Genomic DNA, 230,686 nt, shown 5'->3' on the forward strand with positions numbered 1-230,686 from the left:
AGTTCCGCCAGTTCGCCGCGAATTTCGGCCATCCGCTGCTGAACTACGAGTTCGGCTCGACGCCGCGTACCAACGTCACCCAAGGCGTGTACACCTCCACCGAATACCCGGCGCACCAGAGCATTCCGCTGCACAACGAGCAGGCCTATTCCCGCGACTGGCCGATGAAGATCTGGTTCTACAGCATGATCGCTGCCAGGTCCGGAGGCGAGACGCCGATTGCCGACAGCCGCGAAGTCTACCGGCGCATCCCCGTGGCGATCCGCGAGCGGTTCGTCAGCAAAGGCCTGATGTACGTGCGCAACTTCGGCAATGGCCTCGATGTGGCCTGGGAAGACGTGTTCAACACCGAAGACCGCGAAGTCGTCGAGGCCTACTGCAAGGCTCACGGCATAGTTTGCGAGTGGAAGGACGACGGTGAGCTGCGCACGCGGCAGACCTGTCAGGCGGTGGCGGTGCACCCGGTCACGGGCGACCACGTCTGGTTCAATCAGGCGCACCTGTTTCACATCTCCAACCTGCCAGCGGACGTGCGCGAAAGCTTGCTCGACATCGTCGACGAAGAAGACCTGCCACGTAATGTCTACTACGGCGACGGCTCGCCGATCGAAGACGAAGTGCTGGCGCAGATTCGCGCGGTGCTCGACGACTGTGCGATCAGTTTCCCCTGGCAGGAGGGCGATGTGCTGATGCTCGACAACATGCTCTCGGCTCACGCGCGCTCACCGTTCGAAGGGCCGCGCAAAGTCATCGTGGCCATGGCCGAGGGGCATTCGCAGGACGTGCGCTGACCTGTTCGCAACCCTTCAACTCAAATGCCGAATCCGGGCCTGTACCGGCTTCGGCATTTGTCTGTCTGGCCTTTGTGCCGTCGGGCCGTGATTGCCGCTGGCGCGCTAAATCATTGCGCCGGCCATTCGTTCTTGTTGATACGACCGGGTCTCCAGGTCACGCCGCCGATCAGCAAGGACTCCACGCATGAATGCCGCAGACGCACAGAAACTAGCCCGCCGCTTTATCGAATTGCCCCAGGACAAACGCCGTCTGTTCCTCGCCGGCATGGCCCGCGAAGGCATCGATTTTGCGCAGCTGCCCATGACCGCCTGCGACGGCATCGCCGAGCGTGACGGCCTGTCTTACGCGCAGCAGCGCATGTGGTTTCTCTGGCAACTGGAGCCGACCAGCGCCGCCTACAACCTGCCGATGGCGGTGCGTCTGGATGGTGAGTTGCAAGTCGAGGCACTGGAGCAGGCCTTCAGCCGTCTGGCGGCGCGCCACGAATGTTTGCGCACCACCTTTGGCCAGGACGGCGAGCGTGCCTTCCAGCGTGTGGCCGAACCAAAGCCACTAAAACTGCCCGTCACTGACCTGAGCACGGTGCCCGACGCGCAGCGCTGGCCGCTGGCGCAGCAGCACATGATGGCCGAGGCGACCCAGGCCTTCGACCTGCAGAACGGCCCGCTGCTGAGTCTGCGGCTGTTGCGCCTGGCCGAGCAGGAACATGTGTTGCTGCTGACCCTGCATCACATCATCGCCGACGGCTGGTCGATGAACATTCTGATCGACGAATTCATGCGCACTTACGACGCGCTGGTGGCCGGGCGTGAACCGACGCTGGCGGCGTTGAGCGTGCATTACCGCGACTACGCACTGTGGCAACGCAGCTGGCTGGAGGCCGGTGAGCGCGAGCGGCAACTGGACTACTGGCGCACGCAACTGGGCGACGAACATCCGGTGCTGGAATTGCCCACCGATCGCGCCTATCCGGCGCAGTCCAGCCATCAGGGCGCACGCCTGGAAACGGTGATCGACGCGGCCCTGCGCGAAGAGCTGAAAAACCTTGCGCAGCGTCAGGGCGTGACCTTGTTCGTGGTGTTGCTGGCAGCGTTCAAGACCCTGTTGCATCGCTACAGCGGCCAGACCGATATTCGTGTCGGCGGGCTGATCGCCAACCGCACCCGCAGTGAAACCGAAGGGTTGATCGGCTTCTTCGTCAACACCCAGATTCTGCGCAGCGTGGTCACCGCACAAACGCCCTTCACCGAGTTGCTGCAGAACCTGCGCCAGGCCGCCCTCGGCGCCCAGGCCCATCAGGATCTGCCGTTCGACGCCCTGATCGAAGCCCTGCAACCGGCGCGCAGCCAGAGCCACAATCCGCTGTTCCAAGTGATGTTCAACCACCAGCCGCTGGTCACCGATCTGCACCAGGCGCAACTGGCCTCGGGTTTGCGCGTGGGCTATTTGAGCGAGGAGCAACTGGCCGGCAGCGGCCGGCAACATGCGGCCACCAGTGACCTGATGCTCGACACTCGCGAGGAGGGCGAGCAACTGTTTGCTGCCTTCACTTACGCCACGGATATTTTCGACGCCGCGACCATCGCCGCGCTGGCCGGGCATTGGCGCAAGATTCTCCAGTCGGTGTGCCGCGATCCGCAGCAGTTGATCGGCGAAGTGGCGATGCTTGCCGAAGACGAACGCCACGCCTTGATCCAGGCCACCGCGCCAGCGCCTCGTTTCATTAGCGTGCAAAGCCTGTTCGAAGCGCAGGTCGCGCGCACTGGGCAAGCGCCGGCGGTGCGGTTGGCCACTGCGCCTGCGCCGGCATTCAGCTTCGACGAACTCAACAGCCGCAGCAATCGTCTGGCCCATCAATTACGCGCACAGGGTGTCGGCCCGGACGTGCTGGTCGGCGTCGCGCTGGGCCGCTCGCTGGAACTGGCGGTGGCGCTGTGGGCCGTGCTCAAGGCCGGTGGTGCCTATGTGCCGCTGGACCCACAGACCCCGGCCGAACGCCTGCGCCACGTGCTCGCTGACAGCGGCCTGAAACTGTTGCTCGGCGACCAGCAAAGCCTCGCCAGCCTGCCGCCGCTCGACGGCATCGAATGCCTGTGTCTGGAGCAGTTGCCCGACAGCGAGCAGAGCGACAACCTGCCGGTCACGGTCGAAGCCGACAACCTCGCTTACGTGATCTACACCTCTGGCTCCACCGGACGGCCGAAAGGCGTGGCGGTCAGTCATGGCGCGCTGAGCGAGTTCATTGCCCGCGCCATCGATTACAGCGATCTGCGCGAAGGCGACCGGGTTCTGCAATTCGCCACCAGCAGTTTCGACGGTTTCGTCGAGCAGTTTTTCCCGCCGCTGTGCCATGGCGCCAGCGTGGTCATGCGCGATGCACCGCTGTGGGACAGCGCGACGCTGCATCAGGTGATCATCGATCAGGGCATTACCCTGGCTGATCTGCCAGCGGCTTATTGGTATTGGCTGGTGCAGGAATATGCGGCGAAACCGCGGGCAAGTTTCGGCGCGCTGCGGCAGGTTCACGTCGGCGGTGAAGCCATGGCGGTGGACGGTTTGCGCTTGTGGCAACAGGCCGGGCTCGGCCATGTGCGCCTGCTCAACACCTACGGCCCGACCGAGGCCACGGTGGTCTCGACGATTCATGACTGCACCGCGCTGACCGCCCAAGACGTGTCGTGGCGCGGCATGCCGATCGGCCACGGACTGGCAGCGCGGCGCCTGTACGTGCTCGACGATGATCTGAACCTGCTGCCGCAAGGCGCGGTGGGCGAGTTGTACATCGGTGGGCCGGGGCTGGCGCGCGGTTATCACCGTCAGCCGAGCCTCAGCGCTGAGCGGTTCATTGTCGATCCGTTTGCCGACGGCCAGCGCCTGTATCGCACCGGCGACCGTGCGCGGCTGCGCGGCGATGGCGCGCTGGAGTATGTCGGCCGGGTCGATCATCAAGTGAAGATTCGTGGCTTTCGCATCGAACTGGGCGAGATCGAATCGCGCCTGCAGCAATGTCCGGGCGTTCGCGAAGCAGTGGTGCTGGCGGTGCCGTTCGCGGGCGGTGCGCAACTGGTCGCCTACGTTGTGACAGAACCTGCGGTGCTCGCCAGCGCGGCGACGCAAGCGGCATTCCGTCAGCAGACCCGCGCCGCGCTGCAAGCCAGCCTGCCGGATTACATGGTGCCGGGGCATCTGCTGTTGCTGGCGAACCTGCCGCTGACGCCGAGCGGCAAGCTCGACCGCAAGGCCTTGCCGACGCCGGATCCTGCGCAGTTGCAGGGCGATTACCGCGCCCCGCAATCACCGGCCGAACAATGTCTGGCGCAGGTCTGGGCCGAGGTGCTGCACGTGCCGCGTGTGGGCCTGGACGATCACTTTTTTGAACTGGGCGGCCATTCGTTGTTGGCCGCGCAAGTGATTGCCCGGGTCAAGGAGCAGATGGGCGTGGTGCTGCCGCTGCGCAGCCTGTTCGAAAAACCGCTGCTGGCGGATCTCGCCGAGGTGCTCGGGCAACTGGCCGAGGCGAGCGGCGACGACGACTGGTCCGACCTGGATCAGTTCATGAATGCTTTGCAAGGAGAAGAAGTATGAGCGGCACGATGGCGGAACGTATTGCAAAAAGGTTCGTCGGCCTGCCGCTGGAACAGCGTCGGCTGTTTCTCGCCAAATTGCGCGAGGAGGGCAAGGATTTCAGCCTGTTGCCGCTGCCGGTCAGCCGCCACGACTGCGCGCAGATTCCCCTGTCGTTCGCCCAGCAGCGCCTGCTGTTTCTCTGGCAACTGGAACCGCAGAGCGCCGCGTACAACATGGCCGCTGGCTTGCGTCTCAAAGGTTCGCTGAATGAGTCAGCCCTGAGCCGCTCGTTCGATCATCTGCTGGCGCGTCATGAAGTGTTGCGCACGGTGTTTCACACCGACGGTGATCAAGCGCATCAGCTGATTCTCGAGCAACAAAGTATTGCGCTGGAACGCTTCGATCTGACCGGCACCGCCGCGCAAGAGCGCGAAGAACTGCTCGCGCAACACGTACAAGACGTCACCGCGCAACCGTTCGATCTGCGCCACGGCCCGTTGCTGCGCGCCAGCCTGTTTGCTTTGGCCGACGATGAGTTCGTGCTGGTGGTGAGCATGCATCACATCGTCTCCGATGGCTGGTCGATGGACGTCATGGTCAAGGAGTTCGTGCAGTGCTATCAGGCGTTCAGCCTGCAGCGCGAGCCGCAATTGCCGGCGTTGCCATTGCAGTACGCCGACTATGCGATCTGGCAGCGGCGCTGGCTGGAGGCCGGCGAGGGCGAACGCCAGCTCGACTACTGGCGTCAGCAACTGGGCGACGAGCATCCGCTGCTGGAAGTGGCAGCGGACTTTGCCCGACCACCGACCCAGAGCTTCGCCGGGCAGACCCTGGGCTTTGATTTCGGCACCGACCTGTCGCAACAGCTCAACGTCTTCGCCCGCAGCCAGGGCATCAGCCTGTTCATGCTGGTGCTGGCCGGATTCTCGCTGTTCCTTTCGCGTCTGGCCGGCGAGCGCGACATTCGTGTCGGCGTGCCCAATGCCAACCGTGGCCGCGCCGAAGTCGAGGGGCTGATCGGTTTCTTCGTTAACACTCAGGTGCTGCGCTGCCAGGTCGATGAGTGCGCCAGCTTCGCCGATTTGCTCGCGCAGGTGCGTGAAGCGGCATTCGGCGCACAGGCACATCAGGAGTTGCCGTTCGAGCAACTGGTCGACGAATTGGTCGCCGAACGCACCCTGGGCCACAACCCGCTGTTCCAGGCCAAGTTCAACCAGAACGTCGGCATGCAGAAACAGCGCTCGATGGCCTTGCCCGGCCTGACCGTCAGCGAATACCCGCTGGCCAAGGACGGCACGCATTTCGATCTGGCCCTGGACATCACCGACGACGGCGCACTGATCCACGGTCAGATGACCTACGCCAGCGATCTCTATCGGGCGGAAACGGTCGCCGGTTTTGTGCCGATGTTGCTGGATCTGTTTACACAGTTGCTCGACTCGCCGCAGGCGCCATTACATACGGTTGCCACACCACGGCCTGCTGCGCATGCCATCCAACGCGAACCGGCGTTGCCGGTGTTGCAACACTGGGCGGGTGAAGTGGCCCGGCAGCCGCAGGCGCTGGCCGCTCGGGATCTCAAGCAAACGGTGACTTTCCAGGCGCTGGATGAACAAGCCAACCGTCTCGCCCATTATTTGCGTGCGCAGGGCGTCAACGTTGGCGAACCGGTGGCGGTGCTGCTGGAGCGTTCGCTGGACTGGCTGACTTGCCTGCTGGCGATTTTCAAGGCTGGCGCGGTGTACATGCCGCTCGACGTCAAGGCGCCAAGCGCGCGCCTGAAGCAGATGCTCGGCGCTGCCCAGGCGCGGGCGCTGATCGGTGCTGAAGGCGACGCACGGCTCAGCGAACTGGCGGGTGAGGGCTGTCAGGGTCTGGAGTTTGCACCGGGGCAATGGCAGTCACTGCCGACGTCCGCGCCTGAGCTGACGCTGTATGCGCAGTCGCCGGCCTACGTGATTCACACCTCCGGTTCCACCGGGCAACCCAAGGGCGTGCTGGTCAGCCACGGCGCGCTGGGCAGTTACGTGCGCGGCGTACTCGAGCGTCTGGCGCCGGCGCCGGAGGCGAGCATGGCGCTGGTCTCGACCATCGCCGCCGACCTTGGCTTCACCGTGCTGTTCGGTGCGTTGTGCTCGGGCCGACTGCTGCATGTGCTGCCGGAAGAACTCGGCTTCGATCCGGATCGCTTTGCCGAATACATGGCCCGCCATCGCGTTGGCGTGTTGAAAATCGTCCCCGGACATCTCGCCGCGCTGTTGCAGGCGGCCAAGCCTGCCGATGTGCTGCCGGAACACGCACTGATCGTCGGCGGCGAAGCCTGTTCGCCGGCGCTGGTCGAGCGTGTGCAGCAACTTAAGCCGGGCTGCCGCCTGATCAACCACTACGGGCCGAGTGAAACCACCGTGGGCGTGCTGACCCATGAGGTCGAAGTGCTTGCCGCGCAAGCACGCAGTGTTCCGGTCGGCACGGCGTTGGCCGGTGCCCATGTCTATGTGCTCGACGATGTGCTCAACCCGGTGGCCGATCAGGTTGCCGGTGAGTTGTACATCGGCGGCGACAGCGTTGCCCTTGGCTACCTGAATCAGCCAGCGCTGACCGCAGAACGCTTCCTGCCCGACCCGTTCGGCGCAGCGGGCGCGCGGGTCTACCGCAGCGGCGACCGGGTCCGGCGCAATCGCGAGCAGGCGCTTGAGTTCATCGGTCGTGCCGACGATCAGGTCAAAGTTCGCGGCTACCGTGTGGAGCCTGCGGAAGTCGCGCGGGTGTTGCTCAGCCTCGATGACGTCAGCGAAGCCGCCGTGCTCGCGCTGCCACTGGATGACGATCCGGCGCGCCTGCAACTGCTGGCGTGGTGCGTGCCGGCAGTGGGCGCGAAGGTGCAGGCGCAGGATCTGCGCGAGCAATTGCAGGCGCGGCTGCCGGATTACCTGGTGCCGGCGCAGTTGCTGTTGCTGGAAAAGCTGCCGCTGACTGCCAACGGCAAGCTCGACAAGCGTGCCTTGCCAGTGCCCGGCGTGGTCAGCCAGCAGTTCGTCGCGCCGGTCGGTGAGATCGAAGAGAAACTGGCCGCGATCTGGGCCGAGGTGCTCAAGCTCGAAAGGGTCGGCAGCAGCGATAACTTCTTCGAACTGGGTGGCGACTCGATCCTCAGCTTGCAGATCATCGCCAGGGCCAAGCGCCAGGGCATCAAGCTCAGCCCCAAGCAGTTGTTCGAAAAACAGACCATCGGCCAACTGGCTGCCGTGGCCAGACTGATCGAAGCCAAACCGGCTGCCGTCGCCGCACCTGTGGCACGCGGGCCGTTGCCGTTGCTGCCGATTCAGGTGCGCTTCTTCGAGACGCCGATTGCCCAGCGCCAGCATTGGAACCAGTCGGTGATGCTGCAACCGACCCTGGCGCTGGACGCCGTGCATTTGCGCAAGGCGCTGGCGACGTTGGTCGAACAGCACGAAGCGCTGGCCTTGAGCTTTGTGCAGTCGGGCGATCACTGGCAGGCACTGCCGCAGCCGCAGGGTGATGCCGAATTGCTCTGGGTACGCGAGCTGGACAGCCTCGATACCTTGCCGGCCGTGGCCGACGCAGCGCAGCGCAGCCTGGATTTGCAACGCGGGCACTTGCTGCGCGCGGTGCTGGTCAACCTGCCGAACGCCGAGCAGCGCTTGTTGCTGGTGATTCATCACCTGGTGGTCGACGGCGTGTCGTGGCGCATTCTGCTGGACGACTTGCAGCAGGCTTACCACGCATGGGCGGCGGGGACGGCGCCAGTGTTGCCAAGCCAGAGCAGTTCGTTGCACAACTGGGCCGAGCAGTTGCATCGTTATGCAGAGAGCGAAACGTTGGCGGCCGAAAGCGCTTATTGGCACCAGACCCTGGCTGCCGACGACGCGGCCCTGCCACGGGATTTCGCCGAGGACAGCCAGACCCGCGCCCAGGCCGCCCGCGCCAGTACGCGCCTGAGCCCGGCACTGACCGACAAACTGCTGAAAGTCGCCCCGGCGGCTTACCGCACGCAAATTAACGACCTGTTGCTGACGGCTTTGGCGCGGGTGTTGTGTGACTGGAGCGAGCAGCCTTCGGTGTTGATCCAGCTCGAAGGCCATGGTCGTGAAGACCTGTTCGACGACATCGACCTGAGCCGCACGGTCGGCTGGTTCAGCAGCCTGTTCCCGGTGCGCCTGACCCCGCAGGCCAATCCCGCTGCGTCGCTGTGCGCGATCAAGGAGCAACTGCGCGCCGTGCCGGGCAAAGGCATCGGTTATGGCGTGCTGCGTTACCTCACGCGTGCTGCCGAGTTGCAGACGCTGGCGCAACCACGGGTGACCTTCAATTACCTCGGTCAGTTCGACGGCGCGTTCAGCGCCGAGCAAGGCGCGTTGTTCTTGCCAAGCAGCGACGGCACTGGCGCCAATCAGGATGGACAGGCACCGCTGGGCAATTGGCTGAGCGTCGACGGTCAGGTTCTCGGCGGAGAGCTGGAACTGACCTGGACCTTCGGCACCGGTATGTATCGCGCCGAAACCATCGAAGCATTGGCCGAGGCTTATCGCCGCGAACTGGAACGCCTGATCGAACATTGCTGCGCGAGCGGCGCAGGAGGCGTGACTCCTTCGGATTTCAACCTCGCCAACCTGACCCAGGCGCAGCTGTCGGCGCTGCCGATGGCGCCGCGTGACATCGTCGATCTGTACCCGCTGTCGCCGATGCAGCAAGGCATTCTGTTCCACAGCCGCAACGAGCCGGACAGTCCGGCTTACACCAATCAGCTGCGCGTCGACGTCGAGCAGCTCGACGCCGAGCGCTTCCACCAGGCCTGGCAGCAGACCCTCGAAGCCCACGATATTCTGCGTACGGCGTTCGTCTGGCCGCAGGATGCCGCCGCGCCGGTGCAGGTGGTCCGCAGCCGTGTGCAGATGCCGTGGCAGGTGCAGGACTGGCGCGGTCGCGCTGGCCTGGATGCCGCGCTTGATCATCTCGCCGCTGAAGATCTGCACAACGGTTTCGATCTGCTCGACGCACCGCTGTTGCGCGTGACGTTGGTGCGCATCGATGAGCACACTCATCACCTGATCTACACCTGCCATCACATCCTCATGGACGGCTGGAGCACTTCGCAGTTGTTCGGCGAAGTGCTGCAACGTTACGCCGGCATCGTGCCGAGCACAGGGCAGGGGCGTTATCGCGATTACATCGAATGGCTCGGCCAGCGCGATCCGCAAGCCAGTCGGCAGTTCTGGAGCACGGCGCTGGCGGATCTCGAAGAGCCGACGCGACTGGCCAGTGCCATGCCGGTCAGGCTCGCGGCCAGCGGCTATGCCGATCACCAGCATGTGTTCAGCGAACCGCAGACCGCGGAACTGAACCGCTTCGCCCGCGAGCAGAAAGTCACCCTCAACACGCTGGTACAAGCGGCGTGGCTGCTGCTGTTGCAGCGCTACACCGGCCAGGATCACGTGGCGTTCGGCGCGACTGTCGCCGGGCGGCCGACGGATTTGCCGGGTGTCGAGCAGCAGATCGGTCTGTTCATCAACACCTTGCCGGTGGTAGCGGCGCCATCGCCGGAGATCGGCGTCAGCCAATGGCTGCAACAGGTGCAAGACCTCAACCTGGCCTTGCGCGAGCACGAACACACGCCGCTGTATGACATTCAACGCTGGGCCGGTATGGGCGCCGGGGCGTTGTTCGACAGCATTCTGGTGTTCGAAAACTACCCGATGGCCGAGGCCTTGGCGCAGGGCCCTGAGACGAGCCTGAAGTTCTCGGCAATCCGCCGGCAGGAGCAGACCAACTATCCGCTGACGCTGGTGGCGGTCACCGGCCGCGAGCTGAGTCTGGGCGTGAGTTACGATCAGGCCAGTTTCGACGCTCAAGCGATCAATGCGTTGAGTGCGCAGTTGCAAGGCCTGCTCGAGCAGTTCCTCGCCGACGCCACGCAGCCGCTGGGGGCGCTGCAACTGCTCGCCGAGCCACAACGGCAACAAGCGATCGAGTGGGGCAAGGCACCCGCGACCGCGCCGGATCAACGCACGGTGCTGGCGTACATTGCCGCGCAAGTGCAACGTCAACCGCAGGCGAACGCGGTGCTGTTCGCTGAGCAATCCATCGCTTACCAAAACCTCGATGCCCGAGCCAATCGTCTGGCGCACAAGCTGCAAGGCATGGGCGTCGGGCCGGAAGTGCGCGTCGGCGTGTGCATGCGCCGCACGCCGGACATGCTGGTCGGCTTGCTGGCGATCCTCAAGGCCGGTGGCGCCTACGTGCCGCTCGATCCGGATTACCCGCAGGAACGCTTGCTGCACATGCTCGACGACAGCCGCGCGGCGGTGCTGCTCACTGAGCCAGCGGCATTGGCGATGCTGCCCGAAACCTTGAGTGCGCAGGTGCTGCTGGTGGACGAGAACGTCGCCAGCGAATGCCCGGCCACTGCGCCGCTGGTTAACCTCGCGGCTGAAAATCTGGCGTACGTGATCTACACCTCCGGCTCCACCGGCAAACCGAAAGGCGTAGCCATCAGCCACGGCAATCTGTCGGCGCTGATTCAATGGTCGGCGGGGGTCTATCGCGAAGAGCAATTACGCGGTGTGCTGGCTTCGACTTCGATCTGCTTCGACCTGTCGGTGTGGGAAATCTTCGTCACGCTGGCCTGCGGTGGCTGCCTGGTGCTGGCCGACAACGCTCTGGCGCTGGCGGATTTGCCGGCGCGCGAGCAGGTCACCCTGATCAACACTGTGCCGTCGGCGATTGCCGCGTTGCAACGGGCCGGGCAGATCCCGACTTCGGTCGGCACCATCAATCTGGCCGGCGAGCCGCTCAAGCAGAGTCTGGTCGACAGCCTCTACGCCAGCACTCAGGTGCAGCAGGTCTACGACCTCTACGGGCCGTCGGAGGACACCACTTATTCAACCTTCACCCTGCGCACGCCGCAGGGCCGGGCGAACATTGGCCGGCCACTGGACAACACCGTGGCCTACCTGCTCGACAGTCAGTTGCAGGTGCTGCCCGAGGGCGTGGCGGCCGAGCTGTACCTGGCGGGTGCCGGGGTGACGCGCGGCTATCTGCGTCGTGCCGCGCTGACCGCCGAACGCTTTGTGCCGAATCCTTACGCGAGCAACGGCGAGCGCCTTTACCGCACCGGCGATCTGGTGCGCCAGGGCGACGATGGCAACATCGAGTACATCGGTCGCGCCGACCATCAGGTGAAGATTCGCGGCTTCCGCATCGAGCTCAGCGAGATCGAAGCGCGTCTGCTGGAACTCGACGATATCGGCGAAGCGGTGGTACTGGCGCAGGACGGCGCCGCTGGCAAACACCTGCATGGCTACCTCGTCGCCGCGCCGGACAGCGAGCGGTCGACGCTGGCCGAGCGGGTACGCAATGCCTTGGCCATTCGCTTGCCGGCGCACATGGTGCCGGGGCATCTGCACCTGATCGATGCGATCCCGCTGACGCCCAACGGCAAGCTTGATCGCAAGGCGCTGATGGCGTTGGGCGAGAGCCCGACGCAGGAGCAATACCAGGCACCGCAAAGCGACTTACAGTGGGAGGTCGCGACGATCTGGCAGCAAGTGCTGGAAATCGAGCGGGTCGGGCTGGCGGACAACTTCTTCCAGCTCGGCGGCCATTCGTTGCTGGCGACATTGGTGGTGACCCGGGTGCAGGAGCGTCTCGGCGACAAGGTGCCGCTCAAGGCGCTGTTCGAAACCGACACCCTCAAGGATTTCTGCGCGCGGATCGAAGCCCTGCGCGTCGAAATGTCGCCCGTTCAGGATGAATTGGCTAAATCACTGGAGGCCCTCAAACGTCTATCCCTCGATGATCTGGAAAAACTGATTTCTTGAGAGGGAAAAACGCGTGCAAGAGTTAATCGAGTCGGTAGGACAACTTTCGGCTAAGCAAAGAAAGGCTCTGGCGGTTCTGCTCAAGCAGAAAGGCGTCAACCTCTTTGACATTGCCCCGGTTTTCAAGCGCACGGCTGAAGAGCCGCTGCTGCTGTCCTACGCTCAGCAGCGCCAGTGGTTCCTCTGGCAGTGGGCACCGCACAGCGCGGCCTACAACATTCCGACGGCCCTGCGCTTGCAGGGGCCGCTGGATGTGCCGGCACTGGAACGCAGCATCGCGGCGCTGATCGAACGCCACGAAACCTTGCGCACGGTGTTCTCTCAAGACAGCGCGCAACCCTTGCAAGTGGTCCTGCCCGCAGGACCTTTTGCGTTGGAGATTCACAACCTGAGCGCTGAACTGGCGAATGACCCGGAGCACTCGATCCAGGCTTTTGTCCAGACCCAGAGCCAGAAGACTTTCGACCTGCAGCACGGCCCGTTGCTGCGAGCCGCGCTGCTGCAGGTCAACCCTGATGAGCATGTGCTGGTGCTGACCCTGCACCACATCGTTTCCGATGGCTGGTCGCTGCAAGTGATGATCGAGGAACTGGTGCAGCTCTATGCCGGTTTCAACCTCGGTCACGACGCCGGTCTGCCGGCCCTGCCGATTCAATACGCCGATTACGCCTTGTGGCAGCGCCAGTGGATGGAGGCCGGTGAGCAGGAGCGACAACTGGCCTACTGGCAGGCAAAACTCGGCGGCGAGCAACCGGTGCTGGAACTGCCGCTTGATCGCCCGCGCGCGGTGGAGCAGAGCTTCGCCGGCGCCAGCCACAACCTGATTCTTGATCCGGCGCTGAGCCATGCCCTCAAGGCGTTTGCCCGGCAGGAAAACGTCACCCTGTTCGTGTTGCTGCTGGCTTCGTTTCAGGCCTTGCTGCATCGCTACAGCGGGCAAAGCGACATCCGTGTCGGCGTGCCGGTGGCCAACCGTGGCCGGGTGGAAATCGAGCGGCTGATCGGCTTCTTCGTCAACACCCAGGTGCTCAAGGCGGACATCGACGCAGAGCTGCCGTTTGTCGAACTGCTGCGTCAGGTCAAACAGACCGCCCAGGAGGCGCAGGCGCATCAGGACTTGCCCTTCGAGCAACTGGTCGAAGCGCTGGAGCCGGGCCGCAGCCTCAGCCACAGTCCGCTGTTCCAGGTGATGTTCAACCACCAGGCCGAGCGCCGTGCGAGCGTTGCGACGCGCCTTAACGGCCTGAACATCGAACCGCTGGAATGGCAGAGCCAGACCGCGCAATTCGACCTGACCCTCAACACTACCGAACAGGCGCACGGCATCGAAGCGGTACTCAAGTACGCCACCGACCTGTTCGACGCAGCGACCATCGAGCGACTGGCGCAACACTGGACCGCGCTGTTGCAGGCGATCGTCGCCGAGCCGACCCGGTGCATCGGCCAATTGCCGATGCTCGACGCCGGCCAGCAGCAACAGCTGTTGGCGCAATGGAATCCGTCGCTGGTTGAACAACCGCTGACGCCGTGCATCCAGCAAGCCATTGAGGCCCAGGCCGAGCGGCATGCCGACGCGGTGGCCGTGACCTTCGCAGGACAACGCCTGACCTACGCTGAACTCAATCGCCGCGCCAACCAGTGGGCGCATACGCTGCTCGAGCAGGGCGTCGGCCCGGACGTGCGCGTCGGTGTGGCGGTGGAGCGTTCGCTGGACATGATCGTCGCCATTCTCGCGGTGCTGAAAGCGGGCGGCGCCTATGTGCCGCTGGACCCGAGCTACCCGGATGACCGCTTGAGCTACATGATCGACGACAGCGGTATTCGATTGCTGTTGACCCAGGGCCATTTGCTCGGGCAATTGCCGATTCCGCCGGGGCTGGTCTGCCTCGATCTGGATCAGGCGCCGGAACACAGCATCGAAAGCAACCCGCCATGCCTGACCACGCCGGACAATCTGGCCTACGTCATCTACACCTCCGGTTCCACCGGCAAACCCAAGGGCGCGTTGCTGCCGCACGGCAACGTGATGCGCCTGTTCAGCGCCACCGCGCACTGGTTCGATTTCGGCGCGCAGGACAGCTGGACGCTGTTCCATTCCTACGCGTTCGACTTTTCGGTGTGGGAGATTTTTGGCGCGCTGCTGTACGGCGGCAAACTGGTGGTGGTGCCCCACGACGTCAGCCGTTCGCCAGAGGATTTCTACACGCTGCTGTGCGATGAAAATGTCACGGTGCTGAACCAGACACCGTCGGCGTTCAAGCCGTTGATGCAGGTCGCCTGCGAGTCGAGCCGCAGTAATACCCTGCGTTACGTGGTGTTCGGCGGCGAGGCGCTGGAAGTACAGAATCTGCGCCCGTGGTTCGAACGTTTTGGCGACCGCGCGCCGACGCTGATCAACATGTACGGCATCACCGAAACCACCGTGCACGTGACCTACCGGCCATTGTCGCTGGCGGATCTGCACAGCAATCACAGCAGCCCGATTGGCGCGCCGATTGTCGACCTGTCGTGGTACTTGCTCGACAGCTCGCTCAACCTGGTGCCGCAAGGCTGCATCGGTGAGTTGTACATCGCTGGCGCCGGTCTCGCTCGTGGTTATCTGAATCAGGCTGGCATGAGCGCTACCCGCTTCGTGCCCGACCCGTTCAACCGCAAGGCCGGCCAGCGTCTGTACCGTACCGGCGACCTCGCACGGCTGCGCGGCGACGGAGTGATCGAGTACATCGGCCGTATCGACCACCAAGTGAAGATCCGTGGTTTCCGCATCGAGCTCGGTGAAATCGAAGCGCAACTGCTCAAGCATATACAGGTGCGCGAAGCGGTGGTGCTGGCGGTGGACGGCCTCAGCGGCCAGCAACTGGCGACTTGGGTCGTGCCGGTTGAGACATTGAACGCGGACGAGCAGGGCGCGCTGCGTGATTCGATCAAGCTGCACCTGCGCGAAACCCTGCCGGATTATATGGTCCCGGTCAGTTGGGCGTTCCTCGACCGACTGCCGCTGACCGCCAACGGCAAGCTCGATCGCAAACAACTGCCGCAGCCGGACGTTGCGCACGTGCAAGAGGCCTACGCCGCGCCGCGCAGCGAACTGGAACAGCATCTGGCGGAGATTTGGCAGGACGTGCTCAAGGTCGAACGGGTCGGGCTTCACGATAATTTCTTCGAGCTGGGCGGCGATTCGATCATTTCGATTCAAGTGGTCAGCCGCGCGCGGCAGGCCGGCATTCGCTTTACGCCCAAGGACATTTTTCAGCATCAGACCGTGCAGCGCTTGGCCACCGTGGCGCAGCAGAGCGACGCGGTGCAGACGGAGCAGGGCGAAGTGCTTGGCGACGCACCACTGACGCCGATCCAGCAGTATTTTTTCCACAGCGACATCCCGGCGCGGCATCACTGGAACCAGTCGATCCTGCTGACCCCGGCGAAAACCCTGCAAGCCACTGCGCTGCAACAGGCCCTGGCGCAGGTGCAAAAACAGCATGACGCCTTGCGTCTGCGTTATCGCCAAACCGAGCAGGGCTGGCAGCAAAGCCACGGCGCGGCAGATCAGCCACAAGACTTGTTGCGCAGCTTTACGCTGGACGACGGCGCGGCATTGCCAGCGCTGTGCCTGGATCTGCAACGCAGCCTCGACCTGCACAACGGCCCCCTGATCCGTGCGGCGCTGATCGATATGCCGGACGCCAGTCAGCGTCTGTTGCTGGTGATTCATCACCTGGTGGTCGATGGCGTGTCGTGGCGGATCCTGCTCGAAGACCTGCAGAACGCCTATCAGCAGATCAGCAGCGGACAGAGCGTGCATCTGCCGGCCAAGACCAGCGCGTTCAAGGACTGGGGTTTGCGCCTGCAAGAACATGCGCGCAGCGCGGCGCTGGGCAGCGAACTCAGCTACTGGCGCGAGCAGTTGCGCGACGTTCCGCTCGGTTTGCCGCTGGATAATCCGCAGGGCCAGTTGAACAACCGCTTCGAACGCAGCGTCGACACGCGGCTGGACGCCGAACGCACTCGCCAGTTACTGCAACAGGCCCCGGCGGCCTACCGCACTCAGGTCAACGACCTGCTGCTGACCGCACTGGCGCGGGTGCTCTGCGAGTGGACCGCTAGCGACAGCGCGTTGGTGCAGCTCGAAGGCCATGGCCGCGAAGACCTGTTCGATGACATCGACCTGAGCCGCACCGTGGGTTGGTTCACCAGCATGTTCCCGGTGCGCCTGACGCCAAACGCCAGCCTGGAAACCTCGATCAAAGGCATCAAGGAGCAACTGCGCGCGATCCCCAACAAGGGCATTGGCTATGGCTTGCTGCGTTATCTCGGCACCGCCGAAGCACAAGCGGCACTGCATGAACTGGCGCAACCGCAGGTGACGTTCAACTACCTCGGCCAGTTCGATAACAACTTCGATGAAGACGCCTTGTGGCGGCCGGCCACCGAGGACAAGGGCGCCGGTCAGGACGCGAACGCGCCGATGGCCAACTGGCTGACCATCGATGGCCGGGTTTATCAGGGCCAGTTGAGCCTGACCTGGACCTACAGCAGCGACGTTTTCGAAGAGGCGACCATTGTCGGTTTGGCCCGTGCCTACGAAGTGGCGCTGAGCGAATTGATCGACCACTGCCTCAGTCATTCCGGGGGGCTGACTCCGTCCGACGTGCCGCTGGCCGGTTTGTCCCAGGCGCATCTGGACAGCCTGCCGATCGCCGCCCAGCGCATCGAGGACATCTACCCGCTGGCGCCGATGCAGCAGGGCATTCTGTTCCACAGCCTGTACGACGCGGATGCCAGCGCCTACGTCTATCAGATGCTGCTGGACATCGACGGCCTCGACGTCGCGCGGTTCCAGCAAGCCTGGCAACGGGTGGTCGATCGCCATGAAGTGCTGCGCGCCGGTTTCATCTGGGGCCGCGATGGCCTCGATGCGCCGTTGCAGGTGATCAACCGCCAACTGACCCTGGAAATGCCGGAAATCGATGTGCGCGATGCCGCCGATCTGCCGGCGGTGCTTGAAGCACGGGCGCAGGCCGACCGCGAACGTGGCTTCGATCTGCAGAATCCGCCGCTGTTGCGCCTGTGCCTGCTGCGCACTGCCGACGATCGCCATCGACTGATTTTCACCTGCCACCACATCCTCATGGATGGCTGGAGCAACTCGCGGATGTTCGGCGAGGTGCTGCAGGATTACGCCGGCCAGCCGGTGCCGAGCGCGCAGGGTCGCTATCGGGATTTTCTGGTGTGGCTACAGGGCCAGGACAAGGCGGCCGCGCAGGAATTCTGGCGCGGGCAACTGGCCGAACTCGACGAGCCGACCCGACTGGCCTCCGCCTGCCACGGACGCACCGTGCCGGGGCCGGGCAAACAGATGCATCGTCTGCATTTCGATGAAGCGTTGACCCAGCGTCTGAACAGCTTCTCCCGTCAGCAACAGGTGACCCTCAACAGCCTGGTGCAGGCGGCATGGCTGCTGGTGTTGCAGCGCTATACCGGCCAGGCCACCGTTGCGTTTGGCGCCACGGTATCCGGGCGTCCGGTGGATTTGCCGGGCATCGAAGAACAGCTGGGGCTGTTCATCAACACTCTGCCGGTGATCGCCAGCCCGCAGGCCACCCTCAGTGTGGGCGACTGGGTGCGCAGCGTGCAGGACAAGAACCTGCTGTTGCGCGACTACGAACAGACGCCGTTGCAGGACATTCAGCGTCTGGCCGCATTGAGTGGCGAAGCGCTGTTCGACACTTTGCTGGTGTTCGAGAACTACCCGGTGTCCGAAGCGCTGGAGGCCAATCCGGGCGGGCTGCGCTTTTCCGGTCTGGAGCATCGCGAGCAGACCAACTACGGTCTGACCCTGATCGCCGGCGCCAGCCAAGTGCTCAACCTCGATTTCAACTACCTCACCGAACACTTCGCCGAGCGCAGCGTGCTTGGTCTGGCGGCGCATTTGCGTGAAGTGCTCGAGCAATTTATCGCAGCGCCGCAGCGTGCACTCGGCGAGATCGGTCTGCTGCCGCTGGCCGAGCGTCAGACGCTGGCGCAGTGGAACGACAATCACGCCGCTTATCCGGCCGAGCGGCTGATCTCGCAGAGCTTTGAAGCAAGGGTCGCAGCACATCCGCAGGCACTGGCGTTGAGTCATGCCGGCGTGGCCCTGAGCTATGGCGAACTGAACCTGCGGGCGAATCAGCTGGCCCGGCATTTGGTGACGCTGGGTGTCACCGCCGAAGTGCGCGTCGGCGTGGCGCTGCCGCGTTCGGCGGAACTGGTGATCGCCCTGATGGCGGTGCTCAAGGCCGGCGGCACCTACGTGCCGTTGGACCCGGACTACCCGGCCGACCGCGTGGCCTACATGCTCGATGACAGCCAGGCGAAAGTCCTGCTGACCCAGCAAGCGTTGCTGGCGCAACTGCCGTCCAGCGAAGCCCACGTGGTGCTGGTCGAGGCCGGCGGTGAGGCGTTCGCCGCGCAAGCGCCGGACAACCTGCCGGCGCGCGCCGACTCGGCCAATCTGGCCTACGTGATCTACACCTCCGGTTCCACCGGCAAACCGAAAGGCGTGGCCATCGCCCATCGCAACGTACAGGCGCTGATTCACTGGTCCGCCGAGGTCTACAGCGAGGACGATCTGCAAGGCGTACTGGCCTCGACGTCGGTGTGCTTCGACCTGTCGGTGTGGGAGATTTTCGTCACCCTGGCGCGCGGCGGGTCCATGGTCATGGCGCGCAATGCCCTGGAGCTGGCGGACTTGCCCGAGCGTGATCAGGTGCGCCTGATCAACACCGTGCCATCGGCGATTGCCGCGCTACAACGCATCGGCCAGATCCCGCCGGGTGTGCGCATCATCAATCTGGCCGGCGAGCCGCTCAAGCAGGCGCTGGTCGACACCTTGTACCGCGAGACTTCGGTCGCCCACGTTTACGATCTGTACGGGCCGTCCGAAGACACCACGTATTCGACCTGGACCCGCCGCGAACTCGGCGGCCAGGCCAATATCGGCCGGCCATTGCGCAACACCACCGCGTACCTGCTCGACGGGCAATTGCAGGCAGCTCCGCTCGGCATCGCAGCGGAGCTGTATCTGGCCGGTGAGGGCATCACCCGTGGCTATCTGTTGCGCCCGGGCCTGACCGCCGAGCGCTTCGTGCCCAACCCGTTGGCGAGCAACGGCGAGCGCATGTACCGCACCGGCGACCTGACGCGTTTCATGGACGACGGCCGTATCGAATACGTCGGCCGCATCGACCATCAGGTCAAGGTGCGCGGCTTCCGTATCGAACTGGGGGAAATCGAAGCGCGTCTGCTGGCCCAGGCCAGCGTGCGCGAAGGCGTGGTGCTGGCGGTGGACGGCGTTGGCGGCCAGCAACTGGTGGCTTATGTGGTGCCGGCCGAGGCTGATCAGAGTCTTGCGCAACTGGACGCGCTGAGCGCTGCGCTGCAAGCCGCGCTCAAGGCGCATCTGCCGGATTACATGGTGCCGGCGCAGTGGCTGTTCCTCGAACAGTTGCCGCTGACACCCAACGGCAAACTTGATCGCAAGGCCTTGCCGACGCCGGATGCCAATCAGGCGCAACGCGATTACGTCGCGCCTTCGACGCCGCTGGAGCAGCAACTGGCCGAGGTCTGGCAGGACATTCTGAAGATCGAGCGGGTCGGCGTGACCGACAATTTCTTCGCCCTCGGCGGTGATTCGATCATCTCGATTCAACTGGTCAGCCGCGCTCGGCAGCAGGGCATTTGCTTCACGCCCAAGGACCTGTTCCAGCAGCAGACGGTGCAGAAACTGGCCGCAGTGGTTTCGCTTGAAGACGCGCAATCCGCCAGCGTCAGCGACTACCCGTTGGCGCAATTGGATCAGGCGCAACTCGATGCCTTGCCGGTGCCGGCGGAACTGATCGAAGACGTCTATCCGCTGTCGCCGATGCAGGAAGGCATGCTCTTCCACACGCTGTCGGATAACGGCAGCAGCCTCTACGTGCAACAGGTCAGCCTGCCGATCAAGGGCCTCGACGTGGAGCGTTTCCGCCAGGCCTGGGAATTCATCATTGTCCGTCAGGCAATCCTGCGCACCAGTTTCCATTGGCAGGATGGGCTGGCCAAGCCGTTGCAGGTCGTCCATCGCCAGGCGCCGCTGCAGATGCAGGTGCTCGATTGGCGCGAGCAGGACTGCAGCGAAGCGGCGATTGCCGAATTCGCCAGCGCCGATCGCGCGCTGGGCTTCGACTTGTCCGAGGCGCGATTGCAGCGGGTGACCCTGCTGCAGCTGGGCGACGAGCAGTACCAGATGATCTGGACCAGTCACCACATCCTGATGGACGGCTGGAGCAGTTCGCGGTTGTTCGGCGAGGTCTTGCAGTACTACGCCACGGGCCAGGTGACTGGCGAGAACGGCCGCTATCGCGACTTTATTGCCTGGTTGCAGGCGCAGGATCAGGATGCCCAGGAGCTGTTCTGGAAAGCGCGTCTGGCAGTGGTCAACGAACCGACTGCGCTGAGTCAGGCGATGCACCCGCGTCATAGTGCCGACGTTACTGGTCACGATGCTATCTATTCGAACTGGGACAAAGCGCAAACCGCGCGCCTGCTGGAGTTCTGCCGCGACCTGCGCATCACCCCCAACACGCTGATTCAGGGCGCGTGGCTGCTGCTGTTGCAACGCTACACTGGCCAGCAAACGGTGACCTTCGGCGCCACCGTGTCGGGGCGCCCGGAAAGTCTGCCGAACGTCGGCAACATGCTCGGCCTGTTCATCAACACGTTGCCGATCATTCAGACCCCACAGGCCGATCAGCGTCTGGCCGACTGGCTGGGTGAAGTGCAGGCCTACAACCTCGACATTCGCGATTACTCCCAGGCACCGCTGGCCGATGTGCAGCGCTGGTCGAACCTCGGTGGTCAGGCGCTGTTCGACAGCATCGTGGTGTTCGAGAACTTCCCGATCGACGAGCGCTTGCAGGAAGAAACCGACACCGAGCTGACCTTCGGCAAATCCATCGGCCACGGCGTGACCAACGTGCCGATGGACCTTGCGGTGATGCTCGGCGACGAATTGTCGATCGAGTACCTGTACCTGCGCAGCCACTTCAGCGCCGAGGCGGTAGAAGGCATTCGCCTGACCCTGGAAAACACCCTCGCGGCGATGATGGCCGCGCCGTATGAGCGGCTGGGCAACTTGCAGCGTCTGTCCGCCGAACAATGGCAAGCGGCGCAGGCCTGGAGCGCCGAGCCTTCCCACCGCCACGCGCCGCAGTTGCTGCCGGAGCTGATCAGCCGTCATGCGCAACAGCAACCCCACGCGATCGCAGTGCAATGCGCCGGCGAAAGCCTGAGCTACGCAGAGCTGGAGCGGCAGGCCAATCGACTCGCGCAGTGCCTGATCGCCCACGGCGCCGGGCCGGAAGTGGTGATCGGCGTGGCGTTGCCGCGCTCGCTGGAAATGCTGGTGAGCTTCCTCGCCGTGCTCAAGAGCGGTGCGGCGTACGTGCCGCTGGACATCGATTATCCGCCCGAGCGCTTGGCGTACATGATCGAAGATTCGCGCATGGCGCTGCTGCTGACGCAAACCAGCCTGCGTGCGACGTTGCCGGCGCCTAACGGCGTGCGGCGTCTGGAAATCGATCAGCTCGATCGCAGTCTTTACAGTGACGCGGTCCCGGTCTGCGATGTTCATGAGCAGAGCCTGGCCTATCTGGTTTACACCTCCGGCTCCACCGGACGGCCGAAAGGCGTGGCCGTGACCCAGGGACCGCTGAGCATGCACTGCCAGGCGATCGCCGAGTTGTACGAAATGGACGCGAGCAGTTGCGAGCTGCACTTCATGTCCTTCGCTTTCGACGGCGCTCACGAACGCTGGCTGAGTACGCTGTACAGCGGCGGTCGTCTGGTGATCCGCGACGGTTGTTTGTGGACGCCGGAGCAGACCTATCAGGCCCTGCACGATTACGGCGTGACCATCGCTTGTTTCCCGCCGGCCTATCTCAAGCAACTGGCCGAGTACGCAGCCGCCAGCGGCATTGCGCCGCCGCCAGTGCGCATCTACTGCTTCGGTGGCGATGCGGTGCCGGAGCAGACTTTCGAACAGGTGAAAGCGGCGTTGCGTCCGCAATACTTCACCAACGGCTACGGCCCGACCGAAACCGTGGTCACGCCGATGCTCTGGAAAGTCGCCATCAGCCAGCAGTGCGAAGCGGCATACGCGCCGATTGGCCGCGCGGTCGGTGCGCGTTCGTTGTACGTGCTCGACGACGATCTGAATCCGCTGCCGCCGGGTTTTGCCGGTGAGTTGTACATCGGCGGTTACGGCGTCGCTCGCGGTTACTACGGCCGCCCCGATCTGACCAGCGAGCGCTTCGTGCCCAACCCGTTTGCCCCTGGCGAGCGCCTGTACCGCAGCGGCGATCTGGTGCGTCGTCGCCCGGACGGGGTGGTCGATTACGTCGGGCGCATCGACCATCAGGTCAAGGTCCGTGGCTTCCGCATCGAGCTAGGCGAAGTCGAGGCCAGCCTGCGTCAGTTGCCGGCGGTCAGCGATGCGCTGGTGATTGCCCGCGACAATGCCTCCGGCAAGCAACTGATCGGTTATGTGGTCACTGCCACGGGTGATGATATCGGCGATGAACTCAAGGCCGGGCTGCGCGCTTCGCTGCCGGAATACATGGTGCCGGCGCAGATCGTCTGCCTCAGCGCGTTCCCGGTCACGCCCAACGGCAAGCTCGATCGCAAGGCCTTGCCGGAGCCGGAGTTCAAAAGCGACGAATATGTTGCGCCGCGCACCGAGCAGGAACGCCTGCTGGCGGAAATCTGGGCGCAGGTGTTGCAGGTCGAGCAGGTCGGTATCAGCGATAACTTCTTTGAACTGGGCGGCGATTCGATCCTCAGCCTGCAAGTGATCTCGCGGGTGCGAAACCACCCGACCCTTCAGATGGAACTGAAGCTGCGCGATCTGATGCGCTATCAAACCATCGCCGGCATTGTCGAGCAGCAAGTGGCGAAGGAGGGCGCCGGGCAAGCGTTGCCGGACCAGACTCAGGTTGCCGCAGAGGGTGCGTTCAATTTGCTGCCGATCCAGCAATGGTTCTTCGCCGAAGGCATGGCCGAGGCGCATCACTACAACCAGTCGTTGCTGCTCAGCGCACGTCAGCCGCTAGATCTCGATGCCCTGGAACAGGCGCTGGGCTTGATCGAACAGCATCACGATTCGTTGCGCCTGCGTTTTTCCGATGACGGCGGGCGCTGGTTGCAGCGCTATAGCAGCTGCGCGTCCGACGAGGCTGTGCTGTGGCGCCGTGAAGCGCAAAGCAGCGAAGAGGTCGAAGCTTTGGCCAACCTCGCGCAGCGCAGCCTCAAACTCGATGACGGGCCGGTCTGGCGGGTCATGCATGTGGCCTTGCCGGATGGCCAGGCGCGCTTGCTGGTGGTGATTCATCACCTGGTGGTCGACACCGTGTCGTGGCGGATTCTGCTCGACGATCTGAAAGTCGCTTATGAGGCGTGCGTGCAGGGGCTGGCGCCGCAACTGCCGATTCGCACCAGCAGCTATCGTTCGTTTGCCGAGGCATTGCAGGCGCAGGCCCCAGTGATTGCCGAGCAGGAATTGAGCTATTGGCTGGAGCAACTGGATCAGCCCGGCGTTGATCTGCCGTGCGACAACCCGCGCGGCAAGAACCTCGTGCGGCAACAGGCGCAGGCACGGCTCAAGCTGTCCCGCGAGCACACCGAACAACTGCTCAAACAGGCCCCGGCGGTGTACGGCACGCAGATCAACGACTTGCTGTTGTCAGCGCTCAGCCGCGCCCTGTGCCGCTGGAGCCAGCAACCGTCGGCGTTGATTCTGCTCGAAGGGCACGGGCGCGAAGACCTCTTCGAATCGATCGACCTGAGCCGCAGCCTCGGCTGGTTCACCAGCATGTTCCCGGTGCGTTTGCGCCCGGACGGCCACGACATCGGCCAGTCGATCATCGATGTGCAGGCGCAACTGGCGGGCGTACCGCAGAAGGGCATCGGCTATGGCGTGCTGCGTCATCTGGCCGGGCCGGACATTTCGGCGCAACTGGCCGCACTGCCGCAGGCACGGGTGACCTTCAACTACCTCGGACAGTTCGACCAGAGCTTCGACGAACAGGCGTTGCTGGTGCCGGCACTGGAAGAGACCGGCGACAACTACAGTCTCAAGGCGAATCTGGGCAACTGGCTGGAAATCGTCGGCCAGGTCTATGACGGGCAACTGGCCTTGCGCTGCATCTACAGCAGCCAGCGTTACCGCGCCGGCACCATGGATGCGCTGATGAGCGATTACCAGCGTGAGCTTGAAGCGTTGATCGAACACTGCATGGCGCGGGCGGGTTGATCGCCCGGTCTTTTGCGCGGGCGCTGCGCAGGCGCGCCCGTCTTATTGCGGATACAAGGATTTTTATCGATGTCGTTACACCCTGATCTGGAAGCTTTCCTCGACCTCGCTCAAGACAGCCAGGACGCCGGCCTGCCGGCCATGCACCAACTGACCCCGAGCGAGGCCCGCGCCACCTTCGAGCAGACCACCGCGCAACTGCGCTGGCCGGCGCCGCAGGATCTTGAAGTCAGCGAGATTGAGACACTGGCCCGCGATGGTACGGCGCTGGCGTTGCGTTTGTATCGGCCCAACGGTGTTGAATCGCCGCTGCCGGTGCTGGTGTATTTCCACGGTGGCGGGTTTGTGGTCGGCAGTCTGGATTCCCACGACGGCGTCTGCCGCGAGTTTTGCCAGCGCACGCCGTGTGCGGTGCTTTCGGTCGGTTATCGACTGGCGCCGGAGCATCGCTTTCCGACGGCGCTGGAGGATGGCGAGGACGCTTTGGCCTGGCTGGCCGAAGAGGCTGCGAGCCTCGGCCTGGATGGTTCGCGCGTTGCGTTTGGTGGCGACAGCGCGGGTGCCACGTTGGCGACGGTGCTGGCGATTCAGGCGGTGCGGCAGCCGCACACGGTGGCTATCGCGCCGAAGGCGCAGTTGTTGTGTTATCCGGTGACCGATGCTTCGCGGGTGCATGATTCGCGGCTGTTGTTTGGCGAGGGGTACCTGCTGGAGAACGACACGCTGGAGTGGTTTTATCAGCACTACGCGCGGGGGCCGGAGGATTATCTGGATTGGCGTTTTTCGCCGTTGCTGGCGGAGGATTTGCGTGGGGTGGCGCCGGCCATTGTCGTATTGGCGGGGTTTGATCCGTTGCTGGATGAGGGGCAGGCTTATGTCGACAGGCTGCGTGGGCAGGGGGTTGAGGTCGAGGTCGAGATTTGTGCCGGGTTGACTCATGATTTGTTGCGGTTGGGGGCGGTGGTGCCTGGGGGTCTGGAGGTTTATTCGCGGGTTGGTGGGGCGCTTGCGCGGGTTTTTTGGATGGGGTGAATATCCGTTTTTTTTGGTGTTGCTGCTGGCGGTTTCGCCCTTACGGCGACTTACTTTTTTACAAGCGCCTAAAAAAGTAAGCAAAAAACGCTAGCTCCTGCGTTCGGCCCTCGCAGGCTCGGGTTCCTTCGCTGCGGGATCGATCCGGGCGCAGCGGCTCCGGTTTGCTTCGCTGCACCTACACTCGCTGTGTTTGGCTGCGCCAAACGGTCGCTGCGCTCCCACCCCCGGATCAATCCCTCCACTCAGCCTTCCGACGTCGCCGGTGGATCAAAAGCAAGATCAAAAGCACTCGAGCTAACGCTCATTGTTGAGTGGTGAAAAGCGTGTGGTCTGCTTTGGATCTGTGTTGGATTCGCCCCTCACCCCAGCCCTCTCCCGAGGGAGAGGGAGCCGATTTGCGGGCTTTTCAGAATCTGCATTCGACTCGATATCGCAAGTCGGCGTATTTCGCCTGAACACCTCGGTCAGTCCCCTCTCCCTTCGGGAGAGGGCTAGGGTGAGGGGCTTTTGCTCTGGCTCTTGATCATTTGCCCCTTCGGCAGGCTTCGTTACGGGATCGATCCGGGGGTGGGAGCGCAGCGACCGTACGACGCAGTCGTACACAGCGAGTGTAGGTGCAGCGAAGCCAACCGGAGCCGCTGCGCCCGGATCGGTCCCGTAACGAAGGTACCCCGAGCCCCAGCGAGCGGGCCGTACGCCGGGGCAAAGCCTTTTTGGTTACTTTTCGCTGGGCCGGCATTCCGGCGTTTGGAAAAAGTGACCCGCCGTAAGGGCGGAACCCTAAGTAGCCTTCACCGCAGCAACGGATATGCCCCCCAATCCCAAAAACCAAAAAGCCCCGCCAAAGCGGGGCTTCCACACAACTAAGAGCAATCAGAAATCAGCCTTCACCGACATCACAAAATTGCGCGGATCACCGTAGAAGTTACCGAACCCCTCGGTACCAATGGTCGCGTAATAACGCTTGTCGAACAGGTTGTTGCCGTTCAACGCCACCGACCAGGTGTCATCAATTCGATAACCAATGCGACCGTTCCAGACCGCATAACCCGCGCCGTCGACATTGTCCCCGCCCAGAGGCGAAACCCGGTAGGTGCCCGTCTGCGCATTGACACCCGCACCAATCGTCACACGGTCCAGCGGCCCGCTCAGGGCGTAATCACCCCAGACGCGCAACAGGTGACGCGGCACGTAGGAGTTGTAGACCGCGCCATCCTGAGTGGCATCGGCATCTTCCAGCACCTTGGTCTGGGTGTAGGTATAACCGGCCAACAGTTGCAGGCGGTCGATCACTTCACCGCTGACTTCAGCTTCAAAGCCCTGGGCGCGGACCTTGCCCGAGTTGATCTGGCACGAACTGTCTTCGCACCGCAGGTCATCCTGGGCCGCATCTTTCTGGATGGTGCGGAACAGGTTGAACGTGGTGTTCAGACGACCGTCGTACCACTCACCCTTGATCCCCAATTCGTAGCTCTGGCCAATCAGCGGCTTGAGCGTGCTGCCGTCGATGGTTTTATACGAGCCTTGCGGGGTGAAGATGTCGGTGTAGCTGGCGTAGGCGGTCAGGTTGTCGTTGAGGTCGTAGAGCAGGCCGGCGAACGGCGTGACCTGGCCGGTTTCGGTGGACTGGGTGTTGACCTCGGTGCCTTCGCCACGGAAGTACTGCACCGAATCGGTATCGGATTTGTACCAGCTGACTCGGCTGCCGAGCACGAGCGTCATCGGGTCGGCGAGTTTCAGGCGGGCGATCGAGTAGGCGCCGTATTGCTTGATGTGCATGTCCACCGGGCCGCCACGGGAGGCGTTGGCCAGGTAGTAGCTTTCATCCGGCTGCGGGATGTTGTGGTTCGGGTTGAACACGTTCTGGCGCTGTGGCAATGCCGCCACCGCGTAGAAGTCGTCCTTGTGCGAACGGCTGGCGTTGGCGCCGACGATCAGTTCGTGCTGCTGGCCGAAGGCGTCGAATTTGCCATCGACGTAGGCATCGAACCCGTAGTCGCGCTGATCGTAATCATAGGTACTGCCGAGCATCAGCGTGTTGGTGGCGGTGGCGCCCAAGGGCACTGTGCCGCTCGGGAAGGAATATTCCATGTCCTGAGTGTTGCGCGAGTACACGCCGGCGACTTTCAGCGACCAGTCGTCGTTGAACTGGTGTTTGACGTCGGCGAAGTAGGTGGCGCGTTTGCTGCGCTGGTTGTTCCACGAGGTGTTCAGGCAGGTGGAGCGTTTCAGGTGCAGGTCGGAGCCGTCGGCGTAGCGCGGCAGGCCGCCCCAGCACGGGGTGGCGTCGACGTCTTCATAGGCCATGCCCAGACCGAGGGTGGTGTCAGGGCTGAGGTCGAAGTCCAGGGCGCCGTAGTAGATCTGGTCGCGGCGTTCAGCCACATCGTAGAAATACTTACGGGTCTGCTGGGTCACCACTGCGCGGCCACGGACAGTGCCGGCGTCGTTCAGCGGTCCGCCGGTGTCGACCTGGCCGCGGTAGTTGTCCCAGGTGCCGGCCGACAGCGACAGCTGCGTGTGCGGGGTGTCCTGGCCGCGCTTGCGCACGAAGTTGACGCCGCCGGCGGTGCCGCCCGCGCCCTTCATCATGCCCGCCGCGCCGCGGAGGATTTCCACGCGGTCGTAGATGGCCATGTCGCTGTTGAAGCTGTCCGCCTGCACGTAGCTGCTGCCGATGTCCAGCGGCACGCCGTCGTACTGGTACTGGCCGGTCATGCGGAAACCGCGCGAGTAGAAATATTTGCCGCCCATGGGCGAGTCGTAGACGGTGATGCCCGGGGTCTTCTCCATCACCTGTTCGATGGTGTTGAGGTTCTGGTCGTCGAGCATCTTGCGGGTCATCACCGTGACCGACTGCGGCGTTTCCTTCAGCGAGTGCACGCCTTTGCCGATGGTCACGCCGCCGGTGGTGTAGGAGTTGCTGCCTTCGGTGGTGGCGCCGAGGCGGTTGGCGTTGACGTTGGTCGGCGCCAGTTCCATCGCGTTGCCGCTGGTGGCCGGGCCGAGCACGGTGACGGTGTTGCCGTCACGCTGATAGCGAATGCCGGTGCCGCTGAGCATCGCCTTCAGTGACTCGTCATCCTGGTAGCGGCCGTTGAGGGCGCTGGAGCGCAGGCCTTGCAGGCTTTCCGGGCTGTAGATGATTTGCAGGCTGGTCTGCTGACCGAGGGTCTGCAGGGCCTGGGCCAGCGGCTGGGCCGGGATGTTCAGGGTCCATTCCTGGGCCTGGACATACGGCGCTGCTGCAAGGGTCAGTGCCAGACCCAGGCCGCTACCGGCCAGGCGTGTGCGGGTCGCGCCGTGCATCAGCAGGGCTCGAGTCAGAGGGCGAAGCATGAAACGGGATGCGGACATGAGGTTAAGACCTTGGCAGGTATAGTTGTTAATGGTTCTTATTCATCTCATTAAGACGAGGAAGCCGCGGCAAACCGGAAAAGTTTTTTCTCCGGCCCGGTCGCGGCTGCTTCGATCAGGCGGGTTGCAGTTCGCTTTTGACCTTGCCAGCCTCCATGCGCACCAGTTGATCGGCGACGTCGAAGTAACGGTCGTCGTGGGAAATCACGATGATGGTCTTGCCCAGACGCTTGAGGTCGGGCAGCAGCTCGGTATAGAAGATCCGCCGGAATGTCGGGTCCTGATCCGCCGCCCATTCATCGAACACCAGCACCGGGCGCTCTTCGAGCCAGGCATTGACCAGTGCCAGGCGTTTGCGCTGGCCGGTGGACAGGTCGGTGGTGCTGAACGCGCCGTCGCGCACGCTGACCTTGTGCGCAATCTCCAGACGTTCGAGGTAGCGGGTGGCATCCTGCGGCACTTCACGATCGCCCTGAATCAGATCATCGAACAGGTAGTAGTCGGCGAAGATCGTCGTGAAGTTCTGCCGGTAGTCATCGCGATTGACCGCAGTGATTGGCTTGTCGTTAACGCGGATTTCGCCCTCGGTCGGCGCGTACAGGCCCAGGAGCAATTTGATCAGCGTGGTTTTACCGCAGCCGTTCTCACCGACGATAAACACAATGTCGCCCTGTTCGATGCGCAGGTTCACCGGGCCGAGGCGGAACGGTTCGCTGCCTTCCACGGGAGGGAAGGCGTAGCGCACGTTGCGCAGTTCCAGGCTGTTGACGGCGGCCGGCTTGCTGCCCTGATCCTGCAGCAACAGGTGCGGTTCCGGTGAGGAGAACTGTTCGCTGAGTTCGGCAATGCGGCGGAAGGCAATCTGCGCGCGGCTGATGATCGGCAGGGTGCTGATCAAGTGTTCCAGCGGCCCCTTCATGTACAGCAGCACCAGAACGAATCCGCTCATCACCGCTTTGTCGGCACTCGGCCACAGCGATTGCAGGGCCAGGGCCATGCCGATGACCACGAAGAACAGCATCGAGCCAAACGACTTGGCGATGACGAAGGTGTTGATCGATCTGATCTGGGTGTCGCAGATTTTCTCGGCGGTTTTCTGAATGCCGGCGACGAACATGCGCTGGCGGCGCGGGCGGTGAATGCGCAGTTCCTTGGCGCCTTCGGCAATTGCGTTGTAGTGCTTCTGCAGTTCGTCTTCGGAATCGCGGGCGGCGTAGAAACCGCGCATGCCTTTGGCCCGGGCGATGGCCTGGATGGTGGTGCCGATGGCGATGGCCACCAGCATCATCAGGAACATCGGCCACGACAGCATGGCCAGATAGCCGAGACAACCAAGGGTCACGGTCATGGAGATCGCCAAGGGCGCGAAGGCGAAGGCGAAGTCGCTGATGGTGTCGACGTCGTGGGTCAGCACCGGAATCAGGCGATGGCTGCGATAGCGTTCGATCTGGTCGATCGGCGCCGACAGGACTTTCTCCCCCAGCTCTTTGCGCAGTTTGGCGATGATGTGCTGGCCGACGTAGTTGGTGCCGATGTCCGACAGGATCGTGGTCAGCAGGGCCAGGGCACAGAGGCCGGCGAAGATCATCACCACGGTGCGGGTCAGGCCGTCATCGGAATGCAGGGCGTTGTTGATGGTCGCCAGCAGCACGGTGACGCTCAGGCCGCCGAGCATGCCGAGCACGATGGACGCCGAGACGATCAGGCGGAAGGGCTTGAGCAGGGCGAACAATTCGTTGATCGCCCCACGCGTAGGCTTGGTCATGGAGGATTCCTGCTTCGATGCGGAGGGAGTGCCGGTACTTAAGGAAAACGAATGGTCGCGGAGTTTCTTTAGCCGAGCGCAGGCGTGGCTGCGCTCGTCGAGGGCGGGATCAGAGGTCGCGTACTACGCGAAAGCCCAGCCAGTCGCCCTTGCTGGTCGGCCAGCTGCTGTTGCGGTTGCCCGAGCGCGAGAAGATCGGCGCCTCGCCCCAGTCGTTGCCGCGCATGACCTGGCGTTCGCAGTTTTCCTGGGTCCATGGGCGACCGTCGGCGGGCACTCCGGAGTAGTCCGGGTGATAGCAATCGGCGGTCCATTCGTAGACGTTGCCGTGGGCGTCGAACACGCCAAACGCATTGGCCGGGAAGGTGCCGGCCGGCGAGGTGAAGTTGTAGCCGTCGGCTGCGCCGTAGGTGTTGGCGTGTTTGGAGATCTGGTAATCCTTGCCCTCATCGAACGGGAACGGGAAAGGCCCGGTGCTGCCGCCCCGGGCGGCGTATTCGCGGATCGATTCGCTTTGCAGGCGATAGGCGTGCCCGGTCTTTTTCGACAGCCAGTCGATGTAGCCCTGGGCTTCGGCGACGTTCATGCACACGGCCGGGTCGCGTGGCGTCTGTTTGAATTCCGGCTTGCCGGCGGTGCAGCGGCGGCCGGGGCGGTCATCGAAGTCGTAGGGCTTGTTGCCGGTTTCGCGCACATAGGCGTCCCATTCGCCCACCAGCACCTGCGAGCGGCTGATAGCGAATGGTTTGCTGAACGTCACCGTGTGCAGCGGGCCTTCGTCGGGTTGGCGGCCGACCTCATCGTCCGGCGTGCCCATGGTGTAACTGCCGGTCGGCAACACGACCATTTCCGGGCAGTCCTTGCAATCCTTGAACACTTTGCCCGCAGCGGGTGCTGTCGCCGCGTGCGCGGTGCCGGGCAACAGGGCAGCGCAGAGGGCGCTTAGCGCCAGTGCGGGCAGGGCTTTGGAGAGGAGTGACGCGTGAGGCTTTTTCATGGGTCGTCTCTTTGAAAGGAAAACGGCAGTCGAGGGTCAGGCACGCAGCTTGGTGCCGAGGATGTCCATGAAGCGATCCACTTCGGCTTCGCTGTTGAGCAAGCCCGGCGCGGTGCGAATCACCGGCCCGACGTCGCGGCTGACCGCGTCGCAGATCACCCGGTTCTGCATCAGCCAGGCAGCTACTTCATCGCTGTCCTGGCCCTTGATCCGGAAGAAGGTGAAACCGGCGGAGAACTGCGAGGCGAGCGGGGTGACCAGTTCGATGTTGCGGTGCTCCTGCAGGCGTTGCTTGAGGTAGCTGTTGAGCTGATGAATGCGCGTCTGCACCTCGGCCTTGCCCAGCTGCAGGTGCAACTTGAAGGCTTCGTCCAGCGCCCAGCGATGCTCGAAGGCGTGGTAGCCGCCCGGGGTCATGATGGTCGAGAAGGCCGTGGCCTCGGAGAACGTCGGCACGCTGGGGCTGACGTATTTCAGTTCTTCAGTGCGGCTGCAGACGATGCCGGTGCCGCGCGGGCCGAACATCCACTTGTGCGTGCCGGCGATGAAAAAGTCGCAGTTCATCTGCGGGAAACTCAGGTCGTCGACGCCAAAACCGTGCACGCCATCGACCACGTAGATCAGCCGGTCCTGGTCGTCGCGCTGACGGTTGTGCTCATCGACCAGCCGCGAGATGTCGCTGATCGGCAGCTTCACACCGCTGCCGGAATGCACCCAGGTCATGCCCAGCACGCGGGTCTCGGGGCGGATGTTGCGATTGATCGTGTCGAGTACCTGATCCAGAGAAATGCTCTGCGGGGTTTCGAACAGCTTGAGTTTGCGCACGCGCGTGCCGTCACGACGGCTGCGGAAATCGAGAATGTTGCGCGTCGAATAATGCTCGTGAACCGTGGTAAGAATTTCCTGGTCCGCGCGCACCTGTACGCTGCCGTAGATCATCGCCAGGCCTTCGGTGGTGCTGCCGGTCAGGGCGATTTGCGCCGGTTTGGCTTGCAGATACTGGCCTGCCCAGTGGCGCACGTTTTCTTCGCGCTTCTCGGTGACGCCCAGATCCCAATCCATCGCCAGACCCGGATTCAGATCCAGCGCCGCGCGATGGCGTTCGATCGCTTCGCGCACCGGTTTGGGGTGCGAGGTGACGAGGAAATTGGCGAAGTGAATCGCTTGGGGATCCTGATCGAACATTTGACGCAACTGCGCCCATTTGTCTAGCGACGCAGTCGGCACGGCAGCGATGGCCGCCGGTGCAGTCAGGCTGGCGCCCAAGGGCAGGGCGGCGGCGAGCAGGCCGGCCTGCTTGAGAAAAGTGCGACGATCGGTCATGGCCGGGCCACCTCCTGGCGCGACGCCAGCGCCGGTTTCGCGGCTTTTTGTACCTGGTCCCAGACGCGCATGAAGTTGCCGCCCCAGAGTTTGGCAATGTCCGCTTCGGAGTAGCCGCGCTGTAGCAGTTCGGCGGTGACGTTGCGGATCTCGCCGACGTTTTCCCAGCCCTTGATGCCGCCGCCATCGTTGAAATCCGAAGCAATGCCGACGTGGTCGATACCGATCTTGCGCACCGTGTAATCGATGGCGTCGCCGAAGTCCTTTAGGGTGGCTTTCGGTTCTTCTTCGAGGATCGCGTAGAGGCCGCTGGCGTATTGGCCGAGCTTCTGTTCCGACCAGGCGGTGATGATCGGATCGCCCGGCATCAGTGCCATCGCCAGGTTGGGCAGTGGCGGCAGATCGAAGCGCGCACGCAACGCATTGAGTTTGTCCTGCGTGCCCTGGGTCAGCGGTTTCAGGTACTGCGAGAAGGCGACGACCTGCACCACGCCGCCACTGTTCTTGATCAGTTGCAGCTCTTTGTCGCTGAGGTTGCGCGGGATATCCACCGCCGCCCGTGGCGCCGAGTGCGAGGCCACCAGCGGTGTGCGGCTCAGTTCGGCGACTTGCTCGAGGGCCTTGGTCGACATCTGCGAAACGTCGATGATCACGCCCAGATCGTTCAAGCGCTGCACCGCTTGTTTACCGATGTCCGACAGGCCATCGAGGGCGTCGGGCGAATCATTGAAAAACGGCAGCGGTCGCGACGAGTCGGCCCAGCTGTTGTTGCCGATGTAACTGAAACCGAACATGCGCATGCCGCGCCCGGCCCACAGGTCGAGCTTGCTCAGATCATTGCCCAGCGGGTAGGCGTTGAGCATGCTGATGAAAATCGCAAACTTGCCTTCGCCGTGCAGGCGGCGGAAATCATCCGGCGTGTAGGCGATGCCGGCCTGATTGGGAAAGTCGCGGACGATCCCGGAAATGATTTTGTAACGCACCTCCTGCTGATTGCGCGCTTCTTCGACAAAACCCTCGGTGGGACGGTGCGGGGCGTTCGGGCCGTTCCACATTTCCGGCCAGCCAAACACCGTCAATGCTGCGCCGGACAAGCGTCCGCGATTGGCCTTGACCAGGTCGAACTGGCCCGAGCCATCCTTGTCGGCTTCGTGGTCGTGGCTGCCGAAACTCAGCGGCACGGTGATGTGGCTGTCGAACGACAGCAGGCGCTCCTGCAATTCAGTCGCCTGTTTCATCACCTTCACCGGGTAGCCGGGGTTGTTCAGGTAATCCCAGGCCAGAAATCCTGCGCCGGCACTGATCGCCAGGGCCAGCGGCAGGCCGATGAATAGAGCCTTTTTCCAACGCGGTTTTGTCATTGCCATCTCATTCAGGTTCGCCGTCGAGGTGCAGGCGCAGGGGCCTTTGCTATCTGGGAAGAACGAGTGGCTGCACGGCTAATTTAGGTGTGCGTTACAAATGCCCGGCAGCGGCGCGGGTGATGTTTGCCGGCAACGTAAATTTCCCCGCCGAGCAAACGTTCTAGCTTGGATAAAGCCTGCTTCATGGCTGACACAGGTAGGGCAATGACGATCTCTCGACGCTGGTTCATGGCGGGCATGGCACTCACGGGCGCCGCGCTGCCTGCCGCTTTTTATGCACATCGTGAATTGACCCGCGAGGAGTTTCCGATCACCCCGGGCGAGGCCACGGTCGATCTGGCGGACACCGCCGGGCAACAGCTGGCGGACAATTTGCGTGGGGTCTGGGACATTCGCTTTACCGGTGCGGCGGCCGGGCTTGATGGTCTGCCGGCGCAAGGTCTGGAACTGTTTCTCGACATCGCTCATCGTGGGCGCGGCCTGCGCGGTTATCTCGACACCGGAGCGAATCTGCGTGCCGAAGGGCCTGTGCGTTATCAAGTGATTGGCGATCTGGCACCGGGCAACGGCGCCGAGATGTATTGGCGCCTGCTGCGCACCGATGCGCCACTTGCACCGCCGGTGTATGAATTCAAAGTCAGACTGGATGAGGTCTGGGCGGCGTTCGGCAATGCCGGCAGCGCCACGTTCACCGGGCAGGTCTTGCGCCTGGATCGGCCGTTGGCGTTGCCCGAGCTGGACAATCAGTTCATCGCTATCAAGCGGCGTTTTCCCGAGGCCCGTGAACGCACCGGGCTTAATCCGCAACTGTTGGCCTGGCTGGTGGCGCCCGAGCATCGGTTGTTCCACCAGCTCTGGCACGCCACCCGCGACAAGTGGCACAAGCTCTCGGAGAAAAAACGCGAAGCGCTGCGCGGCATCGGCTGGCAGCCCGGGCCGCGTGACAAGGAGCGCGACGCCCGTGGGCCGAGCAAGGATCGCAATGGCTCGGGCGTGGATTTTTTCTTTATGCACCGGCACATGCTTGGCATCGCCCGCTCGATGCAGGATTTGCCATCGTGGCCGGCGTTCCCGCAGCCGCAGCCTGAGCTGGAGCGGGACCGACAGGGCTTCGCCCGCTATTTCGACAATCACGACGGCAATTCCCTGCCGCCGACCTGGCTGGCCGAGGGCGATGACGAGTACACCAAGTGGGTCAGCGACATCAAAGCGGCGGAGACTTTCCAGAGCAATTTCCTGGTCTGGGAATCGCAGTACCGTGACCCGCGTTATTTGTCGAAATTGACCCTTGGCCAGTTCGGCTCCGAGGTCGAACTGGGCCTGCACGACTGGCTGCACATGCGCTGGGCTTCAGTGGCGCGCGATCCATCCAATGACATTCCAGTGCCTATGGCGCGGGATCAGGCAGACTTCGCTGCGCGCTGGTATGCGCCGGAAAACGACTTTCTCGGCGACCCGTTTTCCTCCCATGTAAACCCGGTGTTCTGGCGTTTCCATGGCTGGATTGATGACCGCCTGGAAGACTGGTTCCGCGCCCATGAACGTTTTCACCCGGGCGAAGTGAGTCGTTTGGAAGTCAACGGCGTGCCGTGGTTTGCACCGGGACGCTGGGTGGAAGTCGCCGACCCCTGGCTCGGCCCCGACACCCACGGCTGCAGCACCGTGCCCGGCCTGCAAGTCGGACGCTCAGTGGAGATGGACCCGGAGATCATGAAGCTGGCGCTGCGTATCACTTTTGGCGACGAAGACAACATGACCGAGCTGTTCCGCAAAGTGCCACAGCGCCCTTGGTATGCGCGACACCTGAAGGTCAAGGGCCGACAGCTCTAGATTGGTTCAACACATACTCAGGATAGGTCGCAATCCCCTTGTGGGAGTGAGCCTGCTCGCGATGGCGTCGTGTCAGTCACCCGTTATCCCGGATGACCCACCGTGATCGCGAGCAGGCTCACTCCTACAGGGGGTATTTATCGTGGCGTAGATTTTGGCCTGACAGAATGCCCCCCTGTGGGAGCTTGCTCGCGGAGGCTTTTTTTGGGGCGGTGGGGGCATTTTGAGTGAGTACATATCCATCGCTGCGGTAACGACTACCTAAGGTTTCGCCCTTACGGCGACTCACTTTTTTTACAAACGCCTAAAAAAAGTAAGCAAAAAAACGCTTGCTCCTGCGTTCGGCCCTCGCAGGCTCGGGTTCCTTCGCTGCGGGATCGATCCGGGCGCAGCGTTTCCGGTTTGCTTCGCTGCACCTCCTTCCGCTGTGTCTGGCTGCGCCAGACGGTCGCTGCGCTCCCACGCCCGGATCAATCCCTCCGCTCAGCCTTCCGACGTCGCCGGTAGATCAAGATCAAAAGCACTCGAGCTAACGCTCATTGTTGAGTGGGGCGGCTTCGCCGCGGGCAGCTGCGCTGCTTTGCTTTTCTGTGGGAGCGAGCCTGCTCGCGATAGCTATCTCAAAGATACGAATGAACAGCAGATTTACCCTGATCCCTGTGGGAGCTGGCTTGCCAGCGAAGGCGTCAGTTCAGTCGACGCATCGCCCTCAGATCACTTCCCAACCACCCCCCAGCGCTTTGTACAAGGCAATGCTCGCCTGCAACCGCGACAGGCGCAGTTGCACGTTCATGTCCTGCGCCGCATATAGCGTGCGCTGGGTTTGCAGGACGGTGAGCAGGTCTTCGGCGCCGGCCTGGTAGCGGCTCTGGGCGATGTCGAAAGCGGTCTGTGCCTGGTTCAGTTCTTCGCTTTGCCATTGCCGCTGTTCGTCGAGGCCGCGAATGCTGCTGAGGGCTTTTTCGACGTCGGCGAAGCCGTTGATGATTGCCCCGCGATAGGTCTCCAGCAGTTCATCCTGTCGGGCCTTGGCCTTGTCGCGTTCGGCGCTGAGGCGGCCGTTGTTGAAGATCGGCGCGGTCAGCCCCGAGGACAGGTTGTAGAACGTCGTGCGCAGCAGGTCGGCGGCAAGGTCGGCGCCGCTGCCGAGGCTGGCGGTCAGGGTGATTTTCGGCAGCATCGCGGCGCGGGCGACGGTGACATCAGCCTGCGCCGCCGCCAGTCTGGCCTCGGCGCTGGCAATGTCCGGGCGGCGGCTGAGCAAGTCGCTCGGCACGCCGCTGGCGATGTCCGGCCAGTGCAATTGGGCGAAGGATTGCTCGGGCAACGGCAACGCTTGCACCGGTTGGCCGAGCAGGGCGGCGAGGCTGATCAGTGCTTCGCGGGCCTGTTGTTGCACCAGCGGCAGGCGACGCTGTTGTTCAGCCACCAGGCTTTTCTGCTGGGCCAGTTCCAGCGCAGTGGCGCTGCCGGCGTCGAAACGGGTCTGCACCAGATGCAGCACGTTTTGCGCATTAGCGAGATTGAGTTCGGCGATCCGCGCCTGCTCACGCAAGGCCAGGGTTTGGGTGTAACTGTTGGCGACGCCGCTGAGCAAGGTCAGTTCGACGGTGGCGCGGTCAAACTCGCTGGCCTGCACACCGAACACGGCACTGTCGCGCGCGGCACGCTTGCCGCCCCAGAAATCGATTTCGTAACTGGCGCTGAGCTCGGCGTCGTAATAATCCAGCGAGCGATTCTCGGGACTGACATCCAATTGGCTGTAGCCCTTGCCGTGGATCAGTTTCTGCCGGTTGGCATTCAGCCCTGCCTTGAGCTCGGGCAGCAGCGGGGCGCCGGCGATGGTTGCGCTGGCCTCGGCCTGTCTGACCCGCGCAACGGCGGCGGCGAGGTCGTAGCTGCCCAGCCGCGCCTGTTCGACCAGTCGCGCCAGCTCGGGGCTGCCGAATTGCGTCCACCATTGTCGATTGCTCTGCAGCGCGCCGTGGCTGTCGGCGGACTGCCACGCGCTCGGTGGTTGCACGCCGCTGTCCAGGCGCGGCGCCGGGCTGCTGCAGGCTGCCAGCAACAGGCTGGCGGCGAGGAAGGTCAGTCGCACTTTCATAGGTCGATCATTCACTGGTAAGGGCCGTGACCGGGTCAAGCCGGGCAGCTTTGCGGGCCGGCATGAAGCCGAAGATGACACCGGTGACCAGCGCACAGGCAAACGCGCCGATCACTGCCAGCGCTTGAAAGGCGATCGCCACACCACTGAGCAACAACACGCCGCCGACCAGCAGCGCCAAGCCGATTCCGGCGATTCCGCCGACCACCGAGAGCATCAGCGCTTCGGTGAGAAACTGACGGAGGATGTCGCGCTGACGGGCGCCGGTGGCCATGCGAATACCGATCTCGCGGGTACGTTCGCGCACGGTCATGAGCATGATGTTCATCACGCCAATGCCGCCGACCAGCAGAGAAATTGCTGCAATCGCCCCCAGCATCAGCGACAGCGTGCCTTGCGTGCGCGCTTCGGCCTGGATCATCGCGGCATTGTTGGTCAGCTCGAAATCCTTCTTGCCGTGGTGCCGACGCAACATCGCCTGTTCGATGGCCTGTTCGGCGTCCTTGACCTTGCGCGCATCCTTGGCCGCGATCACCACGTATTGCGGATTGCGGCTGCCGAACAGGCGCGTGCTCGCCGCCGAATAGGGCACGGCGATGCGGTTGTCGCTATCGGAGTCGCCGGAGCTGGCGCCTTTTTCCGCAAGCACGCCGAGGATCTGGAACGGCACGTTTTCGATGAGGATGTATTGGCCGATGGGGTCGGCGACATCCTTGAGCAACTTGTCGCGGACCTTGGTGCCGATCACCGCGACGGCGGCGGCGCTGTCCTCGTCGGCTTGGGTGAAGTAGCTGCCCTGAATCACCGGCCAGTTGAAAATCTGCGGAAAGTTGGTGTCATTGCCGCCGACGTAGCTGCTGTGGTCGGCGTTGCCAAAGCGCACCCCGGCGGTCGAGCCGTTGACCGGCATGATCCGTTCCACCTCGGGCAGGGCGGAGAGTTCGGCGACGTCGTCGAGGGTGATGATGCCCTCCGGCGTACGCGGGTTCGGCGCCGAGCCGCTGAGGTAAATGATGTTGGAGCCGAACGCGCCCATTTGCGCCATGACCTGACGCTTGCTGCCTTCGCCGACGGCGAGCATGACCACCACCGAGGCCACGCCAATGACGATGCCCAGCAGGGTCAGCGCGGTGCGAAAGCGGTTGATCCACATCACTCGCCAGGCCGCTTGTACAGCGTCCACCAGTTCACCTTTCCAGGCGCCGGTCTGGTTGCTGCCGCTGCTCAGGCGCTGGCGCAGGTCGACCGCTTGCAACGCGCCCGGATTGGCCGCAGGCGGCGCGCACGCGTGCTCGGCGCTGTCGCTGATGATCAGGCCGTCGCGGATTTCGATGATGCGTTTGGCCCGTTGCGCCACTTCGCGGTCGTGGGTGATAAGGATCACCACATGGCCCTGATCGGCGAGTTCGTCGAGCAGGGTCATCACTTCAGCGCCGCTGTGGCTGTCGAGGGCGCCGGTCGGCTCGTCGGCGAGGATGATGTGGCCGCCGTTCATCAGCGCACGGGCAATCGACACCCGCTGTTGCTGACCGCCGGAAAGCTGATGCGGACGGTTGCCGGTGCGAGTGCCGAGACCGAGACGTTCCAGCAGCGCGTGAGCTCGGGCATGGCGCTCGGCGGCCGGGGTGCCGGCATACATCGCTGGCATCTCGACGTTTTCCTGCGCCGAGCCGGACGGGATCAGGTGATAGCCCTGAAAGACAAACCCGAACGCTTCGCGGCGCAGCCAGGCCAGTTCATCACTGTCCAGATGAGCGACGTTTTCCCCGGCGAAGCGGTATTCGCCGCTGGTCGGTCGGTCGAGGCAGCCGAGGAGGTTCATCAGCGTCGATTTGCCTGAACCGGAGGCGCCGACAATCGCAACGAATTCGCCGGCGTGGATCGACAGATCGATCCCGCGCAGCACTTCCACCCGGGGGCTGTCATCACCGCCGTAGGCTTTGCGGATCTGCCGCAGGTCGATCAGAGGCGTGTGCATTCAGCCTCCATGACCAGCGGCCGGCGCGCTGAGAACATGCTCGCCCTCGGCCAGACCTTCCAGCACCTGGGTGCGCAGGCGATCGTTGATGCCGGTGCGCACTTCCCGCGTTTGAATATCACCGTTGGCAGCGACGATCTGCGCCCGCTGCCACTGCGGACGCGAGCCCGATTGCAGGGCAGCAGTCGGCACGGTCAGGGTGTCTTGCGCCTGTTCGGCGACGAAGAACACCTGGGCGGTCATGTCGGTCATCAGGCTGTGATCGGCGTTGTCGACGTCGAGCAGCACGGTATAAAGAACCACGCGTTCGCTGCCGCTGCGACCACTGGTAGGGCTGCCGCCCTGATTCTGTTCAAGCGGACGTGGTGGCACCGGCAGGATCTGCCGCACCGTGCTGCTCCAGCGCCGAGTGCCACCGCTGAGGGTGGTGAAGTAAGCGGTCATGCCCGGTTTGACGTGGCCAATGTCGGCCTCCGAAACTTCGGCCCATACCGTCATCGGCGACAGTCGGGCGATGCGCAGGATCAGCGGGGTCTGTTGCTGCGCGTTGAGTGTCTGGCCTTCGCGCGCACCGATGGCGACCACGGTGCCGCTCATCGGCGCGTAGATGCGCGTGTAACCGAGCTCCGCTTCGTCGCTGCGCAGGCTGGCCTGGGCCTGGCGGATCTGCGCCTGGAACATGTCGATGCGCGCCTGGGTTGCGCGAACCTCGGCGCGGGCGGTCTGCACGTCTTCCTCGCGGGTGGCGCCACCGGCGGTGAGTTTCTGCTGGCGCTGGTATTTCTGCTGCGCCAGATCGTGCTGGGCGCGTTGCTCCTGCAACTGCGCCTTGAGGTTTTCGATGGAAAAGCGCCCGGCATCCAGCTTGGCTTTCTGTGTCGACGGGTCGATTTCCACCAGCAACTGGCCTTCCTTGACCGTATCGCCAGCCTCGACGTGAATCTTCTGAATCTGCCCCGAAGCCTGCGCCCCGACATCCACATAGCGGCGCGGCTGCAAGGTGCCGAGCGCCGTCACGCTGTTTTCGATATCGCCCCGGCTGACCTGCACAGTGGCAACGGCGTCGCGACCGGGTGGCAAAACCTGCCAGGCAGCAACGGCGATCACGGGAATCAGACAGAGGGCGGCAAACAGCGCGCGACGGGCGGGGCGGGGACGATTCATGCAGGGTTCCGGCCAGTGGTTGCGGCCCGTCGCAAGGCACGACAGACACAGGGGCTGTCCTGTAAACGAGGCATGGGCGACGGAATTTAGCCGCAGACACATCGAGTTACCGTAGCCGGGCGACGACTATTTGTCCGGGATATGGAATCAACTCTTTAAATCTATATGAGAATTACTATAAATTACGCACCTCAAGTTGCCACTATCTTGCTACTGCGTGATCCGCAGGTCTGATCAGTGCGCTCAAGGACAGAAACGGCATCGATGCGGTCGGGAGTCATGTTGGAAAACTACTATCGTGAGCTGGTGTGTTTCCTCAACGCCAGACTGGGCAACCGTCAGGTCGCCGAGGATGTGGTGCATGACGCCTATGTACGCGTGCTGGAGCGCTCCAGCGAGGTGCCGATCGAACAACCACGGGCCTTCCTTTATCGCACCGCGTTGAACCTGGTTATTGACGATCACCGTCGCAACGCGCTGCGTCAGGTCGAATCGCTGGACGTGCTCGACAACGAAGAGCGCTATTTCACCCCGTCCCCCCACGGCACCCTCGATCACGGCCAGCGTCTGGAAATGCTCCAGCGCGCACTGGCCGAGCTGCCGCCGCTGTGCCGCGACAGTTTTCTGCTGCGCAAGATCGAAGGAATGTCCCATCCGGAAATCGCCCAGACCCTCGGCATCTCCCGGGCGCTGGTGGAAAAACACATCGTCAACGCCATGAAACATTGCCGCCTGCGCATCCAGCAATGGGATGGCCAGTGATCCGCGCCGGTTAAATTTCCTTTCATCGTCCTCGTTCCTACTCAACAGACGACCTGCTGACCTGATTCAGGCCGGTCAGGCCACCCAGGCTTTATTTCCCCGCGTTGAGGGGTTCATCCAGAGGACACTGGAAATGACACAGGCAATTGCATCGCCCATCGTTCACGACCTGATCGGCGTCGGTTTCGGCCCTTCGAACCTGGCACTGGCCATCGCCCTGCAAGAGCGCGGTCGGATCCAGGGCGAACTGGATGTGCTGTTCCTCGACAAGCAGGCCACTTACAGCTGGCACGGCAACACCTTGTCGACGCAGAGCGAGTTGCAGATTTCCTTCCTCAAGGACCTGGTGACCCTGCGCAATCCGACCAGCCCGTACTCGTTCGTCAATTACCTCAAGCACCACGGGCGTCTGGTCGACTTCATCAACCTCGGCACCTTTTATCCATGCCGCATGGAGTACAACGACTACCTGCGCTGGGTGGCCGGGCAGTTCACCGAGCAGAGCCGTTACGGTGAAGAAGTGCAGTTCATCGAACCGGTGTTGCACAACCAGCAGGTTGAAGCGTTGCGGGTGATTTCCCGGGGCAGCGACGGCCAGCAATTCGTGCGTACCACACGTTCGGTGGTGGTCAGCGCTGGCGGCACACCGCGCATTCCGGAGGCGTTCAAGGCGCTGAAGGGCGATCATCGGGTGTTCCACCATTCGCAATACCTGTCGCAAATGGCCAGACAGCCGTGCGTGAACAATCAACCGATGAGTATCGCCATCATCGGCGGCGGGCAGAGCGCGGCGGAAGCCTTTATCGATCTGAACGATTCATTCCCGTCGGTGCAGGTCGACATGATCCTGCGCGGCTCGGCCTTGAAGCCTGCGGACGACAGCCCGTTCGTCAACGAAGTGTTCTCGCCGGAATTCACTGATCTGGTGTTCCAGCAGAACAGCGTCGAGCGCGAGCGTCTGGTCAACGAGTACCACAACACCAACTATTCGGTGGTCGACATCGACCTGATCGAACGCATCTACGGCATCTTCTACCGGCAGAAGGTTTCCGGGATTGCCCGCCATGCCTTCCGCACCCTGACCACTGTCGAGAGCGCCACTGCGACGGCAAACGGCATCGAACTGGCCGTGCGCAACAACGCCACCGGGGAAGTCACGGTGCGAATCTATGACGCCGTGGTGCTGGCCACCGGTTACGAGCGCCAGATGCACCGCAAATTGCTCGCGCCGCTGGAGGAATACCTCGGCGAATTCGAAGTGGATCGCAACTACAAACTGATCACCGACGAGCGCTGCAAGGCCGGCATATATATGCAGGGCTTCTGCCAGGCCAGCCATGGCCTGAGCGATACGCTGCTGTCGGTGCTGCCGATTCGCGCCGATGAAATCGCTGGCTCGTTGTACGAGCATGGCAAGCAGCGCGGGCACAGTCGCTCGGTGGCGGAGCTGTTGTTGGCGACTGCCAGCTGAAGTATGCGGCGCCTGTCACACCGCTTTCGCGAGCAGGCTCGCTCCCACAATGGTTCTGTGAATGCAGGCCAGAATGTGGGAGCGAGCCTGCTCGCGAAGGGGCCATGGAAAGCCCCACAGATCCTGAATCTGAACCCTTCCTGAACACCCCCCACATTCCCGGCAAACACCTCTTCCAGCGGTTTAGCTGCGGGCGTAAGCTGCGCGCGTTTTCATCAATTGCGGAGACCCACAGTGGGTACTTGTTCGAGTGACAGTTGTCGGCCGGTCTCGATCACCGGCAGATTCTCGGCAAGATAACGCGCAGCCTTTCCCTGCCGTTGTCTCGCCGTAACAGCGAGCAGCGGCATCCCGTGCACGACCCGTTCCGGATCGTGTCTCGACGTCCTTCTCAACGACGCTGAACCAAGCGTGATGGCGACCTCAGTCGTCAGCGCCGCCTATCGACACGCCTGTCATTCCCGACGGGCGCGCCAAGCCTTGCCGCGCCGGTTGTCCCGGTGCTAGGGCGCGGCGGTACCTGCTCGACGGTTTCCCGGCTGACCACAGGGGACACAGCCATGAAACTCACGCTCAAGGAATTTTTCGCAGGCTTTCTGCGCAGCCGTCACATCGCCCGGCACTTCCGTAGCCTCGCGTTACTGGATTCGATCAACGACACCAGGGTCAGCCGTGAAGTGCCGCCGACGCTGGCCAGTACGCTGGTTGCTGCCGCCCATGCCGACAGCGCCGCGTTGCTGTCGTCGTTGGGCACGCACGGCGAGGGGCTCACCGAGGTCGAAGCCGATGCACTGCGTGCGCAACACGGCCTCAACGAAGTCGAACACGAGCAGCCACTGCCGTGGTGGACCCATCTGTGGCACTGCTACAAAAATCCGTTCAACCTGCTGCTGACCTTGCTCGCGGTGATCTCCTGGCTGACCGAAGACCTCAAGGCGGCCGTGGTGATTTTCTCCATGGTGGTGCTGTCGACGCTGCTGCGCTTCTGGCAAGAGAGCAAATCCAATCAGGCCGCCGATGCGCTCAAAGCCATGGTCAGCAACACCGCCACGGTGCTGCGCCGCGATGGCCCACGCCGGGAGCTGCCGATCAAGCAACTGGTACCCGGCGATCTGATCGTGCTCTCGGCCGGCGACATGATTCCCGCCGATTGCCGCGTGCTCAGCGCCAAGGACCTGTTCGTCAGCCAGGCAGCGATGACCGGTGAATCGATGCCGGTGGAGAAATTCACCCGGCAGACCGATCGCGACACGCGTAACCCGCTGGAGCTGGACAACATTCTGTTCATGGGCACCAACGTTGTTTCCGGCAGCGCGATTGCGCTGATTCTCACCACCGGCAACAGCACCTATTTCGGTGCGCTGGCGCAACGGGTCGGCGCGACGGACCGCGCGGTGACCTCGTTCCAGCAGGGCGTCAACAAGGTCAGCTGGCTGCTGATCCGCTTCATGTTCGTCATGGCGCCACTGGTACTGTTCATCAACGGTTTCACCAAGGGCGACTGGACCGAAGCGCTGCTGTTCGCGCTGTCGATTGCCGTCGGCCTGACCCCGGAAATGTTGCCGATGATCGTCACTTCGACCCTGGCCAAAGGCGCCGTATTTCTGTCGCGCAAAAAAGTCATCGTCAAACGCCTCGACGCGATCCAGAACTTCGGCGCCATGGACGTGCTGTGCACCGACAAGACCGGCACCCTGACTCAGGACAAGATCTTTCTCGCGCGTAATGTCGACGTCTGGGGTGAGGATTCTGACCATGTGCTGGAACTGGCCTACCTCAACAGCTACTACCAGACCGGCCTGAAAAACCTGCTGGATGTGGCGGTGCTGGAACACGTCGAAATCCATCGCGAATTGAAAGTCGGCAGTGCATTTCGCAAGGTCGATGAAATCCCGTTCGATTTCAATCGCCGGCGCATGTCGGTGGTCGTGGAGGGCCGCGGTCAGCCCCACCAATTGATCTGCAAAGGCGCGGTGGAAGAAGTGCTGGCGGTGTGCAGCCGGGTGCGTCACGGCGAAGTTGATGAGGCATTGAGCGATGAATTGCTGGCGCGGATTCGCCAGGTCACCGGCGCCTTCAACGCTGAAGGTCTGCGCGTGGTGGCGGTCGCGGCTCGCTCGATGCCTGACGGTCGCGAGATTTACAGCCTGGCCGATGAGCAGGAACTGACGCTGATCGGTTACGTGGCGTTCCTCGATCCGCCGAAGGAAAGCACCGCGCCAGCGCTCAAGGCCTTGGCCGAGCACGGCGTGGCGGTGAAGGTGTTGACCGGTGACAACGAGCTGGTCACAGCAAAGATCTGCCGCGAGGTCGGCCTCGGCCAACAGGGTTTGCTGCTGGGCAATGACATTGAGAGCATGAGCGATGCTGAGCTTGCGGTAGCGGTCGAGACGACCAACGTCTTCGCCAGACTCACGCCGTCGCACAAAGAGCGCATCGTCCGTGTGCTCAAGGGCAACGGCCATGTGGTGGGATTCATGGGCGATGGCATCAACGACGCGCCGGCGCTGCGCAGCGCCGACATCGGCATTTCCGTGGACAGCGCGGTGGACATCGCCAAGGAGGCGGCGGACATCATCCTGTTGGAAAAAAGCCTGATGGTGCTGGAGGAGGGCGTGCTCGAAGGGCGGCGTACCTTCGCCAACATGCTCAAGTACATCAAGATGACTGCCAGCTCCAACTTCGGCAATGTGTTCTCGGTGCTGGTCGCCAGCGCGTTCATCCCGTTCCTGCCGATGCTGCCGATGCACCTGCTGGTGCAAAACCTGCTGTACGACATTTCGCAGATTGCCATTCCGTTCGATAACGTCGACGAAGAGATGCTGAAACAGCCGCAGCGCTGGCAGCCGGCTGACGTCGGGCGTTTCATGCTGTTCTTCGGCCCGATCAGTTCGATCTTCGACATCACGACATTCGCCTTGATGTGGTACGTGTTCGACGCCAATACCCCGGATCACCAGACACTGTTCCAGTCCGGCTGGTTCGTGGTCGGGTTGCTGACCCAGACGCTGATCGTGCACATGATCCGCACGCCGAAGATTCCGTTCCTGCAAAGCCGTGCAGCCATGCCGCTGATGGTGATGACCGGGGTCATCATGGCGGTCGGCATCTTCCTGCCAATGGGGCCGCTGGCGCATTACTTCAAATTGCAGGCATTGCCGTCGCTGTACTTCGTGTTTCTGCCAATGATTCTGCTCGCGTACATGGCTTTGACCCAAGCGGTGAAAGGCTTCTACATCCGTCGATTCGGCTGGCAATAGCAGCCATGGAATGCTCTCCCCTGTGGGAGCGAGCCTGCTCGCGAAGGCGCCGTGTCAGTCAATACGTCTCTGACTGGTATAGCCCCTTCGCGAGCAGGCTCGCTCCCACAGGGGATATTGGTGCGTCGGGGCCGCCGGATGAATGAGCGGATTTTTAGGAAAAGTCCTACAGAGCTATCCCCGACGCTTGCGTAGTCTTGCCCTCCCCAAACCTCACCGGGAGAATGACCATGAGCAACAAAGCGTTGCGCATCCTGATCGCCGACCCGCAGCATTTTCATCGCATGAAAATCGAGCGCCTGTTCAACTCGCTCGGCTACTACCGCGTCGCCCCGGTGCAGAATCTCGGCGAACTGTTGACGCTGGTCGACTACGGCTGCGAGCCGTTCGATGTATTGGTGATCAATGCCGAGCTGGCGGCAGGCTCCCTCGATCTGTCGGGCTTTCTGCTCGATCACCCACAGGTTCGCTACGCTCTGATCTACAACGAACCGTCGGCGCCCTTGCTGGCGGTTGCGGGGTTTGCTCAGGAAAACGCGCAGATCAGCCCGACGCCATTGCCCAATTCACAGCTCATCGGGCAGGTGATGGCGAGAGTCGAAGCTTGCGACGAACGCCAGGCACCGCCCGACTCTCACGCGTCGTTGCGCCATGCCAATGCATAAAAAACCACTCTGCACAACTGTCAGACCTGACAGGTGATTCTCTTGCTCATCCATGTAACAGTGCCGGCGCGGCCACCGACTCCGGGACAGACTGTTGCGGTGTCTTCGATTTTGCAGGAGTACCAATGAAGTCAGCGCTGATCGTCGATGATCACCCAGTCGTGCGCGCGGCCATTCGCATTGTCCTGCAGGCTCAAGGCTTCACGCAGATTCATGAAGCGTCCAATGGCAATGAAGTCGTGCCGTTGATTTGCGCGCATGATCCACACCTGGTCGTGCTCGATCTCGGCTTGGGGTCCATGGACGGGCTGGAAGTGCTGACGCGAATCCAGATCAAAGCGCCGACGGCACGCTGCCGGATCCTGGTGTTCAGCATGCATGAGCCCACGCATTACCAGGAGCGCTGTTTGCGCGCGGGCGCGCGGGGTTACGTGACCAAGAGCAACCATCTGACGCTGCTGCACGACGCTATCAAGGCACTGATGTCCGGCCACACCTATTTCTCCGCGTTGCCCAATACCAGCGGTCTGTACAACGCGGTGCAACGCACTGAACAGGAGCTGATCGCTCAGCTGTCCGATCGAGAGTTATGCATTTTCGTGAACCTGGCGTTGGGCAAACCAAACAAAGCCATCGCCCAGGAGATGCACCTGAGTCACAAGACCGTCAGCACCTACAAGACCCGCATGATGGCGAAACTTGGCCTGGGTTCGCTGGTGCTTCTGCGTGAGTTCGCCAAGCGCAATCACTTGATCTGAGTACCTCGACATGACGCAGGGACTGCGGGTTTTAGGGATTTGGCTGGGGCTTGCCACCTTGGTCTGGGCGAATGATCAGCCGCAGACACTGGAGGTGCTGGCCCGCCTCGAACCTGGGGGTATCCAGGTCCGCCTCGATGATCGGGAGCGCCAGTGGCTGCGTGAGCATCCAGTCTTGCGCATGGGCATCTCCGGCCCGGATTACCCGCCCTTCGAAATCACCCGCCAACAGCATGAGCTGGAAGGGCTGACCGCCGATTACGCCGATCTGCTGGCGCAACTGCTCGGCATCAGGATCGAAGTGCGGCGTTTCGCCGATCGGCCGGCACTGATGGCCGCACTCAAGCGCGCCGACGTTGATCTTTTGGGCACCTCGAACAGTTTCGAAGCGGCGGATCCGGCCTTTGTTCTGTCGCGGCCGTATGCTGAAGATCAGCCTATGCTGGTCACGCGTCACGACGAGAAGCTGACCGCCGACCTGACGGCCAAACGCATCGCCATGGTCGAGGATTACCTGCCACTGGCCCATGTTCAGGCGTTCTACCCCGGCGCCCACGTGCAGCTTTATGCTTCGGCCATGGATGCACTCGGCGCGGTCGCCTTCGGTGCCGACGACGTGTACCTGGGCGACTTCATCAGCGCCAATTATCTGATCAACACCAACTATCGCAACGACCTGCAATTGGCCGGGCCGTCGGGGCTTGATGCCAATCCGTTCGCCTTTGCGTTATTGCGCAGCGATGTGGTGCTCAAACGCATCGTCGACAAGGCCTTGCTGGCGGTACCCATGGAGCGTCGGCATCTGATCGAACAGCGCTGGAGTGTCGGCCTTGCCGAGATGGCCGAGCAGTCGCGGGTACAGCTCGGCGCCGCTGAACAGCAGTGGCTTGATCAGCACCCGGTGGTGCGAGTGGGCGCGGTCGAAGACTTCGCGCCGTTGGCGTTTTTCGATGCCGAGGGACGCTTCAACGGCCTGGCAGCGCAGTTGTTGAGCCTCATCGCCCAGCGCAGCGGGCTGAATTTCGAGATCGTGCGTGGCACCTCGTTGAACGATCAGTTCGAGCAGCTCCAGGCGGGTGAACTTGATGTCCTGCCGGTAGTGACGCCGAGCACCGAGCGGGAAGCGCAGCTGCAATTCACCCGCGCCTATCTGAACAATCCGTTCGTGCTGGTCAGTGCGGCGAACGGCCAACATCCATTGCCACTCGACGACCTGGCGGGCAAACGCCTGGCCATCTATCGCGGCCACCCGTTGCGCGAATACCTGCTGCAACGCGTGCCCGGACTACGTCTGGTCGAAGTCAAAAGCCCCGCCGAAGGCATGGCGCTGATTGCCCGAGGACAGGTCGACGTAACGGTGAGCTCGTTGCTGGTGGCGCGTTTTCTGATTGCCCGGCAGTACCGCGATCGCCTGCGAATTACCGGCACCGTTGGCGATCAGCCGGCGCGCATCGCATTGGCCACGGCGCCGCAATCGGCATTGCTGCACTCGATCCTGAACAAGGCGTTACTGAGCATTGCGCCGCAGCAAATGGATGAACTGGTCGAGCGCTGGAGCCACGATGTAGTGGTCGAGAACAGCTACTGGCTGCGCCACCGTCAGGAGATTCTGCTGGGTTTCGCCAGCGCAGCTGCCTTGCTTCTGTTGGCACTGCTGTGGATTGGCTGGCAGCGCCGGCAGATCCACCAGCGTCAGCAATGGTTGCTGCAACTGCAACAGGCCAAGGACGCGGCGGACGAAGCCAGTAGGGCAAAGAGTACTTTTCTGGCGACCATGAGCCACGAGATCCGCACGCCGATGAACGCCCTGATCGGCATGCTCGAACTGGCCCTCAAGCGCGCAGAGGAGGGCGTGACCGATCGACTCGCCATTCAGGTGGCGTCGAATGCCGGCCAGCAATTATTGGCGTTGATTGGCGACATTCTCGATATCGCTCGTATCGAATCGGGGCACTTGTCCCTCGCGCCCGAGCGGGCCAACCTGCGGGAGACGGTGTCGTCGGTATGTCGAGTGTTCGAAGGGCTGGCGCGGCAGAAACGCTTGTTGTGGCGCATCGAGCTTGATCCGCGCGCCGACGTGGATGTGCTGATCGATCCGACGCGCTTCAAACAGGTGCTGTCCAACCTGTTGAGCAATGCGATCAAATTCACCGAGGCAGGCGAGGTCAGCCTGCGTCTGCAGATCGTTGCGATATCGGACGAGCAAGTGAATGTGCAGGTGCTTATCGAGGACAGCGGCATCGGTATAAGTGCCGAGGATCAAAAGCGCCTGTTCAGCCCGTTCGTTCAAGCGAGCAATAGCCTCCAAGCGGCGCGCAGCGGTTCCGGCCTGGGGCTGGTGATCAGCCGTAACCTCTGCGAAATGATGGGCGGCACGCTGGGTCTCGATAGTGATCTCGGGCAAGGCACGCGAGTAAAAATCAATATCCAGTTGCCGCTGCTGACGTCGGTGACGACCACACTGGCAACGCCCGAGGCGGCAGCCGCGACGTGTGTATTAAGCGTGTTGGTGGTGGACGATCACCCGGTCAATCGCTTGCTGATGTGCTGGCAACTGAGTGAATTGGGGCATCGCACGGTAGACGTGGGCGACGGAGAACAGGGGCTGGACCGCTGGCGAACCCAGGCCTTCGATGTGGTGATCACCGACTGCAACATGCCGCGACGCAATGGCTATGAACTGGCACAGGCGATTCGCAACGAAGAAGCCGCCAGCGGCCGCAGGCCCTGTCTGATCCTCGGTTTTACGGCCAACGCGCAAATCGAAGAGCGCCTGCGTTGTCTGGATGCCGGTATGGACGGCTGCCTGTTCAAACCGATTCGCTTGCACGATCTGGCTGAAGCCATGAACGGCGCCCGCCGTTGCGAGCTTCACGAAGATGAACCGCCTGGCGCCGAGTCGGTCGAGATTGACCTGAGTGCCCTGGAGCAGATGGCCGGGACCGATCACTCGTTGATCGAGCATTTGCGCAACGAAGTCGGCAACAGCCTGCGTGATGATCTCCAGGCTCTGCATCATATCCACGTCGGCGACCGCAACGGCCTGCGTGAGCTGGCCCATCGCATCAGGGGCGGCGCGCAAATGGTCGGCGCTGCGCGGGTTGTTGCGGCGTGTGTTGAGCTGGAAACGGCTTGCCGAGGCAGTGAAAACGCAGTTATCAACCGTGCCATCGACAGGTTGCGCGAAGCCATGCACGGCCTCGCACGGTGCCTCTGAACCAATGCAGTCTGCTGTGGGAGCGAGCCTGCTCGCGAAATGCGCGCTGCTGACCCAATTGTTCTGCACATGGAACACTCAAGCCGGTTTTCACCGTCTAGTCGAATATTCGATATGCCTTTAGGCTTAATCCAATGCATTTACACATTGGAGACCCCATGAAAAACATCATCGGCATTTACACCAGCCCGCGCGGCCATTGGGTCGGCGATGGTTTCCCGGTGCGCACACTTTTCTCTTACGACAACCTGGGCAAGCACATCAGCCCGTTTTTGCTGCTCGATCACGCCGGTCCCGCCGAATTCACCCCGACCACCGAACAGCGTGGCGTCGGCCAGCACCCGCACCGTGGTTTCGAAACCGTGACCATCGTTTACGACGGCGAAGTGCAACACCGCGACTCCACCGGCAGCGGCGGCACCATCGGCCCGGGTGATGTGCAGTGGATGACCGCAGCGTCCGGCATCCTCCATGAAGAGTTTCATTCGGAGAATTTCGCCAGAACCGGCGGCAAGCTGGAAATGGTCCAGCTGTGGGTCAACCTGCCGGCCAAGGACAAAATGGCCGCGCCGGGTTACCAGACCATTCTCGACCGCGACATTCCCAGCATCGCGCTCAAGGACAACGCCGGCAGCCTGCGACTGATCGCCGGTGAATTCGACGGGCACACCGGACCTTCGCGCACCTTCACGCCGATCGACGTCTGGGATCTGCGCCTCAATGCCGGCAAGTTGCTGACGCTTGATCTGCACGAAGGACGCAATACCGCACTGGTGGTGCTGAAAGGTTCGGTGCAGGTCAACGGTACGGAATCGGTAGGGGTCGGGCAGTTGGCGCTGTTCGAACGCGACGGTGATCGACTCACTCTCCAGGCCAGCGAAGACGCGGTGGTATTGCTGCTCAGCGGCGAGCCGATCGACGAACCGATCGTCGGCCATGGCCCGTTTGTGATGAACACCGAGCAGGAAATTCATCAGGCCTTCGCCGACTTCCAGTCCGGGCGCTTTGGCCAGATGCACGCCTGACCCCGAGCTTTACTGGCAACTGAAACTTCCCTGTGGGAGCGAGCCTGCTCGCGAATGCTCTGATTCAGTCGAAGAGGTAGTGACTGACAGGACGCCTTCGCGAGCAGGCTCGCTCCCACAGGTTTTTCAGCGTCTGATCGTTCCCACGCTCTGCGTGGGAATGCAGCCGGGGACGCTCCGCGTCCCACATCTTCAAGATCGCAGCCTTCGTCAGCTCCTACAGGGTTTCGCAGTGTTTTCAAGCGGCGGTTCATCCACCGAAATCAATTGCTCCTACACTGTGCCAATCTGTGCGATCTTCTCGCGATTGGCCTTTGTCGGAGTTGTTTGATGCTGTCTCTGCTGACCGAACACCCGTTGTTTAGCGCGTTGATCCTGATCCTGCTCGATCTTGGCCTGTGGCGGCTGATCAGCTCTCGCGGCAGCGAATGGAAGCTGCTGGTGCGGGTGCTGATTTTCGCCCTGTTCAGCATGGTGCTGTTCAACGAAGGTCTCAACCCGATGGAACCGGCGCCGTGGGCCGACAACGTGCCGCTGCATCTGGCGGCGACCGGGTTGCAGATCGGCTGGTGGCTGTTTGGTGCGCGCACCCTGACGGTGTTGATCGGCGCGGTGATGATGCAACGGGTCGGCCATACCGGCCGGCTGTTGCAGGACTTGCTCGGCGCGGTGATTTTCCTCATCGCGATCATTGCGGCGCTGGCGTACGTGCTCGATCTGCCGGTCAAAGGCGTGCTGGCGACGTCCGGCGCGTTGGCGATCATCGTCGGCCTGGCCTTGCAGAGCACGTTGAGCGACGTGTTCTCCGGCATCGTCCTCAACACCACCAAGCCCTATCAACTCGATGACTGGATCTCCATCGACGGCACCGAGGGCCGCGTCACCGACATCGACTGGCGCGCCACGCGTCTGCAAACCAGCCAGGGCAGCATGGCCGTGATTCCCAACTCGCTGGCGGCGAAAGCCAAAATCATCAACTTCAGCCGACCGAGCAATATGTTCGGCGTTTCCGTCAGCGTGCCTGTCAGCCCACATGCCCGGCCCAGTTCGGTAATCGAGGCGCTGGAGCGAGCGATGCAAGGCTGCCGGCAATTGCTCGACACACCGGCGCCGAGCGTGTCGTTGAAGAGTTCTGCCAGCGGCGGCGCGGAATACGAAATCAGTGGATTTGTCGCCTCGATGGGCGAGAAGCGCGTGGTGCGCAATCAGTTGTTCGACCTTGCTTACCGGCATTTGCAGGCGTCCGGGGTCAATCTGCTGTCGAGCAACGAGACCAGCGTCGCACCGCAGTTGTCGCGGCCACGGGCGCTGCTGGAAAGCTCACCGATCTTCTCGACTCTACGCGAGGAAGAAAAAGACACCTTCAGCCAGAACATGACCCTGCAAACCTTCCGCGCCGGCGAAACGATTCTGGCGGGCGGGGAGGTCAGCGATCATTTGTTCATCATTGAATCCGGCGTGGTTTCGGTGACGCTCAAGCGCCATGGTGCCCCCCTGGAATCCGGGCGCATGGGGCCGGGCGAGGTGATCGGCGAGGCCGGGATTCTCTCCGACACCGCGCTGCCGGCGGATTTTTCCGCGAAGACTTTCTGCGCCCTGTATCGCATCGAGAAGTCCTACCTGAAACCGTGCCTGGACGCGCGCCATGACATCCATGATGCGATGCAGGCGTTGCTCGATTTCCGCCTGCACAAGGCGCAGTCGCTGACCGAGGAAGCGCCCGTGGTCGCGCCGAAAAGAGGCTTCCTGCAATGGCTGCGTAATCGCGTCTGAGCTGTCGCATTGTCATTCGATGCAACCTGCGCGGCGTTCTCAGGGTCACAATTTGCAATCCCACCGGGCAGGAGTTGCAGACGATGAAAAACCTGCGGATCGCCACCTTCAACGTCAACGGCATGCGCGCGCGGCTGCCGAATCTGCTGGAATGGCTCAAGCGCGACCAACCGGACATCGTCTGCCTGCAAGAGCTCAAGTCGGTGGACAGCGCATTTCCCGCCGCCGAACTGGAGGCCGTCGGTTACGGCGCGATCTGGCAGGGCCAGGCGTCATGGAATGGCGTGGCGATTCTGGCGCGTGATGCGCAGCCGCTGGAGAGTCGACGCGGTTTGCCCGGCGATCCCGATGACACGCACAGCCGCTATATCGAAGCGGCGGTGCACGGTGTGCTGGTCGGTTGCCTGTATCTGCCCAACGGCAACCCGCAGCCGGGGCCGAAATTCGATTACAAACTGGCCTGGTTCGAGCGTCTGATCAATTACGCCAAAGACCTGCAAAGCAGCGATCACCCGGTGGTGCTCGCCGGTGACTTCAATGTCGTGCCCACCGACATGGACATCTACAACACGCGATCCTGGCTCAAGGACGCCTTGTTGCAACCTGAAAGCCGCGAGTGCTACCAGCGGTTGCTGGATCAGGGCTGGACCGATTCCCTGCGCCACGTGTATCCCGAAGAACGCCTCTACACCTTCTGGGATTACTTCCGCAATCATTGGCAAACCAACTCCGGCCTGCGCATCGACCACCTGCTGCTCAACCCGGCATTGAGCCCGTATCTGCACGATGCCGGCGTCGACGCCTGGGTGCGCAACGAACCGCACGCCAGCGACCATGCACCGACATGGATTCGCATCGCTTCGCGGAAAAAGCGCTGAGCGGGCGATTGGCGAAATCAATTGTCGGAAGCCGTGCCTGATCCCGTATACAGGGCAATATCCACGCAGTGTTCTGCGGCCCATGCATAAGGATCGAGCAATGAGTGCGCTACGGCTGAGCAATACCAATCTGTATCTGCAACGTTTGGGTTTCGATGCGCCGCCGCCACCGACACTGGATACGTTGCGTCAGTTGCAACTGCGCCATACCGCCGAATTTGTTTTCGAAAATCTGGCTACGATCATGGGTGAACCGGTGTCGATCGACCTGGACTCCATCGAAAGCAAGGTGCTGCAGCAAGGGCGGGGCGGCTACTGCTACGAACTCAACCATTTGTTTTATGCGCTGCTGCTTGAATTGGGCTTCGACGCGCGGGCGATCAGCGGGCGCGTCGTGATGAATCAACCGGAAGGCAGCTGGACGGCGCGAACCCATCGTTTGAGCCTGGTCACCATCGACGGCACTCGCTACATCGCCGACGTCGGCTTTGGCGGCATGGTGCCGACCGCACCGCTGCTGCTCGACAGCGAAGGTGAACAACCGACTCCGCATGAGCTTTACCGCATCGACAAGCACGCCGATGGCTACCTGCTGCGCGCCCAGGTCGCAGGCGAGTGGCGGCCGATGTACCTGTTTGATCTGCAGCGCCAGGAAGACATCGATTACACCGTCGGCAACTGGTACGTCTCGACGCATCCCGAGTCACCTTTTGCCCAGCGCCTGATGCTGGCGCGCACCGGCGCTGGCTGGCGCAAAACCCTGAACAACGGCAGTTTTGCCATTCATCACATGGGCGCGGACAGTGAGCGGCGCGAGGTGGCGGATGTCGACGAGCTGATGAAATTGCTGCGGCGTGAGTTTGATCTTCAAGTGCCTGATTCACCGCGTGTGCGGCAAGCGCTGGCTCGGGTAATCGCGCCAGCCTCCATCTAAGGCTTTACATCAGGCTCCAATACGCGACGGATCTCCCCGATTGCCGCTGAAAGAGCGCGACTGCACCGTCGGTCGCCGTGAACACTTCAGCCTGGTGGGCACTGGCGCGAGCGCAGCGGGGATGTGTTGCCGAATTTGTTGGGGCAAGAAGCGCAGACTAGAAGGTTGGATGGCTACCTAACCATTATGTGACTGACAAGTTGTATACAACTCTATGGACATTTGTCCTGAGTATTGAATACAGTGTGCGCATAACAAAAACCAGGGAACCCCCCACCATGAAAACGCCCCATGTTTCACACCAACGGCCCGAGGACGAAAACCTCGGGGTCGGCGCGAATATGGCTTACGGCCTGCAACATGTTCTGACCATGTACGGCGGTATCGTTGCGGTGCCACTGATCATTGGCCAGGCGGCCGGTCTGTCGCCGGCGGACATTGGTCTGTTGATTGCTGCTTCATTGTTTGCGGGGGGGCTGGCGACGTTGCTGCAAACCCTGGGTCTGCCGTTTTTTGGCTGTCAGCTGCCGCTGGTCCAGGGCGTATCGTTCTCTGGTGTGGCGACCATGGTCGCGATCGTCAGCAGTGGCGGGGAGGGCGGTTTCCAATCGGTGCTGGGCGCGGTGATTGCCGCCTCGTTGATCGGCTTGCTGATCACGCCAGTGTTTTCGCGCATCACCAAGTTCTTTCCGCCGCTGGTAACCGGCATTGTGATCACCACTATCGGCCTGACGCTGATGCCAGTGGCCGCACGCTGGGCAATGGGTGGCAACAGCCACGCGCCGGACTTCGGCAGCATGCAGAACATCGGTCTGGCAGCGGTGACGCTGGTGCTGGTGTTGCTGTTGAGCAAGGTTGGCAGCGCGACCATTTCTCGGCTGTCGATTCTGCTGGCCATGGTCATCGGCACGGTGCTGGCGGTGTTCCTCGGCATGGCGGATTTCTCCAGTGTCACCACCGGTCCCATGTTCGGCTTCCCGACACCGTTCCACTTCGGCATGCCGACCTTCCATTTCGCCGCGATCCTGTCGATGTGCATTGTGGTCATGGTGACGCTGGTGGAAACCTCGGCGGACATCCTTGCCGTGGGCGAAATCATTGACACCAAGGTAGATTCCAAACGCTTGGGCAACGGCCTGCGCGCCGACATGCTGTCGAGCATGTTTGCGCCGATCTTCGGTTCGTTTACGCAAAGTGCTTTCGCGCAAAACGTCGGCCTGGTGGCGGTGACCGGGATCAAGAGCCGATTCGTGGTCGCCACCGGCGGCCTGTTCCTGGTGGTGCTCGGCCTGCTGCCGTTCATGGGCCGGGTGATTGCCGCCGTGCCGACTTCTGTCCTCGGCGGCGCAGGGATCGTGCTGTTCGGCACCGTGGCGGCGAGTGGCATTCGCACGTTGTCGAAGGTGGACTACCGCAACAACGTCAACCTGATCATCGTCGCCACTTCGATCGGTTTCGGCATGATCCCGATCGCAGCGCCGAACTTCTACGATCACTTCCCGAGCTGGTTCGCGACGATTTTCCATTCGGGCATCAGTTCATCGGCAATCATGGCGATCCTGCTCAATCTGGCCTTCAACCACTTCACGACCGGCAACTCGGATCAACAGTCGGTGTTCGCCGCAGCCGAAGAGCGCACGCTGCGTTATCGCGATCTCGCCGCGCTGCGTGAAGGCGATTACTTCAGTGACGGCAAGCTGCATGATTGCGATGGCAAGGAAGTGCCGGTGATCGAGCCGGATGACCATGATCATGGCCACGGCGCGCCAAAGGTGCAGGTGAAAAGCAGCGAACATGTCTGACCGCTGCGTCTGAAACAGGAAAGGCCGATATGCCCAAACAGATCGGCCTTTTGGTATTTTTAATGCGCCCACAAAAAAGCCCCTGAACCTTGCGATTCAGGGGCTTTGCTATTTGGCTCCACAACCTGGACTCGAACCAGGGACCCAGTGATTAACAGTCACTTGCTCTACCAACTGAGCTATTGCGGAATTGGTGCGTATGTTACTGATTCAAAAAGAGAAGTCAAGCGTCGCCTGGCGATTTATGCGATTCAGCGGGACGGACGGCATTTTGTCAGCGATTGACGGTTACCAGAAAGACTTCAGAGGTCTACCATGGCAGCCCGGAAGTGGTCACACGCGCTACCGGCCATTCGCCGCAAAGGTACGCGCCATGATTCAAATCACTCGCAACACCGAGGTGCTCGCATGAGCACCGCACAGATCAGCCTGCCCAAAGGGATCGGCCCGCACGCCGAAAAACTCTTCGATGCAATCACCGGCGCCAGTACCGCCGAAGAATTGAACCGCGCCGGCGGCAAGGCCGAAGGTTTCGTCCTCGGTCTCGAAAGCAGCAAGGCCATCAAAAGCCAGGTCGCGGAATCGCTGTATGTGATTTACGACGATGCCGCCACCCAGCGCTCGGCTGAACTGGCTTAACTGCCGAAAGTAATCGTGCCGAGCATCAGCTTGGCATAGACCGCTGTCGCCGCCAGTTGCACCAGCCACAGGGCCAGGCCACCGAGGAATACCCCGGTGGCGACTTGCAGCACCAGGCTCTTTTCACGCTTGGCCGGAGCGCGCGGGACGAAATCATCCAGGTCGTCACGGTCGGCGCGCAGGTTGTCGTTTTTCATGTGGGTTCTCGCAAGGTTCCGGGTTCGGCTCATGTCCTGTGGGAGCGAGCCTGCTCGCGAAAGCGTCTTGTCAGATGACATAACATCAACTGGTCGACCGCATTCGCGAGCAGGCTCGCTCCCACAGATTTGAATTGTGTGCAGTCTAGAGGTTGCACGGCGGTTCCAGGGACAAATAAAAACGGGAAGCCCAAAGGCTTCCCGTTTTTCATCGCGCGGCGAAATCAGATGACCTGAACGATCGCGTCCGTCACAGCCTTGATGTTGCTCTGGTTCAAGGCAGCCACGCAGATGCGGCCGGTGTCCAGGGCGTAGATGCCGAACTCGTTGCGCAGGCGATGCACTTGTTCAGTGGTCAGGCCGGAGTAGGAGAACATGCCGCGCTGACGACCAACGAAGCTGAAATCGCGGCCCGGGGCTTTTTCCGCCAGCAGGGCAACCATCTGCTCGCGCATGCCGCGAATGCGCAGGCGCATCTCGGCCAGCTCGGCTTCCCACTGTGCGCGCAGTTCCGGGCTGTTCAGCACCGCAGCAACAATGCTGGCGCCATGGGTCGGCGGGTTGGAGTAGTTGGTGCGGATCACGCGCTTGACCTGCGACAGCACGCGCGCGCTTTCTTCTTTCGATTCGCTGATGATCGACAGTGCGCCAACGCGCTCGCCGTACAGCGAGAACGATTTGGAGAACGAGCTCGAGACGAAGAAGGTCAGGCCGGATTCAGCGAACAGGCGCACAGCGGCGGCGTCTTCATCGATGCCGTCGCCGAAACCCTGGTAAGCCATGTCGAGGAACGGCACGTGACCTTTGGCCTTGACCACTTCCAGTACCTTGTTCCAGTCCGCCGGGGTCAGGTCGACGCCGGTCGGGTTGTGGCAGCAAGCATGCAGGACAACGATCGAGCCGTTCGGCAGGGCGTTGAGGTCGTCGAGCATGCCGGCACGGTTCACGTCGTGGGTGGCAGCGTCGTAGTAACGATAGTTCTGCACCGGGAAACCAGCGGTCTCGAACAGCGCGCGGTGGTTTTCCCAGCTCGGGTCGCTGATCGCCACGACGGCGTTCGGCAGCAGTTGCTTGAGGAAGTCGGCACCGATTTTCAGTGCGCCGGTCCCGCCGACGGCCTGAGTGGTGATGACGCGACCGGCGCTGATCAGCGGCGAGTCGTTGCCGAACAGCAGTTTCTGCACGGCCTGGTCGTAGGCAGCGATGCCATCGATCGGCAGGTAACCGCGCGAAGCGTGTTGCGCGACGCGAATCGTCTCGGCTTCGATCACCGCGCGCAGCAGTGGAATTCGCCCCTCTTCGTTGCAGTACACGCCTACGCCCAGGTTGACCTTGGTGGTCCGGGTATCGGCGTTGAATGCTTCGTTGAGGCCCAGGATTGGATCGCGGGGTGCCATTTCGACAGCGGAGAACAGGCTCATTATTACGGCGGCTCTGAATGGAGAGTGGAGGGACGTGTAGCGCTCCAGCCGAATGCACTAGAGCGGTGCACAAACGGGGAGCTAGTATAGAGGCCATCACTGCGCAATGGCGACAGGCGAATCGGCTTTTGGGGTAAGTTTTTCCGATTATTTCTGGACCGTTAGTCGATTGACTTTGTCAGACTCTTTACCGGATGTAGGACGTTTGCCTTGAAAGGTCAGGCAATCGCCACCACATTCAGCACAATCCAGGTTTTTTCTTGCGCGACATCGGTCGTTTGCGGTCGTCCTCGTGGTGCTCCGTCTGACGCGGAGCGCCGCGAATCCAGAGGTGTGTATGTCGGAATTCCAGCTAGTCACCCGCTTCGAGCCTGCCGGCGATCAGCCGGAAGCCATTCGCCAGTTGGTTGAGGGCATTGACGCCGGACTGGCGCACCAGACATTGCTCGGTGTGACCGGCTCGGGCAAGACCTTCAGCATCGCCAACGTCATCTCCCAGGTACAGCGTCCGACGCTGGTTCTGGCGCCGAACAAGACCCTGGCCGCGCAGTTGTACGGTGAGTTCAAGGCGTTCTTCCCGAACAACGCCGTTGAATACTTCGTTTCCTATTACGACTACTACCAGCCCGAAGCCTATGTGCCGTCGTCCGACACCTTCATCGAGAAGGACGCGTCGATCAACGACCACATCGAGCAGATGCGACTGTCCGCGACGAAAGCGTTGCTGGAGCGCAAGGACGCGATCATCGTCACCACGGTGTCGTGCATCTATGGTCTGGGCAGCCCGGAAACCTATCTGAAAATGGTCTTGCACGTTGATCGCGGCGACAAGCTCGATCAGCGCGCGCTGTTGCGGCGCCTGGCTGACCTGCAATACACCCGCAACGACATGGATTTTGCCCGGGCGACGTTCCGCGTGCGCGGTGATGTGATCGATATCTTCCCGGCGGAATCCGATCTGGAAGCGATCCGCATTGAGCTTTTCGACGACGAGGTCGAGAGCATTTCCGCGTTTGATCCGCTGACCGGCGAAGTCATCCGCAAGATGCCGCGCTTCACTTTCTATCCGAAGAGCCACTACGTGACGCCTCGGGAAACCCTGCTCGACGCCATCGAAGGCATCAAGGTCGAATTGCAGGAGCGCCTCGAATACTTGCGCAGTAACAACAAACTGGTGGAGGCCCAGCGCCTGGAGCAGCGCACCCGTTTCGACCTCGAGATGATCCTCGAACTGGGTTACTGCAACGGCATCGAAAACTACTCGCGCTACCTTTCCGGGCGTCCATCCGGCGCGGCGCCACCCACGCTTTACGACTATCTGCCTGCCGACGCCTTGCTGGTGATCGACGAATCCCACGTCAGCGTGCCGCAGGTCGGCGCGATGTATAAGGGCGACCGTTCGCGCAAGGAAACCCTCGTTGAGTACGGCTTCCGCCTGCCTTCGGCGCTGGACAACCGGCCAATGCGTTTCGACGAGTGGGAAGGGGTCAGCCCGCAGACCATTTTCGTTTCGGCGACCCCCGGCAACTATGAAGCCGAGCACGCCGGGCGCGTGGTCGAACAAGTGGTGCGGCCGACCGGCCTGGTCGACCCGCAGGTTGAAGTGCGGCCGGCACTGACTCAGGTCGATGACTTGCTCTCGGAAATCACCAAGCGCGTGGCGATCGAAGAACGTGTGCTGGTCACCACGCTGACCAAGCGCATGGCCGAAGACCTGACCGATTACCTCGCCGACCACGGCGTGCGCGTGCGTTATCTGCACTCGGACATCGATACCGTCGAGCGCGTCGAGATCATCCGCGATTTGCGCCTCGGCGTATTCGATGTGCTGGTCGGGATCAACCTGCTGCGTGAAGGCCTCGACATGCCGGAAGTGTCGCTGGTGGCGATTCTCGATGCTGACAAGGAAGGCTTCCTGCGTTCCGAGCGCTCGCTGATCCAGACCATCGGCCGCGCGGCGCGTAACCTCAATGGCCGGGCGATTCTCTACGCCGATCGCATGACCGGTTCGATGGAGCGGGCGATTGGTGAGACCGAGCGCCGTCGCGAGAAGCAGATCGCTTTCAACCTTGAGAACGGCATCACCCCGAAAGGTGTGATCAAGGACGTCGCCGACATCATGGAAGGCGCCACCGTACCGGGCTCGCGCAGCAAGAAGCGCAAAGGCATGGCCAAGGCCGCCGAAGAGAACGCCAAGTACGAAGCCGAACTGCGCTCGCCAAGCGAAATCACCAAACGCATCCGCGCGCTGGAAGAGAAGATGTACCAATTGGCGCGGGATCTGGAGTTTGAAGCGGCGGCGCAGATGCGTGACGAGATTGCCAAACTGCGCGAACGATTGCTTACGGTTTAAGGGATCGTTCCCACGCTCTGCGTGGGAATGCCGCCCGGGACGCTCTGCGTCCCATCGCTCGCGTGACGCAGAGCGTCACAGGATGCTTTCCCACGCAGAGCGTGGGAAAGATCATTGTGTATCTCTGTAAGAGCGAGCCTGCTCGCGAATGGCCTTCACACCATCCGAAGGGCTTAGGGCATCTGGCTTAAATACCCTGCCCGCTGGAGCGGGGCGGGTGTCGCCTGTTACCATTCGCCGCTTGATTGTTCTGCTCTTCATTTTTTCGAGACAAGCCATGACCACCGTCCGCACTCGCATCGCGCCATCGCCTACCGGGGACCCCCACGTAGGTACCGCTTACATCGCATTGTTCAACTACTGCTTTGCCAAGCAGCATGGCGGTGAGTTCATCCTGCGCATCGAAGACACCGATCAGTTGCGTTCGACCCGCGAGTCCGAACAGCAGATCTTCGACGCCCTGCGCTGGCTCGGCATCGACTGGAGCGAAGGCCCGGACGTCGGCGGCCCGCACGGCCCGTATCGGCAGAGCGAGCGCGGCGACATCTACCAGAAGTACTGCCAGCAACTGGTCGACATGGGGCATGCGTTCCCGTGCTTCTGCACCGCTGAAGAACTCGATCAGATGCGCGCCGAGCAAATGGCTCGTGGCGAAACTCCGCGCTACGACGGCCGCGCGCTGCTGCTGTCGAAGGAAGAAGTCGCGGCGCGCCTGGCCGCTGGCGAACCGCACGTGATTCGCATGAAGGTGCCGAGCGAAGGCGTCTGCGTGGTGCCGGACATGCTGCGTGGCGACGTCGAGATCCCGTGGGATCGCATGGACATGCAAGTGCTGATGAAGACCGACGGCCTGCCGACGTACTTCCTCGCCAACGTCGTCGACGATCACCTGATGGGCATCACCCACGTGCTGCGTGGCGAAGAATGGCTGCCATCGGCACCGAAACTGATTTTGCTGTACGAATACTTCGGCTGGGAACAACCGGAGCTGTGCTACATGCCGCTGCTGCGTAACCCGGACAAGAGCAAGCTGTCCAAGCGCAAGAACCCGACCTCGGTGACGTTCTACGAGCGCATGGGCTTCATGCCGGAAGCGATGCTCAACTACCTCGGCCGCATGGGCTGGTCGATGCCGGACGAGCGCGAGAAGTTCTCGCTGCAGGAAATGGTCGACAACTTCGACCTCAAGCGCGTATCCCTCGGCGGGCCGATCTTCGATATTGAGAAGCTGTCGTGGCTCAACGGCCAGTGGCTGCGCGATCTGCCGGTGGAAGAATTTGCCGCCCGCGTGCAGAAGTGGGCGTTCAATTCCGAATACATGATGAAGATCGCGCCGCACGTACAGGGTCGTGTTGAAACGTTCAGCCAGGTCGCACCGCTGGCGGGGTTCTTCTTTGCCGGCGGCGTGAATCCGGATGCCAAGCTCTTCGAGTCGAAAAAGCTCTCCGGCGATCAGGTTCGCCAGTTGATGCAGTTGATCCTGTGGAAACTGGAAAGTCTGCGGCAGTGGGAGAAGGACAGCATCACCGCGACGATCCAGGCGGTGGTCGAATCCCTCGAGCTGAAACTGCGCGATGCGATGCCGTTGATGTTTGCTGCGATCACCGGGCAGGCGAGTTCGGTGTCGGTGCTCGATGCGATGGAAATCCTCGGCCCGGATCTCACCCGTTTCCGCTTGCGCCAGGCGATTGACCTGCTGGGCGGCGTATCGAAGAAAGAAAACAAGGAATGGGAAAAGCTCTTGGGCGCCATCGCCTGATTGCTTTTGCTTCTTTGCAGGACTGCCGAAGGCTGTGATCTTTTGATCCTGCCTTCGGCGTTTCTCCCGAATTTACGGGGGAGGGCGGTAAGTGATTGTTATCCCGGCAAAAAATTTTGAAATTTTTCAAAAATAAGTTTGACAGGCTTTCGATACGCCCTTAAGATTCGCCCCGTCCTCAGCGATGAGGGGCTATAGCTCAGCTGGGAGAGCGCTTGCATGGCATGCAAGAGGTCGACGGTTCGATCCCGTCTAGCTCCACCAATTTACACTTCGAGGTCTGGCCACACCGGCCTTGAAGCGATCAACACTCAGCGTTGATCAGTTGTATAGAAGGGTTTGCGTCCCCTTCGTCTAGTGGCCTAGGACACCGCCCTTTCACGGCGGTAACAGGGGTTCGAGTCCCCTAGGGGACGCCAGTTTTACAGAAGTGATGTTGCAAGAGATCACTCCGCCGCGAGGCGAAAAATCCGGGGCTATAGCTCAGCTGGGAGAGCGCCTGCATGGCATGCAGGAGGTCAGCGGTTCGATCCCGCTTAGCTCCACCAATTTTACAGTTCAAGGTCTGGCCACACCGGCCTTGAATCGATCAGCTCTCAGCACTGATCAGTTGTATAGAAGGGTTTGTGTCCCCTTCGTCTAGTGGCCTAGGACACCGCCCTTTCACGGCGGTAACAGGGGTTCGAGTCCCCTAGGGGACGCCACGATTACCCGCTCTGCGGGATTTTATAAGGGTCATTCAATTATTGAATGGCCCTTTTGTTTGTCTGGCGTTTGGCCAACTCTCCTTTTTCCTTACACTGTGCTTCAGACCAGCGGTCATATTCATGACTTGCGGAATATTATTATGCGAATAATATTCTAGTCGTAATATTCGGAGGCAACGATGAACGATAAAAAAGCTCAAACCCGCGAACGCATCCTCAAGGCTGCCAGCGCCGCATTGATTCAACGCGGCCCGGCAGACCCGAGCGTGGGTGAAGTGATGGGCGCCGCCGGGCTGACTGTCGGCGGCTTCTATGCGCACTTCGAAAGCAAGGACGCGATGATGCTCGAGGCGTTCAAACAGCTGCTGGGCCGCCGTCGCGACCTGATTGCCGACATGGACGCCGATCTGACCGGCGAAGAGCGTCGCGCTTTGGTGGCTGCGTTCTACCTGTCACGCAAACACCGGGATTCCAGCGAGGCTGCATGCCCGATCCCGGCCTCGATTGGGGAGCTGGGGCGTTTGCCGGAGTCGTTCCGCATTGCGCTGAACGAGCATTTGGAATTGATGGTCGCGCAACTGGCGGCCAGCCCTGAAGACACCGACAAGGCTTTGGCCGATGTCGCGTTGATGGTCGGTGGTCTGGCCTTGGCCAGAGCGCTGGGTCCGGGAGATTTATCCGATCGATTGCTGCGCGCTGCCAAGTCGGCGGTGCGTTGACCTGAAGGCAACAAGCCTGAGGAGAGTGCGATGAACGCGTTGAAGTGGGTTCGTGGCGTTAACGGTACCTTGGGCTGGTTTGCACCGAAACTGGTGGCAAGCAAAATGCGTCTGGCGTTCATGACGCCCCGCGCGCTACCGCTGCGCGATTGGGAGCTGCCGCTGTTGGCCAGCTCCGAACGCATCACATTGCGCTTCGGTCTGTCGGCGCTGCGTTGGGGCCAAGGTCCTACAGTGTTGCTGATGCATGGTTGGGAAGGGCGGCCAACGCAATTCGCTTCGCTGATAAACGCTTTGGTTGATGCTGGCTATACCGTCGTCGCGCTCGATGGCCCGGCCCACGGTCGCTCCCCTGGGCGAGAAGCCAATGTAGTGCTGTTCGCCCGCGCCATGCTTGAAGCCGCTGCCGAATTGCCGCCGCTGCAAGCGGTTATCGGCCATTCCATGGGCGGCGCCAGCGCGATGCTCGCCGTGCAATTGGGGCTGCGCACCGAAACCCTGGTCAGCATCGCCGCACCGTCGCGGATTCTCGGCGTGCTGCGCGGTTTCGCGCGAATGGTCGGCATGCCGCCGCGCGCGCGTTCGGCGTTTATTCGTCAGGTCGAGCAGGACGTCGGCATGCGCGCCGCAACGCTGGACGTGGCCCACTATCAACTGGATATGCCCGGCCTGATCGTCCATGCCGAGGACGACAATTTTGTCTCGGTCAAAGAATCGCAATTGATTCACGAAGCCTGGTTCGACAGCCGCCTGCTGCGCCTGGAAAGCGGCGGCCATCAGCGGGTGCTGGCCGACCCTCGAGTGATTGATGGTGTGTTATCTCTGCTTGCCGGTCGCAGCCTTCAGGCGCGCCAATCAGCCTGAGCTCCGTTACACTGCCCCGGTTGAATACTTTGACCGGGAGTGGGGCATGGGCTGGGATCGGGCAACGCCGTTTACCATTGATCTGCAAGTAGGCGCCGAAGACATCGACGGGCTCGGGCACGCCAACAACGCCGTTTACGTGACCTGGCTCGAGCGCTGCGCCTGGCGCCATTCGCAGCGCCTCGGCCTGGACCTGGTCGAATACCGGCGTCTGGACCGAGCAATGGCCGTTGTCCGCCACGAAATCGATTATCTGGCCGCCGCCTATGAAGGCGATGAACTGCAACTGGCGACCTGGATCGTCGATTGGGATCAGCGCCTGAAAATGACCCGGCATTTCCAGCTCAAACGCCCCAGCGACAACGCCACCCTGTTGCGCGCGCAGACCACATTTGTGTGCATCGAACTGTCGACCGGCAAGCCCAAGCGTATGCCGGCGGAATTTATCGAAGGCTATGGCCCGGCGATCCAGATTGCAGAAGCCATGTGAATCTCACCCTGTGGGAGCGAGCCTGCTCGCGAAAGCATCGCGTGAGTTACGCATGCGTCAACTGACAGACCGCCTTCGCGAGCAGGCTCACTCCCACAGAGATATGTGTAGTTCTGCGGATTTGTGCGATATCCAGTAAACTGCCGCACGTTTTTTCTTCAAGTAGTGTTTCCCCATGCAAATTGCTCTGGCGCCCATGGAAGGGTTGGTCGACGACATCCTGCGCGACGTGTTGACCCGCGTTGGCGGCATCGATTGGTGCGTGACCGAGTTCATTCGGGTCAACGACCAGTTGCTCACGCCGGCCTATTTCCACAAGTTCGGCCCCGAGCTGCTCAACGGCGCTCGCACCGCGTCCGGCGTGCCGCTGCGCGTGCAATTGCTCGGTTCCGATCCGGTGTGCCTGGCGGAAAACGCCGCGTTGGCCTGCGAGCTTGGCTCGGAAGTGATCGACCTCAACTTCGGCTGCCCGGCCAAGACCGTCAACAAATCCCGTGGCGGCGCCGTGCTGCTCAAGGAGCCGGAGCTGCTCAACCAGATCGTCGAGCATGTCCGTCGCGCCGTCCCGGCGCACATCCCGGTCACCGCGAAAATGCGCCTGGGTTTCGACAGCCCGGACGGCTCGCTGGTCTGCGCCACGGCACTGGCCGAAGGCGGGGCAGAGCACATCGTCGTACACGCGCGGACGAAAATGGACGGCTACAAACCGCCGGCGCATTGGGAGTGGATCCCGCGTGTGCAGGATGTGGTCAAGGTCCCGGTCTTCGCCAACGGAGACATCTGGAGCGTCGAAGACTGGCGCCGTTGCCGCGAAATCAGCGGCGTCGAAGACATCATGCTCGGTCGGGGGCTGGTCTCCCGCCCGGATCTCGCTCGGCAGATCGCTGCGGCGCGCACTGGCGACGAGGTCGTCGAGATGACCTGGGCCGAGCTGATGCCGCTGATTCAGGACTTCTGGCTGCAGGCCAAGGCGCAGATGACCGCACGCCAATCGCCCGGTCGCCTCAAGCAATGGCTGGCCATGTTGACGCGCAACTACCCGGAAGCCGCCGAGCTTTTCACTGTTCTGCGTCGCGAAACCGAGCCGGATCAAGTCTCGCGCTTGCTCGGATTGCCGCTCGTCGAAGCCGCATAAAAAATCTCAAAATATTCTCTTGAAATCAAAACAGCGGTCCCTATCTAAGGGTTACGCGATGCCGAATTCGGGTCGCGGAGACACAAAACCTTGCTGATTGTTTTCAGGAGATTTGAATCATGAGTACTGCATTTTCTCTCGCGCCACTGTTCCGTTCCTCGGTAGGTTTCGACCGTTTCAACGACCTGTTCGAAACCGCCCTGCGCAACGAGCCAGGCAGCAGCTACCCACCCTACAACGTCGAAAAACACGGTGATGATCAATACCGTATCGTCGTCGCGGCCGCCGGTTTCCAGGAAGAAGACCTGGACCTGCAGGTCGAGAAGGGTGTGCTGACCATCAGTGGCGGCAAGCGTGACACTGACGAAAGCGTCACGTTCTTGCATCAAGGCATCGCCCAGCGAGCCTTCAAGCTGTCGTTCCGTCTGGCCGATCACATCGAGATCAAGGACGCTGCGCTGCGCAACGGCCTGCTGAGCATCGACCTGCTCCGTGTGATCCCGGAAGAAGCGAAAGCCAAGCGCATCCCGATCAATGGAGCGCAGCAGCCGGCGTTGCAGCATTGATTCATGTGCTGACACACAATCGCCCGAATCGGCGATAAGCCGCTGAACGAAAGGCCCCGATACGTCGGGGCCTTTTTTGTGCGCGCAATCAAAGCGATGCAGGGTTTGCCGCTGTTGTCGGGGCTCTTTACAATCTGCGCAGTTTTGCCGACCCCCATATCCCAGCGGTCGGCCTGGAGCCTTTTTTCATGGACGAGATTCAACAGCGCTGGCTGTGCGCGTTGTCCGCACCAATGGCCGCGCTCAACACCGGCGCCGGGTATGACGACCCGGCGTTCTGCAACGATCGTTACATCAACCTCAAGGAAAGTTGGGGTATCGATGATCGGCAACAGTTGTTCGACATGCTCGGATGGATGACCGACGACGGCCATGCCAAGCACCTCAGCGGGGCCTATCTGGCGTGGCAGCGATGCCTGCCGAGTGAATGGCAGTCGTTGCTCAATGATCTGAGCCCGCGCGAGCGCGTCCTGCATGAATTTGCCAGCCGTACCTTCGGCAGCTGTGGTCCCGGCGGCATTCTGTCCTGGGATTACGGCCGGATGGGCTTTCTGTTGCGCTGCGCCGTGCGTAATCAATGGATCGATCTGGCCGAGAGCAACTGGTTGCACAGTCGTCTGGCGTTGAGGGCGCAGTTTCATTACGGCAGCTGGATGGCTTATTTCAACGGCTTTCTGGTGGGACGAACTTTTTGGTGCTGCATGAGCAAAAGCGATGATGAACTGGCGGTCGAGATGAGTCGTGAGGGCACCAGCGCTTTCAACACCAGGATTGCCCGAGGCCTTGCGCAAAACATTCCACACTTTCTCGCCGATCTGCCTTGGCACATGGATATTGATCCGCCGTCTCGTCCGGCATCGCTTGGGGAGTTCGACTGGTCATGAGTTGCTGGATTCGACTGGGCATTGAACCGACTACTGACGAAACCCTGATTCGCAGCGCCTATCGCGCCCGTTTGCCGGCGCACCATCCGGAAACCGACCCGGAAGGTTTTCAGGCGCTGCGCATGGCCTACGAGAGTGCCCTGCGTCTGGCCCGTGAAGAGCAGCAGGAAGAGGCTGAAGACGAGATTGACGCTGCACAAGCCAATGTCGTTCGGGCGCCTCAAGCTTTCTTGGATTTCTGTGCGCTGCTGGATGATCCCGCGCGACGCTTCAATCACGCGGCGTGGCAGGCATTCGTCCGGACGCTGGATGACTTGTCACTGGAGGTTTTCGATGACCTCAACTGGGGCTTGTACCACCGACTGTCCGGCGCCGGTCCGTTGTCCTACCGTTGTGCGAATCTGTTGGCGCAACGCATGGCCTGGGACCAGCAACTGTTGGATTTGGCATTCGACGATGCGCAAGCGGTAGAAGGCTTTTTGCAGCGCATCAAGGCGCCCGACCCGTTCGACACGGATCTGATGAGCGCCTGGTCAGAGCCGGCACAGACCGAGTCGCTGTGGTATGCCCGTAGCCTCGATTTCATCTTTACTCAGCGTCCGCTTCACGAGTTCGCCGAGTTCGCCAGTCGGCACACGTGCTTGCCGTTGCCCAACGATGCCGCGTACCTCAAGCGTCTGCTGGTGCAGTTCACCCAAGCGGGGATGGGCGCGCCGACGTTCCTGCAGTGCTGTGCCGAACAGCACGATGCCGCGCCGGATAACGTCGACTGGCTGTACCTGCTGGCGTGTCAGTACAGTCTGTTGGGGCACGACGATCAAGCGTTTCCATGCTGGATTCGGCTCTGGAGCGAACATCGCCATCCCGCGGCAGAGAGTCGCTTGCTGGAGCTGTGTGCCAAGCGTCAGCCGACCTTTCTGCCGTTGCTGATTCAGGCGTTCGATCGTCTGGAGGACTGCGCCGTTTGGCCGGACGAGCTGGGTGCTGAGTGCCAGGTGTATGGCAGTCCGTCACAGCGGCCCGAGACCTTGACGCGTTGGTTGGGTGTCGGACGGCTCAAGCTTGATGCACTGGCGCAAAGCTTTGTTGATTGGCGCATGGCGGGCGACGAGCTGCCATTGCTCGCGCAGTTGATCGGCGAAAACCACGACAGCCGTTTGCTGCGTCTGTACCGGCACGCCTGGGCGCTGCATCGTGGTGATTCGGCCTTGTTGCAGCAGATTGTCGACGAACCGCTGCCGGTGGATGCGCTGGAATGCCTGGTTTTGAGCGGCCTGAAGTATCAGGCCAGGCAACATCTGCATTGGCTGGCCAAGGCGCCTGTTGCGCAGGCCATGAGCGCTTTCACTGACTCGCAAACACTTTCACCGCAATTGCCGCTCGCGTTGTCCGAAGGTGCGCTGCACAAGGTTTGTCGTCTGTGGTTGCAGCGCTTGCGGCCCTATAGCGACACGGCGCTTGCACGCATTGCCGACGCGTTCGAACTGAGTGCGGTCAAAGACGGCAATGACCTCTCGGAGCTTGATCTCATGCTCCAGTTGAGTCGGCGCGCGACAGGTTTGCCGCCGATCGGTTTGGGAGCGGCCATCTGGGATTGGCACGCTCAAACCGTATTTTTGCTGGCATTGCTGGAACAACCCGAGCGCTGGTTGCAATTGATTGATGCGCAGTGTCTGGAGCGTTTGCCGTTCAATCCTGCGCATCCTTTGAGCCGACTGCAGCCGCTATTGCGGCGCTTGCTGCGTGAGCAGGGCAATGGCGCCGGTTTGCTGGGGTGGTTGCAGGGTGACGATCCTGTGCACGGTTTGCTGGTGCAACAGTTGTTCAGTGTCGAGCAGGCTCTCGACAGCGCCAGGCTGCCCGCCAATACCCTGCTTTACACCTGCGTCGAAAGTGACCGTGCGGCGTGCGGCGATGACCTGCTGGGCTTGTTGATGTTCTGGGGCGTGCTCTACCACGATCCAAGCCTGAGCGTCGAGCAGCACCGGGCGTTGTTGCAGTCGATTGAAGCGCTCAGTTGCGAGGATGACTGGTTCGAAGCCTTTCGCGACGGTCTGATCAAGGGCGAACCGGTGTGGCCACCGCGCAAGGTGTTGACGGATTTCGGTGTCGACAAACTATTGGCCTATGAGGCGCTGGATGCGCTCAAAAGCTTGATTCGCTACGGCGCTGCCGGTGTGCCGAAAACGCGAGTATTGCGGCAACTGCAGCAGGGTAAGGATGACGTGCAGAACAGCGTCGGTTTGCGCTTGGCACTTTGCGCGTTGCTGTCGTGGTCGGAGCGGTTGCTGTTAGCCAACAGTGATGTCCAGCCAGTACCAGCGAAAGCTTTCTGGCGCCTCGGATCACGGCTGGGGCGCAAGGCTTTTATCGCTCAGGTCCTGGGATGCGTGGTGGTCACACCGATAGCCGGGCTGATAACGGGCACGACGATTGGCGGGATGGTCATCTTTTTGCTTGGCGTACTGCTGTTGTTCGCGGCAGTGCTACGGCGGTTGCACGATATGGGCCGGGGCATACCGACACTGCTGATATTTCTTGGATTGTCGCCGTTTCTGCCATTCCTGCCGCTGGTGCTCTTCGGTTTTCCAGGAGACAAACTGCCCAATCGCTACGGCGTGCCGCCGGACGGTGGGGCAGATATGTTGTCCGGCGGATTGCAGGCGGCTCTGCGGCGACTGAACGGCTAAAGACGCATCTGATCCAGCGCATCATTCAGCGCTGAGCGGTGGCTGGCGATTGCGCCGGGTTGCTGGCCGGCAAGCACGGTGTTGAAGGTATCCATCCACTCGGCAATGCGCGCGCGCTCGTCGCCCAGACTTTGCATCCATGCTCGCTCCAGACGTGCGAGCAGGGTGCGGTTGGGCAGGGCGTCGCGAGGGTGGACTTTGAGCGTCGCGAGCCGGGCATGGCTGTCTCTGCGCGCCTGTTCATCCAGTCCGGTCGGGCTGCGGTCGATGCTGTGGCCGTAACGTTCGCCGGTTTCCAGAAGCGTGACGTCTACTTCCAGCAGGCCGTTGATGTCATAGCTGAAACGCACATCGAGACTCTGCAGTTGCTCACTAGGGGTGAACTGGATGTCGAAAGAATCGATGAAAATATTGTCGCGTACCCACGGGCGTTCCCCTTGATACACCGCGATACGGATTTCAGTCTGTTGCGCAAACGTCGTCGAGTAACGCTGCACCCGTGACGTTGGAATCACCGTGTTGCGCTCGATGATCGGCGAGAACGCGCCACTGACGCCTTCGCCACGATTAGTCGAAATCCCCAGCGTATACGGACAGACATCCGTCAGAATCAATTCCTCGACCGCACCGTCCCGCGCCTTGCATGCCGCCTGCGTCGCCGCCCCCAGCGCCACGATAGTGTCTGGATCAAGATGCCGATAAGGCAGGCGTCCAAACAACGTGGCGACCATTTGCTGTACCGCCGGCATGCGCGTGGCGCCACCGACCAGCACCAGGCTGTCGAGGTCGCGCGGTTTCAGTCGGGCATCGCGCAGAGCCTGTTCGATTGGCGCGCGCAAGCGGGCCAGCAACGGCTCCCATATTTTTACTGCAGCGGCTTCATCCAGTTCCCATTCGAATGTCTGCTCGGCATGCCGCCAGCTCAACTGCTGCGCGCCTTCGCCGAGTTTGCATTTCAGCTGTTCGAGGGCATCACCGAGGCTGGCCATGGCTTGTGCATCGATCGTTGAGGGGGTGAGTTGCCAATTTTTCAGGCAGGCCTGCAACAGGGCTGCGGTGAAGTCTTCGCCGCCAAGAAAGTTGTCGCCAGTGGAGGCGTGCACTTCGATCAGCGGCAATGCGTATTCGAGCACGGTGACGTCGAACGTGCCGCCGCCGAGATCGAAAATCAGCGTGCGTTCGAACTTCTGTTCGTGCAGGCCGTACGCCATGGCGGCAGCGGTCGGTTCGTTGATCAGGCGCGTCACGGACAGTCCGGCCAGTTCGGCGGCGAACAAGGTACGCTTGCGCTGCTCGTCACTGAAATATGCCGGTACGGAAATGACCGCTTCTGTGACCGCCTGGCCGAGAAAGGCCTCCGCGTCCTGCTTGAGTGAGCCAAGTACCAGCGCCGACAACTCTTCCGGGCTGAACTGGCGAGAGCCGAGCTGGATTTGCCTGTCGCTGCCCATGAAACGCTTGAACGCGGCGGCAGTGCGTTCCGGGTGCGTGGTCAGGCGGGCGCGGGCGGCTTTGCCGACCAGAATCGTGTCGTCTTCATCAAGGCTGACCACCGACGGTGTCAGCACATCGCCGAGGGCGTTAGGGATCAGTTCGGCGCGGCCTTCACGCCAGACGGCGATCAGGCTGTTGGTGGTGCCAAGGTCGATGCCCAGCAGGGCCGGGCGGGGAAGGGATGCATCCTGCATGGTTGATCTCGAAGCGGCGCAAAAAACGCGACCCTACAGGCTGACGCAAACCGTGGCAATTGTTGCTCTGTTGCCAGTCTGTGCGACCGCCGATTCAGGGCAGCAGTTTTTTCAGATCCTCCAACCCCACCGGCCGGCTGTGCAGATAACCCTGATACAAATGGCATTCCAGCCCCTGCAAAAACGCCAGTTGCGCGGGCGTCTCCACGCCTTCGGCAATCACTTCCAATTCCAAGCTGCGGGCCATCGCGACAATTGCGCGAATGATCTCCGCGACATTGGAGTCAGTGGTTGCATCGCGGATGAACGACTGGTCGATCTTCAGGGTGTCTACCGGTAGCCGCTTCAAATACGTCAGCGATGAATAACCGGTGCCGAAATCGTCCATGGCGAAGCTCACGCCGAGCTTTTTCAGCCGGCGCATTTTGCTGATGGTGTCTTCCAGATTCTGAATGACGATGCCTTCGGTGATTTCCAGTTTCAGTAGCGAGCAGGGCAGGCCGTGGCTGGTCATGCTGTGTTCGATGCGTTCGACGAAATCGTTCTGGCGGAACTGCCTCGGGCTGATGTTCACGCACAGGCTGAAGTTCAGCGGGTCAACGAGTTTCAACGCGATCAATTGTTTGAAGGCGTTACAGGCTTCATCGAGGATCCAGGTGCCGACTTCGAGAATCAGGCCGCTATCTTCCAGCACCTTGATGAACTCGGTAGGCGATTGCGCGCCAAGTTCAGGATGGTTCCAGCGTACCAGGGCTTCGGCGCCGATGATGCGGTTGTCGCGGGCATCGACTTGCGGCTGGAAGTGCACGTTGAACTCGCCGCGCGACAGCGCCAAGCGTAGGTCGGTCTCCATGCGCAGGCGTTCGCTGGCCGCTTTCTGCATGGTGTTGTGATACATCTGCGTGGTATTGCGCCCGGAATCCTTGGCCCGGTACAGGGCGATGTCGGCGCGTTTGAGCAGGTCGGTCGGGGTCGAACCGTGATCGGGAATCAGCGCCACGCCAATGCTCGGCGTCACTTGCAGGCGCTGGCCATCGAGGAACATCGGCTCCGAAAGCAATTCGCGAATGGTGTTGGCCAGCGCGCGCACTTGTTCGCTGACTTCACTGCGCGAACCTTCGAGGCCGCTGAGCAACACCACGAACTCATCGCCACCGAGGCGAGCTACCGTGTCTTCCATGCGCACGCTGGCTTCGAGCCGCGCGGTGATGATTTTCAGCACGGTGTCGCCGACCGGGTGACCGAGGGAATCGTTGATGTGCTTGAAGTGATCGAGGTCGAGAAACAGCAAGGCGCCGCGCAGATTGTGGCGCTTGAGCAGGGCGATCTGCTGACTCAGGCGATCCATCAGCAAGGCGCGGTTGGGCAGGTTGGTCAGCGGGTCGTGATAGGCCAGGTGACGAATCTGCGCTTCGGCGTTCTTCAACAGGCTGACATCGCGCGCGGTCAGCAGCAGGCACGCGGTTTCATTGAGGGTGATCGGCTCGACCGAGACCTCAACGGTGAGCAACTCGCCGCGCTTGTTGCGCCCGAGCATTTCCTGATGATGCACGCGGCCCTTGATCTGCAACTCGGCGAGTAGGGTCGAGCGTTGTTTCTCTTCGGCCCAGATCCCCACCTGATAAACGGTTTTGCCCACCACTTCGTCGGCGCGATAGCCGGTGAGGCGACAGAAGCCGTCGTTGACCTCCAGATAACGCCCGGTGTCGCGCTCGGTGATGGTGATGGCGTCAGGGCTGGAGTGAAACGCCTTGGCAAATTTTTCTTCGCTGGCCTTCAGCGCCGCTTCCGAGCGTTGTTGCTGGGTGATGTCGCGCAGGGTGGTGACGATGCACGGCTGGTCGCCGACGCTGATCTGCCGGCTGGAAATCACGCAGGTCAGCGACTGGCCGTCCTTGTGCTGGACGAGAATGGCCACGTTGCTCAGGCCTTGTTCGCGAATCACCCGTTCGATGCGTTGCAGGCTCTTTGCCGAGGCGTCCCACAGGCCGATTTCTTCGGCGGTGTGGCCAATCACATCGGCGGCGCTCCAGCCAAAGGTCTGGCTGAAGCTCGAATTGATTTCGATGAATTCCCCGGTTTCCTGGCGCGTGACGCAGATCGGATCGGGGCTGACCTGAAACAGCGTGGCGAATTTCTCTTCCGAGGCGACCAGCCGCTGCTCGCGCTCGACCTGATCGGTGATGTCCAGCAACGTGCCGGCCATGCGCAGCGGCGCGCCGTTGTCGTCGCGATAGAGACGCGCGCGGCTTTCCAGATAGCGCGAGCTGCCGTCGGGCAATTGCACGCGGTAGGTCAGTTGATAATTGCCGGCCGGACCTTCGCGCAGGCTGCGGTAGGCGTCGCGCATGCTGTCGCGCTCCTCGCCCGGCACGCCTTCGAAAAACTCCTCGAATGATTCATGGAATGGAATCGGCTCCAGCCCGTGCAATTGCGCAGCGCGCGCCGATCCGTAAAGCATGCCGCTGGGGATGTGCCAGTCCCAGGTGCCGAGTTGCGCCGAGTCCAGCGCCAGGTCGAGGCGCTCCTGGCTGTCCTTCAAGGCCAGTTCGGCGGCTTTGCGTTCGGTGGTGTCGAGGAAGGTGCTGAGCAGATAGGGCTGGCCTTCGAGCTCGACCTTCTGTGCACTGAGGATGCCGTCGTGCACCTGGCCATTGCTGGCGCGAAACTGCACTTCCATGCTGATCAGTTCGCCCTTGGCTTTGGTTTTCTTCACCAGTTCGGCGCGTTGCTCTGGGTGCACCCACAGGCCCAGTTCCAGGGTGGTGCGGCCGATTGCGCTTTGCACCGGCCAGCCGAACAGGCTTTCGAAATACTGGTTGGCCTCGCTGATCAGACCGTCATCCTGACGGGTCAGCAGAACCATGTTTGGGCACAGGTGGAAAAGTGTCGCGAAACGTTTCTCCGAGCTGCTCAGGGCCTGCTCGCGCTGGCGTTGGTGGGTGATTTCGCGAATCACCCCGATCATTCGGGGCCGGCCGTTCTTGTCTGGCAGCAGGCTGCCGCTGATCTCCAGCCAGTGCAGGCTGCCGTCGGGCCAGCGAATACGGTGATGCATCGCCTGCTCCAGAGGGGCGCCGGCGATCACCGCGTGGAAAGCACGCACGGTTTTCGCACGGTCTTCCGGCGGCAACAGGTCGAGGTATTCCAGGTCGGCAGGTAATGGCTGCCGTGGATCGAAACCGAACAATGCCTGAGTGCCCCGTGACCAGCTGATCTGCCCACGTTCGATGTCCCAATACCAGGCACCGAGCCGCGCGCCGTTGAGCGCGGCGAGCAATTGCGGCGCGCTTTCCCAGCTCTGCTCGGAATGGCGCGGATCAACAGCCTGGATTCGCGGCATCGGCGGAATTCGGTCAACAGATTTCGGCATTGTCAGCGGGCCTTGAGCTGAGTGGCGTGAGGCACAGGAGCGGCTCTATAGGAGTAGCACAAGTCAGGCCGGGATCCCTGGCCGATCGATTTGTGCATCCAGCAGGGCCATGAAGGCGCGTGCTGCATTCGATAGCGTCCGTTCGGTGTGCAAGATATAGCCTAGCTGGCGAGTGAGCTGTATGCCCGGCAATGCGATGCTTGCCACTTGTTCGTCGAGCATGGTGCGCGGCAGCACGCTCCAGGCCAGGCCGATGGAGACCATCATCTTGATGGTTTCCAGATAGTTGGTGCTCATGGCGATGTTCGGCGTCAGGCCCTGGGCTTCGAACAAACGCTGGACGATGTGGTGGGTAAACGTGTTGCCGCCGGGGAAAACCGCCGGATGACCGGCGATGTCCGCCAGACTGACGGCGCCGTTGTTGATCAGCGAATGCTCCGGGGCGACGACGAAATCCAGCGGGTCGTCCCACACCGGCGTGGCTTTGACCAGGGTGTGCGGCTCTGGCGCGAGGGTGATGACCGCCAGTTCTGCGCGGCCGTGGAGAATTTCCTCGTAGGCCACTTCCGAATCAAGGAACTGAATATCCAGCGCAACCTGTGGGTAGCGGCGGGTGAACTCCCTTAATAGAGGCGGCAAGCGGTGCAGGCCGATGTGGTGACTGGTCGCCAGCGTAAGGCGGCCGCTGACTTCACCGGTCAGGTTGGTCAGGGCGCGGCGGGTGTCGTCGAGCACATTGAGAATCTGATAGGCCCTTGGCAGCAGGGCGCGACCCGCCTCGGTCAGACCGACTTCGCGACCTAGTCGATCAAACAGGCGCACTTTCAATTGCTGCTCAAGCCCGGCGATGCGCTTGCTGATCGCCGGTTGTGTCAGATGAAGGCGTTCGCCGGCGCCGGAGAAGCTGCCGGTCTCGGCGATGGCAATAAAAGCATTCAGGTTAGCCAGATCCATGTCGCATTCCAGTTGGTTATCCAAAGCATAAAAAATATGAATTTGAGTTATTTAATCTAACCCCATAGGATCGGCCTCACAAGCCAAAGGGTTATTGATAAGCCCAGGGCATAGAAACAAGCTGATGAGGAACCGTCTGATGGCCGGCAAAACGCTCTACGACAAGCTCTGGGATTCGCATTTGGTCAAGCAGCGCGACGATGGCTCGGCGCTGATCTACATCGATCGTCACATCATCCACGAAGTGACTTCGCCGCAAGCTTTCGAAGGCTTGCGTCTGGCCGGGCGCAAGCCTTGGCGCATCGATGCCAACATCGCGACCCCGGACCACAACGTACCGACCACTCCGGAGCGCAAGGGCGGGATCGAAGCCATTGCCGACCAGGTCTCGCGTTTGCAGGTGCAGACCCTCGACGACAACTGCGATGAATACGGCATCGTCGAATTCAAGATGAACGACGTGCGTCAGGGCATCGTTCACGTGATCAGCCCGGAGCAGGGCGCGACCCTGCCGGGCATGACCGTGGTTTGCGGCGACTCGCACACCTCGACCCATGGCGCATTCGGCGCGTTGGCCCACGGCATCGGCACATCCGAGGTCGAGCACGTGCTCGCCACGCAGTGCCTGGTGGCCAAGAAAATGAAAAACATGCTGGTGCGCGTCGAAGGCCAATTGCCGTTCGGCGTGACCGCCAAGGACATTGTCCTTGCGGTGATCGGCAAGATCGGCACCGCCGGCGGTAACGGCCATGCCATCGAGTTTGCCGGCAGCGCGATCCGCGATCTGTCCGTCGAAGGCCGCATGACCATCTGCAACATGTCCATCGAAGCCGGCGCCCGCGTGGGCCTGGTGGCGGCAGATCAGAAGACCATCGACTACGTCAAAGGTCGTCCATTCGCGCCGAAGGGCGAGCAGTGGGACATGGCCGTCGAAGCCTGGAAAGACCTGGTTTCCGATGCCGATGCCAAATTCGACACCGTGGTCGAGCTCGACGCCGCGCAAATCAAGCCGCAAGTCAGCTGGGGCACTTCGCCTGAGATGGTTTTGGCTGTTGATCAGAACGTGCCGGATCCGGCCAAGGAAATGGATCTGGTCAAACGTGACTCGATCGTTCGCGCCTTGAAATACATGGGTCTGACCGCCAATCAGGCGATCACCGACATTCAGCTTGATCGCGTATTCATCGGTTCCTGCACCAACTCGCGCATCGAAGACTTGCGCGCCGCTGCGGTCATCGCCAAGGGCCGCAAGGTCGCCTCGACCATCAAGCAGGCAATCGTCGTGCCGGGCTCGGGTCTGGTCAAAGCGCAGGCTGAAGCCGAAGGGCTGGACAAGATTTTCCTCGAGGCCGGTTTCGAATGGCGCGAGCCGGGTTGCTCGATGTGCCTGGCGATGAACCCGGACCGTTTGGAGTCCGGCGAGCATTGCGCCTCGACTTCCAACCGTAACTTCGAAGGCCGTCAGGGCGCCGGTGGCCGTACCCACTTGGTCAGCCCGGCCATGGCGGCAGCAGCAGCGGTGAACGGCCGTTTCATCGACGTTCGTGAATTGATCCAAGGAGCACAGTAAAGATGAAGGCATTTACTCAGCACACTGGTCTTGTCGCGCCTTTGGATCGTGCCAACGTCGACACCGATCAGATCATTCCCAAGCAGTTCTTGAAGTCGATCAAGCGCACCGGTTTTGGTCCGAACCTGTTCGACGAGTGGCGTTATCTGGATGTCGGCCAGCCGTACCAGGACAACTCCAAGCGCCCGCTGAACAAGGATTTCGTCCTCAACGCCGAGCGTTATCAGGGTGCCAGCGTATTGCTCGCCCGCGAGAACTTCGGCTGCGGCTCGAGCCGTGAACACGCGCCGTGGGCGCTGGAAGAGTACGGTTTCCGCAGCATCATCGCGCCGAGTTACGCCGACATCTTCTTCAACAACAGTTTCAAGAACGGCCTGCTGCCGATCATTCTCAGCGATGCAGAAGTTGATGAACTGTTTAAGCAGGTTGAAGCCGAGCCGGGTTATCAATTGCAGATCGACTTGCAAGCGCAGACCGTGACCCGCCCGGATGGCAAGGTGTACAGCTTCGAGATCGATGCGTTCCGCAAGCACTGCCTGCTCAACGGTCTGGACGATATCGGCCTGACCTTGCAGGACGGCGATGCGATCGCGACGTTCGAGGCCAAGCATCGAGTTAGCCAGCCGTGGTTGTTTCGCGACGCGTGATTCGAGATTGATGTAGTCAGGGCTGGCCCCTTCGCGAGCAGGCTCGCTCCCACCTTGGAATGCATTCCCCTGTGGGAGCGAGCCTGCTCGCGAAGACGGCAGCGCAAACAACATAGATACCAGGATGTGCCCATGACCAGTACCGCCCAACACACTCAGGTCGTACAAAAGCAATTCGGTGAACAGGCCGCCGCCTACCTGAGCAGCGCGGTTCACGCTCAAGGCACCGAATTCGCATTGCTACAGGCTGAGCTGGCCGGGCAGGGCGAGGCTCGTTTGCTGGACTTGGGTTGCGGCGCAGGCCATGTCAGTTTCCACGTCGCTCCATTGGTCAAGGAAGTGGTGGCTTACGACCTGTCGCAGCAAATGCTTGATGTGGTTGCCGGCGCTGCCGTTGATCGCGGCTTGAACAACATCATTACCGTCAACGGCGCTGCCGAGCGCTTGCCGTTCGTTGATGGCGAGTTCGATTTTGTGTTTAGCCGGTACTCGGCGCATCACTGGAGCGACCTCGGTCTCGCCTTGCGCGAAGTGCGCCGGGTGCTGAAGCCGGGCGGGGTGGCGGCTTTCGTTGACGTGTTGTCACCGGGCAGTGCGTTGTTCGACACTTACCTGCAAAGCGTCGAAGTGCTGCGCGACACCAGCCATGTCCGCGACTACTCCGCCGCCGAGTGGCTGCGCCAGGTCAGCGAGGCTGGTCTGCATGTGCGCAGTACCACCCGGCAGCGCCTGCGTCTGGAGTACAGCAGCTGGGTCGAGCGCATGCGCACACCTGACGTGATGCGCGCGGCGATCCGCCAGTTGCAGCAGTCGATGGGCAACGAAGTGCGTGAGTATTTTGAGATAGATGCCGACGGCTCGTTCAGTACCGATGTGATCGTACTGATGGCCGAGCGATAGGAATTTTTCCCGGCGCGCCGTTCACTGGCGCACCGCTTGAAGACACGAGGAAAGCATGAGCAAGCAGATTCTGATTCTCCCGGGTGACGGTATTGGTCCGGAAATCATGGCCGAAGCGGTCAAGGTGCTGGAATTGGCCAATGACAAGTACAGCCTGGGCTTCGAGCTGAGCCACGACGTGATCGGCGGCGCGGCCATCGACAAGCATGGCGTGCCGCTGGCCGACGAAACCCTTGATCGCGCCCGCGCTGCCGACGCCGTGCTTCTGGGCGCGGTCGGTGGCCCGAAATGGGACACCATCGAGCGTGACATCCGCCCTGAGCGCGGTCTGCTGAAAATCCGCGCGCAACTGGGCCTGTTCGGCAACCTGCGCCCGGCGATCCTCTATCCGCAACTGGCCGACGCGTCGAGCCTGAAACCGGAAATCGTTGCCGGTCTGGACATCCTCATTGTCCGTGAGCTGACCGGCGGCATTTACTTCGGCGCGCCGCGTGGCACCCGTACGCTGGACAACGGCGAGCGTCAGTCCTACGACACGCTGCCGTACAGCGAAAGCGAAATCCGCCGCATCGCCCGTGTCGGTTTCGACATGGCCATGGTTCGTGGCAAGAAGCTCTGCTCGGTGGACAAGGCCAACGTCCTGGCATCCAGCCAGTTGTGGCGCGAAGTGGTCGAGCAAGTGGCCAAGGATTACCCGGAAGTCGAACTGAGCCACATGTACGTCGACAACGCCGCCATGCAGTTGGTGCGCGCACCCAAGCAGTTCGACGTGATCGTCACCGACAACATGTTCGGCGACATCCTCTCCGACGAAGCGTCGATGCTCACCGGCTCGATCGGCATGCTGCCGTCGGCCTCGCTGGATTCCAACAACAAGGGCATGTACGAGCCGTGCCATGGTTCGGCGCCGGACATTGCTGGCAAAGGCATTGCCAACCCGCTGGCGACGATCCTGTCGGTATCGATGATGCTGCGTTACAGCTTCAATCTGCACGACGCTGCCGATGCCATCGAAAAAGCCGTCAGTGTCGTGCTCGATCAGGGCTTGCGCACTGGCGACATCCACTCGGCCGGTTGTACCAAAGTCGGTACGCAGGAAATGGGCGACGCAGTAGTCGCCGCGCTGCGGAATCTGTAATCTCTCGGGCCCGCTGCGAAATTCAATACAAAGCAGCGGCCCACTTTCAAGAAGGTGTAGTTGCGATGAAACGTGTAGGTCTGATCGGTTGGCGCGGGATGGTCGGTTCCGTGCTCATGCAGCGGATGCTGGAAGAGCAGGATTTCGATCTTATCGAGCCGGTGTTTTTCACCACGTCCAATGTCGGTGGCCAAGGCCCGTCCGTGGGCAAGGACATTGCTCCTCTCAAGGACGCTTACAGCATTGACGAGCTGAAGACCCTCGACGTGATCCTGACCTGCCAAGGCGGCGACTACACCAGCGAAGTATTCCCGAAGCTGCGTGAAGCCGGCTGGCAGGGTTACTGGATCGACGCGGCGTCGAGCCTACGCATGAACGATGACGCGGTGATCATTCTCGACCCGGTCAACCGCAAGGTCATCGACCAGCAGCTGGACGCGGGTACCAAGAACTACATCGGCGGCAACTGCACCGTCAGCCTGATGCTGATGGGCCTGGGCGGTCTGTTCGAGGCCGGTCTGGTCGAGTGGATGAGCGCCATGACCTATCAGGCGGCCTCCGGTGCCGGCGCGCAGAACATGCGTGAACTGATCAAGCAGATGGGCGCGACCCACGCCGCTGTCGCCGATCAACTGGCCGATCCGGCCAGCGCGATCCTCGACATCGACCGTCGCGTGGCCGAAGCCATGCGCAGCGACGCGTACCCGACCGAAAACTTCGGCGTACCGCTGGCCGGCAGCCTGATCCCATGGATCGACAAGGAACTGCCGAACGGCCAGAGCCGCGAAGAGTGGAAGGCCCAGGCCGAGACCAACAAGATTCTCGGTCGCTTCAAGAGCCCGATCCCGGTCGACGGCATCTGCGTGCGCATCGGCGCCATGCGCTGCCACAGCCAGGCGCTGACCATCAAGCTGAACAAAGACGTACCGATCGCCGATATCGAAGGGCTGATCAGCCAGCACAACCCTTGGGTCAAGCTGGTACCGAACAACCGCGAGATCAGCATGCAGGAGCTGAGCCCGACCAAGGTCACCGGCACCCTGAATGTACCGGTCGGTCGTCTGCGCAAGCTGAACATGGGTTCGCAATTCGTCGGCGCCTTCACCGTCGGCGACCAGCTGCTGTGGGGTGCGGCCGAACCGCTGCGCCGCATGCTGCGAATCCTGCTCGAGCGTTGATCGCTTGAAGCATTGAAGAAGCCCGTGCCTTGTGAGAGGTGCGGGTTTTTTTATGCCAAGGATTTCTCCGGTGTCTGTACTGCCTTTTTCGCGAGCAGGCTCGCTCCCACATTGAAATGCGGTCCCTGTGGGAGCGAGCCTGCTCGCGAAAGGGCCGGTCCAGCCGCCGCAAATCCTGCAGAAATTGCCTGCGCGCCACCCACCCGGTAAAGTGCCGCTCCCCCCGTTTTGCCAGAGGTAGCTCCATGACCCAGACTTTCGATATCGCCGTTATCGGCGCCACCGGTACTGTCGGCGAAACCCTCGTACAGATTCTCGAAGAACGCGACTTCCCGGTCGGCAACCTGCACCTGCTGGCCAGCAGTGAATCGGCCGGCAGCTCGGTGCTGTTCCGCAACAAAAACGTCCGCGTGCGCGAGGTCGACGAGTTCGATTTCAGCAAGGTCAGACTGGTGTTCTTCGCCGCCGGCGCTGCGGTGTCGCTGAGCTACGCCGCCCGCGCCCATGCTGCCGGTTGCTCGTTGATCGACTTGTCCGGCGCCTTGTCCACCGATCAGGCGCCACAGGTGGTGCCGGAGGCCAATGCCGATATTCTCGCCAGTCTGAAAAGCCCATTCCAGGTCAGCAGCCCAAGCCCGTCTGCTACGACGCTTGCGGTGGTGCTGGCGCCGTTGCTCGATCTGCTCGATCTGCAATACGTCAACGTCACCGCCAATCTGGCCGTTTCGGCACAAGGCCGCGAGGCAGTCACCGAGCTCGCGCGGCAGACCGCCGAGCTGCTCAACATGCGCCCGCTGGAGCCGACGTTCTTTGATCGGCAGATGGCGTTCAACCTGCTGGCACAAGTCGGTACGCCTGATGCGCAGGGCCACACGCTGCTGGAAAAACGATTGGTTCGAGAGCTGCGCCAGGTTCTGGCAAAACCTTTATTGAAGATTTCTGCCACTTGCGTTCAAGCCCCGGTGTTTTTTGGCGATAGCTTTAGCGTGACCTTGCAGTCAGGCAGCGCTGTTGACCTGGAAAAGGTCAACGCAGCGCTTGAGGCTGCACCGGGCATCGAGCTGGTCGAGGCCGGTGATTATCCGACCGCGGTCGGCGATGCGGTGGGGCAGGACGTGGTCTACGTAGGCCGCGTGCGGACGGGCGTCGACGACCCGGCGGAACTAAATCTTTGGCTGACGTCAGATAACGTACGCAAAGGCGCGGCGCTCAACGCCGTGCAACTGGCTGAGTTGTTGATAAAAGACCTGCTGTAAAAGATACTTGGCAACAATTTGTCGACTGATTCTAGGTGAGCGCTATGCTTGCCCGAAGCGCGTCGATGACGAGTCACCCTCCGGGACTTTCCGGGGCAGCACCGAAATGATCGCGCGCGGCGACCCCCGTCGTCGCGCGCAATGCCTTACGGCAGCGGTATTCAAAAGCTTCTCGCTGGCCGAGGAACGTTCAAACAAAGGATGAGGCTATGGTTCAAGTTCGCAAACTGGTGTTAGCAATAGCGGCCGCCTCGGCGCTGTCCTCCGGTATGGCGCATGCCCTCGGGCTCGGGGAGCTGACCCTGAAGTCGACCCTGAACCAGCCGTTGGTGGCTGAAATCGAGCTGCTCGACGTCAAGGATCTCACCGCTGCCGAAGTGGTGCCGAGCCTGGCTTCCCCTGAAGATTTCGCCAAGGCCGGCGTCGACCGTCAGGCTTTTCTCAATGACCTGACGTTCACCCCGGTGCTCAACGCCAACGGCAAAAGCGTGTTGCGCGTGACCTCGAGCCAACCGCTGTCGGAACCGATGGTGAAGTTCCTCGTGCAGGTGATGTGGCCCAATGGCCGCTTGTTGCGTGATTACAGCGTGCTGCTCGATCCGTCGAAATTCTCGCCGCAGACCGCAGACGCCGCCGCGCAACCGGCGCCGTCGCAGACCATCACCGCGCCAACCACTGGCGCCACCCATCGCAATCAATACACCACCACGCCGCGCGACACCCTGTGGGAAATCGCCGCGAAGGCGCGCAACGGTGGCTCGGTGCAGCAGACCATGCTGGCGATTCAGGCGCTCAATCCGAATGCCTTTATCGACGGCAACATCAACCGTCTGAAAACCGGCCAGGTGCTGCGTCTGCCTGACCCGGTACAAAGCACAGCGCTGCCGCAGTCGGCTGCCATCGCTGAAGTGGCGGCGCAGAACGAAGCCTGGCGTCAGGGCCGGCGTTATGTGGGCAAGCCTGGCACCGGTCAACAGCAGCTGGATGCGACCAATCGTGGCCGTGGCAATACCGGTGCAGCGGCCAACACCCAGGACAATCTGAGCTTGGTCTCGGCGGAAAGCGCCAAGCCCGGTGCGAAAGGCCCGGCCGGCGACGCCAAGGCGCTGAGCAACAAACTGGCAATTACTCAGGAAAACCTCGACACGACCCGCCGTGACAACGAGGAACTGAAAAGCCGCATGGCTGATCTGCAGAGCCAGCTGGACAAGCTGCAAAAGCTGATCGAGCTGAAGAACAATCAACTGGCGAAGATGCAGGCCGACGGCGCCGGCGCTGCGCCTGGCGCCACTGCTGCTGTGCCGCCGGTGCCGGCGATCACTGCCGAACTGGCCGCAACACCGCCAGCCACCCCGGCCGACGCCGCAGCGGCTTCACCGACTCCAGAGTCGGCCATCGCGCCGCCAGCGGAAACCCCGGTTGAGCCGGTCGTCGAGCCGGTGGTCGAAACCACGCCTGCTGCCGCCGATGACGACAAAGCCTTCAATGAACTGCTGACCAATCCGATTCTGCTCGGCCTGATCGGCGGCGGTGCGGTGGTTCTGCTGCTTCTGCTGTTGCTGCTGGCGCGCCGTCGCAAAGCCCAGCAGGAAGCCGAAAAGCACCTGCGCATGGCCCGCGCTCTGGCTGAAGAGCAAGAGTTCTCCGCTGAGCAGGATCTGCCGGAAAGCAGCTTCTCCGGCCTGGAAACCCCGGCAGCCAGCGTCAAGCTCAACACGCCAGCTCCGGCACCTGCGCCAGCCCCTGCCCCGGTCGTCACTCCGGTGGTGATGGCTGCGCCGATTGCCGCACCACTGGTGGCCCCGGCCGGCGAACGCTCTGATGATGTGCTCGACAAAGCGCAATCGCACATCAATGCCGGCCGCCTTAATCAGGCCGCTGCGCTGCTGGAAGAGGGCGTCAGCCTTGAGCCGGAACGCAGCGATCTGCGCCTGAAGCTGATGGAAGTCTACGGTCAGCAGGGCGACCGCGATGCGTTCGTTGCGCAAGAGCGTCAACTGGTGGCCAATGGCGATAACTTCGCCAAGGTCGAAGCGCTGAAAAGCCGCTTCCCGGCCATGGCTGTGGTCGCTGCCGGTGGGCTGGCAGCTGCCGCCGTCGCTGCCGAACTGGACGCGCAGTACGTCAAGGAATTGCTGCAAGACGAGCCGCAAGCGCCCGAGGCTGCCGCTGACGATCTCGACACCGCGTTCGATTTGAGCCTGGACGACCTCGACAACATCACCCCGGTCGATCCTGCGCCAGCGGTCGAGCCAGAAGCGCCTGTCGAGCTAGACGCGTTTCCGGCCGAAGACGATCTGAGCTTCGCTTCGGTGCTGCAAGAGCAGACCGAGATGAAAGACAATCTCGACGATCTGTCGGACTTCGATCTGGACATGGATCTGGGCGCCGAACCATCGCCGGCCACGTTGGCTGAAGATGACTTCCTGCTGGATCTTGACGACGGCGTGAAGGACTTGCCGCCGGTCGAGACGCCGGTAGTTGCTGACGTGCCGCAGGACGATCTGGAACTCCCAGCCGATTTCGACCTGTCGCTGGCCGACGAAATGGACACCAACCCAGCCGCCGAGCCGGACGCCTTCGCGGCCGAGCTCGACGACGTCAATGCCGAGCTGGATCGCCTGTCGCAAAGCATGGCTGAACCGAGCTTCACCGAAGCGGACGCAGCGTTGGGTGATGACCTGGGTGAAGATGATTTCGACTTTCTCGCCGGCACAGACGAAGCAGCGACCAAACTCGATCTGGCCCAGGCTTACATCGACATGGGCGACGCTGACGGTGCGCGTGACATCCTCAACGAAGTGTTGACCGAGGGTGACGAGAAGCAGCGGGGCGAGGCCAAGGAAATGCTTTCCAACCTGGCGTAAGTTCAGCGGTAAACAACAAGCGGCAGCCCGGTGGGGCTGCCGTTTTTTTTGTGCCGGATGAAGGGTTGTGAGTGCCGTCGTCATCGCTGGCAAGCCAGCTCCCACAGGTTGGGTGCACGCCGCAAATCAATGTGGGAGCTGGCTTGCCAGCGATGGCGGCAGATCATGCGATAGAGAACTCTGGCATCCCCGGCCCACCGCCTTATAATGCCCGCCTTTGCAAATCAGCAGGCTGTCCCACCTTGGCAAACATAGATAACCCGGTCGCCGAAATGGCGCCCGACGGCTTTTACCGCGTCGCGCTGGGCGTTGAGTACAAAGGCTCGCGTTACAGCGGCTGGCAACGGCAGCTGACCGGAGTGGCGACTGTGCAGGAAGAGCTTGAAAAAGCCCTGTCGAAAGTCGCCAATTCGCCGGTTTCCCTGCAATGCGCCGGGCGTACCGATGCCGGCGTGCATGCCTGCGGCCAAGTGGTGCACTTTGACACCCAGGTTGATCGCTCGCTGAAAGCCTGGGTCATGGGCGCCAATATCAATCTGCCCCACGACATCAGCGTCAGTTGGGCCAGGGTCATGCCGGCGCATTTTCATGCGCGCTTCAAAGCCATTGCCCGGCGTTATCGCTATGTGATCTACAACGATCAGATCCGCCCGGCGCACCTCAATGAAGAAATCACCTGGAATCACCGTCCGCTCGACGCCGAGCGTATGGCCGAGGCCGCGCAGTACCTGATTGGTACCCACGATTTCAGCGCGTTCCGGGCCGGTCAGTGCCAGGCAAAGTCGCCGATCAAGAAGATGCATCACCTGCGCGTGACCCGTCACGGCAAGATGATCGTGCTCGACATTCGTGCCAACGCGTTCCTGCATCACATGGTGCGCAATATCGCTGGTGTGCTGATGACCATCGGTGCCGGTGAGCGTCCGGTGGAGTGGATGAAGGAAGTTCTGGAAAGTCGCGAGCGTCGCTCCGGCGGGGTCACGGCGCATCCCTACGGGTTGTATCTGGTGCAGGTCGAGTACCACGACGAATTTCCGTTGCCCGAGCGCTTTATCGGGCCACATTTCCTTACGGGTTTCTCCGAACTTGACGGCTGACGCCCTCGAACGCTTTTGTTACCATCCGGGACGTTTTCGGATTTTGCCTTGAGGTTTTCCTGACATGTCAGCCGTTCGCAGCAAGATCTGCGGCATTACCCGCATCGAAGATGCGCTGGCCGCCGTCGAAGCCGGTGCCGACGCGATCGGCCTGGTGTTTTACGCCAAGAGTCCGCGAGCGGTGAACGTGCAGCAGGCGCGGGCGATCATCAAGGCGCTGCCGCCGTTCGTTACCACCGTGGGGCTGTTCGTCAATGCCAGCCGTTGCGAGCTCGGAGAAATCCTCGATGCGGTGCCGCTGGATCTGCTGCAGTTCCATGGCGACGAAAGTGCGGAGGAGTGTGAAGGCTGGCATCGTCCGTACATCAAAGCGCTGCGGGTCAAGGCGGGTGATGACATTGCTGCTGCCTGCGATGCCTTTCCCGGCGCCAGTGGCGTACTGCTCGACACCTATGTCGAAGGGGTGCCCGGTGGAACCGGCGAGGCGTTTGACTGGTCACTGATTCCGCAACACTTGAGCAAGCCGCTGATTCTGGCCGGCGGCCTGACGCCGGAGAACGTTGCCGACGCGGTAGCACGGGTCAAGCCCTACGCGGTGGATGTCAGCGGCGGGGTAGAAGCGAGCAAAGGCATCAAGGATCACCACAGGATTCGCGCATTCATCAACGCGGTGCGCGGCAATACATCGTCGATGTGACGGCTGGCAGTCTGCCGCCGTCCATCAATGCACTTGCACAAAGCAGGCGCGGCTGAGGGTTGCTGAATCGTACGCAGGTCATGTTCCGCGCTGACCGCCACTGTTCGGCAACCATCGCCACACACATGAATTTAGCTCAAGGGCATACGCGGGGCTGCGAACCAGAGCGTTCGGGCCGCCGGTACTGGAGAAAGAAAGCATGAGCAACTGGTTAGTAGACAAACTGATCCCTTCGATCATGCGCTCGGAGGTCAAGAAGAGCTCGGTGCCTGAAGGTCTGTGGCACAAATGCCCATCCTGCGAGGCGGTGTTGTACCGCCCGGAACTGGAAAAGACCCTGGACGTTTGCCCCAAGTGCAACCACCACATGCGCATCGGCGCACGTGCCCGCATCGACATCTTCCTCGACCCGGAAGGCCGTAACGAACTGGGCGCTGACCTGGAACCGGTTGATCGTCTGAAATTCCGTGACGGCAAGAAGTACAAGGATCGCCTGGTTGCCGCGCAGAAGCAGACCGGCGAAAAAGACGCGCTGATCTCGGTCAGCGGTACTTTGCTGGGCATGCCGGTAGTGGTTTCGGCATTCGAATTCAACTTCATGGGCGGTTCAATGGGCGCCATCGTCGGTGAGCGCTTCGTTCGCGCTGCCAACTACGCACTGGAAAACCGCTGCCCGATGATCTGCTTCGCCGCCTCCGGTGGTGCACGCATGCAGGAAGCGCTGATCTCGCTGATGCAGATGGCCAAGACTTCGGCCGTGCTGGCGCGTCTGCGTGAAGAAGGCATTCCGTTCATCTCCGTACTGACCGACCCGGTCTACGGCGGCGTTTCCGCCAGTCTGGCGATGCTTGGCGACGTCATCGTCGGCGAGCCGAAAGCCCTGATCGGCTTCGCCGGTCCGCGGGTGATCGAGCAGACCGTGCGCGAGAAACTGCCGGAAGGCTTCCAGCGCAGCGAATTCCTGCTGGAGCACGGCGCGATCGACATGATCATCCACCGTCAGGAACTGCGTCCGCGTCTGGGTAACCTGCTGGCACAGATGACCGGCAAGCCGACGCCGAAGTTCGTCGCCGCGCCGATCGAACCGATCGTGGTGCCGCCGGTGCCTGCCAACGTATGACCCAGCGCACCCTTGGTGAATGGCTCGCCTACCTTGAGCAGTTGCATCCGTCGGCCATCGACATGGGCCTGGAGCGTTCGCAGCAGGTAGCGTCCCGCATGCGGCTGGGCCAGCCGGCGCCTCGGGTGATCACGGTCACCGGCACCAACGGCAAGGGTTCGACCTGCGCGTTCGTGGCTTCATTGCTGCGTGCGCAGGGCCTGAGCGTTGGTGTCTACAATTCTCCGCACCTGCTGCGTTACAACGAGCGGGTGCAGCTCGACGGCGTCGAAGCCACTGACGCGCAGCTCTGCGAAGCCTTTGCTGCGGTCGAGGCGGGCCGCGGCGAGACTTCCCTGACTTACTTCGAAATGGGCACTCTGGCAGCGTTCTGGCTGTTCCAGCAGGCGGCGCTTGACGCTGTGGTGCTTGAAGTCGGGTTGGGCGGGCGTCTGGATACCGTCAATGTAGTCGATGCCGATATTGCGCTGGTCACCAGCATTGGCGTCGATCACGCCGATTATCTGGGCGATACCCGCGAATCCGTGGCCTTCGAGAAGGCCGGAATTTTCCGCCAGGGCAAGCCTGCTCTGTGTGGCGACCTGAATCCTCCGCAACCACTGCTCGACAAAGCGCACGAACTGGCCTGCCCGTTCTTCCTGCGTGGACGCGATTTCGATCTCGGCATCACTGACCAGCACTGGCAATGGCGCGGCACCGATGCCCTGGGCCAAGTGGTCGAGTTGCGCGACTTGCCGCTGCTCGATCTGCCGATGGAAAACGCCGCGCTGGCGCTGCAAGCCTATCTGCTGACAGGTTTGCCGTGGAATGCCGAACAGATTGTCGCGGCGTTGCAGGCGACGCGCGTGGTCGGACGCCTCGATCGTCGTTCGTTCGAATGGAACGGCAAGCGCCTGAACATGTTGCTGGATGTTGGTCACAATCCGCATGCCGCTGAATATCTCGCCCGGCGTCTGGCCGCGCGGCCGCCGGTTGGCAAGCGTCTGGCGGTGTTCGGGTTGCTGGCGGACAAGGATCTGGATGGTGTTGTTGGCGAATTGAATGCTAGTGTCGCGCATTGGGCTGTCGCGCCGCTGGATTCGCCGCGCGCGCGTCCGGTGGCTGAACTTGAGGCGGCGCTGCAGAACCTTGGTGCTTCAGTAACGTCCTATGCCAGCGTTGCGGCCGCTCTGGAAGGGCAGTGCGCTATAGCAACCAGCGACGACGAGATTCTCTTGTTCGGATCATTTTATTGTGTCGCCGAGGCCCTTGAATGGCTGGCCCGGCGCTCCACGGAGGAAGCGGCAAATGGCTTTGCTGGATAAAGCGTACAAGCAGCGCATGGTTGGCGCGCTGGTGCTGGTGGCGCTGGCGGTGATCTTCCTGCCGATGCTGTTTTCCCGTCAGGACGAGCAGCGTCAGGTGACCGTCGAGGCCCCGGCTGCGCCTCAGCCTTCGGCCATGCCGCAGGTGCAAATTGACCCGGTGGCCGTGCCTGAGCCGCAGGCCTTGCCGCAAGAGCCTGTGCCGACTGACGAAGAAGTCGCTGAAGAAGCTGCGCCCGCTGCACCGGCCACCCCGGCCGCCCCGGCACCGACCATCCCTGCGCAAATTGCCCGTCCGGCAACGCCGCCGCCAGTGGCCAAGCCAATTCCTGCGCCGGCCCAGCCGATCACATCGGCAACGAGCAAGCCGGATACCACGCAGAGCCGCGTCGATGCCAACGGTCTGTCGGTGAGCTGGTCGGTGCAACTGGCCAGTCTGTCGAGCCGCGCCAGCGCCGAAAGCCTGCAGAAGAACCTGCGCAGCCAGGGCTATAACGCCTACATTCGTTCTGCCGATGGCAAGAATCGGGTGTTCGTCGGTCCGCTGATCGAGCGTGCCGAAGCCGATCGTCTGCGCGATCTGCTGAGTCGTCAGCAGAACCTCAAGGGCTTCGTTGTCCGTTTTCAGCCTGAACGTGGCTGAAATCTATCACCTCGATTGAAAAGCACTGACAATCGCAGCTTACCGACAGCCATGCGCTCTGCTAAAATGCGCCGCCTTATCCGTCTGTAGGCTGCACTGTGCCATTTACCTGGGTTGACTGGGCGATCGTTGCAATCATCGCCATCTCCGCTTTGATCAGTCTGAGCCGCGGCTTCGTAAAGGAAGCTTTATCGCTGCTGACCTGGATCATCGCAGGAGCGGTTGCCTGGATGTTTGGTGGCTCACTGTCCGAGTACCTCGCCGGATACATCGAAACCCCATCGGCTCGCGTGATCGCGGGCTGTGCCATCATGTTTGTCGCCACACTGATCGTGGGCGCAATGATCAATTATCTTATCGGCGAGTTGGTTCGCGTCACCGGGTTGTCCGGGACCGATCGATTCCTCGGCATGGCCTTCGGCGCAGCGCGTGGCGTGTTGCTGGTGGTCGTGGCGGTCGGGCTGTTGAGCCTGGGGCCGGTACAGCAGGACGGGTGGTGGAAAGAATCACAGCTCGTGCCCAAGTTTCTATTGGTCGCCGACTGGTCCAAAAACCTGATACTGGGGTGGAGCAGTCAGTGGCTTGCCAGCGGAATCAGCGTACCCGCTGAGATTCCGTTCAAGGAGCAGCTCTTGCCGACGGCGAAAACGCCTCAGTGAGTGTTGCTCAGTTCAGATCCATTAAGTAGGGGTTGCGTCGCATGTGTGGCATCGTCGGTATCGTCGGTAAGTCGAACGTCAATCAGGCGCTGTATGACGCGCTAACCGTGCTCCAGCACCGCGGCCAGGACGCTGCCGGTATCGTGACCAGCCATGATGGCCGGTTGTTCCTGCGCAAGGATAATGGCCTGGTGCGTGACGTGTTCCAGCAGCGTCACATGCAGCGTCTGGTCGGCCACATGGGTATCGGCCACGTCCGTTACCCGACTGCCGGCAGCTCGACGTCGGCCGAAGCCCAGCCGTTCTACGTCAACTCGCCGTACGGCATCACACTGGCGCATAACGGTAACCTGACCAACGTTGAACAGTTGGCCAAAGAGATCTACGAATCCGATCTGCGTCACGTCAACACCAGCTCCGACTCGGAAGTGCTGCTCAACGTGTTCGCGCACGAGCTGGCCCAGCGCGGCAAGCTGCAGCCGACCGAAGAAGACGTGTTCGCCGCCGTGACCGACGTGCACAACCGTTGCGTTGGTGGTTACGCCGTTGTGGCGATGGTCACCGGTTACGGCATCGTCGGTTTCCGCGATCCGCACGGCATCCGCCCGATCGTGTTTGGCCAGCGTCACACCGACGAAGGCGTCGAGTACATGATCGCCTCGGAAAGCGTTTCGCTGGACGTGCTCGGTTTCACCCTGATCCGCGACCTCGCGCCGGGCGAAGCGGTGTACATCACTGAAGACGGCAAGCTGCACACCCGTCAGTGCGCAACCAACCCGTCGCTGACGCCGTGCATTTTCGAACACGTCTACCTCGCGCGTCCGGACTCGATCATCGACGGCGTGTCGGTGTACAAAGCACGTCTGCGCATGGGCGAGAAGCTTGCCGAGAAGATCCTGCGCGAGCGCCCTGAGCACGATATCGACGTGGTCATCCCGATTCCGGACACCAGCCGTACCGCAGCGCTGGAGCTGGCCAATCACCTGGGCGTGAAATTCCGCGAAGGTTTCGTCAAGAACCGTTACATCGGCCGCACCTTCATCATGCCGGGCCAGGCTGCGCGCAAGAAGTCGGTACGCCAGAAGCTCAACGCCATCGAGCTGGAATTCCGTGGCAAGAACGTCATGCTGGTCGATGACTCGATCGTGCGCGGCACCACCTGCAAGCAGATCATTCAGATGGCCCGCGAAGCCGGCGCGAAAAACGTCTACTTCTGCTCGGCGGCACCTGCGGTGCGCTTCCCGAACGTGTACGGTATCGACATGCCGAGCGCCCACGAATTGATCGCGCACAACCGTTCGACTCAGGACGTGGCCGACCTGATCGGTGCAGACTGGCTGATCTATCAGGACCTGCCTGACTTGATCGAAGCGGTCGGCGGCGGCAAGATCAAGATCGAGCACTTCGATTGCGCAGTGTTCGACGGCAAGTACGTGACCGGTGACGTCGACGAGGCTTACCTGAACAAGATCGAACAGGCGCGCAACGATGCCTCGAAGGTCAAGACCCAGGCAGTCAGTGCGATCATCGATCTGTACAACAACTGAGTTTCCACCGGCCCTGAGGGGCCGGTTTTGTATCTGATATTTATTGTTCGAGAACAGCAAGGAGAGACAGCATGAGTCAGGAATGGGATGCCGGTCGGCTGGACAGCGACCTCGAAGGCGTAGCGTTCGATACCCTGGCCGTCCGTGCCGGTCAGCACCGCACGCCGGAAGGCGAACACGGTGACCCGATGTTCTTCACCTCCAGTTACGTGTTCCGCACCGCTGCCGATGCAGCGGCGCGCTTTGCCGGCGAAGTGCCCGGCAACGTCTATTCGCGCTACACCAACCCGACCGTGCGCGCGTTCGAAGAACGCATTGCCGCGCTGGAGGGCGCCGAGCAAGCCGTCGCCACGGCAACCGGCATGGCCGCGATCATGGCGGTGGTGATGAGCCTGTGCAGTGCTGGCGATCATGTGCTGGTGTCGCGCAGCGTGTTCGGCTCGACCATCAGCCTCTTCGAGAAATACTTTAAACGCTTCGGCGTCGAAGTCGATTACGTCCCGCTGGCCGATCTGTCAGCCTGGGACGCGGCGATCAAGTCCAACACCAAACTGCTTTTTGTCGAATCGCCGTCCAACCCGTTGGCCGAGCTGGTGGATATCGCCGCCCTGGCTGAAATCGCTCATGCCAAGGGCGCGCAGCTGGTGGTCGACAACTGCTTCTGCACCCCGGCGTTGCAGCAGCCGCTGAAGCTCGGCGCGGACATTGTCGTGCACTCGGCGACCAAGTTCATCGACGGTCAGGGCCGCTGCATGGGCGGCGTTGTCGCCGGTCGCGGTGAACAGATGAAAGAAGTGGTGGGTTTCCTGCGGACCGCCGGGCCGACCCTCAGCCCGTTCAACGCGTGGATCTTTCTCAAAGGCCTCGAGACCCTCAACCTGCGCATTAAAGCGCATTGCGCCAACGCTCAGGCGCTGGCCGAATGGCTGGAGCAGCAGGACGGCATCGAGAAAGTCCATTACGCCGGTCTGAAGAGCCATCCGCAGCACGAGTTGGCCCAGCGCCAGCAGAAGGGTTTTGGTGCGGTGGTCAGCTTCGAGGTCAAGGGCGGCAAAGAAGGCGCCTGGCGCTTTATCGATGCTACTCGGTTGATTTCGATCACCGCCAACCTCGGCGACAGCAAAACCACGATCACCCATCCAAGCACCACCTCCCACGGCCGTCTGGCGCCGCAGGAGCGTGAAGCGGCGGGGATTCGCGACAGCCTTATTCGCGTCGCGGTTGGTCTGGAAGATGTGGCTGACCTGCAGGCTGACCTGGCGCGCGGTCTGGCGGCATTGTGATCGAGTTGTCCACACCGGCGGCCAATACCCATGGCCGCGTGGCGCTGGTCACCGGCGCTGCACGCGGTATCGGCCTCGGAATTGCCGCCTGGCTGATCAGCGAAGGCTGGCAAGTGGTGCTGACCGATCTCGATCGGGCGCGTGGTTCGAAAGTGGCGAAGGTGCTCGGCGAGAATGCCTGGTTCATCGCCATGGACGTCGCCGAGGAAAATCAGGTCGCACTGGGCGTGGCCGAGGTGCTGGGACAGTTTGGTCGCCTTGATGCGCTTGTCTGCAACGCGGCGGTGGCAGATCCGCACAACATCACTCTGGAAAGCCTCGATCTGGCGTACTGGAATCGGGTGCTGGCGGTGAATCTGAGCGGGCCGATGTTGCTGGCCAAGCACTGTGCGCCTTATCTGCGTGCGCACAACGGTTCGATCGTCAATCTGGCCTCGACCCGTGCGCGACAGTCGGAGGCGGACTCCGAGGCGTATGCGGCGAGCAAGGGGGGGCTGTTGGCGCTGACCCATGCGCTGGCAATCAGCCTTGGGCCGGAAATCCGCGTGAATGCGGTCAGTCCGGGCTGGATCGATACTCGTGATCCCTCTGTGCGCCGCGCCGAACCTTTGGCCGATGCCGATCACGCCCAGCATCCGGCGGGCAGGGTGGGGACGGTCGAAGACGTGGCGGCGATGGTGGCGTGGTTGCTGTCGCGCAATGCGGGATTTGTCACCGGGCAGGAATTTGTCGTCGATGGCGGCATGACCAAGAAGATGATCTACACGGAATAACAAGCGAAGCCGCGTCCTGTGGGAGCGAGCCTGCTCGCGAATGCGGTCCATCGGTCGATGGCTTCTTCAGGAATGAAGCAATTTCGTCTTTTTCAGAAAAACTCCAATCCTGCTATTGACTTAGCTTCGCCACCTGCGTAAATTTCGCGGCCTCGGAGATGCAAACGGGTGATTAGCTCAGCTGGGAGAGCGTCTGCCTTACAAGCAGAATGTCGGCGGTTCGATCCCGTCATCACCCACCACTCCCGAGAAGCTTGCGCAAGCAAGAGAGTAGGCTGAAAGTGCCTGCACCGACGCGCAGCGGTAGTTCAGTCGGTTAGAATACCGGCCTGTCACGCCGGGGGTCGCGGGTTCGAGTCCCGTCCGCTGCGCCATATTTTACGAGTCAGATTCATCTGATTCGCGATTGCAAGGCACCGAAGCCGGCAATCAAAACGAGTTACTTGAGCGCAAGCTCAAAGCGATACGCAGCGGTAGTTCAGTCGGTTAGAATACCGGCCTGTCACGCCGGGGGTCGCGGGTTCGAGTCCCGTCCGCTGCGCCATATCTGTTTCAAGGACCACTGAACGCCTTGAAGCGCCGAAATCAGCCATTGGCTGAATCGGATCGATAGCAAAGACCCTGGTCGAAAGACCGGGGTTTTTTGTGTCTGAAATTTAGCTATTCCTCTCTCGAGCTCCTACGCAAATCGTCCTGTAGGAGCTGCGGCACGCTGCGATCTTTTGATCTTGATTTTAAAAAGCAAGATCAAAAGATCGCGGCCTCGTTTCACGCGACAGCTCCTACAAGAATCTCTGCAAGCCCTCTGCGGTGCTGCGTCGCATTGATTTTTTGATTATTTAGTCAGGTTTTTGTAACTGGTTGTTTGCTGTGGGCGCAGAAACCTTTAAAGTTAACCTTTCGGTCAGCTTTGCACTGTCAACACAGCTCTTTGCTTCGCCAGAAAGAGCTTCTGCACGACTCGAGATCCCCAGTAGATAACCACAAGGGCGGACCTATAACCGCCCAGAGGATGATCCATGTCCAACCGTGAAATATCCCGGCGCTCGTTCCTCCAGGGCGGGCTGGTGGCGGGTGTGAGCGTTACGCTTACGCCGCTCAGCAGTCAGGCGCTGGCTGCCTTGATGGAAAACAGCGTCACCGTGCCGTCCGAGAAATGGCTCGGCAATAACGGCAAGGCCCGTCAACGCAACGATGCCTTGTCCAAGGTCTGCGGCAGCAAGGTGTTTGCCCGCGACATCCGCGCCAAGGACATGCCTGGCTGGCCTGAGCAACAGGGCCACGCCATGCTGCTGAAAACCATCAAGGCCGACCGTATCTACGCAGGTTACGACCTGTCGTGGCTCGGCGCTGATCTGCAGCCAGACCGCATCGTTACCGCTGCCGATCTGGACAAGGACGGTATCGTCTTCCCCGAAGAGCACGCGCCTGATCCATTGCTGCCGGAAGGTAAAGTGCCGATGTTCATCGGTCACCCGGTGGCGATCCTGATCTGGAACGATTTCGAGCGTTTCCGTCAGGCCAAGAATCAACTCAAATTCAATGACAAGGCGATTCGTTACGGCGCCAAAGTGCCGTTCTACGAAGGCGATCCCTACGGCAGCTTCCGCTATGTGCGCGTCGGTGGCGCGACCTCGGCGGATGAAGACGAGTTCGCCAGCCTCAAGGATTCGATTCTGTTCCCGATGCTGAAGAACCGCCGTCCAGTGTGGAATGCATCGCCGAACCTGCATGGCAACCTCACCGAGCGCGGTCTGTTCTACGCCGACCGCATGAAGCAGGAGATCGACACGCCGCCAGACAACTGGCTGGTGTTCGATGAGCGCTACAAGACGCCGTCGATCGAACCGGCCGCCCTTGAGCCGGACAACGGCAACGGCTGGTACGACCCGAAAACCAAAACCCTGCATTTCGTCGTGGCGACCCAGTGCCCGCTGGAAGTCGCGACCGAGACAGCGAAGATGATCGGGCCGTCCCGTTTCGGCCTGGCCAACCTGAACATGCACCCGGGCTACACCGTCGGGTATGGCTCCAAAGACCACAACATTTTTGTCTACTACGCAGCCCTGGCCGCGCTGTACGGCGCCGGTGTGCCGGTGCGTCTGGCCAACGACCGCTATGAGCAATTCCAGAGCGGTATCAAGCGTCACCCGTTCGACATCCGCTACCAGTTGGCCGTGGACAAGAACGACTACACCTTCAAGATTTTCCGTGCAGAAATGAGCGTCGACGGCGGCGGTCGGGTCAACTACAGCCCATCGGTGGCGGCGGTTGGCGCCACCGCAGCGCAGTCGATCTACTACATGCCGCAGAACGACCTGCAAGTCACCGCGTATCACTCGCGCGCGGTCGAGGCGGGTTCGATGCGCGGTTACGGCACCCTGCAAAGCATGGCGGCGACCGAAATGATGGTCGACGAAATCGCTAATCGTCTGGGTGTCGACGCCATCGATTTGCGCCGCAGGAATGCACTGCGGTCCGGCATGAAAAACACCCAGGGCGCAATCCCGGCCGGTGCACTGCGCCTGCACGAAATTCTCGACAAGGCCTCGGTGCACGAAGTCTGGAAAAACCGTGACACGATCAAGCAACAACGTGAAGCGGCAGACCCGGATAACTGGTACGGCGTCGGTTTCGCCATTTGCCAGAAAGACTTCGGTACCGGCTCCGAAGCACCGATGGCCAGCATCGAATTCACCGCTGACGGGCGCATCACCCTGCGCCATATCGGTATCGAAATCGGCACCGGCATGTCCACTTCGCAAGCCTTGGTCGTCGCCGATTTCCTCGGCAGCCCGGCGCATGATGTGAAGACCGGAGAAACCGAGTGGCAGGAAATGCAGCTGATCACCAGCGGCAACCCGTACATCATGAGTCAGGCCGAGCAGGATAATCTGCTGCGCAACCCGCGCTGGGTCGGCAAGCTGGCGTCGGCGTCTTCGGCGACCAACTCCGCCTATTACTTCAGCCATGCAACCCGTGAGGCCGCGCGCGTGCTGTTCAACCATGGTTTGTGGCCCGCGGCGCTGGAGATATGGCGTCAGGGGCCGTACGGCGGCCAGGCCAACCCTTACGTGGTGCGTCGCGAAGATGCGCATTGGGTCGACGGCAAGCTGACCGCCAACGGCATGCAGCCGCTGAGTTTCGAAGAGCTGGCCAAGCGCGCCCACGAACGCGGGCTGGTGACGGGCGCCACGGTGCACGGTTTCAACCGTTGGAGCTGGGCCGAAGCCGAATACAGCATCGACGGCGTGCGCGAGCGCTTGCCGCTCGACGGTCTGGCGGTGAAATACGGCGATGGCGCGCCACAAGCGAAGAAAGCGCAGATGAACAGCGCCGGCTTCCACTTGCTTGATCGGCAGAACGTCAACTACCCGGTAGTGCAGTTGAACAACGCTGCCGTGACCTATTACAGCCCGGTCGCCACGTTGGTCGAGCTGAAGGTCAACAAAGGCTCGGCGGAGGTTCAGGTGCTCAACCACCATTCTTGGATCGAGTGCGGGCGCGTGTTGGTTGAAGAGTTGGTCAAGGGCCAGCTCGAAGGCGGTATCGCCATGGGTATTGGTCATGCGCTGATGGAAGAAATGCCGTTGTACGAAGGCGGGCCGGGGGAGGGTGACTGGAACTTCAACCGTTATCGTCTGCCGATGGCCCGTCACGTTGCCGTGTGGAAGCAGACTGCGGAGATCCTGCCGCCGCTGTCGCCGAGCGATCCGTCCAAGGGCATCGCCGAAGTGGTGATGATCCCGATTGTCGGTGCCATCGGTAACGCCGTGGCGCACGCCATCGGTAAACGTGTTCGTGACTTGCCTATCACCGCTGCGCGCATCAAGGAGGCCCTCAATGGCTAACCGTCCGCTTCAACTGACCCTCAATGGTCAATCCGTCGGCCCGGTGGACATCCCTGATGACCTGCCGATGATCGACTATTTGCACGAATACAAAAACCTCACCGGCTCGCGGCTGGGCTGCGGTCAGGGGATCTGCCACGCCTGCGTGGTGATCGTCAATAACCCCGACGGTACCAGCGAAGAAGTGCGCACCTGCATCACCGGCGCGCACTACTTCGAGGGCAAGAAAGTCCGCACCATCGAAGGCCACGCCACTCGCGACGAGCAGGGCCAGGTCACTGAGCTCAATCCGATCCAGCAGCGCTTTGTCGACGAGTTTGCCTTCCAGTGCAGCTACTGCGCGCCAGGCTTCGTCAACGCCGCGACGGTGTTGGTCGAGAAGCTGCAGCGCCAGCCGATCGTCAAAAGTCAGCTGGAACAGGTGATCGAGGACAGCCTCGGCCATCACGTCTGCCGCTGCACCGGGTACGTGCGTTATTACAACGCCACGCGCAACGTGCTGACCGATCTTGGTCTGGTCAAGGAGGGTTGAGCATGAAGCGTTTACTGACCCGCCTGACTTTTGCGGTCGGACTGGCTGCGCCGTTTTTGGCGGTCCACGCCGATGATCAGGTCAAGCGCGGCGAATACCTCGCCCGCGCTGCCGACTGCATGGCCTGCCACACCGCACCGGGTGGCGCGCCGTATGCCGGCGGCCTGCCGATCGTGTCGCCGTTCGGCACGATCTACGGCACCAACATCACCCCGAGCAAAGAGCACGGCATCGGTCTGTACAACGATGACGAGTTCTTCGCTGCGCTGACCGAAGGCAAACGGCGCGACGGTGCGAATCTGTATCCGGCGATGCCGTACACTTCGTATCACCTGATGCCGCGCGCCGATTCCGATGCGATTCACGCGTATCTGAAAACCATCGAGCCGATCGAACGCGCCGCGCCGGTGACCAGCCTGAGCTTTCCGTTCAACGTGCGTCTGGGCCTGACCGGCTGGAACATGCTCTACGGTAAAGACGTCAAGCTGGAGCCGGCCGAAGGCAAAAATGCGGCGTGGAAGCGCGGCCAGTATATGGTCGATGTGCTCGGCCACTGCGGTGAATGCCACACGCCACGTGGCCTGCCGGGCGCGATGCAAATGGACAAGCGCATGACCGGCGGCATTCTCAATGGTTATCTCGCGCCGAGCCTGCTGGCCACCGACCTGGCCGCGCGCGGCTGGAATCAGCAGGATCTGAGCACGTTTCTGAAGCATGGCATGAGCGCGCAAGGAACGATGTTCAACGAAATGTTCCCGGTGTTTCACAACAGCACTCAAGGTCTGAGCGATGCTGATCTGGCGGCAATGGCGACGTTCCTGCTTGGCGAGCAACCGCCACCAGCCAAAGAGCTCGTCGAAGTACCGCTGGACAAGCTCAGCGCGAGTGCTCAGCGCGGCCGTCAGGAATATCTGAACGTCTGCGCCGGTTGTCACGCGGCTGGCGGTGAAGGCAAACCGCACATCGCAGTGGCCATGCGCGGCAACACCACGTTGCGTCTGGAAGATCCGCGCAACCTGTTGCGAGTGATCGAGGACGGCATCGGCGAACAGAAGTTCTCCGGGTTCGAGCGCATGCAGCCGATGCCGGGGTTTGCTGAAAAGCTCAGTCCTGAGCAATTGACTGATCTGCTCAACTACCTGCGTCAGGGTTGGGGCGGCCAGAGGGCTGAACTGGCGGTGAGCGAAGTGCAGAAGCTGCAAGCCGACGCGCCGAGCGTCGAGCACAAGGCCCACTGATATGCAGCATCTCGATCTGCAAGTGGTGCGTCGGGCGCTGGAATGGTCGGTGGCCGGGCAGCGAATCTGGCTGTGCACGGTGCTGACCACTTACGGCTCGGCTCCGCGCGCGCCGGGTTCGCTGCTCGCGGTGAACGAAAGCGGGCAGTGGATCGGTTCGCTGTCGGGCGGTTGCGTTGAGGAGGATTTTCTTGAGCGCGTTGCCGAAGGTGCGTTTCTCGAAGCAGTCAGCGTCGTGCGTTACGGCGAAGGCGATGATCCGCGCTCGCGGGTCAGTCTGCCTTGCGGTGGCATTCTCGATGTGTTGGTGGAAAAACTTGACGCCGACTGCGCGGTGCAGGCGCATCTGCGTGAACTGGAATCAGCGCTGCTGGGGCAGCGTCGTCTGCTTCGCGAAGTTGATCTGGCCAGCGGTGCGCGCGTTCTGTTGGCTGATCGCGAGCAGGGTGCGCGGATCGAGCGTGAGATTGATCGGGTGCGCATCCGTATCGGTGCAGCACAGCGCTTGTTGCTCGCCGGCTACTCCAGTGTGGCGCAGGTCTGTGCCGAGTTCGCGGTAGGACTTGGCTTCGAAGTGATTCTCTGCGATCCGCGCGAGGAGGTGCTGGAAGGTGTGGTGCTCAATGGCGTGGAAATCCGTCGGCAGTTGCCTTCGGTGTTTATTGCCGACGGTGGTTGTCATCGCGATACGGCGGTAGTGGCGTTGACCCACGATCCGCGTATCGATGATCTGGCGATGATGGAGGCGGTGCGCACCAAGGCGTTTTACATCGGTGTGATGGGATCGCTGCAGACGTCGCAAAAACGCTTTGAGCGCTTACGTCGCATTGGTGGTTTGAGCGAGGCGGAGCTGGCGCGGATTCATGCGCCGATCGGCCTCAACCTCGGCAGCAAGACCCCTGCGGAAATTGCGCTGGCGGTGCTGGCGGATATCCTGCGGATTCGCAGCGGGATCGCTCGGGATCAGCTCTGATCCTAAGCCTTGCTGAATCTACTGTGGCGAGGGGATTTATCCCCGTTGGACTGCGCAGTAGTCCCCTCCTGCTCAAGAGGGGGCGCTTCGCACCCCCAACGGGGATAAATCCCCTCGCCACAATGGTGTTTATAGACCGTACTTATCGCGCAGCCCGTAATACCAGGCGCCCAGCGCGGCAAACGGTGTGCGCAGCAATTGCCCGCCGGGGAAGGGATAGTGCGGCAGGTCGGCAAAGGCATCGAAGCGCTCGGCCTGACCGCGCAACGCTTCGGCGAGGACTTTGCCAGCCAGGTGCGTGTAGGTGACGCCGTGGCCGCTGCAGCCCTGCGAGTAATAGATGTTGTCGCCCAGGCGCCCGACCTGCGGTAAGCGCGAAAGGGTCAGCAGGAAGTTGCCGGTCCAGGCGTAGTCGATCTTCACGTCCTTGAGTTGCGGGAAAGCTTTGAGCATCTTCGGGCGAATGATCGCTTCGATGTTCGCCGGATCGCGAGCGCCGTAAACCACGCCGCCACCGAAGATCAAGCGTTTGTCGGCGGTCAGGCGATAGTAGTCGAGCAGATAGTTGCAATCCTCCACGCAGTAATCCTGCGGCAAAAGCGCCTTCGCCAGCTCATCGCCCAGCGGCTCGGTGGTGATCACCTGGGTACCGCACGGCATCGATTTGGCCGCCAGCTCGGGCACCAGATTACCAAGATAGGCGTTGCCGGCGACGATGATGAACCTGGCCCTGACCTTGCCTTGCGGTGTATGCACAACCGGATTGGCCCCGCGCTCGATGCGCACGGCAGGTGATTGCTCATAGATGGTGCCGCCGAGAGACTCGACTGCCGCTGCTTCACCGAGCGCCAGATTCAGCGGATGGATGTGGCCGCCGCTCATATCGAGCATGCCGCCGACGTACTGATCGCAGCCGACCACTTCGCGGATGCGGCGTTGGTCCATCAATTCCAGCTGGGTGTGGCCGAAGCGCTCCCACAACCGTTTCTGCGATTCAAGGTGGGCCATTTGTTTGGCGGAAAGGGCGGCGAATACACCACCGTCTTTCAGGTCGCACTGGATGTTGTATCTGGCCACGCGCTCGCGAATGATCCGGCCGCCTTCAAAGGCCATTTCGCCGAGCAGTTGCGCCTGCTTGGGGCCGACCGTGCGTTCAATGACGTCTATGTCGCGGCTATAGCTGTTGACGATCTGCCCGCCGTTTCGGCCCGAGGCGCCAAAACCGACTTTCGCCGCTTCCAGCACGGTTACGCGAAAACCGTTCTCCAACAGGAACAGGGCGGACGACAGCCCGGTATACCCGGCGCCGATCACACAGACGTCCGTCTCCACATCATCCTGCAGCACAGGGCGTGGTGGTACGGCATTGGCCGACGCAGCGTAATAAGACTCTGGGTATTGGTTGTTCGCCATCCTGCCGCCTCTGTTTAATATATTTTACGAGTGCGTCGATCCTACCCGAGTTGAAAAACCTCCGCCAGCTACCGAAAAATCTTCGTCGCTGAGGCGAAATTAAATATTTTGCATATTCATAGGGTTAGGTGAAAAAAAAGGTGTTGACACCCCTCCGGAATTCCGTAGAATGCCGCCTCACAGCAGGCACGTAGCTCAGTTGGTTAGAGCACCACCTTGACATGGTGGGGGTCGTTGGTTCGAGTCCAATCGCGCCTACCAAACAAAATCCGCTCTGCTGGGCGGTCTGGAAGGGCTCACCGAAAGGTGAGCCCTTTTTTGTTGTCTGCGATTTGCGCAACGCTTGTTCCCGGTTATTTCCGCTTCGCTCTGATCAGCTCTCCATTCATTACTATTTGGGCAAAGTGATCAAGCGCCATTTTGGTGCGTTTTCTACCATTTTGTTGTTGAAAACACCTGAATATCCAAAGGCTTACAGCTATTTTTCTCCAACCGGTTATCGAAAAAGCCTTGTTGCATATTGGGAATTTAAGTAACATCCGTTCCGCGTTCACCACCACGGTTTATGCATTTTTAAATCCCAAGCTTCCATCAGCTGCTTGGGATTTTTTTTGCCTGCGTTTTGGCGTTTGGCATCTGTCTCGCCGTCAGCTCCAAGCGAGGCCCCGCTTTTTCGTCTACTACTGACTGGCCGATTTTCAACTCTTTGTAAGGGGGTGCGTCGATGCTGAGTCAGTGGATCCTTGCGGCTGTTCATCTATTCGCGTTTGCCTTGGCTTTCTGGGCGGTACTGACGCGCGGCACAGCGTTCAGCCAGCTCTCGGCGGGCACGGGAGAGCTCAAGCGCGTGCTGCTCGCGGATAACCTCTGGGGGCTTTCAGCTTTGACGCTGCTTATTACCGGAGCGATGCGCGCATTTGGTGGTTACGAGAAAGCCTCCGACTATTACCTGCATCAGCCGCTGTTTCATCTGAAGATGACGCTGTTCTTGCTGATACTACTGATGGAGCTTGCACCGATGATCACGCTGATCAAATGGCGCATCGCATCGTCGCGCGGGGTAGCGCCTGAAGCCGGGCGTGCGAAGTTGTACGCGCGAATCAGTCATGTTGAAGCGCTGCTGCTGATCCTGATGATGGTCGCGGCGACAGGCATGGCGCGTGGCGTGATATTCGCTTAGAAGGCGAAATTCGCCGTGCTCTATCGGAAACGTCCGACAGCCAGCTCCAGGAATGAAAGGTAATATCGGCGTAAGAAAGGAGGGAGGGGCAAGTGAAAGGAGTCAGCATGCTTCAGGCGCCGTGCCCAGCGGGGTGAAATGCGGATGGCTAAACGGCGCGTGAATCTTTAGCCAGTCTTGCGCGGGGGCAAAGGGACTGGCTACGTAATGCAAAGTGGCTCAGGGCGTTTGCGGCTTGTCCGGAGCGGTCAGGCCGGCCTGAATGCGTTGGTAAATTTCTTCACGGTGCACTGCCACGTTTTTCGGAGCGTTGATGCCGATGCGAACCTGTTGGCCGCTGACTCCGAGGATGGTGATCGTGATGTCATCACCAATGTTTATGCTTTCACCGACTTTGCGGGTGAGTATCAGCATGGTCTTCTCCTTGATTGCTTTGTAGGGCACCTGATTCAGACAGTGCAGAGGTCGGTGGTATCTATAGATTAGTGCGAAGTCTCACGGTTTGGGTGCCTCTTTCTGACGCGCAGATGCGGCATTAATTCCCAGGGCGTAACTATACAGAGGCTGCAATCATCATTCTCGTTGTTTTGTGCCCATTTTGCGGGGCTCGCGAAGTATTTATGAATGATAAGATCGCCGCTTTGTGAATTCCGAGGAAAGCGTTGTGCGCAAATTGGTTTGGCTGGTAGCGGCACTGGCATTGGCAGGCTGCGGTGAAGGCAAGAGTGTAGATGCGCCCAAGCCTGAGACAAAGGTCGCGGCAGCGCCGGCGGCCGCCGCGCCACAGTGGGATCTGGAAGTGCGTGGCGAGACCCCTCAGGCCGTCAGTGACCTGAGCGGCTGGTTGATCGAGCACGCTTTCGTTCCGACGGTCGTCAAGGACGGCAGCGGTAAAACACGAATTCTGATCGGTCCGTTCAATTCCCAGGCTGACGCCGAGGCGCGAAAGGTGCAGGTCGATGCAGCGCTGGTTAAAGCCAAGAAACAAAATATCGAATCGGTGGTGATTGAGCATCCGCTCACGCCATAAGCGTAGCGCCTTCAAACAGATTGAACGCCAGACATGAAAAAGGCCTCGAGCATAACGCTCGAGGCCTTTTTATTTGTGCTGCGATCAGCCGCAGGCTTTCAGATTTACCGAGCCGACAAACTCGTTGCCACGCCCCATCACGCACGCCACGCTCTGGTTGCGCTGACGTTCCCAGTCCTGCACTGGATAGGTCTTGTCCCACGCCTCGTACAACTGCCGATCCTGCTTCGACAGGCGCAGTCCGTATTGTTTGCTCATATAAAAATACGTGCGGGCGATCATGCCGCGAATCGAAGGGCGGGGCATGACTTTCTTCGCTTTGAAGTCGACCTGGGTCAGGCAGGATCCATACTGACCGGACTGCACCGGCAACCAGCCGTAGCTGAAGTTGCTGCGATCACCGTTGACCTCACCGATGCTCGGTACCAGGTTGTGCAGGTCAGCTTCGGCCTTTTGATAAACCGGATCGTAACGCGTGCAATTCTTGCGTCCGCCTTGCTGCCAGCACTGCCGCTGATGCCCGATCTGCCACGCCGGCACGATGTGCTCCCACTCGATCCTCGATGCACGCTTGGCGTTCTTGCGCGGCACATAGCCGCAAGCCTTGAGATCGACGCGGTTGCCGGTGTACTTGCAGCCGCAGTAGAACTCCGTGGACTGCGGCGCATAAAGTTTCCATGCGGCTTTCTTGGCTTCGGAAAATGTACGTGGGGCGCCAGCCTGGGCGCCCACGGCGAAAAACAACAACAGCAAAGCAACACAGCGGACACTCATTGAATCAATCTTCCTTCGGCACAACCCAAAAAATCTGCACGCCACCGTCATCGCGATAGGCGAGGGTGACGTTGTCGTTCTCGTCGATTTCCTCGAGCAAGCGCTCCCAGTCGTCCATCGGCTCATCCGGCAGACGGAAAATCAGTGCGGCTTTGGCTTTTTGGGCGGTGGGGGAATTGATGATTTTCTGAACGCGCATACCCATGCGTTCATAAGCGTCAGGAGCAGCAGGAGAGGTGGCCACGAGGTTATCCTTATTAAGCTGTACGTGCATACAGTATTTAACTGTAAGCGATTTCGCAACTGCTTAAAATTCAAGAAAATCCTCTGACAGCGGGTTTCCGATTTTGGTGTAGGACTTGTCGAGATTTTTGTGGGAAAAGTATTTGAAGGGTGTAAGCGGGGCACCACCTGCCAAGCTGGCAGGTGATGCGCAATTGCCCGATCGAGAAGTGATCAGGCGATGTTCAATCAGTATTCCCAGAACATCCGTTGCAGCTCTTTGCTGTCGTTGGTCTTGGTCAGTGCAACCATCGCCAGGATGCGGGCTTTCTGAGGGTTCAGGTCGTGAGCGACAACCCAGTCGTATTTGTCGTCGGGCTGTTCGGCGTTACGCAGGACAAAGCCGCCGGCGTTGACGTGGGACGAGCGAATGATCTGCACGCCATCCTTGCGCAGCGCTTGCAGGGATGGAACCACGCGGGAAGATACCGAACCGTTGCCAGTGCCGGCGTGGATGATGGCTTTGGCGCCGGCTTGAGCCAGTGCCTTGTAGGCGGTATCGCTGACGTTGCCGTAGGAGTAGGCAATTTCTACGTCAGGCAGGCTCTTGATGTCCTTGATGTCGAATTCCGAATCCATGGTGTGACGCTTGGCCGGCAGGCGGAACCAGTAGGATTTGCCTTCGACCACCATGCCCAGCGGACCCCACGCGCTTTTGAATGCTTCGGTCTTGATGTTGATCATTTTGCTGACGTCGCGACCGGACTGGATCTCGTCGTTCATGGTCACCAGCACACCTTTGCCGCGTGCTTCTTTGCTGCTCGCCACGGCGACGGCGTTGTACAGGTTGAGCATGCCGTCTGCCGACATGGCAGTGCCCGGACGCATCGAACCTACGACGATGATCGGCTTGTCGGTTTTCTCGACCAGGTTCAGGAAGTACGCGGTTTCTTCCAGAGTGTCGGTGCCGTGGGTGATAACGATGCCGTCCACGTCCTTGCTGTCGGCCAGTTCGGAAACGCGACGACCCAATTGCAGCAGGTTGTCGTTGGTGATGCTTTCCGAAGCGATCTGCATGACTTGTTCGCCGCGCACGTTAGCCAGTTTGCTCAACTCGGGAATGCCGGCAATCAGTTGTTCGATACCGACTTTTGCTGCCTGATAAGTGGCGCTGTTGGCAGCACTGGCGCCGGCGCCAGCGATGGTTCCGCCTGTGGCGAGGACGACGACGTTCGCCAGTTTCGTCTGGGTTTCGGCTTCTTTTGCCTGAAGGGCAGCAGGCAGGAGCAGGAGGAGGGCCAGTGCGCCCGGAATCAAAGTATTGAAAGCAGATTTCATTATTTTTCTCTCTAGTCGTGAGACGGTGCTGATGCAGGTTCATCTAGATGCGCCCCAAGCCGATCTGAATGCTCGAGGTGCAAGGGCGGGAGCAGGATTCATACCATGCGTAATGTGCTGGCGGAAAATGTTTAACCCAATGATTTAAATCAATATTTGTCGAGGGCTGGAGCATCGTTGAGGATTCATCCATCCGGGATTCCGAACGACAGGCGGATTCGTGTTCGGCTCGCCGATAGGCAATCTCTGAAAAGCCAGGCGGGTGACAAATCCTCGCTAAAGAAATGTGCTCTCAGGCCGATGCGTCCTCAAGGAAACCAAATCTTAGGAGTTCACATGTCACTGACGGTCGGTTTTGCCAATCCCGCTGCAGTCACCATTGGCGGTAAAACTGCAGCGACGATCAACAGCCTGAACGATGCGACCAATGAGACTTCGGCGCAGGCGCTGGGTACCGAAAAGACTGAGAAGAATCAGGTCAGAACCGGTGGCGGGCCTGTGCAGGAAAACAGTGAAACCGAGGCTGACAGCAATCTCAGCATCACCGTCAAGACGTTGCTCAAGCGGATGAAGGAATTGCAGAAGCAACTTCAGGAGCAGCAACAGCAACTGGCTGCGGCTCAGGCTGCAAGCTATCCGACTCCCGAAGCGAAGTCCCAGGCAGTGATGTCGATTCAGGGCCAGATCGCGCAAACCAGCGCCGCACTGGCAGAAGTGGCGGGTGCGTTGGTCAAGGAGATGTCGAAAAGCGCTACCAGCGGTGGCCTGGTCAACACGACCGCCTGAAGCGTCAGATGGCCGACTCAGCGATTCGGCCTACAACAAAAGACGATTTCTGATTGTTGACAAATGTCGGCGGGATTCTCATAGTTCGGTCTACGCAAACGTTTGCGCGACTTGGAAGGGCATCTGCTCTCGGAGCCGTGACGTAGCTTACGTCAGCGCAAACGTTGCTCACAATAATCATAAGATCGGAGTGAACCCATGAAGCTGCCATTCGCCGCACGTCTTCTTGCTGTCGCTATGCTGGCTGCCACAGCCGCCGCACTACCTGTCTCCTCGGCGTTCGCCGAATCTGCAGAAAAGCCCAAAGTCGCGCTGGTCATGAAATCTTTGGCCAACGAATTCTTCCTGACCATGGAAGACGGCGCCAAGGCCTACCAGAAAGAACACTCCGCCGATTTCGATCTGATCTCCAACGGTATCAAAGACGAAACCGACACCGCCGGCCAGACTCGCATCGTCGAACAGATGATCCTGGCCAAGGTGAATGCACTGGTGATCGCGCCTTCTGACTCCAAGGCCATGGTGCCGGTGATCAAGAAGGCCGTAGACGCCGGTATCACGGTGATCAACATCGACAACCAGCTTGATCCCGCCGTGGTCAAAAGCAAGAACATCAACGTGCCGTTCGTAGGTCCGGACAACCGCAAGGGTGCACGTCTGGTTGGCGAATACCTGGCCAAGCAGCTGAAGGCGGGCGACGAGGTCGGCATCATCGAAGGCGTGTCCACCACCACCAACGCGCAGGCGCGCACGGCCGGTTTCAAGGACGCGATGGAAGCCGCGCAGATCAAAGTGGTCTCGCTGCAGTCCGGTGACTGGGAAATCGACAAGGGCAACAAGGTTGCGGCTTCGATCCTCAGTGAATACCCGGATGTCAAAGCGCTGCTGGCCGGTAACGACAGCATGGCGGTCGGTGCCGTTTCCGCAGTCCGTGCCGCTGGTAAGGCTGGGCAGGTGAAAGTCGTCGGTTACGACAATATCAATGCCATCAAGCCAATGCTCAAGGACGGCCGCGTGCTGGCGACGGCTGATCAGTTTGCAGCCAAGCAGGCCGTGTTCGGCATCGAAACCGCGCTGAAGATCATCAAAGGCGAGAAAGTCGACAGCGGTGCCAACGGCGTGATCGAAACACCGGTCGAGCTGGTCACCCAGTAAGTCATCTGGCGACACAACGGCGCTCGTCCGTCCGGGCGAGCGCATGGAGATTTCTATGTCAGTTTCCGCTCCGAACGCTGTCCTCTCGGTCAGCGGTATCGGCAAGACCTATGCGCAACCGGTGCTCACCGGCATCGATCTGACGCTGATGCGCGGTGAAGTACTGGCGCTGACCGGCGAAAATGGTGCCGGCAAAAGTACCCTGTCGAAGATCATTGGTGGTTTGGTCACACCCACTACCGGCCAGATGCAATTCCACGGCAAGGACTATCGTCCGGGCAGCCGTACCCAGGCTGAAGAGCTTGGCGTGCGCATGGTCATGCAAGAACTCAATCTGTTGCCGACGCTGTCGGTGGCGGAAAACCTCTTTCTGGATAATCTGCCGAGCAGCGCTGGCTGGATCAGCCGCAAGCAGTTGCGCAAGGCGGCGATCGAAGCCATGGCGCAAGTCGGCCTCGATGCGATCGATCCGGACACGCTGGTCGGTGAACTCGGTATCGGCCATCAGCAGATGGTTGAAATCGCGCGCAACCTGATCGGCGACTGCCATGTGCTGATCCTTGACGAGCCGACCGCGATGCTCACGGCGCGCGAAGTCGAAATGCTCTTCGAGCAGATCAGCCGATTGCAGGCCCGCGGCGTTTCCATCATCTATATCTCTCACCGTCTCGAAGAACTGGCGCGGGTGGCGCAGCGTATTGCCGTGCTGCGTGACGGCAATCTGGTCTGCGTCGAGCCGATGGCCAACTACAACAGCGAGCAACTGGTCACCTTGATGGTCGGTCGCGAACTGGGTGAACACATCGACATGGGGCCGCGCAAGATCGGCGCTCCGGCGTTGACGGTCAAAGGCCTGACCCGCTCTGACAAAGTCCGCGACGTCTCTTTTGAGGTGCGTGCCGGGGAGATCTTCGGCATTTCCGGATTGATCGGGGCAGGGCGCACGGAATTGCTGCGGCTGATATTCGGTGCCGATGCTGCCGACAGCGGCACCATCGCGCTCGGCTCCCCGGCCAAGGTCGTGAGTGTTCGCTCGCCAGTCGATGCCGTACGCAATGGCATCGCGTTGATCACCGAGGATCGCAAGGGCGAAGGGCTGCTGCTCAGTCAGTCGATCAGCGCCAACATCGCCCTGGGTAACATGCCGGAAATCTCCAGTGGCGGTTTCGTCAACAACGGCGACGAAATCTCCCTGGCGAAGCGTCAGATCGAAGCCATGCGCATCCGCAGCTCGAGCCCGACGCAGTTGGTTTCGGAACTGTCCGGCGGCAATCAGCAGAAGGTCGTGATCGGTCGCTGGCTGGAGCGCGACTGTTCGGTGCTGCTGTTCGACGAGCCGACTCGCGGGATTGATGTCGGCGCCAAGTTCGATATTTACGGTTTGCTCGGTGAGTTGACCCGCCAGGGCAAGGCGTTGGTGGTGGTGTCCAGTGACTTGCGCGAGTTGATGCTGATCTGTGACCGGATCGGCGTGCTTTCGGCGGGGCGTCTGATCGACACCTTCGAGCGCGACAGCTGGACCCAGGATGATTTGCTTGCCGCCGCATTCGCCGGCTACCAAAAACGTGATGCGTTGCTCAATGAGGCAGCGCCTAGGGATCTCCCATGAAAACTGCATCTTCTGCCAGTAAACGTAGTGGCAATTTCTTCGGCCTGGGCACATATCTGGGCCTGGCCGGTGCCTTGCTGGCGATGATTGCGCTGTTCTCGGTTCTGAGCAGCCATTTCCTCTCGTACAACACTTTCAGCACCCTGGCCAACCAGATTCCCGACTTGATGGTGCTGGCGGTGGGCATGACCTTTGTGCTGATCATCGGCGGCATCGATTTGTCCGTCGGCTCGGTGCTGGCGTTGGCCGCATCGACGGTCAGCGTTGCAATTCTCGGCTGGGGCTGGAGCGTTTTGCCAGCGGCGCTGCTCGGCATGGCGGTGGCGGCTCTGGCCGGCACCATCACTGGCTCGATCACCGTGGCCTGGCGGATTCCGTCGTTCATCGTCTCCCTCGGCGTGCTGGAAATGGCCCGCGGTGTGGCGTATCAGATGACCGGGTCGCGGACTGCGTACATCGGCGATGCGTTCGCCTGGCTGTCGAATCCGATCGCGTTCGGTATTTCACCCTCGTTCATCATCGCTTTGCTGGTGATCTTCATCGCGCAGGCAGTTTTGACTCGCACTGTTTTCGGCCGCTACCTGATCGGCATCGGCACCAACGAAGAAGCCGTGCGGCTGGCCGGGATCAATCCCAAGCCCTACAAGATTCTGGTGTTCAGCCTTATGGGCCTGCTGGCGGGCATTGCCGCTCTGTTTCAGATTTCGCGTCTGGAGGCGGCTGACCCGAACGCAGGTTCGGGCCTGGAACTGCAAGTGATCGCGGCGGTGGTTATCGGTGGTACCAGCCTGATGGGTGGACGCGGTTCGGTAATCAGTACTTTCTTTGGCGTGCTGATCATTTCCGTGCTCGCGGCCGGTCTCGCACAGATTGGTGCGACGGAACCGACCAAGCGCATCATCACCGGAGCGGTAATTGTTATCGCCGTGGTGCTCGACACCTATCGCAGTCAACGCGCCAGTCGCCGAGGCTGAACCATGGCAACGATCAAGGATGTAGCGGCGCTTGCGGGTATTTCCTACACGACCGTGTCGCACGTGGTGAACAACACCCGCCCGGTGAGTCAAGAAGTGCGGCGCAAAGTCGAGGCGGCGATCAAGAGCCTCGACTACGTTCCCAGTGCCGTGGCGCGCTCGCTGAAAGCCAAAACCACGGCGACCATCGGCCTGCTGGTGCCTAACAGCCTCAACCCGTACTTCGCTGAATTGGCGCGCGGAATCGAGGATTACTGCGAGCGCAACGGTTACTGCGTGATCCTCTGTAACTCCGACGACAATCCGGACAAGCAGCGCAGTTATCTGCGCGTGTTGCTGGAAAAACGCATCGACGGTTTGATCGTCGCCTCCGCCGGCGGTGACACTGGTCTGGCGCAAGGGCTGGCAGGCGTGAAGACGCCGATGGTTATCGTTGACCGGGGCCTGGAAGGTGTAAATGCCGATCTGGTGCGTATCGATCATGAATACGGCGCTTATCTGGCAACCCGTCACCTGCTCGAGTTGGGGCATCGCGACATCGCCACCATTGGCGGTCCGGCCAGTACCAGCGTGGCGCAAATGCGTCAGGCCGGTTATTGCCGAGCGCTGCGAGAAGCGGGAATCGAGGTGCGCGAGGAGCGTATGCTCGAAAGCGACTTCACCAGCACCGGCGGTTACAACGCCGCAGCCCGGCTGCTCGAGAGCAATCCGCCGAGCGCAATTTTTGCCGGTAACGACATGATTGGCATCGGTGTGCTGCGTGCGGCGGCTGAACGTAATGTCCGGGTGCCGGCCGAGCTGTCGGTAATCGGCTTCGATGACATTCAGATGAGCCGTTATGTCTATCCGGCGCTGACCACGGTCGGCCAGTCGATCCTGCAACTGGGCGAGATGGCCGCCGAAGTGCTGTTGCGCAGAATTGCCGCGCCGGATTCGGGCACCGATCAACGCATCGTGACCCCGAGCATTGTCCTGCGCGAATCGACCGCGCCGCTGTCCGGCGTGTTCACCGAATATCGCTGAAACCGAATTGATGAGTAGTGATGTATGCCAGCAAATGTAGTGGTAATAGGCAGCCTGAACATGGACCTGGTCACCCGGGCGCCACGGCTGCCACGCGGCGGTGAAACGCTGATTGGTCATTCCTTTGCCACGGTGTCTGGCGGCAAGGGCGCCAATCAGGCGGTTGCTGCTGCGCGCTTGGGCGCTAAGGTGGCAATGATCGGTTGCGTCGGAAATGACGACTACGGTGTGCGATTGCGCGATGCCTTGCTCGCCGAGCACATCGACTGCGAGGCTGTCAGTGTCGTAGAGGATTCCAGTGGCGTAGCGCTGATTGTGGTGGATGACAACAGCCAGAACGCGATCGTGATTGTCGCCGGTGCCAACGGCGCAATGACGCCGGCAGTGATCGAACGCTTTGATGCGGTTTTACAAGCCGCCGATGTTGTGATCTGTCAGCTCGAGATTCCCGACGCGACGGTCGGACATGCGCTCAAGCGTGCGCGTGAGCTGGGCAAAACCGTCATCCTCAACCCGGCGCCGGCCAGCCGTCCTTTGCCGGCTGACTGGTTTGCCGCCATCGACTATCTGATTCCCAACGAAAGCGAAGCCGCCGCATTGAGCGGGCTCGCTGTCGACTCGCTGCAGTCGGCAGAAACGGCTGCCACTCAGTTGATTGCCATGGGCGCGGGCAAAGTCATCGTCACGTTAGGGTCGCAAGGCTCATTGTTCGCCAACGGTAACGGCTTCGAACATTTTCCCGCGCCGACCGTGAAGGCGGTCGATACCACGGCGGCGGGCGACACTTTCGTCGGCGGTTTTGCCGCAGCGCTGGCCGATGGCAAGACTGAGGCCGAGGCGATTCGCTACGGGCAGATCGCCGCTGCACTGTCGGTTACCCGCGCCGGTGCGCAACCGTCGATTCCAACCATGTCCGAAGTACAGGCGTTCAAACCCGCATGAAAAAGACTCCTCTGCTTAACGTCGCGCTGTCGCGATTGATCGCTTCTCTTGGCCACGGTGACATGGTCGTGATTGGCGATGCCGGTTTGCCCGTGCCACCGGGTGTCGAGTTGATTGATCTGGCGCTGACCCATGGCATCCCTGATTTCGTCAGCACGCTGAAAGTTGTACTCAGCGAGATGCAGGTAGAAAGCCATGTGCTGGCCAAAGAGATCTTCGACAAACAACCCACGGCACTTGCCGATCTGGACGCGTTGAACGAAGAGGGCGCGCTGGGCCGTAGGGATCTGCTCACCCACGAGCAGTTCAAGGTGCTTAGCCGACAAGCCAGGGCGATCATTCGTACAGGAGAATGTCAGCCGTACTGCAACATCGTTCTGGTCGCCGGGGTTACATTCTGATTTCCGATATCACCTGCACAAGGAATGCGCTATGCAACGCTATGCTGCAAAACTTCATCAACTGGTCCGGAGCCTGCTGCTTTTGTCTGTGATAACTGCGACCGGCGTTCAGGCCGCTGAAAAAATCGATTTGATCATCGACACCGATCCAGGCGCTGACGACGTTGTCGCTTTGCTCTTCGCGCTGGCGTCGCCGGATGAATTGAATATCCGCGCGTTAACGACTGTCGCCGGCAACGTGCGCCTGGACAAGACTTCGCGTAACGCGCGACTCGCTCGCGAATGGGCAGGGCGCGAAGACGTGCCAGTTTACGCTGGCGCACCGAAGCCGCTGATGCGCACGCCGATCTACGCCGAGAACATTCATGGCAAGGAAGGCTTGTCAGGCGTCACGGTTCACGAACCGAAGAAAGGCTTGGCGAAAGGCAATGCGGTCAATTACCTGATCGACACTCTTAAATCGGCCAAACCGCACAGCATCACCATTGCCATGCTCGGTCCGCAGACCAACCTGGCTCTGGCATTGATCCAGGAGCCGGAAATCGTTCAGGGCATCAAGGAAGTGGTGATCATGGGCGGGGCGCATTTCAACGGTGGCAACATCACCCCTGTGGCTGAATTCAACTTGTTCGCCGATCCGCAGGCTGCCGAGGTGGTGCTCAAGAGCGGGGTGAAGCTCACCTATCTGCCGCTGGACGTGACCCACAAGATCCTGACCAGCGATGCACGCCTGAAGCAGATCGCCGCGCTGAACAACAATGCGAGCAAGATCGTCGGCGACATTCTCAACGAATACATCAAGGGCGATATGGAGCACTACGGCATTCCCGGTGGCCCGGTGCATGACGCGACGGTTGTGGCGTATCTGCTCAAGCCTGAGTTGTTTACCGGTCGGGCGGTCAACGTCGTGGTGGATAGCCGTGAAGGACCGACATTCGGCCAGACCATTGTTGACTGGTATGACGGCCTGAAAGCACCGAAGAATGCATTCTGGGTCGAAAATGGCGACGCCCAGGGATTCTTTGATCTGCTGACCGAGCGCCTGAAACGCCTGAAATAATTCGTCAACCCGCAGGCGGTTTGCCTGCGGGTTTTCACTGCGGCTGTTCAGCCTGGCTGATCGGATAGCGTTCGAATACCTGATTGATAAAATGCTGCGCCGCTTCTATCCCCAACTCCTTGACCAGTAAATCAATGCCGATCAGCGCCAATTCTTCCGTCGTGCCGGGGCTGTAAGAGCTGTGTCCTTCGGCCCATTTGGCGTTGATGGCGGCGTCGATGCTTACACTGGTCATGGGAGGCTCGAAAGGTCAGGATGTCTGTTTTCGAGTTAACCATTTTGTGCGGCATTTGGCACTGCGACTTAGGCATGAGCGGAGCGCTATGCGACACTTGGTCTTTTCCGGCTTGCAAAGGACCCCGCTGTGCAGATTGATCTGAATACCCCTGACGGCCTCACACTCGAAGCAGTGCGCCAATTGCTTGCCTCGGGCAGTGACGACGTGCACAACCAATTGCGCGTGACCAAAGATGGCATTGCCTATCTGTCTACGGTGACCGGTGGGCAGGATATCGAGGGTCTGCTGTTTCGCCTGGAAACCTGGGCGAAGGGGTCGGGCTATGTGGGTAACGTCGCAGCCAGCGATGAAGTCTGGGTGATGCAGATTTTCAACGCACTCAAAGACAACTGGCCGAATCCGCCCTACGACTACATCGACGTTTATTGAGGTCGTTAATATTCAGTCACGAATGTTTGATGAGCCGGACAGGGCGGCTCAGGCACACTCGGCATTTTTCCGCTCGTGGGGCAGGGCATGGCTTGAGCCTTGAAACCAAACGCCGCATTGGCGGTCGCACGATCTCTGCTTAAACATTTGAAAACAAGGAGGCTTCATGCCTTTGAAGTTCGCGACACTGGGTGCACTTATGGCCGCTGCTCTGTTGGCTGGTTGCAGCACAACCTCCAGCGAGTCGGCAAAGGAGCCCGTGGCGGCTGAATCAGGAAATAGCCGCTGCGAAGCATCGGCAGCGCAATTTGCCATCGGCAAGAAGGCATCCCCTGAGTTGCTGGATCAGGCGCGTGCCAAGGCTGGGGCGCAAAATGCGCGTTTCCTCAAGCCGAACGACATGATCACCCTGGAATACCGCTCCGATCGCCTGAACCTGAACACCGATAACAACCTGGTAGTTACTCGCGTCAACTGCGGCTGAGTCCTTTTGTGTCAGGCATAAAAAACCCCGTCACCAGGACGGGGTTTTTTTAGTGCGCCGAGAAATTACTCTGGGCGAACCTGTGCAGCTTGCATACCCTTTTGGCCTTTCTCAGCCACGAAAGAGACGGTCTGGCCTTCTTTCAGGCTTTTGAAACCGTCGGATTCGATAGCTTTGAAGTGTACGAACAGGTCGTCACCGCCACCTTGAGGAGTGATGAAGCCGAAGCCTTTTTCATCGTTGAACCATTTAACGGTGCCGGTTTGGCGATTAGACATGGTGTATCTCCAAGAAACATATATTTTCAGTAGTGCTGTGCTGCTCAGGCCAACTGGGCACACCCGGGTATCATAGTCGAAATGTTCGCTTTGGTAGCCCCCCGGACGTGCTGTTTGCCAATCAGTCGTGTTTTCTTTACCACCTGGTTGCGCTGAAAGCCCCGGTTTGAAAGGCTTTCAGCGAAACGTAAAGACGATAAAAAAACCTGTAAAACCTGCATAAATCGTCTGAAAAGCCTCATTTCCAGCACTTTTTTCCGCCTTTCAGCCGATGTTAATGACCGGTTTTCTTATTTTTTCGGGGCGGTATTTGCCTTGCATTTGGTGATCTGGCCAAGGGCTTTCTTTTGCAATTCAGGCGTCGCCTTGTTGTCCATCAGCGCCTGAATGTCGCTGGCCGGATAGGACTTGATGGCGTCAGCTCCGCAAGCGCAGTGGGATTTCGCCGCGGCAGCACCGATTTGCTGGGTTGCAGCCTCAGTGCACTGGGCCATGTACTTCTCGCGCTCGCCTTTCGGCCAGTCGGCATGGGCGCTCAGTGGCAGCAGCAGAACGACGGGTGCGACGAGGGCGAATAAGCTTTTCAGACGCATGCGAGGATGCTCCTTGTGGGTCAATGTCTTGTTATCTGAGGGCGCAAAGGCCTATCAAGTTCAGCACTCTGGCATAAAAACGGACATTTGGCCTTCTGCCAAATCAGGGCGTAAGCGACCGCTCATCTGTGCTAGCATGCCGGGCTCAAGCGTTCTCAGGCTTCGGATGACCTTCAGTCCCGAAGCGGTCGGCGTGCGAATTTTTCCGATTTGAATCCCAGTCACTCTGGTTCGGTTTTCCGGTTGGCCGCAAGGCTCCTGCCGCTGTAAGGCAGGCGTTCGTCATTGAATGGCCTGGATCGGATCTTGTACTGGCTCATCCCAACCCACGTGACCTTTGGTAGGGGTCACCACTAGGAGAGGAGGCGCCATGCCAACTATTACTCTTCCCGACGGCAGTCAACGTTCATTCGATCACCCGGTTTCCGTAGCCGAGGTCGCCGCATCCATTGGTGCAGGTCTGGCCAAAGCCACCCTCGCCGGCAAGGTCAATGGCCAACTGGTCGACGCCAGCGACATCATCAGCAGCGACGCGACCCTGCAAATCATTACGCCAAAGGATGAAGAGGGGCTGGAGATCATTCGCCACTCTTGCGCGCACCTGGTTGGCCACGCGGTCAAACAGCTGTACCCGACCGCGAAGATGGTCATCGGCCCGGTCATCGACGAAGGCTTCTATTACGACATCGCCTACGAGCGTCCTTTCACGCCGGAAGACATGGCGGCCATCGAACAGCGCATGCAGCAACTGATCGAGAAAGATTACGACGTCATCAAGAAAGTCACTCCGCGCGCTGAAGTGATCGAAGTGTTCAAGGCTCGTGGCGAAGATTACAAGCTGCGTTTGGTTGAAGACATGCCGAACGAGCAGGCCATGGGTCTGTACTATCACGAAGAATACGTCGACATGTGCCGTGGTCCGCACGTGCCGAACACGCGTTTCCTGAAATCCTTCAAGCTGACCAAGCTGTCGGGCGCCTACTGGCGTGGCGACGCCAAGAACGAGCAATTGCAGCGCGTCTACGGCACCGCTTGGGCTGACAAGAAACAGCTGGCGGCGTACATCCAGCGCATCGAAGAAGCCGAGAAGCGCGATCACCGCAAGATCGGCAAGCGTCTGGGCCTGTTTCACACTCAGGAAGAGTCGCCGGGCATGGTGTTCTGGCACCCGAATGGCTGGACTCTGTACCAGGTGCTCGAGCAGTACATGCGCAAGATCCAGCGCGACAACGGCTACCTTGAGATCAAGACTCCTCAAGTCGTCGACCGCAGCCTGTGGGAAAAATCCGGGCACTGGGCCAACTACGCCGACAACATGTTCACCACTCAGTCGGAAAACCGCGACTACGCCATCAAGCCGATGAACTGCCCATGCCACGTGCAGGTGTTCAATCAGGGACTGAAAAGCTACCGCGAGTTGCCGATGCGTCTGGCCGAGTTCGGTGCTTGCCACCGTAACGAGCCGTCGGGTGCGTTGCATGGCATCATGCGCGTGCGAGCGTTTACTCAGGACGACGCGCACATCTTCTGCACCGAAGAGCAGATGCAGGCCGAGTCCGCTGCGTTCATCAAGCTGACCATGGATGTCTATCGCGATTTCGGCTTTACCGAAGTCGAGATGAAACTGTCCACTCGTCCGGAAAAACGCGTCGGCTCCGATGAGCTGTGGGATCGCGCTGAAGCTGCATTGGCTGCAGCCCTTGATTCTGCTGGCCTGCCGTACGATCTGCAGCCGGGCGAGGGTGCTTTCTACGGGCCGAAGATCGAGTTCTCGCTGAAAGATTGTCTCGGTCGAGTCTGGCAGTGTGGTACCTTGCAGCTCGATTTTAACCTGCCTGTCCGTTTGGGCGCTGAATACGTCTCCGAAGACAACAGCCGCAAACACCCGGTGATGTTGCACCGCGCGATCCTCGGTTCGTTCGAGCGTTTCGTCGGGATTCTGATCGAGCACTACGAAGGTGCTTTCCCTGCTTGGCTCGCGCCGACCCAGGCGGTGATCATGAATATCACTGATAAACAGGCAGATTTTGTTGCAGAGGTTGAAAAAACTCTCAACGAAAGCGGATTTCGTGCCAAGTCCGACTTGAGAAATGAAAAGATCGGCTTTAAAATCCGCGAGCATACTTTGCTCAAGGTTCCCTATCTTTTGGTTATCGGAGATAAGGAAGTCGAGATGCAGACTGTCGCTGTGCGTACTCGTGAAGGTGCTGACCTGGGCTCGATGCCCGTCGCCCAGTTCGCTGAGTTTCTCGCGCAAGCGGTTTCCCGGCGTGGTCGCCCAGATTCGGAGTAATTATTATTAAGCGTGAAATGAGACAAGATAAACGAGCTGCACCGAAAGCCCCGATCAACGAGAATATCTCGGCACGCGAGGTTCGGTTAATTGGCGCTGATGGCGAGCAGATTGGCATCGTCTCGATTGATGAAGCGCTTCGTATCGCTGAAGAAGCAAAGCTTGATCTGGTGGAAATTTCCGCAGATGCAGTCCCGCCTGTTTGCCGGGTGATGGACTACGGCAAATCGATCTTCGAGAAGAAGAAGCAGATTGCCGCGGCGAAGAAAAATCAGAAGCAGATTCAGGTTAAAGAAATCAAGTTTCGTCCAGGGACGGAGGAAGGGGATTACCAGGTAAAACTGCGCAACCTGGTACGTTTCCTGAGTGACGGGGACAGGGCCAAGGTATCCTTGCGATTCCGCGGCCGTGAGATGGCCCACCAGGAGCTGGGGATGGAACTCCTCAAGCGGGTTGAACAAGACCTGCTCGAGTACGGTTCGGTCGAACAGCATCCTAAGATGGAAGGACGCCAGCTGATCATGGTCATCGCCCCGAAAAAGAAGAAGTAATCAACAGGGCACGGCAGGCCTTCTGATTATGTTTATCAACTGAATGCGGAGTATCCGAACATGCCAAAAATGAAAACCAAAAGTGGTGCTGCCAAGCGGTTTCTGAAAACTGCTAACGGCATCAAGCACAAGCACGCTTTCAAGAGCCACATCCTGACTAAAATGTCGACCAAGCGTAAGCGTCAACTGCGCGGTAGCAGCTTGCTGCATCCGTCTGACGTGGCAAAAGTCGAGCGCATGCTGCGCCTTCGTTAATTTAGTCAAGAATAGAGGAAGTAACTCATGGCTCGTGTAAAGCGTGGCGTCATTGCCCGTAAGCGTCACAAAAAAATTCTGAAACTTGCTAAAGGCTACTACGGCGCACGCTCCCGCGTATTCCGTGTTGCCAAGCAAGCGGTAATCAAGGCAGGCCAATACGCCTACCGTGACCGTCGTCAGAAAAAACGTCAGTTCCGCGCTCTGTGGATCGCTCGTATCAACGCTGGTGCTCGTGTTAACGGTCTGTCCTACAGCCGTTTCATCGCTGGCCTGAAAAAAGCGTCCATCGAGATCGACCGTAAGGTTCTGGCTGATCTGGCAGTGAACGAAAAAGCGGCGTTTGCTGCGATTGTCGAGAAAGCTAAAGCCACCTTGGCTTAAGTACCCCCGACAGTCACCCGGCCTCACCTCTGTGGGGCCAGGTGTTAAACGTCATAAATAGGGGAAGAGCCTTCAAGCTCTTCCCCTATTTTGTATCTGGAGTCTGTACATGGAAAACCTGGATGCGCTGGTCTCTCAAGCACTAGAGGCTGTGCAAAGCGCTGAAGATATCAATGCCCTGGAGCAAATCCGGGTTCAATACCTTGGCAAGAAGGGCGAATTGACTCAGGTGATGAAGACCCTGGGGAATCTGCCGGCCGAAGAGCGTCCGCAAGTCGGTGCGCTGATCAACGTTGCCAAGGAACGTGTTACAGGCGTTCTTAATGCGCGCATGGCATTGTTTGAAGAAGCCGAGCTGGCTGCCAAACTGTCTGCCGAATCCATCGACGTGACATTGCCGGGCCGTGGCCAGACCTCTGGCGGTCTGCATCCGGTCACCCGGACTCTGGAGCGCGTCGAGCAGTTCTTCACCCGCATTGGCTACGGCATCGCCGAAGGCCCTGAGGTCGAAGACGACTACCACAACTTTGAAGCGCTCAACATCCCAGGCCATCACCCGGCCCGGTCGATGCATGACACCTTCTATTTCAATGCCAACATGTTGCTGCGCACCCATACCTCGCCGGTACAGGTCCGCACCATGGAATCGAAGCAGCCGCCGATCCGCATCGTCTGCCCGGGCCGCGTCTATCGCAGCGACTCCGATATCACCCATTCGCCGATGTTCCACCAGGTCGAAGGCCTGCTGGTCGATCGCGATATCAATTTTGCCGATCTCAAAGGCACCATCGAAGAATTCCTGCGGGTGTTCTTCGAGAAAGAACTGGCCGTGCGTTTCCGTCCTTCGTATTTCCCCTTCACCGAGCCATCCGCTGAAGTCGATATGGAATGCGTGATGTGCAGCGGCAAAGGCTGCCGCGTCTGCAAGCAGACCGGCTGGCTGGAAGTGATGGGCTGCGGCATGGTTCACCCGAACGTGCTGCGCATGTCCGGCATCGATCCGGAAGAGTTCTCCGGATTTGCCTTCGGCATGGGTGTCGAGCGTCTGGCCATGCTCCGTTACGGCGTGAACGACTTGCGTCTGTTCTTCGACAACGACTTGCGGTTCCTCGCGCAATTTCGCTAGTCGTAACGAATTCTTAGGAGAGCAGGATGAAATTCAGTGAACAATGGCTGCGTGGCTGGGTCAGCCCGCAGGTAGATCGCGATGAGCTGGTTGCTCGTCTGTCGATGGCCGGTCTTGAGGTCGATAGCGTTACTCCGGCCGCCGGCGTATTCAGTGGTGTGGTGGTGGGTGAGGTGCTGAGCACCGAGCAGCATCCGGACGCCGACAAGTTGCGCGTATGCCAGGTCAGCAATGGCGCGGAAACCTTCCAGGTCGTGTGCGGAGCGCCAAACGTGCGCCCGGGCCTGAAGATTCCGTTCGCCATGATTGGCGCAGAGCTGCCGGGCGACTTCAAGATCAAGAAGGCCAAGCTGCGTGGCGTCGAGTCCAACGGCATGCTGTGCTCGCAGGCAGAGCTGCAGGTCGGTGAGGGCAACGACGGTCTGATGGAGCTGCCGGCCGATGCGCCGGTGGGCGAAGATTTCCGTGTGTATCTGGATCTGGAAGACGCCAGCATCGAGGTCGACCTGACCCCGAACCGTGGCGACTGCCTGTCCCTGGCCGGTCTGGCTCGTGAAGTCGGCGCGCTGTACGCCGTGCCGGTAACCCGTCCTGTGGTGGCTGCGGTTGCAGCGGTACACGACGAAGTCCGCTCGGTCGAGGTGCTGGCCCCGGCGGCCTGCCCACGTTACTTGGGTCGGGTCATCCGTAACGTCGACCTGTCCAAGCCAACCCCGCTGTGGATGGTTGAGCGTCTGCGTCGCGCCGACGTGCGCAGCATCGACGCTGCCGTCGATATCACCAACTACGTCATGCTCGAGCTCGGCCAACCGCTGCACGCTTTCGATCTCGCCGAAATCAATGGCGGCATTCGTGTGCGCATGGCTGAAGAGGGCGAGAAGCTGGTTCTGCTTGATGGTCAGGAAGTCAGCCTGCGCAGCGATACGCTGGTCATCGCTGACCACACTCGTGCACTGGCGATCGCCGGCGTCATGGGTGGCGAGCACAGCGGTGTTTCCGCGACCACCCGTGATGTGTTCCTCGAATCTGCGTTCTTTGATCAGATTGCGGTTGCCGGCAAGGCACGTTCTTACGGCTTGCATACCGACGCTTCGCATCGCTACGAGCGTGGCGTTGACTGGCAGCTGGCACGTGAAGCCATGGAGCGCGCCACTGGCCTGCTGCTGGAAATCACTGGCGGCGAAGCTGGTCCGATCATCGAGACCGTCAGCGAACAACATCTGCCATCGATTGCACCGATCACTTTGCGTGCTCAGCGCATCACTCAGATGCTCGGCATGGAGATGGATTCGGCACAGGTCGAGCGTCTGCTCAGTGCCCTGGGCCTGAGCATTACCGCTGATGGCGAAGGCCAATGGCGAGTTGAAGTGCCAAGCCACCGCTTCGATATCAGCCTGGAAGTCGACCTGATCGAAGAGCTGGCACGTCTGTACGGTTACAACCGTCTGCCGGTTCGCTACCCCCAAGCGCGTCTGGCGCCGCAAGCCAAGGCAGAAGCGCGTAGTGATCTGCCTGAGCTGCGTCGTCTGCTGGTTGCTCGTGGTTATCAGGAAGCGATCACTTACAGCTTCATCGATCCGCGTCAGTTCGAACTGTTCAATCCAGGTGTCGAGCCGCTGTTGCTGGCCAATCCGATCTCCAACGATATGGCCGCCATGCGCTCGTCGTTGTGGCCAGGTCTGGTCAAGGCGTTGCAGCACAACCTCAACCGTCAGCAGGATCGCGTGCGTCTGTTCGAGAGCGGTCTGCGCTTCGTTGGTCAGCTTGAGGGCTTGAAGCAAGAGCCTATGCTGTCCGGGGTTGTTTGCGGGAGTCGCTTGCCGGAAGGCTGGGCGCAGGGTCGGGATACCGTCGACTTCTTCGACGTAAAGGCTGACGTGGAGGCTGTACTGGGTTTTGCCGGTGCCCTGGATTCGTTCACCTTTGCTCCGGGCAAGCACCCGGCGCTGCATCCGGGTCAAACCGCGCGCATCGAGCGTGAAGGTCGCGAGGTAGGCTATATCGGTGCAATTCACCCTGAGCTGTCGAAGGCGCTGGGGCTGGATCGTCCGGTGTTCGTCTTTGAGCTGGTTCTGGCGGAAGTGGCGCTCGGTAAAATGCCGAAATTCCACGAGTTGTCGCGCTTTCCTGAAGTGCGTCGTGACCTTGCACTGATCGCGCACAAAGACGTCGCGGCCTCGGCTGTACTGGACGTAATCCGTGAAAATGCAGGCGAATGGCTCACAGAGCTCAGGCTGTTTGACGTGTATCAGGGTAAAGGTATTGATCCTGATAGAAAAAGCCTTGCAGTCGGCTTGACCTGGCAGCATCCATCGCGCACTCTTAATGACGATGAGGTGAATTCGACGACGCAAAATATCCTCACCTCGCTCGAACAAAGGTTGAACGCCACGTTAAGGAAGTGACGTATGGGGGCTTTGACGAAAGCTGAGATGGCGGAACGTCTGTATGAAGAGCTGGGCCTGAACAAGCGGGAAGCCAAGGAATTGGTCGAACTGTTTTTCGAGGAAATCAGGCACGCTCTTGAAGACAACGAGCAGGTCAAATTGTCCGGTTTCGGCAATTTCGACCTTCGGGACAAACGCCAGCGGCCTGGCCGCAACCCGAAAACGGGGGAAGAAATCCCGATCACGGCTCGCCGTGTGGTCACCTTTCGTCCAGGGCAGAAGTTGAAGGCCCGAGTTGAGGCTTATGCTGGAACCAAGTCATAACGACGAACTACCCGTCATCCCGGGCAAACGCTACTTCACCATTGGTGAAGTCAGCGAGCTGTGTGCCGTAAAGCCACACGTGCTGCGCTACTGGGAGCAGGAGTTTCCTCAGCTCAACCCCGTCAAACGCCGCGGGAACCGCCGGTATTATCAGCGCCAGGACGTGCTGATGATCCGGCAGATCCGCGCGCTCCTTTACGATCAGGGTTTCACCATCGGCGGCGCACGTCTGCGCCTGTCCGGCGACGAAGCCAAAGATGACACCACACAGTACAAACAGATGATTCGGCAGATGATTGCCGAATTGGAGGATGTCCTGGTGGTACTCAAGAAATAAAAAGCTGCGTTTGAATACTTCCAGTTTTCAAAAGCTTGCGATATATTCTTGAGCGTTCTTCGAGGTGAAGAACGGGATGCAACATCAGTCGGGGCGTAGCGCAGTCCGGTAGCGCACTAGCATGGGGTGCTAGGGGTCGAGTGTTCGAATCACTCCGTCCCGACCATATTTCCTGATTAAAATCAGACACTTAAGCCGATCAGATGGATCGGCTTTTTTTGTGCCTGCGCAAAACCCGCGCAAAACTACCCGGTGATTTCGCTGATATTCAAATCAGGAATTGCCTCTGACCAGACGATCTCGGCATGGTCCTTCTGGTAGTTCTTCGTCATGGTTTCGCTGGCGTGGCCGGCGATCTTCTGACCGTCCTTCTCGGCTTTCTGATACAGGTGCAGCGACAGCGCTCGCACTTCATGGAAGCCCGGCATTTCCTCTTCCTTCCATCCCTTATAACAACCCGCCGTATCCCGGGCCTCCTTGAAGGCTCGCGTCAAATATCGCTCTTCGACCTGCGTCCAGTGGTCCTTCGTCTGCGCCTGCTTCTGCTTTTTGCGATCGGGCCGGCGGTGGATGAGGTACGGTGAGACGATGTCATTCCGGCAACGGCTGATCACCGCCTGGAGTTCTTCGGTCACTTTGAACCGGATCCACGCCGCGTCGCTGGCCTTGGCCGTCTTCTGCTGAACCACATACAAAAAACCTTCCCGGACACCATCGAACCGCATATTCAAGATGTCCGTCCGACGCTGCGCGGTGATCAGTGCCAGGTCGATTGCGTTCTGCAGCCAGAACGGTGACTTCTCCCGGATGGCCTTCAGGCCTTCGACGGTGTGTCGCTTGCGCTGCTTCTTTTCAATTCGATTGATGGTGCTGGCGGCCGGGTTGTCCGGGCACAGGCCTTTGGCCGCTGCGTGGTTGAAGATGTCGATCAGCAGCGCGCGGCACTGGTTGGCAGTGCGCGGGGTGAGGGCGTCCAGCATCTCCGCGATCATGCCGATCGTGATCTGATCGATGGCTTTGCCTTCGAACTGTTTCCGGAAACGACGGAAATGCACGGCGTACAGGCCCAGTGTGCCTTTTGCGAGTTCCCTCGGCGGCAGAAGGTCGCGTTCGTATGCGTCCAGAAAGCCGGCGAACGATTCCGATGTGCTGCCCATTACGGCGCCGACCAGGTCAGCGCCGCGCATGAACTCCAGATTCAACTGCTTCGCGGCATCGATCGCCTTGATCCGGTCAGACCCGAACTGGAACCACTTACCGTCGGTGGGCCGGCGGTAGCGATAGGTCGAGCGCCGCGAATCGAAGTACAGGTTCTGCGGTAGGCTCTTGTTCGCCTTGTTGCGCGGCCGTGGGACCATCATGCAGCTCCTTTCAATACCATCGCGACCAGGTCATTGCCGTCCGAACGGCTGAACGCGGTCCAATCAACGTACCAGAGTTTGCCGATTTGCTCGCCGGGCACCTTGCCGTTGCGGATGTAGTTGCGGATCGCCTGGGGGCAGGGTGGTGTACCGTTTTCACCCCAGCGCCGGCGCTGGAATTCACTGATCTTGATCAGCTCTTTTTTCATTGGTGATGCTCCATGCCGCGCGTGGCGGCAGAAGGTGGTGATGGGTTATGCGCCGGCCTTGGCCAGAACTGCGTCAGCAACCTTCATGGCAGCCTGCGCATCGTCGACATAAGCGGGGTCGAACCCGCCGCACAGGTGGATGGTTGCTTGGCAGGCGCGCAGGTTCTCGCGGGTGAGTTTCAGCGCGGCGACCAGCTCTTCGTGCAGCTCGCGCTCTTCCCGACCGATTTCCCAGAATCGCGTTGCCCAATGATCGGATGGCGGCGGGTTCGTGTTCTGCGCGCCGAAGGCCAGCGATCCGACCACAGCGTCGAGCAAATCGCGCTAGTAGGCGTTGTCGCCGTCGATGCTCAGGCCACGCCGACGCAGGGTTGAAACTACCTCGTTCAGGTCGAGCCCTTTGTCCTGCAGCACGATGTCTAGTTCTGGTTTTTCCGGGGTGTAGATGGAAAGGCAGAGTTTGGCGCCGGCCGGCAAGCTGGCGCTGATCTTCTCCAAGGCATCGCTCGCTCTTTCATGAAAGCGGTTCAGTGCGGACATACGAATACCTCGCCCGCCGTACACCGGCAGGCTGTTGAGTTGGGGGGGGGAGGGCAAAAAAGAATCCTTTTTAGAATTTGCAGCTAAGATCAGGTCTCTACTGAGGGCTGGACGATGGAAGATCTGTTGGTTGAACTGAAGGCAGTAGCAGGCGCAGGTTTTTACTCCGTTGCACTTTTCACATCGCTCGCGATACCTGATATATGCGCTTCTTTAGAATCAGAGGATGGAAAGGCGACGGGAGCTAGATATAAGGCTTGGTTTGATAAATGGGTCGCAAGCAAATATCCGCCGATGCGTTATGGGAAAGTCGCCATTACCGGAGCTGTCTGTTATGCATATCGTTGCGGATTACTTCACCAGGGCAAGGCGATGCACAAAGACTTGGGATACTCCAGAGTGCTTTTTCTAACGCCGGGCCCGCTCACAGTGCATAACTCGATATTGATGGATGCTTTAGCCGTAGATATTCCCTCGTTTATTGAGGATATAACTATTGGGGTTCGGGAGTGGCTAAAAAGCGTGAGTGGTACTGAGCCGTTTGATAGTCACTATAAAAACTTCATGAAGCGTCATCGGGGAGGGCTGGCACCATACGTGGTGGGCGTTGATTTGATTTCTTAGTCCTCAGTCAACCCGTTTGAACTCGAGGACCCAGACACAGGGGTTGGCGTCCCAGTCGCCGCCGGTTGAGTTCCAGAGGTTTGCGAACGCCCAGCGTGGTGCTCCCAAGCATTGTTCATGACTGGTTGTCTTGTCCCACATTCAGCCGTTGCGTTGCAGATGGTGTTCTTCCGGCGCCGGGCAAATTCCAACATCAGTCCAGCCTGTTCCGGAGTGGCCGCACTTGCGGCCGTAGTCGGTGAAGAAGCAGCCTTCGGCCTTTGCCTGCTCGACGCGCACGTCGGTGATCTCCAGCAGGATGCGGCAGGCCCAGCGCGGCATGTGAATGCTCGGCTTCCAAACTGGCTGATCGGTTTCATATGGGGTCAGCCCGTCGGCGGCGTACACCAGCGTGCCGTCGTCGCGCGCCTCGCCGACATTGAAGTCGTCCGGTTTGAGGTAAGGGCCGCTCATGACCTCGCTGTGATCGCAGTACCAGGTCTCGCGCACCCACAGTCGGTCCTCGATCTGGCCGAAGGGGCAAAGCTCATTGGCTGAAAGCGCGACGAACTCCGGCACAAACTCTTCAAGCCATTTCAGGGCTGACCCTTTGACCGGTCGCCGCGTTACCGTCTTCCGGCCATCCAGAATGGCGCGCACCATCGGCGCCGAGAACAGGATCGGCCGTTCCTTGACCTGGCTCATTGCGTCACCTCGCGGCGGGCCCACCAGCAGACCGGGCCGTTGTCGGTGTCGTGGATCGACAGGCAGAACCAGCCTTCGCCGTCGGGTTTATCCGGATCCCAGTAACTGCAATCCGAATCGCCTGCGTCGAAGTAGCGGTCGGATATCGCTTGGTCGCTGTGGTACTCGAGCTCGACCATCTTCACTCGCAGGCCTTGCTCGGCGATCCAGGCTTTGCATTTCTCACCGTCGCCCTCATCAAAATCAGGCAAGTCGGGATGTTGGAACATGCCGTCTTCATCGCGCACGACGGGTGCCGGCTGTATGAGTTTTATCTTTTCCATGGTCGAGCTCGTCCTTGCCGCTATAGCGGCTGACTTTGAAGGGAGGAGAGTTTTTAGATGGAGCGGTTGCGCGCTTCCAGCTAACCTATGTTGAAATGTGCGGTACGACGTATAATCAGAAAATGGAGTTTTGATTTTGGTTTGGAATAAAATATACGAAGAGGTTGCTGCTTTAGTTGAAGATGCTGGTCCGTTCGGGCTACTTTTTAGGGGGCACCGGGATGCCGAATGGAAGCTGATTCCAGGCATTGGTCGTACGCGCGTATCTCACTCAACTGAAAAATCTATATATTTTGATTATCAAACAATGGCTGGGCCGCTACTTCCGGAGGGTATTAATCCTTGGTCGTTAGCGATATCTATGCAACATCATGGTATACCTACAAGATTGCTGGACTGGACTGATAGTTTTGCCGTGGCTCTTTATTTTGCGCTTAGGGATGAAGGGCGAGAGGTCCCTTGTGTGTGGATGCTTGATCCATATGAGTTGAATAGAGAGTTATCACAAGATCCGACGTTATTTACAATGAAGGATATCATAGGTGATTATCAGACTATATTCATTGATAGGGATAAAAAGTTGTCCGGCTCAGTGGTTGCTGCTGCGCCAGGGCGCCACCATCCACGAGCCTTTAGCCAGAAATCACATTTTACCATTCATATGGATTCGAGAACGTCTCTAGATGAACTTGCACCCAAAGCAGTTAGAAAGTTTTTGATCCCGAGGCGAGCTATTGCTGATGCAAGAAGATTTCTGCTAATTGCGGGAGTAAATGAATACTCCCTATTTCCGGATCTCGATGGGTTAGCTCGTGAAATTAGGCGTATTCATTTTTAGTAAAAACTCGGGTATTCGCTACCTAGATCTTGCCAGTTGGTTTTGTTACTTGCGTAGCGCCTGCTGCACCGCTTCCACCACTTGGCGCAGGTAGTTGAATTCGTGATTCTCCTCGGTCGCCTTGTCGCCAACCGGGTAGTGCCACTCTTCGCCAAACAGTTCAGTCAGCAGCCTGTCGTGATGCCAGCATTCGTTTGGCGACTCGACGCTTCGCAAAACATCGATGTCGTGCCAGAGCTCACGCGCCTCATCCTTGCTCAGCTCATCCAGTTCCCAGTCGTGTCGCCCGGTTTGTTGCCGGCGGCGCTGGACAATGCACTTTTTCGCCAGCGCATGGAGCGCGTTCCCGCTGAACCGCGTGCTGCTGACACCGCGATCGAGGCAGTTCAGGACGTAGTGCCAATCACAGTCGGCCACGAACTCTGCCACCGTGCGAGGGCCCATGCCACCCCAGTAGGCGCTCCAGCTGTTGTCCCAGCAGTTGATCGTGATCTTGCCCTGGGCTGTCTGATAGCTCGGGTCGGATTCAGTAGGGCAGTCGCGGCGGCCGAAGTCCTCGAGGAACACGGTAATCGCGTCGAGACGCGCCGCTCCGGTGATCACCAGCTTCGTCACAGTTAAGCGCTCAACCTTTAGCGGCTCGGCCGGTTTGTTTTCTGTGGGCATGGGGCGCCCTATGCCGGGGCATGCCCGGGCGGTGGTATGCTAGATATAATTGGCGCAACGCTTACTGGATTTATATATATGGAGGTTGAATGAGCTTCAGTGAAAGTGATTCTGGTAATACTAAATTTGTTAAAGGAGCGATATTTGTTTCCCTTTTGACAGCAAGCAGTGTTTCGTTTTTTCTGACGCTTGCGGAGTTTGTTGATACAAAAAAACAGAGCTCAGATTTGGTTAAGATATTTTCTACTCCACGCAAATTGGATTCGGCGTCTGAACAGAGAATAAAAGAAATTAATGACGATATGGTAAAGTTAAATGAGCTTTTGAAGTCTATGAAAGCTTCTGATTCAGATGTTCCATTTAATATAGATTTAGCTAAAATCGAGACTAAAGTTGGCGAGTTAAACTCGCGCCTCACGGTCCTGGAGAATGCGATTTCGAGTAACCCAGAAAAAGCGCTGATTGTTCCAATGCTACGGAAAGATCATGAGGCATTAGTGAAGCAGTTCAACGATTCTCTGGTCTCTTCTAAACTTGATTATGACAGGCTTTGGAGTATGTTGATGCTGCTTCTCACGTCCATAGGTGGAGCCGTCATTGTATTGTCTGGATGGGCTTTAAAGAGCTTGTTAGTTAATCGAGATAAGCGTGCTGTTTTACAGAAACATAGTACTGGGTAAGAGCCGGCTCCCCAGAGATGCCACTTCATGGTTGTCTAGACAGCGAACCGAATTAGGCAGTACCGAACAGATCCAGTTGATTGCATTCGGCTCGCTGCTCTTGCTGTCGGGTGATTTCGTGTTCGATCCGGGCCCGGGCGATCGCCGCGTACTGCTCGTCGATCTCGCAGCCGATGAACTGGAAGCCTTCGCGCATTGCGGCCTTCCCGGTGCTGCCGCTGCCCATGAACGGATCGAGCGCAACGCCGCCGGCCGGTGTCACCAGGCGCAGCAGGTAGGCCATCAGGTCAGTGGGCTTCACCGTGGGATGACTGTTGCCGTTGCGAGTACTCCACTCTGCCGTCTCGCAGTCGCGCATGGTTGCGTCTTTGGCGACTGCGGGGGCGTCCGAGCTGAGCAGCCCCTCGTTTCGATCTTTGCGGCTGGTCTTGGCGCAGTAGAAGAAGCGGGCAGCGCTCCCACTGTCGGAGTGGAAAGCGCCGGACACCCGCTCGCGCATCCCGCTGTACTTGACCGGGCCACTAAAGCCGTTGGCCGTCGGTTCGTTGCCTGTCACCGGTGCCGCTGCGCCCGCCTGAGCGGGGAACAGCGCGACTACCTCGGCGCTGCCGTCGTGGATTAGATTGGCGGGCCAGCGTCCATCTGAATGGCCGCCGGCGATTGGGCCAGGCGCAGATCCGCCCGCGGCGAAGTTACCTCCCTTGATTGCTCCGTTACTGATCCGAGCGGTGTCGTCTCCGGTTGTTACCCGGCATCGATCGATATTCATGGCGCCGGTTCCGTGCGCTATGACGTTGGCAGCGACCGTGCTGGAAAATGGTTTGCGAGCGACGGTGATTGGCTCGAGCGCCGGCTTCAATGCTGTGCCCCAGCCCTCGTACGAACCGCCGAGATTGTGCGACTTGGGGAAGCCGGAACCATACACCCAGCGATCATGTCGCGGATCTCGAACCCGGCATCCTCGATTCGGACTGCCATGCGGTGCTGAGTGCGAGTGCCGGCGAAAGCCAGCAGGTGGCCGCCGGGCTTGAGTACTCGCAGACATTCGGCCCAGACCTCAGTCGCCGGCACGTCGTAGTCCCATTTTTTTCCCATGAAGGCCAGGCCGTACGGCGGGTCAGTGACAACGCTATCGACGCTGCTGTCTGGCATCTGCCGCAACAGATCCAAGCAGTCGCCGACCAGTATCTGGTGAGTAGGTGGCATAGGGGATCCTCGCCGGCTGGCGTGAGTGATTGAAGTGAGATAGCTTGGCGCGATTATCTTGGACGGAACCGATATGAAGCGATTGTGCGCCTGGTGGGAAGAAATAGCTGATTGGTGGAAGGCTCAGAAAGTCGAATGGTATGCGGCTTATGGAACCGTTATTTATATCGGTATCATCATTCTGGTGATTGCTGCAAAACTCGAAGAGTTGTTTGAGTTGAAGTTAAATGAATTGGGTGATTTTTTAGCTGGTGTTTTTGGACCTGTCGCATTTCTATGGCTTGTTCTCGGGTTTCTGCAGCAGGGGCGAGAGCTTAAGCTAAGTTCTGACGCGTTGCGCTTGCAGGCTGACGAGCTAAAAAACTCTGTGGAGCAACAATCAATTATGGCTGCTGCAGCTATAAAACAAATTGAATCGCAGTCTTTAGCTTTCGATCTGCAGTTGCAAGAGCGTGAACGAGCAATGTCAGCGTTATTTTCGTTTGATTTTATCGAAGATCCAGACGGCCGTTTCCCGAGCATGGCTCATCTAAAAATGACGAATTATGGTGGTTGGGCGAACCACGTTTATCTACAGTTTTTACCTGGGATCGGTGGGACTGGTGAATCGTACTACCCATTCTTTAGGCCGGAGCAATCCAGAAATATCAGTGTTTATTTCGAGAATGTGGAGCCCGGCCATAAGATAGGTCAATGTAGGGTCAGGTATATCGGCCTCGATAAAGTCGCAAGGTCGGCTTTATTTAGCTACGAGGCAGTTCCTGAGAGGCGTTGGATTTTCGTCAAGACTCCCAACGAAAACAATCATGACTTGTAGGGATTGTCGCTACTACCGCCGTATATTTTTGCGGGGATGGGGATCCTCGCCGGCTGGCGTGATTCGTAGAAGTGGGGTATTTGTGTTCGGCCCGGCATGGAGCCGGATGGAGAGCGAGATGAAAGAACTCGTGCAAAAAAACGACTTGCCTGCTTATTTGCGGGGACTCGCGGCTGCCTCAATGCTTGTTATCAGCATGAGTTCGCCTGTAATGGAAATCGCCTCGACAGTTAAGTCAACTTATGAGATGGCTTATCTTGTCGAAAATTACGGACAATATATTGGCGAAGGCCCTTATATGATCGAGAGCCGAGATGGTAAAGAGTGGAAAGAATCGCCACAGCCAGATCCCGTAATCACGGGATACGCTTTTGCGTTCACGGTGTGCGCACGACTCGTACGATCTGGGAAGGAAATTGGCGGTCACCATTCTCTTCGGAAATCTCTAGCTGGCTACGAATATATCCAAATGGATAGGCTGGATGATGCAATGGTTTCTTCAATTCTTATTAAAATGCCGACAGACCCCGTTGAACTGCAGGCGCTAAAAGATCTTCTTGCAGAAACTACCGTGATGTTTTCTATCGATGACGGTTCTGGATTTTTTCATCTTGGCAACACGATGATGGGTAATGGTATATACCATTCGTAGTTCCTAACCAATGTTACATTCGCTCGCCCGTGCGGTTAGCTATTAACCAGATATGCCATCAAAAAGCTGTAGGGCTCGTTAGTATTGCTGGCGTGGGGTATACGGGTACTTTGCATCCATCTGCGACAAGGAGAAGCTATGAATTATTGGGACTCGTATGATTATCCAGATCATGATCCAAAGGTGAGAATCATTTTTGGCTCGCAGCGCACCGGCGCTCCGGTTGTCGCCTGGCTCGGACTCTACGGTAAAACGGTCGTTCCGCCGAAAGTAAACGTGGAGGCCGAATACTCGTTGGATTGCTCCGACGAACTACAAGCGAGAGCGGTGATGAATGCACATGCTGATCAGTTCATCAAAGAACGTAACCTTCAATCAATCTTGCTGAAGCCGTAGCGCCTCTCGCTGATAGGCCAGCTTCAGTTTCCGCGACACATCTTCAGGTATTTCGTATTTGTGTCGCGGCGGTGGCTCAAGCAGGGGAAGGGCGCCGCCGGGGCCGAGTCCGTGCAGGTGGTGAATCATCAGCGTGATTGCCTCGCCCTGTTCCTCGATTCCGCTCCATGCCATCAGCTCAGCCAGTGCTTGGCGGGTTCCGGCCATGCAATGCAGCCTGATTTCTTCCTCGCCGCGAGTCTTTCGCCTCGCCGCAGTCTTTGCCGATCGTTCTTTCTGCGCCGCTGCCATGGCATACCTCTTCAATTCCGCTGGCCGGAGAGCCGGCCTTACCTTCGGTCTGGTTGATTTTAATTGGAGATGCAATCACCTGACTTTTAGGAGTCAGTTCACGGTAACGACCGATCGTCGATTAATGAGCTGAATCTTCTGACCTTTATCCATGGATTGTTTTTTGCCTGCTATACCCACAATAGTCACTGAGGGTAGGGCAATGCGCCAGTTACTGATCTGTCTTGTTTGTATGGTGTGTTTGAACGGGTGCGCTTACTACTTTACTCAGCGACCGCCAATCATGGAGCGGAAAATGGGCGCGCCCTTTAACGAATCGACTGGCGTCCTCGCGACCTCTGCTGATTATCGAATTGTATATGTGAGGATTAAACCAGGCTCTCCAATTTGTGCGGAGCCTCCGCCTGATGTAGCTGGACAGTTTGCATCTGCCTTCGCCGCTGCTTTATCCGCTTCTCCAGCAGATCGGCCGGCCAGCGCTGAAGTTCAGTCTAGTTTGGCAGTATCCATGAAGCAGCTGGTTAAGAGGACCCAGGGACTGCAGCATTTTCGAGATTCTGCAACGGACCTGTGCATCGACATGTCAAACGGTTACATATCGCAGCAACAATACTTAGAGGAGAAAAGGGCTTTAAGACTACGGGCGTTCGAACTGATAAAAATTGAACTCAAAAACATGGGTGAAATCACTTACGACGACATTGATGTACCTAATAATATTCCTGTCGAAATCAAGCCGAAAACCAAAGATAAACCTGCGGCCAAACCAATGATTGAGGAAGCCCAGCATTGATCAGCGGATAAATATTCTGTGTAGCCGCCTCTCATCTTCGCTTGGTGCCATGCAGTTGATTCCTCTTACGCTGCTACCTTCACCTGATGCCAGGCGCCGGCGGCGTAGAACAGCTTCGCGGCTTGGGCTTCGTCCATCGATATCTCGTCGGGAATCGCAATCCAGCCTGACGCAACCAGATGGTTCGGGTTCGCGCTGTTGCGCAGCTCCAGGTAGTAGTGCTCGATGGCATCGGTGAGGCGCTCGACCTTGTAGATGCCCTCGGGTGAGATCTCCACCGACTTGATGTACTCGGCCCCGCGCTCGTCTCGACACATGACGGCGATGTAGATCGTCCAGCGGTAGGAGAAGTTGAAGATTGCGTTGGCGATCGCCAGACTGCGGATCTGCTTGCAGCTCTTCCAGTTCGCCATGATCTGGCTGCCGCTGGGATCGATGTTCACTACCGCGACGTGGTTGGTGCGCAGCAGCGCCCGGCAGCTGCGCTCAGCACGGGCGAAACCGTTGTTGGGTTTGCGTTTCGACTTCATAGCGCGTCCGCCATTTTTCGCAGTGCCCTGCGTTCGGCCGCCGATATTGGCTTCGGCCGCCGCTTGAGGACCGTTTCAGAGTCTATTTCTTCGAGCGAGGCGGTGGGAGCGGGTTGCGCGGCGGGCTTTTCAATTGGTCGATCCGCCCGCCGGCGGCCAAGTACTGCGCGATTCGTTCAGCGATCGACTCGGCGTCCGGTCGGTGCTGCTCGGCTGCAACGGAATAAGTGATTTGCCAAATGGATCTCGCAGTTGTATGAGATTTTCATGCCCGCTCGTCGAGCAGATCGCACTCCGAGGCTGCGGATTTTCTCTCATTAATATGCGCAGCCCCTGCGCCACTGACGGGAGAGAATGATGATCGACGACAACAACGGCCCTGAAGCGCCATATCCGGGACCAGACGAACAAACCCCTGATTCTGGCGAGGGTCATGATTCCGGCCTGGAGCAGGCTGATTCTGAGCCGAAGCAGGGCACCGACGAACGACCAGAGGACTGGAATCCGCCTCCCGGCAATCCTGGCTCTGATCAGGACGCTCAGACGGGCCGAGATAATGGCGGCGCTACGTAAGCCCGATCAATGTAATAGTTCACGAGACCCGGCCATCGCGCCGGGTTTTTATTGCCGCCCAACCCTCTATCGACATCCCCGGGCGCAGACGGCTATTTGGGCTTGGGAGGGCGAAGCCGAGCGGCGCCGGCGGCTGGACGCTTCGATCCAGGCGCCGGCAACAAGCATGTTCACTCTACGATGCAGATCCAGCGATGGTTGTATCGATAGGGTGCGCGTGTGAAATGGACGTCTGAGACCATTTTCATGCCTCGCTCTTGGAGCGCTTCGGTCAGTTGTACGAGTGTCTCTGCCTGGATAGTCATTGCTGTCACCTCGTCAGATTTACTGCGTTCATAATTCTTGACCGAGGGATCAGGCGGCTAATTCATTTTTTCTACAGTCATCATTGAAGTAGTGCGATCAAGAGCGCTGTGCTTCACTTCGTGTCCACTAACTTGCCCCATTCAAGTCCGAACCGCGCCAGGTACTTCCTCAAGCGATCGGCATCATTAGGCTGCGCCTTGGTCTGCCGGGAAACACTGAACAGCTGTCGGCCGGCATCGGACAAGCTGTCGGCCTGCCGGCACACCTCAATGACAGCCTTCAACTGCAATCGATCGAACAAGTCCATGCTCTCGCTATCTCCCGGCAACTCAGTTGATACCGCAGTGGGTTGCGCCAAGCCCCATGCATATCGCAATCGATCGATCTCATCGTCTACCTGCGCTTCATCGATGCGTCCGCTTTCGGCCAGAGTTGCCATCCGTGTAATCGATGCGGAGAGTTCGCGAAAGTTGCCCAGCCAGGCTGCTGCAGGTGAGCTGGCGAAGGCCAGGTAGCGTCGGCGTGCTTCGAGATTGAAACGCGCGCGTTGCCCATGTTCGCGCGCGTGGCGTTCCAGTTCGAAATCGATATTTGGCTCGATGTCCTCGCGGCGGCCGGCGAGGCCGGGCAGGTCGAATGTCCAGAGGTTGATCCTTGCGTACAGGTCCTCGCGAAAAAGGCCTTCGGCGACGCGGCTGCGCAGGTCGCGGTGGGTGCCGGCGATTATCAGAAAATCACTCTCGACTTCCTTGTCCGAGCCCAGCGGGAAGAAGCGTTTCTCTTCGATTGCTTTTAACAGCATCGCTTGTTCGTCTGCGCCGAGCTCGCCGATTTCATCGAGAAACAGCATGCCGCCGTTTGCGGCGCGCAGCAGGCCATCGCGAGCGTTTTGCGCGCCGGTGAAGGCGCCTTTGACGTGGCCGAACAAGGCCGACATCGCGCCGTCGCCACGCAAGGTTGCACAGTTGACTTCGACAAAGCGTCCCTGCATCTGATGGCGATTGCGTTTGAGTTCGTAGATGCGCCGCGCCAGGAAGGATTTGCCGGCGCCGGTCGGGCCGATCAGCAGCATGGGGGCTTTGGAGCGCAGCGCAACGCGCTCGATCTGTTCAATGGAGCGGTTGAAGGCCGGGTTGCGCGTGGCGATGCCGGACTTGAGAAATTCCAGGCCTTCGAGGCGTTTGCTGGCGAAACGTGAGGCAATGCGATCATAGCGCGACAGATCGAGATCGATCAGCGCGTGAGTGCCGCAGGCGGGCTCGTTTTCGTTCTTGCGCTTGGCGGGGGAGGTCTGAATCAGCCGGGCTGGCAGATAGCGCGCCTCGGTCAGCAGGAACCAGCAGATCTGTGCGACGTGGGTGCCGGTGGTGATGTGGACGAGGTAATCCTCGTGCTCGGTGTCAAAATTGTACGCAGTGGTGAAGTCGTGCAGGGCGCCGTACACCTCCTCGAAGTCCCAAGGGTTGCGCAGCGACATTGGATGCAGGCGCACTTCGGTGCTTGGAGAAATCTGCTGGATGTCCACTCGAATGCGCTCGGCGAGGCTGACGTCGCGCGCGTCGAGGCCGTGAATCAATTCAAGTCGGTGGATAGGGAGGTCTGTTTGTTGGCACAGGCCTACGCTTGGTCGCCAATAATTCCAACGGCTGGCACCTTTGCCGACACGATCCAGGGTGGCTCCGATAAATCCGATGGCGACCGTGCGTTTGTTGGGCATGCTTATCTCATAAGATAAATGACGATATGCAATGATAATTTTGCTGGTCGGATTTGTCTTCCATAGATTATCGAGCCTCGTCCAATCAGAGATAAAAGTTATTAAAATCAAAAACATAGCAGAAACAACCATGGCCGCATCCAAAGCTGGCACAGCGGCTGCAATGCTGATGGAAACGAACATGGACACCAAGATATGAAAGACCAAACCTACCAGCTTCTCGAAGTCGCCAACGGCAAGCCCATCAAACTCTGGACCGAAGGCGTCCCGGTTGAAAACGAAGCCCGCGCACAGTTGATGAACACTGCGAAAATGCCCTTCATCTTCAAGCATCTGGCGGTGATGCCGGATGTGCACCTGGGCAAGGGGTCAACCATCGGCAGCGTTATTCCAACGGTCGGCGCGATCATTCCGGCGGCGGTGGGCGTCGACATGGGTTGTGGAATGATCGCTGCGCGTACATCGCTGATGGCTTCGGATCTGCCGGACAACCTCCACGGACTGCGTAGCGCCATCGAGCAAGCGGTGCCACATGGCCGCAGTTCGAATCGTTCGCGGCGAGACAAAGGCGCCTGGGATGAGATTCCTCAGCAAGCCGATCAGGCCTGGGCGGGGTTGCAGCCGCGCTTCAAACTGATCACCGACAAGTATCCGAAACTGGCCAACACCAACAACCGTGGGCACTTGGGGACGCTCGGCAGTGGCAACCACTTCGTCGAAGTGTGCCTGGATGAAGCCAACCGGGTGTGGTTCATGTTGCACAGCGGTTCGCGCGGTGTCGGCAACGCTATCGGCAACCTGTTCATCCAGATGGCCCAAGCTGATATGCGTCAGCATATTGCCAACCTGCCGGACCGTGACCTGGCCTATTTCGAGGAAGGCAGCCGACATTTTGATGACTATGTGGAAGCGGTGGGCTGGGCGCAGGACTTCGCCAGACAGAACCGCGAACTGATGATGCGTGCGGTGGTTCAGGCCGCGCGGCAGATCATCCGCAAGCCGTTCGAAGTGGCGCTGGAGGCGGTCAACTGCCACCACAATTACGTGCAGAAGGAACGGCATTTCGGTGAGGACGTGCTGATTACCCGCAAAGGCGCGGTGTCAGCGAAGAAGGGCGAACTGGGGATTATTCCGGGCTCGATGGGCGCCAAGAGCTTTATCGTTCGCGGTCTGGGCAACGCAGAGTCGTTCAGTTCCTGCAGTCATGGCGCCGGGCGCACCATGAGCCGCACGAAGGCCAAGAATACCTTCACCGTCGCCGATCAGATCCGCGCCACTGCCCATGTTGAGTGCCGCAAGGACGAAGCGGTGATTGACGAAATTCCGATGGCCTACAAGGACATCGACAAAGTCATGCACGCCCAGCGTGAGCTGGTGGAAGTGCTGCACACCCTGCGTCAGGTGGTGTGCGTCAAAGGATAAGGAGCTACAGCGCTGGCGAGAATTCTGCATCCGGCGCTGCCCCGGTTCATCGCGGCTGAGCTGAAGCGCGAATTATCAATATTGATCGTAACTCAGGAAGACCCACGACGGTTTAACGGTACCTCAGAGACACCGTCGGGCTATACGCGTAAGGATTTGCAATGAAAGAGATAATCGAACTGGACGGCGCCATCGGTGGCGGCCAGGTGTTGCGCAGTGCGTTGAGCCTGTCGATGGTGACAGGTCGGGCGTTTCGCATTAAACAGATTCGCGCCAGACGCAGTCGTCCGGGATTGCTGCGTCAGCACCTGACAGCCGTGATGGCGGCGGCCGAGGTTTGTGGTGCAGAGATATCTGGTGCGCATCTGGGGTCGCAAGCCCTGAGCTTCGAACCGGGCGAGATTAGCGGCGGCGACTTTCAGTTCGCTATCGGCACGGCCGGCAGCTGCACGCTGGTGCTGCAGACGTTGCTGCCAGCCTTGTTGCGGGCATCGAAGGCCAGTCGAGTGACAATCTCCGGTGGCACGCATAATCCGCTGGCGCCGCCGACGGATTTCCTGTCGCGCAGTTGGTTGCCGCTGCTGCGGCGCATGGGCGGCGATGTCGAGTTGGAGTTGCTGCGTCATGGTTTCGTACCGGCTGGCGGTGGCGAAATTGCGGTGAAGGTGCAGCCCTCGCGCCTCACGCGCCTGGACCTGTGTGAGCGCGGCGAGGCAGTCTCACGACGCGCATTGGCGCTGACCGCAGGTCTCGCACCTACTGTCGCTCAGCGAGAGCTGAGTCAGGTGGCCAAGCGTTTGAACTGGCCAGAGGAGGCGCTGCAACCTGTGGCGCTTGATCCGGCACGCGGCCCGGGCAATGTGTTATTGCTGGAGTACGTTTTCGAGCATGTCACTGAGGTGTTCAGCGCATTTGGCCAAGTGTCGTTACGCGCCGAGAAGGTGGCCGATGCCGCAATCAATCAGGCTGTCGACTGGTTGCGCAGTGATGCTGCGGTCGCTGAGCATCTGGCCGATCAGTTGCTGTTGCCGATGGCGCTGGCCGGTGGCGGATCGTTCACCACGCCGCGCATGACTGATCATCTGCGCAGCAACATCGAAGTCATTCACCTGTTTTTGCCGGTCCGTATCGATTGCCGAGAGGAGGGCGGCGATCGCTTGCGGGTAGACGTTTTCCAAACCGATTAACAGCGGCCGGCAACCGGAAAGCAGTTGCACAACCTCATCGCAGGTGAGGCTAGCCTTCAGCCATTAGCACATCCGACCTAATTGCCCCCGGTCTGGCTCGACCTTAAAGTCCTTTCGCTTGGCAGGTTATTGCCAGTATTTCTCCGGTATGAAAATCAAAAAGGTCGATCTGCAATGAACTCATCAAGGACTATCCCGGTTCTCGCTTTATTCGCAACAATGGCGCTCGCAGTTACTGGATGCCAGACCGTCAAACCGGGAGAGAGTGATCTCAAGAATCGCGCACAGACCACCATCGGTAAACCCGTAATCAAGGTTTCAAATATCCGCAGCGACTTCAATACAACCTTCTACACCGCGCAAACCGAAAGTGGCGAATATACGTGCGAACTGCCGAGCGGCCCGATGGTTGCCCTGGGTTCCATGGGCATGGGACTGGGCGCTCAGTGCACCAAGCAATGACTAATCAGTCCTTTCGAAGCTGAAATAAAAAGGCCAATGTCGATGACATTGGCCTTTTTCTTTAACGAATGCTCGGCGCAGATCAGCTGGTTTTCGAGTTCAGCTTGCGCAGTTCTTCGTAGGTCGCCGATTGCACGAACCAGAAGCCGGAGACGATGCACCAGCCCAGGGTGCCGCCTACGAACATGCCAAGACCCGAAAGAAAGCTCTGGCTCATCATGAAGAGGGAAACGATCAGGATGACCGCCAGTGCGATGTAGAGAACGATGTTGTTGACGCCGATGACGAAATCTTTCATTTGCATTCCTTGGATGTATTTTCCTCTGGCCACCTTCTATGGTGGCCAGTGCGCGCATCATATTGATATCACCGTGGATTGCGCTAGTTCGGCGTCGGTATTTCGTTATAAATAGCAAAGTCCGTGGTTACTGAACGGGTTTTTTCTCAAGATCTTCGGAGTCGCTCGACGTCGCCGCATCCTTCTCCGTCTCGTGCGGCTCTGAGCCCGCATTGGCGCCTGAAGACTCTTCACCTTTCTTGTTGGCCTTCTCATCATGGTCACTAGAGCTTTGTGCATGATTGACACCGGGCAGGGCGGTGGCGGGGGTGGCAGCGCCCGCTGTCGTTTCGGCTGCCCAAGCGTGGAGCGGGCCAATCAAGCACAGACTGAAAAACGACATTGCGAAGATTTTCTTGTTCATCACGTGGGCCTTCTACGCGGTGGGATGTACTGCTTTGGATAAGCCTGTCTGCCAAAGGTGCGCAGTACTGGACGAGCGGCGAAGCCTGATTGTATTCAGCCGGATCAAAAATCTCGCGACAGCAGGCAAATTGCTGGCCCCCATAGGTGTTTCGCACCGGCAAAATCGCCTTTTTTCAAAAGGTTAGGTTGGCTACATGCGCACGATTGTCATCACCGTTGTGACGCTCTCCCTGGCTTTGATCGCCTCGGGAGTGCAGGCAAAAGAGTTGAGCAAGGGCCATCGCTTTGCCTGCACCTGGGGCTCGGATATTGCTGCCGGTGCGCAGCGATCAAAACTGTCCGGGGTTTCGCTGTATGGCGCGCGCAAGCAATTGCAGGTTCGCCGATTCCAGCAACCCTGGATGCGCATGACAGCGATGGGGATTACCGAGCAGACCTACAACAGCAGTTCGAAGCTCAAACCGGCAGCGGTCAAGCAGACCTATTACGAACAATGCGTACGCCATGAGTTGGCTCGGCGCTGATGCCGGTTGCTCAGGACTGATTTACACAGCTCAGGAATCGCGAGAGCCCTTGGCCACTGCCGGCCCGGCAACCCGCGGCGCCGCTTTGGTCTGCATCAGTGCATCCATCGCCTTGCGATAACCCTGACCGCCTAGCGCCATGCTGTTGTTGTGCGTCGCGCCGGGCACCAGCAGCAGGCGTTTGGGCTGCTCTGCGGCATTGAATAGCTGCTCGCTGAAGCGCGGCGGCACGAAGGCATCAGCCAGGCCATGCACCACCAGCAGTGGCATGTGAATGTCGGCGATCTTGTCGATGGAATCGAATTTCTGCGACAGGAGCCAACGCACAGGAAGCGAGGTGTTGGCCACGGCGGCAGCTACGTCGGCGAGAGAAGTGAAGGTAGATTCGATGACCAGACCGCGAACCGGCAGAGGTGTGTTGTTGCGCGCCGCGTTCTGTCCGAGCTCGGCCGCCAGATCAATCGCCACCGCACCGCCGAGAGAGTGGCCGTAGATCAGGCGCTTGTTCGGGTCCGGTTGCAGCAGCTGGAAGCGCTCCCAGGCCACGCGGGCATCTTCATAAACGCTGCTTTCGGATGGTAGATCACCCTTGCTTTGGCCGAACCCGCGATAATCGATGGCCAGCACCGAATAGCCCGCCGCGCGTAGTTGTTCTATGCGGAACAACTGTCCGGTGAGGTTCCAGCGCACACCATGCAAGTAAAGGATTGCCGGGGCATTGGCACGTTCCGCCGGCCACCACCAGGCATGGATGTTCTGCCCGGCCTTGAAACTCTTCGGTTGCAGATCGAGTTCCTGAACGCTGCCGGGCAGACCGCGATACCAGCCGGCGGTGCCCGGCTCGATGCGAAACAACAGTTTGCGCTCGGTGTGTTCCAGCACCGCACAACTCGTCGGCACGCCAATGATCAGCGCGGCCATCATGGCGAATGCCAAGCGGCGGCGTCGCAGGCGGGTCAGGAAGGACAGGAACATTAATCGTTTCACCACAGCGCAGACAAAGAACGCTTTTTACCAGATGCTTCGGTCTGCGCGTGACTGTTTTTCGACCACCGTGCACGCCCAACGATTACAAGATGCTGCAATCGATCACGCCACCTGCAGCACAATCTTGCCGATATGATCGCCGCCCTCCATGCGGGCATGGGCCTGAGCCGCGTCAGCCAGCGGGTAAACCTTGTCGATGATCGGCAGGCAGCGCCCGGCGCTGAGGGCAGGCCAAACGTGTTCTTGCAGTTGATCGGCGATGGCGGCTTTTTCCGTAGCCGTACGCGCGCGCAGCAGCGAGCCGGTGACCACTGCGCGTTTGCCGAGGATCGCCAGCAGATCGATGTCGTTGGCGCGGGCGCCGCCGAGAAAGCCGAGCATCACCAGTCGGCCTTCCATTGCCAGTGCGCTGATGTTGCCGTTCAGATACGAGCCACCCATGATGTCGAGAATCACGTTTACGCCTTGATCTGCGGTTTTCTCGGCAATGACCTTGGCGAAGTCCTCTTCTCGATAGTTGATCGGTTGCCCGCCAAGCTGACGGATCGCGTCGCATTTTTCAGCACTGCCTGCGGTAGCAAACGCCTCGATGCCAAATTCACGACAGAGCATCAGCGCGGTGGTACCGATACCGCTGGTGCCGCCGTGAATCAGCACGCGCTGGCCGGCCTTGGCACCGCCGAGGCCGAACAGGTTGGCCCAGACGGTGAAAAACGTTTCCGGAATCGCGGCGGCCTGGACCCAATCGACTCCATCCGGCACAGGCAAAGTCTGGCCGGCCGGAACCGCGGAATACTCGGCGTAGCCACCGCCATTGGTCAGTGCGCAGACCCGATCGCCGACCGCGAAACGCGTTACTCCGGCGCCAACCGCGACCACTTCGCCAGCCACTTCCAGACCGGGGATCGGGTCCATGCCGGGTTTCATCGGGTACTTGCCGGCGCGCTGCAAGGCATCCGGACGATTGATTCCCGCGTCGTGAACACGGATCAGCACTTGGCCCTCGGAAGCAGTGGGCAGAGATACGCGCCTGGCTTGCAATACTTCAGGGCCGCCGGGTTGGGTGATTTCGATACGGGTCATTTCTTTAGGCAGTGACATGTCTATTCCTGTGGAGAAGGTCGTGTAGATGGGAGCGCAGACAGGGTGCAATGATTCCCCTCAGTTCGCCGCGCAGCGCGTTTCATTAGCAGAGGGCAGCCAGCGCATGGCTAGCTCCAGCAGTAGAGCCACGACGATTGCGCCAGCGGCGATCACAAACAGCAGCGTGTGCTGACCACCTGAAGCGTTGAACAGCGCCGAGTAGGCAAACCCGGCCAGAGCCTGAAAAGTGGCGAACGATACGGTGGCGCGGCTCCAGGCGATCTGCTGACGGTGATGCGACGGCACCAGCTCATGCACGCGGGCCAAGGCCAGAGGCACGATACCCGGCGGGAACGAGCCGAGAATCACCGCCAGTAAAGCCAGCGCCAGAAACGCATGGGAGACGGCGAGCAAACCGAGGGCAATGGCTTGAACTACCAGCACCACGCGAATGCCAGTGCGTGCACCAAGCTGGTCGGCCAGAAAACCGTACGTCACCGGCCCGACAATCGCTCCCAGGCCATACATCACCCAGACCATTGCGCCGATATGCGCCCCGGCGCCCAGTCCGCGAGCCACGTAATCCACCAGAAACACCATGGCAGGCACCAGCCCGGCGGCCATGAACGCGTATTGAGCAAACAACAGGTAGACGCCCGGCGGTGTCGGCTCATCAGCCGACGTTGCGTGCGCAGCCACAGGGTGCGCGGTATCCGCAGGCCAGCCGAACCAGCTCAACGCGGTCAGCAACAACGCCAGCGCGCCCAGTCCCAGCCAGGTCGCTTGCAAGCCGAGGCTCAGCAGCGGCGGCACGATGGTCCCGGAGCCGGCGATTCCGAGGCCGATGCCCAGGAAGATTGCGCCACTGGCCAGACCTCTGCGCGCCACCGGAACGTGAGGCAGCACGGTTGCCGCCACCAGCACCATGATCGCGCCACCGGCAATGCCGGACAGCAAACGCCAGCCGAAGAACCAGCTCACCGAGAGCGGATAAGCACAGGCAAAAAATGCTCCCGTGACCGCCAGCAACATCAGGCGCAAGGCGTTGCGGTTACCCAGTCGATGGGCCATGGGCCGACCGAGCAGGGCGCCGATCAAGTAGCCGACCAGATTGGCCGCGCCGAGATAGACGACATCATTGGCGGAAAACCACTGTGCCTGAATCAGCGAAGGGATCAGCGGCGTGTAGGCGAAACGCGCCAGGCCAATGCTGACCAGGCTGGCGCAAAGCCCGGCGAAGATCGGCAGCCAGATGCCGGAGGAATTTGCAGTACGCATGATAGCGATCTCACAAGAGGTGTATGGCGCTCAGCTTATCGGCTATCTTGGCTGCGCATATGCAGCGATTAAGCGGCAGAGTGATGCAAAAATGCTTCGATGAGGATCAGCATGAATTGGGATGATGCGCGGGTTTTTCTGGCGGTCTGTCGCGAGTCCACCTTGCGCGGAGCTGCACGAGTTCTGGGCGTGGACCAGGCCACTGTCGGGCGGCGTATTACCGCGCTGGAAAAGTCTTTGAGCGCGACGCTGTTCCTGCGTACCTCCGATGGCTACGCGCTGACCAGTGTTGGTGAAGCGGCGCGTAAACGTGTGGAAAAAATGGAACATTCGGCACTGGAACTGGAGCGGCACATTCACGGGCTGGACGATCGTCTGACCGGTAACGTACGGGTCAGCACCACCGACTCGATGGCCATCGACTTCATCATCCCGGCGATGGCGCGCCTGCATGACCAGCACCCCGACGTGCAGATTCAGCTGGATGCGTCGACGCAAATCCTCAGTCTGGCCAAGCGCGAAGCCGATATCGCGGTGCGCAATACTCGGCCGGATAACCCGGATCTCATCGCTCGGCGAATTGCCCGTTGGCCTGTAGGACTTTTCGCAGCACAGGCCTATGTCGAGCGCCATGGAGAACCGCAGCCCGGCAACGCTTTCGAGGGCCATGATCTGGTGGTGTATCAGCCGTACTTACAGAGCAAAAAAGACCTAACGCTGGTCTCTGAACCGTTGACCCGCGGACGCATCGTCGCCACGCTCAGCTCCAGCCTTTTGGTGCGTCGAGCCCTTGCCGCAGGCCTCGGGATAGGCGAGATACCGGTATACATGGGCGAACGCGATGGCCTCGTCAGACTTTGGCCGGAGCGGACCCGGCCGCTGCCGTATGAAGTGTGGCTGGTCACCCACGCCGACCTGCGTCACACCGCGCGGGTACGGGCGGTCATCGAGCAGATCGTTGAGGCTTTTGCGCTGGAAAACGAATAAGTGGTTCAGGGTTTTGCCGAGGCTACAACTGCTGACGAAACAGCCTACGTCCGAGACAGAATGGGCCGGCTTGTTGTAGTCCGTGATGAGTTCTATTGTCACTGCAGCTCGATGCAGACCTCAGTGACGCATCGAAACGAAGAGCCAGGGAAGGCCGCGTAGCCGCAGAAAGGTGTCGAATTGAAAATCAGGGAAGTGAATCAATATGCAGTCACGGACAGATCGGACGCGGGGCGGGACAGGCAAATCATGAGCAGCATAAGTCGCGAAGAATTCGATGCCAGGATAGAAACCATCGAGACGAGGATGGATGGCCGCGTGGCAGAAATGCGCGCCGACATTCGCGGGTTCCTGGCTGCTCAGGCAGAGCGGGACAAGGTCTATCTTGAACGGGACAAGGCCCTGCAGGAACGGGACAAGCGTTATGACCTGATGTGGATGGGCGTGCAGAAAATCGCCGACGAATCGCGGGAAGCGATCAGACAGGCATCGACGGTAAAGGCCAATTACTGGGCTGCCACCACTGTGCATTTCCTCGGCGTGGCTTCCTTGCTGGTTGGCGCACATTTTGCCAATCAGGCGGCGGTGTTGACCACGATACAAACCACGCTGGCAGCGATTCAGATTGGCAAAGAGGTATCGTCACCCAAACCTGTCGTACAACCCTCAGCAGAGCCGCCGCAATAAAAAACGGCCTTCAGTGGAAGGCCGTTCTGCATCGCGCCAGATCATGGCATTTGCGGCAACTCCTGAGGCCGCAAGTCGAACACCAGCACTTCGGCATCAACCCCGTTGCTCAAGGTGAGCAGCTGTTCTTCACGAACCCGCACGCCGTCGCCTTCCTGCAAGGCTTGGCCATTGAGCTCGACGCTGCCACGCGCAACGTGCACGTAAGCGTAACGATTGGCCGGCAATTTCAGCGTGGCACTTTCCTCGCCGTCAAATAACCCGGCGTAGACCCGCGCATCCTGACGGACTTTCAGGGAGCCACTGCTACCGTCCGGCGAGATGATCAGTTGCAGGCGACCACGTTTTTTCTGCGCGCTGAAGTGTTCCTGTTGATAGCGCGGCTTGGCGCCGCTGACATCCGGCACGATCCAGATTTGCAGAAAGTGCACGGGCTTGGTGGCCGAGTGGTTGAACTCACTGTGCGCCACGCCGCTGCCGGCACTCATCAATTGCACGTCCCCGGGGCGGATCACCGAGCCGGTACCGAGGGTGTCCTTGTGTTCCAGCGCGCCTTCGAGCACATAGGAAAAGATCTCCATGTCGCGGTGCGGGTGCTGGCCAAAGCCTTTGCCGGCGGCGACCCGGTCATCGTTGATCACCAGCAGATCGGAGAAACCCTGTTCACGCGGGTTGCGGTAGCTGGCGAAAGAAAAGGTGTGAAACGACTTCAACCAGCCGTGATTGGCGAGGCCGCGATCGGAGGCTTTGCGAAGAGTCAGCATGATGAAATCTCCTGGCGGGACGTGAATTCGTCCGAGTGAGGAGAAGGTTACTGGTTACCCGGTGAGGCAATAAGTAGATGGAAATTGAAAGACTGTCCGGCTCAGGTTGACAGTTTTGCGTTATGGTTCACCCATTCGATCACGCTCCTGAACACTCGGTCCGCCATAATGCCTTGGCTGAAGCGTGCGTATTGACCCTTGAATATGTGTGAAACCTCCCATGAAAACCGTGGCAATGGTGCTGTTCCCTGACTTTCTGATGCTCGACATGGCGGGGCCGCTGGAGGTGTTTTCAGTCGCCAACCGTTATCTGAAACCTGATCTGCACTATCAATTGACGACTCTCGGGACAGAGCGCGGCTTGCTGAGGGCGTCCAACGGCGTGCAGGTTCAGGCTGACTTGCACATCGACGAAGCGGCCGAGCGCTATGACCTGCTATTGGTGCCGGGCGGACCCGGCGCCTATAACCAGAGATTTCCCGAGCTGTTTGGCTGGTTGAAAAAAGCCGTGCCGCGCGCGGAGCGTTACGGTTCGATTTGCACTGGCGCATTCATCCTCGGCCACGCTTGCCTCCTTGATGGTTATCGCGTCACCACGCACTGGAACTACACCGAACGGCTGATCAAGGCTTTCCCGAAAACCACGGTGACCACCGATCAGATCTACGTCGAGGATCGTAATCTCATCACCTCCGGTGGCGTTACGGCCGGCATCGACCTGGCGCTGGCGGTGGTGGCCAGAGATCACGGCAAGAAAATCGCCCAGGACGTTGCCAAGGTCTTGTTGGTGGTCATGAAGCGCCAGGGCGGGCAAGCGCAGTTCAGCCCGTTGATGGCGGCAGTCTCACCGCAAGAAACGCCCATCACCCGCGCGCAGAATTACGTCCTTGAACATCTGGATGAAGCGTTCACCGTCGAGCGCATGGCCGGATTGGCGAACATGAGCGCACGGCACTTTGCTCGCCTGTTCGCCCGTGACGTCAATATGACGCCGATGGAGTTTTTGCAGAATGCCCGCATTGACTGCGCGCGAAACCTGTTGGAAACCGGCGATCTGCCGCTCAAGACCATCGCCTACAAAAGCGGCTTTGGCAGTGTCCGGCACATGCGCTCGTTGTTCGCCGAAAAGCTCGGTCTTACACCGTTACAATACCGCGAACAGTTCAGCTAGAGCGGTTCTGTCCGTCTGACGCAGCGGGATGTCCGTGCTGCGTCGGCTCTGGCGGTTGTATCGTCACGCGAGAGTGCCAAGATGTTTGGCATGAATAATCACAACGACACAAGCCACGGTTCAGTGCTGCGTTTCGGCCCCTACGCCTTTCATGTGCGCCAACGTCTGGTCCTTGAAGGGGAGCAGCCGCTGCGCATGGGCGGGCGCGCCATGGACATCCTTCAGGCGCTGCTCGAACACGCGGGTGAGGTGGTCAGCAAAGAGCAGTTGATTGCTCGAGTATGGCCGACCTCGGTCGTCGAAGAGATCAACCTGCGGGTGCACATTGCGGCGTTGCGCCGCGCACTGGGTGACGGCGTAAACGGGCAGCGTTTCATCATTCACGTGGCGCACTGCGGCTACAGTTTTGTCGCCCCGGTGGAGCAGGGCACCAGTGATGCGCTGACCATGCCCGCTGCCGCGCTCATGCCCCTGCACAATCTTCCGGCACGACTGACGCCAGTCAGTGGGCGCGACGCCCTGATTGGTAGTCTGGTTCGACAAATGCCGGTATGCCGCTTGATGACGATTACCGGTGCGCCGGGTGTTGGCAAGACCACTGTGGCATTGCGCGTGGCGGAATTGCTCCTGCAATACTTTCGCGATGGCGCCTGGTGGGTCGACCTTGCCAGCCTCGAAGATGACATTCCATTGCTCGAGCGCCTGTTGCACACCCTGAAGACAGACTTTTTCACACTGACCGGCCGGCACGCCTTGTTGATACTGGATAACTGCGACCACCAGCGCGACAGCTGTGCGGCACTGGTGGAAACGCTGTTGCATGCTGCGCCTCGCCTGTCGATTCTGGTCACCGGCCGCGAAGCCTTGCAAGTCGCGCAGGAGACCGTTCATTACGTGCCGCTGTTGGCGATTCCCAAGCGCTCGACATTGAACACCGTCGAAGAAGCCATGGGCTATCCGGCGGTGCAGTTGTTCGTCAATCGCGCGCGGGCACGGCAGCATGGCTTCTGTTTGCGTGAGCAGGATTTGCCAGGTGTGCGCGAGATCTGCCGTCAACTGGACGGTCTGCCGCTGGCGATCGAGCTCGCCGCTGCGCAGATCGACGCGCTTGGCTTGATCGGCTTGCAGGCACAGGTTGAAAACGGCCTGCAGTTGCTTGGCCAAGGCCGGCGCACCGCGGAACCGCGCCATCAGTCGATGGCCGCTGCGATCGATTGGAGCTTCCAGTACCTGACGGAGATGGAACAGCGTGTGCTGCTGCGTCTGTCGGTATTCAGCGCGGGCTTTACCCTGGAGGCCGCACTGAGTGTGATCAGCAGCGCGGATCTGGCGGGCTCCAGACTGTCCGCGATAATCGAAGGGTTGGCGCGCAAATCGTTGCTTGTTCGAGAACCCAATCGTGCGACGGCCCGCTATTGGATGCTCAACACCGTGCGCCGCTATGCTCGTGATCAGTTCGAGCGCAGTGACGACAATTTCGAACTGAAACAGCGCCATGCGCGCTATCTCAGCAGAACGCGCAACGCTTCAGGCCGGGCACTGCTCGTGGAGGCTGTCGAGTAGCAGGCGGACCTTGCGCAAGTCCGGTGTGGCGTAGCCTTCGGTGAAGCGCTGGTAAATGGGGCTGAGCAAATCCCATGCTTCGCGATGGCGGGACTGGCGCTGCCATAATCGGGCGAGGTCCGTGGCGCTGCGCAGTTCCCAAGCGAGGGCGCCCTGGCTTCTGGCGATGGCCAGAGCTTGTTGCAGGGTTTGTTCGGCTTCTCGGGTTTCAGCGGTGTCTGAGCGGGCCGATTCGCGAGCAGGCTCGCTCCCACAGGATGAACCCTTCAACAATGCCGCCGCCCGCGCCCGCAATATCTCCGCTGCACTCCATCCCGCATCGCCATTGCGCGCGCGCTGCACCAGTGCATCATCGACAAAACGCTCATCCAGCGTAACCATCACTTCCCGAATCAGACCGCTGCTCTGTGCTGGTACGGGCATGGCATTATCCGGATCGATCACCTGCGCATACTGCCGGCCCCAGTTATTGAACAGCAGCACCGAGTGCTTCTGCGATTGTTCCAGCAGCAACTGCAGCAGCGCGCGGGCGTTTACATGGTCGCCGTTGTAATGAGCGATCAGACAACTGGCCAGCGCCAGGGTGTAACAGATCGATGTGCCGTGATTGATCTGCACGGCGATGTCCAGCGCCTGCCGTGCGGCGCGCCAGGCTTGCTCGGGCAGACCCTGCAACCACAGCACTCGGGCCAGTACTGTCAGCGAAGCGACGCTCTGGTCGTATTGCACGCCAAAACCATGGGTGAAACGATTGAGATGGCCGCTGTGCGCCATGCGTTGCAGCACCTGCTCGGCATGTACGCGTGCCTGCGGCTGGTCGCCGGCATAATGCAGGGCCAGCACGCGCAAGCGATGTGTGCTCAGTGACAGCAGCGGTTCGCCGTGCAGGCCGATGCGGTCGAATTGCTCACTCTGGGCCAAAGCCATGCGGTAATGCCCGCAACTCAGATTGACCGCCATATGCCCCGATATCGCACGCAGTTGCCCGGCCAGATCGCCGTGTTCCTCGGCCAATTGGCAGGCGTCGACGAAGGCCTGAATGGTTTGGGGCGTGCCGCCCCAGGTGTGATAGCTGGCGCTACCGAGCGCCAGTTTCAAGGCGATTTGCAGGCGAGGGCAGGGCGGTAGCAGCGAGTCTGCTGGCGAAGCCTCCAGCAGACTCAGTGCCCGGCGCACATAGCGGCTGTAATCGCGCAGCAACGACAGCTCCTGCCACAAAGGCGCCGACGCGGCTGCCAGTTGCACCCCCAGCTCATCCGGTCCCGGGCCGTTGAGGCTCCAGTCCAGCGCCGCGCGCAAATCCTCCAGACCCCCGGCATAGCGCTCCATCCACAATACAGTCGGAGTATTGTCCCAATCCGCCTGCGCCTGCTGCATCAGTGTCAGGCAGCGCTCGGCGTGGCGTTGGCGGGTTGCGTTGAGCTCGTCGGCCTGTTCGAGTTTTTCCAGTGCGTAGTGGCGGGTAGTGTCGAGCAAGCGATAGAAAACATCTTCGTCGCCCACTTCGACGCTCAGCAGGGATTTGGCCACCAATTGCGTGACGGCGGTGAACACCGCGCCGGGATCAATCTGTTGGCCGATGATCACCGCTGCCGCCGAGGCGAGGGTAAAGCTGCCGCGGAAAATCCCCAGTCGCCGCAGACAGGTTTGCTCGCAGACGTTGAGCAGGTTGAAACTCCAGTCCATCGTCGCGCGCAGGGTCAGGTGGCGTTCGGCGCTGCTGTGGTGTCCGGCCGACAATGGCGGCAAACCCTCGCGCAATTGCTTGAGCAATCCGTCCATGCCCAATTCGCTGACCTGCGCGGCGGCCAGTTCCAGTGCCAGCGGAATGCCGTCCAGGCGCTGGCAGATTTCGATCGCTTGCGGCAGCTCGGCGTGGCTTAGTCGGAAGTTTTCCCTGGCTGCGGTGGCGCGCTCGACAAACAACTGCATCGCAGCAAAGCCCAGTGCCTGGGCCGGCTCCATCGGGGTCGACATGGACGGGCATTCGAGCGATTCCAGACGCTGCACGAACTCACCCTCAGCGCGCAGGCTCTCGCGGCTGGTCGCCAGGATATGCACCTTTGGTGCCCCCCGCAGAATCTGCTCGCTGAGCGCGGCGACCGCATCAATCAAGTGCTCGCAGTTGTCGATCACCAACAACATTTGCTGTTCTCGCAGGCCGTCGACCAGACCAGCTTGCGCATCGCCTTCAGCTGCGGACAGATCAAGCAGCGTCGCCAGATGCGATCCGATCAGCGCGGGATCGGCGATGGGCGCCAGATCCACCAGGCGGATGCCGTCGCGATACTGGTCGAGCAATTGTTCGGCGACGCGCAGGGCGACGGTGGTCTTGCCAATGCCGCCGGGGCCGACCAGAGTGATGCAGCGTCGGCGCGGCAGTTGCGTAATCAAGTGATCGATCAGGGGTTGGCGACCAATCATCCGCGTACGACGCAGCGGCAGGTTGTGCCGGGGCGCGGCGACCGCAGGCGTTGCTTCGATGCTGTCGAGCACGAACGGTGCGACAAAGCTGTAGCCGCGCTGCGCCACGGTGACGATGTAGCGCTGGCCGTTCTGCCCGTCGCCAAGCGCTTTGCGCAGCGCCGCCATGTGCACGCGCAAATTGATGTCTTCAACGACACTGTCTGGCCAGACCCCGGCCATCAATTGCTGTTTGCTCACCACTTCACCGGCATGGGCCAGCAAAATCAGGAGGATGTCCATCGCCCGCCGTCCCAGGCGCAAAGGCTGTTGGCCTTCAAGTAGCAATCGTTGCCCGGGATGAATCCGATAGGGGCCAAACGCAATGGCCTGATTCGGGGAAGAACTCAACAGCGCGCTCCTGCGGTGATGCGGCGGACAGGGCGAATCAGTGCCTGGCGCATGCGCAGGCCGTCTGATCCGGGGTGTACGGGCATAATCCTCAGGTTTGAGCATCAGTGCAACGGGTGGCGTAACGGCAGCAGTCAAAACACCGCAGGCTGCGCTGCGGTGTTTTTCGGTTTATCCATGACTCGACAGCGCCAGGCGAAGGGATTGATGCCCTCGCTGCGGGTGAACATGTGGCAGAAGTGCGCCTGATCGCAGAAGCCGCATTCGAGGCTGATTTGCGTCAGGCTCAAGTCGGTGTGCTGGATCAGCAACTTGGCCCGGGCCAGGCGCTGGGCGCGGATCCAGTCCTGTGGCGACAGGCCGGTGCTGCACTTGAATGCGCGGGAGAAATGACTGCGTGACAGTGCACATGCCCGGGCCAGTTCAGCCACTTCGAGGCTTTCGCCCAAGCGATCCAGGATCAACTGTTTGATCTGGCGTTCGCGCTGCGGACTGAGTCCGCCAGTCGTGTTTTTACGCGGTTCGCTGGCAGGGGCGAGGGCGACGGATTGCTGTAGATAAGCCATGGCCAAGGTCCGTGTCGGTGGGGAAGGCACGGTCGGCGCATTCCCTCAGGTCAAAAAAGCAACGCTGCGCAGAGGGCTTCATTGTTGGGCGATGCCTTGAGACTGACGAGTTAATCGTTGTTAATTTCCTCGCTCAGGCTGGAACTCAGCACATCCTTGCAAGTCAGCGCCCGGCGCTTTGCGCGACGATGTCGACAAAGCACGGCCGCCGTTGGCCAGGTTCAAAGGGGAATGCAATGAAAAGCTTGGTGAAAGCGGCAACGACGCTGGCGGTCGTGCTGGCAATGTCCGGCGCCATGGCGCAGGCACCGCAGGTTGGCACTCAGGCGCCGGGTTATTTCCGGCTGGCTGTCGGCGATTACGAAGTCACCGCGTTGTTCGACGGTTACAACGATTTGTCGCCGAAGTTGTTGCAGGGCATGAGCCAGAGTCAGATTCGCGCGCTGCTTGCGCGCCGTTCGATTGAAACCCCTGGCGTGCAGACGGCGTTCAATGCCTTTCTGGTCAACACTGGCAAACAACTGATTTTGGTCGACACGGGCGCAGGGCAGTGCATCGGCGCCACCGCAGGCCAACTCTCGGCCAACATGCAGGCCGCCGGTTACAAGCCTGAACAGGTCGACACGATTCTGCTGACGCACCTGCACCTCGATCACGTCTGCGGTCTGGTCGACGCCGAAAAGAAACCGGTGTTCGCCAACGCCACCGTGTTTGCAGCCAAAGCCGAGGCCGACTACTGGCTCGATCCGGCAGCGCTGGCCAAGGCCCCGGCGGGCGCAAAAGAGTTTTTCAGGATAGCCCGGGACTCTACGGCGCCCTATGTTGCCGCCGGCCGCTTCAAGACGTTTGCCGCCGGGCAGTCGCCACTGCCGGGACTGGTCGAAGCAACCCTCGAAGCCGGCCACACGCCGGGCAGCACCACATATCGCTTCAATTCGCAGCAGCAGAGCATCGTGTTCATGGGCGATCTGGTGCATAACCTGGCGGTGCAGTTTTTGCACCCGGAAGTGTCGATCGGTTTCGACGTCAACAGTCAGCAAGCGATCAGCAGTCGTCAGGCAGTGTTCAGTGCTGCGGCGGCAAGCAAGACCTGGGTGACGGCAGCGCATCTGCCGTTCCCGGGCATCGGCCACATCACCGCCGAGGGCAAACATTTCCAATGGGTGCCGGTGGAGTACGGCCCCTACAAACGCGCGGCGAAAGTGCCATTGATCGAGTAAAGTGCCCAACGCCTGTGGCAAAAAGCGTCTGACACCGATAAGGAAACCACACCCATGAACCGTAACGATCTGCGCCGCGTCGACATGAACCTGCTGGTGATTTTCGAAGCGCTGATGTTCGAAAAGAATCTGACCCGTGTGGCGGAAAAACTGTTCATGGGCCAGCCGGCGGTCAGTGCTGCGCTGGGGCGCTTGCGTGATCTGTTCGACGATCCGTTGCTGCTGCGCAACGGTCGCGGTATGGAACCGACAGCGCGGGCGCTGGCGATCCTCAAGGAATTGCAACCGGCAATGGACGTGATTTCCGGCGCAGTCAGCCGCGCCAAGGAGTTCGAACCGGCCAGCAGTTGTGACGTATTTCGCATCGGTCTGTCGGACGACGCCGAGTTCGGTCTGTTTCCACCGCTGTTGCGCCAGCTTCAGCAGGAGGCGCCGGGGATCGTCGTGGTGGTGCGCCGCGCCAACTATCTGTTGATGCCGGCGCTGTTGGCCTCTGGAGAAATCTCCGTGGGTGTCAGCTACACCACGGATCTGCCTGCCAACGCCAAGCGCAAGAAGCTGCGTGATATTCCGTGCAAAGTGCTGCGCGGCGACGACCGTCCGGGGCCGTTGACCCTGGACGAATATTGCGAGCGTCCGCACGCGATGGTGTCGTTCTCCGGTGACCTGAGCGGCAATATCGATCTGGATCTGGCCAAGATCGGCCGTTGCCGCCGAGTCGTTCTCGGCGTACCGCAGTTCAGCGGTTTGCGCGCCTTGCTCGCCGGTACCGAGATGATCGCGACGGTGCCGGACTACGCCGCCTGTGCCTTGGTTGAAGGCTGCGCCCTGCGTGCCGAAGATCCGCCATTCCCGATCGATGCCGCGCAATTGTCCATGGCCTGGAGCGGGGTGCACGACAACGACCCGGCAGAGAAATGGCTGCGCTCGCGCATTAGCCAGTTCATGGCGGCGCCGCTGGATATTCCGGCGCTTTAACCGCCCTCGATTACACAAGCAGTTCTCCTGTGGCAGCGAGCCTGCTCGCGAAAGCGGTGTGTCAGTTAGTGTGGATGTGACTGGCCTGACGCCTTCGCGAGCAGGCTCGCTCCCACAGAGAAATTCGGGGCTGACCGGGCTTTGTGATTCGGCACATAGACTTGTGGGAGCTGGCTTGCCAGCGATTGCGGTGGGTCCGTCAAAGAAGGTGGTGGATGTGCCGACCAATCGCTGGCAAGCCAGCTCCCACAGGGATACGGGGTGGAATGAACATTGTTGGTCACCACAAAAACCTGTGGGAGCGAGCCTGCTCGCGAAAGCGGTGTGTCAGTCAATGTGGATGTGGCTGACCTGACACCTTCGCGAGCAAGCTCACTCCCACATTGTTTTGTGGCTGGCGGCAGAACATCAAAGACCTGAAAAGCAACTAAGCACACCCATCCAATTTCTCCCGCGCCGGCCTTGGCATGATTCCCGTCAATGACATTCAAAGGGTCGGGTCATGATTGCTACGAGGGATGAACAGGCGCGCGACATCGGGTTGCTGTTCCTGCGGGTCAGCGGCGGGTTGTTTCTGTTGTGGGTGCACGGCTTGCCGAAGTTGCTGGACTTCACCGCGCAGCTGCAACTGATCGAAGACCCGTTCCACCTCGGCGCCCACCTGACCCTGATCCTGGCGATTTTCGCCGAAGTCCTCTGCCCGTTGCTGATCGTCGCCGGTGTGCTGGCGCGATTGGCTTGTTTGCCTATTCTCTTTGTACTGCTCGTGGCGTTGCTGGTCGTGCATCCGCAATGGAGTGTGGCTGAGGGGCAGTTTGGCTGGTTGCTATTGATTCTTTTCACCACCGTCTTGATCGCCGGGCCGGGACGGCTGGCGATTCCTGTTCGTTTGCCCGGAGTGCTGCGTTATGCCTGAAGTCCTCAATTCACAAGCACCGGGGGCCGATGAGACCGTCACGTTGATCATCAAACACTCGGTCAAAACCGGTTTCGAATCGGCGTATGAAGCATGGCTGCGCAATATCGTGCGCGTCGCCGGGCAGCGCGAAGGGCATTTGGGTGTGGACGTGGTGCGCGGCAAGCGCGGGCGTCTGGATTTCTACACCTGCGTGCTGCGCTTCAGCTCCACCGAAGCGATGCAGGGCTGGCTGGAATCCTCCGAGCGTCAGGCGCTGGTGGCTGAAGCCGCACCGATGCTGGCTGACGGTGATCAGACCGAAGTCGCGCCGGTCAATGAGTTCTGGTTCACACCGCTGGCCGAGGCCGGCTCGCCGCCGCCGCGCTGGAAGCAGGCTGTCGTCACACTGTTGGTGATTCTGCCGCACACCCTGCTGGTGCCGCTGATCTGGGGCCCGCTGCTGGCGCTGCATCCGCTTCTGTCCAACTACGTGGTCGCCACGTTCCTGATTACCCTGACCATCGTCCTCTCGGTGGTCTACGTGGTGATGCCGCCGGTCACCCGTCTGTTCACCCCGTGGCTGGAAGCCAGTCAGGCCCATGAACACCTCGATTCCCAAGAAACCTCGCCGCGTTGAGCGGGGTTTGCTTCTTTTCACTTTCGCTTGAGGAACTGCGATGAGCGCCGATCTGATTTTATTCAATGGCCAATTTCATACCGTAGACCGGGAAAAACCACTGGCCAGTGCGGTGGCGATCAAGGATGGCCGTTTCGTCGCCGTCGGTAACGATGCCGAGGCCATGGCCCTCAAGGGCAGCGCCACACAAGTGGTCGACATGAAGGGCCGCTGCGTCATCCCTGGCCTCAACGACTCGCACTTGCACCTGATTCGCGGCGGTCTGAACTACAACCTCGAACTGCGCTGGGAAGGCGTGCCATCGCTCGCCGACGCGCTGCGCATGCTCAAGGATCAGGCCGATCGCACGCCCACCCCGCAGTGGGTGCGTGTGGTCGGTGGCTGGAACGAGTTCCAGTTCGCCGAAAAACGCATGCCGACCCTGGAAGAAATCAACCAGGCCGCGCCGGACACCCCGGTGTTCATCCTGCACCTCTACGACCGTGCGCTGCTCAACCGCGCTGCCCTGCGCGTGGCCGGCTACACCCGCGACACGCCAAACCCGCCGGGTGGCGAAATCGTCCGCGACAGCAACGGCAACCCGACCGGCATGCTGGTCGCGCGGCCGAACGCGATGATCCTCTACTCGACACTGGCCAAGGGACCGAAGCTGCCGCTGGAATATCAGGTCAACTCGACCCGTCAGTTCATGCGCGAGCTCAATCGCCTGGGCCTGACCAGTGCAATCGACGCCGGGGGTGGTTTCCAGAATTACCCGGACGATTACCAAGTGATCGAGCAACTGGCCAAAGACGACCAGTTGACCGTACGCATCGCTTACAACCTGTTCACCCAGAAGCCGAAAGAAGAGCTGACCGATTTCCAGAACTGGACCGGCAGCGTCAAGTTGCATCAGGGCGACGACTACCTGCGCCACAACGGTGCTGGCGAAATGCTGGTGTTCTCCGCCGCCGACTTCGAGGATTTCCTCGAACCGCGTCCGGACCTGCCGCAGACCATGGAACAGGAACTCGAGCCGGTGGTACGCCACCTCGTTGAGCAGCGCTGGCCGTTCCGTCTGCACGCCACGTACAACGAATCGATCAGCCGTATGCTCGATGTGTTCGAGAAGGTCAATCGCGACATTCCGTTCAACGGTCTGCCGTGGTTCTTCGACCACGCTGAAACCATCACCCCGCAAAACATCGAGCGCGTGAAAGCGCTGGGCGGCGGTATCGCGATTCAGGATCGCATGGCGTTCCAGGGCGAATACTTTGTCGATCGCTACGGCAAACAAGCCGCCGAAGCCACGCCACCGATCAAGCGCATGCTCGCTGAAGGCGTACCGGTTGGCGCTGGCACCGACGCCACCCGCGTGTCCAGCTATAACCCGTGGACTTCGCTGTACTGGATGGTCAGCGGCCGTACCGTTGGCGGTCTGGCGCTTTACGAAGAAGGTTTGCCACGCAGCACCGCGCTGGAACTGTTCACCCACGGCAGCGCCTGGTTCTCTTCGGAGCAGGGCAAGAAGGGCCAGATCCGCGTCGGCCAACTGGCAGACCTCGCGGCACTGAGCGCGGACTTCTTCAGCGTTGAGGAAGAAGCGATCAAGTGGATCGAGTCGGTGATGACCGTGGTCGGCGGCAAGATCGTCTACGCCGCCGGCGACTTCGAAGACCTCGGCCCGCGTTCGATTCCGGTGCTGCCGGACTGGTCGCCGGTAGTCAAAGTCCCGGGCCACTGGCGCCCGAACTCGCCACTGCAGGCGCAGGTTCACCAGTGCAGCGGGCCGTGCGCCGTGCACACCCACAGCCATGAAAAAGCGCGGATGTCGAATGCGCCGGTCAGCGATTTCGCCGGTTTCTGGGGCGCGTTCGGCTGTTCCTGCTTCGCGTTCTGAGTTTGAAAAAAGCGCCGGTCATCAGGGCCGGCGCTTCCCGCAACAACCATCCATCCAGGAGTTTTGCCATGAGCGTTCCTTACAAGCGTCTGAACAAAGATGATGCCGTCGTCCTGCTGGTCGATCACCAGACCGGTCTGATCTCGCTGGTGCAGGATTTCTCGCCGAACGAGTTCAAGAACAACGTGCTGGCACTGGGCGACATCGCCAAGTTCTTCAAGCTGCCGACCATTCTGACCACCAGCTTCGACGCAGGTCCAAACGGCCCGATCGTGCCGGAACTGCTCGAGCAATTCCCTGACGCGCCGTTCATTCAGCGTCCAGGCCAGATCAACGCCTGGGACAACGAAGACTTCGTCAAGGCGATCAAGGCCACCGGCCGCAAGCAACTGATCATCGCCGGTGTAGTGACCGACGTCTGCGTGGCATTCCCGACCCTGTCGGCGATTGCTGAAGGCTTTGAAGTGTTTGTTGTTACCGACTCGTCGGGTACCTTCAACACCACCGTGCAACAAGCGGCGTGGGCGCGGATGTCGGCCGCCGGTGCACACCTGATGAACTGGTTCGCTGTGGCCTGCGAGCTGCAAGGCGACTGGCGCAACGACATGGAAGGCCTGGCGCATCTGCTGTCCGAGCGTCTGCCTAACTATCGCAACCTGATCAACAGCTATACCAAGTTCACTGCCAAGTAATCTGGTCGAAAGTCAAAAGCCCCTCACCCTAGCCCTCTCCCGGAGGGAGAGGGGACTGACCGCGTTGTTTGCTAGAGTTGCATCGACCTGCAATACCGAGCCGAGCTCCGCTCTTGAAACGCATGGAGATCGGCTCCCTTTCCCCCCTCGCCCCCTTAGGGGGAGAGGGCTGGGCGGGCGGCGTTCCGATGAGGGGGTGAGCTTTTGATCTTCAAAGTTTCAGATCAGCGTTTTTGCAACCACCCCAAAAAACCACCTTTTTTCACCGCCACCGGTTTGGCCATCAACGCGAGGCGACTGTTCTGCTGACGCACCGCCTGCAACTTGTTCAAGGCCCGGCCGACTTCGCTGCGCTTGTCCATGCACTCACGGGTCAACTGTTTGTCGAGACGATAAATGATGCTCGACGTCAGTGCTGTGAACGTCGCCTGCGACGGTGTATCGGCAAGAATGCTCTGTTCGCCCATGACTTCGCTCGGCCCCATGCGCCCGGCCTCGGTCTGGCCATTGCCGTCCGGCACCGTCGCGCTGACCACGCCCGTGGCGATCACGAACAGACTGTCCGGCACCTCGTCCAGATCCAGCACCACCTGACCGGCCGTGTACTGCTGCGCGACCATCGACTCAGCCAGGCGATCACGTTCCTCGCTGCTCAGCGAGCGGAAAATCTTCACCTCATCCAGCAACGCACGGGCGCGGCTCGACGGTTCGATCACGCCGTCGGGATGGCGCGAAATACCCGCCGCTTCGAGATGACGGTGGGCGAGGTCGAACAGTTGATTGCGCACTTCGCTCTTCTTGCCCAGCTCAGCGATGAAACCGCTGGCAACGTATTCCGACATGGTTTCGCCGGCTTCTTTGAGTACGGCTTTCGGCGCCGGGCTGAGCAACAGCGAACTGCTGCCCTGCAGAGTGCGATCAAGGGCATCCAATACCCGACGCGGACGAATGTGGTTCGGCACTTTGATACTGATCGAGACACCGTGCATGTTGCTCGGCCGGCTGAGATTGACGATTTTCGCCTTGGCCGCCACCGAGTTCGGTACTACGGCCATGGTGCCGGCGCTGGTCAGCAGGTGCGTGGCGCGCCAGTCGATATCGAAGACCTTGCCTTCGACGCCGTCGATCATCACCAGATCGTCCACCTGATACGGCTTGGTGGTGTTGAGGACGATGCCGGAAAACACATCGGCGAGGGTGCTTTGCAGCGCCAGACCGACCACGATGGCGACCACCCCGGAGGTGGCCAGCAGACCTTTGACCGGCAGCTCCAGCACGTAACCGGCCGCCGCGACAATCGCGACCAGAAACACCAGCGCACCGATGACATCCTGCAGCAAGCGACCGCTGTGACCGATGCGGCGCATCAGCGCCAGGCCGATCACTTCGGTCAGCACCCGTGCTGCGTACAACCACCAGAGAATCCCCAGCGCCGTCGCCCCCAGTTGTGCCACGCGATCATCAGCGAAAAGCGGCGCCTGCAACGGGCTAACACCGGCGTTGATCACCAGCGCGCTGAATGCCAGAAACAGTGCCAGACGCACACCGACTCGCGGCGCGCGATGGCTGAAGGGCGAGAAGTGCCAGAGTGCGGCGTCGAGCAGGAGCAGGACGGCGCTCCAGGACAGCAGGTGGGCGTAGAAAAGAGTCATGACCGGTACTCCGCGACGCTGGTGAGAAAAAAGATCGCAGCCTGCGGCAGTTCCTACAAGGAATCGTATTCCAGGGTAGGCGCTGCCGCAGGCTGCGATCTTTCGCTTTTATGGATTCAGATGAGTCTTCAGTTCAGCCGCCGCTTGACGCACCGCCGCTTTGACTTCCGGAATCTGGCTCAGGGGATTGAGCAGGCCGAAGTCATGAATCATGCCGTTGTAGCGCACCGAAGTCACCGGCACGCCGGCTGCATCCAGATGCCGCGCATAGCCTTCGCCTTCGTCACGCAGCACGTCGAACTCGGCGGTCTGCACCAGCGCAGCGGGCAGGCCCTTGAGCTGTTCGGCGCTGGCTTTGAGCGGCGAGGCATGGATCTGCGCACGCTCGGCCGGGTTGGTTGTGTAGTTGTCCCAGAACCACTGCATCATGCCCTTGGTAAGGAAGTGTCCCTCGGCAAATTGCTGGTAAGAACCGTCGTCGAATTGCGCATTGGTCACCGGCCACATCAACAGCTGGAAGCGCAGGGCAGGGGTTTTCTGCTCCTTGGCCATCAACGCCACGACCGCCGCCATGTTGCCGCCGACGCTGTTGCCGGCCACCGCCAGACGTTTGCCATCGACACCGATGTCCTTGCCGTGCTCGGCCACCCATTTCGTCGCGGCGTAAGCCTGATTGATCGCGGTCGGGTACTGCGCTTCCGGCGATGGCGTGTAATCGACATACACCGCAACAGCGCCAGAGCCGACCACCAGATCACGGATCAGGCGCTGGTGCGTCGGGAAGTCACCCAGCACCCAGCCGCCACCGTGGAAGAACATGAACACCGGCAACTCGCCTTTGACCTTGGCCGGGCGCACCACTTTCAGGTTGATGGTCTGGCCGTCGACCTTGATCGCCTTGTCGCTGACTTCCACGCCGGACAGATCAACCTTTACCGAAGCTTGGGCACCAGTCAGCACTGCACGGGCGTCCTTCGGGCTCAGTTGCTCCAGCGGACGACCACCGCCAGCGGCGAGGGCATCGAGGAACGCTTGGGTGTTGTGTTCGACGCCTGGACTGCCAGCGGCGAAAGCGCTGCTGACGGACAGGGCGAGGAGGGATGCGGCGAGGGTTTTCTTGATGCTCATGTTCAATTCCATTTTTGAATGTGTGATGTAGGAGCTGTCGAAGGCTGCGATCTGATCGTTCCCACGCTCTGCGTGGGAATGCAGCCGGGGACGCTCCGCGTCCCAACGATCAGATGGCTGCCTTCGGCAGCTCTTTGTGTTCAGGGTTGTTTTCAAACCGTGAGCACAGATTAATGGGCTGCTGAGAAGCGAAAAAGCGGCTATAAAGCGTTTAACTGTCCACCAGAGAGTGACAATGAACCCGTTCGAAGACATGCGTATTTTTTGCCAGGTCATGGACTCCGGCAGCTTCACCGCCGCGGCCGATCAGTTGGGGCTGTCCAAGCAGTTCGTCAGCCGCCGTTTGATGCAACTGGAAGAGCGCCTCGGTGTGCGCTTGTTGAATCGCTCGACCCGCCGCCTCGACGTCACCCCGCTGGGGCAGAGCTATTACGAATCGGCGTTGCGCTTGTTGGGTGAGGTGGAACAGGTCGAGCAGGGCATCGCCGGCGAAACCGCCGAGCCGCGCGGCACGATTCGCCTCAGCGCGCCGTTGTCGTTTGCCGTGGCGCATCTGGGTTGTCTGCTACCGCTATTCCTGCAGCGTTATCGCGAAGTCACCGTCGAAGTGGATCTGAGCGATCGCCCGGTCGATCTGCTCGGCGAAGGCTACGACCTGGCCCTGCGCATCGGCGTGCTGGAGGACTCGACATTGATCGCCCGACGTATCGCCAGCATCGAACGGGTCTACTGCGCCAGCCCGGCCTACCTCGCCGAACGCGGCACACCACTCAAACCCGAAGACCTGCACAGCCACGACTGCCTGCCTTACGGCCACGGGCGCTCGGTGCAATGGCGTTTCAACGAAGCGCCGGGCAAACCGCTACTTATCAACGTCACCGGCCGCATGCGCGTCAACAACGGCGAACTGCTGCGGGACGCAGCGGTGCAGGGGATGGGCATTACCTATCTGCCGACCTTTATCGTCGGCGCGGCACTGAAGGACGGGCGGCTGGTGCCAGTGCTGGATGAGTTGCGCCCGGAGCCGTTGACCCTGTCGGCGGTTTATCCGCAGCATCGCCAGGCTTCGCGGCCGGTACAGGCGCTGGTGGAGTTTTTGCGTGAGCGGCTTAACCAGAGTCATGTGAATCTTTGATAGTGGGGCCTGCTGGGCAAACGGCGTGTTATCGATCGGGCGAACGTCCTACCGTTTTTTCCTGCGATGTTTTTATGGATATTCCTGTCGGGTATGCAAAACGCTAAGTATCTCGATTCGATCCGTCACCTCATAAATCACTACGTAGTTAGGATGTACAACGATTTCCCGGGTGCCGGGAGATCGACCTTTACGGTAGAGATGGGGATGAACGGAGAGTGAGGTTGTGGATTCTTCGATGGATTTCGAGAGACTCACTGCGGCTGCAAAGTTTCTCTCGCCAATGTATCTGAGGATGTTCGAAAGATCGGCCTTGGCTTCGGGCCGCCACTCAATCTGCATCGACCTTTTTTCGCATGGATTCGATCAAGGCATGCATGTCCGCCATCACGTCCTCATGGGGGAGACTCGGATGGGGATCATCTCTGGACGCCTGCACCTTGGCTCGCAACCAGCGATCATGACTGGCAGCCTGCTCGTCGCTTTCAAACCCTGAATCGTCGGGAAAGATTTTGCCGTCCATAGTGCCTCCGGGATCAATGCCTGGCAGTCTATTCGGTACAGGGATTGCTGTCGTCGTTGTCTGGATGAACTGCATCTTGGTCGAGCTCCATGAGTACTTGTAGTTCGACAAATCCTAGACTGAGCGCTTCCGACGGCCAACCGACGGAAGATGTAGGAAAACGGTTGGGGTTTCCCGAGTTCCTTCCTTTTTCTGTAGGACTCGCTGAAGAGGACTGCGCAGTGTGATTACAACATTGGAACAACCGCCACCCCGCGTCTGTTCTACACTCACGCCGCTCAATCACGAGCTTCACCCGGAGTAGCGCCATGGAAGTGCCCAACCCCAAAACCGCCATCGAAAGCAATCGACAGGCGTGGAACGATTCCGCTCGCCATCATCAGGATTCACCGGACTGGCAGGCATTGCTCAGCGATGTCGCGCAGGCGGAGTTTTGCTGCCTCGATGACACCTTGCGCGGCTTGCTGGAAGTCGACGGCAAAGACGTGATTCAACTGGGCTGCAATAACGGTCGGGAGAGCCTGTCGCTGTTTGCGCTGGGTGCGCGCAGTGTCGTCGGCGTCGATCAATCGGCAGCGTTTCTTGAGCAGGCCCGCGAGCTCAACAGCCGCTCGCCGCATACTGCCGAATTCGTCGAGAGCGATATCCACCATCTGCCCGCATCGCTGCATAACCGCTTCGACGTCGTCCTGATCACCATCGGGGTACTCAACTGGATGCCTGACATCGGCGAATTCTTCCGTCATGTCGCGCAGGTGCTCAAGCCGGGCGGCAAACTGGTGATCTACGAAACCCATCCGTTTCTGGAAATGGTTGATCCACGGGCTGAAGATCCTTTCCGCCTCGCCAGCTCGTATTTCCGTGCCGAGCCGTTTGTGCAGCAAGAGCCGATCGTTTACGTAGGTAAAGTCGAGCAGCCGGCGGCAAAGTCGTACTGGTTCGTGCATACGCTGGGCGCGATCTTCAGCGGCGCCATTGGAGCGGGGCTGAGCATTGTGGATTTTCAGGAATATGCGCATTCGAACCGGGAAGAGGTGTATGACTGCTACCTGAACCAGCAGGCGCAGCTGCCGATGTGCTTTAGCCTGGTGGCAAGCAAGGCCTGAGAACCTTTTTTGCGACGGCTGGCCTCTTCGCGAGCAGGCTCGCTCCCACAGGGAAACGCATTCCAGTGTGGCAGCGAGCCTGCTCGCGATGGCGGCCTTGCGACCGCCACATTTCACAAGGCCGGATCAAGCCTGCGCCGCGGCACTTACCACCGGCCGGCCCGGTTTGCGCAGCGGATCCAGGCGTGAGCCTTCATAGCGGGTTTCGCGGAAGAATTTCCAGCGGCCGAACAGGCAGTAAACGTGGGTCACCCGGCCCTGTTCCTGATAACCCATGCGGATATGCAGTTTAAGCGCCGGGATGTTGTGGGTTTCGCAAACGTCGACCACCTTGGTGCAACCCTGCGCCGCCATCGCTTGCCACAGTGCAACCTGCACGTCCACCGACAGGCTGCTGCCGAAGTAGGCGCGGATCATTTCGCCGCCGAATTCGAAGAACTCGCCGGGTTTGACCGGGAAGGTGCAGCCGTAATAGTGGCGGTCGTGGTAGTCGCGAATGCTGCCCCAGATAAAGCCCACGGCGTGGCCATCGGCGTCCAGGTACATGTGCCCGGTGTGGCCCTCGGCAGCCAGTTCGGCCATGGTGCCGACACGGTCGCCGAAGTGTTTGCTGAACGCCACGGCGTTCTCCGGGGTGATGTCGACTTTGCGCAGGCCTTCATACGGGCGCAGTTTGTGTGGCGGCACCGGGCTGACCAGGTCGCGCTCCATCCACAGCAGTTCCCAGTGGAAGAACACGTAGCGTTTCCACAACGTGCCGACGGTGCGGCCCAAGCCTTTCTGTCTGATGCGATCTTGCACTTTGGTGATGATGCTCATGATGCCCCTCCAGGGTCTTGGCCCGGATGTTGTGGTGAGTGTCGTTACAGCGGTGATTCATTCGAGCGCCGTAGCGCCCTGCGTTTCCTCTCGATTGAGGTCGGCATACGAGACTCGCGCGACGCCTCTCAAACCCTGCTCAAGTACCTCGCTCAAAGACTCGCCGGAGTCGAGATAGGCATCGCCGAAATCGACGCCGAGGCGGGTCGGGTGGGCGACGATTTCCAGCACGCCGTCGCTGGGGACGCTGGCATTGCGCAGGTCCACCGGTGTACAGACGTAATCGGCGGTGACCCGCGCCAGACTCTGCAAACGGCCATTGAGCAAACCCTTGAATAGGCGCTTGGGCAGCGTGAGGTTGTGCCCGAGGTTGCGCGCCAGCCGAATCGGTACGCCTTGCTCGGCGGCAAACTTCGCGACGACTTCGCCGATTGGCCAGATGTTGTGTACGTGCTGGTGCGAGTCGATATGGCTCGGGCGCATGCCGTGATCGACGCAGCGTTGCCACTGCGCCTGTAACTCGGCGCGCACCGCGTCACGGTCTGCGCGACTCAGCCACAGGCTGTGGCGGGGCAGGTTGAGGTCGAACACGCCGTTGCCATCGCAAAAGGTCCGCCGCCCCAGGATCGCCTGGCTCAGCGGGCGCCCGTAGGTCAGGTTGAAGTGCAGACCGATCCGACCTTGCAGCGTCGGATGGCGGGCCATGGTGCAGGCGGCTTCAAACGCCGGCATGTTGGCCATGGCCGTGGCCGAGCTGATCAGGCCGGCCTGGAAGGCAGCGAAGATCACTGCGTTTTCGTTGGCGCTGAGACCGAAGTCATCAGCGTTGACTATGACTTGGCGAGGCATGGCCGCCCTCCGGAGTGATTGCGACAGGTTGCACCAGTGCTGCAGATTTTTTGTTGGCGCGCCTGGTGCGCCACTGCTGCACGGCGGGCTTGCAGCGATACCAGATGCGCAGCGCCAGACCCAATGCCAGCCCACTTGGGCGCCACGAATAGAAACTCCAGCGCCAGTGTTCCAATTGCCCGGTCATGCGTTCGTGCAGTTGATGGCTGGAGTTTTCCAGGCTGACCCGCGAGGCATCGATCCAGCGCCAGTGCTCGTCCAGGCCCCAGCGAATCCATTCCTCCAGCAACACCCGGCCACTGCCGAGATCGGCGTACTGCGGCAGGAAGGCGAGGTTGTAATCGTAGAGCCGGCCCTGTTCGAGCAGGCCGAGGCGATAGCTGATGCAGCGGCCGTTCAGCTCGAGCATCACCACGCGTACCAGGCCTTGGCCGGCGAGGGCGGTGAAAGCGCGTTCGATCCATTGGCGACTGCGCGGTGTGGCGAAAATCCCGACGCCTTCATCGCCTTTCCAGCTCACCGCCTCGACTTCGCTGATGGTCTGCAACAAGGCAGCCATGCTCAGCGCATCCGGGGTAATCCGGCGGATCTGCGCACCGCACGCGGCAATCCGTTTGCGTGCCCGGCGCAGTTTGTAGCGCGGGTCGCCGGAGACTTCCTGATGGTCGGCTTCGCTGATCAGATGCACTGGCACCCGGCAGCTCAGGCGTCGCTCGGCCGTGGAACTGCGCGCCATCCATGCGGTGACGGCACTTTCTTCACCCGCAGGCTCCGACAATTCATTGAGTTGCAGCAGCGCATGGGGCAGGCGCTGGCGAATCAACAGCAGCGCCTCGTGCATGTCCGCGCCGCCGAGCAACGACAGCAGGGCCAGACGATCAGCCAGCGGATAACCCAAGTGATGCAAGACCCGAAACGGCACGCCGGCGAAGCGCTCGCGGCTGGCTACCAGCGGCAGGCACAGGCGTAGTTCTGCGGCTTCCCAACCGAGCAGAATGTGCAGGCGCTGATCCTCACCCAGAGCCTGTTCCGCCGCACATAACCAGCCGAGATTGTTGAACGGCGTATGGTCGGTCACGCCCAGGCGCAGCGTTTCATACGCGGTTGCCGGGAAGTCGGCGGCGCACAGGGACGTGCACCATTCGAATCGCATCACCATAGGTTCAGGCCGCCGTTGCGTTGACAGGTGGACGGGAAGTTTTACCCAGCGCCGCCAGGCGCGAACCGCTGTAGCGGGTTTCGCGATAGAAGCGCCAGCGGCCGAACAGCGTGTAGATATTCATGATCCGCCGTTGTTCGGTATAGCTCATGCGCAGATGCAGCTTGAGTGCCGGGATGTTGGTCGACTCACAGACATCGACCACTTTTCGGCAGCCCTGGGCGGCCATGGCTTCCCACAGGCGCAATTGCAGGTCCACCGACAGCTCTGTCCCCCAGTAGGCCCGGGCCAGTTCGCCGCCGAACTCGAAGAACTCGCCGGGCTTCACCGGGAATCGGCAGCCGTAGTAGTGCCGATCGAAATAACTGCGCGGCGTGCCCCAGATAAACGCCACGGCATCGCCTTGCTCGTCGACATGCATGTGCCCGGTGTGGCCCTCTTTGGCCAGCTCGGCCATCGTGCCGACACGGTCGCCAAAGTAACGCGCGAAAGCGCTGGCGTTGTCCGCGGTGATCCTGACCACGCGCAGCGGCGGATAGGGTTTGAGCCTGTGCGGCGGCACCGGGCTGACCAGGTCGCGCTCCATCCACAGCAGTTGCTGATGGGAAAAAATGTACAGTTTGCGGATCTTGCCCAAGGTCGCTCGCAGGCCTTTACGACGAATATGTCCGCTGAGTTTTTGCAAAACATCCATGGTCTCTTCTCCTGATGAAGGTGCCATGCGCGGCATCAAGACCGCGCGGCAGAGCATCGAAGGGCGGCTCATGAAGCGCTCCAGCTCAGGGCAAACAGGGTTTGTCCCGGCAGTTCGAAACGCACGCGCCCGTTGTCGCAGGCAAACGGTGCGTCGCGGCTGCGATTGTCGGCGCCGAAGTAACGCAGGGCGCCATGGTTGAGCGGGCATCGGGCGCCGCTCAGATCGACGCGTTGCAGGCGCGTACCTTTGTTCACTCCGAGCAACGTGCGCTGCTCGTCGCCGGCCATCGCCAGCACATCCACCTCGAAGGCGTCGTTGTCCAGTTGCAGCACCTGGTACAGCCAGTGGCGGGCGATGAATTGCTGAGCCAGGCCGACCGGTTTCAGCTCGAAGCGATCGTCGCCCAACACGCGCAACATGCCTTTGGGGTAATGCGGTTCGTCAGCGGCCTGAAACCAGTTGAGCATGCTCAGCAAACCGTCCTGCGAGGCATTGATCACCACTGAGGCCCACCACAGCGAGGTGTAGTGGGTTTCCTGATCGTAGGGGCTGAGGCTGGAGCCGCTGGACAGGTTGGTCTGATCAAGCAGCAAGGCCTTGCGCGGCTGACCATTGGCGTCGCGGCCGACCAGTTCGGCGGCACGGCGCACGCTGTCGCGGTAGACGCGGGTGGCGAGCAGATCGCGAATCATCCATTCATGCCAGGCCAGTGCATCGACCTGATCGGCTGACTCGCTGAGCAGGCGCCGTGCCCAATCGATTCCGCGCTTGTCCGCCGCGTTATCGGCGAACGGGCCGTTGACCAGTCGCGAACTGGCCGGCATGGCGATGCGCACACCGGCGCGGGCATTCGCCGGGTCGCTGCGCACCTGACGGGCCATGCTGGTGAAAATCGCCTGATATTGCTCGTAGCTGGAGTAGTTGAGATTGGGCTCGTCGGCAAAACCGATGTAGTGCATGCCGTTGCCGCCCAGTGCGCGGGTGGTGGCCAGCCAGGCGTCGAGGCCGCTGTTGCTCTGCACGTCGGCGCGCAGATCGGCCTGGCGCTGACTGCCCGCCAGCAGGGTGATGTCGTTGCGAATGCCGAAGCGCTGCTGAAAGACCCGGCGGAACGCGTCTTCGAATTGCGGGTTCTGCGCCGTGACGTCGACGAAACTGTAATAGCTCGCTGCCGTCGGTTTCAGCGCATCGAGCAGCGCGTGGCTGGCTGCGGGCGGCATCACGTAGGGCAGGGCAATACCGAGATCCGGCGTGCGCCCGAGGACTTTGTCATGCAGCACCAGCCGGACATCTCCGACGTCTTCGCGCAGCGGTTGCAGTTGCTGCGGATTCTGCGCAAACAGATTAGTCGTGCCATCAAGCCAGAACGCCGCTTTGCCGCTGCCCTGCAGTTGCAGGCGCCAGACCTGCTCGCGGGGGCTGACTGGCAACGCGACCTGATCGAACTGCCAATAGGCGCGATAGGGCTTTAGTGCGAGAGTCAGCGCCTGGTGGTCGCCGATCCGCTGCGCCTGTAGCGCGGTGACGCCGCCGTGAAACTTGCCGGCGAGCACTGCATGCTCACCGGCCGCGACTTTGAAATACAGCACGTCGCCATTTTTGCTTTCGGCACTGAAGTGCACTTTGGCCGGGGCAAACAGGGCAACGGTGCGTTCATCGTGTTCGATGCGGTAGTGGCGGAAGCTGTAGCCGGGAATTTCCAGTCGATAACTCGCCGCGCCGGGCAGCAGCGGCCAGGTCTGGCTGCCACGGGTTTCGCTGGCCTTGATCAAGCGTTCGCCGAGCAATTTGCCGCGACCGTCGAGCAGGTACAGTTGCTCTTCGTTGGCATCCGCTTGCCACGCCGGGGTCCAGCGCACGGTCACGCTGTCAGGCTGATCGGTTTGCAGAAACAGACTGCCGTCACGAATCTCGCCCCAGCGCATCGACGCCGCCAAAGCGTCCAGCGACAGGCCGAGACCGAACAGCAGGTACCAGCCTTTCATGCGGGCTTCCTCTGCAGCATCGACCACATCGGCAGCACGTCGCGGGGCAGGATGATCAGGGTTTGCCAGAACGGCACAGCGCTCAAACGGCAATACAGCACGAGCATGGCCACGGTCACCGCCAGATAGGCGATCGATGATGCGGCGGCGGCGCCGACGATGCCGTAGGCCGGAATCAGCACCAGGTTCAGCGCCAGATTGAGCAGCGCGCCCAGGCCCATCAACAACGACACCGAGCCGGGGCGATTCTTGCCCAGCAAGTCCAGGCGCAGAATGCTCGCGTAGCACAGACCCAACAGCCCCGGCAGCAACGCCAGCAGCGCCGGGTACGCCGGTTGGTAGGCAGCGCCAAACAGGGTGACGATCAACCACTCGCCGATCACGGCCATGCTCAAACAGGCGCCGAGCATCACCGTCGCGGTCAGGCGCAGCGCCAGCGGAGTGACCTTGTCCATGCCTTCATCCTGTTGCAGCAGGCGTTTCATCAGGGGTGTAGTCACCGCTTCGGGGACGATCAACAGCAATTCGGCAGCAGCGCTGGCCATGGCGTAATGGCCCAGCGCGGTGCTACCGAGCAGGGCGCCGATAAACAGGTAATCGGAGCGCAAAATCACTTGCTGGAACAGCAGATCGGGATGGCTGCGCGCGCTGTAGCGCAGCAGCTCCTTCTGGCTGGCGCGATCCCATTGCAGCTGCAATGGCTGCGCCCGCTTCAGCCAGACCCAACCGGCGAGCACCACCAGACTGATACCGGCCAGCCAACTGATCAGCGCTGCCTCCAACGCCGCGCTCTGCCACATCCAGAACAGCGCGACGAACAGCAACAGCGGCGCCAGCGATTCGATCAGGCGCAAGACGTTGAACGCGACCACGCCACCCGAGGCGTTGTGCAGGGTCAGCAGGCCGCTTTTCAACACGGTCAACGGCACCGCCAGCAGCAACAGCCAGGCGAGCAGGCCCAGTTGCGTGGTCACGTCCAGTTGCGTGCCGAATTCGCGCACCAGCGCCACCACCAGCAAAGTCAGCAAACCGGCCAGCAAACAACCGAACACCAGCACCTGGCTGAGCAGCAAACCCATCGGCCGCTGCTTGGCCGCCTGATAACCGACCGCCGAATTCAAACCGCCGCTGGTGGCCGCGCTGATCAGGTCAGGCAGGGTGCTGAGCAGGGCGAACAGGCCGCGTTCGCTGGGGCCGAGAATCCGCGCGAGCAAGACGTTGCGCAGCAAACGCAAGGCGATCATCGCCAGCTTGGTGCCCATGCTCAACGCGAGGTGCTTGAGGTAGTTGCCTCGGCTCATGGCCGCGCTCCCCGGTAGATCCGCCACGACAGCAATTGCGGATGGCGCGCGGTGCGCTGGCTGACGCCGAAACGCGGCAGGTTCAGCGGATCGCCGTCGCCGCGATAGATCCCGGTGCCGGTGCCCAGCGCAAACGGGTAATCGTGGTCCGCGACCTGCTGGCGAACGCGATCATCGTTGTCGCCGTTGGGGTAGCAATAGACCGGTAGAGGTCGGTTGCAGCCGTTGTTCAATGCGTCGCGGCTGCGGCGGATTTCTTCGCTCAGGCGCGCATCATCGAGACCGGTGAGGATTGCGTGGCTGGCGCCGTGCGGGCCGAACCGCACCAGACCGGAGGCTTCCATTGCCCGCACCTGATGCCAGTCCAGTGCCTGTGGCAGCGAGTCCTTCGGGCATTCGTCGGTGAGTTCTTCCAGCTCCTGCGGGGCGAGGCTTTTGAGCCCTTGCAGGTAATGCAGCAGCGCCAGGCTGCGGCGCTCGACATCGATGTCGTCGAGCAGCACCGGCAGCGGATGTTTGCGCGCATGCAGGCATTCGATCAGGTGCATGCGTGCTTTATCGCCATGGCTGCCCCATAGGGTTTCGCCAAGGCTTTCCCACCAGAAGCGCTGGCGGCTGCCGATGAAATCGGTGGAGAGGAAAATGCTCGCCGGCACCTGGTGTTTCTGCAGCAACGGGAAGGCGTTGACGGCGTTGTCACGCCAGCCATCGTCAAAGGTCAGCGCCACCCTTGGGCGTTCACTGCGCAGGGCGTTGGGCTGGAGAATTTCCATCAGCGGCACGCAGTCGAAATGCTTGCGCAGCCACACCAGCAAATGCTCGAACGCTTTCGGTCCGACGCACAGTTCATTGCGGTGCGGCAGGTCGGCGGCGCGGTCATTGGACAGCACGCGGTGCAGCATCAGAATCACCCCCGCGCCCTGCAACTGCTGACGGCCCACCGGCGAGTTGAGATAGAGCCAGCCACTGGTGCTTTTTATCAGTTGTTTGATCGCCATGGCTTCGGTCCTCTTAACGGTTCTGTTCCGGATTCCACTGGGCATACCGCTGACCGCGCAGGAACTGCCACAGGCCGAGACTCATCCCGGCGAGGGTGACCAGCAGAAACGCGGCGAGGCGGAACGGTTTCGGCAAGCGGTGTTGCGCATCCAGCAGCCCGGCAATTGCCACGCTGTAGCCGAACAGTTGCGCGATCAGGCTCAGGCGATAGAAAGCGTGCTCGTCCCACAGCCAGCAATTGCTCAGCAGCAATGGCAGCAGGAGTACCGGCGCCAGGCGGCGGATCAATTTGTGGCTGATCAACGCCAGGGAATACAGGCCATGCTTGAGCGGATTGAGCAGTTCGCGGCGCTGGGCCAGGCTTTGCAGGCCGCCGACGGTGACGCGCTGACGGCGGCGAAACTGTTTGTCCGCCTCGTCGACGCCATGGTCGATCACTTGCGCTTCGGGCACGTAGACGATGCGCTTGCCGGCTACCGGCGCGCAGGTGCTGATAAAGAAGTCGTCGTTGACCTCGGCCGGTACGTTCTGGAACAGCTCGCGGCGCAGGGCGAGCAGGGCGCCGTCGGCCGAGACCATGCAACCGGTGCGGTTCTCGACCCGGCGCAACCAGCCTTCGTAATGCCGATAGAGGCTGTCGCCGACACTCAGACCGCCACCGGTGACCGGGATCACCATGTGCCCGGCGCAAGCGCCGACCTGTGGATCGCTCAGCGGCGCGAGCAAGTGACCGAGGGTGTCGCGTGACCATTGGTTGTCGGCATCGGTGAACACCAGAATGTCGCCGCTGCTCAGGGCCGCGCCGGCATTCAGCGTGGCGGCTTTGCCCTGACGCGGCAGGTCAAGCACGGTGATGCGCGGATCAATCACTTTGTGCGCGCAGGCCACGGTGTCATCGGTAGAGCCGTCGCTGGCGAGAATGATCTGCAGCGTTGCCGGTTGATAATCCTGGGCCAGCAGCGTGCGCAACTTGTGCTCGATATGCCGCGCCTCGTTGTGCGCGGCGATGACGATGCTGACGTTCAGCGGCGGCGCCGGCGTGTGTCGCCACGCTGGAAACAGCGGCGCGAGGATCGTCAGCAACAGCGGGTAGCCGACGTAGGCGTAGACCGGCAGCAACAGGCACATCCAGAAAATGAACTCAGCCACGGGCAGGCCTCCTTGCGTTCCATTGACACAGACTCAAAATGAACGCCGCGCCGGCCAGGTGCAGGCGCAGCCAGTGCAGGCCCCACAGTTGCAGGAGCAGAACCGGATCGCGGTGCTTGATGCTCTGGCGAACGCTCAGGACCAGACCGGGGATCACGGTCAGGGTGACCATCACCGCCGCGTGATGGGGAAAGCCGTCTAGCAGTGCGGAAATCGCCAGGAAATCGAGGATCCACACCAACAACGACAATATTGGAAAGCGCAGCAGGCGCAGGCTCATGCCATGGGTGCGCAGCAGTTGCAGGTGGCTGCCCTGACGCCACATTTCCTTGCCCATCCATTCGCGCCAGTTCATCTCGTAACCCCAGTGCAGCGCGACCTTGTCATTGACCGACAGCAGACGCGCGCCCTGTTCGTGCAGGCGCAGGGTGAATTCCTTGTCTTCGCCAGTGCGCAGGGCCTCGTTGAAACCGCCGACCTTGTCGAACCATTCGCGACGCATCAGCAGGTTGGAACTGGGCAGCCAGTCAACGCTATGACTGACCCGGTGCGACGGCTGCGAAGTGCGCCGCTGCCAGGCCGTGGCGAACCATGGCGCCTCGGCCGGCGTATGCAGATCCAGGCCGAACACATCGGCTTGGCCACTGGCTTGGATGTCGAACAAGGGCTGTAACCAGGTTTCAGGCATTTCCACGTCGGCGTCGATGAAGGCCAGCCATTCCCCGCTGGCGATCGCCGTGCCGCGATTACGCAGCGCGCCGATCAACAGCCCCGGCAAGCTCAGCACGGTTGCGCCGAACTGCCGGGCAATCTGCGGACCCTGGTCGGTCGAGCCGTTGTCGACCACGATCAGCTCGCACTCGACATTGGCCGCGTGTGCGGCTTTCTGCGCGGCGAGCAGGGTACGGCCAATGTGCCGCGCCTCGTTGTACATCGGGATGACGATGCTGATCCGCTTCATGCCTGCGTCTCCGGGGTCAGTGGCGCCTGCTCGGCCTTGATGCGCAGGACGCTGGTCAGCGCCAGCATGATCCACACGTATTTCTGGTTCGGCGCGCTGAGGAACATCAGGAACAGGGTCAGCGACAGAAAGCTCACCCCCATGTGGGTCATCATGTCCGCCCGATGTCCATCACCGCGCAGCATCCACGCCGCCCGCGCGCGAATCAGGTTGTACAGACCGAGCCCGAGCATGCCGACGAAGAACAGCCCGGCGGGCACGCCCAGTTCGCTGAAGATTTCCAGATAGGTGTTGTGGGCGCGGCGGTACAGATCGCCGATCTTGCGGTTGGCGGAAAACGCCTTGGCGTAACCGGTGGTCGCGTAATGCAACGGGAAGGTCCCGGGACCGGAGCCGAGCACCGGATGTTCGCGGATCATCTGGCCGCCGACGACGATGTAGGAAGCACGGCGGCCGAGGGATTCGTCCTGCGCCTTGGAGCCGGCGCTGAGGATGCTCAATGACTGGATCCGCGCCATGTAACCGGCCGGCATGGCGTAGATCGCCAGCGGAATCACGATGGCCGCACCGAGCATGACGAAACCCAGGTGCCGTGGGCGGATGTGGGTCAGTTGCGCGCGGTAGTGCCAGATGCCGATGAGCAGGCTCAACGCCAATACCACCAGCCCGGAACGCGATTCGGTCTTGGTCATGCCACCGAGCAACAGCAGGCAGCAGGTGCCCCAGAACAAGCGGTGCAGCAGGTTCGGGCTGCGGATCACCAGCAGCAGACCCAGAGGAATGGCGAAGGCGATGAGCATAGCGAAGGCGTTGGGGTCTTCGAGCAGGCCGGCGGCGCGGCCCTGATCCTGAAACTTCGCCGAGAACATCGCCATGGCGCAGGTCGCGGTGACGGCGAGGGTCACCAGCCGGGCGAACAGGTCGAGGTTCAGTTCGCGGCCGATCAACAAGGTAATGACAAACAGCACCAGACCAACGCTGAGTTCGCGCAGATGCCCCAGCGACATGCCCATGTCATCGGTATTGAGCAGGCTGAGAAAATACAGAACCATGAAGCCGATCAGGCAGTGCCACAGGTTGCTGCGCAGGCGTTGCGACGGAATCTGGTGCAGCGCCAGTTGCAGCATCACGATTACCGCCAGGGAGGCGCCGAGCAACTTGCTTCCCGACACTGAACTGTCTTTGAAGAACCCTTCGAACGGCACCAGCGCGGCAATGCCGAGCAGGCCCCAGGTCGGCTTGCGGTACAGGACGGTGAAACCGACCAGGCCAATCACCGCCCCCGGCGCCAGATACGGCCAAGGACTGGCCAGCAGACCGAAGCTGACCAGGGCGAACAGACTGACGATCGAGAGCGGGAAAATCATGAGCGTGTCTCCCGTGCCGTGTGGATGTACAGCTGCGACCAGCGTTCGGCCAAAGCCTTGAGGTCGTAGCGTTCCTGTTGGGTGCGTCTGGCGTTTTCACGCAACTGCGCGGCCAGCTTCGGTTCGGCCAGCAGTGTGTCGAGCTGGCGGGCGAGGGCGGCGGTATCCGTCGGCGCCGCGAGCAGGCCGTTGTGACGGTCCTGCAGGACATCGGGAATACCGCCGACCGCGAACGCCACCACCGGCACGCCGGCCTGCATCGCTTCGAGCAGAATCATTGGCGTGCCCTCGGTGCGCGAGCTGATCACCAACGCATCGAGTTGCTGCCACCAGCCTTGCATCGCCGTCTGGTAGCCCGGCAGGCGAATCCGCTGCTGCAACCCGGCAGCATCGATGCGCGCCTGCAAGGCCTCGCGTTCCGGGCCGTCACCGAGCATCACCGCGTCCAGTTGCGCATGCTGGTGACACAACGCGATCAGCGCATCGAGGAACAGGTCCGGGCCTTTTTCACTGCTCAACCGCCCGACGTAACCGGCCAGCCAGCGTTGCCGCTCTGCCAGCGGCGGCGTCGCTGGCGCCGCTGGCAAACCGTTGGGAATCACCTGCAACTTCTCCGCGCGCACGCTGGCCTTCAGATGCAGCGTGGCGATGCTTTGCGCCACGCAAACCACCCGTTTTACCGATGCCGTGCGGCACAGTTGCAGGCTCAGCCAGGTGTAGAACTTCTGCTTGCGACTGCGCGGCGTGAACCCGTGCTGGGTGATCACCAGCGGCAGGCGCAACAGCGTGGCGCCGACCCAGCCGAACAACAGCCCTTTGAAGTTGTGAGTGTTGAGCAACGGTTTGTCGCCACGGCGCTGACGCAAGTGCCGCAACAGCTCGCCCGGCCCTGAACAAGCGCGAGCGTCCACCCCAGCCTCGCGAAAGCGCGAGATCAGCTCAGGCGGTGCGTCGAGGAACAGCACCTGATGCTGCCCCGGCGTGGCCAGGCAATGATCCAGCAACATCCGCTCGGCCCCGTAGAAGCCGCCGCTGCTGAGCAAATGAATGATCGGCAGGGCGACGATTGGGGTGGACATCGCGTTCAATTGCGCACCCAGTGAACCAGGCTCGGCATGGTCCAGTTCTTGTGCGGATTGCCCGGCTGCGACGTTTCTTCGTTGAGCACCAACAGCACCGGCAGGCCCAGCTCATGGCTGATTTGCGCCGGATGCTTGAAGCGGTGATCGAAGAACTCACGCACGTAGACGAACGCGATTGCCAGCAGCAGACCGGTGAACAGCCCGAACGGGATGATCAGCAGCGGTTTCGGGAACGCTGCCTCGGTCGGTTCGAACGGCGGGCTGAGTACCCGGGCGTTGGACAGGTCATCGTTGAGCGAGCGCGTGGTGCTGCTTTCGGCAAAACGCTGGGCATAGGTCGAGAACGCTGCGTGCAGCGCATCGATCTCGGTGTCCATCTGGCGCAGTTTGCTCTGGGTCTGCTGCAGGTCGCGGATGCGGTTCTTGAACTCGGCGATGCGCGCGGTTTTCTGCTCGATCACCTGCTTGACCACGGCCAGATCGGCGGTGCGTTCCTGGATGCGGTTGCTCACCACTTTGAGAAACTGCTGACGGGTGCGGGCGATCTGCTCGCGGGTCAACAGCATCGGTTCGCTGCCGGGCTGGAACACCGCCAGATCGTTCATGTAACGGCTGACCTGGCTGGTCAGTTGCTCGCCCATCTGTTTGATTTCCCGGTCCTCGAACGCCACGTTGTCGACGGTGGTGGTGAAGGTGTAGGGGAAGGTGTAGTCGTTGAGCTTGCTACTGCTGGCGGCGGCGAGCGCGGTTTTCAGATATTCGAGCCAGCGTTGGCTTTGCAGCAGGCGGTCCTGATACAGGTTCAGCGCCTGTTCTTCAGTGTTGATGGCGTTGAGGCGGAAGGTGATTTCCTCCTTCGGATCCGCTGCGCCGACATTTTCCAGCAGTGCTTGACGATTACCTTCCAGGCCATCGAGACGCACTTGATACTGGTGCTTTTTGGTCTCGTAGAACGACTGCGGCAAGTCGATCGATTGCAGGGCCTGACGGCTGACCAGATAGTTCTGCAGCAGGGCGCTGACAAACGTCGTGCCTTGCTGCGGATCTGGGAAGCTGTAGGTGATCGAGATCACGTTGGAACCGGGCAGGGTTTCGATTTTCAGGCTGTCGACGGCTTGCTGGGTCAGGGCGTCGAGGGTGGTGTCACGTACCGGATCGGTTTCCATCCCGAGCCCGTAGCGAAGCGGATTGATCACGTACTCGCGCAGCGGCGTCGAGACGTAGCGCTTGAATGGTTCGCCGAGCAACTTGGCGAACACCCCGGGTGGCGGGCTGTATTCACCGTTGTCGCGCAGTTCGCTGATGGTCTGACGGATCAGTGCTGGCGAGCGGAGGATGTTGCTCTCGGTTTCCATGTCCGCCAGCGACGGCGGAATGAAGGTGGCGTTGTCCACCGTGAGCGACGTGGTGGCGTCGCCCTGAGAGAGTTTTTTCGACTGCACGATGACCTGCGCGGTGATATCGAAGCTCTGTTTGAGCAGCAACGGCAGGAGCAGGGCGATGACTGCAAAGGTCAGGAAGACGCGCTTCACCAACTGCTTGTTGGCGAAGAAAATCCTGAAGAACTCATGCAGGTAGTTTTCCTTGGGGTTCATGTCGGTCACCTGTGAGTTAGTTGTCACTGTCTTTGTTGTCGACGCGGTAGCCGAAGCTGAACCCGACGCCCTGGAACAGCACCACATCAGCCAGTTGGCGGGCGAGTTCGCCGGCGCTGGCCAGTTTGGTTTTTGGCACGTAGAGCATGTCGTCCGGTTGCAGGTAGGCGATTTGCGGGGCGTCGCCGGACAGCGCTTTTTCGACGTCGTAGCGCACGGCTTTCACCTGATTGCCGTTGCGCCGCATGATCACCACCGAATCCAGCCGCGCCTTGACGTTGGTACCGCGCGCCAGGGTCAGCGCCTCGAGCACCGACACCGGCCGGCGGATCGGATACGAGCCCGGTTGTGCGACCTCGCCGAGCACGTAGATCTCGTTGCCTGCGGTGGACTTGAGCAGCACGTCCACGGTCATGCGGCCCGGCAGTTGCGCGTACTTTTTGTTGAGGAACGATTCCAGTTGATTGACGGTCATGCCTTGCAGCGGCACGGCGCCGATTTCCGGAAAACTCGCGTAGCCGTCAGTGCCGACGGTGATCTCCCGGCTCATACCGGTGGCCGGGTGGTTCAGCGCACTTTTAAGGTTCTGCTCGTTGCTCAAGGGGCTGATGATCTGCACGGTAAGCTGATTGCGGTTGGGCTGGAACAGCTGTTTGCGCTGATACACGCGCTGGATTTCCTGGCGCGCTTCTTCGCTGGTCAGCCCGGCGATTTTCACCGAGGTGTTGGCGCCCGGCAGTTCGATGGTGCCGTCGGGCAGCACCAGTTGATTGCCGTTGAGCTGGCTGGCGGCGGTGAAATTCAGGCCGATCTGGTCGCCCGATTGCACGCGGTAGGCGTCCGAACCGCTGGTGCTGATATGGAAGATCACGTCCAGCACATCCTGCGGGCGCAGGGTCTGCTCGATCTTCGGCATATCGGTCGCCTGGGCGTTGGCCGGGGAGGCGGTGAGAATATTCACCGGCATGTTCTGGGTGTCGGAAGTGCTGGAGCAGCCCGCAAGCGGCAGCAACAGCAGGACAAGCATTCTGGCGTTCATGGCGTCATCCTTTGCGTTCGCTTACAGGTTTTTGTAAAGCCATTTGGGCATGTAGTACTTGCGCCGGTTGAACACGCTGCCGACCACTTTCGCCCCGGCCTGAGTCAGGCGTTGCACAGCGGCCTGGGCGACTTCCCAGCGGGTGTCTTCGGCGCGCACGACAAACACCACGCCGTCGACCTGAGTACTGATGACCAGGGTGTCGGCGGCGGAATACACCGCGTCGCCGTCGATCACCACAAAGCGGTACTGGCTGCCCAACTGGTCGAGCAATGGGCTCAGGCGCTCGGCGGTCAGGTGTTCCAGCGTGCGGATCGGCCGGCCGTTGGGCAGCACATGGAAGGGCAGGCTCGAGACCTGCACCACGCAGTCCTGCAACAGCGGCGGGTTGCCCGGATTGAACAGCAGGTCGCGCAGGCCGCGCTCCTTGCCGAGGTTCATCTGCTGGGTGAGGTTGTTCGCCGACTGGCTGGCATCGACCAGCAGCACCTGGCCGCTGCTCATCTGCGCCAGCTGACTGGCCAGTGCCAGAGCGCTGGTAGTGGTGCCGGCGCCGGGGTTGGCGGCGGTCAGGAACAGAATGCGCAGATCGAGATCCAGCACGGTCGAAGTCAGATTCGATTCGCTGGGGCTGGCGATGCTCAGGCTTTTATTGGTTGAACCGTCCATTAGCTTGCTCCGTGGCCGCTGAATACTTTGAAGGGGGTTTTCAACAGAATCTTCAGATCAAGCAGAAGGCTCTGCTCGGCGATGTAGCTGAGGTCCAACTCAACGCGCTGGTCGAAGTCGATGTTGCTGCGTCCGGAGATCTGCCACAGACCGGTCATGCCGGGGTAGATCGCCAGACGCGCGAGGTGATTGTCCTTGTAGCGGTAGGCGTTGAACGAGGTCGGACGAGGGCCGACCAGGCGCATGTCGCCGGTCACTACGTTGATCAGATTGGGCAGCTCGTCGAGGCTGGTGCGCCGCAGAAAACTGCCGATGCCGGTGACGCGCGGGTCCTTGTCGATCTTGAAGTCGATGGCGTCGGCCCCGTGTTTGTTCAGGTGGCGCAGCGACTCTTTGAGGTCTTCGGCGTTGCTGACCATGGTGCGGAACTTGAACATGCCGAACTTGCGCCCGCGATAACCGGTGCGTTTCTGCACGAACAGCACCGGCCCCGGGCTGGTGAGCTTGATGGCCAGGGCCAGGCCCAGCAGCACTGGCGAGATCAGCACGAGAATCGTCAGCGCGCCGAGGCAGGCGACCACCCGGTTGGTCCGCGACAGCTGCCATGGGCGGCCGCCATCGCGGCCGCTGAGCCAGCCGCGACCCTGACGGTGAATCGCCGCATCGAGGCGCATGCGATGTTCCGGGTCGACGCGCTTGTCAGGGCGCATCTGTGCAATCGACACACTTCTTTCATGTCCAGTCATGGCGTCCTCCGCATTCAATCAGCCGCAAGCGGCGCACGGGCAGTGGGGTAGTAGTCGCGGAACCAGGCGATGAAGCGGCCCAGTCCTTCATCCAGTTCTATCCGGGGCTGGAATCCGGTGGCCTGGGCCAGATCGCTGGCCTCGGCGCAGGTGTTGAGCACGTCGCCCGGTTGCAGCGGCAGCAGCTCGACAATGGCTTGCCGATCGAGATGTTTTTCCATCAGCGCGAGGTAGGTTTTCAGTGCAACCGGCTGCTGCCCGCCAATGTTGAACAGACGCCACGGCGCCATGCTGCTGGCCGGGTCGGGCTGCTCGCGATCCCACTGCGGATTGGCTTGCGGTGGCTGATCGATGAGGCGTGCGATGCTTTCGATGATGTCGTCGATGTAGGTGAAATCGCGCTGGTGCTCGCCGTAATTGAACAGCTTCAGCGGCTCGCCCTCGCTGATCGCCCGGGCGAACTGGATCGGCGACATGTCCGGCCGACCCCAAGGCCCGTACACGGTGAAAAAGCGCAGGCCGGTGCAGGGAATGCCGAACAGATGGCTGTAGCTGTGCGCCATCAGTTCATTGGCTTTCTTGGTCGCGGCGTACAGCGACAGCGGATGGTTGACGCCATCCTTGACCGAGTAAGGCGTGTGTTGATTGGCGCCGTACACCGAACTCGACGAGGCGTAGATCAGGTGTTCGACCGGGTGGTGGCGGCAGCTCTCGAGAATGTTCAGGAAACCGTTGAGGTTGCTGTCCAGATACGCCCGTGGATTGTCCAGCGAATAACGCACCCCGGCCTGCGCAGCCAGATGGATCACCACTTGTGGCTGCTCGCGGGCAAACAGCGCATCGATCGCCGAAGCGTGGGCCAGATCCACCGTGGCCAGCGGAAAATCGCCGACCTGCTCGCGCACCCACTGCACGCGGTCGTGCTTGAGCTGCGGGTCGTAGTAGTGGTTGAAATTGTCCAGGCCGACCACCGAATGCCCGTCGCGCAGCAAGCGCAGGACGCAATGGGCACCAATGAAACCGGCGGCACCGGTCACCAGAATCTTCATGGCCGCAGCCCTTCAGGGGCGATGTGGCGCAGGCCGATGCCGCTGTAATGCAGGCCGGCGGCGGCAACCTGTTCTGGGTTGTACAGGTTGCGCCCGTCAATGATCACTTTCGAACGCAGCTTCTCGGCGAGCAGCTCGAAATCGACCACGCGGAAGTTTTTCCACTCGGTGCAGATCACCAGCGCGTCGGCGTCTTCGAGAGTGTCGTCGCGGGTCGCGCACAGGTGCAGGTCGTTGCGATAACCGTAGATGCGCCGGCACTCGGACATGGCTTCCGGATCATAAGCCTGCACGCTGGCGCCTTCGGCCCACAACGCGTCCATCAGGTAACGGCTGGGGGCTTCGCGCATGTCGTCGGTGTTCGGTTTGAACGCCAGGCCCCAGACGGCGATGGATTTGCCGGCCAGGCCTTGCGGAAACTGCGCGCGCAATTTGCTGAACAGGATGTGCCGTTGGCTGTCATTGACGTCGGTGACGCTGCGCAGCAGTTTCAGCGGCATGCCGTTGTGTTCGGCGGTGTGCAGCAAGGCCCGCAGATCCTTGGGAAAGCACGAGCCACCGAAGCCGCAGCCCGGATAGATGAAGTGATAGCCGATGCGCGGGTCGGAGCCGATGCCTTTGCGCACCGCTTCGATGTCGGCGCCGAGCAGCTCGGTGAGATTGGCCAGTTCGTTCATGAAACTGATGCGGGTGGCGAGCATCGCGTTGGCCGCGTATTTGGTCAGCTCGGCGCTGCGGTTGTCCATGAACATCAGTTTTTCGTGGTTGCGGCAGAACGGCGCGTACAGCTCGCTCATCTGCTCGCGGGCAGCGTCGTCGCGGGTGCCGATGATGATCCGGTCCGGGCGCATGCAGTCGGCGAGGGCACTGCCTTCCTTGAGAAATTCCGGGTTGGAAACCACACGCACCTGCAGCTCGGTTTTTCCGCGCTGCAGCAATTCGCTGGTGGCCGTGGCCAGAACCTGATCGGCAGTCCCGACCGGCACTGTGGATTTGATGATCAGCGTGCGATCGGCCTCCATCAGGCCGGCGATCTGCCGGGCGACGTTGAGTACATGGCTGAGGTCGGCTGAGCCGTCTTCGTCCGCCGGGGTGCCGACGGCGATGAAAATCAGCTCGGCGTGAGTCACCGCATCACTGGCCTGGGTGCTGAACAACAAGCGCCCGGCCTTGATGTTTTCTTCAAGTGTTGCGGACAGGCCTGGTTCACTGATGGGCGGTACCGCTTGTTGCAGTTGTTTGATCTTGTTGGGATCAATATCAATGCATAAAACCCGATGACCGACATCGGCAAGTGCAGCGGCTTGTATAAGTCCGACATAGCCAGTGCCAAATACGCTCACGTCCATCTGCGCACCTCAATAAAACCAGAAAAGTTAACTACGGAATGAGATTGTTAAAGGGGTATAGCGCAGGGTTTGAAAAGCGTGTCAGCAAAATGACATGTTGCACGGGTATAACACTTGAGGCGTTTTTGGCGATTGGCCATCAAGTCATTGCTGCGATTGAATTTGTTCTTTCTTTGCAGATTTGTTCAGATTCAATTTAACCGACAGACGGTCTAAGTCCCCGAAATTAAAGGCTTTCATCCCCGCCGGTGTGTCAGATTTGAGTCACCGTTTTTTTGACGCTTTACCCGGCTATCAGTCATTTCTTGCGCTTTGATGGCCGGGTGCTAGTGTCAGGTTCTGACCGACAAAGCTTTGACAACCTCCCATTTCGGACGGCCGGTATCGCCATGTTCAAATACGCCAAGGAACTGCTTTTAGTTGCCTACTTATTGCTCTTTTCCGACTACTATCTGGACCGGTTAAATGCTATCGGGTGGGGTTTTAATGTACTTGTTTTTGGCGCGATGTTTTTGGCGCTTACTTTCGCGTTATATCTAACTGCCTATATACGTCAGGCTCTTGTTCGACATGCGTTCGCATTAACGCTGTTTGTTGCGGCGGTTTTTTTCGATGTCTATACCCGGGTCACGGCGGATTACCTGAGGTACAGCGATTTTGTCTCGCTGGTGTACTCCGGCGGCTTCATTCAGGAAGCGGCCTATCAGTACCGCGACGCGATCCTGCGCGCGCTGCTCAGTGGCTTGCTGCTGTTGTTCGGCATCGGGCTCAAGCCGCGTCATGCGCTGTTCATACCCAACACGTTGCGGGTAGCGGCTCCGGTCATCGGCGTGTTCATGCTCAGCGCTTTGCTTTTTTTACGTGCGGGTGAGGGCGCGCGCGGTCTGCCGATCATGTACACGCCGCTGGCCTACCTCAACCTGTTTGCCTACGAAGCGTTGCATGACACCGTCGGCCCGCGTGAATCGGTGACGCTTGCGCGCGCCACGCCTGCCGTCGGCCACGATATCGTGCTGATCATCGACGAAAGCATTTCCGGCAATTACCTCGACATCAACGCGCCGTTCGGCGTGCACAGCAACCTCAAGCAAGCGCCGGCCGGGGTCGATGTCTTCAACTTCGGTTATGCCGCGTCCATTGCCAACTGCAGCGCCGACACCAACGTCACCTTGCGCTACGGCGGCACACGCGCCGATTACAGGCGCATCAACAGCACGTTGCCGTCGATCTGGCAGTACGCGAAGAAGGCCGGGCTCGGCACGGTCTACATCGACGCCCAACGCACGGCCGGCAACCTGCAGAACCTGATGACCGCCGCCGAGAAAAACGACATCGACAGTTTCGTGCAATTCGACCAGACCAGCGTGCGCGACCGCGATATGGCGGCAGCGGCGAAGCTGATCGAATTGCTCAATGACGATCGCCCCGAGCTGATCGTGATCAATAAGGTCGGCGCGCATTTTCCGGTGCATGACAAATACCCGGACGCGTTCATGGCCTACCGGCCGACGCTGCCGCGCGGGCAGTTCACCGAAGTCGCCGACACTGGCGAACGCCCCGGTTTCAATGGCCAGCCGGATGACTGGGTGCTGTATCGCAACGCCTACAAGAACACGCTGTTGTGGAACGTCGGCGAGTTCTTCGCCCGGGTGTTTGCCCAGGCCAATCTGGACAATGCGCTGCTGATCTACACCTCCGATCATGGCCAGGATCTGCATGAGCGCGGCAACCCGGGCTTGAATACCCACTGCGGCGGCGACCCGGTGGAAGAGGAGGGGCTGGTGCCGCTGGTGGTGATTCAGGGCCGTGGATTGCAGGCGCCGGACTGGGCGGCGAATCTGCCGGCAAACAAGGACCGCTCCAGCCACTACAACATCTTCCCGACACTGTTGCAGGTGATGGGCTACGACTTGGGCGCAATCGAAGCGGTATATGGCAAACCGCTGAGCGTGCCGACGGCGGATGAGTTCACTTTCAACTACCGCTTCAATGCGCGCTTGGGGGCCAAGCCTGAGTGGAAGCATATCGATCTGGGCAGCATTGTTACGCCTGAGCGGGCGCCGGCGAGTGTGGCTTCGGGGCAGTGAGTTTTGGGTTGCTCGGGCGGGCCTCTTCGCTGGCAAGCCAGCTCCCACAGGGTTCGAGGTTGTTCACAAATCCTGTGTCAGCACTGGCCTCTGTGGGAGCTGGCTTGCCAGCGATGGGGCCAGCACTGACACCAGCCAATTCAAAGCTTCAGCCACCGCGCCCGATACTCCCCGGGCGCGCACCCCAGCCAGCGCGCGAAAGCCCGGTTGAATCCCTGCACATCGCTGTAACCCAACCGATCCGCCACTTCGACCAGTTCCAGCGCCCCGGACTGCAACAGGTCCTCGGCACGATAGCGCCGATGCTCATCAAGCAGTTCGCTGAAAGTCCAGCCCAACGCCTTCAAGCGCCTTGCCGCCGTGCGCTCAAGCACATGCTGTGTAGCACAGAACTGCTGCCAATCCGCTGAAGCCAGATCTTCGATCAGATAATCGCTGAGCTGTCCGAGCAAGGTCGATTCACTGAGACGACGGGTCTGTTCCAGCAGATCGACAAGCGTTGTTTCCAATGCCGGATTGCCCGGTGTCAACGGCATCACGAACAGCTGAGGATCCAGATAAATCGCCGCGCATGACTGCTCTGCGCTCACCGGGGCGCGCAATGCCGATTGATGCTGCTCGCGGCTTGCCGATGCCAATGCCACACCTAGCACCGGATCACGATTCACGCCGCTGGCGAGCAATTTGCGCCGCACCAGGCTGCACAGGCTGACAAGGATGTAATCGGTCAGCGCCGCCGGAGCACCAAGACTGCCGTCGTCGACCAGACGCAGTGTTACGCCGTCATCTTCACGCAGGATTTGCACACGGAAATGTCCGTTGAAAAACGCAAAGTACTCGGCGAAAAACGCACAGGCACGTTCCAGCGACACGGCGACATCGAACAGATAGGTCAGCCCGTTGGTGGCCGTCGAAACGAAACGTTCACCCGCCGCCAGACCGATCAGTGGATCCCCGCTCTGTTCCACGGCAAACGCCCAGAAGCGCCGTGACATCAGCAGCGGCATGCGCGTGAACGGCGTGCGCAGATCGAACAGGCTGCGGCGCAGCTGCGCTTCGATTGCGCCTTGGGTAACGCCGCGCGCGAGCAATTCTTCAATGGCCGGCAGCAGGGTCGGCGCGTAAAAAACGTTGACGGGCTGCGGATGGATTTTGCTCATGTTGTGCGCGCGTCTCCCGTAGCTCCGTTAGCCGCCAGCAAACGCTGATCGACGCTGAGGATCGCCTCGATCATCGCCCGCGCTGCTGGCGTCAGGGTAAAACCGGCGCGGCTGACGATGCCATAACCCAGTTGCAGCGCCGGCTCGTCATGGGGGACGTCGACAAAGTCGAGCAGCTCGATCAGGCCTCGATCAAGTTGTTCACGCAAGGCCTCAAGCGTGGCGAGCCCCACCGCGTCTGAACGCAGCACTACGCGCTGGATCGCGTCAAATTGTGCGCACTCGACGCTCGGGGTGAAGTCCTGCTCACCGAGGATATCGGCGAGCACCTTGCGGATCATCGGAGGAATGCGCGTGCCGACGATCGGGTAATCGAGCAGGGCGCGCAAGCGCAGGTCTCGTTGCGCGAGGAGCGGATGGCCGGCGCGACAGAAAAACCGTCCCGGCCGCGTGCGCAGCAGGTACACCTGATACTGCGGATCGCTGACAAAGTGCCGCGCATCGGCGACGAAAAACTCGATCTGCTGCTCGCGCAACCACAGCGACAATTGCTGCCAGTCGCCCTGATGAAAGCGCGTACGAATTGCCGGATGCGCCTGAATGAAATCGGCCAGCGCTTCCGGCACCAGCACCTGCGCCGGATACGGGCCGCAACCGAATTGCAGTTCGCCGCCGGTGAGGCCGTTGTATTGCGTCAATTCGTTGTGCAGCGCCTGACTGCCAGCGAGCAGGCGCCGCGCATGTTGCAGCACCAGTTGGCCTTGCCCGGTCAGGCGAAACTCACGGCTGCTGCGCTCGACCAGCTCGCAGTCAAGGTCACGCTCCAGAGTCTGGATGCTGCGGCTGAACGCCGGTTGGCTGAGGTTGATCGCCTCGGCGGCGCGACCGAAGTTGCGGTAATCAGCGAGGGCGACCAAGTGGCGAAGCTGGCGAAGATCCATCATGCGTCTCCTGCATTTTGCGAATACTTTTAATGCATTGGATCGATAGCACGTCCGCTGGCATAAGTACACGCCTGTTCTTCGATGGCCGCCTTCATGTCTCAGCCTCTGTTCGCCTCCAGCGCCTTCACCCGCACGATTCTCGCGCATGCTCGCCAGTCCGGGCTGTGCCCGCAACGCTTGATGACGCGCGTCGGGATCTGCCCGTCTGTGCTTGCCAGACAGCATCAATTGATCGCCGCACAAGCGGTTGAACGGTTGTGGCGTGAGTGTGAATGGGCCGGGGTAGCGCCGACGTTTGGCTGCGAACTGTCCGACGGGATGGCGACCGATTGCCTGCAAGGACTGAATATTCTGCTCGACTCGGCCGCGACCCTGCGGGCCAGTCTGAAGTGCTTCATCGACTGCTTGCCAAGGGTGATCAATTACATTGCGGTGGAATTGGTCGAGGCAGGCGACGTGGCTCGTTTGCGCCTGCATTCGCTGCGGGGGCAGCTCCATCATTTCGCTCTGGATGCGGCGGCGATAACGCTGGTGCGCAACATTGCCCGTCGACTCGGCGGGGCGCCTGGAGATTTGTTTGTGAGTGTCAGCCTGCGCCCCGCGCAAATGGCCGGTGGCTGGCTGCGTGGAGTGGGTATCGCGGTGGAGCAGGGCGAGCATCTGTGCCTGACCTTGCCGCGCTCCAGGCTCGATCAGGCCTTGCTGGGCGCCAACCCGTTTCTGCACCAGAGCATGCTGCGCCACTGGCACGCTGCAACTTGCGCGCCCGCGCGTGAGGACAATCTGACGATGGCGCGGCACTGGCTGACGGCGGGCGATCAACCGATCGAGCGGATCGCTGAGCGGCTGGGTTATCGCCAGCCGAGCAACTTTATCCGCGCGTTTCGCAAACAGTTCGGGATTACGCCGAAGCAGTTCCGGTTGAATCCCGGTCAGGCATGAGGGGCGTTTGGCCTAAGGCGTGACGATATTGAACTGCGGCCCGAACGTATCCAGGCTGCCCATCAATAATCCGAATTTCTGACCATTGCCCTGCAACTTCACCAGCCCTTTTTGCATCGCCGTCGGGAAGTCCAATTGCTTCAGGCTGATCTTCTCCAGCGTATCGCGGCTCAGGCTGACGCTCGCATCCGCCGCCGGATTCAAGCCGGCGCGGTGAGTCAGCACGCCGTTGCGCAGGGTCAGGGTGAAATCCTTTTGCACATCGTCGAACGTCCAGTTCAGCGTCAGGTCATGGGCCACGGCTTTGTCGCTGTCCAGGCGTACCGCGAGGTAATCGAAGAACATTTCCGGACTCATCGCCCGGACCATGTCCACCGATACGGTATTGGCAGACTGCGGTGGTACGCCGTTGCGCAGTTCCATCGCACCGGTCAGGTACATGTTGCGCCAGGTGGCGTTCTCGCTTTGATAACCCAACTGCTCCAGCGTCTCGGCTTGAGCGTTGCGGGCATCCGCGTTGTCCGGATCGGCGAACAGCAACTGGTTGCCCAACTGCGCGGCCCATCGGTAGTCAGCACTGGCCATCGCACTGCGCATTTTTTCCAGCACCGACGCGGCACCGCCCATGGCCTCGACCGAGCGTTTAGCCGCATCGACCGGCGGCAGCGGGTTGAGGTTGGCCGGGTTGCCGTCGTAGAAACCCATGTAACGCTGATACACCGCGCGCGTATTGAAACTCAGCGAGCCGTAATAGCCACGGGTGTACCACTTCTGATCGAGCGAGCCGGGCAGTTTCTTGATTGCTTCGGCAATTTCCAGCGGCGTCAGGCCCTGGTTGAGCAAGTGCAGGGTGCGGTCGTTGATGAACGCGTACATGTCGCGCTGATCGGCGAGCAAAGTACGAATCCGCTCGCCACCCCAGGTCGGCCAGTTGTGTTGGGCGAACAGCACGTCGGCCTTGTCACCATAGCGCGCCAGGCTGTCATCGAGATATTGCGACCAGGCTTTGGCGTCACGCACCTGCGCACCGCGCGGGGTGAGGATGTTGTGCATCATCTGCGTGGCGTTTTCGGCCATGCACAAGGCTTTCAGCTGCGGTAGATAAAGGTTCATTTCCGCTGGCGCTTCGGTGCCCGGGGTCAGCTGGAATTCGACTTGCAGGCCAGCGATGGTGCGGGTTTCCAACGGCTCGGCAATCAGATCGGTAGGCGCGATCAGTGTGACCGTGCCACCGCTGGGGGCGCTCTTGCCGAGGCCAGCGTCGACCTGGCCGTTTTCACTGCGCGGCAATAGGCTGCCGAACTGGTACTGCGCGCGGCGGCTCATGGCGTTGCCGGCCATGACGTTCTCGCTCATCACGTGTTCCATGAAGCCGACCGGCGCGTAGACCTTGACCTTGCCGGACTTGACATCGGCCTCGTCGATCACCCCGCGCACGCCGCCGAAATGATCGACATGAGTGTGGCTGTAGATCACCGCGACGACCGGTTTGCGTGGGCGATTGGCGTAGTACAGATCCAGCGCCGTCCTGGCGGTTTCGGCCATGGTCAGCGGATCGATGATGATCAGCCCGTCGTCACCTTCGATGATGGTCATGTTGGCCAGGTCGAGACCGCGTACCTGATACAGCTTGGGGCTGACCTCGAACAGACCGGCGTGGGCATTGAGCTGTGCCAGTCGCCACAGGCTCGGATTGACCGATTCCGGCGCCTTGTCTTTGGCGAGGAAATCATAGGCATTGACGTTCCAGATGACTTTGCCGGCGGCATCCTTGATCTGGCCCTTGAACGGTGCGATCAAGCCTTTGCTGACGGATTCGAAATCGGTGCGGTCGCTGAAAGGCAGGGTTTGCAGCACGGCAGCGTTGCTTGCAGCGGTTTGCATGCTCGGCGCCACCGGACCGTCAGCAGCGAGCAACGGCTGGCTCAGGCAAGTGGTGATCAGGCAGGTCAGCAGGCCACGCGGGCTCAGGATGAAACGGGGCATGGGTGTCTCCGGTTTTTTTATCGTTATGGCCGAACAGCCAGCAGCTTAGGGCGCGGCGCTGGGTTGACGATGATCATCAGCGGACAAAAACCATTCAGGGCCGCTATCCTAGGCCCAGGTTCACTGATCGGGTTTGCCCATGCTTGAGGTTCGCGACGTTTTCAAAAGCTATGCCACGCCACAGGGATTGTTGCCGGTGCTGCAAGGCGTCGACCTGACGCTGGAGGCCGGTGGCAGCCTGGCGCTGATGGGCGAATCGGGCAGTGGCAAAAGCACGCTGCTGCATCTGGTGGCGGGGCTGGACAAGGTCGACAGCGGCAGCATCCGCAGCGGTGAACATCGTCTGGAAGCCATGAGCGAAGCGCAACTGGCCAACTGGCGACGTACGGAAATCGGTCTGGTGTTTCAGCAGTTCAACCTGATCGGCAGTCTGCGCGTGGAAGACAATCTGGCCTTTCAGGCGCGCCTGGCCGGGCGCCATGAGCCGCGCTGGCAAGCGCATCTGGTGCAGCGTCTGGGTCTGGGCGATCTGCTCTCGCGGTATCCCGAGCAACTCTCCGGCGGTCAGCAGCAACGAGTCGCTTTGGGCCGGGCATTGGCTTCGCAGCCGAAATTGCTGTTGGCCGATGAACCCACCGGCAGCCTCGATGAAGCGACCAGCGATGAAGTGCTGCGGCTGTTGCTGGAATTGCTCGATGACACGCCGACGACCCTGCTGATGGTCACCCACAGTCAGCGCGTCGCGGCGCGATTGGCCCAGCGTGTGGTGTTGTCGAACGGGCGGGTCGCCTGATGATCTGGCGGCAAACCCTGCGCGCGCTGCTCAGCCACTGGCGGCGCCATCCCGTGCAGTTTTTCAGCGTGCTGACCGGGTTGTGGCTGGCCACCAGTCTGCTCACTGGCGTCGAGGCGCTGAACAGTCAGGCACGTGACAGCTACGCGCGGGCCAGCCAGATGATCGGCGGCGAACCACAGGCCAGCCTGAGCACGCCGAATGGGGCGCTGTTTCCACAGCGCTGGTTTATCGAATTGCGCCGTCAGGGCTGGCCAGTGTCACCGGTGTTGCAGGGCCGGCTGACGCTCAAGGGCCAGGAAGATCAACGCATTCAAGTGATGGGGATCGAGCCGGTGTCGCTGCCGTCGGATTCGGCAGTAGCCGGGCAGGCGATGCCGATCGAGCGCATCGTCGAATTTTTCAGCCCGCCGGGCAGCACCTGGATTTCCCCGGACACGATGCAAATGCTCGGCTTGCGCGAAGGCGATACACCGCAAACCGTGAACGGCCAGACCCTGCCGCCGCTGCTCGCGCGGAAGGACATGGCGCCGGGCCTGTTACTGGTCGACATCGGCGCAGCGCAAAGACTGCTCGACCAACCCGAGCAATTGTCGCGATTGCTGCTGCCCAAGGACTTTCATCAGGAATTACCAGCGAGTTTCACCGATCGCTTGCAGCTCAAAAGCAGCGGTGAAGAAAACAATCTCGCGCGGCTGACCGAGAGCTTTCACCTCAATCTCGATGCCCTTGGATTTCTATCGTTTCTAGTCGGCTTGTTTATCGTCCACGCCGCCATCGGCCTCGCTCTGGAACAGCGCCGAGGCTTGCTGCGCACCTTGCGCGCCTGTGGCGTCAGTGCACGAATGCTGATCGCATGTCTGGTGGTTGAACTGGGTGTGCTGGCGCTGATCGGCGGATTGTTCGGTGTGATCAGCGGCTATTGGCTGGCCAGCGTGCTGCTGCCGGACGTCGCCGCCAGCCTGCGCGGTCTGTATGGCGCGGAAGTGGCGGGGCAGTTGCGTTTGAGTCCCTGGTGGTGGTTCAGCGGCATAGGGCTGAGCCTGCTCGGCGCGTTGCTGGCCGGGGCCAACAGTCTGCTGCGGGCGGCGCGTCTGCCGTTGCTGGCGGTGGCCGATCCGCAGGCGTGGCATCAACAGTATTCGCGCTGGTTGCGCCGACAGGGTTGGCTGGCGACAGCGCTGCTGACAATTGCGCTGGCGGCGCTGATCTGGGGCGACAGCCTGAGCAGCGGTTTCGTGCTCATGGCCGGGCTGTTGCTCGGTGCCGCGCTGGCCTTGCCGGTGTTGCTCAGCGCGTTGTTGAACCCGTTGCTCGGGCGCAGTCGGTCGGTGCTCGGCCAGTGGTTTCTCGCCGACTGCCGCCAGCAACTGCCAGCCCTGAGTCTGGCGCTGATGGCGCTGCTGTTGGCGCTCGCCGCCAACATCGGCGCCGGCAGCATGACCGCCGGTTTTCGCCAGACCTTCAACGACTGGCTCGAACAACGCCTGAGCGCCGAGTTGTACGTCAACCCGGCCAACCCGGCGCAGGCCCGCGAGATGCACAGTTGGCTCAAGCAGCAGCGCAACGTGACCGCTGTGCTGCCCAACTGGCAGGTTTCGGTGACGCTGCAAGGCTGGCCGGCCGATGTCTACGGCATCATCGACCACTCGTACTATCGCCAGCATTGGCCGTTGCTCGACAGCAGTGGCAGCGATCCGTGGGGCAAACTGGCCACGGACGATGCGGTGATGCTCAGCGAACAACTGGCGCGACGCCTGAAAGTGAAGCCGGGCGAGCATCTGAACATTCCCACGCCGAACGGCACATGGTCGCCGCGCATCGTCGGCATCTACGCCGACTACGGCAATCCGAAGGGGCACGTGCTGATCAGCAGTGAGCACCTGCTGCGCGGATGGCCGCAACTCACGCCGAACCGCTTCAATCTGCGTATCGACCCAGCGCAGATTCCGGCGCTGCTCAACGCCTTGCAGGCGCGTTTTGCGCTGGATGACAACCGCATCGTCGATCAGGCGCGGCTCAAGGGCTGGTCGGTGCAAGTCTTTGAACGCACATTTGCTGCGACAGCAGCTTTGAACAGCCTGACCCTGGCCGTGGCGGGTGTGGCGCTGTTCATCAGTCTGCTCACTCAGAGCCAGAGTCGCCTCAGTCAGCTCGCACCGCTGTGGGCGCTGGGCGTTACACGCAAACAATTGATGCTGCTCAACCTCGGTCAGACCTGGCTGCTTGCCGTATTGACGTTGCTGTTGGCGCTGCCGTTGGGCATCGCCCTGGCGTGGTGCCTCGATGCGGTGATCAACGTGCAGGCGTTCGGCTGGCGACTGCCGCTGCGGGTGTTCCCGTTGCAGTTGTTGCAACTGATGGGCCTGGCCTTGCTCGCGACTTTACTGGCTTCGGCATGGCCGCTGTATTCGCTGTACCGCACACAACCGGCGGACTTGCTGAGGACATTTGCCCATGAGGACTAAATGGCTCGTGCTGATGATTGCGCTGCTGCTCGCTGGCTGCGATCAGCCTGCACCCGAGGAAAAGGGCTTTGCCGGCATGGGCGATCAGGCGCAATCCTTCACCCCGGTGGTGCCCGGTCGGATATTCAGCTTTCCGGCCGATCATGGCGCGCATGATGGTTTTCGCATTGAGTGGTGGTACGTCACCGCCAACCTCAAGGATCAGCAGGGCAATGATTTCGGCGTGCAATGGACGCTGTTTCGCAGCGCCCTGAAACCCGTCGCCGAGCAGGCCGGTTGGGGCAACCAAACGATCTGGCTGGGCCATGCGGCAGTCACTTCGCGCTCGGTGCATCATGCCGCCGAGCGCTACGCCCGGGGCGGAGTAGGCCAGGCGGGCGTGCGCCTGGCGCCGTTCGAGGCGTGGATCGATGACTGGATGTTTGCCAGTCAGGCGCAGGATCCGTTGAGCGATATGCAACTCAGTGCTCGTGACAAGAATTTCGCTTATCAACTGCGCCTTACCTCCAGCCGCCCGCTGGTGCTGCAGGGCGACCAGGGTTTCAGCCAGAAATCCGAAGAAGGCCAGGCGTCGTATTACTACAGCCAGCCATTTTTCCAGGCCAGCGGCACGCTGCAGATCGACGGCCAGACCTACACCGTCAGCGGCCCGGCGTGGCTCGATCGCGAGTGGAGCAGTCAGCCACTCACCGCCAATCAAACTGGCTGGGACTGGTTCTCGCTGCATCTGGACAGCGGCGAACACGTGATGCTTTATCGCATGCGGCAGAAGACCGGCGCGCCTTATCTGACCGGCACCTGGATCGCCGCTGACGGGCAGATTCAGACGTTGCGCAGCGAGCAGATCAGCCTTGTGCCGCAGGATACGGCCAAGGTTGCTGATCGGCCGATGCCGGTGAAATGGTCGATCCGCATTCCTGACAAGAAACTCGATATCAGCGTTGACGCGATCAACCGCAATGCGTGGATGGATTTGCGTATTCCCTATTGGGAAGGGCCGGTGAAGGTCGATGGCAGCCATCCTGGCCAGGGCTATCTGGAAATGACCGGATATTAACGGTAGGTGCAGTTTCCCTGTGGGAGCGAGCTTGCTCGCGAAGGCTTTTTGTCGAGCGATGATTTGTTCTGCTTGACCGGGTACATATCCGTTGCTGCGGTAACGGCTGCTTAGGGTTTCGCCCTTACGGCGACTTACTTTTTTACAAGCGCCAAAAAAAGTAAGCAAAAAACGCTAGCTCCTACGTTCGGCCCTCGCAGGCTCGGGTTCCTTCGCTGCGGGATCGATCCGGGCGCAGCGGCTACGGTTTGCTTCGCTGCACCTCCTTCCGCTGTGTCTGGCTTCGCCAGACGGTCGCTGCGCTCCCACGCCCGGATCAATCCCTCCACTCAGCCTTCCGACGTCGCCGGTGGATCAAGATCAAGATCAAGAGCAGGCGAGCTGACACTCGGCCTATAGGTGAACGTGGGACTGTAGGAGCTGCCGAAGGCTGCGATCTTTTGCTTTTGCTCTTGCTCTTGCTCTTGCTCTTGTAGGAGTGAGCCTGCTCGCGATAGCTATCTCAAAAACACCGATGAATTACAGCTTAACCCCAATCCCTGTGGGAGCTGGCTTGCCAGCGATGGCGTCAGCAAGGTCACCACTAATCAAACCGCTCGGAACTCTCCCTTCGCCAATACGCTCTACCCAGAAACCCGCCATTTTCGGACTCACCCATGAGCGACGACGTGCAACTCCCAGACCTCGACACCTGGCAGCGCCTGTTCGACGATCAAGCCTACTGGCAGAACTCCCCTGACGCTCACTACCTCGATCTGCAACGCATCGCCGATGACCTGCTCGGCCAAGGCGCAATCGATCTTGAGCAATGGCAGTTGATGCGCGCCAAAGCCGACGATCTGCACAAGCAGTCACCCGAGGTCAACGTCGCCCGCGAACTCGAAGATCCCGAAGCCTGAGGACTCCTGCCATGAATACCACCAGCAACCAGAACGACAACCCCGACGAACCACGCCCGGCCGGTGAAACCGAGCGCGACAATGATGCCCTGCGCCCGACCGATCCCAAGCAGCGGCAGGACAGCGGCAAAGGCACGCCGAGTGGCGAATCCACTGCGCAAGAGACTGCCAAGCCACATACCCGTGGGCCACAAACCCAAGTCAAGCCCTGAACAGCGTCTATGCTCACTGGCACGCCTGCTGCAGAAGTCGTTTCGGTGGCGGGCGTCGCCATTTCATCACAGGGAAAGTAATGCATATGAAGCTCGACGCTCTGGCCAAGGCCATCACTCTCGCAACGCTGCTTTCTGCTGCCAGTTTCGGCGCTTTAGCTGCCGATATTCCGTTATCTGCCGTCGTTGAGGCCGATTCCGTTACCACCAAAGTGCTCGCCGTCGACCCGGCCAATCACCAGGTCGTGCTGGAAGGCCCCGAGGGACGTCAGGTCCACGTTCAGCTCAGCGACAAAGCGAAAAATCTTGCCAATCTCAAAGTAGGGGACCTGGTGAAAATCGAGGTGCAGCGATCTGTCGCCGCTTATCTCGATACAGACGTGGATAAAGGTCTGCCAGGCACCACCGAACGTACCGGCGAACTGCGCAAGGCCCCGGGCAGCGATAACCCGGGCGGCGAGGCCTATCGTCAGGTTCAGGTGCAGCTGAAAATCAGCAAAATCGATTTGAAGACCAATCAGGTCACCCTCCAAGATCCGTCCGGACAATCGAAGACGCTCGATGTGAAGAAGCCGGAGATTCAGGCCAAGTTGAAAGATCTGAAAGTAGGGCAGAGCGTTATTGTCACTTATACCGATATCCTGAAAGTGACCAGTCAGCACGATAGTTGAGTATTAACTCTACAAGTTTATTGCTCTTGTACAACTTTATGTATGAGAGCAATCATATAAAGGTTTTTGTAAGACAATTCCCGGGATAAATCGGCAAAACACAGTTTTTAACTTTTCAGTGCAAAAATTTCATGTTTGCCCATGACGACAGGTCCACTTGTTTGAATTAAAATCCTCGGCGTTCGCCCAGTGTCAGGGCTCTTTACCGGTGCAAGGATTGCCAGGCCGTAACACTGGGCGAACTCCACTACTGGCGAAAGTTGTATACAGAATCTGCAAACAAAAAGGGCGACTTTGAAGTCGCCCTTTTTTATTGTTTTCGATCAAGTCGAAGCCTGCATACCGGTTTTGCCATGCTGCCCCTGCAAGCGCTTGAGTGTCTGCTGGTACATTTTTGTACGGCGGTGATCCTTGCCATACGTGCCTGCCGCCGCGACGGTGCCGGCCTGGATGTGATCCAGGTAGCGGAAAATCTTCCGCGGCGAGAGGAACCTGACGCCATAGCCCAACCCGACCATTCGATCCTGAAGCGTGTAACCAGGCACCTCCTCATCCATGCAGAAGTGCAGCCCGAGCGACTTCATCAAACGCGCATTCCACAGCGTACAGAAACTTTTCAGATGCGTTTCTTTATACGGGCGTGGTGGTTTCGAACGCAGGCCGAAATGAACTTTTAGCCGACGAACATGATGTTTGCAGAACCGCGAAGTTAACCGCCAGGTGTCTCGCAGCCACCCACGATCAAGTTGCTCAACACAACCCACCGCCGCCATGTCCGCACTTTTCGTGCATTCGCGCATCATCATCGCGAACACTTCCATGTCGTAGACAAAGGTATCGGTGTGCAGCAGAAACAAATAATCGGTCTCAACTTTCGCCAAGGCCAGATCCAGCGCCTTGCCATGGGCAATATGCCCCATTTCCTTACCGGGCGACGGCCGCTCGATCAGATTGATCCAGTCCAGCGAACGCAAATAATCGAGGCTGGCATCCGCCGAATCGTTATCCACCACCCACACTGGAATGCCCTGCGCCTGAACATGCTCGCGCAACAGTTCCAGACACATGCGGGTGATGTCCGGGGTTTTGTAATTGACCAGAACAAGACTGAAGTCGGGATGCGGCTGGGTAGGCAGATCGAAGGCTTTCATGTCGGAGGGACTCATCACGGCTCAAGACGACAGGTTGATAAGCCGGGATGCTAGCGGGGGAAGCTTAGGTGAAGCTTAATTTGGCAGGGTGGGACACTGGAGAAGTGTGAGGACGTAAAACGGTTGGGATGCTTACCGGATGTAGCCATGCGTTCATCAGGTTGCGAAGTAAAGCTCATCCAGTTGGCGCTTGCGGATTGCCAGGTATTCGTCCCATACCTTGGGAAAATCCTCATCTCTGGTTAGCGGAAAAGTCAGGTAGATGTGTTTTCCGACAACACTGATGTACTGGCGCGCACGTTTGAAGGCCGGCTGTTCGTAAAGTGCAAGGCTTACGTCGTAAGCGTCGTGATGGTGGCGAATCGTTACTCGATGAGGGGCAATCATCCCTCGCGCAAAATCGATTACCCAGTCGCCGTCTATGGCCGTACGCAAGTAGCCGTAAACACCATCGACCGACAGCAGGATGCAGGTGTTCGCTTGGTGGCCGTCCTCGTCGTTCGCTAGAACAATCTGGTCTGCGAAGTATTTGATCGTCTGCTTATCCGGACCCTGTAGAAGCAAGCCCCAGCCCTCGACGCCCATGCGAAACTCGCCGATGTTTTGAAAGGTTGCGGTCCATCTATTGGCAAGCGTTATCTGACGGGTATTCATGGGGATTTCAGACTCGAAATTTCCGACTTATGGCCTCGGATAAACCGAAACAAATCGGCTTTACGTTTTAACAGATGTTAAAAATTCAAAGAAATAGACGACCTTGGTTGCTCACATTTCATCCATGCAAACCCGCCGCTTTGCACGCTTCGACGAACGTGGCGCCTTTTTTGTCCATGGCAGTCTTGACCATTTGATTGGCTTTCACCAATGCAGCGCTGGGCTTGGCCCATTGCTCTGGTGGCAACGCCTCAGACCATGTCTGCACTTGCTCCGGAAGGGTAGGCCGCCCTTTGCGATGCGCCCATTCGGCTAGCATGTAAGGCATCTTCCAGAAGCTCAGCACGCGCCACATGTACCAGCGGCGCAGTGGCCAACGGGATTTTTTCGAGTAACCGTAATGCTCGCGCTGCTCGGGCGTCAGTTCGTCGCCACCCTCGTCCAGCGACCCCATCGCGCGTGCGTCTTCGCGTTCGATTTCAAAAGTGTGTAGGCCTTCGTACGGTTTGAGCCGATCACCGGATGGAGTCAAACCCAGTGCCTTGAGCATCGGGTTTGGAGCATCTACCAACTGACCGTCTTCCATGTAATTACGAATTGAAGTCCACATCCCTAAAGCATGTGCATCGCTGGGTTGTGGTAGCAGGAGGAATTGCACTTTGTCCTGCTCCTCATCCTCCAGACCCATGCCGAACGTGTACTGGCGAGTAGCGCCATAACTGGTGACGCCCTGAGTGTTGGAGACCCAGGCGACTACGCTTTCCCAAGGTACGATGAGGACGCGGCGGGTTTTGCTGTCGACGTAGCAGACTTCGCGGCGTTGGCGGTTGAAGCGGACGGGGTAGGTTTTTGCTGCTTTAAAGACGCCGGAGAGCATTCCGTATAAGTACGCACCAAGAGGGAGAATAAACAGTAGAGAGCCACTAGCAAAAACCAGTAACGAGTCACCAATTAGGTCGACGAACCTTCGATCTATTCCGTGAGGGCTGAAAAGTGCGAGCCAAGCACAGATAAGCACCGGAGCAATGAATGCTGTCGTCAATGCCATCCAAATTCCAGCGGCAAGTATTTTTCCTTGTTCAACCATTCCCCAATTACTTCCACCGAGTTCCAGGAATACTTCGTTCATCCCTGAAAAATTCCGGCGAGAGGATTGAGTTTGTCCTGTATAGACCGGTAATGGCGATAGAAACAAAGTTTCATTCATTCCACGGGCGCGGACTTCTCCAGCCCTTGGCCTCTCGCTACGGATGTCCGCTGCGGCTTCAGAAGTAGTGAATTTAGCGCCGCGTTTGAAAAGGCTTTTAAGCATCGATGGTCCCCAAATCTTCTTTTTTGAACAATATGAATTGGGATTTACTTGTGCCAATCGGCAACGAGTCAGCAGAATCAAGCTTAAAGACACCGCGCGTTGGATCGCGCCTGTAAGGTGAGCTAATAATATGCAGGTCACGGAGCACAAAGCAGGTTTCGTGCATTACGTCACGTTCAGCTTCCAATTGATAAGCGATGGTCAATGCCAAGGAAAAATCTGTGGTCTGCAATGAGTCACTGATCGGCAAATGAATTGTCAACGCTTCGCTGCCTTTACTGGCTACGACTAATCGACTAATCCAAGTTGTCGTGCACTCCCGCCATCTCAAGGGAAATGGGCCAGGCGCGTAACCCCCTTTCTTTGGAACATCGCGATATTGCTGGTACGCTTTCAATTGCAATTTTCGAGTATCCATTTCCTGCGTGCTAACGCCTGGAATTATAAGCTTCAGATAGGTCTGCTTGGCATCACGAATCATTTCACAAGTAGGTTTTTGCACGACCTTTGCCAGTTCGTTCCATTCGTCCTGCATGCTGCGATTCTTAGTTTTATTTCCCCAGACGCTGGACTCCATCCATCTTTGCAAGTCGTCCAGATTAAAATAGTTGTATAAACCCTCGCCCACCAGTTGCAAAGCAGTCGCGATCAGACCAATCAAGTTGGCGCGTGCGCCAATCGCCATAATTCTTGGACTCGCCTCTGCCCAAGCTAAAGCACGGAGTTCAGTCGGGCTTTTCATAATGTTAACAACGATTGAACTTGTACGCGTGGCAGCCCATGTATTTGTACCTACTAGTATTGAGTCACCACTGATTTGGAGGGTTGTAGCTCCTAATTCTTTGTAATCGCCTTTAGCCAAGGCCTTGCCCCATTGAATGGAGTGCTTGCCCAAGTCAATAGAGGCGGAAATCGCGCCGAAACTGAAAGCGCCTACACCGGCGACGCCCGTCCATCGGCCCAAGCGGCTAAGGGTATTGACCTTGCCTGTAGCACTAACCATTTCCGATAAATGAGCTTGAAATATTGTTACCGCCAAGCCTTGTACCGTAGCAAAACCAGCAGCCGAAAAACCTACGAGTGACTCAAATAGGTTCCACCAGTCAGATAGCGACGGAACATCTTTTTTACTCATTGAACTTATCGCTTCAATAAACTTCTGCCCCTGAATCACAAACAACGCAAACGCGATCCCATCCCCCTTCGACCTCATGACCCCTGCGAGCGGCTTATTGAATGTCCCTGTAGCCCGGAAGTCTCGTACGGTCCGGCCCATCTCTGCCCGCAATTGCGGATCCAGACCTTCGATCACCGTGCCGATTTTTGCCGGGCTGTCTCCGCCTACAGTCAACGCGTCGCAGAGCCTCTGTTCCAAAGGTAACAGCGAATTTTTGATTTGGGCAATCCGTTGGTTGTACTGCGTTTCACTGCCCGGCATGGCGGAGCCGGTGGTTTGCCGGGACAATTCGCGATTGCGCAGCTTGTAGGTTTCCTTCAACTGGCCGCGCAGGTCCAACGCCTGATCTCGGGCAAGGTTGAAGGCGTTGATTTCGGCGGCAGACGCTGCACGCAATGTCAGCCCTTGCCGGGAAAACTCTCGTAGTAACTGTAAACGCGCAGGCGCTCCGATTTCGCGAATGTAGCTGTTGGGATCGACGGTTTGTGCACGCGCGAAGGCTACGTGAGCTTTGTCCAACTGATCGGCAATTTTCATCTGTCGAGCCGGGTTATAGGCCTCGTCCAGCAAGCTTTGCATGCCCATGAACTGAGTGTTCAGTTTGGCGTAGTTGGGCAGGCGCTCGGTCATCAGACTGTGGAACTGATTGGTCAGGACGTTGACGTTGGCCAGGTTTTCCTTGGCGGAGATCACGTTGATCGAGAAACTGCTCAAGTCCGCGAGTTTTTTTGCTACGTCGACTTGTGCGGCCAGAGTCAGCGTGTCCAGCCCAGGTACGACGGTCAGCAGATTGGCTTCCATGTAAGCCGCAAGTTTCGCGACGGCCTTCGGGTCAGCACACATGGCGGCGACACAGACGAATTCAGTCTCCAGACGATGCTTGATTTGCGCATCGAGCTTGAAATCGTAGTACCAGGCGGCTCCGTGGAAGTAGCCACTGGTAAACATCGTCAGGCGATCATCACGAATGTTCTTCAACCGTCCGTGCCAGTGGCTCAGCAGTATTTGCTGTTTGAGGAGAAATGCCTCCATCTCCGGTCGGTTAACCAAGTCATCGACGCCACGCTGACCGAGCTCCTTGCCATGCAATGCGTACCAGCTTTGCAGGCTCAGTTTATTCAAGGTGTCTTGATGTTTACGGTATAACGGATTGCCCAGCGAATCCGTCATGTCCATGTACGCACGGGCATAAGGATCCTTTTCAGCCATTTTTCGCCAGTGCGCTTCGTCTCCATAGATCCCCGGATCTCTGTTATCCCGGCGAACCTTCAGATACTCATAAATCTTGTTCTGCTGCTCTTCGTTGGTGTCGTCTTTCAACGACTTGATATCAGGGTCTGTTTTGCTCAGAGCGTCAAGTCGGGGCCCATTGACGTCGTAGAGCGACTGTATGTAAGAGCCAGTAAGGTATTGAGCCTGGCATCGTTCATCAGCACTCCATTGTTCAATCCAGTCAGCCACTTTCAACTGCGCACTGGCCAGATCACGCATCACGCCAATGTCGTCTCGTAGCACCAGAAACAGGTAGTCGTTCTTGTACGGGCCTTGCACGTTACTGGTCAGACTTTCAATGGTGGTTTGCTTGAAGAGTGGCTGATCCTCCCAGTGATAGGCCACGCTTTCCTGCTGATTCGAACCCTCTGGTTTGGCATCGGATCGAGACTGATCTTCCTTGACCTCGGCCAGCCAGCTCTCCGCCTGCTGCTTACTCAGCAAATGCTCGCCACCCTTTTCCGGGCAGGCGCTTGTCAACTCGAGCTGCTGCATCAAGCGTTTGCGCTCATCCTTGGAGTTGAGCACTTGCGAGCATTTGAAAGCTGTCCACTGAATCTCGGAATAACTGGCGTAAAGCGTGTGAGATCGAGTGAAAATCAGATGCGGTTCCCCGACTGAACTGGTCCGAGTGTCGGCCGATACTTCCTGACTGTTCCACAGCAGCTTGGTGATCTGGCCTTTCTCGATCCGGTATTCGTGCAAGTAACCGGTGGTGCCATTGATGATGTACAGATACCCATCGCGCAGCAAACGAATGCCCAGCGGCTGGCTTTTGGTTTTGTACGGCATGGACACCTCGGCAGCTGGATCGAGATGTTGGACCAGGCCATAGCGCAGAGGTAGCAGTTGCACTTTCTTGTTCATCAACGGGCACACACCCATCGGCACTCGGGTGTCTTTCGCCGGCTTGGCCATTGCGGCGGTGTTGGCGCTGGGTTTAGGCGGTTGTTGAGTGGTCACGATTGGCTTCCTTGTCGATCGGCGGCACGGCGTTCGGCCAGTTCTGCAGCGCGCTCAACGCGTTTCAGTGGTGCTTCAGACGTCGATTGCGCGAGTAGCTGAACGATGTCGGGATGATCAGTGACCGGCTCACCAGCGAGATAGCCGAAAACGTTCGCATAGAGGGTGATTTCCTGTTCAGAAGCGAAACCCTTTTGATAGGCATCTTCCGCGAGTGCTTGCGCATAGGGCCGACGATCTTCAGATGCAAAAGTCGCCATGAAGTCCGCAAAGTACGTATGCAAATGCTCATTTAGATCAGATATGAAGTTACGAAATTCTACTTCGCCCAACGCAGTGAGTTCTTCATCCGTCAAACGATAGGTCTCGGGTTCGGCTATAGCGGGTCGGTGGCAAATGTGTTGATGCCAGTTGATGCCAACTCCGTCCGGCAGGCAGACATGTCTGACCGGTCCGAACCATTTCGCGCTGCCCTTTTTTTCTGCCAATGCAAACAGCTGGTGCATGACCGCAGGGTCGGCAATACGGGGCATGACTTCTATGCCACTCGGGTGCTTCACGCTCAGCAAGTGACGCCAATGGCCCCACAACGAATGCGCATCTGCGTCGCTGAACAGCAGATAACCCCACTCCTCGGCCGCATGTTCTCTGAAGTACGCCAAGAGCGGATCGCTGGCACCTTTAAGCTCGATCAGATAGGGCGAAATATCTGACAACTCCTGCCAGCGAGTGGACTGGTACAGGCTGTAGGCTTGGTTATCCCATTGAAACAATTGCTGCGCGAGATCGGGAACACTGACGCCATCCAGCAGCAGATAAGCTGGGGTTTCCCATGGCAGATCAATCGGAAGTGGCGGTAGCTCGATCATTTAATGTAGCTCCCTTTGTGCAGCCTGTTTGGCTGCTTCGCACACCGCACAAATCGGCTTCTTCTGCATCAACGCCTGCCGCTGCGCTGGCACCAGCAACTGCCCGGCTTTATCCGTATCAGCTTGCTTCAACGGCCCGGGCATCAACGGCGCGGCGCCCGTGCCAACGCCCGGGCTGCCGCCGGAGTTCATGTTGATCACCGGGCCGCTCATGGTCACGCCACCAGCATCAATCTTGATGAAGCTGCCGCCGCCGACCAGGGTCAGCTCCGCACCGGCTTCCATCACCACTTTCATGCCACTGCTAAGGTGGATTTCCTGGCCGGCGTCGATGAACTGGCCGGTGCCGATCTTGATGTGCTGATTGACGCCGACGGTCAGATGATCGTTAGCGCGCGCCTCGACTTTGCGGTCGGCGTAGACGGTGTGGTGTTCTTCGGCCTTGAATTCGCTGTAGCTGTTCTTTTCGACGGTGTCGTGGCGTTCGTTGCCGACGCGGATTTTCTGGTCGTGTTCGATGTTCTCGTCCCAGTCGCGCTGGGCATGCAGGTAGATTTGTTCCTGGCCTTTTTTGTCTTCGATGCGCAGTTCGTTGTAGCCGCCACCGCCCATGGAGCTCAGGGTCTTGAAGGTGCTGCGGGTCTTGTTCGCCGGCAGTGGATAGGGGACGGTGTTTTCCTTGTGGTACAGGCAGCCGCTGATCAGCGGTTGATCGGGGTCACCTTCAAGGAACGTGACCAGCACTTCCATGCCAATGCGCGGGATGGCGATGCCGCCATACTGGGCGCCGGCCCAGGCGCTGGAGACGCGCAGCCAGCAACTGGTCTTGTCGTCGGCCTGGCCTTCGCGGTCCCAGTGAAACTGGACTTTGACCCGGCCGTACTCGTCGCAGTGGATTTCTTCACCTTTCGGGCCGGTGACCACGGCGCTCTGGCTGCCGAGGATGCGCGGTTTCGGATGGCGTAGCGGCGGGCGGTTGGGCACGTCCCACGGCGTGGCCTGGAAGCGGTTGCGGTAGCCCTGGTGGAAATCGTCTTTCAGCGCCGTGGTGTCGCTGGTCACCGACTCTTCGAGCACCTGCGGCTGCTTGCCTTCATGCAGGACTTCGGTGAGCAGCCACAGGTCGTTCCACTTGGCTTTCGGGTGTTCGGTCAGGGCGAGAAAGTGGCCGCTGACCAGCAGTGGCTGATCACTCTTGCCTTCGGCGAGCTGGAAGTCGCTGCGATGGCGTTCGAGGGCGCGTTTGGCCAAATGTTTGCCGCGCTCGCGGTCGATGAAGCGCCCCGGGTAATCGTAGTCTTCAAGGTCGGGCAGGGCGTCGCCACGGTTTTCGCTTTCCAGGGTCAGGCGCGGTTTTTCGAAGTCGTAGTCGCGGCGGGTGGTGCGGCTGGTGCGGGTTTCCAGGCGCAGGTCGAAACGCTTGATCACCGGGTTGCTGGCGACCATGCCGGAGTCTTGCTGATAGGGCACGGGGGCGAGTTTTGGAAACACCGTCTGGTCATCGCCGAAAACGAGCTTGTGCGCGTTGGCGCTGTGCTGGAAGTGGAAGTGAATGCCTTCTTCTTCGCACAGGCGCTGGATGAAATGCAGATCCGACTCGTCGTATTGCACGCAGTAGATGCGTTCAGGATAGATCGAACCGGTCTTGAATTCGTAGGCGTTGCTCTGGATGCCGTGCTCTTCCAGCACCATGCCGATGATTTTCGGCACGCTGAGGTTCTGGAAGATGCGCTGGTTGATGCGGTGCGCCAGATACGCCAGTTGCGGACGCAGCGTCACCGAATAACGGGTCAGGCGCTTGCCCGAGTCACCTTGCGCGGCGCGGTAGATCTGGCCATGGATGCCGCTGCCGTCAGGCGACAGCTGCAGGAAGGCCGGTTTGTGCAGCAGGGTTTCGAGGTCCAGCGACGGCTGCTCACTGACCAGCTCCACCTCAAAGACAAAAGGCTGGCTGATGGCTTCCCGGCCGGTGAGGGTAAACACCTGAAAGTCGGCGGAAAGCCCTTCGATGGTCAGGGCAAAGTGGGTTTCATTGGCCGGCGCGAACATCCCTTGTTCCTCGTGCTGTAAAGCGGCGCTCGTCGACGGCCGCAAAAAAGCGGCTCAACGTACGCGAAATTCTGGAGGGGCGTAAACAACATCGACCAGCAGAGCTGGCCGATGCGTGTAACGGTCAGCCGTAATTAAACGACTGGAGCACGCCAGTCATCGGAACCCGAAGTACCGGATACTTCGTGGGTCCAGGTGATTTTGCGGTAGGTGAACTGCACTTCTTCCAGGTGGGTGAAGTGCGCGTTGCCTGGATCCTGGCAGTTGTGCATTTTGTTGTTGATGGCGACGATGATCGCGTCTTCCAGTTTGGTGGTGTAGTAGTGCTCTTGGGTGCCTTGAGCCGAAGTGCGGTACCACTGGATAACGATTTCGCTCATGCGCTCGCCGGAAGTCAGAGCTGCTTGAAGCAGTGGCGAAGCCTTGTCGTAGACCTTGGTGATCACAACTGGCTTGTGTACGCGCTGACCGGTTGGCTGACCGGATTGCGGGTCACGCGGGATGATCACGTCGTGGGTGAAAGCCTGAACCATAACCTGGTCTTCGTGGCCTTCCTGGTAGGTGTTGCCAACGGAGTCGGCGGTGAAAGCGCCGGCAGTGATCAGGCCTTGTTTTTCGCCGGTAACCGACATGTACGCTGGTGTTGCCATGGGGTGCTCTCCTTGCGGATAAAGTTAGGGTGCCCGGAGGCGAAATCGCCCGGTGGGTGACGCAGTGTTATCAAGGAGCGTGCCAGGTTCTGCGCGGTGCCCGGATGGCGGGGGCGCCACGGTAGTTGGTGATCATTCGGGGCGATTTTCAGCGGGAAAGTCGGGAGAAAGTGCGCAAGAAGTTGCGCAGTACTGCGCAACTTCTTGCGCACTTGGCTGCAGGGCTTGCGCCGCTTGAGCTGCAGAGGATTTAGGCCCTGAAATATTACGGGCCACTGCGCAACTTCTTGCGCACAATGGCCAGATGCCTTTATGGAGGCAAAGATTGCTATGGAGGCAAAGATTGCCTCATAGCTTCAGATCAAAAGATCGCAGCCTGCGGCAGCTCCTACATTTGGAATGCATTTCCCCTGTAGGAGCTGCCGTAGGCTGCGATCTTTTGATGTTTTAACGCGCGAGTCGGGTCAAACACTCCTCAATCGACCGCCGTTGCGTCTCGGCATACAACCCCAACTCATCAATGGTCGAACGCCCCAGCGCCTGTTCGAAAGCATGTCGATTGGAGTGTTCGGCGTAATGCGCCTGTGCGGCATCCCCCAGGTTCGACTGAAAAATCCCCGCTGCGCTCACCGGCAGGAAATCTTCGTACACCAGCGGCTCCGCTTTCACGTAGTCATCGCGCAGCAAGTCCTCCAGGGACGATTCGCCAAGTCCGTGCGCCGCGATGCCCTTTTCCGTAGCGAAAAAACGAAAGTACGCCAGCCCCTGTTCGCGCATGCCCTCGATGCTGTCAGGAAATTCGGTAAAGTGCTGAGTCATCAGCGCGTCGTAGCGTGCGGCATTGGCTTCATTGGGGAAGTCGCCCAGTTCATCGCGAGCGGCATTCAACAGGCGGTCATACAACGCGCGACCCTTGGGCGTGAGGGCGGCGCCGCGTTGTTCGATTTCGCCGAAGCGCGCGCTGTGGCTGCCACAGGTTTCGGGCTGATCGGTGAAGGCGATCGGCTCGTCCAGCGCTTTGAAGCTGGTCTGGCGCAGCAGGATCGGGCAATTGCGGCGTGGTGGACCTTCGATCACCGCTTTGGGTGTGATGCCATGGGCAGGCATCTGCTCCTGAACGGTGTCGATGTCCAGCGTGCGCGGGGTCAGGTGATTGATATGCGGGCCTTTGAACGCAACGACATCGGCGATCAAGCGGTGCTGGGCGCTGAGTTTCTGGTACTGCGCGGCGCTGACGGTGGCGCTGTGGTGCCAGCGAAAAGTCTCCAGGGCCTGTCGGACGAATTCTGCGGCTTCGTCGTCATTCAGTCCGCCTGCCGTTTCCGCCTGTTCAATCAGGCGCAACGCCTCTTCAGTAAAAATCGAACGACGGGCCAGTACCGACTCGGCAAACGAACGCAATTCGGCGTCTTCAATCAGCTCCAGGCGCAGCAACGAGGTGAACACGCGAAACGGGCTGACCTGCAGCGCTTCTTCATGCACCGCGCGAAACGCCGTTGAATGCACCGGCACACCGGCCGGGGTCAGGTCGTAATAACCCACTGGTTGCATGCCCATCACCGCGAACAGGCGGGCGAGGGTAGCCAGTTCGCTCGCGGTGCCGACGCGAATGGCGCCGTGGCGTTCCATGTCCAGGCGTTCGATTTCGCCGGTGCGCTTGAGCTGTCCGGCGATGTCAGGCTGACGTGCCAGCACTTCGCGGTTGGTTTTTTGCACCAGTTCCATCAGCGCACCGTACAGCGGCACCTCTTCGCGGTACATGTCGGACATCGCTCGGGAGAAGCGTTGGCGGATCAGGTCGGGGCTGACGAACGGCTGCACGGTCATGAAAAAAATTCCTGCCACGGTGACGAAATGGATGCCGGAAAAGATCGCAGCCTTCGCCCACGCGGGCAAACGAAGAATCCTACGAACTTCATTCTGCCAACGACTGATCCACCAGCTCGATCCAGTGTCTGACCGGCGTGCGCCCGGCGCTCGCCAGATGGCTCTGACAGCCCACATTGGAAGTGACGATCAACTCCGGTCGGCCGCTTTCCAGGGCGTTGAGGCGCTGATCGCGCAGTTGCCGCGCCAGCACCGGTTGGGTCAGCGAGTAAGTGCCCGCCGAGCCGCAGCACAAATGGCCGTCCGGCACTGGTGTGAGGTTGAAGCCGAGTCGGGTCAGCACGGCTTCCACGGCGCCGCCGAGTTTCAGTGCGTGCTGCAAAGTGCACGGGCAATGCACGGCGATGCGTCGTTCGCTGGCGGCGCACACTTGCTCCAGCGGTTCCTCGGCGATGATTTGCACCAGATCCCGAGTCATTTCGCTGATCCGCCGTGCTTTCGAGGCGTAGATCGGGTCGTCCGCAAGCAAATGCCCATAATCCTTGATGAACGCGCCACAACCGCTGGTCGTTTGCACGATGGCTTCGGCGCCATTCTGCAAGTGCGGCCACCAGGCGTCGATGTTCTGTCGAGCGCGGTCAAGACCTTTGGCCTGGGCGTCGAGGTGATAGTCGAGCGCGCCGCAGCAACCCGCCTCGCTCACCGGAGTGACGCTGATGCCCAGACGATCGAGCACCCGCGCGGTCGCGTCATTGGTGTTCGGCGACAGACCCGGTTGCACGCAGCCTTCGAGCAACAACACCCGGCGCGCATGCCGAGGAGCGGGGCGCGACCCCATAACACCCAAGTGTTGCGGCAGTTTGCTTTCCAGCAGGCGCGGCAGCAGCGGTCGAAAGGTCGCGCCCATGCGCAGCAAGCCTTTGAACAAACCGGGATTGGGCGCCAACGCACGCAAGCCTTCGCGCAGCAAGCGCTGAGCGGCCGGGCGCGGCACCGCGCTGTCGACTACTGCGCGGCCAATGTCGAGCAGGTTGTGATAATCGACGCCGGACGGGCAGGTGTTTTCGCAGTTGCGACACGACAGGCAGCGATCCAGATGCAGTTGCGTCTGCTCGGTGGCCGGTGCGCCTTCCAGCACTTGCTTGATCAGATAAATGCGCCCGCGCGGGCCATCGAGTTCATCGCCGAGCAATTGATAGGTCGGGCACGTCGCGTTGCAGAAGCCGCAATGCACGCAGGTGCGCAGGATCTTTTCCGCTTCGCCAGCCCGGGGCAATTTTCGCGATTGCTCGCTGAGGGTGGTTTGCATGGCTAGACCTCCGCGTACATGCGTCCGGGGTTGAACAGCCCTTGCGGGTCGAGTTGCGCCTTGAGTTGCCGGTGGTAGCGCAGCAGGGTTGGCGCCAAGGGTTGAAACGGCGAATCCGTGGCGCCATGGGTAAAGCACGTTGCATGGCCGCCCAAGGAATGGGCGAGTGCGTGAATCTCAGAGCTTTCGGATTTCACCCAGCGTTGCGCGCCGGCCCAGTCGATCAGTTGCTCGCCGGGCAGCTCGAGCGGGCCGAGATTGTTCGGCAATGACAGGCGCCACAGCGGCAAACCTTCGTCGAAAAAACTCAGGCGCTGTTCGTTGAGGTCGCGCCAGAAAACCGAGTCCAGCGGCTCGCCGCCGAGGCGTTGATGCGCCGCCGTTACCGAACCTTCGCCGCCTTCCAGACGCAGATACAGGCTCTGGCCATCGTGACATGCCGCGCTGATCGGCAGCGGTTGCTGGCCCCATTCGGCAAGTTTGCTCAAGGCCCGAGCGCAGTCGATATCGAGGCGAATGCTCAGGCACTGGCGCGGTTTCGGCAGGACTTTCAGCGACACTTCGGTGAGCACGCCGAGGCAACCGAAACTGCCGGCCATCAGTCGCGAAAGGTCATAACCGGCGACGTTTTTCATCACTTCGCCACCGAAGCGCAGATGCTGACCGAGGCCGGTGATCACCCGCGTGCCGAGAACGAAGTCGCGTACCGAGCCGGACCACGGCCGGCGAGGTCCGGACAGTCCCGTGGCGACCATGCCGCCGACCGTGGCGCTGTCGGCGAAGGATGGCGGTTCGCAGGGCAACATTTGCCCGGCGTCATCCAGCGCCGCAAGCAGCGCGGACAATGGCGTGCCGGCACGTGCGGTGACCACCAGTTCGGTCGGATCGTATTGAACGATGCCGCGATGAGCACGGGTGTCGAGCACTTCGCCGGCCACCTCGCGACCGAGAAAGGCCTTGCTGTTGCCGCCCTGAATCTTCAGCGGCGTGGCATTGGCCCGCGCGGCGTTGACCTGATCGAGCAGGGCGTTGGCGGCGTCGAAATCAGCCATCAGAATCGCTCCAGCTCGGGGAAGGGCAGTTGCCCGGCGTGAATGTGCATCGCGCCGAATTCGGCGCAGCGGTGCAGGGTCGGAATGTTCTTGCCGGGATTGAGCAAGCCCTGCGGATCGAACGCGGCTTTCACTGCATGAAACAGCAGTAACTCGTCGCTGTTGAACTGCGCGCACATCTGATTGATTTTTTCGCGGCCGACGCCGTGCTCGCCAGTGATGCTGCCGCCGACCTTCACGCACAGTTCGAGGATCTTGCCGCCCAATGCCTCGGCGCGATGCAGCTCCCCCGGCTGGTTGGCGTCGAACAGAATCAGCGGGTGCATATTGCCGTCGCCGGCATGGAACACGTTGGCCACGCGCAAGCCATATTCCTCGCCGAGGCTAGCGATACCTTGCAGCACAGCGGGCAATTCGCGGCGCGGGATGGTGCCGTCCATGCAGTAATAATCCGGCGACAACCGGCCGATCGCCGGAAACGCGTTTTTGCGCCCGGCCCAGAAACGCACGCGTTCAGCCTCGTCCTGGGCCTGGCGCACTTCAGTGGCGCCGGCCGCTGTCATCACTTCCCGTACGCGCAGGCAATCGTCGTGCACGTCGGCTTCGACGCCGTCGAGTTCGCACAGCAGAATCGCCTCGGCGTCGACCGGGTAACCGGCGTGGATAAAATCTTCGGCGGCGCGAATGGCCAGGTTGTCCATCATTTCCAGGCCTCCGGGAATGATCCCGGCAGCGATGATTTCGGCAACCGCTCGGCCGGCCTTCTCGACTGAATCGAAACTGCCGAGCAGGACCTTGGCGACTTGCGGTTTGGGCAGCAGTTTCACCGTGACTTCGGTGATGATCCCCAGCAGGCCTTCGGAGCCGGTGAACAAGGCGAGCAGGTCAAAACCGGCTGAATCGAGCGCCTCGGAGCCCAGCGTCAGACGTTCGCCCTCGATGGTCAGTACTTCGATTTTCAACACGTTGTGCACGGTCAGGCCGTACTTGAGGCAATGCACGCCACCAGCGTTTTCCGCGACGTTGCCGCCGATCGAACAGGCGATCTGCGACGACGGATCCGGTGCGTAATACAAGCCAAATGGGGCCGCCGCCTGGGAGATAGCAAGATTGCGCACCCCCGGCTGAACCCGCGCGATACGTGCAGCGGGGTCGATGTGCAGAATGTTGTTGAATCGCGCCATCACCAGCAGCAGGCCCTTTTCCAGTGGCAGGGCGCCGCCGGACAACCCAGTGCCGGCACCCCGCGCGACCACGGGCACGTTGTTCTGATGGCAGAGTTTCAGCAGGGTTTGCACTTGCTCCAGGCGCCGGGGCAGGGCGACCAGCATCGGCGTGGTGCGGTAGGCGGAGAGACCGTCGCATTCGTAGGGTTTGAGTTCATCTTCGCGCCAGAGGATGTCCAGGTCCGGCAGGGCTTGTTGCAGGGCCTTGAGCAATTCGCCCTTGTTCACCTCGGGCAACGGACCGTCGAGGCGTTCGTCGTAAAGAATGTTCATGGGAACGCCAACCTTCTGTCTCCGCTGATCGTTCCCACGCTCTGCGTGGGAATGTAGCCCGTGACGCTCTGCGTCACTGGACGCAGAGCGTCCCCTGAGGCATTCCCACGCAGAGCATGGGAACGATCAGGTGCGCAACCTGGGGCATTGCGAGTATCCATCTTCATCGCTGTCGTTCCAGAAACTGCCCGTACAGCCGCGCGGTATTTCCCGGCTGTTCGACCATCGGCATGTGCCCGACGTGATCCCACACATCCACTTCGAGATTAGCGATGCCTTTGCTCCACACCGGCACGCTGCTGACGTCGATCAGGCGATCCTTGCGTCCCCAGAGCAACAGCGCCGGGCATTGGATCTCGGCCAGTTTCGGCTCCATCGGCGGGCTGGCGCGGAAGTCGCGGAAGATTTCTTCGAGCTCGTCACGTTGTTGCTCATAGCGCTGGGCGACGGCGTCCAGCACCAGTTTCGGTACCCACGGCGGCGACTCCATGGTCATCGCGTAGAAGCGCTGAAATTCTTCGCGGGAATTGATCAGAAACGGATTGTGCCCGCGCGCCAGATGGCGCTCCATGTCGCTCGGCTCCGGTGCGGTGACGCCGGCCGGGTCGATCAATGCCAGCGAGGCGATTCGCTCCGGATAGGTCGCTGCCAGCCACGCGGCAATGTAGCCGCCCATGGAGTTGCCAATGACGTGGACTTTCTCTACGCCGCAGACATCGAGCAGCTGAATCATGCGTTTGGCCTGAACCGCAATGTCGTAACCGCCGCCAGCCTTGAAGCCAGTCTCACCGTGGCCGGCCAGATCCGGAATGATCACCCGATACTGACGGACGAAGTGCCGGGCGCAGCGCAGCCAGAGGTTTTTATCGGCGCTGAAGCCGTGCAGCATCAGGATCGCGCTGGACGCCTCGTACGGCCCGCCTTGCCAGGTCGACACGGTCATCTCGGCGATCGGCACTTCGATCTTGTGCAGTTTGTACAACCTGGCCTCGCTGGCCATGGCCAGGTCGTACAGCCAATGGCCGACCGCCGGGTAACTCAACCAGCTCCAGGCCACGAAAACCGCGAGTGCGACAAACAGCAAAAGCATCGACGTCTTCCTTATACGTGTTCAGGACAAAATATGGTCGGCCGGTTTCAGCGCCCGGGTCAGCAGGTGATAGCTGAAACTGAAGCCGGGAAACATCGCGATCACATGACCGCTCTTGCTCTGGTACCAACTGTGGCAACCACCGGACTTCCACACCGTGCGCTGCATTTCCCGGTGGATCATTGCAGTGTAGGTACGTTCTGCGTCACGGCGCACTTCGATGCTGCTCAGGCCTTTGGCCCGTACGGTGCGGATGCAGTCGAGGATGTAGTTCATCTGCGATTCAATGATGAAAAGCGCCGAGGTGTGGCCAATGCCGGTGTTCGGCCCGGTGACGATAAACAGGTTGGGGAAATCCGGCAGGCTGGTGCCGAGGTACGCGCGCGGGTATTCGGCCCAGACATCTCTGAGTTGCACCGCGTTTTTGCCGCTGACCGGGTAAGAAATCACCCCGTCGGTGGCGTCGTAACCGGTCGACCAGACGATCAGATCAACATCGAGATGCTCACCGTCCACGGTGTTGATCCCGCTTTCGTCGATCGAAGCGATGCCGTGCACGCGACTGTGCAACGTGACGTTGGCGCGGCTCAGCGCCGGGTAGTACGTGCTGGACACCAAAACGCGTTTGCAGCCGATGGTGAAGTCCGGAGTGAGTTTTTGCCGCAGCAGCGGGTCCGGAACCTGGCGCTTGAGAAAACGCAGCGCATGTTGTTGAACCAGATGAATCGCCGGTCTCGAGTATTTGAAGGCGATCACCCGGGTTTCGAATTGCCAGTAGATCAGCCAGCGCAGCAGCTTGTACGCCGGCTTTAGACCGAGCAGCCAGCGCTGGAAACGGCCGAATTTGCGATCGGCACGCGGCAGCACCCAATGCGGCGTGCGCTGGAATACATGCAGGTGTTCGACTTGTGGCGCAATCGCCGGGATCACCTGCGCGGCGCTGGCACCACTGCCGACGATCGCCACGCGTTTACCGCGATAGTCGTAGCTGTGATCCCAATTGTTTGTGTGAAAAGTCTTGCCTTGAAAGCGATCCATCCCGGCAAAGTTGGGGATGACCGGCTGACTCAGCGGCCCGGAAGCATTGATCAGGAATTGGGTTCGGAAAGTACCTCTGGCGCGGGTGTGCACCAACCAACGCTTTTCCGCTTCGTCCCATTCGACCCGCTCGACATCGGCCCCCAGTTCCACGCGCTCGCGTAAACCGAACTGCTCGATCAGCTGTTCGGTGTAGCGACGCAGTTCCGCCTGTTCGGCGAACATCTGCGACCAGCGGTAGGGCGCGAATGACAGCGAGTACAGCGGCGACGGCACGTCCACCGCTGCGCCGGGGTAGGTGTTCTGGCACCAGGTGCCGCCGAAGAAGTCGCGTCGCTCGAGAATGCGAAAATCGTCGATTCCGGCCTTGAGCAGGTTGACCGCCGCGCACTGGCCGCCGAAACCGCTGCCGATGATCAACACAGCGTAGGTATGCATGTGCCCCCTTTTTATAGTTGTTTTTCCATTTCCCCTCTTTCATTTATAGCCAACTCTGGGCCGCGCGTGCGGCGCTGATAGCGCTCTATTCAGGCCGCTGGCCGGTGATGGCTATTTAGCGGCGCCCTGATAGACTCCGGACACATCCTTGTCGGGATGTAACCATGCATCGCGCGGTCGAGGCCCTTATGGGAAATACGCGAGGAAAGGGACTTTCACTGGCCAGGAGGCTGTACAGGTCGCGGGTGTTCGGGCTGCTGCTCGGGCTGATGTGTGTCAGCGTGGCGATGCATGCGCTCGATCCGCCGCTGTGGGTGTGGGGCCTGATGCTGTTCAACGGCCTGGTCTGGCCGCATCTGGCCTTTCAATGGGCGCGAAGCTCGAGCGTGCCGTTTCGCGCCGAACACCGCAATTTGCTGATCGATGCATTCATGGGCGGCTTCTGGGTCGCCGCCATGCAATTCAATCCCTTGCCCAGCGCGACCACGATTTCGATGATGGCAATGAACAACGTAGCCATCGGTGGCGGGCGGTTTTTGCTGGCGGGCACGGCGGTGCAGTTGCTCGGTATGGGCGTAGGGCTGGTGGTGTTTGCGCCGGCGTTCATCCCGCCAACAACGCCGCTGCAGCTGTACGCCTGTTTGCCGTTGCTGTTGCTGTATCCGCTGGCGCTAGGCTGGATCTGCTTTCGCCAGGCCTCGACCCTCGGTCGGCACAAGCGCGAGCTATTGGCGTTGAGTCGCACCGACAGCCTCACCGGCCTGCTCAATCACGGCGCGTGGAAGGATCAGCTGAACCTCGCGTTCCAGCGCTGCAAACGCCAGCAGCAGGGCGCGGCGATTGCGCTGATCGACATCGACCACTTCAAAGCGATCAATGACACCTATGGGCATGTCGCTGGCGATATCGTCCTGCGCCAGTTGAGCAAACTGCTCAAACAGAATCTTCGCGCCACGGATGTGGCCGGGCGCTATGGCGGGGACGAGTTCTGCGTGATTCTGCCGGAGCTGCCACTGTTCAACGCGGCTCAGGCGATGGAAGCCTTGCGCGAGCGTTTTGCGGTGATGGGCTACGAGCAGAACCCCGCGTTGAAGGTCAGTCTGAGCATTGGCCTGGCCGCGTACGACCCGAGCCATGCCGACGCCACGCGTTGGCTGGATGAGGCCGATCAGGCGTTGTACGAAGCCAAGGCCAGTGGGCGCAATCGGGTGATCTGCAACAGCGACAACAAGCCGAGGCAGGCGCTGCTGGATTCGGTCTGACGGGCGAGCTGATACCTGTGGGAGCGAGCCTGCTCGCGAAAGCGCTGGGTCAGGCGGTATCAATATCGTTTGCCACGACGCCTTCGCGAGCAGGCTCGCTCCCACCGGGGTATGTGTTGTCGGTTAGATCAGTGTCGCATCCGCTATAGAGCCTCGCGCCGATGTCGGTTACGGTTGAATCCCTCCGACACGAAACAAGGACTGCTTCATGACGTTCTCCTTTCCCCGCTCTCTGCTGGCCGCCAGCCTCGGTCTGTCCCTCGCATTCTCGGCCGCAAACGCCGCCGAACCGCACAAACAAGTGCTCGCCGATGCCGAGCAGTATCAGCCCGAAGCCCTGAAATTGTTGGAGCGACTGGTCAATATCGACTCCGGCTCAGGTTATGAGCCGGGCCTGAAACAGGTCAGCGACATTGCCATCGATGAACTGAAAAAACTCGGCGCCACCATCGAACTGGTGCCCAACACCCCGGAAAAATCCAACCATGTGCTGGCCACGCTCAAAGGCACGGGCAAAGCGAAAATCCTGCTGATGGCGCACATGGACACGGTGTTCAAGGAAGGCTCCGCCGCCGAGCGGCCTTTCCACATCAAGGACGGCCGCGCCTACGGGCCGGGTGTAATGGACGACAAGGGCGGCATCGTCGCCGGCATCTACGCATTGAAAGTGCTGAAGAACCTCGACTTCAAGGATTACGCGCAGATCACCTTCCTGCTGGATGCCAGCGAAGAAACCGGCTCGGACGTCGCCACCGACCTGATCAAGAAAACCGCCAAACAGCACGACGTCACCCTCAACCTCGAACCGGGGCGCCCGGCCGATGGCCTGGTGGTGTGGCGCAAGGGCAGTGCGACGGCGCTGGTCGAAGTCAAAGGCAAGGCCGCCCACGCCGGCGTCGCGCCAGAGTTGGGACGGAACGCGGCGATGGAAGCGGCGCATCAGATTCTGCAACTGGGCAAGCTCGGTGACGAGGCGAAGAAGACCACCATCAACTTCACCGTGCTCAAGGCCGGCGATCGCACCAACGTGATTCCTGATCAGGCCACGGCCAAGGCGGATGTGCGCGCGGCAGTGCCGGAGGAATTTGATCGCATCGAGAAGGATCTGGCGCGGGTCTCGCAGGACAAGTTGATTGCCGATACCGAAGTGAAAACGTCCTTGCAGCGCGGTTTGCCGCCGATGCCACAGACCGCTGAGTCGGATCGCCTGATGGCCATGGCCCAGGGAATTTACGGCGAGATTGGCCGCAAGCTGACTGAGGAGGGCAGTGGTGGCGCGGCGGATGCCAGTCTGTCCGCAGGCGTAGGGACACCGACGCTGGATGGCTTCGGCATTGTCGGCGGCAATATTCACACGCCTGAGGAATATGCCGAGGTGGCGAGCGTGGCGCCGCGGATTTATTTGTTGTCACGGATGATCATGGAGTTGGCCAAGCCGCGGTGATGGGGTTTGCGGTGTGACGAGGCCGGGCGGGGTGCCAGAGAAATCGGCCCCTCACCCTAACCCTCTCCCGGAGGGAGAGGGGACTGACCGCGTTGTTTGTGGTCCATGTGGCAACCGCCAGATCAAGTTGAATTCAAATTCGCATTCAACGCGATCTCTCACGTCGGCGTAGATCCAGAGCATCCCCCAATCAGTCCCCTCTCCCTCTGGGAGAGGGCTAGGGTGAGGGGCTTTTGTGGGAAAAGTGGCAGTCGAGGACGGCGCACAAAAAATACCGAAAAGTCCGACAGAAGCTCTCGTTGCGGCCGTCGGGCGCGGCTCTTATAGTCTCGGTTCGCAGATAACCCTGCGACGATCTTGGCCGGTCGAATACAGAACCTGACCTTTCTGGAGTGAACTCTATGACCGACCAAGTAATGCCGCGCTATCTCCCCATCGACACCTACGACGCCGAATCCCCGGTGCTCTTCATCAATACCCACACTGAACTCAGCGACATGGCCGCCTGTGCGATGCACCGGTTTTTGGTCGTGCGCGATCTGGCCGACACTTTCGCCAGCCTCAACCTCAAGGGCATCTCCGATTGTGATCTGACGCGGGTGACCAGCGCGGTTCATCTGCTGATGCGCGAGGGCTGCGCGATTCTGAATGTGATTCAGGCGCGGGCGGCGCAGCGGTAGGAGGGGTATAAGACGCCGGTTTAGCGGTGCCGCAATAGACGCTTTCGCGAGCAGGCTCGCTCCCACAGGGGACCGCATTTCAACTGTGGGAGCGAGCCTGCTCGCGAAGGGGCCGGTGCAGCGTGTGCATCACTCCTTGACGCTCATGTACTCCTTGGCCCAGAGAATGTATTCCTCCGGCTGGGTATAGGTGTGGGTCAACTCGGTCGCGCTCAAATCGGAGGCCTGGGTGAAGATCTGCCGCTGTTCGCGCAGGCTGTCGTAGGTTGCTTTGATCGCGGCGAAGTAGGCGCCATGGCCGTCGATGGTCACGCGCACGCCCAGTTCGGCCAGGCGTTTGTCGTCGCGCAGGGCCGGGTTGCCGTAGGTGACCAGCATCAGCGGCACGGTCAGATGCTCGGCGATCTGTTCCAGCTGATCGAAGTCCTGCACGCCGACCATGCAGATACCGTCAGCGCCCGCCGCCTGATATTGGCGGGTGCGGCTGATGATTTCCTGATTCGGCAGAATGCCGGCGTTGGTGCGGGCGATGATGGCCATCTCGGTGTCGACCCGGGCTTCCAGCGCCGCGCGGATCTTGCCGACGCCTTCGGCCACGGTGATCAGGTCGGTGGATTTGCGCCCGAATTGCGCGGGCAGCAGGGTGTCTTCGATGGTCAGTGCAGCGACGCCCGCGCGTTCCAGTTCGACGATGGTGCGCATGACGTTAAGAGCGTTGCCGTAGCCGTGGTCGGCGTCGGCGATCACTGGCAATTGGGCGACGCGGCCAATGCGCGTGGCCTGTTCGGCGAATTCGCTGAGGGTGATCAGGGCGAAGTCCGGCGCGCCAAGCACCTGCAGGGAGGCCACGGAACCGCCGAGGATACCCACTTCAAAACCCAGGTCAGCGGCGATGCGGGCGGACATCGGGTCGAACACCGAAGCCGTGTGATAGCAGGTGTCGGAGGCCAGCAGCTGACGGAAGTTACGGCGCAAATCTTGATGGGAAAGCCTGGTCATACGAGTTCCACCAATACATAAGGAATGGAAAGGCTTGAGCAAAGGTGTCAACGCCGAAGAATGAAAAGGCTATCACGCGAATGGGTCAAGAATCATGACGAATTTGCGCGGCAGGACTGGCGGCTGAAAGGTTTAATCTCCCGTGCCGGAAATATCAGGCCGCCACGGCATGTTGCTGTTGATGGGGCAGGAGCACTGCGCGCACTGAATTGCCCGGCTGCAGTTGCAGGCGTTTGGCAGTGAGACGATCGACAACCAGGCTGTTGCCCACCAGTCGACCGGGGGCCACGGTGATACGGCAGTTTTCCAGCCGGCGGTTGTGAATCAGCCATAGCGGCGCCTGCTCGTCCGGGGTGCCGAGGCTCAAGGTCAGTTCGAGGCTGTCGCGCACCGTGCGGATGCTGCGGATCGGCGCTTCGATGACCGGGCCACCGTCGAAAATGTCGATATAGCCTTTGTGCGTGAAGCCCTCGGCCTGAAGAATCTTCAACGCCGGCTGGGTGTTCGGGTGAGTCTGGCCTATTGCCGCCTGCGCCTGTTCGGTGAGCAGGCAGGTATACAGTGGCTGGCGCGGCATCAGTTCGGCGATAAAGGCTTTGTTGCCCAGGCCGGACAAGTGATCGGCGTGGGTGAAATCCATCTGGAAGAAGTGCCGGCCGAGGCTGTCCCAAAATGGCGAGCAACCGTTTTCATCGGCACTGCCTCGCAGTTCGGCTATCATCTTCTCGCCAAACAGATGCGGAAATTCGGCGACGAACAGCAGACGACCCAGCGACAACAGGCGGCCATTGCTGCCGTTGCGCTGGTCATGGCGCAGGAACAGCGAGCACAGCTCCGATTGCCCGGTCAGTTCGTTGTTGAGGAACAACGTTGGGATCTGCCGCTGAATGCCCAGGTCCGGTGCCGAACTGACGGTCACCCCGAGCCGGTAGTTGTACCAGGGCTCGCGCAGGCCAACGGCGCCGGCCATCGCGCTGACACCGACCACGCGCTGCTCATCATCCTCGAGGACAAACAGGTAATCGGCATCGGCGCGCTCCACCTGTTCGGCGAACGCCCGTTGTGCCCAACGCACCCGGTGCGCCAAGCGGTCCTCATTGGCGGGAAGGGTTGTGAAACCTGGCCCTGCCTGTTCAACGAGGGTCATCAAGGCAGGCAGGTCGCTGACTTTTACCGGACGGACAATCATGCTCCAACTCCTTTGGCGTACCGATTCAGGCGCGGATGGCTAACGCGGCTCACAGAGCGACCAGCCGTATCGAGCTGCCATCGCTGACCTTCAGCGCCGCGCAGATGGCGGGTGTCAGGGGCAGCGGTTGATCAGGGTGATAGTCGAGTTCGGTGACAATCGCGCGGTAGTCATGCAGGGCGTCGTTGCTGAGCAGGTAACGGCCACGGGCGTCGGTTGATACTTGTTGGCGGACAATGGCGGTCTGGCTGTCAGCGATCGAGCGAATGTTTGCGGTACGCGCATACAGGGTCGGGCCGGCGTCGAACAGGTCGATGTAGCTGTTGGTTTCGAAGCCTTCCCGCGCGAGGATGTCGAACGCTTCCTGGCCGTCCGGGTGCACGCGGCCGATGCAATCCTGCGCCGCTTGCGGCAGCATCGGCACGTAGATCGGGTATTGCGGCATCAGTTCGGCAAGGAACGTGCGGCTCTGCAAGCCGCACAGGCGCTCGGCTTCCGCGTACGGCAGGTCGAAAAAGTGCTTGCCCAGCGCATCCCAGAATGGCGAATGCCCCTGCTCGTCGCTGTAGCCGACGATCTCGGTGATCACCGCCTCGGAGAACCGCTGCGCATGCGCGGCGATGAACAGCAGGCGCGCCCGCGACAGCAGTTCAGAAAACGGCGTGCGCACCAACGCGGCGTCAATGTGGAAACCGCGCAGCAAGGTATGCCCGCTGAGGTCATGGCACAGCGACAACGCCGGTACGCCGTGCTCGATGTTCAATTCCCGCGAAGCACTGGTGAAATGGCGGTTGCGCAGGCTGTAGAACGGCTCCTTGAAGCCGGCTGTGGCGAGGATTTCCGAGCAGCCGACCAGTTGCTGGCGTTCGAGATCTTCCAGTACAAAGAAATAGTTTTCCGGCCCCTGGGCTGTGGCGGCGCTGTCGAAAGACGCGCACGACGCGGCGATTTTTTCGCGCAGGTGTTCGCTGTCATCCGGCAGCGAAGTCACGCCGATCAGGCTCTCGCGGGCCAGGCGCTGTAGCTGGGGCAGATCATTCTGCTCGACTGGGCGTAAGACCAGCATGGATGTACTCCTGTATCAAAAGGTTCGGCCCATTCGCCGAACCTGACTATCACTGTCGGTTTCCACGCGTTGAATCGGCGGTCGCCTGATTTGTTGTCAGACGCCGCTCTTTTTCTTGTCAGCCTTTGCTCGGATCGGGCAGCGCTGTGCTGGCGCCGAGCTTGTTGAGGAAGAACAGGTACACCAGGCCCAGGGCAATCCAGATCAGGCCGAGTTTCTGCGCATCGACGCCCATGTTGTACATGATGGCGGCGACGATGATGAAGCCGATCACCGGGCAGAGCAGATGGCGCACAAACTGCCCCGACTTCTGCCGACGCCAGTAGTGGTTGATCACCGTCAGGTGCAGCAGCATGAAACCGCTGAGGGCGCCGAAGTTGATCAGCGAGGTGAGAATGTCGACCGCGTCGATGAACAGGTAGCAGATCAGCAGCGACAACACCGCCACCAGATAAATGCTCAGGTACGGCGTGTTGTGTTTCGGGTGGACCTTGGCCAGCACCTTCGGCAGCTTGCCGTCGCGGGCCATGCCGAACAGCAGCCGCGACACGGCGGCCTGCGAGGTGATTGCCACGGCGACGCCCCAGGCCAGCGCCGTGGCGACGGCGGTCAGGGTCGCCAGCCAGCTGCCGGCGGCAATTTCAGCGATTTCATAGAACGCGGTGTCGGCGGATTTGAAGCCCATGCCCGCTGCCAGATCGGTGGCGATCCACGTTTGTACGACGAAAATCGTGCCCATCACCGCCAGGGTGATCAGCGCTGCCTTGCCGACGCTGCGGCCCGGATCTTCCTTGATTTCTTCGGCGAGGGTGGAGATCGCGTCGAAGCCGAGGAACGACAGCACGGCGATCGACACGGCTTGCATCAGCAGGGCGAAGTTGAAGGTTTCCGGGTGATACAGCGGCGCCAGTGTCAGCTCACCATTTCCGCCACCGTCGTGCAGGGCGTTCCAGGCGTGGAACAGGAAGATGCCCAGCACCACCAGTTGTGCCAGCAGGAACAGCATGTTCATCCGCGCGGTGAAGGTGATGCCGCGCAGGTTGACGAATGTTGCGCTGACCAGAAACGCCAGGATGAAGCCGACCTTGGGAATGTCCGGGTACAAATGGTTGAGCGCCATCGCCGAATACAGGTACAGCAGCGGCGGAATCAGCAGGTAATCGAGCAGCATCAGCCAGCCAGCGATGAAGCCGACGTGTTGATTAAGGCCGCGTTGCGCGTAGGAATATACGGAGCCGGCAACCGGAAAGGCCTTGGCCATGCTGCCGTAACTCAGGGCGGTGAACAGCATCGCCACCATGCCGATGATGTACGCCAGCGGCACCATCCCCGGTGCTTCGGCGTTGACGTAGCCATACACACCGAACGGGGCGATGGGGATCATGAAGATCATCCCGTACACCACCAGATCGGTCAGCGTCAGGCTACGTTTCAACTCTTGCTTGTAGCCGAATTCTTCAATTTCCATGAAGCGCAACTCCTTGTCAGCCATCGGTCGGTTTATGTTTTATCGGTCCATCGTTTACAGCAAAGGTGCGAGGTAACCTGCCCAGCGCGAAACCGCTTCGGGGCTGCGCAGCAGATCATTGCGCACCTCGATCAGCACCGCCTCAAGGCCCCTGGCATCACCGTGCACAGGCACGGTCATATCGCCCAGCGGGTCAATTTTGTACGGCTGGTTGCCCGCGACTTTCAGCGGGTGCGCTTGCAACCCGTCGAGCAGGCGCTGAGCATAGTCCTGGGCCTGGCCGAACAACACGCCGACTTCCAGTGGTCGCGGCTGGCCGTAATACACCGGGGTGAAACTGTGAATACCGACCACCCGCACCGGCAGACCTTTGGCAATGCGCTCGTCGATCAACATCTGCAAGCGCGCATGAAACGGTTTGAACAACGTCTGGCGCCGGTACTCGCGGGTCGCCTCATCCAGCTCGCGATTGCCGGGTATCGGGTAGATCTCGCTCTGCAGCGGGATGCTGTCCAGGGCATGGCGCGGGCGGTTGAGGTCGATCAGCAGCCGTGAATAATTGGCGCTGAGCAACGTGGCGCCGAGTTGTTCCGACAACTGTTCAGCCAGTTGCAGCGCGCCGATGTCCCAAGCGATATGTTCGCGTGCGGCCGCCTCGTCCAGGCCCAGATTGTTCAGGGCGTCGGGGATGTAGCGACTGGCGTGTTCGCACACGAGGATCAACGGATTCGTCGAGTCCTCGCGGCTCAGGTTGTAGACCGGGCGGGTATACAACCCCAGCTCAGCGGATTCAGTACAGGCGTGCATAGTGCTCACACAAGTCAGCGGGCGAGAGCTGTTCCGTCAGCGCCAGTTCCTCGGTTTTCAGGGCGTAATACGTGTCGAGCAACGGCTTGGGCAGCCATTCATTGAAGGCTGCACTGTCACGCAGGCAATCCAGCGCCTGAGCCAGCGAGGCGGGCAGGGCGACGATGCCCCGGGCCTTGCGTTGCTCGTCGTTGAGTGAATCGGGAATTTCATCGGTGATCGCGTTCAGCGCCAGACGTTGTTCGATGCCCAGCCGCCCGGCAATCAGCAGCGCGGCCATGGCCAGATGCGGCGAGGCGGTGGCGTCCATGGCGCGGAATTCCAGGTTGAACTGCTGCGCAGCGGATTTACCCCCCAGGGTCACGGTCGGGCAGATGCGCAGCGCCGCTTCACGGTTCTGCTGCCCCAGACACGCATACGACGCGCTCCAGTGGTGCGGCTGCAAACGCTGGTAGGACAGCGGCGTCGGCGCGGTGAACGCGCACAGCGCCGGTAGAAAATGCAGGACTCCGGCAGCCCAATGCTGGCCGATGCTCGACAGGCCGTTGCTGGTGCCGGCGTCGTACAACATCGGCTGGCCGGCCAGGTCGAGCAGGCTGACGTGCAGGTGCACACCGTTGCACACCGCCTCGGCGGCAGTCTTCGGCGCAAAACTCAGGTCGAGGCCCATTTGCCGGGCGATTTCCCGGGTGATTTCGCGCACGTTGACCGCACGATCCGCCGCCGCTACGCCAAGAGTCGGGCGGCAGGTGATTTCGTATTGGTGCTTGCCGTATTCCGGCAGAAACATTTCCGGCTCGACCCCGCCGGCGCGCAGGGCACTGAGCAGCCAGCCGCCGAATTCGGCGCCCTGGCGCTGCGCTTCGAGAGAGAACGCCGCGTGTTCGGCAATGCCTGCGTGCAGGTTGAATTCATGTTCGAAGGCGGCGTTGACCTGCAGCCCCAACTCATCGTGATAGCGCTCGATTTCATCGCGCAGCAATGTGCGTGGGCAGGCGCCCCACGCCTGACCGTCAGTCTCGCGAATATCGGAATGGATGAAATCCAGCACCGGCGCATTGGCGTCCGGGCCGCTGCCGACAGTGACGCGGCTGCTCAGATCCGGAATCAGCCGCAGGTCGCCGTACGCGCCCCACGGACTGCTCGAAGCGATGATGTCCTGCGGCGTCAACGCGCTGTTGGCGGGGACCCAGCCGCAACCCGCCGCCTGGTAATGCTCCAGCTCATCGCTAGGAAACGAGCGGCCCCGGGTGATGCCGATCAGGTCGGTGGTGACCAGTGTGGTCATCGGCAACGGGGTCAGGCGCGGGCTCATGGCTGCATCTCCCGCAGACGACCGAGCACGGTGTCGGTGTCGGTGATCCAGCAGTAACCCTTGATCGCGTTGAGGCAGGCGTGATGGCGTTCGGCGCTGTAAGTGGCGCAGGCGTCTTCTACCAGCGTCACCAGATAACCACGGTCGGCGGCGTCGCGCACGGCCATGTCCACACATTGGTCGGTGACGATGCCGGCGATGATCAGATGCCGGGTTTGCAGATTGCGCAGCACGTAATCGATGTTGGTCGAGTTGAACACCCCGGAGGAGGTCTTCGGCAGCACGATTTCGTTTTCGGTCGGGGTCAGTTCAGCGATGACCTGAGCCTGCACGCTGCCCTTGGGCAAGTGCATGTCAGACAGTTTGTGATCCAGCGAGCGGTCGCGACCGTCGGCGGTCAGGCTTTCGATAATCGTGTGCAGTACGTTCTGCTGCGCCTGGCGAAAGGCGCCGAGCAGGCGCTGTTGGTTGGGTACCACCTGGCTGCGCGTGCGCTGGAGAAAATACTCGGCATCCGCGCCGCTCAGGTGTGGGTCGAATTGCGGTTCGAGCCAGGCGCGCTGCATGTCCACCAGCAACAAAGCGGTGTGGTCGGTCGCAAACGGCAGGTCCCGTGGCGAGCGGTGGGGAAGGCTGAACATCCTTATTTGTCCTCCAGCAGGTGAGTCGCAAAATCGTTGCGCAGGGCATCGATGCCTTCCAGGCGATCGGCCGGGTCCGGCACGCGCAAGGTCAGGCAGGCAATCAACGCCTCGACCTGCGCCAGCGCCGGCACCATGGTGTCGAACGGCGACGCCGATTCCACCGGCGCGCTGATGATCAGGTCGGCCAATTCGCGCAGCGGCGAGGCGTAGACATCGGTGAACAACACCACTCGCGCGTTGTTGTTCTTCGCCGCCTGCGCAACGCGCAAAGCCTGGGTCTGGTAGCGCCGGTAGTCGAACACCAGCACCACGTCCTGACGTTGCAGGTCGAACAAGCGGTCAGGCAGCAGCGCGTTATCTTCCAGGGCGAAACAGCCGGGACGCAGCAGACGCAAATGGTTGAGCAGGTAATTGGCCAGCAGAATGCTGAAGCGGCCACCGAAACAGTAGACCTGATGGCGGCTGTCGAGCAGCCATTCCACGAGGATGCGCACGTCTTCAGGCTGGGTCAGGGCTTGGGTGTCGACCAGTAAACGCTGGCTGTCGGCCAGGTAATGCGCCCAGGCATCGTCCTTGTTCTGCTGCGAGCGCGGCTGCAACAGTGTGCGCGGTGAACGCAGGCGATGGTCCATGTCGCTGAGCAGGGCTTCCTGGAATTCGGCATAACCGCCGAAACCGAGCTTTTTCACCAGACGCACGATGGTCGGATCGCTGACACCGGCATGTTCGGCCAGTCGCGCCATAGGCCCGAGACCGTTGCGCGGATACTGATCAAGCAGGGCGCGAACGACTTTGCGCTCCGACGGCGTCAGGTCCAGGCCGGGATCGGTGATCAGGTCTCTGAGAGGGGGCATCCGGGCTCCTGCTGGATGGGGTGTCGAATTTGTT

186 protein-coding genes, 10 tRNA genes and 1 pseudogene (1 of these 197 only partly in view) are annotated in these 230,686 nt (G+C 60.4%); 111 read left to right on the forward strand and 86 right to left on the reverse strand.

Annotated features, from left to right (window positions below; all coding sequences use genetic code 11):
* From AB4N85_RS04450 to AB4N85_RS04470, 5 genes are all read left to right on the forward strand, one after another.
* On the forward strand, nucleotides 1–791 hold the 3' portion of the coding sequence (locus AB4N85_RS04450) for a TauD/TfdA family dioxygenase (protein WP_016773893.1). 193 nt of this gene lie to the left of the window's left edge; 791 of the gene's 984 nt are visible here — the last part of the coding sequence; the start codon falls outside the window, past its left edge; it ends in the stop codon at nucleotides 789–791.
* Nucleotides 792–978: 187 nt separating this feature from the next.
* A complete protein-coding gene (locus tag AB4N85_RS04455) occupies nucleotides 979–4,380 on the forward strand; it encodes an amino acid adenylation domain-containing protein (protein ID WP_252869105.1) in 3,402 nt (1,133 codons plus the stop codon).
* Nucleotides 4,377–12,200, forward strand: a complete 7,824-nt coding sequence (locus AB4N85_RS04460; protein WP_252869106.1) for a non-ribosomal peptide synthetase — start codon at nucleotides 4,377–4,379, stop codon at nucleotides 12,198–12,200. Before AB4N85_RS04455 ends, AB4N85_RS04460 begins: the two co-directional genes overlap by 4 nt.
* Nucleotides 12,201–12,213: 13 nt before the next feature.
* On the forward strand, nucleotides 12,214–24,528 hold the full coding sequence (locus tag AB4N85_RS04465) for a non-ribosomal peptide synthase/polyketide synthase (RefSeq protein ID WP_252869107.1): 12,315 nt from the start codon (nucleotides 12,214–12,216) through the stop codon (nucleotides 24,526–24,528).
* A 69-nt stretch (nucleotides 24,529–24,597) separates the two neighbouring features.
* Nucleotides 24,598–25,560: an alpha/beta hydrolase gene (locus AB4N85_RS04470; RefSeq protein WP_252869108.1), complete on the forward strand. Its 963-nt coding sequence runs from the start codon at nucleotides 24,598–24,600 to the stop codon at nucleotides 25,558–25,560.
* Between the two features lie 876 nt (nucleotides 25,561–26,436).
* Here the strand turns inward: AB4N85_RS04470 and AB4N85_RS04475 are convergent.
* The 5 genes from AB4N85_RS04475 to pvdM form a co-directional block, all read right to left on the reverse strand.
* On the reverse strand, nucleotides 26,437–28,920 hold the full coding sequence (locus AB4N85_RS04475) for a TonB-dependent siderophore receptor (protein ID WP_177342708.1): 2,484 nt from the start codon (nucleotides 28,918–28,920) through the stop codon (nucleotides 26,437–26,439).
* Nucleotides 28,921–29,035: 115 nt separating this feature from the next.
* Entirely contained in the window at nucleotides 29,036–30,685 is a 1,650-nt protein-coding gene (locus tag AB4N85_RS04480) for a cyclic peptide export ABC transporter (RefSeq protein WP_123443162.1), read from the reverse strand.
* A gap of 109 nt (nucleotides 30,686–30,794) precedes the next feature.
* Nucleotides 30,795–31,682: a dihydropyoverdine dehydrogenase gene (gene pvdO, locus AB4N85_RS04485; protein WP_236169438.1), complete on the reverse strand. Its 888-nt coding sequence runs from the start codon at nucleotides 31,680–31,682 to the stop codon at nucleotides 30,795–30,797.
* A 36-nt stretch (nucleotides 31,683–31,718) separates the two neighbouring features.
* Nucleotides 31,719–33,005 (reverse strand): pyoverdine-tailoring periplasmic protein PvdN, encoded by a 1,287-nt coding sequence (gene pvdN, locus AB4N85_RS04490; protein WP_252869109.1) that lies wholly within the window; start codon nucleotides 33,003–33,005, stop codon nucleotides 31,719–31,721.
* Nucleotides 33,002–34,366, reverse strand: a complete 1,365-nt coding sequence (gene pvdM, locus AB4N85_RS04495; protein ID WP_252869110.1) for a pyoverdine-tailoring dipeptidase-like protein PvdM — start codon at nucleotides 34,364–34,366, stop codon at nucleotides 33,002–33,004. The genes pvdN and pvdM overlap by 4 nt, the downstream gene beginning before the upstream one ends.
* A gap of 207 nt (nucleotides 34,367–34,573) precedes the next feature.
* Between pvdM and pvdP the strand changes: the two genes are divergently transcribed.
* On the forward strand, nucleotides 34,574–36,199 hold the full coding sequence (gene pvdP / locus AB4N85_RS04500) for a pyoverdine maturation tyrosinase PvdP (protein WP_252869111.1): 1,626 nt from the start codon (nucleotides 34,574–34,576) through the stop codon (nucleotides 36,197–36,199).
* Nucleotides 36,200–36,908: 709 nt separating this feature from the next.
* Here the strand turns inward: pvdP and AB4N85_RS04505 are convergent.
* Genes AB4N85_RS04505 through AB4N85_RS04515 form a run of 3 tightly spaced genes read right to left on the reverse strand, consistent with a single transcriptional unit; the run spans nucleotide 36,909 to nucleotide 41,445 of the window.
* Nucleotides 36,909–38,303, reverse strand: a complete 1,395-nt coding sequence (locus AB4N85_RS04505; protein ID WP_252869112.1) for an efflux transporter outer membrane subunit — start codon at nucleotides 38,301–38,303, stop codon at nucleotides 36,909–36,911.
* 7 nt (nucleotides 38,304–38,310) lie between these two features.
* The gene (locus AB4N85_RS04510) at nucleotides 38,311–40,281 is read right to left on the reverse strand and encodes a MacB family efflux pump subunit (protein WP_460067148.1); all 1,971 of its coding nucleotides are present in this window, start codon (nucleotides 40,279–40,281) and stop codon (nucleotides 38,311–38,313) included.
* Nucleotides 40,282–41,445 carry an efflux RND transporter periplasmic adaptor subunit gene (locus tag AB4N85_RS04515; protein WP_252869114.1) on the reverse strand — a complete coding sequence of 388 codons (1,164 nt, stop codon included), beginning with the start codon at nucleotides 41,443–41,445 and terminating at the stop codon, nucleotides 40,282–40,284. It abuts the gene before it with no gap.
* A 279-nt stretch (nucleotides 41,446–41,724) separates the two neighbouring features.
* Between AB4N85_RS04515 and AB4N85_RS04520 the strand changes: the two genes are divergently transcribed.
* The 11 genes from AB4N85_RS04520 to AB4N85_RS04570 all read left to right on the forward strand — a co-directional run bounded on the left by AB4N85_RS04520 (nucleotide 41,725) and on the right by AB4N85_RS04570 (nucleotide 57,990).
* Nucleotides 41,725–42,207: a sigma-70 family RNA polymerase sigma factor gene (locus AB4N85_RS04520; protein ID WP_016773904.1), complete on the forward strand. Its 483-nt coding sequence runs from the start codon at nucleotides 41,725–41,727 to the stop codon at nucleotides 42,205–42,207.
* Nucleotides 42,208–42,340: 133 nt separating this feature from the next.
* A complete protein-coding gene (locus AB4N85_RS04525) occupies nucleotides 42,341–43,678 on the forward strand; it encodes a lysine N(6)-hydroxylase/L-ornithine N(5)-oxygenase family protein (RefSeq protein ID WP_041478512.1) in 1,338 nt (445 codons plus the stop codon).
* 560 nt (nucleotides 43,679–44,238) lie between these two features.
* On the forward strand, nucleotides 44,239–46,938 hold the full coding sequence (gene mgtA / locus AB4N85_RS04530) for a magnesium-translocating P-type ATPase (RefSeq protein ID WP_252869115.1): 2,700 nt from the start codon (nucleotides 44,239–44,241) through the stop codon (nucleotides 46,936–46,938).
* Nucleotides 46,939–47,168: 230 nt separating this feature from the next.
* Entirely contained in the window at nucleotides 47,169–47,603 is a 435-nt protein-coding gene (locus AB4N85_RS04535; RefSeq protein WP_252869116.1) for an ANTAR domain-containing protein, read from the forward strand.
* A 125-nt stretch (nucleotides 47,604–47,728) separates the two neighbouring features.
* Nucleotides 47,729–48,361 (forward strand): response regulator transcription factor, encoded by a 633-nt coding sequence (locus AB4N85_RS04540; RefSeq protein ID WP_056784337.1) that lies wholly within the window; start codon nucleotides 47,729–47,731, stop codon nucleotides 48,359–48,361.
* 10 nt (nucleotides 48,362–48,371) lie between these two features.
* A complete protein-coding gene (locus tag AB4N85_RS04545) occupies nucleotides 48,372–51,578 on the forward strand; it encodes a transporter substrate-binding domain-containing protein (RefSeq protein ID WP_460067152.1) in 3,207 nt (1,068 codons plus the stop codon).
* 158 nt (nucleotides 51,579–51,736) lie between these two features.
* Nucleotides 51,737–52,603, forward strand: a complete 867-nt coding sequence (locus AB4N85_RS04550; RefSeq protein WP_252869118.1) for a pirin family protein — start codon at nucleotides 51,737–51,739, stop codon at nucleotides 52,601–52,603.
* A 330-nt stretch (nucleotides 52,604–52,933) separates the two neighbouring features.
* Nucleotides 52,934–54,376 (forward strand): mechanosensitive ion channel family protein, encoded by a 1,443-nt coding sequence (locus tag AB4N85_RS04555; RefSeq protein ID WP_252869119.1) that lies wholly within the window; start codon nucleotides 52,934–52,936, stop codon nucleotides 54,374–54,376.
* 83 nt (nucleotides 54,377–54,459) lie between these two features.
* Nucleotides 54,460–55,254 (forward strand): exodeoxyribonuclease III, encoded by a 795-nt coding sequence (gene xth / locus AB4N85_RS04560; protein WP_252869120.1) that lies wholly within the window; start codon nucleotides 54,460–54,462, stop codon nucleotides 55,252–55,254.
* A gap of 100 nt (nucleotides 55,255–55,354) precedes the next feature.
* Nucleotides 55,355–56,188 carry an arylamine N-acetyltransferase family protein gene (locus AB4N85_RS04565; protein WP_252869121.1) on the forward strand — a complete coding sequence of 278 codons (834 nt, stop codon included), beginning with the start codon at nucleotides 55,355–55,357 and terminating at the stop codon, nucleotides 56,186–56,188.
* 278 nt (nucleotides 56,189–56,466) lie between these two features.
* Nucleotides 56,467–57,990, forward strand: coding sequence for a nucleobase:cation symporter-2 family protein (locus AB4N85_RS04570; RefSeq protein ID WP_024012376.1), 1,524 nt, complete (start codon nucleotides 56,467–56,469; stop codon nucleotides 57,988–57,990).
* A gap of 113 nt (nucleotides 57,991–58,103) precedes the next feature.
* Here AB4N85_RS04570 and AB4N85_RS04575 read toward each other — a convergent pair.
* A tRNA-Asn gene (locus tag AB4N85_RS04575) sits at nucleotides 58,104–58,179 on the reverse strand.
* A gap of 219 nt (nucleotides 58,180–58,398) precedes the next feature.
* Here AB4N85_RS04575 and AB4N85_RS04580 point away from each other — a divergent pair.
* Nucleotides 58,399–58,629, forward strand: a complete 231-nt coding sequence (locus tag AB4N85_RS04580) for a hypothetical protein (protein ID WP_024012377.1) — start codon at nucleotides 58,399–58,401, stop codon at nucleotides 58,627–58,629.
* On the opposite strand, the gene AB4N85_RS04585 is transcribed toward AB4N85_RS04580, so the two are convergent.
* Both AB4N85_RS04585 and AB4N85_RS04590 read right to left on the reverse strand, forming a co-directional pair.
* Nucleotides 58,626–58,826, reverse strand: coding sequence for a hypothetical protein (locus tag AB4N85_RS04585; RefSeq protein WP_056784354.1), 201 nt, complete (start codon nucleotides 58,824–58,826; stop codon nucleotides 58,626–58,628). The two genes, AB4N85_RS04580 and AB4N85_RS04585, sit on opposite strands and share 4 nt — an antisense overlap.
* A 224-nt stretch (nucleotides 58,827–59,050) precedes the next feature.
* The gene (locus AB4N85_RS04590) at nucleotides 59,051–60,247 is read right to left on the reverse strand and encodes an amino acid aminotransferase (RefSeq protein WP_016773918.1); all 1,197 of its coding nucleotides are present in this window, start codon (nucleotides 60,245–60,247) and stop codon (nucleotides 59,051–59,053) included.
* A gap of 337 nt (nucleotides 60,248–60,584) precedes the next feature.
* Between AB4N85_RS04590 and uvrB the strand changes: the two genes are divergently transcribed.
* The 13 genes from uvrB (at nucleotide 60,585) to AB4N85_RS04655 (ending at nucleotide 72,414) form a co-directional block, all read left to right on the forward strand.
* Entirely contained in the window at nucleotides 60,585–62,600 is a 2,016-nt protein-coding gene (uvrB, locus tag AB4N85_RS04595) for an excinuclease ABC subunit UvrB (RefSeq protein WP_016773919.1), read from the forward strand.
* Nucleotides 62,601–62,877: 277 nt separating this feature from the next.
* Nucleotides 62,878–64,359: a glutamate--tRNA ligase gene (gene gltX, locus AB4N85_RS04600; protein ID WP_016773920.1), complete on the forward strand. Its 1,482-nt coding sequence runs from the start codon at nucleotides 62,878–62,880 to the stop codon at nucleotides 64,357–64,359.
* Nucleotides 64,360–64,547: 188 nt separating this feature from the next.
* A tRNA-Ala gene (locus AB4N85_RS04605) sits at nucleotides 64,548–64,623 on the forward strand.
* Between the two features lie 79 nt (nucleotides 64,624–64,702).
* Nucleotides 64,703–64,778 (forward strand) — tRNA-Glu (locus tag AB4N85_RS04610).
* A gap of 53 nt (nucleotides 64,779–64,831) precedes the next feature.
* Nucleotides 64,832–64,907 (forward strand) — tRNA-Ala (locus AB4N85_RS04615).
* Between the two features lie 80 nt (nucleotides 64,908–64,987).
* A tRNA-Glu gene (locus AB4N85_RS04620) sits at nucleotides 64,988–65,063 on the forward strand.
* Between the two features lie 182 nt (nucleotides 65,064–65,245).
* Nucleotides 65,246–65,785: a TetR/AcrR family transcriptional regulator gene (locus AB4N85_RS04625; protein WP_041478525.1), complete on the forward strand. Its 540-nt coding sequence runs from the start codon at nucleotides 65,246–65,248 to the stop codon at nucleotides 65,783–65,785.
* 30 nt (nucleotides 65,786–65,815) lie between these two features.
* On the forward strand, nucleotides 65,816–66,649 hold the full coding sequence (locus AB4N85_RS04630; protein WP_016773922.1) for an alpha/beta fold hydrolase: 834 nt from the start codon (nucleotides 65,816–65,818) through the stop codon (nucleotides 66,647–66,649).
* Between the two features lie 46 nt (nucleotides 66,650–66,695).
* Complete coding sequence (locus AB4N85_RS04635; protein WP_016773923.1) at nucleotides 66,696–67,139, forward strand: acyl-CoA thioesterase; 444 nt, start codon at nucleotides 66,696–66,698, stop codon at nucleotides 67,137–67,139.
* Between the two features lie 175 nt (nucleotides 67,140–67,314).
* Entirely contained in the window at nucleotides 67,315–68,274 is a 960-nt protein-coding gene (locus AB4N85_RS04640) for a tRNA dihydrouridine synthase (protein WP_252869122.1), read from the forward strand.
* Between the two features lie 119 nt (nucleotides 68,275–68,393).
* Nucleotides 68,394–68,840, forward strand: a complete 447-nt coding sequence (locus AB4N85_RS04645; RefSeq protein ID WP_016773925.1) for an Hsp20 family protein — start codon at nucleotides 68,394–68,396, stop codon at nucleotides 68,838–68,840.
* A gap of 188 nt (nucleotides 68,841–69,028) precedes the next feature.
* Nucleotides 69,029–69,724, forward strand: coding sequence for a DUF1266 domain-containing protein (locus AB4N85_RS04650; protein ID WP_217850860.1), 696 nt, complete (start codon nucleotides 69,029–69,031; stop codon nucleotides 69,722–69,724).
* Complete coding sequence (locus tag AB4N85_RS04655) at nucleotides 69,721–72,414, forward strand: DUF805 domain-containing protein (RefSeq protein WP_252869123.1); 2,694 nt, start codon at nucleotides 69,721–69,723, stop codon at nucleotides 72,412–72,414. Before AB4N85_RS04650 ends, AB4N85_RS04655 begins: the two co-directional genes overlap by 4 nt.
* Here the strand turns inward: AB4N85_RS04655 and AB4N85_RS04660 are convergent.
* The 3 genes from AB4N85_RS04660 to AB4N85_RS04670 form a co-directional block, all read right to left on the reverse strand.
* Nucleotides 72,411–74,102, reverse strand: coding sequence for a molecular chaperone HscC (locus AB4N85_RS04660; RefSeq protein ID WP_252869124.1), 1,692 nt, complete (start codon nucleotides 74,100–74,102; stop codon nucleotides 72,411–72,413). The genes AB4N85_RS04655 and AB4N85_RS04660 overlap by 4 nt on opposite strands.
* 94 nt (nucleotides 74,103–74,196) lie before the next feature.
* Nucleotides 74,197–77,475: a PAS domain S-box protein gene (locus tag AB4N85_RS04665; protein WP_460067163.1), complete on the reverse strand. Its 3,279-nt coding sequence runs from the start codon at nucleotides 77,473–77,475 to the stop codon at nucleotides 74,197–74,199.
* Between the two features lie 63 nt (nucleotides 77,476–77,538).
* The gene (locus AB4N85_RS04670) at nucleotides 77,539–78,429 is read right to left on the reverse strand and encodes a LysR family transcriptional regulator (protein ID WP_024012384.1); all 891 of its coding nucleotides are present in this window, start codon (nucleotides 78,427–78,429) and stop codon (nucleotides 77,539–77,541) included.
* Between the two features lie 139 nt (nucleotides 78,430–78,568).
* Between AB4N85_RS04670 and leuC the strand changes: the two genes are divergently transcribed.
* From leuC to AB4N85_RS04785, 23 genes are all read left to right on the forward strand, one after another.
* On the forward strand, nucleotides 78,569–79,999 hold the full coding sequence (gene leuC / locus AB4N85_RS04675; protein WP_041478531.1) for a 3-isopropylmalate dehydratase large subunit: 1,431 nt from the start codon (nucleotides 78,569–78,571) through the stop codon (nucleotides 79,997–79,999).
* 2 nt (nucleotides 80,000–80,001) lie between these two features.
* A complete protein-coding gene (gene leuD / locus AB4N85_RS04680; protein WP_024012386.1) occupies nucleotides 80,002–80,646 on the forward strand; it encodes a 3-isopropylmalate dehydratase small subunit in 645 nt (214 codons plus the stop codon).
* A 132-nt stretch (nucleotides 80,647–80,778) separates the two neighbouring features.
* Complete coding sequence (locus tag AB4N85_RS04685) at nucleotides 80,779–81,546, forward strand: class I SAM-dependent methyltransferase (RefSeq protein ID WP_056784380.1); 768 nt, start codon at nucleotides 80,779–80,781, stop codon at nucleotides 81,544–81,546.
* Between the two features lie 55 nt (nucleotides 81,547–81,601).
* Nucleotides 81,602–82,684: a 3-isopropylmalate dehydrogenase gene (gene leuB, locus AB4N85_RS04690; RefSeq protein WP_016773933.1), complete on the forward strand. Its 1,083-nt coding sequence runs from the start codon at nucleotides 81,602–81,604 to the stop codon at nucleotides 82,682–82,684.
* A 65-nt stretch (nucleotides 82,685–82,749) separates the two neighbouring features.
* Nucleotides 82,750–83,862, forward strand: a complete 1,113-nt coding sequence (gene asd, locus AB4N85_RS04695) for an aspartate-semialdehyde dehydrogenase (protein ID WP_016773934.1) — start codon at nucleotides 82,750–82,752, stop codon at nucleotides 83,860–83,862.
* Nucleotides 83,863–84,107: 245 nt separating this feature from the next.
* Nucleotides 84,108–85,118 carry an aspartate-semialdehyde dehydrogenase gene (locus tag AB4N85_RS04700; protein WP_041478533.1) on the forward strand — a complete coding sequence of 337 codons (1,011 nt, stop codon included), beginning with the start codon at nucleotides 84,108–84,110 and terminating at the stop codon, nucleotides 85,116–85,118.
* 209 nt (nucleotides 85,119–85,327) lie between these two features.
* Entirely contained in the window at nucleotides 85,328–87,985 is a 2,658-nt protein-coding gene (locus AB4N85_RS04705) for a FimV/HubP family polar landmark protein (RefSeq protein ID WP_236169452.1), read from the forward strand.
* 272 nt (nucleotides 87,986–88,257) lie between these two features.
* Nucleotides 88,258–89,082, forward strand: coding sequence for a tRNA pseudouridine(38-40) synthase TruA (truA, locus tag AB4N85_RS04710; RefSeq protein ID WP_016773937.1), 825 nt, complete (start codon nucleotides 88,258–88,260; stop codon nucleotides 89,080–89,082).
* 64 nt (nucleotides 89,083–89,146) lie between these two features.
* Nucleotides 89,147–89,779, forward strand: coding sequence for a phosphoribosylanthranilate isomerase (locus AB4N85_RS04715; protein WP_095179496.1), 633 nt, complete (start codon nucleotides 89,147–89,149; stop codon nucleotides 89,777–89,779).
* 199 nt (nucleotides 89,780–89,978) lie between these two features.
* Nucleotides 89,979–90,899: an acetyl-CoA carboxylase, carboxyltransferase subunit beta gene (gene accD, locus AB4N85_RS04720; protein ID WP_016773939.1), complete on the forward strand. Its 921-nt coding sequence runs from the start codon at nucleotides 89,979–89,981 to the stop codon at nucleotides 90,897–90,899.
* Nucleotides 90,896–92,203, forward strand: coding sequence for a bifunctional tetrahydrofolate synthase/dihydrofolate synthase (gene folC / locus AB4N85_RS04725; protein WP_252869125.1), 1,308 nt, complete (start codon nucleotides 90,896–90,898; stop codon nucleotides 92,201–92,203). Before accD ends, folC begins: the two co-directional genes overlap by 4 nt.
* Nucleotides 92,187–92,846, forward strand: coding sequence for an SPOR domain-containing protein (locus tag AB4N85_RS04730; RefSeq protein WP_252869126.1), 660 nt, complete (start codon nucleotides 92,187–92,189; stop codon nucleotides 92,844–92,846). Before folC ends, AB4N85_RS04730 begins: the two co-directional genes overlap by 17 nt.
* A gap of 98 nt (nucleotides 92,847–92,944) precedes the next feature.
* The gene (locus tag AB4N85_RS04735) at nucleotides 92,945–93,505 is read left to right on the forward strand and encodes a CvpA family protein (RefSeq protein ID WP_016773942.1); all 561 of its coding nucleotides are present in this window, start codon (nucleotides 92,945–92,947) and stop codon (nucleotides 93,503–93,505) included.
* 41 nt (nucleotides 93,506–93,546) lie between these two features.
* Nucleotides 93,547–95,052 (forward strand): amidophosphoribosyltransferase, encoded by a 1,506-nt coding sequence (gene purF, locus AB4N85_RS04740; RefSeq protein ID WP_016773943.1) that lies wholly within the window; start codon nucleotides 93,547–93,549, stop codon nucleotides 95,050–95,052.
* A 71-nt stretch (nucleotides 95,053–95,123) separates the two neighbouring features.
* Complete coding sequence (locus AB4N85_RS04745) at nucleotides 95,124–96,335, forward strand: O-succinylhomoserine sulfhydrylase (protein WP_252869127.1); 1,212 nt, start codon at nucleotides 95,124–95,126, stop codon at nucleotides 96,333–96,335.
* Nucleotides 96,332–97,108 (forward strand): SDR family oxidoreductase, encoded by a 777-nt coding sequence (locus AB4N85_RS04750; protein ID WP_252869128.1) that lies wholly within the window; start codon nucleotides 96,332–96,334, stop codon nucleotides 97,106–97,108. The genes AB4N85_RS04745 and AB4N85_RS04750 overlap by 4 nt, the downstream gene beginning before the upstream one ends.
* A 166-nt stretch (nucleotides 97,109–97,274) precedes the next feature.
* Nucleotides 97,275–97,350 (forward strand) — tRNA-Val (locus AB4N85_RS04755).
* 55 nt (nucleotides 97,351–97,405) lie between these two features.
* Nucleotides 97,406–97,482, forward strand: a tRNA-Asp gene (locus tag AB4N85_RS04760).
* A 93-nt stretch (nucleotides 97,483–97,575) separates the two neighbouring features.
* A tRNA-Asp gene (locus AB4N85_RS04765) sits at nucleotides 97,576–97,652 on the forward strand.
* A 475-nt stretch (nucleotides 97,653–98,127) separates the two neighbouring features.
* Nucleotides 98,128–100,959: a xanthine dehydrogenase family protein molybdopterin-binding subunit gene (locus tag AB4N85_RS04770; RefSeq protein WP_252869129.1), complete on the forward strand. Its 2,832-nt coding sequence runs from the start codon at nucleotides 98,128–98,130 to the stop codon at nucleotides 100,957–100,959.
* Nucleotides 100,952–101,491 carry a (2Fe-2S)-binding protein gene (locus AB4N85_RS04775; RefSeq protein ID WP_460067175.1) on the forward strand — a complete coding sequence of 180 codons (540 nt, stop codon included), beginning with the start codon at nucleotides 100,952–100,954 and terminating at the stop codon, nucleotides 101,489–101,491. The genes AB4N85_RS04770 and AB4N85_RS04775 overlap by 8 nt, the downstream gene beginning before the upstream one ends.
* A 2-nt stretch (nucleotides 101,492–101,493) precedes the next feature.
* The gene (locus AB4N85_RS04780) at nucleotides 101,494–102,729 is read left to right on the forward strand and encodes a c-type cytochrome (RefSeq protein WP_252869130.1); all 1,236 of its coding nucleotides are present in this window, start codon (nucleotides 101,494–101,496) and stop codon (nucleotides 102,727–102,729) included.
* A gap of 1 nt (nucleotide 102,730) precedes the next feature.
* Nucleotides 102,731–103,702, forward strand: coding sequence for an XdhC family protein (locus AB4N85_RS04785; protein WP_460067177.1), 972 nt, complete (start codon nucleotides 102,731–102,733; stop codon nucleotides 103,700–103,702).
* Nucleotides 103,703–103,831: 129 nt separating this feature from the next.
* On the opposite strand, the gene AB4N85_RS04790 is transcribed toward AB4N85_RS04785, so the two are convergent.
* Nucleotides 103,832–105,115, reverse strand: a complete 1,284-nt coding sequence (locus AB4N85_RS04790) for an NAD(P)/FAD-dependent oxidoreductase (protein WP_252869132.1) — start codon at nucleotides 105,113–105,115, stop codon at nucleotides 103,832–103,834.
* Nucleotides 105,116–105,299: 184 nt separating this feature from the next.
* Between AB4N85_RS04790 and AB4N85_RS04795 the strand changes: the two genes are divergently transcribed.
* Together AB4N85_RS04795 and AB4N85_RS04800 are read left to right on the forward strand one after the other, a co-directional pair.
* Nucleotides 105,300–105,376 (forward strand) — tRNA-Val (locus tag AB4N85_RS04795).
* 463 nt (nucleotides 105,377–105,839) lie between these two features.
* Entirely contained in the window at nucleotides 105,840–106,295 is a 456-nt protein-coding gene (locus AB4N85_RS04800; RefSeq protein WP_252869133.1) for a DUF2214 family protein, read from the forward strand.
* 219 nt (nucleotides 106,296–106,514) lie between these two features.
* Here the strand turns inward: AB4N85_RS04800 and csrA are convergent, their stop codons facing one another.
* The gene (gene csrA / locus AB4N85_RS04805) at nucleotides 106,515–106,709 is read right to left on the reverse strand and encodes a carbon storage regulator CsrA (protein WP_003179932.1); all 195 of its coding nucleotides are present in this window, start codon (nucleotides 106,707–106,709) and stop codon (nucleotides 106,515–106,517) included.
* Between the two features lie 250 nt (nucleotides 106,710–106,959).
* On the opposite strand from csrA, the gene AB4N85_RS04810 reads away from it, so the two are divergent.
* On the forward strand, nucleotides 106,960–107,325 hold the full coding sequence (locus AB4N85_RS04810; protein WP_056784413.1) for an SPOR domain-containing protein: 366 nt from the start codon (nucleotides 106,960–106,962) through the stop codon (nucleotides 107,323–107,325).
* Nucleotides 107,326–107,409: 84 nt separating this feature from the next.
* Here the strand turns inward: AB4N85_RS04810 and AB4N85_RS04815 are convergent, their stop codons facing one another.
* The 3 genes from AB4N85_RS04815 to AB4N85_RS04825 form a co-directional block, all read right to left on the reverse strand.
* Nucleotides 107,410–108,099 (reverse strand): endonuclease, encoded by a 690-nt coding sequence (locus AB4N85_RS04815; protein WP_041478547.1) that lies wholly within the window; start codon nucleotides 108,097–108,099, stop codon nucleotides 107,410–107,412.
* Between the two features lie 4 nt (nucleotides 108,100–108,103).
* Nucleotides 108,104–108,373: a DUF1654 domain-containing protein gene (locus AB4N85_RS04820; RefSeq protein ID WP_016774035.1), complete on the reverse strand. Its 270-nt coding sequence runs from the start codon at nucleotides 108,371–108,373 to the stop codon at nucleotides 108,104–108,106.
* 197 nt (nucleotides 108,374–108,570) lie between these two features.
* Nucleotides 108,571–109,659, reverse strand: a complete 1,089-nt coding sequence (locus AB4N85_RS04825) for an asparaginase (protein WP_095179504.1) — start codon at nucleotides 109,657–109,659, stop codon at nucleotides 108,571–108,573.
* A gap of 336 nt (nucleotides 109,660–109,995) precedes the next feature.
* Between AB4N85_RS04825 and AB4N85_RS04830 the strand changes: the two genes are divergently transcribed.
* The 8 genes from AB4N85_RS04830 (at nucleotide 109,996) to AB4N85_RS04865 (ending at nucleotide 117,609) form a co-directional block, all read left to right on the forward strand.
* Complete coding sequence (locus AB4N85_RS04830; protein ID WP_041478549.1) at nucleotides 109,996–110,445, forward strand: hypothetical protein; 450 nt, start codon at nucleotides 109,996–109,998, stop codon at nucleotides 110,443–110,445.
* 198 nt (nucleotides 110,446–110,643) lie between these two features.
* The gene (locus AB4N85_RS04835; RefSeq protein WP_024012403.1) at nucleotides 110,644–111,600 is read left to right on the forward strand and encodes a sugar ABC transporter substrate-binding protein; all 957 of its coding nucleotides are present in this window, start codon (nucleotides 110,644–110,646) and stop codon (nucleotides 111,598–111,600) included.
* 55 nt (nucleotides 111,601–111,655) lie between these two features.
* A complete protein-coding gene (locus tag AB4N85_RS04840; RefSeq protein ID WP_056784422.1) occupies nucleotides 111,656–113,209 on the forward strand; it encodes a sugar ABC transporter ATP-binding protein in 1,554 nt (517 codons plus the stop codon).
* Nucleotides 113,206–114,183 (forward strand): ABC transporter permease, encoded by a 978-nt coding sequence (locus AB4N85_RS04845; RefSeq protein WP_016774040.1) that lies wholly within the window; start codon nucleotides 113,206–113,208, stop codon nucleotides 114,181–114,183. The genes AB4N85_RS04840 and AB4N85_RS04845 overlap by 4 nt, the downstream gene beginning before the upstream one ends.
* Before the next feature lie 3 nt (nucleotides 114,184–114,186).
* Nucleotides 114,187–115,206, forward strand: coding sequence for a LacI family DNA-binding transcriptional regulator (locus tag AB4N85_RS04850; protein WP_041478551.1), 1,020 nt, complete (start codon nucleotides 114,187–114,189; stop codon nucleotides 115,204–115,206).
* A 24-nt stretch (nucleotides 115,207–115,230) separates the two neighbouring features.
* Nucleotides 115,231–116,148: a ribokinase gene (gene rbsK / locus AB4N85_RS04855; protein WP_252869137.1), complete on the forward strand. Its 918-nt coding sequence runs from the start codon at nucleotides 115,231–115,233 to the stop codon at nucleotides 116,146–116,148.
* Nucleotides 116,145–116,549 (forward strand): D-ribose pyranase, encoded by a 405-nt coding sequence (rbsD, locus tag AB4N85_RS04860; protein ID WP_041478553.1) that lies wholly within the window; start codon nucleotides 116,145–116,147, stop codon nucleotides 116,547–116,549. Before rbsK ends, rbsD begins: the two co-directional genes overlap by 4 nt.
* A gap of 31 nt (nucleotides 116,550–116,580) precedes the next feature.
* Nucleotides 116,581–117,609 (forward strand): nucleoside hydrolase, encoded by a 1,029-nt coding sequence (locus AB4N85_RS04865; RefSeq protein ID WP_056784434.1) that lies wholly within the window; start codon nucleotides 116,581–116,583, stop codon nucleotides 117,607–117,609.
* A gap of 34 nt (nucleotides 117,610–117,643) precedes the next feature.
* On the opposite strand, the gene AB4N85_RS04870 is transcribed toward AB4N85_RS04865, so the two are convergent.
* Nucleotides 117,644–117,844, reverse strand: a complete 201-nt coding sequence (locus AB4N85_RS04870; RefSeq protein WP_056784436.1) for a hypothetical protein — start codon at nucleotides 117,842–117,844, stop codon at nucleotides 117,644–117,646.
* 129 nt (nucleotides 117,845–117,973) lie between these two features.
* Between AB4N85_RS04870 and AB4N85_RS04875 the strand changes: the two genes are divergently transcribed.
* A complete protein-coding gene (locus AB4N85_RS04875) occupies nucleotides 117,974–118,276 on the forward strand; it encodes a hypothetical protein (RefSeq protein ID WP_056784439.1) in 303 nt (100 codons plus the stop codon).
* Nucleotides 118,277–118,442: 166 nt separating this feature from the next.
* Nucleotides 118,443–118,760, forward strand: coding sequence for an I78 family peptidase inhibitor (locus AB4N85_RS04880; RefSeq protein WP_016774047.1), 318 nt, complete (start codon nucleotides 118,443–118,445; stop codon nucleotides 118,758–118,760).
* A 65-nt stretch (nucleotides 118,761–118,825) separates the two neighbouring features.
* Here the strand turns inward: AB4N85_RS04880 and AB4N85_RS04885 are convergent, their stop codons facing one another.
* Both AB4N85_RS04885 and AB4N85_RS04890 read right to left on the reverse strand, forming a co-directional pair.
* Entirely contained in the window at nucleotides 118,826–119,038 is a 213-nt protein-coding gene (locus AB4N85_RS04885; RefSeq protein ID WP_003179963.1) for a cold-shock protein, read from the reverse strand.
* Between the two features lie 290 nt (nucleotides 119,039–119,328).
* A complete protein-coding gene (locus AB4N85_RS04890; protein WP_056784441.1) occupies nucleotides 119,329–119,631 on the reverse strand; it encodes a hypothetical protein in 303 nt (100 codons plus the stop codon).
* Between the two features lie 370 nt (nucleotides 119,632–120,001).
* Between AB4N85_RS04890 and thrS the strand changes: the two genes are divergently transcribed.
* The 9 genes from thrS to AB4N85_RS04935 all read left to right on the forward strand — a co-directional run bounded on the left by thrS (nucleotide 120,002) and on the right by AB4N85_RS04935 (nucleotide 127,454).
* Nucleotides 120,002–121,924: a threonine--tRNA ligase gene (thrS, locus tag AB4N85_RS04895; RefSeq protein ID WP_024012407.1), complete on the forward strand. Its 1,923-nt coding sequence runs from the start codon at nucleotides 120,002–120,004 to the stop codon at nucleotides 121,922–121,924.
* The gene (infC, locus tag AB4N85_RS04900) at nucleotides 121,924–122,475 is read left to right on the forward strand and encodes a translation initiation factor IF-3 (protein WP_169432615.1); all 552 of its coding nucleotides are present in this window, start codon (nucleotides 121,924–121,926) and stop codon (nucleotides 122,473–122,475) included. Before thrS ends, infC begins: the two co-directional genes overlap by 1 nt.
* A gap of 60 nt (nucleotides 122,476–122,535) precedes the next feature.
* Entirely contained in the window at nucleotides 122,536–122,730 is a 195-nt protein-coding gene (gene rpmI, locus AB4N85_RS04905; RefSeq protein WP_002553160.1) for a 50S ribosomal protein L35, read from the forward strand.
* A 27-nt stretch (nucleotides 122,731–122,757) separates the two neighbouring features.
* On the forward strand, nucleotides 122,758–123,114 hold the full coding sequence (rplT, locus tag AB4N85_RS04910) for a 50S ribosomal protein L20 (RefSeq protein WP_002553161.1): 357 nt from the start codon (nucleotides 122,758–122,760) through the stop codon (nucleotides 123,112–123,114).
* 109 nt (nucleotides 123,115–123,223) lie between these two features.
* Entirely contained in the window at nucleotides 123,224–124,240 is a 1,017-nt protein-coding gene (gene pheS / locus AB4N85_RS04915) for a phenylalanine--tRNA ligase subunit alpha (protein WP_003226365.1), read from the forward strand.
* Nucleotides 124,241–124,266: 26 nt separating this feature from the next.
* A complete protein-coding gene (gene pheT / locus AB4N85_RS04920; protein WP_125926676.1) occupies nucleotides 124,267–126,645 on the forward strand; it encodes a phenylalanine--tRNA ligase subunit beta in 2,379 nt (792 codons plus the stop codon).
* Between the two features lie 3 nt (nucleotides 126,646–126,648).
* The gene (gene ihfA / locus AB4N85_RS04925) at nucleotides 126,649–126,951 is read left to right on the forward strand and encodes an integration host factor subunit alpha (protein ID WP_002553164.1); all 303 of its coding nucleotides are present in this window, start codon (nucleotides 126,649–126,651) and stop codon (nucleotides 126,949–126,951) included.
* A complete protein-coding gene (locus tag AB4N85_RS04930) occupies nucleotides 126,932–127,288 on the forward strand; it encodes a MerR family transcriptional regulator (RefSeq protein WP_003179985.1) in 357 nt (118 codons plus the stop codon). The genes ihfA and AB4N85_RS04930 overlap by 20 nt, the downstream gene beginning before the upstream one ends.
* Nucleotides 127,289–127,377: 89 nt before the next feature.
* A tRNA-Pro gene (locus tag AB4N85_RS04935) sits at nucleotides 127,378–127,454 on the forward strand.
* A 79-nt stretch (nucleotides 127,455–127,533) separates the two neighbouring features.
* On the opposite strand, the gene AB4N85_RS04940 is transcribed toward AB4N85_RS04935, so the two are convergent.
* The 3 genes and pseudogenes from AB4N85_RS04940 to AB4N85_RS04950 form a co-directional block, all read right to left on the reverse strand.
* The gene (locus AB4N85_RS04940) at nucleotides 127,534–128,646 is read right to left on the reverse strand and encodes a tyrosine-type recombinase/integrase (RefSeq protein ID WP_460068320.1); all 1,113 of its coding nucleotides are present in this window, start codon (nucleotides 128,644–128,646) and stop codon (nucleotides 127,534–127,536) included.
* On the reverse strand, nucleotides 128,646–128,858 hold the full coding sequence (locus tag AB4N85_RS04945; RefSeq protein WP_076567171.1) for a hypothetical protein: 213 nt from the start codon (nucleotides 128,856–128,858) through the stop codon (nucleotides 128,646–128,648). Before AB4N85_RS04945 ends, AB4N85_RS04940 begins: the two co-directional genes overlap by 1 nt.
* A gap of 45 nt (nucleotides 128,859–128,903) precedes the next feature.
* Nucleotides 128,904–129,398 (reverse strand): annotated as a pseudogene (locus AB4N85_RS04950) (hypothetical protein).
* Between the two features lie 114 nt (nucleotides 129,399–129,512).
* Here AB4N85_RS04950 and AB4N85_RS04955 point away from each other — a divergent pair.
* On the forward strand, nucleotides 129,513–130,022 hold the full coding sequence (locus AB4N85_RS04955) for a hypothetical protein (RefSeq protein WP_252869138.1): 510 nt from the start codon (nucleotides 129,513–129,515) through the stop codon (nucleotides 130,020–130,022).
* Between the two features lie 141 nt (nucleotides 130,023–130,163).
* On the opposite strand, the gene AB4N85_RS04960 is transcribed toward AB4N85_RS04955, so the two are convergent.
* Together AB4N85_RS04960 and AB4N85_RS04965 are read right to left on the reverse strand one after the other, a co-directional pair.
* Entirely contained in the window at nucleotides 130,164–130,706 is a 543-nt protein-coding gene (locus AB4N85_RS04960; RefSeq protein WP_435406347.1) for a hypothetical protein, read from the reverse strand.
* Nucleotides 130,703–131,029: a hypothetical protein gene (locus tag AB4N85_RS04965; protein WP_252869139.1), complete on the reverse strand. Its 327-nt coding sequence runs from the start codon at nucleotides 131,027–131,029 to the stop codon at nucleotides 130,703–130,705. Before AB4N85_RS04965 ends, AB4N85_RS04960 begins: the two co-directional genes overlap by 4 nt.
* Before the next feature lie 136 nt (nucleotides 131,030–131,165).
* Between AB4N85_RS04965 and AB4N85_RS04970 the strand changes: the two genes are divergently transcribed.
* Complete coding sequence (locus AB4N85_RS04970) at nucleotides 131,166–131,867, forward strand: FRG domain-containing protein (protein ID WP_252869140.1); 702 nt, start codon at nucleotides 131,166–131,168, stop codon at nucleotides 131,865–131,867.
* A 45-nt stretch (nucleotides 131,868–131,912) separates the two neighbouring features.
* Here AB4N85_RS04970 and AB4N85_RS04975 read toward each other — a convergent pair whose 3' ends face one another.
* The gene (locus AB4N85_RS04975) at nucleotides 131,913–132,533 is read right to left on the reverse strand and encodes a hypothetical protein (protein ID WP_252869141.1); all 621 of its coding nucleotides are present in this window, start codon (nucleotides 132,531–132,533) and stop codon (nucleotides 131,913–131,915) included.
* 89 nt (nucleotides 132,534–132,622) lie between these two features.
* Here AB4N85_RS04975 and AB4N85_RS04980 point away from each other — a divergent pair, with 89 nt between their 5' ends.
* Complete coding sequence (locus AB4N85_RS04980; protein ID WP_252869142.1) at nucleotides 132,623–133,213, forward strand: hypothetical protein; 591 nt, start codon at nucleotides 132,623–132,625, stop codon at nucleotides 133,211–133,213.
* Between the two features lie 52 nt (nucleotides 133,214–133,265).
* Here AB4N85_RS04980 and AB4N85_RS04985 read toward each other — a convergent pair whose 3' ends face one another.
* Both AB4N85_RS04985 and AB4N85_RS04990 read right to left on the reverse strand, forming a co-directional pair.
* A complete protein-coding gene (locus AB4N85_RS04985) occupies nucleotides 133,266–134,138 on the reverse strand; it encodes a DNA methyltransferase (protein WP_460067201.1) in 873 nt (290 codons plus the stop codon).
* Nucleotides 134,069–134,419: a DNA methyltransferase gene (locus AB4N85_RS04990; protein WP_435406349.1), complete on the reverse strand. Its 351-nt coding sequence runs from the start codon at nucleotides 134,417–134,419 to the stop codon at nucleotides 134,069–134,071. Before AB4N85_RS04990 ends, AB4N85_RS04985 begins: the two co-directional genes overlap by 70 nt.
* A 73-nt stretch (nucleotides 134,420–134,492) precedes the next feature.
* Here AB4N85_RS04990 and AB4N85_RS04995 point away from each other — a divergent pair, with 73 nt between their 5' ends.
* The 3 genes from AB4N85_RS04995 to AB4N85_RS05005 all read left to right on the forward strand — a co-directional run bounded on the left by AB4N85_RS04995 (nucleotide 134,493) and on the right by AB4N85_RS05005 (nucleotide 136,284).
* On the forward strand, nucleotides 134,493–135,236 hold the full coding sequence (locus tag AB4N85_RS04995; protein ID WP_252869143.1) for a hypothetical protein: 744 nt from the start codon (nucleotides 134,493–134,495) through the stop codon (nucleotides 135,234–135,236).
* Nucleotides 135,237–135,354: 118 nt separating this feature from the next.
* Nucleotides 135,355–135,888 (forward strand): hypothetical protein, encoded by a 534-nt coding sequence (locus AB4N85_RS05000; RefSeq protein WP_252869144.1) that lies wholly within the window; start codon nucleotides 135,355–135,357, stop codon nucleotides 135,886–135,888.
* Nucleotides 135,889–136,026: 138 nt separating this feature from the next.
* Nucleotides 136,027–136,284 carry a hypothetical protein gene (locus AB4N85_RS05005; RefSeq protein ID WP_252869145.1) on the forward strand — a complete coding sequence of 86 codons (258 nt, stop codon included), beginning with the start codon at nucleotides 136,027–136,029 and terminating at the stop codon, nucleotides 136,282–136,284.
* Here the strand turns inward: AB4N85_RS05005 and AB4N85_RS05010 are convergent.
* On the reverse strand, nucleotides 136,264–136,575 hold the full coding sequence (locus AB4N85_RS05010; protein WP_252869146.1) for a hypothetical protein: 312 nt from the start codon (nucleotides 136,573–136,575) through the stop codon (nucleotides 136,264–136,266). The genes AB4N85_RS05005 and AB4N85_RS05010 overlap by 21 nt on opposite strands.
* Nucleotides 136,576–136,870: 295 nt before the next feature.
* Between AB4N85_RS05010 and AB4N85_RS05015 the strand changes: the two genes are divergently transcribed.
* On the forward strand, nucleotides 136,871–137,368 hold the full coding sequence (locus AB4N85_RS05015; protein ID WP_252869147.1) for a hypothetical protein: 498 nt from the start codon (nucleotides 136,871–136,873) through the stop codon (nucleotides 137,366–137,368).
* Between the two features lie 65 nt (nucleotides 137,369–137,433).
* Here the strand turns inward: AB4N85_RS05015 and AB4N85_RS05020 are convergent, their stop codons facing one another.
* Nucleotides 137,434–137,898, reverse strand: coding sequence for a hypothetical protein (locus tag AB4N85_RS05020; protein WP_252869148.1), 465 nt, complete (start codon nucleotides 137,896–137,898; stop codon nucleotides 137,434–137,436).
* 357 nt (nucleotides 137,899–138,255) lie between these two features.
* Here AB4N85_RS05020 and AB4N85_RS05025 point away from each other — a divergent pair, with 357 nt between their 5' ends.
* Nucleotides 138,256–138,471, forward strand: coding sequence for a hypothetical protein (locus AB4N85_RS05025; RefSeq protein WP_252869149.1), 216 nt, complete (start codon nucleotides 138,256–138,258; stop codon nucleotides 138,469–138,471).
* A gap of 418 nt (nucleotides 138,472–138,889) precedes the next feature.
* Here AB4N85_RS05025 and rtcR read toward each other — a convergent pair whose 3' ends face one another.
* Nucleotides 138,890–140,494, reverse strand: coding sequence for an RNA repair transcriptional activator RtcR (rtcR, locus tag AB4N85_RS05030; protein ID WP_460068321.1), 1,605 nt, complete (start codon nucleotides 140,492–140,494; stop codon nucleotides 138,890–138,892).
* A 195-nt stretch (nucleotides 140,495–140,689) separates the two neighbouring features.
* Here rtcR and AB4N85_RS05035 point away from each other — a divergent pair, with 195 nt between their 5' ends.
* The 3 genes from AB4N85_RS05035 to AB4N85_RS05045 all read left to right on the forward strand — a co-directional run bounded on the left by AB4N85_RS05035 (nucleotide 140,690) and on the right by AB4N85_RS05045 (nucleotide 143,565).
* Entirely contained in the window at nucleotides 140,690–141,916 is a 1,227-nt protein-coding gene (locus AB4N85_RS05035; RefSeq protein WP_460067209.1) for an RtcB family protein, read from the forward strand.
* Between the two features lie 161 nt (nucleotides 141,917–142,077).
* The gene (rtcA, locus tag AB4N85_RS05040) at nucleotides 142,078–143,103 is read left to right on the forward strand and encodes an RNA 3'-terminal phosphate cyclase (RefSeq protein WP_460067212.1); all 1,026 of its coding nucleotides are present in this window, start codon (nucleotides 142,078–142,080) and stop codon (nucleotides 143,101–143,103) included.
* Between the two features lie 174 nt (nucleotides 143,104–143,277).
* Nucleotides 143,278–143,565 (forward strand): hypothetical protein, encoded by a 288-nt coding sequence (locus tag AB4N85_RS05045; RefSeq protein ID WP_041478565.1) that lies wholly within the window; start codon nucleotides 143,278–143,280, stop codon nucleotides 143,563–143,565.
* A gap of 82 nt (nucleotides 143,566–143,647) precedes the next feature.
* Here AB4N85_RS05045 and AB4N85_RS05050 read toward each other — a convergent pair whose 3' ends face one another.
* Together AB4N85_RS05050 and AB4N85_RS05055 are read right to left on the reverse strand one after the other, a co-directional pair.
* The gene (locus AB4N85_RS05050; protein WP_041478566.1) at nucleotides 143,648–143,863 is read right to left on the reverse strand and encodes a hypothetical protein; all 216 of its coding nucleotides are present in this window, start codon (nucleotides 143,861–143,863) and stop codon (nucleotides 143,648–143,650) included.
* Nucleotides 143,864–143,990: 127 nt separating this feature from the next.
* Complete coding sequence (locus tag AB4N85_RS05055) at nucleotides 143,991–144,266, reverse strand: hypothetical protein (RefSeq protein ID WP_252869152.1); 276 nt, start codon at nucleotides 144,264–144,266, stop codon at nucleotides 143,991–143,993.
* A 196-nt stretch (nucleotides 144,267–144,462) separates the two neighbouring features.
* Here AB4N85_RS05055 and AB4N85_RS05060 point away from each other — a divergent pair, with 196 nt between their 5' ends.
* On the forward strand, nucleotides 144,463–144,792 hold the full coding sequence (locus AB4N85_RS05060; RefSeq protein ID WP_041478568.1) for a hypothetical protein: 330 nt from the start codon (nucleotides 144,463–144,465) through the stop codon (nucleotides 144,790–144,792).
* A gap of 30 nt (nucleotides 144,793–144,822) precedes the next feature.
* Here the strand turns inward: AB4N85_RS05060 and AB4N85_RS05065 are convergent, their stop codons facing one another.
* From AB4N85_RS05065 to AB4N85_RS05075, 3 genes are all read right to left on the reverse strand, one after another.
* The gene (locus AB4N85_RS05065) at nucleotides 144,823–145,767 is read right to left on the reverse strand and encodes an alpha/beta hydrolase (protein ID WP_252869153.1); all 945 of its coding nucleotides are present in this window, start codon (nucleotides 145,765–145,767) and stop codon (nucleotides 144,823–144,825) included.
* 114 nt (nucleotides 145,768–145,881) lie between these two features.
* Nucleotides 145,882–146,880 (reverse strand): NAD(P)H-quinone oxidoreductase, encoded by a 999-nt coding sequence (locus AB4N85_RS05070; protein WP_252869154.1) that lies wholly within the window; start codon nucleotides 146,878–146,880, stop codon nucleotides 145,882–145,884.
* Nucleotides 146,881–146,940: 60 nt separating this feature from the next.
* The gene (locus tag AB4N85_RS05075) at nucleotides 146,941–148,140 is read right to left on the reverse strand and encodes a YbfB/YjiJ family MFS transporter (protein ID WP_252869155.1); all 1,200 of its coding nucleotides are present in this window, start codon (nucleotides 148,138–148,140) and stop codon (nucleotides 146,941–146,943) included.
* A gap of 111 nt (nucleotides 148,141–148,251) precedes the next feature.
* Between AB4N85_RS05075 and AB4N85_RS05080 the strand changes: the two genes are divergently transcribed.
* Nucleotides 148,252–149,127 carry a LysR family transcriptional regulator gene (locus AB4N85_RS05080; RefSeq protein WP_252869156.1) on the forward strand — a complete coding sequence of 292 codons (876 nt, stop codon included), beginning with the start codon at nucleotides 148,252–148,254 and terminating at the stop codon, nucleotides 149,125–149,127.
* Nucleotides 149,128–149,307: 180 nt separating this feature from the next.
* Complete coding sequence (locus AB4N85_RS05085; RefSeq protein ID WP_252869157.1) at nucleotides 149,308–149,814, forward strand: hypothetical protein; 507 nt, start codon at nucleotides 149,308–149,310, stop codon at nucleotides 149,812–149,814.
* 41 nt (nucleotides 149,815–149,855) lie between these two features.
* Here AB4N85_RS05085 and AB4N85_RS05090 read toward each other — a convergent pair whose 3' ends face one another.
* Nucleotides 149,856–150,578: a pirin family protein gene (locus AB4N85_RS05090; protein WP_252869158.1), complete on the reverse strand. Its 723-nt coding sequence runs from the start codon at nucleotides 150,576–150,578 to the stop codon at nucleotides 149,856–149,858.
* Between the two features lie 220 nt (nucleotides 150,579–150,798).
* Here AB4N85_RS05090 and AB4N85_RS05095 point away from each other — a divergent pair, with 220 nt between their 5' ends.
* Together AB4N85_RS05095 and AB4N85_RS05100 are read left to right on the forward strand one after the other, a co-directional pair.
* Nucleotides 150,799–151,749, forward strand: a complete 951-nt coding sequence (locus tag AB4N85_RS05095) for a GlxA family transcriptional regulator (RefSeq protein WP_095179519.1) — start codon at nucleotides 150,799–150,801, stop codon at nucleotides 151,747–151,749.
* Between the two features lie 90 nt (nucleotides 151,750–151,839).
* A complete protein-coding gene (locus AB4N85_RS05100) occupies nucleotides 151,840–153,312 on the forward strand; it encodes an ATP-binding protein (protein WP_252869159.1) in 1,473 nt (490 codons plus the stop codon).
* Here the strand turns inward: AB4N85_RS05100 and AB4N85_RS05105 are convergent.
* Nucleotides 153,277–156,126, reverse strand: coding sequence for an ATP-binding protein (locus AB4N85_RS05105; RefSeq protein WP_252869160.1), 2,850 nt, complete (start codon nucleotides 156,124–156,126; stop codon nucleotides 153,277–153,279). The two genes, AB4N85_RS05100 and AB4N85_RS05105, sit on opposite strands and share 36 nt — an antisense overlap.
* Before the next feature lie 134 nt (nucleotides 156,127–156,260).
* A complete protein-coding gene (locus tag AB4N85_RS05110) occupies nucleotides 156,261–156,692 on the reverse strand; it encodes a helix-turn-helix domain-containing protein (RefSeq protein WP_041478577.1) in 432 nt (143 codons plus the stop codon).
* A gap of 236 nt (nucleotides 156,693–156,928) precedes the next feature.
* On the opposite strand from AB4N85_RS05110, the gene AB4N85_RS05115 reads away from it, so the two are divergent.
* From AB4N85_RS05115 to ycaC, 6 genes are all read left to right on the forward strand, one after another.
* Nucleotides 156,929–157,912, forward strand: a complete 984-nt coding sequence (locus AB4N85_RS05115; protein WP_375709718.1) for an MBL fold metallo-hydrolase — start codon at nucleotides 156,929–156,931, stop codon at nucleotides 157,910–157,912.
* A gap of 54 nt (nucleotides 157,913–157,966) precedes the next feature.
* Complete coding sequence (locus AB4N85_RS05120) at nucleotides 157,967–158,890, forward strand: LysR family transcriptional regulator (protein ID WP_039762138.1); 924 nt, start codon at nucleotides 157,967–157,969, stop codon at nucleotides 158,888–158,890.
* A gap of 502 nt (nucleotides 158,891–159,392) precedes the next feature.
* On the forward strand, nucleotides 159,393–159,806 hold the full coding sequence (locus AB4N85_RS05125; protein WP_024012430.1) for a DoxX family protein: 414 nt from the start codon (nucleotides 159,393–159,395) through the stop codon (nucleotides 159,804–159,806).
* Nucleotides 159,799–160,425 carry an antibiotic biosynthesis monooxygenase gene (locus AB4N85_RS05130; protein ID WP_110646470.1) on the forward strand — a complete coding sequence of 209 codons (627 nt, stop codon included), beginning with the start codon at nucleotides 159,799–159,801 and terminating at the stop codon, nucleotides 160,423–160,425. The genes AB4N85_RS05125 and AB4N85_RS05130 overlap by 8 nt, the downstream gene beginning before the upstream one ends.
* 40 nt (nucleotides 160,426–160,465) lie before the next feature.
* Complete coding sequence (locus AB4N85_RS05135; RefSeq protein ID WP_042609477.1) at nucleotides 160,466–162,304, forward strand: amidohydrolase; 1,839 nt, start codon at nucleotides 160,466–160,468, stop codon at nucleotides 162,302–162,304.
* A 68-nt stretch (nucleotides 162,305–162,372) separates the two neighbouring features.
* Entirely contained in the window at nucleotides 162,373–162,996 is a 624-nt protein-coding gene (gene ycaC, locus AB4N85_RS05140) for an isochorismate family cysteine hydrolase YcaC (RefSeq protein WP_016774080.1), read from the forward strand.
* A 224-nt stretch (nucleotides 162,997–163,220) separates the two neighbouring features.
* On the opposite strand, the gene AB4N85_RS05145 is transcribed toward ycaC, so the two are convergent.
* Together AB4N85_RS05145 and AB4N85_RS05150 are read right to left on the reverse strand one after the other, a co-directional pair.
* A complete protein-coding gene (locus AB4N85_RS05145) occupies nucleotides 163,221–164,648 on the reverse strand; it encodes a mechanosensitive ion channel family protein (RefSeq protein ID WP_073474277.1) in 1,428 nt (475 codons plus the stop codon).
* Between the two features lie 108 nt (nucleotides 164,649–164,756).
* Nucleotides 164,757–165,776 carry an alpha/beta hydrolase gene (locus tag AB4N85_RS05150; RefSeq protein ID WP_095179524.1) on the reverse strand — a complete coding sequence of 340 codons (1,020 nt, stop codon included), beginning with the start codon at nucleotides 165,774–165,776 and terminating at the stop codon, nucleotides 164,757–164,759.
* Between the two features lie 235 nt (nucleotides 165,777–166,011).
* Between AB4N85_RS05150 and AB4N85_RS05155 the strand changes: the two genes are divergently transcribed.
* Nucleotides 166,012–166,911, forward strand: a complete 900-nt coding sequence (locus tag AB4N85_RS05155) for a LysR family transcriptional regulator (RefSeq protein ID WP_056784501.1) — start codon at nucleotides 166,012–166,014, stop codon at nucleotides 166,909–166,911.
* A 72-nt stretch (nucleotides 166,912–166,983) separates the two neighbouring features.
* On the opposite strand, the gene AB4N85_RS05160 is transcribed toward AB4N85_RS05155, so the two are convergent.
* On the reverse strand, nucleotides 166,984–167,253 hold the full coding sequence (locus tag AB4N85_RS05160; RefSeq protein ID WP_082228561.1) for a type II toxin-antitoxin system RelE/ParE family toxin: 270 nt from the start codon (nucleotides 167,251–167,253) through the stop codon (nucleotides 166,984–166,986).
* Nucleotides 167,243–167,434, reverse strand: coding sequence for a type II toxin-antitoxin system RelB family antitoxin (gene relB / locus AB4N85_RS05165; protein WP_460067228.1), 192 nt, complete (start codon nucleotides 167,432–167,434; stop codon nucleotides 167,243–167,245). The genes AB4N85_RS05160 and relB overlap by 11 nt, the downstream gene beginning before the upstream one ends.
* A 308-nt stretch (nucleotides 167,435–167,742) precedes the next feature.
* On the opposite strand from relB, the gene AB4N85_RS05170 reads away from it, so the two are divergent.
* Nucleotides 167,743–168,540: a class I SAM-dependent methyltransferase gene (locus AB4N85_RS05170; protein ID WP_460067230.1), complete on the forward strand. Its 798-nt coding sequence runs from the start codon at nucleotides 167,743–167,745 to the stop codon at nucleotides 168,538–168,540.
* Nucleotides 168,541–168,666: 126 nt separating this feature from the next.
* Here AB4N85_RS05170 and AB4N85_RS05175 read toward each other — a convergent pair whose 3' ends face one another.
* The 17 genes from AB4N85_RS05175 to AB4N85_RS05255 all read right to left on the reverse strand — a co-directional run bounded on the left by AB4N85_RS05175 (nucleotide 168,667) and on the right by AB4N85_RS05255 (nucleotide 187,355).
* Nucleotides 168,667–169,359 carry a GNAT family N-acetyltransferase gene (locus AB4N85_RS05175; protein WP_041478587.1) on the reverse strand — a complete coding sequence of 231 codons (693 nt, stop codon included), beginning with the start codon at nucleotides 169,357–169,359 and terminating at the stop codon, nucleotides 168,667–168,669.
* A gap of 57 nt (nucleotides 169,360–169,416) precedes the next feature.
* Nucleotides 169,417–170,208, reverse strand: coding sequence for a carbohydrate deacetylase (locus AB4N85_RS05180; protein ID WP_460067232.1), 792 nt, complete (start codon nucleotides 170,206–170,208; stop codon nucleotides 169,417–169,419).
* A complete protein-coding gene (locus AB4N85_RS05185) occupies nucleotides 170,180–171,367 on the reverse strand; it encodes a GNAT family N-acetyltransferase (protein ID WP_252877833.1) in 1,188 nt (395 codons plus the stop codon). Before AB4N85_RS05185 ends, AB4N85_RS05180 begins: the two co-directional genes overlap by 29 nt.
* A 4-nt stretch (nucleotides 171,368–171,371) precedes the next feature.
* Nucleotides 171,372–172,061 carry a GNAT family N-acetyltransferase gene (locus AB4N85_RS05190; RefSeq protein WP_150635728.1) on the reverse strand — a complete coding sequence of 230 codons (690 nt, stop codon included), beginning with the start codon at nucleotides 172,059–172,061 and terminating at the stop codon, nucleotides 171,372–171,374.
* Nucleotides 172,062–172,129: 68 nt separating this feature from the next.
* On the reverse strand, nucleotides 172,130–174,049 hold the full coding sequence (locus tag AB4N85_RS05195) for a hypothetical protein (protein WP_460067236.1): 1,920 nt from the start codon (nucleotides 174,047–174,049) through the stop codon (nucleotides 172,130–172,132).
* Nucleotides 174,046–175,350, reverse strand: coding sequence for an oligosaccharide flippase family protein (locus AB4N85_RS05200; RefSeq protein WP_130899478.1), 1,305 nt, complete (start codon nucleotides 175,348–175,350; stop codon nucleotides 174,046–174,048). The genes AB4N85_RS05195 and AB4N85_RS05200 overlap by 4 nt, the downstream gene beginning before the upstream one ends.
* On the reverse strand, nucleotides 175,347–176,348 hold the full coding sequence (locus tag AB4N85_RS05205; protein WP_041478593.1) for a polysaccharide deacetylase family protein: 1,002 nt from the start codon (nucleotides 176,346–176,348) through the stop codon (nucleotides 175,347–175,349). Before AB4N85_RS05205 ends, AB4N85_RS05200 begins: the two co-directional genes overlap by 4 nt.
* A gap of 13 nt (nucleotides 176,349–176,361) precedes the next feature.
* Complete coding sequence (locus AB4N85_RS05210) at nucleotides 176,362–177,498, reverse strand: glycosyltransferase family 2 protein (protein ID WP_150635726.1); 1,137 nt, start codon at nucleotides 177,496–177,498, stop codon at nucleotides 176,362–176,364.
* On the reverse strand, nucleotides 177,491–178,459 hold the full coding sequence (locus AB4N85_RS05215; protein ID WP_315435660.1) for a glycosyltransferase family 2 protein: 969 nt from the start codon (nucleotides 178,457–178,459) through the stop codon (nucleotides 177,491–177,493). The genes AB4N85_RS05210 and AB4N85_RS05215 overlap by 8 nt, the downstream gene beginning before the upstream one ends.
* Nucleotides 178,456–179,826, reverse strand: coding sequence for an O-antigen ligase family protein (locus tag AB4N85_RS05220; RefSeq protein ID WP_460067240.1), 1,371 nt, complete (start codon nucleotides 179,824–179,826; stop codon nucleotides 178,456–178,458). Before AB4N85_RS05220 ends, AB4N85_RS05215 begins: the two co-directional genes overlap by 4 nt.
* Entirely contained in the window at nucleotides 179,823–180,905 is a 1,083-nt protein-coding gene (locus tag AB4N85_RS05225) for a glycosyltransferase family 4 protein (protein WP_460067243.1), read from the reverse strand. Before AB4N85_RS05225 ends, AB4N85_RS05220 begins: the two co-directional genes overlap by 4 nt.
* Nucleotides 180,906–180,910: 5 nt before the next feature.
* Complete coding sequence (locus tag AB4N85_RS05230) at nucleotides 180,911–182,503, reverse strand: GumC family protein (RefSeq protein ID WP_460067245.1); 1,593 nt, start codon at nucleotides 182,501–182,503, stop codon at nucleotides 180,911–180,913.
* Nucleotides 182,504–182,519: 16 nt separating this feature from the next.
* Nucleotides 182,520–183,542 (reverse strand): polysaccharide biosynthesis/export family protein, encoded by a 1,023-nt coding sequence (locus tag AB4N85_RS05235; protein WP_095179536.1) that lies wholly within the window; start codon nucleotides 183,540–183,542, stop codon nucleotides 182,520–182,522.
* 21 nt (nucleotides 183,543–183,563) lie between these two features.
* Complete coding sequence (locus AB4N85_RS05240; protein ID WP_024012451.1) at nucleotides 183,564–184,211, reverse strand: CpsD/CapB family tyrosine-protein kinase; 648 nt, start codon at nucleotides 184,209–184,211, stop codon at nucleotides 183,564–183,566.
* A complete protein-coding gene (locus AB4N85_RS05245; protein WP_041478600.1) occupies nucleotides 184,211–184,957 on the reverse strand; it encodes a sugar transferase in 747 nt (248 codons plus the stop codon). Before AB4N85_RS05245 ends, AB4N85_RS05240 begins: the two co-directional genes overlap by 1 nt.
* A gap of 14 nt (nucleotides 184,958–184,971) precedes the next feature.
* The gene (locus tag AB4N85_RS05250) at nucleotides 184,972–186,006 is read right to left on the reverse strand and encodes an NAD-dependent epimerase (protein ID WP_041478601.1); all 1,035 of its coding nucleotides are present in this window, start codon (nucleotides 186,004–186,006) and stop codon (nucleotides 184,972–184,974) included.
* Entirely contained in the window at nucleotides 186,003–187,355 is a 1,353-nt protein-coding gene (locus AB4N85_RS05255; protein WP_056784540.1) for a UDP-glucose dehydrogenase family protein, read from the reverse strand. The genes AB4N85_RS05250 and AB4N85_RS05255 overlap by 4 nt, the downstream gene beginning before the upstream one ends.
* Before the next feature lie 389 nt (nucleotides 187,356–187,744).
* Here AB4N85_RS05255 and AB4N85_RS05260 point away from each other — a divergent pair, with 389 nt between their 5' ends.
* The gene (locus AB4N85_RS05260; RefSeq protein ID WP_460067250.1) at nucleotides 187,745–189,442 is read left to right on the forward strand and encodes a sulfatase-like hydrolase/transferase; all 1,698 of its coding nucleotides are present in this window, start codon (nucleotides 187,745–187,747) and stop codon (nucleotides 189,440–189,442) included.
* Nucleotides 189,443–189,582: 140 nt separating this feature from the next.
* On the opposite strand, the gene AB4N85_RS05265 is transcribed toward AB4N85_RS05260, so the two are convergent.
* Complete coding sequence (locus AB4N85_RS05265) at nucleotides 189,583–190,602, reverse strand: AraC family transcriptional regulator (protein WP_460067253.1); 1,020 nt, start codon at nucleotides 190,600–190,602, stop codon at nucleotides 189,583–189,585.
* Nucleotides 190,599–191,543: a LysR family transcriptional regulator gene (locus AB4N85_RS05270; protein WP_460067256.1), complete on the reverse strand. Its 945-nt coding sequence runs from the start codon at nucleotides 191,541–191,543 to the stop codon at nucleotides 190,599–190,601. The genes AB4N85_RS05265 and AB4N85_RS05270 overlap by 4 nt, the downstream gene beginning before the upstream one ends.
* A 96-nt stretch (nucleotides 191,544–191,639) precedes the next feature.
* Between AB4N85_RS05270 and AB4N85_RS05275 the strand changes: the two genes are divergently transcribed.
* Complete coding sequence (locus tag AB4N85_RS05275) at nucleotides 191,640–192,488, forward strand: helix-turn-helix domain-containing protein (protein ID WP_252869173.1); 849 nt, start codon at nucleotides 191,640–191,642, stop codon at nucleotides 192,486–192,488.
* A gap of 12 nt (nucleotides 192,489–192,500) precedes the next feature.
* On the opposite strand, the gene AB4N85_RS05280 is transcribed toward AB4N85_RS05275, so the two are convergent.
* A complete protein-coding gene (locus AB4N85_RS05280; RefSeq protein ID WP_460067258.1) occupies nucleotides 192,501–194,474 on the reverse strand; it encodes an alkyl/aryl-sulfatase in 1,974 nt (657 codons plus the stop codon).
* 139 nt (nucleotides 194,475–194,613) lie between these two features.
* Between AB4N85_RS05280 and AB4N85_RS05285 the strand changes: the two genes are divergently transcribed.
* The 6 genes from AB4N85_RS05285 (at nucleotide 194,614) to AB4N85_RS05310 (ending at nucleotide 200,574) form a co-directional block, all read left to right on the forward strand.
* The gene (locus AB4N85_RS05285; protein WP_016774109.1) at nucleotides 194,614–195,267 is read left to right on the forward strand and encodes an ABC transporter ATP-binding protein; all 654 of its coding nucleotides are present in this window, start codon (nucleotides 194,614–194,616) and stop codon (nucleotides 195,265–195,267) included.
* On the forward strand, nucleotides 195,267–197,735 hold the full coding sequence (locus AB4N85_RS05290; RefSeq protein WP_460067260.1) for an ABC transporter permease: 2,469 nt from the start codon (nucleotides 195,267–195,269) through the stop codon (nucleotides 197,733–197,735). Before AB4N85_RS05285 ends, AB4N85_RS05290 begins: the two co-directional genes overlap by 1 nt.
* Complete coding sequence (locus AB4N85_RS05295; protein ID WP_423662823.1) at nucleotides 197,725–198,792, forward strand: lipocalin-like domain-containing protein; 1,068 nt, start codon at nucleotides 197,725–197,727, stop codon at nucleotides 198,790–198,792. Before AB4N85_RS05290 ends, AB4N85_RS05295 begins: the two co-directional genes overlap by 11 nt.
* 656 nt (nucleotides 198,793–199,448) lie before the next feature.
* Nucleotides 199,449–199,691, forward strand: coding sequence for a hypothetical protein (locus AB4N85_RS05300; RefSeq protein ID WP_150741575.1), 243 nt, complete (start codon nucleotides 199,449–199,451; stop codon nucleotides 199,689–199,691).
* A gap of 11 nt (nucleotides 199,692–199,702) precedes the next feature.
* Nucleotides 199,703–199,903 carry a hypothetical protein gene (locus AB4N85_RS05305; RefSeq protein ID WP_056784567.1) on the forward strand — a complete coding sequence of 67 codons (201 nt, stop codon included), beginning with the start codon at nucleotides 199,703–199,705 and terminating at the stop codon, nucleotides 199,901–199,903.
* Between the two features lie 86 nt (nucleotides 199,904–199,989).
* Nucleotides 199,990–200,574, forward strand: coding sequence for a hypothetical protein (locus AB4N85_RS05310; RefSeq protein WP_041478611.1), 585 nt, complete (start codon nucleotides 199,990–199,992; stop codon nucleotides 200,572–200,574).
* Nucleotides 200,575–200,897: 323 nt separating this feature from the next.
* Here the strand turns inward: AB4N85_RS05310 and AB4N85_RS05315 are convergent, their stop codons facing one another.
* The 13 genes from AB4N85_RS05315 to AB4N85_RS05375 all read right to left on the reverse strand — a co-directional run bounded on the left by AB4N85_RS05315 (nucleotide 200,898) and on the right by AB4N85_RS05375 (nucleotide 218,924).
* Nucleotides 200,898–201,725, reverse strand: coding sequence for a glycosyltransferase family 2 protein (locus AB4N85_RS05315; RefSeq protein WP_252869545.1), 828 nt, complete (start codon nucleotides 201,723–201,725; stop codon nucleotides 200,898–200,900).
* 156 nt (nucleotides 201,726–201,881) lie between these two features.
* A complete protein-coding gene (locus AB4N85_RS05320) occupies nucleotides 201,882–202,379 on the reverse strand; it encodes a hypothetical protein (RefSeq protein ID WP_252869177.1) in 498 nt (165 codons plus the stop codon).
* A gap of 118 nt (nucleotides 202,380–202,497) precedes the next feature.
* Complete coding sequence (locus AB4N85_RS05325) at nucleotides 202,498–203,508, reverse strand: DUF6708 domain-containing protein (protein ID WP_252869178.1); 1,011 nt, start codon at nucleotides 203,506–203,508, stop codon at nucleotides 202,498–202,500.
* Nucleotides 203,509–203,683: 175 nt separating this feature from the next.
* Nucleotides 203,684–207,103, reverse strand: a complete 3,420-nt coding sequence (locus AB4N85_RS05330) for a toxin VasX (protein WP_252869179.1) — start codon at nucleotides 207,101–207,103, stop codon at nucleotides 203,684–203,686.
* On the reverse strand, nucleotides 207,100–207,972 hold the full coding sequence (locus AB4N85_RS05335; RefSeq protein WP_150741578.1) for a DUF4123 domain-containing protein: 873 nt from the start codon (nucleotides 207,970–207,972) through the stop codon (nucleotides 207,100–207,102). The genes AB4N85_RS05330 and AB4N85_RS05335 overlap by 4 nt, the downstream gene beginning before the upstream one ends.
* Nucleotides 207,973–210,021, reverse strand: a complete 2,049-nt coding sequence (locus AB4N85_RS05340) for a type VI secretion system Vgr family protein (protein WP_252869180.1) — start codon at nucleotides 210,019–210,021, stop codon at nucleotides 207,973–207,975. It abuts the gene before it with no gap.
* Between the two features lie 134 nt (nucleotides 210,022–210,155).
* Complete coding sequence (locus AB4N85_RS05345) at nucleotides 210,156–210,671, reverse strand: Hcp family type VI secretion system effector (RefSeq protein WP_007949952.1); 516 nt, start codon at nucleotides 210,669–210,671, stop codon at nucleotides 210,156–210,158.
* A gap of 447 nt (nucleotides 210,672–211,118) precedes the next feature.
* Entirely contained in the window at nucleotides 211,119–212,498 is a 1,380-nt protein-coding gene (hglS, locus tag AB4N85_RS05350) for a 2-oxoadipate dioxygenase/decarboxylase HglS (protein WP_460067266.1), read from the reverse strand.
* Nucleotides 212,499–212,586: 88 nt separating this feature from the next.
* Nucleotides 212,587–213,807, reverse strand: coding sequence for a glycolate oxidase subunit GlcF (gene glcF / locus AB4N85_RS05355; protein WP_252869182.1), 1,221 nt, complete (start codon nucleotides 213,805–213,807; stop codon nucleotides 212,587–212,589).
* 2 nt (nucleotides 213,808–213,809) lie between these two features.
* The gene (gene glcE / locus AB4N85_RS05360) at nucleotides 213,810–214,859 is read right to left on the reverse strand and encodes a glycolate oxidase subunit GlcE (protein ID WP_252869183.1); all 1,050 of its coding nucleotides are present in this window, start codon (nucleotides 214,857–214,859) and stop codon (nucleotides 213,810–213,812) included.
* Complete coding sequence (glcD, locus tag AB4N85_RS05365) at nucleotides 214,859–216,358, reverse strand: glycolate oxidase subunit GlcD (protein WP_252869184.1); 1,500 nt, start codon at nucleotides 216,356–216,358, stop codon at nucleotides 214,859–214,861. Before glcD ends, glcE begins: the two co-directional genes overlap by 1 nt.
* Nucleotides 216,359–216,521: 163 nt before the next feature.
* The gene (locus tag AB4N85_RS05370) at nucleotides 216,522–217,448 is read right to left on the reverse strand and encodes an alpha/beta fold hydrolase (RefSeq protein ID WP_252869185.1); all 927 of its coding nucleotides are present in this window, start codon (nucleotides 217,446–217,448) and stop codon (nucleotides 216,522–216,524) included.
* A 21-nt stretch (nucleotides 217,449–217,469) separates the two neighbouring features.
* Nucleotides 217,470–218,924, reverse strand: a complete 1,455-nt coding sequence (locus AB4N85_RS05375) for a flavin-containing monooxygenase (RefSeq protein ID WP_252869186.1) — start codon at nucleotides 218,922–218,924, stop codon at nucleotides 217,470–217,472.
* A 188-nt stretch (nucleotides 218,925–219,112) separates the two neighbouring features.
* Between AB4N85_RS05375 and AB4N85_RS05380 the strand changes: the two genes are divergently transcribed.
* The 3 genes from AB4N85_RS05380 to AB4N85_RS05390 all read left to right on the forward strand — a co-directional run bounded on the left by AB4N85_RS05380 (nucleotide 219,113) and on the right by AB4N85_RS05390 (nucleotide 222,310).
* A complete protein-coding gene (locus tag AB4N85_RS05380; RefSeq protein WP_252869187.1) occupies nucleotides 219,113–220,186 on the forward strand; it encodes a diguanylate cyclase in 1,074 nt (357 codons plus the stop codon).
* 208 nt (nucleotides 220,187–220,394) lie between these two features.
* Nucleotides 220,395–221,630: a M20/M25/M40 family metallo-hydrolase gene (locus AB4N85_RS05385; RefSeq protein ID WP_122750623.1), complete on the forward strand. Its 1,236-nt coding sequence runs from the start codon at nucleotides 220,395–220,397 to the stop codon at nucleotides 221,628–221,630.
* 401 nt (nucleotides 221,631–222,031) lie between these two features.
* On the forward strand, nucleotides 222,032–222,310 hold the full coding sequence (locus AB4N85_RS05390; RefSeq protein WP_095179553.1) for a hypothetical protein: 279 nt from the start codon (nucleotides 222,032–222,034) through the stop codon (nucleotides 222,308–222,310).
* Nucleotides 222,311–222,439: 129 nt separating this feature from the next.
* Here the strand turns inward: AB4N85_RS05390 and AB4N85_RS05395 are convergent, their stop codons facing one another.
* From AB4N85_RS05395 to AB4N85_RS05430, 8 genes are all read right to left on the reverse strand, one after another.
* Nucleotides 222,440–223,309 (reverse strand): isocitrate lyase/PEP mutase family protein, encoded by an 870-nt coding sequence (locus AB4N85_RS05395; RefSeq protein ID WP_016774123.1) that lies wholly within the window; start codon nucleotides 223,307–223,309, stop codon nucleotides 222,440–222,442.
* A 154-nt stretch (nucleotides 223,310–223,463) separates the two neighbouring features.
* Nucleotides 223,464–224,498, reverse strand: a complete 1,035-nt coding sequence (gene astA, locus AB4N85_RS05400; protein ID WP_041478621.1) for an arginine N-succinyltransferase — start codon at nucleotides 224,496–224,498, stop codon at nucleotides 223,464–223,466.
* Nucleotides 224,499–224,547: 49 nt separating this feature from the next.
* Nucleotides 224,548–225,564, reverse strand: a complete 1,017-nt coding sequence (locus AB4N85_RS05405; protein WP_252869188.1) for an arginine N-succinyltransferase — start codon at nucleotides 225,562–225,564, stop codon at nucleotides 224,548–224,550.
* 118 nt (nucleotides 225,565–225,682) lie between these two features.
* The gene (locus AB4N85_RS05410; protein ID WP_110645849.1) at nucleotides 225,683–227,032 is read right to left on the reverse strand and encodes an APC family permease; all 1,350 of its coding nucleotides are present in this window, start codon (nucleotides 227,030–227,032) and stop codon (nucleotides 225,683–225,685) included.
* Nucleotides 227,033–227,086: 54 nt separating this feature from the next.
* On the reverse strand, nucleotides 227,087–227,839 hold the full coding sequence (locus AB4N85_RS05415) for an N-formylglutamate amidohydrolase (RefSeq protein ID WP_252869189.1): 753 nt from the start codon (nucleotides 227,837–227,839) through the stop codon (nucleotides 227,087–227,089).
* Complete coding sequence (locus AB4N85_RS05420; RefSeq protein ID WP_252869190.1) at nucleotides 227,823–229,154, reverse strand: type I glutamate--ammonia ligase; 1,332 nt, start codon at nucleotides 229,152–229,154, stop codon at nucleotides 227,823–227,825. The genes AB4N85_RS05415 and AB4N85_RS05420 overlap by 17 nt, the downstream gene beginning before the upstream one ends.
* The gene (locus AB4N85_RS05425; RefSeq protein ID WP_252869191.1) at nucleotides 229,151–229,795 is read right to left on the reverse strand and encodes a cysteine hydrolase family protein; all 645 of its coding nucleotides are present in this window, start codon (nucleotides 229,793–229,795) and stop codon (nucleotides 229,151–229,153) included. The genes AB4N85_RS05420 and AB4N85_RS05425 overlap by 4 nt, the downstream gene beginning before the upstream one ends.
* 2 nt (nucleotides 229,796–229,797) lie before the next feature.
* Nucleotides 229,798–230,652: a MurR/RpiR family transcriptional regulator gene (locus tag AB4N85_RS05430; protein WP_095179557.1), complete on the reverse strand. Its 855-nt coding sequence runs from the start codon at nucleotides 230,650–230,652 to the stop codon at nucleotides 229,798–229,800.
* Nucleotides 230,653–230,686 lie beyond the last annotated feature (34 nt).

It is taken from the genome of Pseudomonas sp. H1_G08, from assembly GCF_054681355.1.

Coding starts and splice junctions, on each gene's coding strand:
- accD (WP_016773939.1), top strand. CDS start 89,979: ATGAGCAACTGGTTAGTAGACAAACTGATCCCTTCGATCATGCGCTCG.
- AB4N85_RS05390 (WP_095179553.1), top strand. CDS start 222,032: ATGACCGACCAAGTAATGCCGCGCTATCTCCCCATCGACACCTACGAC.
- xth (WP_252869120.1), top strand. CDS start 54,460: ATGAAAAACCTGCGGATCGCCACCTTCAACGTCAACGGCATGCGCGCG.
- AB4N85_RS05075 (WP_252869155.1), bottom strand. CDS start 148,140: ATGCGTACTGCAAATTCCTCCGGCATCTGGCTGCCGATCTTCGCCGGG.
- AB4N85_RS04585 (WP_056784354.1), bottom strand. CDS start 58,826: ATGAAAAACGACAACCTGCGCGCCGACCGTGACGACCTGGATGATTTC.
- AB4N85_RS04565 (WP_252869121.1), top strand. CDS start 55,355: ATGAGTGCGCTACGGCTGAGCAATACCAATCTGTATCTGCAACGTTTG.
- AB4N85_RS05185 (WP_252877833.1), bottom strand. CDS start 171,367: ATGGTGATGCGATTCGAATGGTGCACGTCCCTGTGCGCCGCCGACTTC.
- AB4N85_RS05215 (WP_315435660.1), bottom strand. CDS start 178,459: ATGAAGCGGATCAGCATCGTCATCCCGATGTACAACGAGGCGCGGCAC.
- AB4N85_RS04670 (WP_024012384.1), bottom strand. CDS start 78,429: ATGGATCTGGCTAACCTGAATGCTTTTATTGCCATCGCCGAGACCGGC.
- pvdM (WP_252869110.1), bottom strand. CDS start 34,366: ATGACAAAACCGCGTTGGAAAAAGGCTCTATTCATCGGCCTGCCGCTG.
- AB4N85_RS04540 (WP_056784337.1), top strand. CDS start 47,729: ATGAAGTCAGCGCTGATCGTCGATGATCACCCAGTCGTGCGCGCGGCC.
- AB4N85_RS05325 (WP_252869178.1), bottom strand. CDS start 203,508: ATGAACGAAGTATTCCTGGAACTCGGTGGAAGTAATTGGGGAATGGTT.
- rbsD (WP_041478553.1), top strand. CDS start 116,145: ATGAAAAAGACTCCTCTGCTTAACGTCGCGCTGTCGCGATTGATCGCT.
- pvdP (WP_252869111.1), top strand. CDS start 34,574: ATGACGATCTCTCGACGCTGGTTCATGGCGGGCATGGCACTCACGGGC.
- AB4N85_RS05235 (WP_095179536.1), bottom strand. CDS start 183,542: ATGAACGCCAGAATGCTTGTCCTGCTGTTGCTGCCGCTTGCGGGCTGC.
- truA (WP_016773937.1), top strand. CDS start 88,258: ATGGCGCCCGACGGCTTTTACCGCGTCGCGCTGGGCGTTGAGTACAAA.
- gltX (WP_016773920.1), top strand. CDS start 62,878: ATGACCACCGTCCGCACTCGCATCGCGCCATCGCCTACCGGGGACCCC.
- AB4N85_RS05130 (WP_110646470.1), top strand. CDS start 159,799: ATGCCTGAAGTCCTCAATTCACAAGCACCGGGGGCCGATGAGACCGTC.
- AB4N85_RS04700 (WP_041478533.1), top strand. CDS start 84,108: ATGACCCAGACTTTCGATATCGCCGTTATCGGCGCCACCGGTACTGTC.
- AB4N85_RS04820 (WP_016774035.1), bottom strand. CDS start 108,373: ATGCACGTACAGCTTAATAAGGATAACCTCGTGGCCACCTCTCCTGCT.
- AB4N85_RS05230 (WP_460067245.1), bottom strand. CDS start 182,503: ATGAACCCCAAGGAAAACTACCTGCATGAGTTCTTCAGGATTTTCTTC.
- AB4N85_RS05015 (WP_252869147.1), top strand. CDS start 136,871: ATGGGCGCGCCCTTTAACGAATCGACTGGCGTCCTCGCGACCTCTGCT.
- AB4N85_RS05280 (WP_460067258.1), bottom strand. CDS start 194,474: ATGCCCCGTTTCATCCTGAGCCCGCGTGGCCTGCTGACCTGCCTGATC.
- glcF (WP_252869182.1), bottom strand. CDS start 213,807: ATGCAAACCACCCTCAGCGAGCAATCGCGAAAATTGCCCCGGGCTGGC.
- AB4N85_RS05250 (WP_041478601.1), bottom strand. CDS start 186,006: ATGAAGATTCTGGTGACCGGTGCCGCCGGTTTCATTGGTGCCCATTGC.
- AB4N85_RS04960 (WP_435406347.1), bottom strand. CDS start 130,706: ATGAGCCAGGTCAAGGAACGGCCGATCCTGTTCTCGGCGCCGATGGTG.
- AB4N85_RS04655 (WP_252869123.1), top strand. CDS start 69,721: ATGAGTTGCTGGATTCGACTGGGCATTGAACCGACTACTGACGAAACC.
- AB4N85_RS04505 (WP_252869112.1), bottom strand. CDS start 38,303: ATGAAAGTGCGACTGACCTTCCTCGCCGCCAGCCTGTTGCTGGCAGCC.
- AB4N85_RS05240 (WP_024012451.1), bottom strand. CDS start 184,211: ATGGACGGTTCAACCAATAAAAGCCTGAGCATCGCCAGCCCCAGCGAA.
- AB4N85_RS04830 (WP_041478549.1), top strand. CDS start 109,996: ATGTCACTGACGGTCGGTTTTGCCAATCCCGCTGCAGTCACCATTGGC.
- AB4N85_RS04660 (WP_252869124.1), bottom strand. CDS start 74,102: ATGCAGGATGCATCCCTTCCCCGCCCGGCCCTGCTGGGCATCGACCTT.
- AB4N85_RS05190 (WP_150635728.1), bottom strand. CDS start 172,061: ATGGATGTTTTGCAAAAACTCAGCGGACATATTCGTCGTAAAGGCCTG.
- AB4N85_RS05345 (WP_007949952.1), bottom strand. CDS start 210,671: ATGGCAACACCAGCGTACATGTCGGTTACCGGCGAAAAACAAGGCCTG.
- ihfA (WP_002553164.1), top strand. CDS start 126,649: ATGGGGGCTTTGACGAAAGCTGAGATGGCGGAACGTCTGTATGAAGAG.
- AB4N85_RS05080 (WP_252869156.1), top strand. CDS start 148,252: ATGAATTGGGATGATGCGCGGGTTTTTCTGGCGGTCTGTCGCGAGTCC.
- AB4N85_RS05340 (WP_252869180.1), bottom strand. CDS start 210,021: ATGTTCGCGCCGGCCAATGAAACCCACTTTGCCCTGACCATCGAAGGG.
- AB4N85_RS05205 (WP_041478593.1), bottom strand. CDS start 176,348: ATGGCGATCAAACAACTGATAAAAAGCACCAGTGGCTGGCTCTATCTC.
- mgtA (WP_252869115.1), top strand. CDS start 44,239: ATGAAACTCACGCTCAAGGAATTTTTCGCAGGCTTTCTGCGCAGCCGT.
- AB4N85_RS05285 (WP_016774109.1), top strand. CDS start 194,614: ATGCTTGAGGTTCGCGACGTTTTCAAAAGCTATGCCACGCCACAGGGA.
- folC (WP_252869125.1), top strand. CDS start 90,896: ATGACCCAGCGCACCCTTGGTGAATGGCTCGCCTACCTTGAGCAGTTG.
- AB4N85_RS05160 (WP_082228561.1), bottom strand. CDS start 167,253: ATGCAGATTGAGTGGCGGCCCGAAGCCAAGGCCGATCTTTCGAACATC.
- AB4N85_RS05145 (WP_073474277.1), bottom strand. CDS start 164,648: ATGACTCTTTTCTACGCCCACCTGCTGTCCTGGAGCGCCGTCCTGCTC.
- AB4N85_RS05265 (WP_460067253.1), bottom strand. CDS start 190,602: ATGAGCAAAATCCATCCGCAGCCCGTCAACGTTTTTTACGCGCCGACC.
- AB4N85_RS05200 (WP_130899478.1), bottom strand. CDS start 175,350: ATGAGCCGAGGCAACTACCTCAAGCACCTCGCGTTGAGCATGGGCACC.
- AB4N85_RS05050 (WP_041478566.1), bottom strand. CDS start 143,863: ATGAAAGATTTCGTCATCGGCGTCAACAACATCGTTCTCTACATCGCA.
- AB4N85_RS05065 (WP_252869153.1), bottom strand. CDS start 145,767: ATGTTCCTGTCCTTCCTGACCCGCCTGCGACGCCGCCGCTTGGCATTC.
- AB4N85_RS04545 (WP_460067152.1), top strand. CDS start 48,372: ATGACGCAGGGACTGCGGGTTTTAGGGATTTGGCTGGGGCTTGCCACC.
- AB4N85_RS05170 (WP_460067230.1), top strand. CDS start 167,743: ATGGAAGTGCCCAACCCCAAAACCGCCATCGAAAGCAATCGACAGGCG.
- AB4N85_RS04635 (WP_016773923.1), top strand. CDS start 66,696: ATGGGCTGGGATCGGGCAACGCCGTTTACCATTGATCTGCAAGTAGGC.
- AB4N85_RS04975 (WP_252869141.1), bottom strand. CDS start 132,533: ATGCCCACAGAAAACAAACCGGCCGAGCCGCTAAAGGTTGAGCGCTTA.
- AB4N85_RS04570 (WP_024012376.1), top strand. CDS start 56,467: ATGAAAACGCCCCATGTTTCACACCAACGGCCCGAGGACGAAAACCTC.
- AB4N85_RS05410 (WP_110645849.1), bottom strand. CDS start 227,032: ATGGAAATTGAAGAATTCGGCTACAAGCAAGAGTTGAAACGTAGCCTG.
- leuC (WP_041478531.1), top strand. CDS start 78,569: ATGGCCGGCAAAACGCTCTACGACAAGCTCTGGGATTCGCATTTGGTC.
- hglS (WP_460067266.1), bottom strand. CDS start 212,498: ATGACCGTGCAGCCGTTCGTCAGCCCCGACCTGATCCGCCAACGCTTC.
- AB4N85_RS04480 (WP_123443162.1), bottom strand. CDS start 30,685: ATGACCAAGCCTACGCGTGGGGCGATCAACGAATTGTTCGCCCTGCTC.
- AB4N85_RS05295 (WP_423662823.1), top strand. CDS start 197,725: ATGAGGACTAAATGGCTCGTGCTGATGATTGCGCTGCTGCTCGCTGGC.
- AB4N85_RS05270 (WP_460067256.1), bottom strand. CDS start 191,543: ATGGATCTTCGCCAGCTTCGCCACTTGGTCGCCCTCGCTGATTACCGC.
- AB4N85_RS05220 (WP_460067240.1), bottom strand. CDS start 179,826: ATGATTTTCCCGCTCTCGATCGTCAGTCTGTTCGCCCTGGTCAGCTTC.
- astA (WP_041478621.1), bottom strand. CDS start 224,498: ATGATTGTCCGTCCGGTAAAAGTCAGCGACCTGCCTGCCTTGATGACC.
- AB4N85_RS04885 (WP_003179963.1), bottom strand. CDS start 119,038: ATGTCTAATCGCCAAACCGGCACCGTTAAATGGTTCAACGATGAAAAA.
- AB4N85_RS04745 (WP_252869127.1), top strand. CDS start 95,124: ATGAGTCAGGAATGGGATGCCGGTCGGCTGGACAGCGACCTCGAAGGC.
- thrS (WP_024012407.1), top strand. CDS start 120,002: ATGCCAACTATTACTCTTCCCGACGGCAGTCAACGTTCATTCGATCAC.
- AB4N85_RS05055 (WP_252869152.1), bottom strand. CDS start 144,266: ATGAACAAGAAAATCTTCGCAATGTCGTTTTTCAGTCTGTGCTTGATT.
- relB (WP_460067228.1), bottom strand. CDS start 167,434: ATGGACGGCAAAATCTTTCCCGACGATTCAGGGTTTGAAAGCGACGAG.
- AB4N85_RS05020 (WP_252869148.1), bottom strand. CDS start 137,898: ATGAAGTCGAAACGCAAACCCAACAACGGTTTCGCCCGTGCTGAGCGC.
- AB4N85_RS05225 (WP_460067243.1), bottom strand. CDS start 180,905: ATGTCCACCCCAATCGTCGCCCTGCCGATCATTCATTTGCTCAGCAGC.
- AB4N85_RS04685 (WP_056784380.1), top strand. CDS start 80,779: ATGACCAGTACCGCCCAACACACTCAGGTCGTACAAAAGCAATTCGGT.
- AB4N85_RS04850 (WP_041478551.1), top strand. CDS start 114,187: ATGGCAACGATCAAGGATGTAGCGGCGCTTGCGGGTATTTCCTACACG.
- uvrB (WP_016773919.1), top strand. CDS start 60,585: ATGTCGGAATTCCAGCTAGTCACCCGCTTCGAGCCTGCCGGCGATCAG.
- purF (WP_016773943.1), top strand. CDS start 93,547: ATGTGTGGCATCGTCGGTATCGTCGGTAAGTCGAACGTCAATCAGGCG.
- AB4N85_RS05195 (WP_460067236.1), bottom strand. CDS start 174,049: ATGAAAGGCTGGTACCTGCTGTTCGGTCTCGGCCTGTCGCTGGACGCT.
- AB4N85_RS04930 (WP_003179985.1), top strand. CDS start 126,932: ATGCTGGAACCAAGTCATAACGACGAACTACCCGTCATCCCGGGCAAA.
- AB4N85_RS05125 (WP_024012430.1), top strand. CDS start 159,393: ATGATTGCTACGAGGGATGAACAGGCGCGCGACATCGGGTTGCTGTTC.
- AB4N85_RS05415 (WP_252869189.1), bottom strand. CDS start 227,839: ATGCACGCCTGTACTGAATCCGCTGAGCTGGGGTTGTATACCCGCCCG.
- AB4N85_RS05120 (WP_039762138.1), top strand. CDS start 157,967: ATGAACCGTAACGATCTGCGCCGCGTCGACATGAACCTGCTGGTGATT.
- AB4N85_RS05005 (WP_252869145.1), top strand. CDS start 136,027: ATGAATTATTGGGACTCGTATGATTATCCAGATCATGATCCAAAGGTG.
- ycaC (WP_016774080.1), top strand. CDS start 162,373: ATGAGCGTTCCTTACAAGCGTCTGAACAAAGATGATGCCGTCGTCCTG.
- AB4N85_RS04800 (WP_252869133.1), top strand. CDS start 105,840: ATGCTGAGTCAGTGGATCCTTGCGGCTGTTCATCTATTCGCGTTTGCC.
- AB4N85_RS04590 (WP_016773918.1), bottom strand. CDS start 60,247: ATGAGCCTGTTCTCCGCTGTCGAAATGGCACCCCGCGATCCAATCCTG.
- AB4N85_RS05335 (WP_150741578.1), bottom strand. CDS start 207,972: ATGATCGAGCTACCGCCACTTCCGATTGATCTGCCATGGGAAACCCCA.
- AB4N85_RS04890 (WP_056784441.1), bottom strand. CDS start 119,631: ATGCGTCTGAAAAGCTTATTCGCCCTCGTCGCACCCGTCGTTCTGCTG.
- AB4N85_RS04515 (WP_252869114.1), bottom strand. CDS start 41,445: ATGAATCGTCCCCGCCCCGCCCGTCGCGCGCTGTTTGCCGCCCTCTGT.
- AB4N85_RS05395 (WP_016774123.1), bottom strand. CDS start 223,309: ATGACCAGGCTTTCCCATCAAGATTTGCGCCGTAACTTCCGTCAGCTG.
- AB4N85_RS05060 (WP_041478568.1), top strand. CDS start 144,463: ATGCGCACGATTGTCATCACCGTTGTGACGCTCTCCCTGGCTTTGATC.
- AB4N85_RS04555 (WP_252869119.1), top strand. CDS start 52,934: ATGCTGTCTCTGCTGACCGAACACCCGTTGTTTAGCGCGTTGATCCTG.
- pvdN (WP_252869109.1), bottom strand. CDS start 33,005: ATGACCGATCGTCGCACTTTTCTCAAGCAGGCCGGCCTGCTCGCCGCC.
- glcD (WP_252869184.1), bottom strand. CDS start 216,358: ATGAACATTCTTTACGACGAACGCCTCGACGGTCCGTTGCCCGAGGTG.
- AB4N85_RS04705 (WP_236169452.1), top strand. CDS start 85,328: ATGGTTCAAGTTCGCAAACTGGTGTTAGCAATAGCGGCCGCCTCGGCG.
- AB4N85_RS05100 (WP_252869159.1), top strand. CDS start 151,840: ATGAATAATCACAACGACACAAGCCACGGTTCAGTGCTGCGTTTCGGC.
- AB4N85_RS05135 (WP_042609477.1), top strand. CDS start 160,466: ATGAGCGCCGATCTGATTTTATTCAATGGCCAATTTCATACCGTAGAC.
- AB4N85_RS04510 (WP_460067148.1), bottom strand. CDS start 40,281: ATGCACACGCCTCTGATCGACCTGCGGCAGATCCGCAAAGCCTACGGC.
- AB4N85_RS05175 (WP_041478587.1), bottom strand. CDS start 169,359: ATGAGCATCATCACCAAAGTGCAAGATCGCATCAGACAGAAAGGCTTG.
- AB4N85_RS05260 (WP_460067250.1), top strand. CDS start 187,745: ATGTTCAAATACGCCAAGGAACTGCTTTTAGTTGCCTACTTATTGCTC.
- AB4N85_RS04550 (WP_252869118.1), top strand. CDS start 51,737: ATGAAAAACATCATCGGCATTTACACCAGCCCGCGCGGCCATTGGGTC.
- AB4N85_RS04630 (WP_016773922.1), top strand. CDS start 65,816: ATGAACGCGTTGAAGTGGGTTCGTGGCGTTAACGGTACCTTGGGCTGG.
- AB4N85_RS05115 (WP_375709718.1), top strand. CDS start 156,929: ATGAAAAGCTTGGTGAAAGCGGCAACGACGCTGGCGGTCGTGCTGGCA.
- AB4N85_RS04870 (WP_056784436.1), bottom strand. CDS start 117,844: ATGACCAGTGTAAGCATCGACGCCGCCATCAACGCCAAATGGGCCGAA.
- AB4N85_RS04790 (WP_252869132.1), bottom strand. CDS start 105,115: ATGGCGAACAACCAATACCCAGAGTCTTATTACGCTGCGTCGGCCAAT.
- AB4N85_RS05275 (WP_252869173.1), top strand. CDS start 191,640: ATGTCTCAGCCTCTGTTCGCCTCCAGCGCCTTCACCCGCACGATTCTC.
- glcE (WP_252869183.1), bottom strand. CDS start 214,859: ATGGCTGATTTCGACGCCGCCAACGCCCTGCTCGATCAGGTCAACGCC.
- AB4N85_RS05095 (WP_095179519.1), top strand. CDS start 150,799: ATGAAAACCGTGGCAATGGTGCTGTTCCCTGACTTTCTGATGCTCGAC.
- AB4N85_RS05025 (WP_252869149.1), top strand. CDS start 138,256: ATGATCGACGACAACAACGGCCCTGAAGCGCCATATCCGGGACCAGAC.
- AB4N85_RS04625 (WP_041478525.1), top strand. CDS start 65,246: ATGAACGATAAAAAAGCTCAAACCCGCGAACGCATCCTCAAGGCTGCC.
- pvdO (WP_236169438.1), bottom strand. CDS start 31,682: ATGAAAAAGCCTCACGCGTCACTCCTCTCCAAAGCCCTGCCCGCACTG.
- AB4N85_RS04840 (WP_056784422.1), top strand. CDS start 111,656: ATGTCAGTTTCCGCTCCGAACGCTGTCCTCTCGGTCAGCGGTATCGGC.
- AB4N85_RS05305 (WP_056784567.1), top strand. CDS start 199,703: ATGAATACCACCAGCAACCAGAACGACAACCCCGACGAACCACGCCCG.
- AB4N85_RS04640 (WP_252869122.1), top strand. CDS start 67,315: ATGCAAATTGCTCTGGCGCCCATGGAAGGGTTGGTCGACGACATCCTG.
- AB4N85_RS05310 (WP_041478611.1), top strand. CDS start 199,990: ATGAAGCTCGACGCTCTGGCCAAGGCCATCACTCTCGCAACGCTGCTT.
- AB4N85_RS05300 (WP_150741575.1), top strand. CDS start 199,449: ATGAGCGACGACGTGCAACTCCCAGACCTCGACACCTGGCAGCGCCTG.
- AB4N85_RS05430 (WP_095179557.1), bottom strand. CDS start 230,652: ATGCCCCCTCTCAGAGACCTGATCACCGATCCCGGCCTGGACCTGACG.
- AB4N85_RS04865 (WP_056784434.1), top strand. CDS start 116,581: ATGCAACGCTATGCTGCAAAACTTCATCAACTGGTCCGGAGCCTGCTG.
- AB4N85_RS05245 (WP_041478600.1), bottom strand. CDS start 184,957: ATGACTGGACATGAAAGAAGTGTGTCGATTGCACAGATGCGCCCTGAC.
- asd (WP_016773934.1), top strand. CDS start 82,750: ATGAAACGTGTAGGTCTGATCGGTTGGCGCGGGATGGTCGGTTCCGTG.
- AB4N85_RS04460 (WP_252869106.1), top strand. CDS start 4,377: ATGAGCGGCACGATGGCGGAACGTATTGCAAAAAGGTTCGTCGGCCTG.
- csrA (WP_003179932.1), bottom strand. CDS start 106,709: ATGCTGATACTCACCCGCAAAGTCGGTGAAAGCATAAACATTGGTGAT.
- AB4N85_RS05420 (WP_252869190.1), bottom strand. CDS start 229,154: ATGAGCCCGCGCCTGACCCCGTTGCCGATGACCACACTGGTCACCACC.
- AB4N85_RS05315 (WP_252869545.1), bottom strand. CDS start 201,725: ATGAAAGCCTTCGATCTGCCTACCCAGCCGCATCCCGACTTCAGTCTT.
- AB4N85_RS05405 (WP_252869188.1), bottom strand. CDS start 225,564: ATGCTGGTCTTACGCCCAGTCGAGCAGAATGATCTGCCCCAGCTACAG.
- AB4N85_RS04775 (WP_460067175.1), top strand. CDS start 100,952: ATGGCTAACCGTCCGCTTCAACTGACCCTCAATGGTCAATCCGTCGGC.
- AB4N85_RS04785 (WP_460067177.1), top strand. CDS start 102,731: ATGCAGCATCTCGATCTGCAAGTGGTGCGTCGGGCGCTGGAATGGTCG.
- AB4N85_RS05090 (WP_252869158.1), bottom strand. CDS start 150,578: ATGCTGACTCTTCGCAAAGCCTCCGATCGCGGCCTCGCCAATCACGGC.
- AB4N85_RS04940 (WP_460068320.1), bottom strand. CDS start 128,646: ATGGTCCCACGGCCGCGCAACAAGGCGAACAAGAGCCTACCGCAGAAC.
- rpmI (WP_002553160.1), top strand. CDS start 122,536: ATGCCAAAAATGAAAACCAAAAGTGGTGCTGCCAAGCGGTTTCTGAAA.
- AB4N85_RS04995 (WP_252869143.1), top strand. CDS start 134,493: ATGAAGCGATTGTGCGCCTGGTGGGAAGAAATAGCTGATTGGTGGAAG.
- AB4N85_RS05320 (WP_252869177.1), bottom strand. CDS start 202,379: ATGAATACCCGTCAGATAACGCTTGCCAATAGATGGACCGCAACCTTT.
- rtcA (WP_460067212.1), top strand. CDS start 142,078: ATGAAAGAGATAATCGAACTGGACGGCGCCATCGGTGGCGGCCAGGTG.
- AB4N85_RS05035 (WP_460067209.1), top strand. CDS start 140,690: ATGAAAGACCAAACCTACCAGCTTCTCGAAGTCGCCAACGGCAAGCCC.
- AB4N85_RS04825 (WP_095179504.1), bottom strand. CDS start 109,659: ATGAAATCTGCTTTCAATACTTTGATTCCGGGCGCACTGGCCCTCCTC.
- AB4N85_RS05070 (WP_252869154.1), bottom strand. CDS start 146,880: ATGTCACTGCCTAAAGAAATGACCCGTATCGAAATCACCCAACCCGGC.
- AB4N85_RS04990 (WP_435406349.1), bottom strand. CDS start 134,419: ATGCCACCTACTCACCAGATACTGGTCGGCGACTGCTTGGATCTGTTG.
- AB4N85_RS05255 (WP_056784540.1), bottom strand. CDS start 187,355: ATGGACGTGAGCGTATTTGGCACTGGCTATGTCGGACTTATACAAGCC.
- AB4N85_RS04535 (WP_252869116.1), top strand. CDS start 47,169: ATGAGCAACAAAGCGTTGCGCATCCTGATCGCCGACCCGCAGCATTTT.
- AB4N85_RS04525 (WP_041478512.1), top strand. CDS start 42,341: ATGACACAGGCAATTGCATCGCCCATCGTTCACGACCTGATCGGCGTC.
- AB4N85_RS04715 (WP_095179496.1), top strand. CDS start 89,147: ATGTCAGCCGTTCGCAGCAAGATCTGCGGCATTACCCGCATCGAAGAT.
- AB4N85_RS05110 (WP_041478577.1), bottom strand. CDS start 156,692: ATGGCTTATCTACAGCAATCCGTCGCCCTCGCCCCTGCCAGCGAACCG.
- AB4N85_RS04880 (WP_016774047.1), top strand. CDS start 118,443: ATGCCTTTGAAGTTCGCGACACTGGGTGCACTTATGGCCGCTGCTCTG.
- AB4N85_RS04955 (WP_252869138.1), top strand. CDS start 129,513: ATGGAAGATCTGTTGGTTGAACTGAAGGCAGTAGCAGGCGCAGGTTTT.
- AB4N85_RS05370 (WP_252869185.1), bottom strand. CDS start 217,448: ATGCTTTTGCTGTTTGTCGCACTCGCGGTTTTCGTGGCCTGGAGCTGG.
- AB4N85_RS04520 (WP_016773904.1), top strand. CDS start 41,725: ATGTTGGAAAACTACTATCGTGAGCTGGTGTGTTTCCTCAACGCCAGA.
- AB4N85_RS04650 (WP_217850860.1), top strand. CDS start 69,029: ATGGACGAGATTCAACAGCGCTGGCTGTGCGCGTTGTCCGCACCAATG.
- AB4N85_RS04770 (WP_252869129.1), top strand. CDS start 98,128: ATGTCCAACCGTGAAATATCCCGGCGCTCGTTCCTCCAGGGCGGGCTG.
- AB4N85_RS04730 (WP_252869126.1), top strand. CDS start 92,187: ATGGCTTTGCTGGATAAAGCGTACAAGCAGCGCATGGTTGGCGCGCTG.
- AB4N85_RS05180 (WP_460067232.1), bottom strand. CDS start 170,208: ATGCCTCGCCAAGTCATAGTCAACGCTGATGACTTCGGTCTCAGCGCC.
- pheS (WP_003226365.1), top strand. CDS start 123,224: ATGGAAAACCTGGATGCGCTGGTCTCTCAAGCACTAGAGGCTGTGCAA.
- rplT (WP_002553161.1), top strand. CDS start 122,758: ATGGCTCGTGTAAAGCGTGGCGTCATTGCCCGTAAGCGTCACAAAAAA.
- AB4N85_RS05000 (WP_252869144.1), top strand. CDS start 135,355: ATGAAAGAACTCGTGCAAAAAAACGACTTGCCTGCTTATTTGCGGGGA.
- AB4N85_RS05375 (WP_252869186.1), bottom strand. CDS start 218,924: ATGCATACCTACGCTGTGTTGATCATCGGCAGCGGTTTCGGCGGCCAG.
- rbsK (WP_252869137.1), top strand. CDS start 115,231: ATGCCAGCAAATGTAGTGGTAATAGGCAGCCTGAACATGGACCTGGTC.
- leuB (WP_016773933.1), top strand. CDS start 81,602: ATGAGCAAGCAGATTCTGATTCTCCCGGGTGACGGTATTGGTCCGGAA.
- leuD (WP_024012386.1), top strand. CDS start 80,002: ATGAAGGCATTTACTCAGCACACTGGTCTTGTCGCGCCTTTGGATCGT.
- AB4N85_RS04780 (WP_252869130.1), top strand. CDS start 101,494: ATGAAGCGTTTACTGACCCGCCTGACTTTTGCGGTCGGACTGGCTGCG.
- rtcR (WP_460068321.1), bottom strand. CDS start 140,494: ATGCCCAACAAACGCACGGTCGCCATCGGATTTATCGGAGCCACCCTG.
- AB4N85_RS04580 (WP_024012377.1), top strand. CDS start 58,399: ATGAGCACCGCACAGATCAGCCTGCCCAAAGGGATCGGCCCGCACGCC.
- AB4N85_RS05380 (WP_252869187.1), top strand. CDS start 219,113: ATGGGAAATACGCGAGGAAAGGGACTTTCACTGGCCAGGAGGCTGTAC.
- AB4N85_RS05155 (WP_056784501.1), top strand. CDS start 166,012: ATGAACCCGTTCGAAGACATGCGTATTTTTTGCCAGGTCATGGACTCC.
- pheT (WP_125926676.1), top strand. CDS start 124,267: ATGAAATTCAGTGAACAATGGCTGCGTGGCTGGGTCAGCCCGCAGGTA.
- AB4N85_RS05045 (WP_041478565.1), top strand. CDS start 143,278: ATGAACTCATCAAGGACTATCCCGGTTCTCGCTTTATTCGCAACAATG.
- AB4N85_RS05425 (WP_252869191.1), bottom strand. CDS start 229,795: ATGTTCAGCCTTCCCCACCGCTCGCCACGGGACCTGCCGTTTGCGACC.
- AB4N85_RS04455 (WP_252869105.1), top strand. CDS start 979: ATGAATGCCGCAGACGCACAGAAACTAGCCCGCCGCTTTATCGAATTG.
- AB4N85_RS04980 (WP_252869142.1), top strand. CDS start 132,623: ATGAGCTTCAGTGAAAGTGATTCTGGTAATACTAAATTTGTTAAAGGA.
- AB4N85_RS05010 (WP_252869146.1), bottom strand. CDS start 136,575: ATGGCAGCGGCGCAGAAAGAACGATCGGCAAAGACTGCGGCGAGGCGA.
- AB4N85_RS04945 (WP_076567171.1), bottom strand. CDS start 128,858: ATGAAAAAAGAGCTGATCAAGATCAGTGAATTCCAGCGCCGGCGCTGG.
- AB4N85_RS04845 (WP_016774040.1), top strand. CDS start 113,206: ATGAAAACTGCATCTTCTGCCAGTAAACGTAGTGGCAATTTCTTCGGC.
- AB4N85_RS04645 (WP_016773925.1), top strand. CDS start 68,394: ATGAGTACTGCATTTTCTCTCGCGCCACTGTTCCGTTCCTCGGTAGGT.
- AB4N85_RS04965 (WP_252869139.1), bottom strand. CDS start 131,029: ATGGAAAAGATAAAACTCATACAGCCGGCACCCGTCGTGCGCGATGAA.
- AB4N85_RS04815 (WP_041478547.1), bottom strand. CDS start 108,099: ATGAGTGTCCGCTGTGTTGCTTTGCTGTTGTTGTTTTTCGCCGTGGGC.
- AB4N85_RS04470 (WP_252869108.1), top strand. CDS start 24,598: ATGTCGTTACACCCTGATCTGGAAGCTTTCCTCGACCTCGCTCAAGAC.
- AB4N85_RS05150 (WP_095179524.1), bottom strand. CDS start 165,776: ATGAGCATCAAGAAAACCCTCGCCGCATCCCTCCTCGCCCTGTCCGTC.
- AB4N85_RS04835 (WP_024012403.1), top strand. CDS start 110,644: ATGAAGCTGCCATTCGCCGCACGTCTTCTTGCTGTCGCTATGCTGGCT.
- AB4N85_RS05385 (WP_122750623.1), top strand. CDS start 220,395: ATGACGTTCTCCTTTCCCCGCTCTCTGCTGGCCGCCAGCCTCGGTCTG.
- AB4N85_RS04665 (WP_460067163.1), bottom strand. CDS start 77,475: ATGCCGAAATCTGTTGACCGAATTCCGCCGATGCCGCGAATCCAGGCT.
- AB4N85_RS05290 (WP_460067260.1), top strand. CDS start 195,267: ATGATCTGGCGGCAAACCCTGCGCGCGCTGCTCAGCCACTGGCGGCGC.
- AB4N85_RS04475 (WP_177342708.1), bottom strand. CDS start 28,920: ATGTCCGCATCCCGTTTCATGCTTCGCCCTCTGACTCGAGCCCTGCTG.